At 71.2% G+C, this 227,498-nt stretch carries 213 protein-coding genes, 3 tRNA genes and 1 pseudogene (2 of these 217 cut by a window edge); 114 read left to right on the plus strand and 103 right to left on the minus strand.

Annotation, left to right across the window (positions count from 1 at the left end; all coding sequences use genetic code 11):
- Positions 1–1,381, minus strand: the 5' portion of a protein-coding gene (locus LCN96_RS00900; RefSeq protein ID WP_225270684.1) for an MDR family MFS transporter. Its footprint begins 431 nt before the window's first position; 1,381 of the gene's 1,812 nt are visible here — the first part of the coding sequence; it begins with the start codon at positions 1,379–1,381; the stop codon falls past the left edge of the window.
- Between the two features lie 96 nt (positions 1,382–1,477).
- Between LCN96_RS00900 and LCN96_RS00905 the strand changes: the two genes are divergently transcribed.
- The 3 genes from LCN96_RS00905 to LCN96_RS00915 all read left to right on the plus strand — a co-directional run bounded on the left by LCN96_RS00905 (position 1,478) and on the right by LCN96_RS00915 (position 4,550).
- Entirely contained in the window at positions 1,478–2,038 is a 561-nt protein-coding gene (locus tag LCN96_RS00905; protein ID WP_225270685.1) for a TetR/AcrR family transcriptional regulator, read from the plus strand.
- A gap of 140 nt (positions 2,039–2,178) precedes the next feature.
- Entirely contained in the window at positions 2,179–3,501 is a 1,323-nt protein-coding gene (locus LCN96_RS00910) for a glycoside hydrolase family 6 protein (protein ID WP_225270686.1), read from the plus strand.
- A gap of 65 nt (positions 3,502–3,566) precedes the next feature.
- Positions 3,567–4,550, plus strand: coding sequence for an LLM class flavin-dependent oxidoreductase (locus LCN96_RS00915; protein ID WP_225270687.1), 984 nt, complete (start codon positions 3,567–3,569; stop codon positions 4,548–4,550).
- Here LCN96_RS00915 and LCN96_RS00920 read toward each other — a convergent pair.
- From LCN96_RS00920 to LCN96_RS00935, 4 genes are all read right to left on the minus strand, one after another.
- Entirely contained in the window at positions 4,536–4,964 is a 429-nt protein-coding gene (locus LCN96_RS00920) for a hypothetical protein (protein WP_225270688.1), read from the minus strand. The two genes, LCN96_RS00915 and LCN96_RS00920, sit on opposite strands and share 15 nt — an antisense overlap.
- An 11-nt stretch (positions 4,965–4,975) precedes the next feature.
- A complete protein-coding gene (locus LCN96_RS00925; RefSeq protein WP_225270689.1) occupies positions 4,976–6,052 on the minus strand; it encodes a DUF6745 domain-containing protein in 1,077 nt (358 codons plus the stop codon).
- Positions 6,053–6,135: 83 nt separating this feature from the next.
- Positions 6,136–6,585 (minus strand): hypothetical protein, encoded by a 450-nt coding sequence (locus LCN96_RS00930; RefSeq protein ID WP_225270690.1) that lies wholly within the window; start codon positions 6,583–6,585, stop codon positions 6,136–6,138.
- The gene (locus tag LCN96_RS00935; RefSeq protein ID WP_225270691.1) at positions 6,575–7,327 is read right to left on the minus strand and encodes a PAS domain S-box protein; all 753 of its coding nucleotides are present in this window, start codon (positions 7,325–7,327) and stop codon (positions 6,575–6,577) included. The genes LCN96_RS00930 and LCN96_RS00935 overlap by 11 nt, the downstream gene beginning before the upstream one ends.
- Before the next feature lie 144 nt (positions 7,328–7,471).
- Here LCN96_RS00935 and LCN96_RS00940 point away from each other — a divergent pair, with 144 nt between their 5' ends.
- Positions 7,472–7,690, plus strand: a complete 219-nt coding sequence (locus tag LCN96_RS00940) for a hypothetical protein (RefSeq protein ID WP_225270692.1) — start codon at positions 7,472–7,474, stop codon at positions 7,688–7,690.
- Here LCN96_RS00940 and fxsT read toward each other — a convergent pair.
- The gene (gene fxsT / locus LCN96_RS00945) at positions 7,685–10,219 is read right to left on the minus strand and encodes an FxSxx-COOH system tetratricopeptide repeat protein (protein WP_263657425.1); all 2,535 of its coding nucleotides are present in this window, start codon (positions 10,217–10,219) and stop codon (positions 7,685–7,687) included. The two genes, LCN96_RS00940 and fxsT, sit on opposite strands and share 6 nt — an antisense overlap.
- Positions 10,220–10,367: 148 nt before the next feature.
- On the opposite strand from fxsT, the gene fxsA reads away from it, so the two are divergent.
- From fxsA to LCN96_RS00970, 5 genes are all read left to right on the plus strand, one after another.
- On the plus strand, positions 10,368–10,532 hold the full coding sequence (gene fxsA, locus LCN96_RS57295) for an FxSxx-COOH cyclophane-containing RiPP peptide (protein ID WP_225270694.1): 165 nt from the start codon (positions 10,368–10,370) through the stop codon (positions 10,530–10,532).
- A 91-nt stretch (positions 10,533–10,623) separates the two neighbouring features.
- Positions 10,624–11,502, plus strand: coding sequence for an SIR2 family NAD-dependent protein deacylase (locus LCN96_RS00955; RefSeq protein ID WP_225270695.1), 879 nt, complete (start codon positions 10,624–10,626; stop codon positions 11,500–11,502).
- Between the two features lie 10 nt (positions 11,503–11,512).
- Positions 11,513–13,150, plus strand: coding sequence for a tetratricopeptide repeat protein (locus LCN96_RS00960; protein WP_225270696.1), 1,638 nt, complete (start codon positions 11,513–11,515; stop codon positions 13,148–13,150).
- A 6-nt stretch (positions 13,151–13,156) separates the two neighbouring features.
- A complete protein-coding gene (locus LCN96_RS00965; protein ID WP_225270697.1) occupies positions 13,157–14,395 on the plus strand; it encodes an FxsB family cyclophane-forming radical SAM/SPASM peptide maturase in 1,239 nt (412 codons plus the stop codon).
- Positions 14,392–15,678, plus strand: coding sequence for an HEXXH motif domain-containing protein (locus LCN96_RS00970; protein ID WP_225270698.1), 1,287 nt, complete (start codon positions 14,392–14,394; stop codon positions 15,676–15,678). Before LCN96_RS00965 ends, LCN96_RS00970 begins: the two co-directional genes overlap by 4 nt.
- 33 nt (positions 15,679–15,711) lie before the next feature.
- On the opposite strand, the gene LCN96_RS00975 is transcribed toward LCN96_RS00970, so the two are convergent.
- Positions 15,712–16,944 (minus strand): S8 family peptidase, encoded by a 1,233-nt coding sequence (locus LCN96_RS00975; protein WP_225270699.1) that lies wholly within the window; start codon positions 16,942–16,944, stop codon positions 15,712–15,714.
- The gene (locus LCN96_RS00980; protein WP_225270700.1) at positions 16,941–17,780 is read right to left on the minus strand and encodes a hypothetical protein; all 840 of its coding nucleotides are present in this window, start codon (positions 17,778–17,780) and stop codon (positions 16,941–16,943) included. Before LCN96_RS00980 ends, LCN96_RS00975 begins: the two co-directional genes overlap by 4 nt.
- Positions 17,781–17,916: 136 nt before the next feature.
- Here LCN96_RS00980 and LCN96_RS00985 point away from each other — a divergent pair, with 136 nt between their 5' ends.
- On the plus strand, positions 17,917–18,966 hold the full coding sequence (locus LCN96_RS00985) for an ATP-binding cassette domain-containing protein (protein ID WP_225270701.1): 1,050 nt from the start codon (positions 17,917–17,919) through the stop codon (positions 18,964–18,966).
- Positions 18,963–19,799: an ABC transporter permease gene (locus tag LCN96_RS00990; protein ID WP_225270702.1), complete on the plus strand. Its 837-nt coding sequence runs from the start codon at positions 18,963–18,965 to the stop codon at positions 19,797–19,799. Before LCN96_RS00985 ends, LCN96_RS00990 begins: the two co-directional genes overlap by 4 nt.
- 1,683 nt (positions 19,800–21,482) lie before the next feature.
- On the opposite strand, the pseudogene LCN96_RS00995 reads toward LCN96_RS00990, so the two are convergent.
- The 4 genes and pseudogenes from LCN96_RS00995 to LCN96_RS01010 form a co-directional block, all read right to left on the minus strand.
- Positions 21,483–22,946: pseudogene (locus tag LCN96_RS00995) on the minus strand (BTAD domain-containing putative transcriptional regulator); the annotation flags it as partial.
- A 266-nt stretch (positions 22,947–23,212) separates the two neighbouring features.
- Positions 23,213–23,422 carry a hypothetical protein gene (locus tag LCN96_RS01000; protein ID WP_225270703.1) on the minus strand — a complete coding sequence of 70 codons (210 nt, stop codon included), beginning with the start codon at positions 23,420–23,422 and terminating at the stop codon, positions 23,213–23,215.
- Positions 23,423–23,720: 298 nt separating this feature from the next.
- A tRNA-Arg gene (locus LCN96_RS01005) sits at positions 23,721–23,793 on the minus strand.
- A gap of 157 nt (positions 23,794–23,950) precedes the next feature.
- Entirely contained in the window at positions 23,951–24,334 is a 384-nt protein-coding gene (locus LCN96_RS01010; RefSeq protein ID WP_225270704.1) for a hypothetical protein, read from the minus strand.
- A 240-nt stretch (positions 24,335–24,574) separates the two neighbouring features.
- Here LCN96_RS01010 and LCN96_RS01015 point away from each other — a divergent pair, with 240 nt between their 5' ends.
- The 6 genes from LCN96_RS01015 (at position 24,575) to LCN96_RS01045 (ending at position 30,252) form a co-directional block, all read left to right on the plus strand.
- Positions 24,575–25,795, plus strand: a complete 1,221-nt coding sequence (locus LCN96_RS01015) for a sensor histidine kinase (RefSeq protein ID WP_225270705.1) — start codon at positions 24,575–24,577, stop codon at positions 25,793–25,795.
- A gap of 48 nt (positions 25,796–25,843) precedes the next feature.
- Positions 25,844–26,479 (plus strand): response regulator, encoded by a 636-nt coding sequence (locus LCN96_RS01020; RefSeq protein WP_225270706.1) that lies wholly within the window; start codon positions 25,844–25,846, stop codon positions 26,477–26,479.
- A 903-nt stretch (positions 26,480–27,382) separates the two neighbouring features.
- A complete protein-coding gene (locus LCN96_RS01025) occupies positions 27,383–27,661 on the plus strand; it encodes a DUF1129 domain-containing protein (RefSeq protein WP_225270707.1) in 279 nt (92 codons plus the stop codon).
- A gap of 5 nt (positions 27,662–27,666) precedes the next feature.
- The gene (locus LCN96_RS01030; RefSeq protein ID WP_225270708.1) at positions 27,667–28,413 is read left to right on the plus strand and encodes a prolipoprotein diacylglyceryl transferase; all 747 of its coding nucleotides are present in this window, start codon (positions 27,667–27,669) and stop codon (positions 28,411–28,413) included.
- Between the two features lie 13 nt (positions 28,414–28,426).
- Positions 28,427–29,932, plus strand: coding sequence for a radical SAM protein (locus LCN96_RS01040; RefSeq protein ID WP_449867112.1), 1,506 nt, complete (start codon positions 28,427–28,429; stop codon positions 29,930–29,932).
- Positions 29,929–30,252, plus strand: a complete 324-nt coding sequence (locus tag LCN96_RS01045; RefSeq protein ID WP_225270709.1) for a hypothetical protein — start codon at positions 29,929–29,931, stop codon at positions 30,250–30,252. The genes LCN96_RS01040 and LCN96_RS01045 overlap by 4 nt, the downstream gene beginning before the upstream one ends.
- A 119-nt stretch (positions 30,253–30,371) precedes the next feature.
- On the opposite strand, the gene LCN96_RS01050 is transcribed toward LCN96_RS01045, so the two are convergent.
- The 3 genes from LCN96_RS01050 to LCN96_RS01060 are packed head-to-tail and all read right to left on the minus strand — an operon-like array spanning position 30,372 to position 32,586.
- Complete coding sequence (locus LCN96_RS01050; protein ID WP_225270710.1) at positions 30,372–30,830, minus strand: MaoC family dehydratase; 459 nt, start codon at positions 30,828–30,830, stop codon at positions 30,372–30,374.
- 11 nt (positions 30,831–30,841) lie between these two features.
- Positions 30,842–32,011 (minus strand): TolB family protein, encoded by a 1,170-nt coding sequence (locus LCN96_RS01055; RefSeq protein ID WP_225270711.1) that lies wholly within the window; start codon positions 32,009–32,011, stop codon positions 30,842–30,844.
- Positions 32,008–32,586, minus strand: a complete 579-nt coding sequence (locus LCN96_RS01060) for a SigE family RNA polymerase sigma factor (protein ID WP_225270712.1) — start codon at positions 32,584–32,586, stop codon at positions 32,008–32,010. The genes LCN96_RS01055 and LCN96_RS01060 overlap by 4 nt, the downstream gene beginning before the upstream one ends.
- A gap of 235 nt (positions 32,587–32,821) precedes the next feature.
- On the opposite strand from LCN96_RS01060, the gene LCN96_RS01065 reads away from it, so the two are divergent.
- On the plus strand, positions 32,822–34,003 hold the full coding sequence (locus tag LCN96_RS01065; RefSeq protein ID WP_225270713.1) for an ATP-binding protein: 1,182 nt from the start codon (positions 32,822–32,824) through the stop codon (positions 34,001–34,003).
- Positions 34,004–34,106: 103 nt separating this feature from the next.
- On the opposite strand, the gene LCN96_RS01070 is transcribed toward LCN96_RS01065, so the two are convergent.
- Both LCN96_RS01070 and LCN96_RS01075 read right to left on the minus strand, forming a co-directional pair.
- Positions 34,107–34,907, minus strand: coding sequence for a MauE/DoxX family redox-associated membrane protein (locus tag LCN96_RS01070; protein WP_225270714.1), 801 nt, complete (start codon positions 34,905–34,907; stop codon positions 34,107–34,109).
- The gene (locus LCN96_RS01075; protein WP_225270715.1) at positions 34,904–35,845 is read right to left on the minus strand and encodes a hypothetical protein; all 942 of its coding nucleotides are present in this window, start codon (positions 35,843–35,845) and stop codon (positions 34,904–34,906) included. The genes LCN96_RS01070 and LCN96_RS01075 overlap by 4 nt, the downstream gene beginning before the upstream one ends.
- A gap of 218 nt (positions 35,846–36,063) precedes the next feature.
- On the opposite strand from LCN96_RS01075, the gene LCN96_RS01080 reads away from it, so the two are divergent.
- On the plus strand, positions 36,064–36,561 hold the full coding sequence (locus LCN96_RS01080) for a SigE family RNA polymerase sigma factor (protein ID WP_225270716.1): 498 nt from the start codon (positions 36,064–36,066) through the stop codon (positions 36,559–36,561).
- Here LCN96_RS01080 and LCN96_RS01085 read toward each other — a convergent pair.
- Positions 36,530–37,057 (minus strand): MarR family winged helix-turn-helix transcriptional regulator, encoded by a 528-nt coding sequence (locus tag LCN96_RS01085; RefSeq protein ID WP_225270717.1) that lies wholly within the window; start codon positions 37,055–37,057, stop codon positions 36,530–36,532. The genes LCN96_RS01080 and LCN96_RS01085 overlap by 32 nt on opposite strands.
- 95 nt (positions 37,058–37,152) lie before the next feature.
- On the opposite strand from LCN96_RS01085, the gene LCN96_RS01090 reads away from it, so the two are divergent.
- The 3 genes from LCN96_RS01090 to LCN96_RS01100 all read left to right on the plus strand — a co-directional run bounded on the left by LCN96_RS01090 (position 37,153) and on the right by LCN96_RS01100 (position 38,766).
- The gene (locus LCN96_RS01090; RefSeq protein WP_225270718.1) at positions 37,153–37,716 is read left to right on the plus strand and encodes a YceI family protein; all 564 of its coding nucleotides are present in this window, start codon (positions 37,153–37,155) and stop codon (positions 37,714–37,716) included.
- Between the two features lie 173 nt (positions 37,717–37,889).
- Positions 37,890–37,979: transfer RNA gene (locus LCN96_RS01095), tRNA-Ser, on the plus strand.
- Between the two features lie 289 nt (positions 37,980–38,268).
- The gene (locus tag LCN96_RS01100; RefSeq protein WP_225270719.1) at positions 38,269–38,766 is read left to right on the plus strand and encodes a hypothetical protein; all 498 of its coding nucleotides are present in this window, start codon (positions 38,269–38,271) and stop codon (positions 38,764–38,766) included.
- Positions 38,767–39,050: 284 nt separating this feature from the next.
- On the opposite strand, the gene LCN96_RS01105 is transcribed toward LCN96_RS01100, so the two are convergent.
- Positions 39,051–39,614 carry a dihydrofolate reductase family protein gene (locus LCN96_RS01105; protein WP_225270720.1) on the minus strand — a complete coding sequence of 188 codons (564 nt, stop codon included), beginning with the start codon at positions 39,612–39,614 and terminating at the stop codon, positions 39,051–39,053.
- 309 nt (positions 39,615–39,923) lie between these two features.
- On the minus strand, positions 39,924–40,217 hold the full coding sequence (locus LCN96_RS01110) for an MraY family glycosyltransferase (RefSeq protein WP_225270721.1): 294 nt from the start codon (positions 40,215–40,217) through the stop codon (positions 39,924–39,926).
- 397 nt (positions 40,218–40,614) lie between these two features.
- Here LCN96_RS01110 and LCN96_RS01115 point away from each other — a divergent pair, with 397 nt between their 5' ends.
- Positions 40,615–41,622, plus strand: a complete 1,008-nt coding sequence (locus LCN96_RS01115) for an aldo/keto reductase (RefSeq protein ID WP_225270722.1) — start codon at positions 40,615–40,617, stop codon at positions 41,620–41,622.
- Between the two features lie 43 nt (positions 41,623–41,665).
- Positions 41,666–42,322 (plus strand): DUF1275 family protein, encoded by a 657-nt coding sequence (locus LCN96_RS01120; protein ID WP_225270723.1) that lies wholly within the window; start codon positions 41,666–41,668, stop codon positions 42,320–42,322.
- A gap of 135 nt (positions 42,323–42,457) precedes the next feature.
- Here the strand turns inward: LCN96_RS01120 and LCN96_RS01125 are convergent, their stop codons facing one another.
- Complete coding sequence (locus LCN96_RS01125; RefSeq protein ID WP_225270724.1) at positions 42,458–42,829, minus strand: VOC family protein; 372 nt, start codon at positions 42,827–42,829, stop codon at positions 42,458–42,460.
- Positions 42,830–42,921: 92 nt separating this feature from the next.
- On the opposite strand from LCN96_RS01125, the gene LCN96_RS01130 reads away from it, so the two are divergent.
- Positions 42,922–43,701, plus strand: coding sequence for a neutral zinc metallopeptidase (locus tag LCN96_RS01130; RefSeq protein ID WP_225270725.1), 780 nt, complete (start codon positions 42,922–42,924; stop codon positions 43,699–43,701).
- A 47-nt stretch (positions 43,702–43,748) separates the two neighbouring features.
- On the opposite strand, the gene LCN96_RS01135 is transcribed toward LCN96_RS01130, so the two are convergent.
- On the minus strand, positions 43,749–44,879 hold the full coding sequence (locus LCN96_RS01135; protein WP_225270726.1) for a S1 family peptidase: 1,131 nt from the start codon (positions 44,877–44,879) through the stop codon (positions 43,749–43,751).
- Between the two features lie 149 nt (positions 44,880–45,028).
- Between LCN96_RS01135 and LCN96_RS01140 the strand changes: the two genes are divergently transcribed.
- Positions 45,029–45,517, plus strand: coding sequence for a hypothetical protein (locus LCN96_RS01140; protein ID WP_225270727.1), 489 nt, complete (start codon positions 45,029–45,031; stop codon positions 45,515–45,517).
- 10 nt (positions 45,518–45,527) lie between these two features.
- On the opposite strand, the gene LCN96_RS01145 is transcribed toward LCN96_RS01140, so the two are convergent.
- The 3 genes from LCN96_RS01145 to LCN96_RS01155 form a co-directional block, all read right to left on the minus strand.
- Complete coding sequence (locus tag LCN96_RS01145; RefSeq protein WP_225270728.1) at positions 45,528–46,664, minus strand: MFS transporter; 1,137 nt, start codon at positions 46,662–46,664, stop codon at positions 45,528–45,530.
- Positions 46,665–46,782: 118 nt separating this feature from the next.
- Positions 46,783–47,235 (minus strand): MarR family winged helix-turn-helix transcriptional regulator, encoded by a 453-nt coding sequence (locus LCN96_RS01150; protein ID WP_225270729.1) that lies wholly within the window; start codon positions 47,233–47,235, stop codon positions 46,783–46,785.
- On the minus strand, positions 47,232–47,588 hold the full coding sequence (locus LCN96_RS01155) for a winged helix-turn-helix transcriptional regulator (RefSeq protein ID WP_225270730.1): 357 nt from the start codon (positions 47,586–47,588) through the stop codon (positions 47,232–47,234). The genes LCN96_RS01150 and LCN96_RS01155 overlap by 4 nt, the downstream gene beginning before the upstream one ends.
- A gap of 96 nt (positions 47,589–47,684) precedes the next feature.
- Between LCN96_RS01155 and LCN96_RS01160 the strand changes: the two genes are divergently transcribed.
- Positions 47,685–48,263: an NADPH-dependent FMN reductase gene (locus LCN96_RS01160; protein ID WP_225270731.1), complete on the plus strand. Its 579-nt coding sequence runs from the start codon at positions 47,685–47,687 to the stop codon at positions 48,261–48,263.
- 49 nt (positions 48,264–48,312) lie between these two features.
- Positions 48,313–49,596 (plus strand): TIGR04013 family B12-binding domain/radical SAM domain-containing protein, encoded by a 1,284-nt coding sequence (locus LCN96_RS01165; RefSeq protein WP_225270732.1) that lies wholly within the window; start codon positions 48,313–48,315, stop codon positions 49,594–49,596.
- 54 nt (positions 49,597–49,650) lie between these two features.
- On the opposite strand, the gene LCN96_RS01170 is transcribed toward LCN96_RS01165, so the two are convergent.
- Both LCN96_RS01170 and LCN96_RS01175 read right to left on the minus strand, forming a co-directional pair.
- A complete protein-coding gene (locus LCN96_RS01170; RefSeq protein WP_225270733.1) occupies positions 49,651–49,878 on the minus strand; it encodes a hypothetical protein in 228 nt (75 codons plus the stop codon).
- Between the two features lie 61 nt (positions 49,879–49,939).
- Positions 49,940–50,449 (minus strand): VOC family protein, encoded by a 510-nt coding sequence (locus LCN96_RS01175; protein ID WP_225270734.1) that lies wholly within the window; start codon positions 50,447–50,449, stop codon positions 49,940–49,942.
- Between the two features lie 159 nt (positions 50,450–50,608).
- Here LCN96_RS01175 and LCN96_RS01180 point away from each other — a divergent pair, with 159 nt between their 5' ends.
- The 3 genes from LCN96_RS01180 to LCN96_RS01190 are packed head-to-tail and all read left to right on the plus strand — an operon-like array spanning position 50,609 to position 53,414.
- Entirely contained in the window at positions 50,609–50,794 is a 186-nt protein-coding gene (locus tag LCN96_RS01180) for a hypothetical protein (RefSeq protein WP_225270735.1), read from the plus strand.
- A gap of 44 nt (positions 50,795–50,838) precedes the next feature.
- Positions 50,839–51,984, plus strand: coding sequence for a xylose isomerase (gene xylA, locus LCN96_RS01185; protein ID WP_225270736.1), 1,146 nt, complete (start codon positions 50,839–50,841; stop codon positions 51,982–51,984).
- The gene (locus LCN96_RS01190) at positions 51,981–53,414 is read left to right on the plus strand and encodes a xylulokinase (RefSeq protein ID WP_225270737.1); all 1,434 of its coding nucleotides are present in this window, start codon (positions 51,981–51,983) and stop codon (positions 53,412–53,414) included. Before xylA (LCN96_RS01185) ends, LCN96_RS01190 begins: the two co-directional genes overlap by 4 nt.
- Here LCN96_RS01190 and LCN96_RS01195 read toward each other — a convergent pair.
- Complete coding sequence (locus LCN96_RS01195) at positions 53,399–53,680, minus strand: hypothetical protein (RefSeq protein WP_225270738.1); 282 nt, start codon at positions 53,678–53,680, stop codon at positions 53,399–53,401. The two genes, LCN96_RS01190 and LCN96_RS01195, sit on opposite strands and share 16 nt — an antisense overlap.
- Positions 53,681–53,817: 137 nt before the next feature.
- Between LCN96_RS01195 and LCN96_RS01200 the strand changes: the two genes are divergently transcribed.
- The 3 genes from LCN96_RS01200 to LCN96_RS01210 are packed head-to-tail and all read left to right on the plus strand — an operon-like array spanning position 53,818 to position 57,331.
- The gene (locus LCN96_RS01200) at positions 53,818–54,501 is read left to right on the plus strand and encodes a DUF998 domain-containing protein (RefSeq protein ID WP_225270739.1); all 684 of its coding nucleotides are present in this window, start codon (positions 53,818–53,820) and stop codon (positions 54,499–54,501) included.
- Positions 54,502–54,557: 56 nt separating this feature from the next.
- Complete coding sequence (locus tag LCN96_RS01205; RefSeq protein WP_225270740.1) at positions 54,558–56,960, plus strand: sensor histidine kinase; 2,403 nt, start codon at positions 54,558–54,560, stop codon at positions 56,958–56,960.
- On the plus strand, positions 56,957–57,331 hold the full coding sequence (locus LCN96_RS01210; RefSeq protein ID WP_225270741.1) for a DUF742 domain-containing protein: 375 nt from the start codon (positions 56,957–56,959) through the stop codon (positions 57,329–57,331). Before LCN96_RS01205 ends, LCN96_RS01210 begins: the two co-directional genes overlap by 4 nt.
- Positions 57,332–57,403: 72 nt before the next feature.
- Here the strand turns inward: LCN96_RS01210 and LCN96_RS01215 are convergent, their stop codons facing one another.
- From LCN96_RS01215 to LCN96_RS01240, 6 genes are all read right to left on the minus strand, one after another.
- Positions 57,404–57,976 carry a GTP-binding protein gene (locus LCN96_RS01215; protein ID WP_225270742.1) on the minus strand — a complete coding sequence of 191 codons (573 nt, stop codon included), beginning with the start codon at positions 57,974–57,976 and terminating at the stop codon, positions 57,404–57,406.
- Positions 57,957–58,319 carry a DUF742 domain-containing protein gene (locus LCN96_RS01220; RefSeq protein WP_148438260.1) on the minus strand — a complete coding sequence of 121 codons (363 nt, stop codon included), beginning with the start codon at positions 58,317–58,319 and terminating at the stop codon, positions 57,957–57,959. Before LCN96_RS01220 ends, LCN96_RS01215 begins: the two co-directional genes overlap by 20 nt.
- A complete protein-coding gene (locus LCN96_RS01225; protein WP_225270743.1) occupies positions 58,316–58,723 on the minus strand; it encodes a roadblock/LC7 domain-containing protein in 408 nt (135 codons plus the stop codon). The genes LCN96_RS01220 and LCN96_RS01225 overlap by 4 nt, the downstream gene beginning before the upstream one ends.
- A gap of 13 nt (positions 58,724–58,736) precedes the next feature.
- Positions 58,737–60,848 carry a sensor histidine kinase gene (locus LCN96_RS01230; RefSeq protein WP_225270744.1) on the minus strand — a complete coding sequence of 704 codons (2,112 nt, stop codon included), beginning with the start codon at positions 60,846–60,848 and terminating at the stop codon, positions 58,737–58,739.
- Positions 60,849–60,969: 121 nt separating this feature from the next.
- On the minus strand, positions 60,970–61,884 hold the full coding sequence (locus tag LCN96_RS01235) for a PrsW family intramembrane metalloprotease (protein ID WP_225270745.1): 915 nt from the start codon (positions 61,882–61,884) through the stop codon (positions 60,970–60,972).
- Positions 61,881–63,431, minus strand: coding sequence for an FAD-dependent oxidoreductase (locus tag LCN96_RS01240; protein WP_225270746.1), 1,551 nt, complete (start codon positions 63,429–63,431; stop codon positions 61,881–61,883). The genes LCN96_RS01235 and LCN96_RS01240 overlap by 4 nt, the downstream gene beginning before the upstream one ends.
- A 261-nt stretch (positions 63,432–63,692) precedes the next feature.
- Between LCN96_RS01240 and LCN96_RS01245 the strand changes: the two genes are divergently transcribed.
- A complete protein-coding gene (locus LCN96_RS01245; protein ID WP_225270747.1) occupies positions 63,693–64,364 on the plus strand; it encodes a hypothetical protein in 672 nt (223 codons plus the stop codon).
- A gap of 85 nt (positions 64,365–64,449) precedes the next feature.
- Here LCN96_RS01245 and LCN96_RS01250 read toward each other — a convergent pair whose 3' ends face one another.
- Positions 64,450–66,486, minus strand: coding sequence for a glycosyltransferase family protein (locus LCN96_RS01250; RefSeq protein WP_225270748.1), 2,037 nt, complete (start codon positions 66,484–66,486; stop codon positions 64,450–64,452).
- 54 nt (positions 66,487–66,540) lie between these two features.
- A complete protein-coding gene (wecB, locus tag LCN96_RS01255) occupies positions 66,541–67,671 on the minus strand; it encodes a non-hydrolyzing UDP-N-acetylglucosamine 2-epimerase (protein WP_225270749.1) in 1,131 nt (376 codons plus the stop codon).
- 188 nt (positions 67,672–67,859) lie between these two features.
- On the opposite strand from wecB, the gene LCN96_RS01260 reads away from it, so the two are divergent.
- From LCN96_RS01260 to hisC, 7 genes are all read left to right on the plus strand, one after another.
- The gene (locus tag LCN96_RS01260; protein WP_225275893.1) at positions 67,860–69,410 is read left to right on the plus strand and encodes a glycosyltransferase family 4 protein; all 1,551 of its coding nucleotides are present in this window, start codon (positions 67,860–67,862) and stop codon (positions 69,408–69,410) included.
- Between the two features lie 133 nt (positions 69,411–69,543).
- Entirely contained in the window at positions 69,544–70,791 is a 1,248-nt protein-coding gene (locus tag LCN96_RS01265; protein WP_225270750.1) for a nucleotide sugar dehydrogenase, read from the plus strand.
- A 19-nt stretch (positions 70,792–70,810) separates the two neighbouring features.
- On the plus strand, positions 70,811–71,899 hold the full coding sequence (locus LCN96_RS01270; RefSeq protein ID WP_225270751.1) for a glycosyltransferase: 1,089 nt from the start codon (positions 70,811–70,813) through the stop codon (positions 71,897–71,899).
- 33 nt (positions 71,900–71,932) lie between these two features.
- Positions 71,933–73,753 carry a DUF4434 domain-containing protein gene (locus LCN96_RS01275; protein ID WP_225270752.1) on the plus strand — a complete coding sequence of 607 codons (1,821 nt, stop codon included), beginning with the start codon at positions 71,933–71,935 and terminating at the stop codon, positions 73,751–73,753.
- A 133-nt stretch (positions 73,754–73,886) separates the two neighbouring features.
- Entirely contained in the window at positions 73,887–74,552 is a 666-nt protein-coding gene (locus LCN96_RS01280) for an NUDIX hydrolase (protein WP_225270753.1), read from the plus strand.
- A 142-nt stretch (positions 74,553–74,694) separates the two neighbouring features.
- The gene (locus LCN96_RS01285) at positions 74,695–76,431 is read left to right on the plus strand and encodes a serine/threonine-protein kinase (RefSeq protein WP_225270754.1); all 1,737 of its coding nucleotides are present in this window, start codon (positions 74,695–74,697) and stop codon (positions 76,429–76,431) included.
- A 21-nt stretch (positions 76,432–76,452) separates the two neighbouring features.
- Positions 76,453–77,517: a histidinol-phosphate transaminase gene (gene hisC, locus LCN96_RS01290; RefSeq protein WP_225270755.1), complete on the plus strand. Its 1,065-nt coding sequence runs from the start codon at positions 76,453–76,455 to the stop codon at positions 77,515–77,517.
- Between the two features lie 11 nt (positions 77,518–77,528).
- Here hisC and LCN96_RS01295 read toward each other — a convergent pair whose 3' ends face one another.
- The gene (locus LCN96_RS01295; protein WP_225270756.1) at positions 77,529–78,464 is read right to left on the minus strand and encodes an SDR family oxidoreductase; all 936 of its coding nucleotides are present in this window, start codon (positions 78,462–78,464) and stop codon (positions 77,529–77,531) included.
- An 80-nt stretch (positions 78,465–78,544) separates the two neighbouring features.
- On the opposite strand from LCN96_RS01295, the gene LCN96_RS01300 reads away from it, so the two are divergent.
- Positions 78,545–79,117 carry a TetR/AcrR family transcriptional regulator gene (locus LCN96_RS01300; RefSeq protein ID WP_225270757.1) on the plus strand — a complete coding sequence of 191 codons (573 nt, stop codon included), beginning with the start codon at positions 78,545–78,547 and terminating at the stop codon, positions 79,115–79,117.
- Positions 79,118–79,189: 72 nt separating this feature from the next.
- On the opposite strand, the gene LCN96_RS01305 is transcribed toward LCN96_RS01300, so the two are convergent.
- Entirely contained in the window at positions 79,190–79,999 is an 810-nt protein-coding gene (locus tag LCN96_RS01305) for a lytic polysaccharide monooxygenase auxiliary activity family 9 protein (protein ID WP_225270758.1), read from the minus strand.
- A gap of 56 nt (positions 80,000–80,055) precedes the next feature.
- Positions 80,056–81,003 carry an EamA family transporter gene (locus LCN96_RS01310; RefSeq protein ID WP_225270759.1) on the minus strand — a complete coding sequence of 316 codons (948 nt, stop codon included), beginning with the start codon at positions 81,001–81,003 and terminating at the stop codon, positions 80,056–80,058.
- A 131-nt stretch (positions 81,004–81,134) separates the two neighbouring features.
- Here LCN96_RS01310 and LCN96_RS01315 point away from each other — a divergent pair, with 131 nt between their 5' ends.
- Positions 81,135–81,566, plus strand: coding sequence for a rhodanese-like domain-containing protein (locus tag LCN96_RS01315; protein ID WP_225270760.1), 432 nt, complete (start codon positions 81,135–81,137; stop codon positions 81,564–81,566).
- A 376-nt stretch (positions 81,567–81,942) separates the two neighbouring features.
- Here the strand turns inward: LCN96_RS01315 and LCN96_RS01320 are convergent, their stop codons facing one another.
- From LCN96_RS01320 to purD, 4 genes are all read right to left on the minus strand, one after another.
- On the minus strand, positions 81,943–83,232 hold the full coding sequence (locus LCN96_RS01320) for a GTP cyclohydrolase IIa (protein ID WP_148438240.1): 1,290 nt from the start codon (positions 83,230–83,232) through the stop codon (positions 81,943–81,945).
- Positions 83,233–83,433: 201 nt separating this feature from the next.
- Positions 83,434–84,699 carry a UDP-N-acetylglucosamine 1-carboxyvinyltransferase gene (gene murA / locus LCN96_RS01325; RefSeq protein WP_225270761.1) on the minus strand — a complete coding sequence of 422 codons (1,266 nt, stop codon included), beginning with the start codon at positions 84,697–84,699 and terminating at the stop codon, positions 83,434–83,436.
- 78 nt (positions 84,700–84,777) lie between these two features.
- Positions 84,778–85,614, minus strand: coding sequence for a phosphoribosylaminoimidazolesuccinocarboxamide synthase (locus LCN96_RS01330; RefSeq protein WP_225270762.1), 837 nt, complete (start codon positions 85,612–85,614; stop codon positions 84,778–84,780).
- The gene (gene purD / locus LCN96_RS01335; RefSeq protein WP_225270763.1) at positions 85,611–86,825 is read right to left on the minus strand and encodes a phosphoribosylamine--glycine ligase; all 1,215 of its coding nucleotides are present in this window, start codon (positions 86,823–86,825) and stop codon (positions 85,611–85,613) included. The genes LCN96_RS01330 and purD overlap by 4 nt, the downstream gene beginning before the upstream one ends.
- A 459-nt stretch (positions 86,826–87,284) precedes the next feature.
- Here purD and corA point away from each other — a divergent pair, with 459 nt between their 5' ends.
- A complete protein-coding gene (gene corA / locus LCN96_RS01340; RefSeq protein WP_225270764.1) occupies positions 87,285–88,292 on the plus strand; it encodes a magnesium/cobalt transporter CorA in 1,008 nt (335 codons plus the stop codon).
- A 12-nt stretch (positions 88,293–88,304) separates the two neighbouring features.
- On the opposite strand, the gene LCN96_RS01345 is transcribed toward corA, so the two are convergent.
- Entirely contained in the window at positions 88,305–89,237 is a 933-nt protein-coding gene (locus LCN96_RS01345) for a glycerophosphodiester phosphodiesterase family protein (RefSeq protein WP_225270765.1), read from the minus strand.
- A gap of 136 nt (positions 89,238–89,373) precedes the next feature.
- On the opposite strand from LCN96_RS01345, the gene LCN96_RS01350 reads away from it, so the two are divergent.
- On the plus strand, positions 89,374–89,970 hold the full coding sequence (locus LCN96_RS01350; protein ID WP_225270766.1) for a GNAT family N-acetyltransferase: 597 nt from the start codon (positions 89,374–89,376) through the stop codon (positions 89,968–89,970).
- A gap of 3 nt (positions 89,971–89,973) precedes the next feature.
- Here the strand turns inward: LCN96_RS01350 and LCN96_RS01355 are convergent, their stop codons facing one another.
- The 3 genes from LCN96_RS01355 to fbaA form a co-directional block, all read right to left on the minus strand.
- On the minus strand, positions 89,974–91,257 hold the full coding sequence (locus LCN96_RS01355; protein ID WP_225270767.1) for an adenylosuccinate synthase: 1,284 nt from the start codon (positions 91,255–91,257) through the stop codon (positions 89,974–89,976).
- Between the two features lie 98 nt (positions 91,258–91,355).
- Entirely contained in the window at positions 91,356–91,766 is a 411-nt protein-coding gene (locus LCN96_RS01360) for a DUF3151 domain-containing protein (protein WP_225270768.1), read from the minus strand.
- A gap of 34 nt (positions 91,767–91,800) precedes the next feature.
- A complete protein-coding gene (gene fbaA, locus LCN96_RS01365; RefSeq protein WP_225270769.1) occupies positions 91,801–92,823 on the minus strand; it encodes a class II fructose-bisphosphate aldolase in 1,023 nt (340 codons plus the stop codon).
- Positions 92,824–92,952: 129 nt separating this feature from the next.
- Between fbaA and LCN96_RS01370 the strand changes: the two genes are divergently transcribed.
- Both LCN96_RS01370 and LCN96_RS01375 read left to right on the plus strand, forming a co-directional pair.
- Entirely contained in the window at positions 92,953–93,675 is a 723-nt protein-coding gene (locus tag LCN96_RS01370) for a DedA family protein (protein WP_225270770.1), read from the plus strand.
- Between the two features lie 73 nt (positions 93,676–93,748).
- Positions 93,749–94,159 (plus strand): hypothetical protein, encoded by a 411-nt coding sequence (locus LCN96_RS01375; protein WP_225270771.1) that lies wholly within the window; start codon positions 93,749–93,751, stop codon positions 94,157–94,159.
- 22 nt (positions 94,160–94,181) lie between these two features.
- Here the strand turns inward: LCN96_RS01375 and pyrE are convergent, their stop codons facing one another.
- Both pyrE and LCN96_RS01385 read right to left on the minus strand, forming a co-directional pair.
- The gene (pyrE, locus tag LCN96_RS01380) at positions 94,182–94,715 is read right to left on the minus strand and encodes an orotate phosphoribosyltransferase (protein ID WP_225270772.1); all 534 of its coding nucleotides are present in this window, start codon (positions 94,713–94,715) and stop codon (positions 94,182–94,184) included.
- Positions 94,716–94,759: 44 nt separating this feature from the next.
- Positions 94,760–95,437 carry a hypothetical protein gene (locus LCN96_RS01385; protein WP_225270773.1) on the minus strand — a complete coding sequence of 226 codons (678 nt, stop codon included), beginning with the start codon at positions 95,435–95,437 and terminating at the stop codon, positions 94,760–94,762.
- 123 nt (positions 95,438–95,560) lie between these two features.
- Between LCN96_RS01385 and LCN96_RS01390 the strand changes: the two genes are divergently transcribed.
- Positions 95,561–97,900, plus strand: a complete 2,340-nt coding sequence (locus LCN96_RS01390) for a sigma-70 family RNA polymerase sigma factor (RefSeq protein ID WP_225270774.1) — start codon at positions 95,561–95,563, stop codon at positions 97,898–97,900.
- 186 nt (positions 97,901–98,086) lie between these two features.
- The gene (locus LCN96_RS01395; RefSeq protein ID WP_225275894.1) at positions 98,087–99,328 is read left to right on the plus strand and encodes an NYN domain-containing protein; all 1,242 of its coding nucleotides are present in this window, start codon (positions 98,087–98,089) and stop codon (positions 99,326–99,328) included.
- A gap of 6 nt (positions 99,329–99,334) precedes the next feature.
- On the opposite strand, the gene LCN96_RS01400 is transcribed toward LCN96_RS01395, so the two are convergent.
- Positions 99,335–99,967 carry a TetR/AcrR family transcriptional regulator gene (locus LCN96_RS01400; protein ID WP_225270775.1) on the minus strand — a complete coding sequence of 211 codons (633 nt, stop codon included), beginning with the start codon at positions 99,965–99,967 and terminating at the stop codon, positions 99,335–99,337.
- A gap of 76 nt (positions 99,968–100,043) precedes the next feature.
- Here LCN96_RS01400 and LCN96_RS01405 point away from each other — a divergent pair, with 76 nt between their 5' ends.
- From LCN96_RS01405 to LCN96_RS01415, 3 genes are all read left to right on the plus strand, one after another.
- Entirely contained in the window at positions 100,044–100,211 is a 168-nt protein-coding gene (locus LCN96_RS01405) for a hypothetical protein (RefSeq protein ID WP_225270776.1), read from the plus strand.
- A 47-nt stretch (positions 100,212–100,258) separates the two neighbouring features.
- On the plus strand, positions 100,259–101,197 hold the full coding sequence (locus LCN96_RS01410; RefSeq protein ID WP_225270777.1) for a sigma-70 family RNA polymerase sigma factor: 939 nt from the start codon (positions 100,259–100,261) through the stop codon (positions 101,195–101,197).
- Positions 101,198–101,346: 149 nt separating this feature from the next.
- Positions 101,347–101,994 (plus strand): DUF5701 family protein, encoded by a 648-nt coding sequence (locus LCN96_RS01415; RefSeq protein WP_225270778.1) that lies wholly within the window; start codon positions 101,347–101,349, stop codon positions 101,992–101,994.
- A 45-nt stretch (positions 101,995–102,039) separates the two neighbouring features.
- Here the strand turns inward: LCN96_RS01415 and LCN96_RS01420 are convergent, their stop codons facing one another.
- Both LCN96_RS01420 and LCN96_RS01425 read right to left on the minus strand, forming a co-directional pair.
- A complete protein-coding gene (locus LCN96_RS01420; protein ID WP_225270779.1) occupies positions 102,040–102,669 on the minus strand; it encodes a response regulator in 630 nt (209 codons plus the stop codon).
- A gap of 3 nt (positions 102,670–102,672) precedes the next feature.
- Entirely contained in the window at positions 102,673–106,857 is a 4,185-nt protein-coding gene (locus tag LCN96_RS01425) for a HAMP domain-containing protein (protein WP_225270780.1), read from the minus strand.
- Positions 106,858–107,329: 472 nt separating this feature from the next.
- Between LCN96_RS01425 and LCN96_RS01430 the strand changes: the two genes are divergently transcribed.
- Complete coding sequence (locus LCN96_RS01430) at positions 107,330–108,520, plus strand: PP2C family protein-serine/threonine phosphatase (protein WP_225270781.1); 1,191 nt, start codon at positions 107,330–107,332, stop codon at positions 108,518–108,520.
- 342 nt (positions 108,521–108,862) lie between these two features.
- Here LCN96_RS01430 and LCN96_RS01435 read toward each other — a convergent pair whose 3' ends face one another.
- The 3 genes from LCN96_RS01435 to rho all read right to left on the minus strand — a co-directional run bounded on the left by LCN96_RS01435 (position 108,863) and on the right by rho (position 112,993).
- Entirely contained in the window at positions 108,863–110,629 is a 1,767-nt protein-coding gene (locus tag LCN96_RS01435; RefSeq protein WP_225270782.1) for a S9 family peptidase, read from the minus strand.
- 144 nt (positions 110,630–110,773) lie between these two features.
- Complete coding sequence (locus LCN96_RS01440; RefSeq protein ID WP_225270783.1) at positions 110,774–111,814, minus strand: putative RNA methyltransferase; 1,041 nt, start codon at positions 111,812–111,814, stop codon at positions 110,774–110,776.
- 27 nt (positions 111,815–111,841) lie between these two features.
- The gene (gene rho / locus LCN96_RS01445; RefSeq protein WP_225270784.1) at positions 111,842–112,993 is read right to left on the minus strand and encodes a transcription termination factor Rho; all 1,152 of its coding nucleotides are present in this window, start codon (positions 112,991–112,993) and stop codon (positions 111,842–111,844) included.
- Between the two features lie 376 nt (positions 112,994–113,369).
- On the opposite strand from rho, the gene LCN96_RS01450 reads away from it, so the two are divergent.
- The 3 genes from LCN96_RS01450 (at position 113,370) to LCN96_RS01460 (ending at position 115,149) form a co-directional block, all read left to right on the plus strand.
- Positions 113,370–113,510 carry a hypothetical protein gene (locus LCN96_RS01450; protein ID WP_225270785.1) on the plus strand — a complete coding sequence of 47 codons (141 nt, stop codon included), beginning with the start codon at positions 113,370–113,372 and terminating at the stop codon, positions 113,508–113,510.
- A 75-nt stretch (positions 113,511–113,585) separates the two neighbouring features.
- Positions 113,586–114,260, plus strand: coding sequence for an MBL fold metallo-hydrolase (locus LCN96_RS01455; RefSeq protein ID WP_225270786.1), 675 nt, complete (start codon positions 113,586–113,588; stop codon positions 114,258–114,260).
- Between the two features lie 25 nt (positions 114,261–114,285).
- Positions 114,286–115,149 carry a hypothetical protein gene (locus LCN96_RS01460; protein WP_225270787.1) on the plus strand — a complete coding sequence of 288 codons (864 nt, stop codon included), beginning with the start codon at positions 114,286–114,288 and terminating at the stop codon, positions 115,147–115,149.
- An 80-nt stretch (positions 115,150–115,229) separates the two neighbouring features.
- Here the strand turns inward: LCN96_RS01460 and LCN96_RS01465 are convergent, their stop codons facing one another.
- Positions 115,230–117,131, minus strand: a complete 1,902-nt coding sequence (locus tag LCN96_RS01465) for a sensor histidine kinase (protein WP_225270788.1) — start codon at positions 117,129–117,131, stop codon at positions 115,230–115,232.
- 62 nt (positions 117,132–117,193) lie between these two features.
- On the opposite strand from LCN96_RS01465, the gene LCN96_RS01470 reads away from it, so the two are divergent.
- On the plus strand, positions 117,194–117,622 hold the full coding sequence (locus LCN96_RS01470) for a hypothetical protein (RefSeq protein WP_225270789.1): 429 nt from the start codon (positions 117,194–117,196) through the stop codon (positions 117,620–117,622).
- On the opposite strand, the gene LCN96_RS01475 is transcribed toward LCN96_RS01470, so the two are convergent.
- Complete coding sequence (locus tag LCN96_RS01475) at positions 117,619–117,996, minus strand: hypothetical protein (protein WP_225270790.1); 378 nt, start codon at positions 117,994–117,996, stop codon at positions 117,619–117,621. The two genes, LCN96_RS01470 and LCN96_RS01475, sit on opposite strands and share 4 nt — an antisense overlap.
- A gap of 73 nt (positions 117,997–118,069) precedes the next feature.
- Between LCN96_RS01475 and LCN96_RS01480 the strand changes: the two genes are divergently transcribed.
- A complete protein-coding gene (locus LCN96_RS01480; protein ID WP_225270791.1) occupies positions 118,070–118,597 on the plus strand; it encodes a DUF6886 family protein in 528 nt (175 codons plus the stop codon).
- Here the strand turns inward: LCN96_RS01480 and LCN96_RS01485 are convergent.
- From LCN96_RS01485 to xylA (LCN96_RS01525), 9 genes are all read right to left on the minus strand, one after another.
- Complete coding sequence (locus tag LCN96_RS01485; protein ID WP_225270792.1) at positions 118,563–119,540, minus strand: ketopantoate reductase family protein; 978 nt, start codon at positions 119,538–119,540, stop codon at positions 118,563–118,565. The two genes, LCN96_RS01480 and LCN96_RS01485, sit on opposite strands and share 35 nt — an antisense overlap.
- 19 nt (positions 119,541–119,559) lie before the next feature.
- Positions 119,560–120,291 (minus strand): glycosyltransferase family 2 protein, encoded by a 732-nt coding sequence (locus LCN96_RS01490; protein ID WP_225270793.1) that lies wholly within the window; start codon positions 120,289–120,291, stop codon positions 119,560–119,562.
- 72 nt (positions 120,292–120,363) lie between these two features.
- Positions 120,364–120,894, minus strand: coding sequence for an AAA family ATPase (locus tag LCN96_RS01495; RefSeq protein WP_225270794.1), 531 nt, complete (start codon positions 120,892–120,894; stop codon positions 120,364–120,366).
- A complete protein-coding gene (lysS, locus tag LCN96_RS01500) occupies positions 120,891–122,513 on the minus strand; it encodes a lysine--tRNA ligase (protein WP_225270795.1) in 1,623 nt (540 codons plus the stop codon). The genes LCN96_RS01495 and lysS overlap by 4 nt, the downstream gene beginning before the upstream one ends.
- Positions 122,514–122,553: 40 nt before the next feature.
- Positions 122,554–122,808, minus strand: coding sequence for a hypothetical protein (locus LCN96_RS01505; RefSeq protein ID WP_225270796.1), 255 nt, complete (start codon positions 122,806–122,808; stop codon positions 122,554–122,556).
- Between the two features lie 14 nt (positions 122,809–122,822).
- On the minus strand, positions 122,823–124,172 hold the full coding sequence (locus LCN96_RS01510) for a S8 family serine peptidase (RefSeq protein ID WP_225270797.1): 1,350 nt from the start codon (positions 124,170–124,172) through the stop codon (positions 122,823–122,825).
- A 130-nt stretch (positions 124,173–124,302) separates the two neighbouring features.
- Positions 124,303–125,406 (minus strand): Gfo/Idh/MocA family protein, encoded by a 1,104-nt coding sequence (locus tag LCN96_RS01515; protein ID WP_225270798.1) that lies wholly within the window; start codon positions 125,404–125,406, stop codon positions 124,303–124,305.
- On the minus strand, positions 125,403–126,146 hold the full coding sequence (locus LCN96_RS01520) for a sugar phosphate isomerase/epimerase family protein (RefSeq protein ID WP_225270799.1): 744 nt from the start codon (positions 126,144–126,146) through the stop codon (positions 125,403–125,405). The genes LCN96_RS01515 and LCN96_RS01520 overlap by 4 nt, the downstream gene beginning before the upstream one ends.
- Positions 126,143–127,294, minus strand: coding sequence for a xylose isomerase (gene xylA, locus LCN96_RS01525; protein ID WP_225270800.1), 1,152 nt, complete (start codon positions 127,292–127,294; stop codon positions 126,143–126,145). Before xylA (LCN96_RS01525) ends, LCN96_RS01520 begins: the two co-directional genes overlap by 4 nt.
- A gap of 112 nt (positions 127,295–127,406) precedes the next feature.
- Between xylA (LCN96_RS01525) and LCN96_RS01530 the strand changes: the two genes are divergently transcribed.
- Both LCN96_RS01530 and LCN96_RS01535 read left to right on the plus strand, forming a co-directional pair.
- Positions 127,407–128,495, plus strand: coding sequence for an ROK family transcriptional regulator (locus tag LCN96_RS01530; RefSeq protein WP_263657426.1), 1,089 nt, complete (start codon positions 127,407–127,409; stop codon positions 128,493–128,495).
- 24 nt (positions 128,496–128,519) lie between these two features.
- Complete coding sequence (locus LCN96_RS01535) at positions 128,520–128,957, plus strand: GNAT family N-acetyltransferase (RefSeq protein WP_225270802.1); 438 nt, start codon at positions 128,520–128,522, stop codon at positions 128,955–128,957.
- 141 nt (positions 128,958–129,098) lie between these two features.
- On the opposite strand, the gene LCN96_RS01540 is transcribed toward LCN96_RS01535, so the two are convergent.
- On the minus strand, positions 129,099–130,007 hold the full coding sequence (locus tag LCN96_RS01540) for an MBL fold metallo-hydrolase (RefSeq protein ID WP_311132184.1): 909 nt from the start codon (positions 130,005–130,007) through the stop codon (positions 129,099–129,101).
- A 170-nt stretch (positions 130,008–130,177) separates the two neighbouring features.
- On the opposite strand from LCN96_RS01540, the gene LCN96_RS01545 reads away from it, so the two are divergent.
- From LCN96_RS01545 to LCN96_RS01555, 3 genes are all read left to right on the plus strand, one after another.
- Positions 130,178–133,879 (plus strand): BTAD domain-containing putative transcriptional regulator, encoded by a 3,702-nt coding sequence (locus LCN96_RS01545; RefSeq protein WP_225270803.1) that lies wholly within the window; start codon positions 130,178–130,180, stop codon positions 133,877–133,879.
- Between the two features lie 10 nt (positions 133,880–133,889).
- Positions 133,890–134,246, plus strand: a complete 357-nt coding sequence (locus LCN96_RS01550; RefSeq protein ID WP_225270804.1) for a hypothetical protein — start codon at positions 133,890–133,892, stop codon at positions 134,244–134,246.
- A 93-nt stretch (positions 134,247–134,339) separates the two neighbouring features.
- Entirely contained in the window at positions 134,340–137,225 is a 2,886-nt protein-coding gene (locus LCN96_RS01555; protein ID WP_225270805.1) for a DUF7507 domain-containing protein, read from the plus strand.
- 68 nt (positions 137,226–137,293) lie between these two features.
- Here LCN96_RS01555 and LCN96_RS01560 read toward each other — a convergent pair whose 3' ends face one another.
- The gene (locus LCN96_RS01560; protein ID WP_225270806.1) at positions 137,294–137,905 is read right to left on the minus strand and encodes a GntR family transcriptional regulator; all 612 of its coding nucleotides are present in this window, start codon (positions 137,903–137,905) and stop codon (positions 137,294–137,296) included.
- Positions 137,906–137,959: 54 nt separating this feature from the next.
- Here LCN96_RS01560 and aceE point away from each other — a divergent pair, with 54 nt between their 5' ends.
- Positions 137,960–140,419 carry a pyruvate dehydrogenase (acetyl-transferring), homodimeric type gene (gene aceE, locus LCN96_RS01565; protein WP_311132185.1) on the plus strand — a complete coding sequence of 820 codons (2,460 nt, stop codon included), beginning with the start codon at positions 137,960–137,962 and terminating at the stop codon, positions 140,417–140,419.
- Here aceE and LCN96_RS01570 read toward each other — a convergent pair whose 3' ends face one another.
- Positions 140,420–140,857, minus strand: coding sequence for a VOC family protein (locus LCN96_RS01570; protein ID WP_225270807.1), 438 nt, complete (start codon positions 140,855–140,857; stop codon positions 140,420–140,422).
- Between the two features lies 1 nt (position 140,858).
- Positions 140,859–141,422 carry a DinB family protein gene (locus LCN96_RS01575; RefSeq protein ID WP_225270808.1) on the minus strand — a complete coding sequence of 188 codons (564 nt, stop codon included), beginning with the start codon at positions 141,420–141,422 and terminating at the stop codon, positions 140,859–140,861.
- Positions 141,423–141,475: 53 nt separating this feature from the next.
- Between LCN96_RS01575 and LCN96_RS01580 the strand changes: the two genes are divergently transcribed.
- Both LCN96_RS01580 and LCN96_RS01585 read left to right on the plus strand, forming a co-directional pair.
- Positions 141,476–142,480 carry a helix-turn-helix transcriptional regulator gene (locus LCN96_RS01580; protein ID WP_225270809.1) on the plus strand — a complete coding sequence of 335 codons (1,005 nt, stop codon included), beginning with the start codon at positions 141,476–141,478 and terminating at the stop codon, positions 142,478–142,480.
- A 79-nt stretch (positions 142,481–142,559) separates the two neighbouring features.
- Complete coding sequence (locus LCN96_RS01585; RefSeq protein WP_225270810.1) at positions 142,560–144,209, plus strand: RecQ family ATP-dependent DNA helicase; 1,650 nt, start codon at positions 142,560–142,562, stop codon at positions 144,207–144,209.
- 8 nt (positions 144,210–144,217) lie between these two features.
- Here the strand turns inward: LCN96_RS01585 and LCN96_RS01590 are convergent, their stop codons facing one another.
- From LCN96_RS01590 to LCN96_RS01600, 3 genes are all read right to left on the minus strand, one after another.
- On the minus strand, positions 144,218–144,664 hold the full coding sequence (locus tag LCN96_RS01590) for an iron chaperone (RefSeq protein ID WP_225270811.1): 447 nt from the start codon (positions 144,662–144,664) through the stop codon (positions 144,218–144,220).
- Between the two features lie 89 nt (positions 144,665–144,753).
- Positions 144,754–145,494 (minus strand): hypothetical protein, encoded by a 741-nt coding sequence (locus LCN96_RS01595; RefSeq protein WP_225270812.1) that lies wholly within the window; start codon positions 145,492–145,494, stop codon positions 144,754–144,756.
- The gene (locus LCN96_RS01600; RefSeq protein WP_225270813.1) at positions 145,481–145,993 is read right to left on the minus strand and encodes a SigE family RNA polymerase sigma factor; all 513 of its coding nucleotides are present in this window, start codon (positions 145,991–145,993) and stop codon (positions 145,481–145,483) included. The genes LCN96_RS01595 and LCN96_RS01600 overlap by 14 nt, the downstream gene beginning before the upstream one ends.
- Before the next feature lie 115 nt (positions 145,994–146,108).
- On the opposite strand from LCN96_RS01600, the gene LCN96_RS01605 reads away from it, so the two are divergent.
- Both LCN96_RS01605 and LCN96_RS01610 read left to right on the plus strand, forming a co-directional pair.
- A complete protein-coding gene (locus LCN96_RS01605) occupies positions 146,109–146,999 on the plus strand; it encodes a hypothetical protein (protein ID WP_225270814.1) in 891 nt (296 codons plus the stop codon).
- 70 nt (positions 147,000–147,069) lie between these two features.
- A complete protein-coding gene (locus LCN96_RS01610) occupies positions 147,070–148,128 on the plus strand; it encodes a serine hydrolase domain-containing protein (RefSeq protein ID WP_225270815.1) in 1,059 nt (352 codons plus the stop codon).
- Between the two features lie 170 nt (positions 148,129–148,298).
- On the opposite strand, the gene LCN96_RS01615 is transcribed toward LCN96_RS01610, so the two are convergent.
- Positions 148,299–148,496 carry a hypothetical protein gene (locus tag LCN96_RS01615; RefSeq protein WP_225270816.1) on the minus strand — a complete coding sequence of 66 codons (198 nt, stop codon included), beginning with the start codon at positions 148,494–148,496 and terminating at the stop codon, positions 148,299–148,301.
- Between the two features lie 115 nt (positions 148,497–148,611).
- Between LCN96_RS01615 and LCN96_RS01620 the strand changes: the two genes are divergently transcribed.
- A complete protein-coding gene (locus LCN96_RS01620; RefSeq protein ID WP_225270817.1) occupies positions 148,612–150,708 on the plus strand; it encodes a serine/threonine-protein kinase in 2,097 nt (698 codons plus the stop codon).
- Positions 150,709–150,781: 73 nt separating this feature from the next.
- On the opposite strand, the gene LCN96_RS01625 is transcribed toward LCN96_RS01620, so the two are convergent.
- The gene (locus LCN96_RS01625; protein WP_225270818.1) at positions 150,782–153,541 is read right to left on the minus strand and encodes a hypothetical protein; all 2,760 of its coding nucleotides are present in this window, start codon (positions 153,539–153,541) and stop codon (positions 150,782–150,784) included.
- Between the two features lie 106 nt (positions 153,542–153,647).
- On the opposite strand from LCN96_RS01625, the gene LCN96_RS01630 reads away from it, so the two are divergent.
- From LCN96_RS01630 to LCN96_RS01665, 8 genes are all read left to right on the plus strand, one after another.
- Positions 153,648–154,547: a glycoside hydrolase family 16 protein gene (locus tag LCN96_RS01630; RefSeq protein WP_225270819.1), complete on the plus strand. Its 900-nt coding sequence runs from the start codon at positions 153,648–153,650 to the stop codon at positions 154,545–154,547.
- Between the two features lie 136 nt (positions 154,548–154,683).
- Positions 154,684–155,148 (plus strand): hypothetical protein, encoded by a 465-nt coding sequence (locus LCN96_RS01635; RefSeq protein ID WP_225270820.1) that lies wholly within the window; start codon positions 154,684–154,686, stop codon positions 155,146–155,148.
- 4 nt (positions 155,149–155,152) lie between these two features.
- Positions 155,153–156,280, plus strand: a complete 1,128-nt coding sequence (locus LCN96_RS01640) for a glycosyltransferase (protein ID WP_225270821.1) — start codon at positions 155,153–155,155, stop codon at positions 156,278–156,280.
- Positions 156,281–156,317: 37 nt separating this feature from the next.
- On the plus strand, positions 156,318–157,574 hold the full coding sequence (locus tag LCN96_RS01645) for a glycosyltransferase (protein WP_225270822.1): 1,257 nt from the start codon (positions 156,318–156,320) through the stop codon (positions 157,572–157,574).
- The gene (locus tag LCN96_RS01650; protein ID WP_225270823.1) at positions 157,564–158,616 is read left to right on the plus strand and encodes a glycosyltransferase family 2 protein; all 1,053 of its coding nucleotides are present in this window, start codon (positions 157,564–157,566) and stop codon (positions 158,614–158,616) included. The genes LCN96_RS01645 and LCN96_RS01650 overlap by 11 nt, the downstream gene beginning before the upstream one ends.
- A 2-nt stretch (positions 158,617–158,618) precedes the next feature.
- The gene (locus LCN96_RS01655; protein ID WP_225270824.1) at positions 158,619–160,889 is read left to right on the plus strand and encodes a hypothetical protein; all 2,271 of its coding nucleotides are present in this window, start codon (positions 158,619–158,621) and stop codon (positions 160,887–160,889) included.
- Positions 160,886–161,779, plus strand: coding sequence for a glycosyltransferase family 2 protein (locus LCN96_RS01660; RefSeq protein ID WP_225270825.1), 894 nt, complete (start codon positions 160,886–160,888; stop codon positions 161,777–161,779). Before LCN96_RS01655 ends, LCN96_RS01660 begins: the two co-directional genes overlap by 4 nt.
- Positions 161,776–164,127 (plus strand): glycosyltransferase, encoded by a 2,352-nt coding sequence (locus LCN96_RS01665; protein ID WP_225270826.1) that lies wholly within the window; start codon positions 161,776–161,778, stop codon positions 164,125–164,127. The genes LCN96_RS01660 and LCN96_RS01665 overlap by 4 nt, the downstream gene beginning before the upstream one ends.
- Here LCN96_RS01665 and LCN96_RS01670 read toward each other — a convergent pair.
- Together LCN96_RS01670 and LCN96_RS01675 are read right to left on the minus strand one after the other, a co-directional pair.
- Positions 164,108–164,956, minus strand: coding sequence for a glycoside hydrolase family 16 protein (locus tag LCN96_RS01670; RefSeq protein WP_225270827.1), 849 nt, complete (start codon positions 164,954–164,956; stop codon positions 164,108–164,110). The two genes, LCN96_RS01665 and LCN96_RS01670, sit on opposite strands and share 20 nt — an antisense overlap.
- Positions 164,957–165,177: 221 nt before the next feature.
- Entirely contained in the window at positions 165,178–166,404 is a 1,227-nt protein-coding gene (locus LCN96_RS01675; RefSeq protein WP_225270828.1) for a serine hydrolase domain-containing protein, read from the minus strand.
- Between the two features lie 184 nt (positions 166,405–166,588).
- Between LCN96_RS01675 and LCN96_RS01680 the strand changes: the two genes are divergently transcribed.
- Together LCN96_RS01680 and LCN96_RS01685 are read left to right on the plus strand one after the other, a co-directional pair.
- Positions 166,589–167,266: a GbsR/MarR family transcriptional regulator gene (locus LCN96_RS01680; protein ID WP_225270829.1), complete on the plus strand. Its 678-nt coding sequence runs from the start codon at positions 166,589–166,591 to the stop codon at positions 167,264–167,266.
- Between the two features lie 91 nt (positions 167,267–167,357).
- Positions 167,358–167,996 carry a class I SAM-dependent DNA methyltransferase gene (locus tag LCN96_RS01685; protein ID WP_225270830.1) on the plus strand — a complete coding sequence of 213 codons (639 nt, stop codon included), beginning with the start codon at positions 167,358–167,360 and terminating at the stop codon, positions 167,994–167,996.
- 60 nt (positions 167,997–168,056) lie between these two features.
- On the opposite strand, the gene LCN96_RS01690 is transcribed toward LCN96_RS01685, so the two are convergent.
- Together LCN96_RS01690 and LCN96_RS01695 are read right to left on the minus strand one after the other, a co-directional pair.
- Complete coding sequence (locus LCN96_RS01690; protein ID WP_225270831.1) at positions 168,057–169,979, minus strand: right-handed parallel beta-helix repeat-containing protein; 1,923 nt, start codon at positions 169,977–169,979, stop codon at positions 168,057–168,059.
- Positions 169,980–170,101: 122 nt separating this feature from the next.
- Complete coding sequence (locus LCN96_RS01695) at positions 170,102–170,500, minus strand: molybdopterin-binding protein (protein WP_225270832.1); 399 nt, start codon at positions 170,498–170,500, stop codon at positions 170,102–170,104.
- A 263-nt stretch (positions 170,501–170,763) separates the two neighbouring features.
- Here LCN96_RS01695 and LCN96_RS01700 point away from each other — a divergent pair, with 263 nt between their 5' ends.
- Genes LCN96_RS01700 through LCN96_RS01710 form a run of 3 tightly spaced genes read left to right on the plus strand, consistent with a single transcriptional unit; the run spans position 170,764 to position 173,325 of the window.
- Complete coding sequence (locus LCN96_RS01700) at positions 170,764–171,381, plus strand: RNA polymerase sigma factor (protein WP_225270833.1); 618 nt, start codon at positions 170,764–170,766, stop codon at positions 171,379–171,381.
- Complete coding sequence (locus LCN96_RS01705; protein ID WP_225270834.1) at positions 171,374–172,432, plus strand: CU044_5270 family protein; 1,059 nt, start codon at positions 171,374–171,376, stop codon at positions 172,430–172,432. Before LCN96_RS01700 ends, LCN96_RS01705 begins: the two co-directional genes overlap by 8 nt.
- On the plus strand, positions 172,429–173,325 hold the full coding sequence (locus LCN96_RS01710; RefSeq protein WP_225270835.1) for a hypothetical protein: 897 nt from the start codon (positions 172,429–172,431) through the stop codon (positions 173,323–173,325). The genes LCN96_RS01705 and LCN96_RS01710 overlap by 4 nt, the downstream gene beginning before the upstream one ends.
- A gap of 80 nt (positions 173,326–173,405) precedes the next feature.
- Here LCN96_RS01710 and LCN96_RS01715 read toward each other — a convergent pair whose 3' ends face one another.
- Positions 173,406–173,663: a hypothetical protein gene (locus LCN96_RS01715; RefSeq protein ID WP_225270836.1), complete on the minus strand. Its 258-nt coding sequence runs from the start codon at positions 173,661–173,663 to the stop codon at positions 173,406–173,408.
- 53 nt (positions 173,664–173,716) lie between these two features.
- On the opposite strand from LCN96_RS01715, the gene LCN96_RS01720 reads away from it, so the two are divergent.
- Positions 173,717–174,520 (plus strand): helix-turn-helix domain-containing protein, encoded by an 804-nt coding sequence (locus LCN96_RS01720; protein ID WP_225270837.1) that lies wholly within the window; start codon positions 173,717–173,719, stop codon positions 174,518–174,520.
- A 5-nt stretch (positions 174,521–174,525) separates the two neighbouring features.
- Here LCN96_RS01720 and LCN96_RS01725 read toward each other — a convergent pair whose 3' ends face one another.
- From LCN96_RS01725 to LCN96_RS01735, 3 genes are all read right to left on the minus strand, one after another.
- The gene (locus tag LCN96_RS01725) at positions 174,526–174,894 is read right to left on the minus strand and encodes a DUF4345 family protein (protein ID WP_225270838.1); all 369 of its coding nucleotides are present in this window, start codon (positions 174,892–174,894) and stop codon (positions 174,526–174,528) included.
- Positions 174,895–175,069: 175 nt separating this feature from the next.
- A tRNA-Pro gene (locus LCN96_RS01730) sits at positions 175,070–175,143 on the minus strand.
- Between the two features lie 66 nt (positions 175,144–175,209).
- Positions 175,210–176,073: a metallophosphoesterase gene (locus tag LCN96_RS01735; protein WP_225275896.1), complete on the minus strand. Its 864-nt coding sequence runs from the start codon at positions 176,071–176,073 to the stop codon at positions 175,210–175,212.
- A 110-nt stretch (positions 176,074–176,183) separates the two neighbouring features.
- Here LCN96_RS01735 and LCN96_RS01740 point away from each other — a divergent pair, with 110 nt between their 5' ends.
- Positions 176,184–176,639: a GatB/YqeY domain-containing protein gene (locus LCN96_RS01740; RefSeq protein WP_225270839.1), complete on the plus strand. Its 456-nt coding sequence runs from the start codon at positions 176,184–176,186 to the stop codon at positions 176,637–176,639.
- Between the two features lie 137 nt (positions 176,640–176,776).
- Here the strand turns inward: LCN96_RS01740 and LCN96_RS01745 are convergent, their stop codons facing one another.
- Entirely contained in the window at positions 176,777–179,041 is a 2,265-nt protein-coding gene (locus LCN96_RS01745) for a transglycosylase domain-containing protein (protein ID WP_225270840.1), read from the minus strand.
- A 243-nt stretch (positions 179,042–179,284) separates the two neighbouring features.
- Here LCN96_RS01745 and LCN96_RS01750 point away from each other — a divergent pair, with 243 nt between their 5' ends.
- The gene (locus tag LCN96_RS01750; RefSeq protein WP_020542548.1) at positions 179,285–179,581 is read left to right on the plus strand and encodes a WhiB family transcriptional regulator; all 297 of its coding nucleotides are present in this window, start codon (positions 179,285–179,287) and stop codon (positions 179,579–179,581) included.
- Positions 179,582–179,629: 48 nt separating this feature from the next.
- Here LCN96_RS01750 and LCN96_RS01755 read toward each other — a convergent pair whose 3' ends face one another.
- Both LCN96_RS01755 and LCN96_RS01760 read right to left on the minus strand, forming a co-directional pair.
- Positions 179,630–180,757: an ArsA family ATPase gene (locus LCN96_RS01755; protein ID WP_225270841.1), complete on the minus strand. Its 1,128-nt coding sequence runs from the start codon at positions 180,755–180,757 to the stop codon at positions 179,630–179,632.
- Complete coding sequence (locus tag LCN96_RS01760) at positions 180,754–181,755, minus strand: ArsA-related P-loop ATPase (protein WP_225270842.1); 1,002 nt, start codon at positions 181,753–181,755, stop codon at positions 180,754–180,756. The genes LCN96_RS01755 and LCN96_RS01760 overlap by 4 nt, the downstream gene beginning before the upstream one ends.
- A gap of 77 nt (positions 181,756–181,832) precedes the next feature.
- Between LCN96_RS01760 and LCN96_RS01765 the strand changes: the two genes are divergently transcribed.
- Genes LCN96_RS01765 through LCN96_RS01780 form a run of 4 tightly spaced genes read left to right on the plus strand, consistent with a single transcriptional unit; the run spans position 181,833 to position 184,074 of the window.
- Positions 181,833–181,988 carry a DUF4177 domain-containing protein gene (locus LCN96_RS01765; protein ID WP_148438127.1) on the plus strand — a complete coding sequence of 52 codons (156 nt, stop codon included), beginning with the start codon at positions 181,833–181,835 and terminating at the stop codon, positions 181,986–181,988.
- Positions 181,985–182,446, plus strand: a complete 462-nt coding sequence (locus tag LCN96_RS01770) for a RidA family protein (protein ID WP_148438126.1) — start codon at positions 181,985–181,987, stop codon at positions 182,444–182,446. The genes LCN96_RS01765 and LCN96_RS01770 overlap by 4 nt, the downstream gene beginning before the upstream one ends.
- Before the next feature lie 57 nt (positions 182,447–182,503).
- The gene (locus LCN96_RS01775) at positions 182,504–183,286 is read left to right on the plus strand and encodes an NUDIX hydrolase (protein ID WP_225275897.1); all 783 of its coding nucleotides are present in this window, start codon (positions 182,504–182,506) and stop codon (positions 183,284–183,286) included.
- Positions 183,283–184,074 carry an MBL fold metallo-hydrolase gene (locus LCN96_RS01780; protein ID WP_225270843.1) on the plus strand — a complete coding sequence of 264 codons (792 nt, stop codon included), beginning with the start codon at positions 183,283–183,285 and terminating at the stop codon, positions 184,072–184,074. Before LCN96_RS01775 ends, LCN96_RS01780 begins: the two co-directional genes overlap by 4 nt.
- On the opposite strand, the gene LCN96_RS01785 is transcribed toward LCN96_RS01780, so the two are convergent.
- Together LCN96_RS01785 and LCN96_RS01790 are read right to left on the minus strand one after the other, a co-directional pair.
- Positions 184,056–184,736, minus strand: coding sequence for a Crp/Fnr family transcriptional regulator (locus tag LCN96_RS01785; protein WP_043629901.1), 681 nt, complete (start codon positions 184,734–184,736; stop codon positions 184,056–184,058). The genes LCN96_RS01780 and LCN96_RS01785 overlap by 19 nt on opposite strands.
- A 225-nt stretch (positions 184,737–184,961) precedes the next feature.
- Positions 184,962–185,417, minus strand: coding sequence for a hypothetical protein (locus tag LCN96_RS01790; protein WP_225270844.1), 456 nt, complete (start codon positions 185,415–185,417; stop codon positions 184,962–184,964).
- 88 nt (positions 185,418–185,505) lie between these two features.
- On the opposite strand from LCN96_RS01790, the gene nth reads away from it, so the two are divergent.
- The gene (nth, locus tag LCN96_RS01795) at positions 185,506–186,228 is read left to right on the plus strand and encodes an endonuclease III (protein WP_225270845.1); all 723 of its coding nucleotides are present in this window, start codon (positions 185,506–185,508) and stop codon (positions 186,226–186,228) included.
- Between the two features lie 39 nt (positions 186,229–186,267).
- A complete protein-coding gene (locus LCN96_RS01800) occupies positions 186,268–186,918 on the plus strand; it encodes an NUDIX hydrolase (RefSeq protein WP_225270846.1) in 651 nt (216 codons plus the stop codon).
- Here LCN96_RS01800 and LCN96_RS01805 read toward each other — a convergent pair.
- Positions 186,915–187,406 (minus strand): HEAT repeat domain-containing protein, encoded by a 492-nt coding sequence (locus LCN96_RS01805; RefSeq protein WP_225270847.1) that lies wholly within the window; start codon positions 187,404–187,406, stop codon positions 186,915–186,917. The genes LCN96_RS01800 and LCN96_RS01805 overlap by 4 nt on opposite strands.
- 103 nt (positions 187,407–187,509) lie before the next feature.
- Between LCN96_RS01805 and LCN96_RS01810 the strand changes: the two genes are divergently transcribed.
- Positions 187,510–188,700, plus strand: a complete 1,191-nt coding sequence (locus tag LCN96_RS01810; protein ID WP_225270848.1) for a MarP family serine protease — start codon at positions 187,510–187,512, stop codon at positions 188,698–188,700.
- Between the two features lie 249 nt (positions 188,701–188,949).
- Here LCN96_RS01810 and LCN96_RS01815 read toward each other — a convergent pair whose 3' ends face one another.
- Genes LCN96_RS01815 through acs form a run of 5 tightly spaced genes read right to left on the minus strand, consistent with a single transcriptional unit; the run spans position 188,950 to position 193,090 of the window.
- On the minus strand, positions 188,950–189,393 hold the full coding sequence (locus LCN96_RS01815; RefSeq protein ID WP_225270849.1) for a DUF309 domain-containing protein: 444 nt from the start codon (positions 189,391–189,393) through the stop codon (positions 188,950–188,952).
- A complete protein-coding gene (locus LCN96_RS01820) occupies positions 189,390–190,310 on the minus strand; it encodes an alpha/beta fold hydrolase (RefSeq protein ID WP_225270850.1) in 921 nt (306 codons plus the stop codon). The genes LCN96_RS01815 and LCN96_RS01820 overlap by 4 nt, the downstream gene beginning before the upstream one ends.
- Positions 190,300–190,740, minus strand: coding sequence for a phage holin family protein (locus tag LCN96_RS01825; protein WP_225270851.1), 441 nt, complete (start codon positions 190,738–190,740; stop codon positions 190,300–190,302). Before LCN96_RS01825 ends, LCN96_RS01820 begins: the two co-directional genes overlap by 11 nt.
- 38 nt (positions 190,741–190,778) lie before the next feature.
- Positions 190,779–191,102 carry a Na+/H+ antiporter NhaA gene (locus LCN96_RS57300; RefSeq protein ID WP_225270852.1) on the minus strand — a complete coding sequence of 108 codons (324 nt, stop codon included), beginning with the start codon at positions 191,100–191,102 and terminating at the stop codon, positions 190,779–190,781.
- 14 nt (positions 191,103–191,116) lie between these two features.
- Positions 191,117–193,090 carry an acetate--CoA ligase gene (acs, locus tag LCN96_RS01835; protein WP_225270853.1) on the minus strand — a complete coding sequence of 658 codons (1,974 nt, stop codon included), beginning with the start codon at positions 193,088–193,090 and terminating at the stop codon, positions 191,117–191,119.
- Between the two features lie 323 nt (positions 193,091–193,413).
- Here acs and LCN96_RS01840 point away from each other — a divergent pair, with 323 nt between their 5' ends.
- The 10 genes from LCN96_RS01840 (at position 193,414) to LCN96_RS01890 (ending at position 205,579) form a co-directional block, all read left to right on the plus strand.
- Positions 193,414–194,226: a Fic family protein gene (locus LCN96_RS01840; RefSeq protein WP_404823932.1), complete on the plus strand. Its 813-nt coding sequence runs from the start codon at positions 193,414–193,416 to the stop codon at positions 194,224–194,226.
- 1,036 nt (positions 194,227–195,262) lie between these two features.
- Positions 195,263–196,306, plus strand: coding sequence for a septum site-determining protein Ssd (gene ssd, locus LCN96_RS01845; protein ID WP_225270855.1), 1,044 nt, complete (start codon positions 195,263–195,265; stop codon positions 196,304–196,306).
- A 281-nt stretch (positions 196,307–196,587) separates the two neighbouring features.
- Complete coding sequence (locus tag LCN96_RS01850; protein ID WP_225275899.1) at positions 196,588–197,724, plus strand: TadA family conjugal transfer-associated ATPase; 1,137 nt, start codon at positions 196,588–196,590, stop codon at positions 197,722–197,724.
- 234 nt (positions 197,725–197,958) lie between these two features.
- Positions 197,959–198,657, plus strand: coding sequence for a type II secretion system F family protein (locus LCN96_RS01855; protein ID WP_225270856.1), 699 nt, complete (start codon positions 197,959–197,961; stop codon positions 198,655–198,657).
- Positions 198,658–198,971: 314 nt separating this feature from the next.
- Positions 198,972–199,484, plus strand: coding sequence for a type II secretion system F family protein (locus LCN96_RS01860; protein ID WP_225270857.1), 513 nt, complete (start codon positions 198,972–198,974; stop codon positions 199,482–199,484).
- A 284-nt stretch (positions 199,485–199,768) separates the two neighbouring features.
- Positions 199,769–200,779 carry an aminoglycoside phosphotransferase family protein gene (locus LCN96_RS01865; protein WP_225270858.1) on the plus strand — a complete coding sequence of 337 codons (1,011 nt, stop codon included), beginning with the start codon at positions 199,769–199,771 and terminating at the stop codon, positions 200,777–200,779.
- 613 nt (positions 200,780–201,392) lie between these two features.
- Positions 201,393–201,968, plus strand: a complete 576-nt coding sequence (locus tag LCN96_RS57055) for a DUF4244 domain-containing protein (protein WP_311132186.1) — start codon at positions 201,393–201,395, stop codon at positions 201,966–201,968.
- A 56-nt stretch (positions 201,969–202,024) separates the two neighbouring features.
- On the plus strand, positions 202,025–202,345 hold the full coding sequence (locus tag LCN96_RS01880) for a TadE family type IV pilus minor pilin (RefSeq protein ID WP_225270859.1): 321 nt from the start codon (positions 202,025–202,027) through the stop codon (positions 202,343–202,345).
- A 44-nt stretch (positions 202,346–202,389) separates the two neighbouring features.
- The gene (locus LCN96_RS01885; RefSeq protein ID WP_225270860.1) at positions 202,390–202,773 is read left to right on the plus strand and encodes an Rv3654c family TadE-like protein; all 384 of its coding nucleotides are present in this window, start codon (positions 202,390–202,392) and stop codon (positions 202,771–202,773) included.
- 775 nt (positions 202,774–203,548) lie between these two features.
- Entirely contained in the window at positions 203,549–205,579 is a 2,031-nt protein-coding gene (locus LCN96_RS01890) for a hypothetical protein (protein ID WP_225270861.1), read from the plus strand.
- A 318-nt stretch (positions 205,580–205,897) separates the two neighbouring features.
- Here the strand turns inward: LCN96_RS01890 and LCN96_RS01895 are convergent, their stop codons facing one another.
- Complete coding sequence (locus LCN96_RS01895; RefSeq protein WP_263657427.1) at positions 205,898–208,219, minus strand: DEAD/DEAH box helicase; 2,322 nt, start codon at positions 208,217–208,219, stop codon at positions 205,898–205,900.
- A gap of 409 nt (positions 208,220–208,628) precedes the next feature.
- Between LCN96_RS01895 and LCN96_RS01900 the strand changes: the two genes are divergently transcribed.
- The 4 genes from LCN96_RS01900 to LCN96_RS01915 all read left to right on the plus strand — a co-directional run bounded on the left by LCN96_RS01900 (position 208,629) and on the right by LCN96_RS01915 (position 213,721).
- Complete coding sequence (locus LCN96_RS01900) at positions 208,629–208,979, plus strand: STAS domain-containing protein (RefSeq protein WP_043629845.1); 351 nt, start codon at positions 208,629–208,631, stop codon at positions 208,977–208,979.
- A gap of 1 nt (position 208,980) precedes the next feature.
- Positions 208,981–209,400, plus strand: a complete 420-nt coding sequence (locus LCN96_RS01905) for an ATP-binding protein (protein WP_225270863.1) — start codon at positions 208,981–208,983, stop codon at positions 209,398–209,400.
- A 1,279-nt stretch (positions 209,401–210,679) separates the two neighbouring features.
- Positions 210,680–213,001 carry a sodium-translocating pyrophosphatase gene (locus LCN96_RS01910; RefSeq protein WP_225270864.1) on the plus strand — a complete coding sequence of 774 codons (2,322 nt, stop codon included), beginning with the start codon at positions 210,680–210,682 and terminating at the stop codon, positions 212,999–213,001.
- A 252-nt stretch (positions 213,002–213,253) separates the two neighbouring features.
- Entirely contained in the window at positions 213,254–213,721 is a 468-nt protein-coding gene (locus LCN96_RS01915) for a SixA phosphatase family protein (protein WP_225270865.1), read from the plus strand.
- Here LCN96_RS01915 and serB read toward each other — a convergent pair.
- From serB to LCN96_RS01935, 4 genes are all read right to left on the minus strand, one after another.
- On the minus strand, positions 213,708–214,928 hold the full coding sequence (serB, locus tag LCN96_RS01920) for a phosphoserine phosphatase SerB (protein WP_225270866.1): 1,221 nt from the start codon (positions 214,926–214,928) through the stop codon (positions 213,708–213,710). The genes LCN96_RS01915 and serB overlap by 14 nt on opposite strands.
- Before the next feature lie 79 nt (positions 214,929–215,007).
- Positions 215,008–215,535: a DUF11 domain-containing protein gene (locus LCN96_RS01925; RefSeq protein ID WP_225270867.1), complete on the minus strand. Its 528-nt coding sequence runs from the start codon at positions 215,533–215,535 to the stop codon at positions 215,008–215,010.
- Between the two features lie 99 nt (positions 215,536–215,634).
- The gene (locus LCN96_RS01930; protein WP_225270868.1) at positions 215,635–216,642 is read right to left on the minus strand and encodes an S-adenosylmethionine:tRNA ribosyltransferase-isomerase; all 1,008 of its coding nucleotides are present in this window, start codon (positions 216,640–216,642) and stop codon (positions 215,635–215,637) included.
- Positions 216,639–217,295 (minus strand): SDR family oxidoreductase, encoded by a 657-nt coding sequence (locus LCN96_RS01935; protein WP_225270869.1) that lies wholly within the window; start codon positions 217,293–217,295, stop codon positions 216,639–216,641. Before LCN96_RS01935 ends, LCN96_RS01930 begins: the two co-directional genes overlap by 4 nt.
- Positions 217,296–217,388: 93 nt before the next feature.
- Here LCN96_RS01935 and LCN96_RS01940 point away from each other — a divergent pair, with 93 nt between their 5' ends.
- A complete protein-coding gene (locus tag LCN96_RS01940; RefSeq protein ID WP_225270870.1) occupies positions 217,389–218,504 on the plus strand; it encodes a GAF domain-containing sensor histidine kinase in 1,116 nt (371 codons plus the stop codon).
- On the plus strand, positions 218,501–219,124 hold the full coding sequence (locus tag LCN96_RS01945) for a response regulator (RefSeq protein WP_311132188.1): 624 nt from the start codon (positions 218,501–218,503) through the stop codon (positions 219,122–219,124). The genes LCN96_RS01940 and LCN96_RS01945 overlap by 4 nt, the downstream gene beginning before the upstream one ends.
- A 9-nt stretch (positions 219,125–219,133) precedes the next feature.
- On the opposite strand, the gene LCN96_RS01950 is transcribed toward LCN96_RS01945, so the two are convergent.
- Entirely contained in the window at positions 219,134–219,784 is a 651-nt protein-coding gene (locus tag LCN96_RS01950; RefSeq protein ID WP_225270871.1) for a cytochrome c oxidase assembly factor 1 family protein, read from the minus strand.
- 170 nt (positions 219,785–219,954) lie between these two features.
- Here LCN96_RS01950 and LCN96_RS01955 point away from each other — a divergent pair, with 170 nt between their 5' ends.
- On the plus strand, positions 219,955–222,777 hold the full coding sequence (locus LCN96_RS01955; RefSeq protein ID WP_225270872.1) for a serine/threonine-protein kinase: 2,823 nt from the start codon (positions 219,955–219,957) through the stop codon (positions 222,775–222,777).
- Here LCN96_RS01955 and LCN96_RS01960 read toward each other — a convergent pair.
- Positions 222,764–223,480 (minus strand): hypothetical protein, encoded by a 717-nt coding sequence (locus tag LCN96_RS01960; protein ID WP_225270873.1) that lies wholly within the window; start codon positions 223,478–223,480, stop codon positions 222,764–222,766. The genes LCN96_RS01955 and LCN96_RS01960 overlap by 14 nt on opposite strands.
- Positions 223,481–223,548: 68 nt before the next feature.
- Here LCN96_RS01960 and LCN96_RS01965 point away from each other — a divergent pair, with 68 nt between their 5' ends.
- The 4 genes from LCN96_RS01965 (at position 223,549) to LCN96_RS01980 (ending at position 226,442) form a co-directional block, all read left to right on the plus strand.
- Positions 223,549–224,337 (plus strand): ABC transporter ATP-binding protein, encoded by a 789-nt coding sequence (locus LCN96_RS01965; protein ID WP_148441709.1) that lies wholly within the window; start codon positions 223,549–223,551, stop codon positions 224,335–224,337.
- A 109-nt stretch (positions 224,338–224,446) separates the two neighbouring features.
- Positions 224,447–225,370 carry an SPFH domain-containing protein gene (locus LCN96_RS01970; RefSeq protein ID WP_225270874.1) on the plus strand — a complete coding sequence of 308 codons (924 nt, stop codon included), beginning with the start codon at positions 224,447–224,449 and terminating at the stop codon, positions 225,368–225,370.
- A 59-nt stretch (positions 225,371–225,429) separates the two neighbouring features.
- Positions 225,430–226,185, plus strand: a complete 756-nt coding sequence (locus tag LCN96_RS01975; protein WP_225270875.1) for a sulfite exporter TauE/SafE family protein — start codon at positions 225,430–225,432, stop codon at positions 226,183–226,185.
- 23 nt (positions 226,186–226,208) lie between these two features.
- Positions 226,209–226,442, plus strand: coding sequence for a hypothetical protein (locus LCN96_RS01980; RefSeq protein ID WP_225270876.1), 234 nt, complete (start codon positions 226,209–226,211; stop codon positions 226,440–226,442).
- 69 nt (positions 226,443–226,511) lie between these two features.
- Here the strand turns inward: LCN96_RS01980 and LCN96_RS01985 are convergent, their stop codons facing one another.
- Both LCN96_RS01985 and LCN96_RS01990 read right to left on the minus strand, forming a co-directional pair.
- Positions 226,512–227,336, minus strand: coding sequence for an NAD(P)H-binding protein (locus LCN96_RS01985; protein WP_225270877.1), 825 nt, complete (start codon positions 227,334–227,336; stop codon positions 226,512–226,514).
- Between the two features lie 29 nt (positions 227,337–227,365).
- Positions 227,366–227,498 carry the final stretch of a Rieske 2Fe-2S domain-containing protein gene (locus tag LCN96_RS01990; RefSeq protein WP_225270878.1) on the minus strand. It continues 689 nt past the right edge of the window, so only the last 133 of its 822 coding nucleotides appear in the window; the start codon falls outside the window, past its right edge; its stop codon occupies positions 227,366–227,368.

Consider the following 227,498-nt stretch of genomic DNA (forward strand, 5'->3'; position numbering starts at 1 on the left):
CGGGGCTGCCGAGCTTGATGTCGCCGCCGCCGGACATCTTGATGCCCGCGGCCTTCACCATCTCGGCGATCTCGTCCTTGAGCCGGCTCGTCAGGATGGCGCCGAACGCGGCCACGCCGACCGCGCCGCCCAGCGACCTGAAGAACGACACGCCCGACGTGGTCGCGGCCATGTCGCGCAGTTCGGAGCCGTTCTGCGCGGCCAGGATCAGCATCTGCATGGACAGGCCGAGCCCGACGCCCAGCACCGCCACGTCGAAGCCGATGAGCCACTCGCTGGAGTCCACGTGCAGCCGGGACAGCAGGAACAGGCCGACGGCCACGATGAGCAGGCCCGCCACCGGGAAGATCTTCCACTTGCCCGTCTGGGTGACGATCTTCCCGGAGATCACGCCGGCCAGGAACAGCGCCACCACCATGGGCAGCGTCATCAGGCCCGAGTTGGTCGGGCTGAGCCCCTTGACGATCTGGAGGTACTGCGGCAGGTAGATCATCGCGCCGAACATCGCCATGCCGACGAACAGCGAGGCGAGGCTGGTCAGCACGAACGTGGGGTTGCGGAACAGGCGCGGCGGCAGGATCGGGTTGCGCGCGGTCCGCTCCGACAGCACCGCCAGGGCCAGCGAGAGCAGGGCGATCGCGCCCAGGAAGTAGGTCCAGCCCGAGTTCCACTCGAACTCGTTGCCGCCCAGCGTCAGCAGCAGCATCAGCGCGCTCGCGCTGGCCGTGATCGTCGTGGCGCCCCAGATGTCGATCGAGGTGCTGCGCTTGACCTTCGGCAGCTTGAGCACCTTCTGGATGACGATGAAGGACACCAGCGCGAACGGCACCACCACGTAGAAGCACCAGCGCCAGCCGAGCCAGTCGGCGTCCACGATGAAGCCGCCCAGCAGCGGGCCCGCGACCGTGGAGATGCCGAAGACGGCTCCCATGTATCCGGAGTAGCGGCCACGCTCGCGGGGCGAGACGATGTCCCCCAGGATCACCTGGGACAGCGCTGACAGACCACCCACGCCCAGGCCCTGTACGGCACGCGCCGCGATGAGCTGCCCCATGTCCTGCGACAGGCCCGCCACGAGCGACGCCGCGACGAACAGCCCCAGAGCCGTCTGGAAGAGCAGCTTGCGCCCGAACAGGTCGGACAGCTTGCCCCACAACGGTGTGGACACCGTCATCGTCAGCATGGTCGCGCTCGCGACCCACGAGTACTGGTCCTGACCGCCTAGCTCCCCCACGATCGTCGGCAGCGCGGTGCCCACCACGGAAGTCGAGATCATCGACGTGAGCATCGCGAGCATCAGCCCGGACATGACCTCGAGGATCTCGCGGTGGGTGTAGGTCCGCTGCTTCGTGGGGGACGCGGCCTGCGCCTGGGCTACCAAGACACAACATCCCCTTCTTACAGTTTTATCCGACTTGAGTATACGCATGTTTACTAGCCGCGCGGCAAGCGGGTGTGCGTTCAGTAGAGTGCGGGCATGAACCCCCAGGTGACTGAGGCCAGGCCGCGCGACCGTGAGGCCACCCGGGAGCGCATCCTGCAAGCGGCTCGCACCCTGTTCGGCGAGCAGGGCTACGAACAGGTGACGGTCCGCATGATCGCCGCGGCGGCGGAGGCCAACATCGCCCTGGTGGGGCGCTACTTCGGGTCCAAGGCCGGCCTGTTCGCCGCGGTCCTCCAGGGTGAGCCGACCTTCGGCGAGCTGTTCACGGGCCGTCCGGAGGAGCTGCCCCGGCGGCTGGCCGAGTACGCCGCCCAGCGCATGCAACATCCGCCGGAGAGCCCGATCCTGCGCACGCTCGAACGTTCCGCCTACCACCCAGAGGTGCGGGCGGCGGCCAGGGAGCGCCTGCTCACAGCGGTGCTCAGCCCGCTGGAGGCCATCCTGACCGGCCCTGACGCGCACGCGCGCGCCCGCATGGCCGTGTCGGTCGTGCTGGGCATCGGGGCGATGCGCCGCCGCGTCGGGCCGGAGCAGCCCACGCCCGCCGACGTCGACCGGCTGACCGCCGTCTTCGAGGCGTGCCTGGCCGGTTGAAAGTTTCACCGCATATCAGGGTGCTGACCTGCGGTGGCCCCTCGGTGACCGATCCGATGTCTTTGTCGCGCCCCGGAGCGCTGCCTAGCATCCGAGGGTGCCCGTGGGAGCGCTCCCACTCGACGGACGGAGCTATCTACATGTCTCGCAGAAGGCCCCTGTTGGCGGTGCTCGTCACGGCGGCCGCCATGGCCGCGGCGGGGGCGGTCATCGTGTCCACCCCCAGCGCCCAGGCCGCCGACTCCGCTTTCTACGTTGATCCGCAGACCAACGCCGCCAAGTGGGTGGCCGCCAACCCCAACGACAGCCGTACCCCGGTGATCAGGGACCGCATCGCGGCCGTCCCGCAGGGCCGCTGGTTCGCCACGTACAACCCCTCGACCGTGCGCGGCCAGGTGGACGCGTACGTCGGCGCCGCGGCGGCGGCGGGCAAGATCCCGATCATGGCCGTGTACGCGATGCCGAACCGCGACTGCGGCGGCCCGAGCGCGGGCGGCGCGCCCGACCACACGGCCTACAGAGCCTGGATCGACGAGATCGCGGCGGGGCTGGCGGGCCGGCCCGCCTCCATCGTCCTCGAACCCGACGCCCTGGCCATCATGACGAACTGCATGAACGCCTCGGAGCAGGCCCAGGTGAAGGCGTCGATGGCGTACGCGGGCAAGCGGCTCAAGCAGGCCTCCTCACAGGCCAGGGTCTACTTCGACATCGGGCACGACGGCTGGCTGTCCGCCTCGGAGGCCGCCTCCAGGCTGGTCGGCGCGGACGTGGCCAACAGCGCCGACGGCATCGCGGTCAACACCTCCAACTACCGGGCCACGCCGGGCCTGGTGTCGTACGCCAAGAGCATCATCTCGGCGACCGGGGCGTCCGGGCTGAAGGCGGTCATCGACACCAGCCGCAACGGCAACGGCCCGTCCGGCAGCGAGTGGTGCGACCCGGCGGGCCGCGCCACCGGCATCTGGAGCACCGCGGAGACCGGCGACCCGGCCATCGCCGCCTACCTGTGGGTCAAGCCTCCGGGCGAGGCCGACGGGTGCATCGCCGGCGCCGGGCAGTTCGTGCCGCAGCGGGCCTACGACCTGGCCGTCGCGGCGGGCGGCACCTCCACGCCGACCGTCACCCCGACGGTGACGCCCACCGTGACGCCCACCACGGGGCCGGGCGGGTGCACGGCCACGTACAAGGTGGCGAGCCAGTGGTCGGGCGGCTTCCAGGGCGAGGTCACGGTGAAGAACACCGGCTCCTCGCAGACCAGCGGCTGGCGGGTGGCCTGGACGCTGCCGGGCGGCCAGAGCATCTCGCAGCTCTGGAACGGCAACCTGTCGGGCACGAGCGGCTCCGTCAGCGTCACCAACCTCAACTGGAACGGCACGCTGGCAGCCGGCGCGAGCACCACGTTCGGCTTCCTCGTCAACGGGCAGAGCGGCACCCCTGCCTCGGTGGCCTGTACCGCCTCATGAAATAACGCGCCTTTCGCGGCTGTTGTCCACTGCCAGGTCAACCGCTCTGCGAAAGGCGCGTACTCATGGCTCTGCCGCTGTCCATCCTGGATCTGGCACACATAGGCGAGGGCGAGACCGCGGCGGACAGCTTCGCCGCGAGCGTGGCCCTGGCCCAGCGGGCCGAGGAGCTGGGATACCGGCGCGTCTGGTACGCCGAGCACCACAACATGGACAGCATCGCCTCCTCGGCCACGAGCGTGCTCATCGCCCACGTCGCCGCCCACACCCGGACGATCCGCCTGGGAGCGGGCGGCGTCATGCTGCCCAACCACTCCCCGCTGACGATCGCCGAGCAGTTCGGCACGCTGGAGACGCTGCACCCGGGCCGCATCGACCTCGGGCTCGGCCGGGCGCCAGGCAGCGACCAGAACACCATGCGGGCGCTGCGCCGCACCCCCGCCGCCGCCGACACCTTCCCGCAGGACGTGCTGGAGCTGCAGGGCTACCTGACGGGTGAGACCCGCATCCCCGGCGTGCACGCCACGCCGGGCAAGGGCACGGACGTGCCGCTCTACATCCTCGGCTCCTCCCTGTTCGGGGCGCAGCTCGCCGCCATGCTCGGCCTGCCGTACGCGTTCGCCTCGCACTTCGCGCCCGCCGCGCTGGAGGAGGCCGTGGCGGTCTACCGGCAGGAGTTCAAGCCGTCGGCGCAGCTCGCCGAGCCGTACGTGATCGCCGCGCTGAACGTGATCGCGGCGGAGACCACGGAGGAGGCCGAGGAGCAGTTCCTGGCCTCCAAGCGGCTGCGGGTCAGCAAGTTCCTGGGCCGGGGGCGCACGTTCACCACCGAGGAGGCCGACCTGATCCTCGACTCCCCGGCCGGGCAGCAGCTCGTGCAGATGGCCAAGTACTCGGCCGTCGGCGACCCGCAAGAGGTGAAGGCGTACGTGGAGCGGTTCGCCGAGCACTCCCGGGCCGACGAGCTGATCGTGGCGTTCTCGGCGCCCGACAGGAAGGCCTGGATGCGCTCGGCGGAGCTGCTCGCGGACGTGCTAATCGGCGACTAGCCGGGAGCCGCCGCCCTCGTGCTCGCGCTGCCGCCGCACCACGTACCTGCCGGGGGCGCAGCCCGAGCCGCCGTGCTCGGGATGCAGCAGGTAGACGGGCGCGCTCGCGTCGAAGACGCCGATCGCCAGCCCCTGCCAGTCGCGTACGTGCCTGGACCAGCGGCAGGTGCCCGGCTCGGCGACGAGCGTGTGCGGGTTGCCGCCGGCCACGCCGCGCAGCAGCTCCACGCCCTCGGGAGGCACGGGCTGCCACCCGGCGTCCCAGTCGCGCACGTCCGGGAGGGGCAGCGGGATGACGATCAGGTCGCCCTGGGCCTGGATGCCGTCGAGCACGGGGATCGTGACGGACTGTTCGAGGTGGTCGAGCACCGTGAGCCCGGTTCGGCTGGTGAGCTCGGCGAGGGTCATGGTCATGGTCATCACCTTCAGGTTCTGCGCAGGAGTCGGGAGTACTGCTCGGCGGACAGTCCGTACGTCCAGCCGGCGGCGGCGAGCGGATCGGTGAAGTGGCCGGGCACGGTCAGCCCGTACCGGCGGCGCCGGCCGTCGCGCTCGACGGAGCCGTTCACCGCGATGAGCACCCGCGTCTCCCGCCGCATGTCGTAGAGCCGCAGCTCGGAGCCCGGGTTGCCGGGGTCGGGCGCCGTGCCGACCAGTCGCAGCCCGGCTTGCTCGACGTACTCGGGCCAGCCGAGGCTCTCGATGGCGCACCGCCTGACCTCGACGTTGGTCTCGGCCATGATGCGGTCGACGGTCGGCCCGGTGATCACCCAGGCCGGCACACTGGTGCCGTGCCAGGAGTGCAGGGCCCAGCCGTCGGCGTAGCGCACGGCCGGGCCGTCCGCGTGGTGCAGCCGCACCCGGCCGTCGTCGCCGGACACCTCCGTGTGCAGGGCGACGGGCCGCTCGGACACCACGCACACGTGCTCGTCCGGCCACCACCACTGGCACGTGGTGGCCACGGTCGCCCACAGCCGCCACTGCCGGAGCTGCTCGGCGGTGAACACCACTCCGGCCACCCGGCGCAGGGCGTCGTAGTGGGCGATCCAGGCGACGAGCTGGCTGTCGTACCAGCGGTTGGACCAGGGGAAGTCCCCGGTGTGGGCACGCCGGAGCGGTTGCAGGAGGCAGGCCTCGCCGCCCTGCGTCAGCGGCGCCTGCACCTTGCGCCGGATGAGCTGGTCGAGTGGTTGTTGCAGGCCCCGCACCTTGGCGTCGACGCCCCGGCGCAGCTCGTTCCTGAGCGCGGTGAGCCGGGGTGGCAGCGGCCATTCGGCCACCCGCTCCAGGTTGCGCGCCGGGCCCAGGCCCGGTGGCACGGTCGCCAGCGCGGTGAGGGGCGAGGCGGCCCAGTGGAAGCGGGGTGGCGGCAGCCCGATCAGGTGGTACAGGGCGGAGATGGCCGCCTCGGCGGCCGGACGGTCGGCGGGCAGCGTCGAAAGCGCTCGGCCCAGCCATCGCTCGCGGATCTCGGCAGCTTCCCGCTGCGCGTGAGCGCTCACCGATCGAGGGCGGTGGCGCCCTCCCTTCGCATGATCATGTCATCGATGGTGACAGACGGGCCGGGCCGTTGTCCACCATGGGTTCACTCCTGCTGCGGGTGCCGGAGCTGGTAGGGCCCGGTGGTCTCCGAGGCCGGCGCCGGTGACAGGCCGGCTGCCAGGAGCTGGGTGCGCAGCGTGACCACCGTGCGGTCGAGCGCGCGGATCTGCGCCTCCAGGCGGCGGATGCGCTCGCGCATGGCCGAGGAGGAGGTCTGCTCCTCGGTCAGGTCGGCGCTCACCTGGGCGGCCTGGCTCTGCATGCGGGTGAGCTGTTTCTCGAGCTGGTCGAGGGCGTCCTCGTAGATGGTCTTGGCACGCAGGAACGCCTCGGCGTCCACCTTGGAGCGCTCCAGCTCCGCCTGCCGCTCGACCTGGAGCAGCGCGGTCTGGTGCGTCTTCTTGTTGGCGTCGGTGGCCGAGCGGAACGCGAGGTAGGCCACCCCGAGCGGGACGGCGCCGATCGCCACCTGGATCAGGATGTCAGTCAGCATCGCCGCCTCGCATGGGCCTGATGACGCCGGTGTAGGCGATGCCGTCGTCGCTGTGCCAGGCGTTGACGGTCAGCGCGATGGGGAACTCGCTGCCGTCGCGCCGCAGCCCGACCAGCGGGATGATGCGGCCCGCCAGCGCGGACACGCCGGTGGCGCGGACCTTGGCCAGGCCCTCGGTGTGCTGGTCGCGCAGGCGCGGCGGCATGAGGATCGTCAGGGGCCGGCCCACCGCCTCGTCGATGCTCCAGCCGAACAGCTTCGCCGCCTGCGGGTTCCACGACTGGATGAGTCCGTTCGCGTCGGCGACGATGACCGCCGCGCCGCCCGTCACCCGGTCGGCCGTGGCGGCCTCGGGCCAGGTCGCGATCAGCGCGATCCAGCCGCCGAACGCCAGCCAGACGGCCGCGCCCACCCAGCCGCGCGGGTTGTCGCCGGTGAACGTCGAGATCAGGTACACCAAGCCGTACAGCAGGAGCAGCGCCGTGGCGACCGCGAAGGCGATGCGGTCGGACCGCAGGAACATCTGCACCAGGCACAACAGGCCCGTGCCGCACCAGGCCAGCGCCCACAGGTGCAGGGGGGCGACGGCGGCGAGCGCGACGTAGTTGGGAGCGGCCCGCTGCTCGGCGGGAGGGAAGGCCAGCGAGGCGGCGATCGCTAAGCACAGCAGGCCCACGAAGGCCAGCGAGGCGCCGCGGCGGCCGATGCGATGCAGGACGCGCGCGAGGTTCCCGTTACTCACAGTCGCTAGATTAATGCAATTAGTTAGTTTTGGCTGGTGGTTATGGAGAGAGGACGCTGCGTAGTCGGCGCCGTCCCGGGACGGCCGGATATCGCCGGAAAACGGGGGGTGGACCGGCCTGGGGCGGCTCGTTAGAGTGACCGCATGACTACAGTGGGTTACGACGTAGAAGCGCTCCGCACCGCGTTCCCCGACTGGTCGTTCTTCTTCAGCGACGAGGGTGTTCTCTACGCGACGAGGCGCGGGGTCCGGCTCGACGACGCCGACATCCTCAAGGGGTTGCATCAGACGGTCAGCGCGAACGACGTGGAGACGGTCGTCGACCTCCTGCAGGACCAGGCGCGGGTGGCCGCGGCGTCATAGCACCGGAGGGTCGAAGTCGAAGTCGAGGCGCCGGCGCTGCTCCGCCACGTCCACGTCCGGATGCCCCGGCCCCAGCACGCGCAGGTAGCGCTGCAGCGTGTCGGCCTTGAGCGTCTCCGCCGCGCTCTTTTCGCCGAGTCTGGTCAGGTCCACGACGAGGTTCGCCGCCGCCGCCAGGGTCAGCGGGTGGTCGGGGCCGAGCAGCTCGCGCAGCCGGCCCAGCGTGTTCTCGCCCAGCAGCCTGGCCTGCTCGTGCTCGCCGGTCTCCGCCAGGTCGCTGGCGAGGTTGATCGCACAGGTGAGGGTGAAGTGGTGGTCGCGGGTCAGTCGCCGGTCGAGCCCGTCGAGGGCCTGGCCGTCGAGGGTCACCGCCTCGGCCGCGCGGCCGTTGACCCGCAGCAGCAGGGCGAGGTTGGTGTCACAGCCGTACCTGAACGGGTGGTCGGCGCCGTACATGGCCTGGAACTGCGGGGTCAGCTCCTCCAGCAGGCTCAGGGCCTCGGCCGTCTCGCCGGACGCGCGCTGCGCGTTGGCCAGGCACAGGCCGGCCGCCAGGGTGTCGGGGTGGTGCATGCCGGCGCTGCGCTGCTGCAGCTCGAACGTGCGCCGCGCCAGATCGAGGGCCTCGTCGGCCTTGGCGTCGCGGCGCTTGGCGATGGACAGGTCCTTGGCGACGCGCAGCGTCCACGGGTGCTCGACGCCTAGCTGCTCGACGCCGTACTCGTAGGCGTCCTCGCCGAGGTCGCACGCCTCGCGGTACTTGCCGCTCAGCCGTACGACGCGGGCCAGGCCGTTCCAGGACGACAGCACGTTCATGCTGCTGGCCCCGGAGCCCGGCCGCCGCTGCAGGCGGAACGTGGTGGACTGCAGGTCGAGGGCCCGCTCGTAGTTGCCGAGCAGCAGGTAGTCGAGGGCCAGGTTGTTCATCGCGCGCAGGGTGCGCCGGTGCTCGGCCCCGAAGACCTCCTCGTGCCTGCGCAGCGAGTCGAGGTCGTGCTGCAGCGCCTCCGCGAAGTCGCCGCGGAAACGCAGGTCGGCGCCGTGGCTGTTGAGCAGCAGCAGCGTCTCCTCGTGATCCTCGCCGAGCACCTCGCGCATCTGCACCAGCAGGCGCTGGTTCAGCTCGAACGACTCGGCGATGTTGCCCAGCTCGCGGGTCACGATGGCCAGGTGGCGCTGCGCCGACAGGACGTTCTGGTCGTCGTCGCCGCTGGTGGCCCGCCACTGGGAGATGCACCGGTCGACCAGCATCTGCGCCGACTTGAAGTCGCCGGAGGAGTAGAGGTAGCGGATCATCGTGAGCGTGAACCGCCGGATGCGCTCGTCCTCGGAGTGGTCCACCTGCGACGGCGTGACGTGGCCCAGCAGGCCGGCGTAGCGGGGCCAGGCGGCGGTGTCGTCGGGCTCGTACGGGTCCGTCGCGGCGGCCATGAGCAGGTGGGCCTCGTTGCGCATGATCACCCGCTCCTCGGGCGCCAGGTCGTCGCGCAGCAGGGCCTGGACCAGCCGGTGGATCTGCAGCGTGCGGCTCGCAGAGTCGATCTTGACCAGCGCGAACCGGCCCAGCTCGCGCAGGATGCGGCTGGTCACGATGGGGTCGGCCAGCGTCTCCGCCAGCTTCGAGCCCTCGGCGAACTCGGGGGGCAGCCGGTCGAACAGGTCGCGCGGGATCGGCTCGGGGCCGAAGAAGGCGCAGCAGCGCAGCAGCTCGACCGCGATGGGCATGCGGGTGGTGAGCTGCGAGACCGACAGCGCCCACGCGGCCGACATCGACAGCGGGTAGTCGGCGGGCTTGTTGGTGCCCAGCAGCCGGGTGGTCTGCTCGTCCAGCAGCCGCAGGTAGTCCTTCACCGAGATCGTGGTCTCGACCTGGAGGGCGCCCGCCTGCTCCAGGGCCAGCGGCAGGTCGCCGAGCGCCTCTGCCAGCTCGTCGGCCTCGGTCTCGCTGATGCCGTGCGGCACGCGCTTGGTGAGGAACTCGATGCTCTCGGCGCGGGGGAAGACGTCGACCGCCAGGGTGTCGACGACCCCCTGCCAGCTGTGGTTGCGTGAGGTGATCAGCACGTGCCCCGGGCCTCTGGGCGCGATCGTGTTGATCTCGTCGACCTCGTCGGCGTTGTCGAAGATGAGCAGCCACTTGGCGTACGGCACGCCGCGGCGCAACGCGTCCAGCGCGGCCTCGGCCGCCTCCTCGACCCCGGTGGAGGGGCCGATGGGCAGGCGTAACTCGCGGGCGAGCCCGGCCAGCGACGACTTCACCAGCATCGGCTGGTCGGCCGGGATCCACCAGACCAGCTCGTACTCCTTGCGGAAGCGGTGGGCGTACTCGATCGCGAGCTGCGTCTTGCCGACACCGCCCAGCCCGTGCAGCGCGTGCGGGACGACGGCGGTGACGTCGGACAGCAATCCGTCGTGCAGCGCGCGCAACAGATCGGAACGCCCCGTGAAGTTCATGTTGCGTTGCGGGACCCGGCCCCAGATGGCGGGAAGTTGTCCGGAGGATTCCGGCGAATAGTGCGAAACCGACACGATTACCGCCTCCGCTAGCCCCGGGCTTTAATCGAGCTTAGACGTCGTGCAGATGCAGGTGAAGCCCATAGACTGCCAGTCTCGCCTTGAGTTCTCAACCGTGCGAGGATGAGACCCGCACAGTTGTCATCCGGGCCCGGAGAGTGTTATGGACAGCGCAGAAGGAGAATACGGCGGAGGTCTCATCGATGTCAGCGGATGGAGCTTGAGCGACCTCGACGGGTTGCCCTCCACTCCCCTGACATCGGCCCTGCGCCGCCTGGTGGAAGAGACGGGCTCCGGCCCGGTGGCGGGTTTCCAGTCGGCGCTATGAATCGCCGGCGCGAGGTCTTAGCCTGAACCAACGCCATTGTGTTACGGCAATTTTAATTCTCAGGCACACGATGTGATGTCGGGATGGGCGCGTGAAGGATGCCGACTGGGACCGGCTGGTCCGACAGTTGCGTCGCGGGGATTGCACGCCCCTTCTCGGTGCGGGCGCGTGTTCCGGACGGTTACCGACCGGCAGGCAGCTCAGCCAAAAATTCGCCGGCATCTATAAATATCCTTTCACCGATGTGCACAACCTGCCCCGGGTCATGCATTACGCGGTCACGGCCAACGGCGATCCGGTCGATCTCAAACACCAGGTGTGCAGCTATCTGCAGGAGTACGCGCCGCCCGCCGACGACCCCCCACCCGTGATCGACCCGCACGAGGTGCTGGCGCAGTTTCCGATCAGGACCTTCCTGACCACCAACTACGACGACTTCATGGCCACCGCGCTGCTCCAGGAGAAGTCGTGCCGCAAGAACCCCACCAGCACGTTCCCCAAATGGTGGGACACCGAGGAGGAAGAGCCGCACCTCGACCTGCCGACGCACGAGGAGCCGCTGATCTACCATCTGCACGGCCGCTGGGACGAGCCCGGCTCGCTGGTGCTCACCGACGACGACTATCTGACGTACCTGGTGAACATGGTCGAGGCCCGCGCCGCCAACGACCAGCCCCCCTTACCCAGCACCGTGATCCGCGCGATGACCTCCCACCCCCTGCTCTTCGTCGGCTACAGCCTCCAGGACTGGAATTTCCGCGTGCTGTTCCACGGGCTGCTCAAGGCGATGCCGCTGATCATGCGGCGGCGGCACATCAGCGTGCAACTGATGCCGGATCTCAACGAATCCGTGGCCGACGCGGCCGACCGCGCGCGCGAATATCTCGAGAAGTACCTCAACGACTGGAGCATCACGATCTTCATCGGCACCACGCAGGAGTTCTTCGAGCAACTGCGTTGGAGGATGTGAGGGCGGCCGCGTGCCAGAGCTGGATCCGCATGTGCACCCGTACGTGGGGCTCCGCCCTTACCGGCGGGAGGAGAGCGCGCTGTTCCACGGCCGCGAGCGGGAGGCGCAGGAGGTCGCCACCCTCTGGCAGGCCACCGGGCTGACCGTGCTCTACGGCGCCTCGGGCGTGGGGAAGACCTCCCTGCTGCACGCCGGGGTGCTGCCGCTACTGGACCCCGAACGGGCCGACGTGCTGCCCGTCGCCCGGATCGGCTCCCATCTGGCCCCCTCCGAGTCCGGCGGCAACCCGTACGTGGTGGCGCTGCTGTCGTCGTGGGAGCCCGAGCTCGACGCGCGCCGGCCGGCGTCGCTGACGATCTCCGAGTACCTGCGGCGCAGGCCCGAGCGCACCGACCTCTACGGCGACCCCGTGCCCATGCTGGCGGCCGTCGACCAGGCGGAGGAGATCTTCCACGGCTCCCCGCGCCTGGAGAAGGAGCGCAAGGTCTTCCTGGAGCAGCTGGCCACCGCCGTGCGCACGCACCCCGGCCTGCACGTCCTGCTCTCGCTGCGCGAGGAGTACCTCTTCCTCGTGCTGCCCTACGAGCGCCCGATCGGGCAGGGCTCGCGGGCGCGCTTCCACCTGCACCCTCTCACCCCCGAGAAGGCCAAGGAGGCGGTGCGCAAGCCGCTGATCCACACGCACCGGACCATCACGCGGGCCGCCGCCGACCTGCTCATCGACGAGCTGCGCACGGTCGACTACGTCAACGAGATCGGCGAGACCTCCACCATCCAGCTCGACACCGTCGAGCCCATCCAGCTCCAGGTGGTGTGCTCGGCGCTGTGGGAGTCGCTCCCGGCGGAGGTCACGGAGATCACCGAGGACCACGCCCGCCTGTACGCCCAGGTGGAGGAGTTCCTCTTCGAGTTCTACAAGCGCACGATCGCCGACGTCGCCCGCGAGCACCGGGTGCCGGCCAACGAGATCCGCTTCTGGATGCGCAACGTCTTCATCACCGAGCACGGCACCCGCAACGCCGTGTACGAGGGGCTGCGCACCACCCAGGGCATGCCCAACGAGGTCGTGCGCGCCCTGGAGGACCGCCACCTGCTCCGCGCCGAGCAGCGGCTCGGCATCCGCTGGTACGAGCTGACCCACGACCGGCTCATCGGCCCCGTCTCCCGCTCCGACGCGCCCGAGTCGTCCCTGCGGGAGGCCCGCCTGGCGCTGCAGGAGCAGAACTGGGAGGGCGCCAGGCGCCTGGCCGACGCGGCCGTGCGGGCCGCCGACGCGGGCGCCTCCTGGGTACGCGCCGAGGCCGCAGAGATCTTCGCCAGCGTGGCGGCGGCCAGGGGTGAGATCCACACCGCCCGCAAGTACTGCGAGGAGGCGGCGGGCATCTTCGCCGAGCGGCAGCGCTTCGACGGAGTGGCCAGGGCGCTGACCGCCGACGGCCTGCTGTGGCTGGCGCAGGGCGACCCGACCCGCGCCATCGAACGCATCAGCGCCGCGCTGAACTGGGCGCCGAACGACGTGGCCGCCCGGATCGCGCTGGCCGAGGCGCTGCTGCAGTCGGGCACCCCGAAGGCGGCCGACGCCATCATCAGCGGATTACCGTCAGATCTTGCCCAGCAGACGCTGAAAAAGCTTCGTGATCCGACGTGACTGATTATGCTCGACGGCCATGACACCAGACGCGCGGGCCGGCCGGCCTTGCCTGAGTGGCCGCTGACACTCGACCTGGCCGCGCTCGTGGACCGCGGCTGGCGGCCGACCCCGTTCAGGCAGTTCATCCTGAAGATCCACAGCAGGTGCGACCTCGCCTGCACGTACTGCTACATGTACGAGATGGCCGACCAGAGCTGGCGCTCCAGGCCACCACGCATGGCGCCCGACGTGGTGGAGGCGGTGGCGGCGCGGATCGCCGAGCACGTCCGCGCGCACCGGCTGCCGTCCGTCGAGCTGATCCTGCACGGCGGCGAGCCGCTCCTGGTCAGCCCGGAGGGGATCGACGGGCTGGTCCGCACCGTGCGCGACGCGGTGGACGCGCCCGTCGCCGTGACCGTGCAGACCAACGGGGTCCGGCTCGACAGGGCGTACCTGGGCGTGTTCGACCGGCTCGACGTGGGCGTGGGGGTCAGCCTCGACGGTGACCAGCGGGCACACGACCGCAGCCGCAGGACCGCCGGCGGCCACGGCAGCCATCACAAGGTGGCCGCGGGGCTGCGGCTGCTCGGCGAGCCGCCCTTCGACCGGCTGTTCCGCGGCCTGCTGTGCACGGTGGACCTGCGCAACGACCCGCTGGAGACCTATCAGGCGCTGCTGTCCTTCGGGCCGCCCACCATCGACTTCCTGCTGCCGCACGGCACCTGGGCGCAGCCGCCGCCGGGGCTGGGGGGCGAGGGCGGCGGCACGCCGTACGCGGACTGGCTGATCACGATCTTCGACGACTGGTACGCCGCGCCCGCCCGGCCCGCGGGCGTGCGCCTGTTCGAGGAGATCATCTTCCTGCTCCTCGGCGGCGGGTCGGCCAGCGAGCAGATCGGCCTGTCGCCCACCGCCATGGTGGTCGTCGAGACCGACGGCGAGATCGAGCAGTCGGACATCCTCAAGTCCGCCTTCGCGGGCGCGCCGGGCACGGGGTACCACGTGCTGCGCGACTCCTTCGACGAGGTGCTCGCGCTGCCGTCCATCGCCGCACGTCAGATCGGCTGGGACGCGCTCTCGCCGACGTGCAGGGCCTGTCCGGTCGCCCGGGTGTGCGGCGGCGGCCACTATGCTCATCGCTATCGGCCTGGCAGCGGATTTCTCAACCCGTCGGTCTACTGCGCCGACCTGCTGCGACTCATCACCCACGTCGCCAGCACCATCAAGCGTGACATCACGGCACTGCAGAAGGACTCCCGATGAACCTCGCAGAGCACCGCATCCCGGCCTCGGCCTTCGACGAGCTCGCCTCGGGCGCGGGCAGCAGGGACTCCGTGGAGCGGCTCAAGGCCGCCCAGCGCAGCAGGCACCTTCTCCTGCTGCGCGGCGTCCTGGAGACCACCCGCGACGCCGGCCACGGCCGCTGGCCGGAGGTGCGCCGGGCCTACGACCTGCTGGCCAGCGTGCAGGCGGCGCACCCGGAGGCGGTCAACGCCGTGCTGCACCACCCGTCGGTGGGCGCCTGGGCCCGCCACACGATCCAGACGCTCGAAACGCCCGAGCAGATGTCGGCCCTCGCCGCCGCCGCGGCCCTCCGCGCGCGCTTCGCCTGCGACCTCGACGTCTCCGTGGTGAACGGCGTGCTCAACCTGCCCTCGCTCGGACAGCTCACCGTCGGCCCCGGCGTCACCACGGTGACCGTGCACTGCTCGGCCGACGGCGCCGAGGTCTCCACGGGCGGCAGGTTCCTGCAGATCAGCGAGGACGAGCCGGGCTGGCGGCCACTGCGCCACCTGTCCGCGCGGGCCGCGGACGAGCACCTCGACGTGCTCATCGACGACCTCGACCCGCACCGCATGCCGGGCTCCGGCGCCCTGCGCGACCCCCTGACCCCGCAGGAGGCGGGCCACTGGCAGGGCCTCCTGGACGACGGCTGGGACCTGCTGGTCCGCAACCACCTGCCGATGGCCAGGCAGGTGTCGGCGGCCATCTCCGTCTTCACCCCCCTGTCGCCCCCGCCCAGCGGGATGTCCAGCGCCACCTCGCGCGAGACGTTCGGCTGCATCGCCATGTCCACGCCCCCCGACGCGCACGCGCTGGCGGTCACGCTGGCGCACGAGACCCAGCACGCCAAGCTCTCCGCGCTGCTCGACATCGTGCCGCTGACCAAGCCCGACGACGGCTCCCGCCACTACGCGCCGTGGCGCCCCGATCCCCGGCCCGCCGCCGGGCTGCTGCAGGGCACCTACGCCTACGTCGGGGTCACCGAGTTCTGGGAGCGGCAGCGGCACCACGAGAGCGGCGAGTCGGAGATCAGGGCCAACGCGGAGTTCGCCCGCTGGCGCTCGGCGGCCCGCCTGGTGGCCCGCACGCTGCTCGACAGCGGCGCGCTGACCGAGCCGGGGGTGAGCTTCGTGAGCGGGATGGCGATGCGGCTGGAGGAGTGGGCCCGCGAGCCCGTGCCGGCCGCGGCGGCCACCCTGGCGGAGGGGGCCGCCGACCGGCACCGGTCGTTGTGGCGGGAGCGCAACGCGCGCGACGCCTGACGGCCCCCCTCCTGCCTGGGGCCCGGGGTGCGGTCAGACCCTGCCCATGGGCGGTCCATGTGTGTACGGCGGGGTCGGCGCGGGGCGGGCGCGCGGCCTGCGCATGATCAGCGCCGCGCCCACCAGGAACAGCAGGCCGACGCCCGCCGCCGCGCCGCCGATCCCCACGTAGGACATGTCGATCTCCGGGTGGGTGGTCGGCGGCGCGACCGGCCCGTCACCGAAGAACTTCTCCCCCTTGTACGGAGCCGCCTCCGTCCTACCGTCCCCGGCGGCCCCCGCGGCCTTCACCGCCGCCCCCGCGTCGATCAGCCCGAAGCCCAGGTGCACGGTGTAGCCGCTCGGCGGCTGCTGCGCGGTCCGCACCAGGATGTCGCGCACCTGCCGCGGCGTCAGGCCGGGGTTGCGGGACAACATCAGCGCCACGGTCCCCGCCGCGAGCGCGCAGGCCGGGGAGGTGCCGTCACCCATCCGGTAGCCGCCGCCGTTGTCGGCGGCGTAGATGTCCACGCCGGGCGCGGCGATCGTATTGTAGGTGTGCACCTGCGAGAACTCCGCCCGCGCCCCGTCGGGCCCCATCGCCGCCACCGCGATCACGCCCGGGTAGGCGGCCGGGTAGGAGACGGTGTTGTTGGCGTCCGTCTCCAGCGGGTCGGTGGAGCCGCCGTTGCCGGCGCTGGCCAGCAGGACGACCCCCTTGCCCAGGGCGTAGTCGACGGCCGAGGCGGTCAGCTCGTCGTAGTCGCTGCCGAGGCTCCACTCGTCGCTGCCGAGGGACATGGAGATCACCCTGGCGCCCTTGTCGGCGGCGTACCGGATGCCCTTGGCCAGCGCGGTGGACGCCTTCATGCTCTGCTCGTCGGCGGGGCCGCCCGACTCGGCGGCGGCCTCGGCCCGCTTGCGCGCCGGGTCCTCCTTGTCCCAGAGCACCCGCACGTCGAGCACCTTGGCCTGCGGAGCGACCCGCAGCACGCTGGAGGCCATGGCGGTGCCGTGATCGCCCCAGTACGACTGCCCCGGCCTGGCGCCGCCGCCGATGAAGTCGGTGCCGGTGGTGACCCGGCCGCGGAACTCCGGATGGCCGCGCAGGACCCCGGAGTCGAGGACCGCGACCGTGATCCCCTTGCCCTGCCCGAGACGCTGGGCGGCGGGCACCTTCATGACCTGCTGCTCCCAGCCCCGCGGCGCCTCGGCGACGGCCGGCGCGGCGGTGGCCCCGGCCAGGGCGGCGACCAGCACGGCCGCGCAGGTCAGCCTGCGGATCACGGCCCCACCTTCCTGGACTCGGCCTGCACGCGGGTGGACAGGCTCTGCGCGAGCGCCTGGGCGGTGTGCGCCCACGGCTCGCGGTCCTCCTTCTGCGGGTAGGCCCGCCTGCCCCACGGCAGGGGCAGCCGTCCCGGCCTGCGGCCGTCCGCCGGTCCGGCGGTCACGGCCACGTACATGGGCGTGCCGCCGATGGTCCAGCCGCCGTTGCCGGCGCGCGCGGCGTCCTTCCACTGGGTGCCGGGGGCGGCGAGGGCGCGTACCACGTGATCGGGTTTCTCGTCGGCCTCGGCCACCACGTCCTGCAGCCCCTGGCGGGCGTAGTCGTCGTCACGGAAGGCGATCAGGGCCACGGTGGCGGCGGTTCCTCCCGTGTCGTCCAGGTACGTGGCGCGCAGGGCCGCGACGCAGCCGCTCTTGGCGGCGACCCGGGCCAGCTCGCCGGAGAGCGCCTGCTCGCAGGAGGTGCCGGTGGAGACGGCGGCCCTGGTCCAGCCGCGCTCGTCGTTCGGGTCGCGGTAGGTCTTGTCGGGGTGCTCCCGGCCCAGCCGCGCGGGGAACAGCGTCTCGGCGGGCACGTTGCGCCACAGCTGCCTGGCGTACTCGGGGTTGTGGATGACCTGCCGGCTGTTGGAGTACGCCTTCGCGATGAGCGCGCCGCCGCCCAGCAGGGGCAGCAGGCCGATGCCCGCGACGACCAGGCCCACGATGATCCGCCACGGGCTGCGTGGCGGGCGCACCGGTGGTGGGGGCGGTGGCGGCGGCCAGGGCTGCGCGTGTGGGGGCGGCTGAGGGGGATATATCCCCGGCCCGGAGCCGGACGGGGGGTACATCATCGTCTCTCCTGTCGTGCTAGCCCGCGGCACATTTGGGGCTATTCAATCTTTTTTGCGCGTTCTGACCCTACCGGTCTGACAACTCGGTGAAACCGGGTGAGGGTGTCGTGAAACCGGCGTCCCCGACAGTGAAGGCATGAACATCGCAGAACCCGGACGTACCGGGGGCGCCGATCTGGCCGTACGCACGGCCGGGCTGGCGAAGTCGTTCGGCGAGCACCGGGCCGTGGACGGGATCGACCTGGAGGTGCGCCCCGGCGAGATCTTCGGCGTCCTCGGCCCGAACGGCGCCGGCAAGACCACCACGCTGCGGATGCTGGCCACGCTGCTGAAGATCGACGCCGGCCGGGCCGAGATCTTCGGCGTCGACGTGGCCGCCAACCCGCACGTGATCCGCCAGCTCGTCGGCGTCACCGGCCAGTACGCCTCCGTCGACGAGAACCTGACCGCCCGCGAGAACCTGTGGCTCTTCAGCCGCCTCCAGGGCATCGATGCGCCGCGCGCCCGGCGCATCGCCATCGACCTGCTGGGCCAGTTCGGTCTGGAGAAGGCCGCCGACAAGCCGATCGCGCAGTTCTCCGGCGGCATGCGGCGGCGCCTGGACCTGGCCGCCAGCCTGATCACCCGGCCGCCGCTGATCTTCCTGGACGAGCCCACCACCGGGCTCGACCCGCGCACCCGCGGCCAGATGTGGGACACCATCCGCGGCCTGGTCGCCGACGGCTGCACGGTGCTGCTGACCACGCAGTACCTGGACGAGGCCGACCAGCTCGCCGACCGCGTGGCCGTCATCGACCACGGGCGCAAGGTCGCCGAGGGCACCCCCGACGAGCTGAAGTCCGCGGTCGGCAACTCCACCCTCCAGGTGCTGCTCGCCGACCCGGTGGAGGTGCCCGCCGCCATGGACGTCGTGCGGCGCGTGCTCGGCTCCGAGCCGGTGCTCAGCCCGGAGCAGGGCCGGCTCAACGTCGCGCTGGAGCGGGCCGACCTGGCCGCGGACGTACTGATCGCGCTGCGTACCGCCGGGGTGTCCATCTCCTCGGTGAGCGTGGCCAAGCCCAGCCTGGACGAGGTGTTCCTGGTCCTGACCGGCCACGAGACGGACGGGCACGAGAGGGCCGGAAACGAGACGGACGGGCACGAGACGGACGGGGACGGCCCGCGCGCCACGGAGGAGAGCCGTTGACCACCACGATCGCACCCGCCCGCGAGGTGGTCCAGGCCGCCGACCGCGTGGCCGCCGCCCGCCGCCGCGTCACCCTCGGGGAGACGGTCGGCCAGACCCTGACGATGGCCTGGCGGGCGCTGAAGAAGATGCGCAGGAACCCCGAGCAGTTCTTCGACGTGGCCCTGCAGCCCATCCTGTTCACCGCCATGTTCGCCTTCATCTTCGGCGGCGCCATCGCGGGCGACGTGCAGAGCTACCTGCCTCTGATGATCCCCGGCATCCTCGCCCAGACCGTGCTGACCACCTGCATGGCCACCGGCACGCAACTGCGCGAGGACATGGAGAAGGGCGTCTTCGACCGGTTCAAGTCGCTGCCGATCGCCCGGATCGCGCCGCTGGCCGGCCCCATGGTGGCCGACCTGCTGCGCTACACCATCGCCGCCACGCTCACCTTCGGCATGGGCATGGTGATGGGGTACCGCCCGGGCGGCGGGGCGGGCGGCCTGCTCGCCGCGATCCTGCTGGCGATCTTCACGGGGTGGTCGCTGGCGTGGGTCTTCACCTGGGTCGGCACGATCGCCCGCAGCGCGCAGGCCGTGCAGGGCATCTCGATGATGATCCTGTTCCCGCTGACGTTCCTGTCGAACGCGTTCGTGCCCGTCGAGACGTTGCCCGACTGGCTGGCCGCGTTCGTCCGGGTCAACCCCGTCTCACACCTCGTCACGGCCGCCCGCGACCTCGCCAACGACGGGGTGGTCAGCGGCGCGGTGGCCTGGACGCTGCTGGCGTCGCTGATCGTGATCGCCGTCTTCGCCCCACTGTCGGTACGCAGCTACAAGCGGCACCTGTGACCGCTGCCCGGCACGCACCTGCTCGACGAGCCCGCGCGCCTCGTCGAGCAGGTCGAAGCCGAGGCGGTCGCCGTAGTGCGCCCGCAGGGCCGCCACCGTGCCCGGCGCGGCCCGCTCCGCGTACGGCTCGATCCGCTCGAACGCCATGCTCGGCATGGTGCCGTTGTAGGCGAACCGCTCGGCCAGCACCAGCAGCCTGATCGCGTCCTCTGGCGGCGCGGCGCCCCGCAGCAGCCCCCAGGCGCCCAGCGCGAACAGCATCGAGCCGCACAGCGGGTAGTCGAGCGAGGGGTTGTGCACGGTCAGCACGTCGTGGCCGAGGACGGTGGCGAACAGCTCCGCGCCGTACGGCACGTCCTCCGGCGGGGCGTGGTAGGCGTACGCCGTCAAGGTGACCGCCTCCGCCACCATCGCCCACGGCGGGCACTCCGCCGGCGGCAGCCCCGGCAGGCGCAGGTCGCGCGAGCGCTGGACGGCCGTACGGTACGCCTCCAGCGCGGCCGCCGTCTCGCCCCGGGCGTAGGCCAGCTCGGCCGCGCACAACGAGACCATCGCCACCCCGCCGAGCACGACCTCCTTGTCGTTGATCCGGTTGATCGCGGCCAGCTCGGCCTGCGCCGTCGCCAGGTCGCCGTCGGCCAGCGCGGAGGTCAGCAGCACCGCGCGAAGCTGGGTCTCGTCGTCGGCGGCGCCCAGCCGGCTGAGCACCGGGATCGACACCCGCGCGTGCCCGACGGCGCGCCGGCGGTCGCCGAGCTGGAGGTGCAGGTGGGCCAGCACGGCGTTCAGTATCGCGACGAACCACGGGCCCTCCCGGTCGCCGACCGCCGCCAGCGTCCACTCGGCGGCCTCGATCGCCCCGTGGATGTCGCTCGCGTTCTCCAACACGTGCACGCTCGCGTGCGCAGCGGCCAGCGCCACGTTCGGGTCGGGGCTGCGGCGCAGCTCCGCCAGCCGGCGCTGCAGCTCGGCGCCGTCGTCCGTGTGGCAGGCCAGCACCACCGTGACCAGCGCCGACACGCGGGGATGGGTCGACTCGCCCTCGGGCAGCGCGCGCAGCAGGTCACGCATCGGGTCGTCGCGGCGGTCGGTGGTGATCATGATGTTCATCAGCGTGACCAGCATGGCGACCCTGGTCACCTCGACGAGCTCCGGCGGCGGCCACCAGCCGGTGACCACCTGGGTGATCGCGTCGCGGTGGGCGATGATCCGCAGGTGGTCACCGCGGATCGACCACAGCGTGCCCACCCCGGCCAGCAACTGCACCGTCGTGACCGGGTCGGACTCGCCCAGCGCCTGGCGGAGCAGGTCGGCGAGGTTGCCCTCCTCGGCGCGCAGCGCGTCGGCCGCCGCGAACTGCTCGGGGCCGAACAGCTCGGCGGCGTGCCGGAGGGCGTACTCCGTGGCCCAGGCCCGCTGCGCCGCCCTGGCCGGCTCCTGCTCGCCGGCCTGCCTCAGCCGCATCCGGCCGAACTCCCTGACGGTCTCCAGCATCCGGTAGCGCAGGCCGTACGCCGTCTCGCGGACGCTCAGCATCGACTGCTCGGTCAGCGCGTCCAGGGCGTACAGCGCGTCGGGGCCCAGCACCTGCTCGGCCGCCTCCAGCGTGAAACCGTCGCCGAACAGCGACAACCACCGCAACGCGCGCCGCTCCCGCTCCTCCAGCAGGTTCCACGACCAGTCGATGACGGCGAGCAGCGTCTGATGCCGGTCGGGGGCCGTCCTGTTGCCGCCGCGCAGCAGCGCGAACCGGTCCGCCAGGCGGCGCGCGATCTCCTCCACCGACATCACCCGCACCTTGGCCGCGGCCAGCTCGATCGCGAGCGGCAGCCCGTCGAGCCGGGCGACGACCTCCTCGACCACCCTGTCGTCGATCCGCACCCCGGGCCTGGCGGCCGTGGCCCGCTGGCGGAACAGCTCCACGGCGTCGCCGGTCGGCAGCTCGCCCAGCGGGTAGACCCGTTCGGCGGGGATCGACAGGGCGGCCCGCGAGGTGGTGAGCACCCGCAGGTCGCGGGTCGTCACGGTGAGGAACCCGACCAGATCGGCCACCGCCTCGATCACGTGCTCGCAGTTGTCCAGGATCAGCAGCGCCGGCGCCTGGTCGAGCTGCTGCGCGATCCGCGCGCGGACGTCGGCGCGCTGCTGGGCTGTCAGCACGTGCCGCCCGCCCACCGAGTCGCGCACCCCCAGCGCCGAGCCCACCTCGCCCACCACGCCCGCCGGCGAGGAGACGCCGACCAGCTCGATGAAGTGGGCGACCGGCTGCGCGGCGTTCCTGCCGGCCACGTGGGCCAGCCGGGTCTTGCCCAGCCCGCCGGGGCCGACGATGGAGACCACCCGGTTGGTCTGCAGCAGGGCGTGCACCGCCCGGATGTCGTCGTCGCGGCCCAGCAGCGAGGAGCCGTCGAACAGGATGCCCTCGCGCACCGGCCGGTCCGTGACGAGCAGCTCGGCGTACACGCGGGCCAGCTCGGGCCCCGGCTCCGCGCCCAGCCGCGCCACCAGGCCCGCCCGGTACCGCTCGTAGCGCTCCAGCGCCGCAGCGGCACCCCGTACGGCGGCCTCGCTGCGCAGCAGGCAGGCGAGCAGCTCCTCGTCGTGCGGCTGCTCGCCGCACGCCTCCTCCAGCAGCGGCAACGCGCTCTCGTGCGCGCCGCTCCTGCCCCGCGCGATCGCCGCCACCCGCCGCGCCTCGCCCACCCACCGCCCCGCCACGCTCCGCAACTCGGCCAGCGGCCCTGCCTCGCCGTTCAACCCGCCCGCCACCAGCCCCAAGGCCGCTTCCGCCCGCCCCCGCGCCGCCGCCACGTCATCCTCGGCCAGCGCCGCCCGAGCCTGCCCGACCAGCACGCCGAGCAGCGACGCGTCCACCTGCTCGGGGGGCAGCCCGAGCCGGTACCCCCGGGGGATCCGCTCCACCACCTCAGGCCCGGTCGCCGCCCTCGTCCGCGAGACCACCACCTGCAACGCCTTCGTCGGGTTCGCCGGCGCCTCCTCCGGCCACAGCTCCTCGACCAGCCGGTCGTCGCCGACTCCCGCGCGTCCGTGCAGGGCGAGCACGGCCAGCAGGGTGTGGGCGCGATCGCCGACGACGCGCACGCCGTGCCAGCGGACGCCGTCGAGCAGGACCAGTGCGGGGGACACACCCTCAGCTTACGGACGGGCGCAGGTGTGCCGCGTGCGCGCCTTTTGCGGGTTCCGTTCCGCATCGTGCCGGACGTGACGCAGATCGACTGGCCGGACGTCCGAGCACGGCTCACCCGCCTGTCCGCCAGGGCCGGCGGCGGCGCGGTGGATCACGGCTGGAGGCTCGGCCCCCGCTGGCCGCCGACGAGCCGGAGGCCGAGAGCGCGCGGTGGAAGTATGCGGCTCATGAGGACCAGAAAGGTCTGTCGCTGCTCAGCGCCTGTTCAGCGCCTGTTCAGCCCTTGCAGCACCGGCAGTCCCGTGCCGAAGTCGAGGACGAGGCGGTCGCCGAGCGGGCGGGCGAGCCTGACGGTGGTCGTGTCGGTCTTGAGAATCGCCGGGCAGGGCTTCCCCGAGCCGGCGTCCTCCTCGTCCATGTCGACCACCACCACCTGGTCGGTCTCGTAGACGCGCGGCCCGATCCCGAACAGCACTCACCGGCCGCGGACCCCCGTCCAGCTTCAGATGCTCACAGAGCTGTCATCTCGAGAAGTGGCGCAGTGATCGCCACATCCGCACGGGATTCTTCACGCTCGTCTCGGCGCTGTCCACGGAGTCTTTTGGATGGTTATGTTTAGGTCCGTCGACCCTGACACGCTCGGCTCGCACTGCTTAGATCCGTCGTAGCGGCCTGGCGATCCCCTCACCTTCGCTTGGCAACGGCCCCAAGGTGTCCCGGCAAACACGAAGGCCCGCTCCCAGGTACCCCTGGTGGCGGGCCTTTCTGCTGTGCGCGGCCGAGAGGACTCGAACCCCTAACCTTCTGATCCGTAGTCAGATGCTCTATCCATTGAGCTACGGCCGCTCGCTGCGTAAGCAAGCATAGCGGGTTCTGAGGAGTGCCTCGAACCAGAAACGGCAATCATGAGGTCGCTGGTTCGGGCTTGGGGTGTTTGGGAGGGGGTTTACCTGGGGTTGAGGGGATGGAGAGGACCCCCCGAGGGGGTGGGGGTCCGGTCGGGTCAGGCGTCCAGTCTTTTCGCCAGGCGTTCGATCAGCAGGGCCAAGTCGGCGAGTCGGCGGTGGACGGCGTGGTGTTGGTCCTGGATCTGTGAGCGGAACTTCGTGAAGTGGTCGTTGGACTGCCTTCTGAAGCCGCCGAGCTCGTCGTTCAGGGCGGAGAGGTCTTGGGAGAGCTCTGCCTGGAGGCTCTCGATGGCGGTGTCGGGGGTCGTGAGGGTGATGGCGCTGGTGGGGGTGTCCTCCAGGGGGGTGCAGTTCTGGGCTGGGATGGTCATGCGTCGGCGTCGTGCCCTCGTGTGGCGGATCGTGCGGCCGGAGCGTGTTCTTGCTTCGAGGGCGTCTACACGGAGTTTCAGCTTGCGAATCTCCGCCTCTATGTCCACGTACCCCTACCCTTGCGGTGGTTGGAAAGGATCTTCGTTCCGGGGTTCGGCCGGAAGTCAGATTCCACTCTGTGTGAGCATATCGTCGCAATGAGTTCGTGATTGTGGAAGGTGTTGCGGGTGGGGATTCCTGCTCGGTCGGTGGTGGGGATCCCGCTGCTTGTGGATACCTCGAAGGGTGTATCCACAGGAGGACTTTCGTAGGAGTGAGGGGGTGGCGGGAGGTGGTGGGATGAGGGCATGAAGCAGGTGGTGCTGGGGGCCGGGGTCGCCTTCGCGGTCGGGGTGGTGCTGATCGCGGGTGGGTCCCATCTCGAGCGTGGGGTGCCCATGTGGGTGCTGGTCGTGCCGCTGGCGTTCACCTGTGCGGGGGTGCTGGTGCGGCAGCGGGCGCCGCTGGCCTCGTTGGGGCTGGGGGTGGTCGGGATCGTGATCGACGGGTTCGTGGGGCCGTCGCTGGGGACGGTGCTGGTCTTCACCGACAATCTGTATGCGGCCGCGCTTTACGGGCCGGCTCGGTTCGCTCGGGTGTTGCTCGGGATCGCCGGGGTGCTGGCCGTCGTGGCGGGGGCGGTGGCCGGGTTTCTGTACGAGGACTGGCGGATGCTGGCCGTCATGGGGGTGCAGGCCGGGCTGGTGCTCATCACGCCGGTGACCACGGCGGTGGTGCTGCGGGAGCAGCGTGATCGGGCGGCGGCCGAGCGGGTGCGTGCTGAGCAGGTGGCTCGGCTGGCGGAGTTGGATCGGCAGGCGGCGGTGGCTGCTGAGCGTACGCGGATGGCGCGTGAGCTGCATGACATGATCGCCAATCACTTCAGCGCCATCGCCATCCAGTCCACTGCCGCGCTGTCGCGCAAGGATCTCGATCGGGAGACCGTACGGAAGGTGATGGAGTCCGTACGGGAGAACAGCGTCAAGGGGATGGCCGAGATGCGGGCCATGATCGGCTTGTTGCGGCAGGAAGGCGATGAAGGGGAGAGCGAGGCCACCCGGCCGCGGCTGGCTGATGCGCAGGCCCTGGTCGAGCGGGTGCGGCGGGCCGGCATGGCTGTGGAGACCCGGGTCGAGGGGGAGGTCAGGGAGTTGCCCGCGGCTGTCGATCTCGCCGGGTATCGGATCTTGCAGGAGGCGTTGACGAACGCGCTCAAGCACGGGGCCTCGCCTGTGTCGGTGGCCGTGGTCTATGAGGACGGGCGGGTTCGGCTGAGCGTTGAGAACGCCCTCGGGGACGAGGAGCGGGAGATCGGGCTGCCGGGGGCCGGGGCGGGGCTTATCGGCATGCGGGAGAGGGTTTCGCTGGTGGGCGGGGCTTTTGATGCTGGGGAGGTTTGGGAGGGGGAGCCTGGAGGTGGGGGGCGGTGGCGGGTTGTGGCGGTTCTGCCGATGGAGGTGGATGTCACGCGTCCCGGGCTTTCGGGTGGTGAGGGTGAAGGGGTGGAAAGGGCGCCGATCTCCAGTTGAGGTGGTGGCGGCGGCAGGGAGGTTCGGAGAGAAGGGCGGAGGTGGCTGGTGACCATCAAGGTGCTGGTGGCTGACGATCATGCGGCAGTCCGGGCCGGGATCGTGTTGATCCTGGGTGGGGCGGACGACGTCGAGGTCGTGGGGGAGGCCGGTGACGGGGAGCAGGCCGTGGCCATGGCTCGGGAGCTGCGGCCCGATGTGGTGCTGATGGATGTGCGGATGCCCCGGCTCGATGGGATATCGGCTACTCGGGAGCTGGCCGGCGTGTGTGATGTGCTGATTCTTACGACGTTCGATGTGGACGAGTACGTGTTCGGGGCGTTGCGGGCCGGGGCGGCGGGGTTCATGCTCAAGAACGCCGAGGCCGAGGCTTTGATCGAGGCAGTGCGGGTGGTGGCTCGGGGGGATGGGCTCATCGCGCCCGGGGTCACCCGGAGGTTGATCGCCGCCTTTGCCGAGCAGGCGCCTGTTCGGCGGGAGGTGGAGCCCTCAGGGATGGACGGGTTGACGCCTCGGGAGAAGGAGGTGCTGGCCTGTATCGGGCGAGGGTTGTCCAACGCTGAGATCGCCAAGGAGCTGGACATGGCGGAGGCTACGACCAAGACGCATGTCAGCAGGGTGTTGGGCAAGCTGGGGTTGAAGAGCCGGGTGCAGGCGGCGATCTACTACTCGGAGGGGTTGTAGGTGATTTGGTGGTGTTTATTCGATGGCAATCGTGGGTGCCTAGTCTGATCATGACTAGAGGGGTAGACCAAGCCAATGAGTACAACGCCACCACCTTCGCCGTCCGAGGAGCCTGACAACGGGTCAAGGGCGGGGGCGGTGCCGGAAGGGGAACCGGAGTTCCTGCCGCCGTCGTCGTCGGGTGGGAGGCCGGGGGCCGTGCTGCCTCCGGTGGACGAGGATGCGGAGACTGTGCCGCCCGTTGGTGGAGAGCCGGATCTCGTGCCGCCTCGGGATGGGGGGCCGGACTTCGCGCCGCCTCAGGGCGAGGGGTCGGGTCTCGTGCCGCCTCCGAGTGGGGAGCGGGATCTCGTGCCGCCTCCGAGTGGGGAGCCGGTGATGATGCCGCCTCCGTCGGGCGTGGTGGGGCCCATGGTGTCGTCGGAGCCTCGGGAAGAGGGCGGCTTTCAGGGGCAAGGGCAGGGGCATGCCGGTCGGCCGTCGTTCTTGCCGCCGGACGGTGGGAGTGGGCATCCTGTGCCCGAAGGGTCACCTCATGGGCAGGCCCTTCAGTGGGAGCCGCCATCCGGCCAGTTCGGGCAGGGGCAGCCGTCGTCGTACGGGGGTGCGTCTGAAGGGCCCTCGTCGCATGAGCAGCCACCGTACGGAGGCACGCCCCAGGGCGGCCCGCGGCAAGGTGGCACACCACCGAGCGGCCCATCGCAAGGCGGCGCGTTCCCGAGCGGCCCATCGCAGGGTGGTCCGCCGCAGGGTGGTCCGTTTCAGGGCAGTTCTCCGCAGAATGGCCCGGCCCAGGGAGCCCCCCCGCCGTACGGCGGCCCGCCTCCGCACGGGTACCCAGGAGGCTACCCCCCGCCACCACCACCCCCACCCCCCACCAACTCCACAGGCATGCTCATCGGCATGCTCTTCGCCGGCCTGGCCATCTACAGCGTCCTCAACGCCCTGATCGGCTTCTTCATCTTCTTCGCCGCCATGAGCGCAGGCAGTGGCGCCACCGCCTACCTGGTGGCAGGCGCGGTCCTCCTGGCACTGGTGGGCCTGGGCGCCGGGATCGGGCTGTGTCTGGTGCGCAGGCCGTGGAGCAGGGGCCTGGGGCTCGGGCTCATGATCGGCTGGGCGCTGTGGTCGATCCTGTCCGCAGGGATCTGCACCGGTATCAACCCGAGCCTGTACGGCTGACCGCCATGCCCCTTCACGAGATCTTCGTCGGCCTGGGCGTGGCGGTGGCGGCCGTCGTCTTCGTCCGGGAGGCGCGCAGGCGGGGAGCGCTCAACGAGCAGTCGCTGATCGCGGTCGCCGGCGCGCTGGTCGGCGGCGCGATCGGGATGCGGCTGGCGGGCTGGATGGAGACACTGCAGCTGCAGAGCCTGTGGCTGTACGGCTCGCGGAGCATCCTGGGCGGCCTGACCGGCGCGTACGTCGGGGTGCTGGTGGCCAAGCGGATCATCGGCTACAAGGAGCGGACCGGCGACCTGTTCGCCCCGGCGGTGGCGCTCGGCATGGCGGTGGGCAGGATCGGCTGCCACCTGACGGAGGCGCCCGGCAGGCCGACCGAGCTGCCGTGGGGGGTGCACGCCCCGGCGACGACCCCCGAATGCCCCGGCTGCCTCACAGGCCAGGCGATGCACCCGTCGTTCATCTACGAGATCATCTTCCACCTCGCCGCGTTCGCCGCGCTCGTCTGGGCGCGCCGGCGGCTCACCCACCCGGGTGAGCTGTTCACGCTGTACGTCGCCGCGTACGCCGCCTTCCGCTTCCTCGTCGAGTTCACCAGGGCCAACGAGACGGTCTGGCTGGATCTGACCAGGCCGCAGTGGTTCCTGATCCCGGGGCTGCTGCTGCTCGCCATCAGGCTCGGGTACGGCTGGCGGCGCGGCCACTACGCTCCCCTCTTCAGGGGAGCAACCCCTCTTCACAGTGAAAGGTCATGACATGAGCGCAGGGATGGGTCTGCGGGGTGACCGCATCCTCAGGTACGTCAACGCGTTCTGCCCGAGCTGCCATGGCCGCGACCTCGACAGGGTCGAGCGGCTGAGCGGTTATCTGGCGGAGCGCGACGGCCGCGTGTGGCTGGAACGCGGATGCCGCGAACACGGACTTATCCGCACCCTGTACGACGAAGACCCAGAAATCCTGAAATATCTGGAGGAGTGGACCGCTCCCACCAAGCACCACACCCCCGACACCCCCGGCAACTTCGACCCCATCCCCGCCGCCTACCTCCGCGGCCTGCCCGAGCTGCAGACCCAGCACACCTGCATCCTCCTCGAGGACATCGCCGAGACCTGCAACCTGCGCTGCCCCACCTGCTTCGCCGACAGCTCCCCCGACCTGACCGGCGTCGTCCCGGTCCCCGACGTCCTGGCCAACGTCGACCAGCGCCTGGAGCGCGAGAACGGCAAGCTCGACGTCCTCATGCTGAGCGGCGGCGAGCCCACCCTGCACCCCGAGCTGAAGACCCTGCTCGCCGAGCTGAGCACCCGCCCGATCACCCGCATCCTGATCAACACCAACGGCGTCCTGCTCGCCAGGGACGACTCGCTGCTCGACCTCCTCACCGAGCACCGCGAGCGCGTCGAGGTCTACCTGCAGTACGACGGCACCTCGGCCGAGTCCTCCAGGCACCACCGGGGCGGCGACCTGACCAGGATCAAGGCCGAGGCCCTGGAGCGCCTGTCCCAGCGGGAGATCTTCACCACCCTCGTCATGACCGCCGCCCTCGGCGTGAACGACGCTGAGATCGGCGACGTCGTACGCCTCGCGCTCGACACCCCGTACGTCGGCGGCGTGTCCCTGCAACCCCAGTTCGGCTCCGGCAGGTCGGCCACCATCGACCCGAACGACCGCCTCACCCACACGGGCGTCCTCAAGCGCCTCGGCCCGCAGACCGGCGGCCTGGTGACCTGGCGCGACCTGACCGCTCTGCCCTGCTCCCACCCCCACTGCTGCTCGGTCGGCTACCTCATCCGCGACGACGCCCGCCAGTGGCGCTCGCTCACCGCGCTGATCGGCCACGACCGGCTCAAGGAGAACCTCGGCCTGGTCTCCAACCGCATCGCCGACACCGAGCTGCCGAAGGAGCTGCGCCTGGCCGTACAGGAGTCCCTGCTCGGACTGCTCTCCGAGCAGTCGTCGCTGTCGCACCCGCAGATCGGGGACCTGTGGCGCGACATCTGCGAGAACTGCGACCTCGGCGTCTCCACTCTGCTCGCCCTCGCGTCGTCGGCGCTGCCGGGACGGCGTAAGAAGCTGCGCAGGATGCTGGGGGAGCGGGTGGTGCGGATCACGATCAAGCCCTTCATGGACATCTCGACCATGATCGAGGAGCGGCTCACGCAGTGCTGCGTGCACGTGGGCACCCGCGCCGAGCAGGACCAGTGCGCGCCGTTCTGCGCCGTGCAGGCGTGGCCGCAACTGTCCAGGCAGCGGCTCTCGGCGGTGGCCAGGTGACGCCGGACACCCCGCCGGCAGCCGGCGCTGACCAGGCGACGCCCGCACCCCCGCCCGCACCCGCGCCCGCACCCGCACCGCAGCCCGCCAAGGAGCCGTACGACCCGCTGCGGTTGTGCGTGTACGCGACCGTCGCGCTGCTGGCGTGGCTGCTCGGGCCGTGGGCGGTGCTGGGGTTCGCGGTGCTCGGGTTCGCGGGGTACTGGAGGGCGCGGCGGGCCGGGCTGTCCCGGAGCAAGTGCTTCCTCCGGGACACCCGGCTCGTGCTCGCCTACCTCGGGCTCATCGGACTCGCCGCCCTGGCGGCGATCATCCTCTGATCACCTCGGGGTCGTCCTACTCGCGCACGCGCGGCCAGGCGTCGCCCCGGGCCCGGACGAACTCGTCGAATTCCTCCACGAACCCAGGGAGCGCGTCACCCGGTCAGGTGTTGTACGCCTTACTCGCCGCGCACGTACAGGCTGAGGGTCTCGGCGACGCAGGCGGGCCGCCTCTCGCCCTCGATCTCGATCGTCATCTTCAGGGTGGACAGGTGGCCGGCGGGGGAGTTCTTGACGTCGATCAGCTCGCCCACGGCCCTGATCCGAGCCCCGACGGGGACCGGTGTGTGGAAGCGGACCTTGTTGAGGCCGAAGTTGACGCCCATCGCGATGCCCTCCACCTTGACCAGGGAGAACATGAACGACGGCAGCAACGACAGCGTCAGGTATCCGTGCGCGATCGTGCCGCCGAACGGCCCCTCCTTGGCCCGTTCCACGTCCACGTGGATCCACTGATGGTCGTCGGTGGCGTCGGCGAAGGTGTTGACCTGCTCCTGAGTGACCGTGCGCCACTCGGTCGGGCCGAACTTCTCGCCGACGGCCGCCTTGAGTTCATCGATGTTCGCGAAGGTCCGCATGGCCCCGAACGCTATTGCGCGGACGGGATGGCTGCCAAGTTCAGTACTCCATAAGAACCCGGGCCCTTGCGCCAATACAGGACCGTGCTGGGCTCGCCCGCCGCGCCGAGGGCCAGCGTCCTGGCGTCGATCGTGCCGGTCGAGCCGGTGGCGAGGTCGTGGACGCCGTCCGCCAGCGGTACGAACCGGTTGAGCAGCGGCGCCATCGACAGCGGCTTCGGCCGGCCGAAGACACCCTTGACGTCCCGCAGGTCGCTGCCGTCGATCCGCTGCACGAAGCTGCCCCCGGCACGGCGGCCGAGGCACCAGTGCGGGCCGCAGCGCACCCCCTTCGCCCCCGGCAGGCTGTCCACCTCGTGCGAGGTGATGAGCGTGAGGTCCACCAGCACCGTCTGGTTGCGGTCGCCGAGGTCGGGCCCGGCCGGCGCGTCGCTCGCCCACGGCCAGCGCAGCAGGTGCAGCCCGTCCGTGCCGGTGATCTGGTCGGGCGCGCCGCCCGTCAGGGGGACGCGCCAGACGCCGCCGCTGCGCTCGGACCAGATGACCTGGTCGCCGTTGACCGAGATCGCGTCCACGTCGGAACGTCCGCCGGACAGTGCGGTGACCCGCCTGGCCTCGCCGCCCGCCAGCGGCGCCGTCCAGATCTCCAGCGCGGACTTGCCGGTGGACGACTGCCAGACGACGTGCTTGCCGTCGGCGGCCACGGACCCGATCACGAACCGCCCCGACCTGGGCAGCTCGGCGACTTTCCGGCTGCTGCCCGACTTGGAGTCGTAGACCTCCAGCGTGCCCTCGGCCTGCATGCGCGGCATCCTGGACAGGATCAGGAGCTGCGTCGGGCTGAGGCCGGTGATGGGGACGCGGCGCGCGCCGCCGGGCCCCTCGATGGCGAACGTGAAGACGGCGCCGGGCCACAGCTCGCCCACGGGAGCCGACCTGGGGGCGGACGGCCCGGAGGTCGGGGTCGTGGCCACGTCGCCCGCGCCCTCACCGGACAGGAGGGCGCCCCTGATCCCCACGCTCAGCACCACCACCGCGGTCGCCGCCGCCAGCACGCGCAGCCGCCGCCTGGTGCGGCGCCGCCTGCGCAGCGCCACGCCCGCCAGCAGGCCGGTCCCGTCGTCGGGAGCGTGCTCGCCCGCCGTCCGCAGCGCGCCGATCAGCTCGTCCTCGCTCCTCATGCCGGCTTCCCCTTCCGCACCTGATCGCGTACCGAATCTCGCACCGTGCCGCGTACCGACTCACGCGCAGACTCCCGCGCCGTACCGCGTGCCGACTCGCGTGCCGACTCGCGCGCAGAGTCGCGGACCGACGGCTTGACGCGCAGCGCGTTGAGCGCGCGGAACGCCTGGCTGCGCACGGTCCCCCGGGAGATGCCGAGCAGCTCGGCGATCTCCTGATCGGAGAGGTCCTCGTAGTAGCGCAGCACGAGCACGACCCGCTGCCTGCGCGGCAGCGTGGCCAGCTCCTTCCACAACTCGCCGGACGACGGCTCGTCGGTGTAGGAGCCCTCGGGCAGGTCGTCGGTCAGGTGCTCCCTGCGCCGCCCGCGCCACCAGCTGATGTGCTGCCTGGCCATGGTCGTGCGGACGTAGGCCTCCGGGTTGTTCTTGTTGCGCACCCGTTTCCAGGAGTCGCTCAGCTTGAGCAGCGCCTCCTGGACCAGGTCGGCCGCGTCGTCGGCGTTGCCGGTGAGCACGTAGCCGTACCGGAGCAGGGCCGGGCCCCGCGCCCGTACGAAATCGTCGAACTCCACATCTCCTGGACGCACCGGGGGCTCCGGCCTGTTGCAAAGATCTTTACTCGAAACCATCGCATGAGTGTTCGAGTCCGCGCTACAGTTCTAGGTACCGCAATCGAACAGAGGTTCGGCCTGGTGAGAGGGGGTGTGTCCGATGACGGTGCTCGCGCCCGCCCCTGCTCGGACACGCCGTAGCACTTTCTTCCCAAATCTAAGACGGCCGCTATATCCGGCAATAAAGTCCGAGAGCGTGGACCCTGTGCGAAACCCCTACGCTCCAGGCGCCGGGCAGCGCCCGCCGGAGCTCGCCGGGCGCGATCGCGAGCTGCAGCAGTTCGAGGTCGTGCTGGAGCGGGTGGCCCGCGGTCGCCCCGAGCGCAGCATGGTCGTGACCGGCCTGCGGGGCGTGGGCAAGACCGTCCTGCTCAACACGTTCAAGTCGATGGCCATGCAGCGGCTGTGGGGCACGGGCAAGATCGAGGCCCGGCCCGACCAGTCGATCAGGCGGCCGGTGGCCGCCGCCCTGCACATGGCCATCCGCGAGCTGGCGCCGCGGCACCGCGCGCCCGAGCGCATCGAGGAGTTCCTCGGCGTGCTCAAGGCGTTCGCGATGCGCGACCCGGCCGCGGCCAAGGGCACCTCCCACTGGTCGCCCGGGATCGAGGTGCCGGCCAGCCGCGGGCGCGCCGACTCGGGCGACCTGGAGATCGACCTCACCGAGCTGTTCGTCGACGCCGCGAGCGTGGCCACCGACCTGGCGGTGGGCATCGCCCTGTTCATCGACGAGATGCAGGACGTGCAGGCCGCCGACGTCTCCGCGCTCTGCGCCGCCTGCCACGAGCTGTCGCAGAGCGGCGGGCCGCTGATCGTGGTGGGTGCCGGGCTGCCGCACCTGCCGAGCGTGCTGTCGGCCAGCAAGAGCTATTCCGAGCGGCTCTTCCGCTACGCGCGCATCGACAAGCTCGACCGGGAGGCAGCCGACCTGGCGCTGATCCTGCCGGCGCGCGAGGAGGAGGTCGAGTTCACCCGGGAGGCGCTCGACGCGCTCTACGAGGCGGCCGACGGTTACCCCTACTTCGTCCAGGCCTACGGCAAGGTCGCCTGGGATCTGGCCCCGCGCAGCCCGATCACCCTCGACGACGTGAAGGTCTCCGCGCCGGAGGCCGAGGAGGAGCTGGCGGTCGGGTTCTTCGGCAGCCGCTACGAGCGGGCCACCCCGGCCGAGCGCGACTACATGCACGCCATGGCGCAGATCGGCGACGAGCCGGTGCCGACCTCCGAGGTGGCCGACGCCCTCGGGCGCAAGCCGTCCAGCCTCTCGCCCGCCCGCGACAGCCTCATCAAGAAAGGGCTCATCTACAGCGCCGAGCGCGGCCTGATCGCGTTCACGGTGCCGCACTTCGGGAAGTTCCTGCGCGCTCAGCCGATCTGAGCGACGCCCCTAGACCTCTATTGGGCTGTCTAGTGGGGAAGCTAGACAGCCCAATAGAGCAATATCCGCGCGCCTGTCGAGCGTCGTATACCGCTCTATAGCTTCAGGCCGATACTGGCGTATACACCGGCAGAGACCCGCTGTCCTCCCTGCTGACCACGGCCATCCGCACCGCCGGGCGGCGCCCGGTCAGGTAGACGGCGAACACGACGTCGTCATCGTCGTGGTTGCGGAAGGCGAAGAAACGCCAGCACAGCTCGCGCCAGCTGTCGTACGGCTCGGCCGAGACCAGCTCGCCCCGGTGCGCCCGCCAGGTGCCGCTCGCCCGGAGCCGCGACAGGGTGACCGACTCGGCGGGGCCGCGGCGCTGCTCGCAGGGGGCGCGATACCGTACGCGGTCGATCAGCTCCTCGATCTCCGGCGACAACGCCAGCAGCACCGCCACCCCCGCCGCCAGCAGCCACGACGGCGCGGTCGCCGCCGCCCAGCCCGGCACCGGCGCCCAGACCGACACCGCGGCCATCCCGGTCAGCGCCACCGTCCTGGCGATCGAGCGCAGCCCGACCGGCGCCGCGCTGACCTCGCCGAAGCAGCCGCACCCCGCGTCGGGGCGCCGCCTGCGCAGCTCGAGCAGCACGTACGTGGACAGCGCGAAGAACGCGACCGTCCCCCACCGGAACAGCGGATGCGTCGTGAGCAGCAGCCCCGCGGCCAGCATCAGCTCACCGGCCGCGCACACCAGCAGCGCCGGGCCCTGGATCTGCTCCGGCACCAGCACCGCGGGCCCCAGCCTCGACAGCCCCCCTGGCTCGCCCTTCGTCGCGACGGTGAACACCTTGGCCGCCGTGCCCAGGGCGAGCATGACGATCAGCAGCGGGAGCTGCGACTCCAGCACGAGCCTCACCCCATTCCGATCTGCGCGTTGAAGCATCCCTTGACCAGCTCGCCGCCCAGCTCCACGTAGGAGGACGGCGACAACTCTGCGATCCGGCCACGCGGCGAGGTGTCGCACTCCACGCACCGGTCGCAGAACCGCCCCGCCATGCACCCGCACGCCACCACCGGGACGTTCGCGGAGCGATCCGAGCACACGTTCTTGACCTGCAGCAACGACCCCACGGAGAGGTACGGCAGGCTCGCGCACGACACGCCGGCCAGCGCGCAGCCGGTATCGGCACGTTCCAGCATCGGGTAGGCCGCGCCCCGCTCCTCCTCGTCGAAGGTGTCCGACCAGGTCGCCGTGCCGGCGATGCGCGACTGCTTGTACGCGGGCGGAGGCGGCGGCACGGACCGGGCCGGGTACGGCGGCTGTGAGGTCGCGGGCAGCAGGGCCAGGCTCGCCCCGTCGCGCCTGACGCCGATCGCGTCGAAGAGGTAACCGGGCTCGAACTTGGGATGGCGTACCTGTAACCGTCCCGACGAGCGGTAGGGGACGATCACCGTGCGGTGGCCGCGATGCGGCCCGCAGTCGAGCTCGACCGTCAGGTCCTTGCGGCCCTCGATCGACAGGATCGTGCCCGTGATGCGGGTGGTGTCGGCCCAGATCCGCTCGACCACGCGCCCGTCGCGCAGCGCGCGCATCAGCACCATGGCGCCCACGGGCAGGTCGGCGGGGGCGACCTCGGCGCCGTGCCAGGCGGTGGCCCACGGGGCGATCACCAGCCGCTCCTGGGCGCCGGACGGGGTCTCGATCGAGATCAGGTGCGGGCTGACGTCCAGCACCTCGCCGACGACGGCACGCAGCGGCTCGCCGTCACCCGAATCGGGGCCGGGAACGCCGCTCTCGCGGCCGAGCGCGGCCGCGGCGAGCACCCGGCGGCGCTCAACGCTCGGATACCCCATCCGCCCCTCCTCCGCTCGGGTACTAGATTCACATGAGTTGGGGGCGGCTCACACCGTAGTGGTCCAGAACGGAGCAAAATACGCATCCCCGGGGAAGTGCCTTCACCTACGGCGGCGTACAAACCACCACCGACCTAGACGGACCTTTATCCTCGGCGGGCCGAAACCTGAATTGAGGTTCGGGCCTTAAGGGGCATCAGGCTGCGATTCTGGCCACGATGCAGACCACCAGCTGGGAAGACGAGTTCCGCGAGTACGTCACGGCACGCGGTCCTGCGCTGCTGCGTGCCGCCCATCAGCTCACCGGGCATCCGCTCGACGCCGAGGACCTGTTGCAGAGCGCGCTGACCAAGACGTACCAGGCGTGGGAGCGGATCGAGGACCGGGGCGCCCTCGACGGCTACGTGCGACGGGCCATGGTGAACATCAACATCTCGCAGTGGCGGCGGCGCAAGCTGGAGGAGTACCCGTCGGACGAGCTGCCCGAGCAGGCGAGCTTCGACCCGGCCGGGTCGTCGGAGGTGCACGAGGCGCTCGAACAGGCGCTACGGGAGCTGCCAGAGCGCATGCGGGCGGCGATCGTGCTGCGCTACTACGAGGACATGACGGAGCCGGAGATCGCCAAGACGCTGGGGATCAGCGTCGGCACGGTCAAGAGCACGGTGTCGCGGGCGATGGCCAAGCTCAGGGCCGCGCTGGGGCTTCCTTCCGCGTAGGCCCATCGCCGGGGCAGGGGGTGACCTCCGCGGCGCCGGCGGTGGCACACGGGCGCACGACGTCCCTGATCTTGCGCAGGCTCTTGAGGAACGACTCCAGCTCGTCGGCGCCCAGCAGCCCGGTGAAGCTCTCCTCGATGTCGCGCAGGTGGTCGGGCAGCACCGACTCCAGCCGCTCGCGGCCCGCGTCGGTGAGGGCGGCGTAGGAGGCTCGCCGGTCGCTGGCACACGCCTCGCGCCTGACCAGCCCCTCGCGCTCCAGCCGGTCCACCACGCGCGTCACGCCGCTCGTGGACAGCTCGGTCTGCGCGGCGAGATCGCTCATCCGCAGCCGTTGCTGGGGGGAACGTGCCAACCGGATGACGGTCTCGAAGTCGATCTCCGACAACCCCGCCGCGCTCAGCGCCGGCTGGAACCGGCTCATCAACCCGGAGTGCACCTCGGTCAGCAGCCCGATGGCGGTCAGCCGGGAGTCGTCGAAGTTCATCACGCTCATACCTTATCCGACGATAGTTGACGCGCGGAATATTCCTCATGTAGAAAGTTGTTGCCGCAGACATCCGCACAACAGCAACCTCTGAGGAGAACCCGATGACCACCCGCACCTGGGAGTCCCTGACCATCCCGGCCGCCGGCGCCTACAACCTCGACGTCGCCCACACCACCATCGGCTTCGTCGTCAAGCACATGATGGTCAGCAAGGTCCGCGGCCACTTCGGCACCTTCAACGGCTCGGTGACGATCGCGGAGAACCCGCTCGAGTCCGCCGCCGAGCTCACGATCCAGGCCGAGAGCATCTCCACCGGCGCCCCCGACCGCGACGGTCACCTGCGCAGCGACGACTTCCTGGCCGTGGAGAAGTTCCCGCAGATCACCTTCAAGAGCACCCGCGTGGTGGGCCACAGCGGCGACGAGTTCACCGTCGTCGGCGACCTGACCATCCGCGACGTCACCAAGGAGGTCGAGCTCAAGGTCGAGTACGGCGGCGCCGGCACCAACCCCTGGGGCCAGGCCGTCTGGGGCTTCTCGATCACCACGGAGTTCGACCGCGAGGACTTCGGCCTGACCTGGAACCAGGCGCTGGAGACCGGTGGCGTGCTGGTGGGCAAGAAGATCAAGATCGAGATCGAGGGCGAGGCCAACCCGGCTGCCTGACCGTCTTTGAGATGAGTTATCCACAGCCCTGAAGCCCGCTCCAGCTCTGGGCGGGCTTCATCCACAGGGGGTTACCCACAGGCTGTTGATAACTCTTGGTGAAGGCCACCGGGGGAATCGCTTTGCCGCCTCGCCAGAAGGCCGGTACGCTGTGCTGAGCCGCGGTGGCTCCGGGAGGATTCGCCTAGTCAGGTCTATGGCGCCGCACTGCTAATGCGGTTTGGGTTTACCGCCCATCCGGGGTTCAAATCCCCGATCCTCCGCAGGTGAGAGGCCCTCTCCCCAGTTTTGGGGAGAGGGCCTTTTTGATCTCTGTGGGCGTCAGGGTTGCAGTTCGGGTTGCGCATCGTGAACTCGGGCGTCTCTGGCGCCGGTCTGTTTGAGGATGGCCTTGCGCTGCCACCAGTCCTCCGAACGCTCGATCGGGCCGCCGAGCTTCGTTGTGAAGACAGGTCATGATCGACCCACTTGTCCCCAGCCTTCAGCCGTTCGGCGGCCTGGACCTTCTTGTGGGCGCATAGCAGGGCCAGGAGCGCTGGAGGGCATTGCAGGGTGAGCGTGCCCTTGCCCTTGTGTTGCCGAAAGGGCGATGTCGGTATCAGTGTGGACGAGTCAGGTCATCTCATCGCCGTACTGGCCTGGTGTGGGCCTGCACCGGATGGAGTGAGGCTCTACCGCGAGCGTGCCACTCCCCAGAAGAGCCCCACCGGCAACCCGGACGATGCGTACGCCGACGATGCGGCATACCACGCACCTACCTTGAGCGGACAGAGCGCCTCGTTTCGGCTCGATGCTCCTGCTGGCGGCTGGGCCGTCACGCCCAAGCCTCCCTCCCTGGAGCCAGCGATCACCTACAAGGCGTACGGCTTCACCAACGACAACACCAGTTCGCTACGACACGTGACGTTCGAGCTCGACGATGCCGCCAAGGTCGCTCCAGGCCGGGTGCTGATACAGGAATGGGATGAGAAGCGGCAACAAGACGTCGACGTCGTGATCTCTCTGGATGCTTTCAAGCGAATGGGCCAGGATCCCGGTCACGAACTGTAAAACCGTGATCCAGTGGGGGCTGCTACCCGCTTCCGCGCAGACCCGAGATCGCTTATGAGTCGCAGTTTGGGCTGCAGTTCCGCGCCGCACCACCCCGTCCCAGGACGAGCGTCCAGTCGTGTCGGTTCAGGTTGCACGCCTTGGGATGGTCGTCCTCCCGGCTGCTGATGCGGTTGGGGTGCAACGCCCATCGAGGGTTCAAATCTCTCATCCTCCGCACGTGAGAGGCCCTGTTCCTTAGTTGGGCAAGGGCCTCTGCTTGTGCGTGAGTGGCGCTGCTGGGGTCAACGGTGTCGGTCGTACCGCAGATAGACGATCCCGTTGCTGGAGGCCGTGCTGGAGACCAGGTCGAGCCGATAGGACTTGGGGACGCCGTCGAACAGCCGGGTGCCCTCGCCCGCGACGTAGGGGAACATGCTGACCTGGAACTCGTCGATCAGGTCGAGCCGCATGAGCGACCGCCAGAGGCGGACGCCGCCCCAGACCACGATGTGGCCGTCGCCGCCCAGCCTGAGCTGGTCGATCTCTTCTGTGGTGTCGCCGGCGGCGATGGTGGTGTTGGCCCAGTCGGCTGTCTTCAGGGTCCGGGAGAAGACGACCTTGTGGCCGGCGTTCAGGATGCCGGCGAACGGGTGGTCGGTGGACGAGGTCATGGCTGCGGACATGCCCTCGTAGGCGGTGCGGCCCATGACGTGCGCGTACGCGCTGCGGAGGAAGTCGAGGTGCGCCGGGTCCGCGGGCTCACGGTTCTCCGGCAGGCCGAAGCAGAACTCCCAGAAGTCGGTGCCCTCGTCGGCGAGGAGGCCGTCGAGGGAGTAGTTGAACACTGTCGCTATCAGCTTCCGCATGGGCAGAACTCCGTGGTCTCGGGGCGTCCGGGAGCGTGTACGCGCGGGGACGTCGTGTCCGGCGCGGCCGTGTCGTTCGTACCTTGGACGATCCGGCGGCCAGGAAGTCATCGGTGCCTGGCCGTGGCCGCACGCCTGATGCGCGGCTCGCAGCGGAGCCGGACTCACCGTTGTCAGCGCCGTGGAAGAGCGCTTCCGCCCGGCCTACGCCAGGTGCGCTGCGGAGATGTTCGCGTCGTCATGCCCTCAGACTGAGGGGCAGGTGGACGCGGCTCGATCTCCTGAACCTCCGCCCTCACTGGCTTCTCCTCAGGACCGGCTCTGAGGAGTCCTGTTGCGAGAGCGGTCGCGGCCGTAGGGCGAACGGCGGGTGCGCCGGCGTACCAGGACGATGGCGGCGAGCTCGATGGCAAGGAGTGCCGGCGCGATCACACCTGACACGGCGGTCATCTCTTCTTCGGAGAGCCCGCCCGCGCAGGCCGTCAGGTTGCCGCCCTCATAGAGGGGAGCGCAGTCGTGTCCGAGGAACAGGGCGACGATGAACCAGTTGACCAGCAGGAGCGGCACTGCGCCCAAGGCGATGAGCAACCTGCTGTGGCTCATCCTGACAACTGCTCGACCGGTCACCTCAACGCTCCTCACAACCACGCCGGCACGTTAGGCATGACGTTACGAGGTTTGTCCGCTGCTGCCCATCGTTCTGCGACGTGCCGACCACGCCGTCGTCTCCGCCCATGCGCCGGCGAAGGAGACGAAGGACGACCAGTTCTCGTGCCAGTCGAAGATCCGCCGCAGGCTCGCGGTCGCCACCATGGTGGCGGCCGTGGTCAGGAGGATGCGGAACTCGGCGCCCCAGTGCAGCCCGCGGCTGGACGAAGGAGCAGCCTCGTCGTCTTGACCTGGAGCGCACTCAAGCTCCTAGCGTCGATGCCACCGGCGGAACGCACTCCCCCCGCCGTCGCACCACCAGCTGACCGCCATCGACGACAGGAGCAGTCACGTGCAGACCGTGCAACTCGGCCGTACCGGCGAACAGATCAGTCAGCTCGCCCTCGGATGCATGATCATGGGCACCGTCACCCCCGAGGACGAGGCCGTCACCATCCTGGACCGGTACGTGGAGGCCGGCGGCACCTTCCTGGACACCGCCGACTGCTACTGCTGGTGGGAGAACCGGGGCAGCCACGGCGGGGAGAGCGAGGAGTTGCTCGGCCGCTGGCTGGCCAGGACGCGCAGGCGGGAGGAGGTGTTCCTGGCGACCAAGGGCAGCGCCGTCGTACGGGACCTGGATGTGGTCTGGGCCGATGGACGGCCGGACTGGGACGCCGCGTACCGGAACTTCGTCGGAGCGGGGGCGAAGACGTTGCGGGACGCGATCGACGGCAGCCTGCGGCGGCTCGGCACCGACCACGTCGACCTGTACTACGTGCACGTGGACGACCGTGCCACGCCGCTGGAGGAGACGCTGGAGGCGCTGGCGGGCATCGTCCAGGCCGGGAAGGCGCGCTACATCGGCTGGTCGAACGTGCGGACCTGGCGGCTGGAGCGGATCAGGCAGCTGTGCGAGCAGCATGGCTGGCCGGCGCCGGTCGCGCTCCAGCAGCAGCACTCCTACCTGCGGCGGCGCGCCGGGCTGCGGCACGCGTCCATCGTGGACGACGAGCAGCTCGACTACCTGGAGACGCACGACGACCTGACCCTCGTGGCCTACTCCCCGATACTCAAGGGCATCTACGACGACCCGGCCAAGCGTGCGGGGCACTGGGCGATGGATCCGTATCAGGGGCCTGACGCCGAGGCGCGGCTGGCGGTGGCCGCGGAGGTGGCTGCCGAGGTCGGGGTGGCTCCGAACGCGCTGGTGCTCGCGTGGCTGATGCACCGGACGTCGCCCGCCATCGTGCCGTTGATCGGGCCGCGCACGCTTCAGCAGTACGAGGCGGCGTTGCCGGCGCTGGACGTGAAGCTCACGGAGGAGCAGGTCGGGCGGCTCGACAGCGCGGGCGCCTGACCCGCGAAAAGTCACCCTTGGTGGTCGATATAGTGCGTAGAGCATGCGGATGGCGCGGTTCTCGGTGCTCGGCCTGGCGCTCGCGGCGGGGGCCGTCGACGCGCTGAGCTTTCTGGCGCTCGGCGAGGTGTTCACGGCGAACATGACCGGGAACGTGGTGCTGCTCGGGCTGGCGCTCGGCGACGGGCGGATGGCGCATGTGGTCAAGTCGGGGGTGGCGTTCGCGGGGTTCTGCGCCGGGCTGGCGGTGGGATTTCTGCTGGTTCGTGGTGGTGGCGGCGGTACGGTGCGGGGGGCCGCCGCCGCGTTGGGCGTGGAGCTGGTGTTGCTGGCCGGGATCGCCGTGGGGTGGGCGGTGCAGGTGCCGCGGCCCGTGCTGATCGCGGGGTCGGCGGTGGCGATGGGGTTGCAGAGTGCGGTCACCCGGTGGGCCGGGGGGTCCGGGCTGTCCACGACGTATGTGACGGGGACGGTGACCGGGCTGGCGGGGCAGGTGGTCGCGGCTTGGGGTGGGAGGCAGGGCGGTGGTGCAGGGATCGGGCGGCCCGTGGGGGTGGTGCTGGCGCTCGCGTCGGGGGCGGCGCTCGCGGCCCTGACCTTGCGGTGGTACGCGCCTGTGGCGCCGTTGATCGCTCCGGTGGTCGTGGGGGTGGCGGCCGGGTGGTGGTTGTGGTCCGCTTGGCGTTCGAGGAGCTGGTGAAGGTGTACCAGTAGTTCACCGGGCTGAGGACGCTGCCCATCAGGACCTCGGCCCTCATCCAGTACGTGGCGGGCATCGCGGCCTCGCTGGTCGTCTACTTCGTCCAGCGCTACCTGGCCACGGAATGAAGGCCCCCTATGCCAGGTGCTCGCCGCTGAGCTGGATGATCTGGACGTAGTTGCCGTCCGGGTCGATGGCGGTGGCGAACAAGCTGCCGTCGCGTTCCTCCAGCTCGGCCAGCCACCGCGTGCCCGCCTGCGCCATCCGGGCGGCGACGGCGCGGGCGTCCTCGACGTCGAAGTTCAGGATGACCCTGCCGGGCTCCGGGTTCTTGTCGGAGATGTCCGCCCGCGAGTCGATGAACAGGTAGAACTCCCCGAACTTGAGCAGCCGGTAGCCGTTGAGATCGCTCGTCTCGCCGGGGTCGAGCGCGGCGGCGTACCAGGCGCTCAGCCGTTCCGGGTCGGTGCTGGACAGCAGCAGGCTGCCGAGGACGGGTCGCTTCATCGCGGATTCCTTTCACTTCTTCTCGCCTTGCGGACCGTGCCGCGGGGAAAAAGTCATCGGAATTCGGAAAAGATCATGTAGTGTCGCCTGCCATGCGTGCGAAGTTCTTGGCCGTCCCGCTGGCCGCGTGCGTGCTGGCGAGCACCGCGTTGAGCGGCACCGCGAGCGCCGCGCCGGCGGTCCCGGCGGTGCTGGCGAAGAACCCGCTGTACAAGGTGGGGAAGTTCACGCTGAAGACGTGCGAGGAGCCGCCCACGGCCGCCGACGTCGAGGTCATGCGCCTGTACGTCGAGGAGGTCTCCGACTGCCTGGACAAGGCGTGGGGGCCGCTGGTCAGGAAGGCGGGGCTGCCGTACAGCAGGCCCAAGGTGAAGGTGTCGCACGGTGACAGGGTCGAAACGCCCTGCGGCACGTACGCGCCCAACCAGACGGACAGCATCTACTGCGCCAAGACCAGGACCGTGCACCTCATGGTCAGCGACTACGGGCTGTCGGATGAGATCGACAGGCCGATGTGGCTGGACGCCCTCTCGGCCGGGTGGGCCCTGCATGTGCAGACGGTCATGGGAGTCACCGGCGCCGTGGCGAAGGCCTTGAAGAAGGCGTCCAAGCGGGACAGGCTCGCCCTGTACGCCAAGCACACGTTGCAGACGCTCTGCCTGACCGGAGCCTTCACCGGCAGCGTCTGGGACTCGCTCGGCCACTCGAAGAGAAGCGGGCACGAGTCGTACATCAACCGGGACGCCCGCTACGGCGACCTCCCCGGTTACGGCACGGCGAAGAACCGCGCGTACTGGACGCGCCGGGGGTTCGAGGCCGAGTCGCCGTCGGTCTGCAACACGTTCACGGCCCCGGCCGCCAGAGTGAAGTAGCGCGGCGCGCCCGGGGAAGGACGCGCCGCGCGGTCATGCGGCCGGTGCTAACCGGTGGTGAGGGTGAGGCCGTACGCCCCCAAGGCCTCGTTGACCGGCTGGTGGTACGTGGTGCCGCCGACCGAGCAGTTGCCCGAGCCGCCCGACGTCATGCCCTGGGCCTGGTTGCCCGAGATGAACGAGCCGCCGGAGTCGCCGGGCTGGGCGCACGCGCTGGTGCGGGTCAGGCCGGTGACGGTGCCCTGGGCGTAGCGGACGGTGGCGTTGTGCTGCTGGATGGTGCCGCAGCGCCAGCCGGTGGTGGAGCCGGAGCGGCAGATGGACGCGCCGACGGAGGCCTGGGTGGAGCCTCGTACGGTCACGTTCGCGCCGCCGGAGCCACGCACGTACGGCGTCACGGTGTTACCGGGAGCGGCCACCCAGGCGTAGTCGTTGCCCGGGAAGGACGAGCCCTGGAAGGTGCCGGTCGGGTTGGTCGTCCTGGAGCCGGCCCGGCCGCAGTGCCCGGCGGTGACGAAGCCGGGGGTGGAGCCGCGGGTGACGGAGAAGCCGATGCTGCAGCGGCTGGAGCCGATGTAGTACGCGGCGCCGCCGATGATGTTGATGAACGTCGTCGGCCGCTCAGCCGTCGCCGACACGACGACCGCGCTCCTGTCCACGCCCGCCGCGGCGACGAGGGCCTCGGCGGCCTCGACCGTGGGAGCCTGCACGGAGACGGTGTTGGTCTTCACGTCGACGAACCAGAGCGCGGCCTTGGAGGTGACCCGCCTGGGAGCGGCGTCGAGCTGCTGCATGACGCCGTTGAGCTGGGCCAGCGAGCGCTGGACCACGACGGGCTGAGCGCCCTGCGCCTCGATGGTCGGTGCGGCCGCCGGGTCCGTGGTGGCGACCATGAGCTTGGAGGCGTCGTCGTTCAGCCAGGCGCCGCCGAACGAGCCACCCAGTGCGGGGGTGAGGCTCGCCTCGGCGGCGGCCGCGCGCTCCTCGTTGGCCAGGCGAGTGATGACCTGCGCCTCGGTGAGGCCCAGGTCGCGTTCGAGCGCGTCGATCATGGAGGGGGGTGCGGTGGGGGGAGCGGCGGCTTGTGGCGCCGTGTCAGCTGCTGCTGGGCTGAGGGGGGTGGCCAGGCAGACGGCGAGGATGGCGCCGCCTACCAGCGCACAGCGTTTACTCAACATGTGCACTCCTCGGGTGGGGGTGCTGTCAAGCTAACGGTTGCTTCGGCCGCTGTTAGATACCAAACGTGCACTATTTCGGTGTTATGGACCCTTTACGGCCTCGGCCCTGAATCTGAAATTTTCAGCCTTTAAGGCGAAGGTGTTGATGGGTGGGTAAGGTGCCGTGGCTGGAGGTGTTCTCTGTGCGTAATGGTGTTCGTCATCTGCTCGGCGCCGGCGCAGGACTGCTGGCCACCCCGCTGATCGCGGCCGGCCTTCTCTACGTCGCCGGCGGCCGGGCCCTGGCCCCCTGGATGGCGGCTGTCGCGCTCGGGGCCACGATGGTCCTCGTGGGCGTCCTGGCCGGGTCGCGGGTCTCGCCGATCGGCTCGCTGCTGCCCGGCCTGGCGCTGGCCGCCGTGGCGGGACTGGCGTACGTGCCCGGGGTCTCGGTGGCGGGCCTGCTGCCCGCCGAGTACGCCGAGCCGTACGCGGGGCTGGCCGGGACGTGGGCGCTGCCCGTGGCCTGCGTGTTGCTGGCCGCCTCGGTGTTCCCGGCGCGCTGGCGGGCCGCCGTGCGCCCCGAGCCGCAGGCGGAGCCCGAGGAGGAGGTCCCCGAGCCGCCGCCGCTGCCCAAGCGCATCCCCTCGCGCTACTGACGGGCCGGGATCAGCGCGCGGCCAGCGGGATCAGGGCGATGACCAGGTACGGCAGCGCCAGCAGGGCGAACGTCACGCCGTGCGGCAGCGAGGCCGACGCCGTCCCGTACGCGGTGTAGGCGCCGAGCGTCACCACGTTCGTGCCGAGGCCGGCCACCGAGGTCACGGTGGCGCGCGCCGGGCCGGTGATGCGCTCCTGCAGCCGTACGTCGGCGAGCACCTGGGCGAGCTGGAAGGCCCCGACGGCCAGTGCGATCGCCACGAAGCCCGCCGGATGCCCGCTGAGCGCGCCCACGGCCATGGCCAGGGCCGCCAGCCCGAGCAGCGCGGCGTACCCGCGGGACCGCAGGCGCTCGGCCGGCCCCGCCAGCAGGCCGCCGGCCGTGGCGCCCACCCAGACCAGGAGGATCAGCAGCGGGATCGTGGCCCTGGCCACACCCGTCTCCGCCCCCAGGAACGGGACGTACTCCTCCAGCGCGCCCCAGATCGCCGTCACGAACGCCACCAGCAGCACCGCGCGCAGCACCCCGCGATCCGCCCTGGCCAGGCCGATGCCCTCGCGCAGGGTCGCCAGGTAGCTCCACTGCCCGGCGCCGCCCCGGGCGCGGTGCTCGGGCAGGGTCAGGGCCGTGGCCGCGCACAGGACGCAGGCCAGCACGCTGGCCACACCCACGGCGGGATAACCGCCGGCCGCGAACACGGGCGAGGCCAGCCCGATCGCCGCCGCACTGCCGGCCAGGCCGAGCGCGGTCGCGCGGCCCATGACGCGGGCGTACCCGCCGGACTGGCCACGCCGCTCCATCTCCTCGTACGCCAGCGCCTCGTACGCACCGGAGACCAGCGACTCCCCGGCCCCCCACAACACGAACCCGGCCGCGAACACCCAGTAGGAGGGGAACAGCACCCACAGCGCGAAGCCCGCGCCGCTCAGCAGCGGGCCGAGGACCAGCAGCAGCCGCCGGGAGACGGCGTCGGCCCAGGCGCCCGAGGGGACCTCCAGCACCATGCCCGTCACCGACCAGATGACGAACAGAGAGGAGACCTCGGCGACGGAGATCCCGGTGTCGGTGAACAGCAGGGCGTAGACCGGGTAGATCAGGATGAATTCGCTGAGGAACGCGTAGACGTACAGCGATACGGCAAGCATGAGACCTTCCAGGGGGACGAGAGAGGGGACTCCGAGTGCTTGCCGGCTCGGAGGCCCGCGCCCGCCGCTGGCGTTCGGGGCGGTGGTGGATCAATGTCGCCAGGTCATACGAGCGAGTCTAGGGCGCGATGTCCCCGATGCGCGCGCGGAAATCGCGGCGCTCCAGCGCCCGCAGCGTCGCCGTCATGAGCTGCTCCAGCGGGACGGGCAGCTCGGCGTCCAGCTCACGTACGGCCCGCTCCGTGGCCGCCCACTCCGCCTCGATGAGGGGCAACGCGGCGCGGGCCCGGTCGGTCAGGCGCACGATGCGGTGGCGGGCGTCGGCGCCCTTCTCCAGGGTGACGAAGCCGCTGCGCCGCATCTGGACGACCGTCTGGCTGGCGGCGGAGTGCGTCACGCCGATCGCCCCTGCCAGGTCGCGGATGGGCAGCGGGCCCCGCGCCACCAGCGCGCGTACGACGGGCGAGTAGCGGGGCCGGTAGTCGGGCAGGCCGTGCTCGGCGTAGACGTCGGCGACGGCGCCGTCCATCAGCTCGTGCACGTGCCGCATCAACGTGCCCAGTGCGATCACGACACCAACGTAACAGTGCTGTCGCACTCCTCCTCGCCGGGCAGCGGGATCCACTTGTGGGACCACTTCACCAGCTCGTCGAGCACGGGGCGCAGCTCCTGGCCCATCTCGGTGAGGTGGTACTCCACCCGCACCGGCGAGGTGGCCAGCACCCGCCGCTCGATCAGACCGGCGGACTCCAGCTCGCGCAGCCGCCTGGCCAGCATCGTGTCGTTGATGCCGGGGATGGCCGCCTTGACGTCGGCGTACCGGTGGGCGCCCTTGAAGATCATGTGGATGACGGCGCCGGACCAGCGGGCGCCGATCAGCTCTAAGGCGATGTGGAAGCGGGTGCAGACCTGATCGAGGCTCATGCGGGCAGTCTAGCGTTTGCTAAGGAATCTGTAGCTACTAAATAATGTTGAGTGCCGCAGTGACCCGCACACCTCACTCATCGCTAGGAGCACGTCATGGACAAGCCCGTTCTGCAGATCATCGTCGCGAGCACCCGCCCCGGCCGCGCCGGTCGCTCGGTCGCCGACTGGGTGCGTGACAAGGCCGTGGCCTCGGGGTTGTTCGAGGTGGAGCTGGTCGATCTGGCGGAGGTGCGGCTGCCGTTCCTGGACGAGCCCCACCACCCCAGGCTCAAGCAGTACGTGAACGCGCACACCAAGGAGTGGAGCGCCACCGTGGACCGGGCGGACGCGTACGTGTTCGTGACCCCCGAGTACAACCACAGCTTCCCCGGCGTGCTGAAGAACGCGCTGGACTACCTGCACCACGAGTGGCAGCACAAGCCGGCGGCGTTCGTCAGCTACGGCGGCGTCTCGGGCGGCACCCGGGCGGTCGCCGCGCTGCGGCACGTGGTCAGCACGCTGAAGATGGTCCCCGTGATGGAAGGCGTGATCATCCCCTTCGTGCCGCAGTTCAGGGACGAGGACGGCGCGCTGCGGCCCAACGAGGTCATGGAGGCGGGCGCCGACGCCATGCTCGCCGAGCTGGCCCGCTACAGCGGCGTGCTCGGCGCGATGCGGCAGCCCACGGACTGAGCCTCGCAGCGACGTCGCGGCACCTGATGGCCTGGGCTACGCTGCGGGCGTGGCGCTGGCAGTGAGTGTGGTGGTCCGATATCGCAAGGCGGTGACGTACGGCGTGCACGCGCTGCTCGCCGCCCTGGAGACCGCGGAGGTCGAGCACGAGCTGCGCCTCGGCACCACCCCCGAGGAGACCGCGGAGCACATCCTGGCGAGCGAGGCCGACCGGGTGCTGGTGCTCTGGTCCTTCTACTCGCCCGACGCCGAGGCCATGGCCGCCGAGCTGGCCGAGGTCAGGGCGCGCAGCGGCGGGCGCGGGCTGCACATCGCGGGCGGCGTGCACGCCACCGCCGAGCCCCAGCAGGTCATCGACGCGGGCTGGGACCTGGCCGGCGTCGGCGAGGGCGAGTCGACGGTCATCTCGCTCGTCCGGGCGCTCCAGGAGGACGCGCCGCTCACCTCCGTCCCCGGCCTGGCGATCAAGGACTCCGACGGCGTCGCGCTGCGCACCAGGCCGGCGCCGCAGCTCCCGCTCGACGCGTTCCCCTCCTTCGTCGGCAGGAGCGGGCCGATCGAGATCACCCGGGGGTGCCGCTACACCTGCCGCTTCTGCCAGACGCCGTTCATGTTCGGCGGGCAGTTCAGGCACCGGTCGGTGGCCAGCGTGCGCGAGCACGTGCGCGGCATGGTCGAGCGGGGGCTGCGTGACGTGCGGTTCATCACCCCGACCTCGCTGTCGTACGGCTCGCCCGGCCCCGACCCCGACCTCGGGGCGGTGGAGGAGCTGCTGTCAGGGGTCAAGGAGGAGCTGCCGCCGCACGGGCGGGTCTTCTTCGGCAGCTTTCCCTCGGAGGTACGGCCCGAGCATGTCACGCCGGAGGCCATGCGGCTGCTCAAGCGGTACGTCGCCAACGACAACCTGATCATCGGGGCCCAGTCGGGGTCCGACAGGGTGCTGGCCGCGTCGGGGCGCGGGCACGACACCTCGCCCGTGCGCGACGCCGTCAGGATCGCCGTCGAGCACGGTTTCCGGCCGAACGTCGACTTCATCTTCGGCATGCCGGGGGAGACCGAGGCGGACCAGGCGGATTCGTTGCGGCTCGCGGGCGATCTGGCCGAGCTGGGCGCGCGCATCCACACGCACACGTTCATGCCGCTGCCCGGCACGCCGTGGCGCGACGCCGAGCCGGCGTTCATCCCGCTGGCGACGATGAGCGAGCTCGACCGGCTGGCCCAGCGCGGCGACGCCTACGGGCACTGGCGCAGGCAGGCCGAGCACGCCGTCCGCCTGGCGGAGACCGCCAAGGCCTACCCGCGCAGGACACGCCGCCGCCGCGCCACCGACTGACCCGCGCCGCCGCCACGTCACCCGACTGACCCCGCGCGGTGCCTGGCAGGTGCGTCAGGTGGGGCGGGGCCCGTCGTCCTCGTCGTCCAGCATGCGCAGCGCCCGTTCGAAGGCGTCGCCCACCGGCCGCAGCGCCTGCGAGAACGCGTTGACAAGAGGGCCGAAGATCTCACTGACCTCGGTCATGAGGTCGGGACTCTTGTTCTCGGGAGGCGCCCACCGCATGGCGTCGGCGCTCAGCGTCTCCCACTCGTCGACGACGCCGTCGATGGCATCAAGCACATGATCAGGATCGCTTGGCATGACCGTTTCTCCGTGAAAGGGCCGTCAAGCCCACGGTACGTCATGCGGGGATCGACACGCCCACCCCGCCCCGGGTCTGTGCGCCGTACCGCTGCTTGTCGGCGTTCAGATCGAGCGGCCGGATGCCGGTGCGCGCGGCGAGGATCTCCTCGGTCAGCAGCGAGGCGGGCACCAGCCACGACACCTCGAACTCCAGCCCGTCGGGGTCCTTGGCGTACAGCGCCTTGGTCGTGCTGTGGTCGGAGGAGCCCACCAGCGCGTTCAGCTCGGCCAGCTTGGCCTGCACGCGCTCCAGCTCCTCCAGGGTGTCGACCTCCCAGGCCAGGTGGTACAGGCCGACGGAGGTGCGCCCGGCCGGCGAGGCGGAGGCGTGCTCGCCGATCTGGAACAGGCCCAGGTCGTGGTCGTTGGAGGAGCCGGGGGCCTGGAGGAAGGCGGCTCCTCGCATGCCCATGACGACCTCGAACCCGAGCGCCTCCCGGTAGAAGGCCACGCTGCGCTCCACGTCGCGGACGTACAGAACCGCGTGGTTGAGCCGCTGCACCGGCATGATGTGCTCCCTTCGACAGAGTCCATCTCCAAAATAGTTGAACGCGCATATACCTAGCGATGGCCAGATGGGGACGGACCGACACGCGGGCCGGAGTAGCGCGCGAACTGTCGGCCCGAGGCCGTAGCGTTCTGCGGGTACCCGAGCGAGGAGAGGCCGATGCACGACACGGAAGAGCTGTTCAGGGCGGTTCACGGGGTCGCGGGGCGGTTCGCGGGCCAGCCCGTGCCCGTGGTGATGGAGGCCTTGCTGCGCCAGTTGCCCAAGGCTTCCGGCGTCGAGGTGGCGGACATCAGGAAGATCGCTGAGGAGATCAGCGTGGGGCGCGACCCGTCGGGCTTGTGAACAACCGCTTGTGAACAACTGATCGCCAGGGGAGCATCGGACTCATGTACGAGCCAACCCCTGACGATCGATTCACGTTCGGTCTGTGGACGGTCGGCTGGCAGGCGCGTGACCCGTTCGGGGACGCCGCTCGGGCGCCCCTCGACCCGGTCCAGAGCGTGCACCGGCTTGCCGAGCTGGGGGCCTACGGCGTCACCTTCCACGACGACGACCTGCTCGCCGTCGAGCCTGATCGCGAGCGGGCGATCGCGGCCTTTCGGAAAGCGCTTGCTGAGACTGGGCTGAAAGTGCCCATGGCCACCACGAACCTGTTCACCCACCCCGTCTTCCGCGACGGCGCCTTCACCAGCAACGACCGTGACGTGCGCCGATACGCCTTACGCAAGGTCATGCGCAACCTCGACCTGGCCGCCTCGCTGGGCGCCTCCACCTACGTGTGCTGGGGCGGCCGCGAGGGGGCCGAGTCCGACGCGGCCAAGGACGTGCGCGCCGCGCTCGGCCGCTACAAGGAGGCCATCGACCTGCTCTGCGGTTACGTCCGCGAGCGCGGCTACGACCTGCGCTTCGCCCTGGAGCCCAAGCCGAACGAGCCCCGCGGCGACATCCTGCTGCCCACGATCGGCCACGCCCTGGCCTTCATCGGCGAGCTTGAGCACCCCGAGATGGTCGGGCTCAACCCCGAGGTCGGCCACGAGCAGATGGCCGGCCTGAACGTCGTGCATGGCATCGCCCAGGCCCTGTGGCACGGCAAGCTGTTCCACATCGACCTCAACGGCCAGCACGGCCCCCGCTTCGACCAGGACCTGGTCTTCGGCCACGGCGACGTGATGAGCGCGTTCTTCCTGGTGGACCTGCTGGAGCACGGCGGCTACGACGGGCCCCGCCACTTCGACTACAAGCCTTTGCGTACCGAGGACGCGGGGGACGTGTGGGTCTCGGCCGCCGCCAACATGCGCACGTACCTGATACTGCGGGACAAGGCCCGCAGCTTCCGCGCCGACCCGGAAGTGCGCGAGGCCATGCGGGCCTCCCGCGTGGAGGAGCTGGGCCTGCCCACGCTCAACCGCGGCGAGACGCTGGCCGACCTCGCGGCCGACGACTTCGATCCCGAGGCAGCGGCGGCGCGCGGATACCATTTCTCCCATCTGAACCAGCTTGCGCTGGAGCACTTGTTAGGAGTTCGTGGGTGACGCTGGTCGCTGGGGTCGATTCCTCCACGCAGAGTTGCAAGGTCGTCATTCGAGACGCGGAGACGGGAGAGCTGGTACGCCAGGGCCGCGCCGGCCATCCGGCGGGCACCGAGGTGCACCCCTCCCACTGGTGGACCGCCTTGCTGCGGGCCATCGAGGAGGCCGGTGGGCTCGACGGGGTGGCCGCCATCAGTGTGGGCGGGCAGCAGCACGGCATGGTCTGCCTCGACGAGTTCGGAAATGTCGTACGCGAGGCCCTGCTGTGGAACGACACCCGCTCCGCCCAGGCCGCCCTCGACCTGATCGCCGAGCTGGGCGGCCCCCAGGCGTGGGCCGACGGCGTCGGCTCGGTGCCGGTGGCCTCGTTCACCGTGACCAAGCTGCGCTGGCTGGCCGAGCACGAGCCCGACAACGCCCGCCGCACGGCCGCCGTCTGCCTGCCGCACGACTGGCTCACCTGGCGGCTGTCGGGCGCGCTCGCCTCCGGCGTGCCGTTCTCGGCCGCCGCCTGGCAGGACGCGCCGCTGCCGCCGCTGTCGCATCTGGTCACCGACCGGGGTGACGCCTCGGGCACCGGTTACTGGTCGCCGGCGACGGGCGCCTACCGTACGGACCTGCTCAAGGCGGCCTTCGGCGCGGTCCCGCTGCTGCCCAGGGTGCTCGGCCCGGCCGAGGAGGCGGGCGCGGCGGTGGCAGGGGGCTCCGGCCCCGTGCTGATCGCCCCCGGCACGGGCGACAACATGGCCGCCGCGCTCGGCGTGGGGGCCCGCTCGGGCGACGTCGTGGTGTCGCTGGGGACGTCCGGCACGGTGTTCGCGGTCGCGGAGACGCCCAGCGCCGATCCGACGGGCGCCGTCGCGGGCTTCGCCGACGCGACGGGCCGCTTCCTGCCGCTGGTGTGCACGCTCAACGCCGCCCGCGTCATGGACGCCGCCGCCCGCATCGCCGGGGTCTCCCTGGACGAGCTCGGCACCCTCGCCCTCCAGGCGCCTCCGGGAGCCGACGGTCTCACGCTGGTCCCGTACCTGGAGGGTGAGCGCACCCCGAACCGGCCCACCGCCACCGGCTCCATCCACGGCCTGACCCTGGCCACCTCCACCCCCGCCCACCTGGCGCGGGCCGCCGTCGAAGGCATGCTCTGCGGCCTGGCCGACGCGCTCGACGCGCTGGCGCTGCGGCCGGAGCGGGTGCTGCTGATCGGCGGCGCGGCCCGGTCGGAGGCGGTGCGCCGGATCGCTCCGACGATCTTCGGCGTGCCCATCACGGTGCCGCCGCCCGCCGAGTACGTCGCCGACGGCGCCGCCCACCAGGCGGCCACGCTGGTGACGGCCCCCGATTGGCAGTTGGGTGACACGGCCGTGTACGAGGGGGAGGCCGTCCCCTCGATCCGCGACCGCTACGCCCGCGCCACGGGTCACATCCTGGACTGACTCGCCCGCCCCGGCCGTCCAGCCGCCCGTCCAGCCGCCTGGCCGTCCAGCCGCCCGCCCGTCCAGCGCCGGGCCGTCCAGCGGTCCGGCCGGCCGTCCAGCCGCCCGGCCGTGCCGCCTGCACGGCCGGGCGCCGCAGCGCGTAAGACCCCACCCGCGCGCTTCGGGGGCCGCAGCTCGCGGAATCCGCCGGCGAGCTGCGGCGCACGACCCGTCGGCGAGCCGTCCAGGGTCGGCGCCGTCCACGTGCCCGGGCGGGGCGGCACCGTCCACACCCTGCTCGCCACCGGGCCCCCGGACCACCGTCCGGGGGCCCGGCGCGTCGTGACTCAGGGGAGGGTCAGGGTCGGCTCGGGGACGGCACCGGATGCCGGAGCGGGGGCCGGGCCGGGAGAGTGAGGGCATGACCGCAGTGAAGAGGCTCTCCCCCTGGATCGCCTGCGCCTCGATCCTGTTCTCGGTGGTCGCCGTGGTGGCGGGCCAGTTCGGCCCCGACCCCTACCTCGACCCCATGAACATCACCGTCAGCGAGTACGCCGTGTCCGACCGCGGGGGCGTCACGGAGGTCGCGATGGCGGTGCTCGGCATCGGGTCCCTGGCGCTGCTCCTGGGGCTGCGGTCGGCGGGGGCGCCCGTCAAGGGCGCGCCGCAGTGGTTGCTGGCGGTGTGGTCCGGGGCCCTCGTGGTGGCCGCGGTGGTCCCGACCACCCCCATCGGGCACGATCTCGACCTGGCGGCCCAGATCCACCGGTACGTCTCGATCGCCGCGTTCGTCAGCCTGCCTGCCGCCGGCGCGCTGCTGGTGCCCAGACTGGCCTCAGACGCCTCCTGGAAGCCTGTGGCGAGGGTGGTGGAGTGGGTGGCCCTGGCGGGGGGTTTCGGGCTGCTGGCGATCACGTACGTGGCCATGCCGGGCGAGCGGGTGATGATCGGGCTCGTGGAGCGGCTGCTGCTGGGGGCCGAGGTGGCGTTGCTGGCGGTGCTGGCGGGATGGCTCGTCAGGCTCACGTGGCAGCGGAGCGCCGCACGGACCGCCATGGCCGCAAATTTCCCGACATATCACAGATTTATCGCTAGTCGATCTTAAAAGCATCTGTTTCGGTGCTATTCTCTCCCGCGATCTTCTATCCGGGAGCAGGTGTCATGGCATCGGGCAGATCCATCAGATTCAAGATCTCGACGCTGCTCGTCATCCCCTTGATCTCCCTGATCGCGCTCTGGGGCTTCGCCGCGAGCACCACGTCGGGGGAGGCTCTCAACCTGCTCAAGGTCGAGACCATCTGGACGGACGTGATCAACAACGCCGACGGCCTGGTGGGCAACCTCCAGACCGAGCGGCTGGCCTCGGCCGAGCGCCTGGCCGGCACGGCGAGCGACCCGGACGCGCTGGCCAAGGCGCGGGCCAAGGTGGACAACAACAACAAGACGCTCCGCCAGCGGGCCATGGGCGAGGACGCGCAGTCGGCGCTCACGGACGACATGAAGACCCAGCTCCAGACGGTCTTCGAGGCGATCGACCGGCTGCCGGACATCCGGCGCAAGGTGGACGACCGCCGGCTCACCCCGGGTGGCCTCGTCACCGAGTACGCGAAGATCTCCGACGAGATCCACCTGTTGTACTCCCGGCTGACGATGAGCACGGACCTGGAGCTGGCGCTGCAGGCACAGGGCCTGATCTCGGCCGACGAGGTGCGCGAGCTGCTGGCCCGCGAGCACGCCATGATCATCGCCGCCGACGGCCGGGTGAGCATGCACGACCTGCACCTGCTGGCCGGCATCGACGGCACCCGCAGGCACCTGTTCCCCAAGGCCCTGGCCAACCTCGACACCGACCTGCGGGCCCCGTTCGAGAAGCTGTACTACTCGCCCCGCTACGTCACGATGGAGAACCTCCTTGAGGGCTACGTCGGCGGCGAGCCGCTGGACCTGGACCTCTGGAAGGGCATCTCCGAGCAGGTGCAGAAGGAGTACCGCGAGTCCATCTGGCGCACCGGCGACAAGCTGCTGGCCAGGATGGAGCCGGCGGGCGTGGCCATCGCGGTGCGGGCCGGGATCGCCGGCGCGCTCGGCCTGATCGCGGTCATCGTCTCGATCGTCATCTCCATCAAGATCGGCCGCAGGCTCACCAGGGAGCTGGGGACGCTCCGCCGTACCGCGCTGGACCTGGCGGAGATCAGGCTGCCCGACGTGGTGGCCAAGCTGCGCAAGGGCGAGCCCGTGGACATCGCGGCCGAGGCGCCGCCGATCACGGTCAGCCAGAAGTCGACCAGCGAGGTCCGTGACCTGGCTGCGGCCTTCGACAGCGTGCAGAGCACGGCCGTGGACGCCGCCGTGGAGCAGGCCAAGCTGCGCGAGGGCGTCTCCGAGGCGCTGCGGAACCTGGCCAGGCGCAGCCAGTCGCTGCTGCAGCGCCAGCTCAGGCTGCTGGATGAGATGCAGCGCCAGACCGAGGAGCCCGAGGCGCTGGAGCGCCTGTTCAAGCTCGACCACCTGACCACCCGCATGCGCCGCCACGCGGAGGGCCTGGTGCTGCTGTCGGGCGGCGCGGCGGGCCGCAGGTGGCGCGGCGTCATCCCGATGGAGGACGTGCTCAGCGGCGCCGCCGCCCAGGTCGAGGAGTACACCCGGGTACGCGTCTACCCGATGCCGGAGTGCGGCGTCTCCGGCTCGGCGGTGGCCGACCTCATGCACCTGTTCGCCGAGCTGATCGAGAACGCCACCACCTTCTCCTCGCCCAGCAACGAGGTCTCCGTGCACGGCGAGATGGTCGGCAGGGGCTTCGCGGTCGAGGTCGAGGACCGTGGCCTCGGCCTGGACGACGCCACCCGCAAGGCGATCAACGCGCGGCTGGCCAGCCCGCCGGAGTTCGACGCCTCGCAGACCGAGCGGCTGGGTTTCGCGGTGGTCGGCATGCTCGCCGCCAGGCACGGCATCAAGGTCACGCTCAAGCCGTCGCCGTACGGGGGGACCACGGCCATCGTGCTCGTGCCCGGCACGCTGGTGGAGCCGATGGCCATGCCGGTGCAGCCGCTGGAGTTCGAGCCGGTGCCGGTCTCCATGATCCGGCCGGACCCGAACGAGGCCACGGGGCCGGGAGAGCTGCCCCGGCGCGTGCGTACCAGCAGGCGCAACGGGAACGGCGCCGCGGTCACGCCGACGGTGCTGCCGCAGCAGGCGCCGCCGCAGGACGACGCGCCGCCGCAGCAGCTGCCGCGCCGTGACCGCCCGACGGCCCTGCCGCAGCGGGAGCGGGCCACCGAACTGCCGCAGCGCGAGCGGGCCACCGAGCCGCCGCAGCGGGAGCGGACCGGCGAGCTGCCGCAGCGGGAGCGTCCCGCCGGGCTGCCGCAGCGCGAGCGGAGCACGGGACTGCCGCAGCGGGACCGGCAGCCGGGGCTGGCCCAGCGGCACATGCAGGAGCCGCCCGCCGCGTCACCGATGGAGGAGCGTTCGCCCGAGGAGACCAGGGCGCTGCTCTCCTCGCTCCAGTCCGGCTGGCAGCGCGGCCGGCAGGAAAGCGACCAGGATGGGGGATCTCAATCGTGAGCCGCGAGCACGAGTGGGTTGACGAGGAGGCCGGGCCGGTCGTGCGGCCGTACGCGGTCGCGCGCGGACGCACCAAGTCCGCCTCCTCGGAGGTCGACCTGCTGGCGATCGTCGTCTCGACGGGGCTGCCCGCCCCGTCCAAGGCCGAGCTGGGCGCGCAGCACCGGCGCCTGCTGGCCTGCGTGGCCCAGAAGAGCAGGCCCGTCGTGGAGGTCGCCTCCGACGTGGGCCTGCCCGTCGGCGTGGTCAGGGTGCTGCTGGGGGACCTGCTGGAGCACGGCCTGGTGACGGTGCGCCCGCAGCGCGACAAGGCCGCCACCCCGACGGAGAGCCTGCTCCGCGAGGTGATCAACGGGCTCCGGGCGTTGTGACCGCCGTGCTCAGTCTGCCGACCGCTGTGCTCAGTCTGCCGACCGCTGTGCTCAGTTGGCCGGCTGCCGTGCTCAGTTGGCCGAGGTGAGCGTCCGCAGGGAGTGCTCGACCAGCGTGATCATGACCTCCTTGGCCGAGGTCCTGCGGCGCACGTCGCACAGCATGACCGGGACGTCGTCGTCCAGGTCGAGCGCGATGCGCACGTCGTCCACGCTGTGCCGCTCCGCGCCGTCGAAGCAGTTGACGGCCACCACGAACGGCGTGCCGCGCTGCTCGAAGTAGTCGACGGAGGGGAAGCAGTCGGTCAGCCGCCGGGTGTCGGCGATCACGACCGCGCCCAGCGCGCCGTAGGACAGCTCGTCCCACATGAACCAGAAGCGCTCCTGCCCCGGCGTCCCGAACAGGTAGACGACCAGCCCCTCGCGGATCGTGATGCGGCCGAAGTCCATCGCCACGGTCGTGGTGGTCTTGGCCTCGACCCCGTCGAGGTCGTCCACGCCGATCCCGCGGTCGGAGAGCACCTCCTCCGTGCGCAGCGGCTTGATCTCGCTGATCGACCCGACCAGGGTGGTCTTGCCGACGCCGAACCCCCCTGCGATCAAAATCTTGAGCGCGACGGGGTCCTCAGAGAGCACGGAGTCCATTGATCACTTCCTTGAGAATGCGCTCATTCGACCGCGCTCCTCCGGCTGAGGGCGACGTCACCGAGATGAGGCCGTGGTCACGCATGTCGCCGAGTAACACCCTGACGACACCGACGGGCAGGTCGAGCTCGACGGCCAGGTCGGCCAGCGAGATCGGTTCACGGGCTGCCCGCAGGATGAGTTGCTGTTCGGGCCCGAGCTCGCCAGGGGGGTCGCCGATGGCGCGCACGGTGGCCACGAGGTCGAACGCGTCTCCTGATGAGCGTGTGCGACCGCGAATGAGAGCATAGGGCCGGACGACCGGTCCCGCCTCCTCATCGAACCACTGCGGGCTATCGCTCATGACGCTCCAGCGCGCGGGTTGGTGGTGATGTGCTGGCCCACCCGCTTGACCAGCATCGCCATCTCGTAGGCGATCTGGCCGACGTCCACGTTCGCCTCGGCGATGACGGCCAGGCAGGTGCCCTGGCCGGCCGCCGTCACGAACAGGAACGCCGACTCCATCTCCACGATCGTCTGGCGCACGTCGCCGCCGCCGAAATGCCGCCCGGTGCCGCGGGCCAGGCTCTGGAACCCGGCCGCCACGGCCGACAGGTGCTCGGCGTCCTCGCGCGTCAGGGCCTTGGAATGGCCCACGGCCAGGCCGTCGGTCGACAGGATGACCGCCTGGCGTACGGCGGCGACCCTCGTGGCGAGGTCGTCCAGCAGCCAGTTCAGCTCACCGGTGTTGGTGGTCGGCGCACTCATGCATCCCCCTTACTCATGGCCCCTCCTCGGAGGCTTCTTCTCTGGCGCGTTGGGTTCCCCGCTGGAAGGCGGAGAACAGGTCGCGTACCTCGTCGGGAGAGCGTTCTGCCGGGTCGGGCGCCTGCTCCCGCTCGGGCTCGGGCGGGGACTCCTTGTTGAGCTGGGGCGCCAGATTCGTCTGCCGCACCCGCCTGGGCAGCCCCGCGTGCGTGCCGGAGCTCACGACCGCGAGCGCCTTCTTCCTCGTACGGCTGGGCAGCGCGGCCTTGCCGTCACCGCCCGCCGCTTCCAGCGCCGACTGCTCGCTCACCAGCGAGCGCGGCACCAGCACGATGACCGTGGTGCCGCCGAACGGCGAGCGGCGCAGCAGCACCTTGATCCCGTGCCGCTGGGCCAGCGTGGCCACCACGAACAACCCCAGCTGGTCGCTGTCGGCCAGGTCGAACTCGGGGGGCGCGGCGAGCAGCGCGTTGACCCGCGCGTACTCGGTGGCCGGCAGCCCGAGCCCCTTGTCCTCCACCTCGATGGCGTAGCCGTTGCTCACCAGGTCGCCGCGCACCTGGACCACGGTGTCGGGCGGGGAGTAGATGGTGGCGTTCTCGACCAGCTCGGACAGCAGGTGGGTGACGTCGGCCGCGGCGGTGCCGTCGATGGCGCCCGCCGGCATCGTCCCCACGGAGACCCTGGTGTAGTCCTCGATCTCGGCGACCGCGGCGCGCACGATGTCGATCACGGGCACCGGTTTGCGCCAGGCCCGGCCCGGCGCGGCGCCCGACAGCACGATCAGGCTCTCCGCGTGCCGCCGCATGCGCGTGGTCAGGTGGTCCAGGCGGAAGAGCTCCTCCAGCCTGTCGGGGTCGTGCGTGCGCCGCTGCATGCCGTCGAGCAGCGCGAGCTGGCGGTGCAGCAGGCCCTGCTTGCGCCGGGCGAGGTTGAGGAAGACCTGGCCGATGCCGCGCCGCAGCGCCGCCTGGCCGACCGCAGCCGTCACGGCGGTGCGCTGCACGTACCCGAACGCCCTGGCCACGTCGGTGATCTCAGCGGAACCGCTCACCTTGATCGCCTTGGCCTCCTTCTGCACGTCCACGTCCTCGCCGCGGCGCAGCCGCGCCACGATGTCGGGCAGCCGCCGGCGCGACAGCTCGACCGCGGCGGCACGCAGCCCGGCCAGCTCCCCGGCCAGGCGGCGACCGAACCGTACAGAGATGATGATCGACGCGAGCACGGCGATCAAGCCGATGCCGCCCGCGATGCCGATCTCGACGACGGTGCCCGTGGCGGCCTGCGAGGTGCGGCCTGCCAGGGTGTCGGAGGAGGTCTTGCCGAGGTCGTCGAGGCGGCCGGTGAGCTTGCCGACCGCCCGGTGCCAGGCGTCGGCGTCGGGGGGCGGCGCGCCGGTCTTGATGACGCGCGACTCCATGGTGGCGAAGGTGAGGAACGGCTCGGTGGCGAAGACCTGCTCGTACGGCCTGCGCAGCGTCACCTCGAGCCCGGCCAGGCCGCGCGAGTGCAGGAACTTCCTGGAGGCCGCGTACTCGGTGAAGGCGGCCGTCTCGGAGGGGGTCAGCCGCCCGTCGGCCAGGGCGCCGATGATGAGGGCGTGCTCCCTGGCGATGTACTCCCTGGCCATGCCCATGGCCTGCAGCGACGACGCCTGCTGGAAGATCTCCAGGTCGGAGACGGAGATCAGGTGGTCGTAGAGCTGGAAGATGGCGTCGAGCACGCGGTTGTACTCGGTCAGGCCGACCAGGCGGCTGCTGATCCCGTTGTCGATGTCCGACCGGATCAGGGCGAGCCTGTCGAGGGCGATGGTGAGGTTGTCGACCGAGCGGCTCAGGTCCTCGCCGACCGCGCCGCCGGCGTCGGTGACGGCCTGCTTGAAGTCGGCGACCGACTTGTCGGTGCGGGCCCGCTGGCCGCCCAGCACCTCGGTCTGCTTACGCGTCGTGAGCGTCTCGGCGGAGCGCACCCGCTCGGCCTGGAGCTGAATCCCCAGGTCGGTGGAGGCGGCGCCGATCGTGTCGTACAGCGTGTTCGCGCGAAGCAGTGACTGGGCGTCGCCCATGGTCAGGTTGAGGACGAAACCCCAGAGCGCGCTCAGAGACAGGAGGGGTAGCAGCAGCAATAAAAAGATCTTGAACCGAATAGACCGGTTTCGCGAGCCCATGTCCCAACCTCGAGTCGGGGGCATTTCCACACCTTGTGTAAATACACCTCCGGAAGATCGCACAGGAGACTAGCACCGATTATGCTTCCGGCGCAGTGGGAGGAACACGTTCATTACCGTGATTATTGGGACAAGATCCCCCGTTCCTGCCGTGCCGTGACCATGCCGTGGCCACCGTGGTCCACAGCCACCCGATCGCGACCAGCGAGATCACGAGGAGTCCCGCCCAGTTCAGCACCGTGTAGACGTGGATCTGCCAGGGCGTCACGTTCGGCACGCGGCCGATGCGCAGCAGCTCGAACTGCCACGGCCGCCCGGTCAGCACGAGCGTGATCGCGATCGCGATGGCGCTCATCGAGTCCCACAGCGCGTGCAGCAGCGACACGCCCAGGTAGGTCAGCACGACCGGCGCGGTCAGCCGCCCGCCCGCGCGGAACAGCGCCCCGCCCGCGATCGCGGTCCACAGGCCGTGACCGACCGGGGTCAGGATGCCGCGCAGCACCTCCGTCTCGACGAGCTGCGTCAGCGACAGGCCGTCGGCGGTGAACAGGGCGTTGAAGGCGTACCCCGCGCTCTCGAAGGCGGCGAAGCCGAAGCCCACGGTGGCGCCCAGCACCACGCCGTCCCTGGTCGAGCGCCTGGCCACGTGCCGGGTGACGAAGATCAGGGCCGCCAGCTTGACGCCCTCCTCGATCAGGCCGACCAGCGCGTACATGAGGATCGACGGCCGCAGCAGCCAGCTCTCCAGCAGCGACGCGCCGAGCACCCCCAGCACGCCGCCCACCACGAACGCCACGAACAGCCGCTCGACCGTCACCACGGGCGAGCGGCCCCGCCCGTACGCCCACACCACGAACGTCACCGGCACCAGGAAGCTGCCGAACAGCACCACGGTCGGCACCAGGTTGGAGTTGCCCGTCCAGGCGGTCACGACCACGGTGGCCAGCCAGAGCACCAGCCCCGTCACGAAGATCCGCAGCCACGTCGCCGTCATCGCGCCAGCTCCTCCACGGCCAGCCGCGCGGCCGTCGCGGCGGCCTCGCCGCGGGCGGCGGGCACGGCGTCGGAGCCCGCGATCGCGATCCTGCCGAACCGGCCGACCCTGCCGCGCGCCGCGTCCGCGGGGAACGGCCCGTCCGGGTAGAACGGGTGCCACGGCCGGCAGTACTCGGGCGCCAGCGCGTGACCCCACCGGTGGACCGTGATCTCCGCGATGCCCCCGCCCGGGTCGAAGCCGACCGGGCCGAGCAGCCGGGCGAGCTGGTCGCGGACGGTGTGCTCCAGCGTGCTGTACGGCGTCATGAGCAGCTCCCGCCTGCCCGCCGCCGACCCCGCCCCCGGCCCCAGCTCGGAGCGGCACGGCGTGGCCAGCAGCCGCACGGTGTCCGGCGGCGTGAACGTGCTCGCGCACCAGTACGCGCCTGTCCACCGCACCCGCCGCACGCCCAGCCGCCGCCAGGCGTCCGGGTCGCGCAGCCGCACCGACGCCTCCAGCAGCGGCACCCGTGCCGCCTGCCGCAGCGCCCGCCGCCGCTCCGGCGACAGCTCGGGCACCAGGTACGGCACCACCGCGCTCCAGCAGGCCAGGATCACCGCCCCCGCCTCCACCGTGCGCACCTGGTGCCCGTCGAAGTAGCCCACGGTCGCGGCCCCCGCGCCGTCCCGCACGGACACCACCGGGCTGGCCCCCCGCACCCGCACCCGCCCGTCCAGCGCGGGCGCGGCGGCCACGGGCGCCGTCTCGTGCCAGCGCCGGCGGACGGTCGGTGAGTTGTACCTGGACGGCTCCCGCCCGCTGAGCCCCAGCCCGGCGAACCCCGGATAGCCGGTGCCCCAGGCGTCGATCGCGCCGAACGCCCGCGTGTCGTAGCCCCACTCGGCGCTCGGCATGGTCCTGCAGAACCGCTCCACCTCCGGATGCGCCCCGCACACCTCCCGCAGGAACCCCGAGTACGTCAGCCCCGCCAGCCGCTCCTGCTTGCCCTCGGCCGGCACCCCGGGGAACCAGTCGGGCGGGTCGTCGTGCAGCAGCCGCAGGTCCCGCCTGGCCCGCGCGTCGATCGGCAGCCGCTCGACCCAGCCGGGGGCGCCGGTCGCGACCAGGGTGTCCGCGCCGAAGCTCTCCGCGTCGCACATCACCGCGTCGTACGGCAACGCGTCCAGGGCGCCCGGCTCGTGCCCGGCGGGCTCGTCGTGGTCGTCGAGGTCGTGGTTGTCGAGGAGGAGGACGCCCGCCCTTGGGTGGCGGCGCAGCCACTCGGCCGCCGCGCTCCGCCCGCCGCGGCCCCCGCCGACCACGACGAGGTCGTAGCTCTCGCCCGTGGGCGCGGGCGGGCCCGCGTGCTCCCAGAACCGGCCGTCCCGCAGCGCGTGGGCCACGCTGAGCGCCTCACCGGTGTCGCCGCGCACCGTGAACGGGTCAGGAGGGCTGACCGGCCTGATGGCCGCGCTGCCGGCCACGCAGCTCACGGCGATGCCGTCGAAGAAGTCCCTGCGGGTCATGGGCACGTCCAGGCCGAGCGCACGCGGAGAGAAGCTCATGCCGCGATCATCAGCAGCCGGGAGAAAAGCCGCATCAGGACGCGCAGGGCCCCGGTAAACATTTTGCCCGCCCTATTGCCGCGCGGCCGATTTGGCGGTTGTCGTCGCTCTCGCCCGCATCGGCCCAGGTAGTGGCCGGGTGGCGAAGCGGGAAACGCTCGTGAAGCCGCTGAATCCCGCTGATAGCGACGTTACTCGGCCCCGTACTAGCGGCTTGCTCTAGCGTTTTGTTCGAGGTCCACCTAGTGAAATGGAGCGGCCATGCATAAAGCAATTCCCAGCCTATTTCTGAGCACTCTGGTCATCGCCGGATGCTCCTCGGCCGAGGAGCCGAAGGCGCCCGCCGCCTCCGCCTCGCCGCAGACGTCCGCGGCGAGCGCCAAGCTGCGGGCGGCGCTGCTGCCGGTGCCCAAGGGCATGAGCGTCACGTACGGGCCGGAGCTGGGCGAGTTCGGCTCGCTCAAGTCCACCCAGCAGGGCCTGGAGGCCGTCCGCAAGGCCAGGGCGCAACATCCGGAGTGCGCGGGGGCGGCCCAGCTCGACGCCGCCAAGCCGGAGGTGGCCAAGTCGCCCGCCGCGGTGGTCGCCTTCTCCGCGGCCCGCGGCTCGATCACGCAGGCGGTGGTCGCGCTGCCCAAGGCCACCTTCCCCGAGCCGCTGCCGAAGCAGTGCGCCGACTACACGGCCGACGTCGGCGGCACGAAGGTGACGTACAAGACCAAGACGCTGGACATGCCCGCCAAGGGCGACCAGTCGCGCGCCTACCTGACGACGGCGGCGGGCGGCGAGAACAACGCGCAGATCGGCTCGGTCATGATCAGGCGGGGCACCACGATCATGAGCATGCTGGTGGTCGGGCAGCGGGTCAAGCCGCAGGGCCTGTACGAGCTGGCGAACCTGGCCGACCAGAACCTGGCCCGCGTCTCGCCCTAGAGCTCGCGATCCACGCGACGTGTCGGAGGCGGCTCCGCGGCCCTCCTGGACGGCCGCGCCGCCGGCCGGCGTGCTGGATGAGGACCTAGATGAGGACGTGCGCGTCCGGACGGCCGACGAAGGAGAACTGGGCGTTCCTGGTCAGCTTGATGTGGTCGGCCTGCCAGGTGTGCATCGCGGTGTCGGCGCTGCGCCAGTAGACGAAGTTGAACCGGTCCGCCGAGTAGATCTTCACCCCGTCCTCCTTCAGCCGCCGCACGAGGTGGGTGTCCTCGCCGCGGGTGATGTCGGCGAACGGGTAGGCGCGGAACAGGTCGGCCTTGGCGAGGAACGTGCCGCCCTGGACCAGCCACGAGTAGCGGTGTTCGAGCCCCGGCAGCCGGAACATCGTGGTGTTGCTGCCCTCGAAGTAGGCGTAGTGCGCGCCCTTGCCGGTCATCTCGGCGTCCGAGAAGTCGAAGGAGCGCACCAGGTCCGACAGGTAGTGCTCGCCGTAGAGGTTGTCGTCGTCCATCTTGGCGATCAGCTCGCCCTCGGCCGCGGCGATGCCCAGGTTCATGCACGCGCCCAGCGACAGCGAGGCGTCGGCGGGCAGGACGGTGACGTCCGTGATGCCCGCCATGCGGGCCTTGTCCGCCACCACGACGGGGTCGATGTCCAGCCCGTGCAGCACCATGACGAGCTGCAGCGGCCGGTGGAGCTGCTTGGCCACCGAGGAGATCGCGTGCTCGATCTGGGAGGCGCGGTTGGTGGGCAGCACGACGGTGATCGAGCGCGACCTGGGCGTCACGTGGTGGCCGAGGTCCTGGAGGATCTGGTCCACGCGGTGCGAGAACAGGTGCTTGTCGAAGACCTCGCGCATCGCCAGGTGGCCCATCCTGGCCCGCAGCTCGGGGCTGTTGATCAGGTGCAGGACCTGGTTGTAGGACTCGACCGGCTCGCGCGCGATCGGGATCAGCTCGCCGAACGTCTCCTCGATCGCCCGCGACCACCCCGACACCACGGGGGTCGAGCAGGCGGACAGCTCGAAGACGCGCCGCGCGCACATGGTCGGCGAGTCGAGCACGGAGTTGACGTTCAGGAAGACCTTGTACATCCGGTACGCGGCCAGCATCTGGTCGTAGGGCAGCTCGCCCACGATGTGCGGCCGGTACTTCTCCGGCCAGGCGTACTTCTCGTCCACCTCGCCGTTGCGCGCGAAGATGTGCAGCCCCAGCTCCCTGACCGGGTCGAGCACGACCTCCATCTGCTCGCGGCGCTCGGGGTGCTTGTCGCGGAAGTACATGCCGGCGAAGACGACGTCGTGCAGGCGGCCCTTGTTCTGCTGGATCGGGTTGTGCACGCGGGGCTGGGCGGCGAACTGCAGCACGTCCACCCGGTCGTGTCCCAAAATTTCCCGATATTTCGGCAGCATGTCACCGTCGCAGGTGAACACGTAGTCGAACAGCTTGGCCGTGTCGATGAAGAAGTCGAAGTTCGGCGGGTCCTCCTTGTTCCAGAAGACCGTCGGGATGCCCTCGCTCCTGCACCAGGCCACCAGGTCGCGCAGCGGGTCCTTGGGCGCGTTCGTGCCGGTCATCTGGTAGCGCCAGCGGCCCTGGTTCCCGTGCCAGGCCGACTCGCAGAACAGCAGGTCGGGCCGCTTCTCGGCGAAGATCTCCGGCCAGTCCTTGAGCCCGAACTCGATCTGGTCCCACTCGTAGCGGAAGGCCATCCGGGAGAAGTCGTCGAGGATCACCGCGACCTTCAGGTCGGGCCGGTTCACCGGGCCGTTCGGCCACTTCACCGCCGGCACCTCGACCTGCGGCGGCCGGTTCTCGGCCGCCGCGATGGCCAGGCTCACCGGGATGGGCGCCTTGGGCGCCTTCTCCTTGGAACGCACGGCCTCGACGATCCGGCCCGGGCTCTTCGAGCCCAGCGCCTCGCCCAGCTTGAACGTCCGCTTGGCCTGCGTGGCCTCCAGCTTCCAGTTGGCGTACGCGGCCTTGGCCTCGGCGATCTCCAGCCGTCGGCGCAGCTCCCTGACCTCCGCCTCGTACCGCTCGACGAGCTTGCGCTCCTCGGGCAGCCAGTTGACGGGGCCGAGACGCTGGAAAGTGGGCTGTTCAGGGGTTTCGGCCATGGTGGTACGCCAATCGCTCAGCAGAGGTAAGTCATAGTACGGCGGATATCGCCGTTATTCGGGGCGTTTGCCCTGAGAGGCGGGCGCCAGGTTGTCCCCCTTGAGCCAGGCGGCGATCACCGTGGCGATGCGCGGCCCCGACTTGCCGTCCCACAGGACGGGCAGCTCGCCGGCCGGGGTGGCGGCGCCGTCGGCCAGCGCCTTCTCCGCCGCGGCGGGCAGCAGGGCGGGGGTGACCAGGCGGTTCGTGCCGTGGGTGATCGTGATCGGCCGCTCGGTGTTGGGCCTGACGGTCAGGCAGGGCACGCCCAGCATGGTCGTCTCCTCCTGCACGCCTCCGGAGTCCGTGACGACCAGCGCGGCGCCCCGTACGAGTGAGAGGAAGTCCACATAACCCAGCGGATCGACCACCTTGATCGACTCGCCGTCCACGAGGCCCGCCTCGGCCAGCCGCGCCTTGCCGCGCGGGTGGATCGGCACCACGATCGGGACCTGCCGCGAGACCTCCAGCACCGCGTCGACCAGTTCCTTCGCGGCCTCGGGGGTGTCCACGTTCGCGGGGCGGTGCAGGGTGGCGACCGCGTAGCGCGCCGGCAGGCCGAGCCGCGCCACCACGGGCGCCGGGTCGAGCTTGGGCAGCGCGGAGAACAGGCTGTCGATCATCGGGTTGCCGACCAGGTGCACCTTGGCCGCCGGGATCCCCTCGTTCGCCAGGAACGCCAGCGCCTCCGGCGAGGTGGCGAAGAGCAGGTCGGCCAGCGCGTCCGTGACGACCCGGTTGACCTCCTCGGGCATGCCCCGGTCGAACGAGCGCAGCCCCGCCTCGACGTGCGCCGTCGGCACGCCCAGCTTGGCGCAGACCAGGATCGCGGCCAGCGTGGAGTTGACGTCGCCGTAGACCACGACCAGGTCGGGGGTGTGCTCCTGCACGACCTCCTCCAGGCCCACCAGCAGCGCCGCCGTCTGCTTGGCGTGGCTGCCCGAGCCGACCCCCAGGTTCGCCACCGGCTCGGGCAGGCCGAGGTCGGCGAAGAAGACGTCGGACATCAGCGCGTCATAGTGCTGACCAGTGTGGATGATGCCCTGCCGCACGCCGAGCTCGCCGAGTGCCCGCACCACCGGGGCCGCTTTCACGAAATTGGGACGAGCACCCAATACGTGCAGGACCAGGGGGTTCTCCCTCATTGACCTCGCCTTTCATAGCGGAAGGGAAAAAACGCTGCCTATGGTACGGTCCCTGCGTGGCATCCGACGCCAGTCGTCAAGACTCCTCCCGTACATCAGACAGGGTTTCCGCGAAGTCCGCCCGTGCCGGCGTCGGTGGGCTTCTCAAGGGATTCGTCCAGCATCCGATCATCGTCTCCCGCGTGGTGATGACGAAGGTCAAGTCAGACCCCGTCCGGGTGGCGCAGGCCGCCGCCGACACGCTTCCGCCCGCGTTGCGGCCCATCGTCGGCAGCGTCGCCTGGCCGGCCGCCCGCCGGGCCCGGCGCATGGTGCGCAAGTTCGGCATGCGCGTGGTCAAGGGGCCGTGGAACGAGGCCAAGGAACACTGGGACGCCGGCCGGGTCAGCGAGGCGGCCGCCGTGCTGGAGGCCCACACCAAGTACCCGTTCGTCAAGCGCAGGGCCGCCTACTACCGGGGCGAGCTGGCCGCGATCAGCCCCGACCCGATCCCGCCCGGCCCCAAGGTGGCCATCCTGAGCCGGGTGCGGAACCGGGTCCTGCACGTGGTCACCAACGCCCTGCCGTACACGCAGGCCGGCTACACCGTCCGCACCCACCGCATCGTCACCTCGCAGAAGGCCGCCGGCATCGACCCGCACGTGGTCACGAGCTGGGGCTGGCCGATGCTGCAGGGGCACGCGGACGCGGCGCCGTACGACGAGATAGACGGCATCCCCTACCACCGGCTGCTGCCCGAGCCGCACCGCGAGATGCCGTTCGAGACCCAGGGGCGCATCATCAGAGGCGCCGACCGGGTCACCAAGCTCACCGCCGAGCTACGCCCGCAGGTCCTGCACGCCGCCACCGACCACCGCAACGGCTCGATCGCGCACGCCGTGCGCGACAGGACGGGCACCCCGTTCGTGTACGAGGTCCGCGGCTTCCTGGAGGAGACCTGGGCCTCCCGCGACCCCAAGCGCATCGGCAGCCAGCGGCACGTGCTGCAGCGCGAGCGCGAGGCGTTCCTGATGCGCGAGGCCGACGCGGTCGTCACGCTGGCCGAGACGATGGCCGCCGAGATCGTCGAGCGCGGCGTGCCCCGGGAGAAGATCCACCTGGCGCCCAACGCCGTGGACGACTCGCTGCTGACCGCACACTACGACGGGGCATCCTTCCGCCGCGAGTACGGCATCGCCGACGACGAGATCGTGGTCGGCTCGGTGTCGAGCATCGTGGCCTACGAGGGCTTCGCCACCCTGCTGCGGGCCGCCGCGCTGCTGCGCGACCAGCGGGCCCCCGTCCGCGTGCTCATCGTGGGCGACGGCACCGAGCGGCCCAACCTGCTGGAGCTGGTCGAGGAGCTGGGCCTGAGCACCGCGATCCTGCCGGGACGCGTCGGCCCCGACGAGGCGCTGCAGGCGCAGGACGCCATCGACATCTTCGCCTGCCCGCGCGAGGACCTGCGCGTCTGCCGACTCGTTACACCATTGAAACCCGTCGAGGCGATGGCGCTCGGCAAGCCCGTCGTGCTCAGCGACCTGCCCGCGCTGTCGGAGCTGGTCGGCTCCGACGGCGCCGGGATGCTCGTGCCGGCGGGCGATCCCGCCGAGCTGGCCAAGGCCATCGCCGGGCTGCGCGAGGACCCTGCCAAGCGCGCCGAGATGGGCGAGGCGGGCCGCGCCGAAGTCGCCGCGAAGCGGACGTGGAGCCGCGTTGCCGAGACTTATCAAGCCCTATACCGCTCGCTTGCCGAATGATGACCATGAATCTTCCTCCCACTTGTGACGGGTTCGGTCGCATTAGGCGTGAGCTAGGTGGACTTGAGATAACCTTTGCGACCATGAAGTGTTGTTTCCGGCTCCCAAAGGCACAGCTGTGACAGAAATCGACTTGACTGTCATCGGCCTGGGCTACGTCGGCATGCCTCTCGCCAAGGAGGCTGTGGCCGCCGGCCTGCGGGTCGTCGGCCTGGACGTGGACCCCACCAAGGTCGACGCGCTCAACGCCGGGCAGTCCTACATCGATGACCTGACCGACGCCGACCTCGAGCACATGCTGGCCAGCGGGTTCAGCGCCACGCTCGACGAGACCGTGCTGGCCAGGAGCAACACGATCGTCATCTGCGTGCCCACGCCGCTGGACGACGACCACCGCCCCGACCTGTCCGCGGTCGAGGGAGCCACCAAGACCGTCGCGCGCAACCTCGCCAAGGGCACGCTCGTCGTGCTGGAGTCCACCACCTGGCCCGGCACCACCGACGAGCTGGCCAGGCCGCTGCTGGAGACCTCCGGGCTCAAGGCGGGCGAGGACTTCCACCTGGCCTTCTCGCCCGAGCGCATCGACCCGGGCAACCCCAAGTACGGCCTGCGCAACACCCCGAAGGTCGTCGGCGGCTACACGCCGACCTGCCGCGACCGCGCCACGGCGTTCTACGGGCAGTTTATCGAGCAGGTGGTGCCGGTCAGCGGCACCCGCGAGGCCGAGATGGCCAAGCTGCTGGAGAACACCTACCGGCACGTCAACATCGCCCTCGTCAACGAGATGGCGATCTTCTGCGACGAGCTCGGCATCGACCTGTGGGAGGCCATCGAGGCGGCGGCCACCAAGCCGTTCGGCTTCCACAAGTTCCTGCCGGGGCCGGGCGTCGGGGGGCACTGCATCCCGGTCGACCCGTCGTACCTGTCGTACACGGTGCGCAAGCTCGGTTACCCGTTCCGGTTCGTGGAGCTGGCACAGGAGATCAACGAGCGGATGCCCTCGTACGTGGTCGCCCGCGTACAGCGCTTGCTCAACAGGCATAAGAAGCCCGTGAACGGCGCCAGAGTCGTTATGCTCGGCGTCACCTACAAACCGGATATCGCCGACGAGCGCGAGACCCCGGCCCTGCCCGTGGCGCGTGCGCTGCTGGAGCTGGGTGCGGAGCTCTCGTTCGCCGACCCGTACGTCAAGGAGTGGGCGGTGGACGGCACCCCGGTGCCGCGTGAGGAGGATCTGGCCGAGGCCGTGATCAACGCGGACGTGACGCTGCTCCTGCAGCAGCACGCCGCGTTCGACCTCGACATGGTCGAGGCGAAGGCCAAGCTCGTGCTGGACACCCGCGGCGTGCTCGCCGAGGGTGAACGCGTCGAGCGGCTGTAGCGACGGAGGGCTGCGCGCAGTGCACGTGCTCGTCATGACGGTGGTGCATAACCCCGAGGATGCGAGGATTCTGCATCGGCAGATCCGTGCCCTTGTGGATGCCGGTCATGAGGTCACGTATGCCGCCTCGTTCACCGCACACGGGGTCGTGCCCCGGCCGTGGGTCAACGGGGTCGATCTCCCGCGGGCCGCCCAGCGCAAGCGGATGGCCGCGGTGTGGGCCGCCCGGCGGCTGTTCAAGCGCATGCGCGACAAGGTGGACCTCGTCCTCATCCACGACCCCGAGCTGCTGTTCGCGGTCTGGGGCATCCGCAACAGGCCGCCCGTGGTGTGGGACGTGCACGAGGACACCCCCGCCACGCTGTCGCTCAAGCCGTGGCTGCCCGCGCCGCTGCGGCCGCCGGTGCGCTTCTTCGCCCGCATGCTGGAGGGCACCGCCGAGCGGCACATGCACCTGCTGCTGGCCGAGACGGCGTACGCGGGCCGGTTCAAGCACGCTCACCTGATCGTGCCGAACGAGACCTGGGTGCCCGACTCCGTCACCCCGCCGGGTGACGACCGGATCGTCTACCTCGGGTGGCTGTCCAGGGCGCGCGGCGTGGTCGAGGCGGTCGAGGTGGCCAAGCTGCTGCAGCCGTACCGGGTGGCGGTGGAGCTGATCGGGTACGCCGACCCGCAGAGCCGTCCTATGCTCAACCAGGCCGTCACCGAGGGCCTGCTGGAGTGGCGCGACTTCATGCCCAACGACGAGGCGCTCAAGCGGCTCGACGGGGCGCTCGCGGGGCTGTCGCTGCTGCACGACGAGCCGAACTACCGGCACTCCATGCCGACCAAGATCGTCGAGTACATGGCGCACGGCATCCCCGTCATCACCACCCCGTCGCCGCGCGCGGTCGAGCTGGTCGAGCGCTACGACAGCGGCGTCGTGGTGCCGTGGCAGGACCCGAAGGCGGTCGCGCAGGCCGTGCTGACCCTGCGCGACGACGTGCGGGAGCGGCGGGCCCAGGGCGCGCGCGGCTACGCGGCGGCCCGCGCGAACCACCACTGGCCCAACTCCGCCAAGCGGTTCGTCGCGCAGCTGGAGTCCTGGGCCGGGGTCAAGCCGTAATCGCATCGCAAGAGGGCGGGGTAGGTTTCGAACGTGCGCTGGCTCCTCCTTGCCGCGGGCGCAGCCATCGTGGCCGTGGTCGCCGCCTTGGTGATCGTCCTGCCGCCGGGTGACCCCGACCCCGTGGCCACCGCCACGTCGGCGGCGCCCAAGCCGTCGAGCACCGAGCCGACACCGAAGGTCGACGAGTTCACCGACGACTGTGGAACGTTCGACACCGACAAGAAGGCCCCGTACGCGGTCACCGGCTACTGGATCACCCCCAGGTCGAACCCCTGCACCTGGCGCACCCAGCTCCAGGAGATCCATCGCGTCGGCGGCGACACGATCATCAGGATCGGCTACGGCCTGCAGTTCCGCACGGTGAACGACGCCGGGCGGATCCTCAAGGAAGGCACGGTCGACTCGCTCTACGAGCCCTGCGAGGAGGACGGCCTGAGCTGCCACGACGCCGCCCTCGACGACCTGCGGGAGGCCAACCCGGACAACCGCATCGGCCGCGTGTACGTCTACCGCACCGACGAGCTGTTCGGCCCCGACCTCTTCCGCTGCCCCGCCATGGAGCACGCCGTCAAGGCCGGCAAGCGCACCTACTACCGGCTCATCACCCAGCCGGACGGCTCCGACGACGCCACCTGCGACTTCAGCAGCAAGGCCAGATCGTACGACCTGATCCTGGTGGCCGGCTCCAACCAGGGCGCGGACAGCCTGACCCAGCTCCTCGACCTGGGCGACCAGTTCGGCATGCGCGTCTTCCCCGCGCTGCCGCTGGCCCCCCGCGACTCCAAGAACAAGATCAGGGCCGAGAGGCGCCACCTCGGCACGCTCACCACGCTGACCAGGCGCATCCTCCAGGACTACGGCGCCCGCTTCGAGGGCCGCGACGCGCTCGGCGGCGTGTACCAGCCGTTCGAGGTGCAGATGTCGGCCACCCTGGCCACGAACCCGACGCTGGAGGTCTACGCCGACCAGCACTCCATCGTCGAGCAGGAGCTCGGCAAGCCGATCCTGATCAGCCCCTACCTCGACGCGCGCAAGCGGGTGCCCTTCGGGCAGACCCCCAAGCAGGTGGCCGAGGGGTTCAAGGCCCTGGTGAAGACCGGGGTGGGGATCATCGCGCCGCAGGACAGCCGGGGGACGGGCAAGGTCGGCCTGTTCTGGCCCGACGAGCGCGACAGCGAGGTGGACGAGCGGCTGCAGTCGATGGTGGGGGAGTCGACGTACGACACGGCCTACCACGGCTCGACGCGCGACTACTACCGGGAGATGGCGGCGGCCCGGGAGGAGCTGCTCGACCAGGGCTATCACGTGGAGCTGTGGGCGAACGTCGAGGCGTTCGAGCCGTCGGGCGACCAGCCGTGCGCGCCGACGGGCTCACGCGGCAAGACCGACAAGAAGCGCCTGGATCAGGCGGTGACGATGGCCGGGCGTTATGTTCAGAAGATCGTCTCCTATATGTGGAGCGATTTCATGACATGTGGTGATCCGTCGCTCGAAACGGAGATTGCCCGGGATTGGCAGCGGCCGATCGCGGTGGACGCCATCCGGCGCCCGCGCGACGTCCAGGACGGGGTGGAGGTCCGCGGCTACAACCTCAAGGACAGCACCATCACCATCACGTGGTCCGGGGGGAGCAAGGATCTGGTGGTGTCGGCTGTGGGGTGGCTGGACGAGGACCCGATCGAGGAGGAGCTGCCGGTGGGGATGGCCACCGCGTGGGTGCCGTTCGACTGGACTCAGGTGCCTGCCGGGGAGTGGGTGCAGATCGGGGTCAAGCTCCCGTCGGGGCAGGCGGCCACGGAGCCGCTGCACGTGCGGATCTCCACGCAGGCGGCTGCGACACCGGGCGGCTGACCCTCGCCGGCCGACCGGCTGTGACGGTTCGTACGGTCTGTGCGGCGGGCTGGTGCGGCGAGGGTCGTACGGCGGGTTGACGTGGCCTTCGTCCGGTTCGCTGGCTCGTACTCCTGCGTGTAACGTGCCTGCCATGGTCCCGAGCATCCCGGTCAGTGTCGACCTGGTCGTGCTCACCGTACGCAACCAGGCGTTGTGCGCGCTCGTGTGGCGCCGCGACAACCCGCCGTTCCTGCGCCGCTGGTCACTCCCCGGCGGCTTCATCCAGCTCGACGAAGACCTCCCGGCCGCCGCCCACCGCATCCTCGCCGAACGCGCCGGCCTCCCCGGCGCCCCGGTCCACCTGGAGCAGCTCCAGACGTACGGCTACCCGGACCGCGACCCCCGCCAGCGCGTCCTGAGCGTCGCCTACCTCGGCCTGGCCCCCGACCTCCCGGCCTCCGAGAAGGCCCACATGAGCTGGCAACCCATCGACTCCCTCGCCGTCATGGCCTTCGACCACCGCCGCATCATGCTCGACGGCATCGAGCGGGCGCGCGGCAAGCTGGAGTACACCTCGCTCGGAGCGGCCTTCTGCCCCCCGCAGTTCACGGTCGCCGACCTCCGCAGGGTGTACGAGATCGTCTGGGGCCGCCAGCTCGACCCCCGCAACTTCCACCGCAAGGTCACCAAGGCCGAGGGCTTCCTGCTGGAGACGGGCGGCACCACCACCCGCGACGGCGGCCGCCCGGCCAAGCTCTACCGCCGCGGCCCCGCCGAGCTCCTCCACCCTCCGATGCTCCGCAGCCTCAAGGAGTAACCCTCACATCCCCCAGCCTTCAGAGCTGGGACCCCCACCATCCACGACAAGCTCGGCGCCAGTCGTGGAACAGCCAGTCCCGCAAGGTGACGAATGGTGATGAATCGGTGACGCACCCACCCGGTCCCCTCTAGGATCTGAGATGCCCGTACCCCCCGGCGACAAGGAGACGACGGTTGATCGCGACGGCGGCGGCGCGGTGACGTTGCTCGCGGGCCGCTACCGGCTGCTGGATCAGCTCGGGCAGGGCGGCATGGGCACCGTCTGGCGGGCCATGGACGAGCTTCTGCGCCAGGAAGTGGCGATCAAGGAGGTCAAGCTCCCGCCGGATCTCGACCAGGCGGCGCGCACGGAGCTGGCCGACCGCACGCTGCGCGAGGCGCGCGCCGCGGCGGCGCTGCGCGACCACCCCTCCATCGTGACCGTGCACGACGTGGTGCTCGACGACGGGCGGCCCTGGATCGTCATGGAGCTCGTCCGCGGCCGTGCACTCGACCGGGTGGTACGCGACGAGGGCCCCCTGCCGCCTGGCCGGGTCGCCGGGATCGGCCTGCGGATGATCGAGGCGCTGTCGGCCGCCCACGCGTCCGGCATCCTGCACCGCGACGTCAAGCCCGCGAACGTCATGCTCACCGACGACGGCCGGGTGCTGCTGACGGACTTCGGCATCGCCACCATCGCCGGTGACGTGGCGCTCACCCAGACCGGGCTGCTGAGCGGCTCGCCCGGCTACATCGCCCCCGAGCGGCTGCGCGGCGAGCCCGACGGCCCGCCCGCCGACCTGTGGTCGCTGGGCGCCACGCTGTTCACGGCGGTGGAGGGCGCCCCGCCGTTCTCCCGGCACAACGAGGCCGCCGTGCTGGCGGCGGTGCTGATGCAGGAGCCGGCCCCGTTCCGGCTGGCGGGTCCGCTCGGGCCGGTGCTGGCCGCGATCCTGGAGAAGGACCCCGCCCGGCGCTGCACCCCGGAGCAGGCGACCGGCTGGCTGACGGCCATCGCCCAGGGCACCGACCCGCCCGCGCACCTGGGCGCGACCGGGGCCCGGGGCACGCATCCACCCGGCGCGTCAGGCACGCACCCTCCCATCGGGCCGAGCGGTCCCGCGGGCACGCACCCACCTGCCGGGCCAGGCGGTTCAGCGGTCACACACCCGCCCATCGGACCAGGCGGTCACGCGACCGGTCCCCCCTTCGGCCAGGGCCAGACCATGCCCGGCCGACGCCGGCGCCGCCGCACCAAGGTCCTCCTGGGCGCGACCCTCGCGCTCGTCCTGACGGCCGCCGCCGCCGTCGTGGTGGTGCCGCAGGTCTTCCCGAACGCCATCCGCCTCATCGGCTACGCCCTGGCGCCCCGCACCACCTACACCCCGTCCCCCCGCCCCAGCGCGACCAGAACCACCCCGGCCCCCGCGCTCATCGGCGAGTTCGAGGCGTGCGACCTGCTGACGAACGCCCAGGTCCGCTCCCTGTTCGGGCATTCGGTGAAGCGCCAGTGGGTGGTGGAGTCGAGCTGCACGTGGCGCGGCGGCAGCTTCCAGGTGCTGACGCTGATGGCCTACCGGGCGCCGAGCGCCTCGCTCGCGGACATGATGCACAAGCAGACCGTGAAGATGATGCAGGACGAGCCGAAACGCACCCCGGGCACCAAAGTCCGCCAAGGTCCGTCGGTGGGCGACGGCGGATTCAGTCACACGGGCCCCATGCCCTTCAGCTGGCAGGGCTCGCAGATCTACTCGACGAAGGTCGCCTTCACGCAGGCGAACGTCTCGGTGACCATCACCGTGCAGGGCGGCAAGCGCGGGTACGCCGCCGCCGACAAGGCCGCCGAGCTGGTCAGCGCGGCGCTGGGCAAGCGTGGGCAGGGCAAGGGTACGGGTTGAAGCCTCATCTAAAGTGATGCCATGCCTCGTTTCCGCCGCATCCTGGACACCATGGCCGCCTACAAGCCGGGCAAGGCGGTCGCCGCCCCCGACGGGCGCTCGTACAAGCTGTCCTCCAACGAATCCCCGTACGACCCGCTGCCCTCCGTGGTCGAGGCCATCGCCGAGGGTGCGCGGCAGGTCAACCGCTACCCCGACCCCGGCGCGGTCAAGCTGACCGAGGCGATCGCGGAGCGCTTCGACGTGCCGGCCGAGCACGTCGCGCTCGGCCCGGGGTCCGTGACGGTGGCGCAGCAGCTGTTCGAGTCGGTGGGGGAGCCCGGCGTCGAGGTCGTGTACGCGTGGCGGTCGTTCGAGGCCTACCCGCTGCTCGCGGACCTGGCCGGGGTGACGTCCGTCATGGTGCCGCTGGCGGGCGAGGACCACGACCTGGACGCCATGGCCGACGCGATCACCGAGAGGACCGGCATGGTGTTCGTGTGCAACCCGAACAACCCGACCGGCACCGCGATCCGCCGGGGCGCACTGGAGTCGTTCCTGGACCGGGTCCCCGAGGACGTGCTGGTGGTGCTGGACGAGGCGTACCGCGAGTACGTACGTGACGAGGACGTCCCCGACGGCCTCGCGCTCTACCGCGACCGGCCGAACGTCGCCGTGCTGCGCACCTTCTCCAAGGCGTACGGGCTGGCGGGCCTGCGCGTCGGCTACCTGATCGCGCCCGAGCCGGTGGCGACGGCCGTCCGCAAGACGGTCATCCCGTTCGCGGTGAACCACCTCGCCCAGATCGCCGCCATCGCCTCGCTGCAGGCGGAGGACGAGCTCCAGGAGCGGGTCGAGGCGGTGGTCAAGGAGCGCACCCGCGTGCGCGAGGCGCTCATCGCGCAGGGCTGGACGGTGCCGCCCACCGAGGCGAACTTCGTCTGGCTCCGCCTCGGCGCGCAGACCCCGGTCTTCGCCGCGGCCTGCGCCGCGCAGGGCGTGGCGGTGCGGCCGTACGGGGAGGAGGGGGTGCGCGTGTCGATCGGCTCCCCGGAGGCCAACGACGCGTTCCTGGCCGCAGCCGAGGAGTTCCTGCACACCAAGTAGCCGCATGGTCCTCAGGTCGCGAAGTAGTGGCCCAGGTCGAGGTCGGCGAGCAGGCCGGGGTGGGCCGGCTGCCAGCCGAGCAGGCGCCGCGTGCGCTCGCTGGAGGTCGGGTTGTCGAGCGGGACGATGCCCGCCAGGAACCCGAAGTGCTCCTGCGCCCGCTCGGCCGGGATGGCGGCGACGGGCACGTCCAGGTGACGGCCGATGGCCTCGGCGAGCTGCCTGAACGGCACGCCCTCGTCCCCGACGGCGTGCAGCCGTGACCCGGCCGGCGCCTGCTCCAGAGCCAGCCGGTACACGCGGGCGGCGTCCAGGGTGTGCACGGCGGGCCAGCGGTTGCCACCGTCGCCGAGGTAACCGGACACACCCGTGGCCCGGGCGGTGGCGATGAGCATCGGGACGAAGCCGTGCCGGTCCAGCTCGCTGTGCACGGTCGGGGGCAGCCGGACCACCGAGGACCTGATGCCGCTCCCGGCGAGGTCGACGGCCAGGTTCTCGGCGCCGGCCCTGGCCAGCAGCCCGGGGCCGGGCGCCAGCACCACATCCTCCGCAGCGGCGCGTCCCGGCTCCGTGGCGGCATGCTCCGGCGCGTGCGACAACATCCCCGTCCCCGACGTGCCCACGAAGGGCTTCCCGGTGCCCGCGAGCGCCTCGCGAAAGGCCCGCAAGGCCGCCAGATCGGCCTCGACGGCGCTCGCGTAGTCCCCCGCGACCATGGCGTCGTGCTTGAACGCGAGATGGATCACCCCGTCGGCATCGGCGGCGGCCTCGCGCAGACCGCCCAGGTCGTCGAGATCGCCCGGCCGGACCTCGGCGCCCAGCGCCGTCAACGCGGCGGCCGAGGTCTCGGAACGGGCGAGGCCGACGACCTCATGACCGGCGGAGAGCAGCTCGGGCACGACGGCCGAGCCGAGGTGGCCGGAAGCTCCGGTGACGAACACACGCATGACACTGCCTCCTGATAGGACTTGGTCTCATCACCGTAGCACGGCGATAGGACCAAGTCTCATCACGTAGACTGTGACGCATGGGGCGATGGGAGCCGAACGCGCGTGAGCGCCTGGAACGCGCGGCGCTGGAGCTGTTCGTGGAGCGGGGTTACGACAGCACCACCGCCGCGGAGATCGCCGAGCGGGCCGGGCTGGCGAAGAGCAGTTTCTTCCGGCACTTCACCGACAAGCGGGAGGTGCTGTTCGGCGGCCAGGACGTGCTCAACCGCCTGTTCGCCGACGCGATCACGGGCGCTCCCGCCGGGGCGACGCCGATCGAGGCGCTCAGGGCGGCGCTGGACGCCATGGCGGGCGTCTTCACCGCCGACCGGCACGCGTGGGCGCGCCAGCGGCAGGCGATCGTGGCCGGTCACGACGACCTGCGCGAGCGCGAGCTGCTCAAGCTCGCCGCGCTGACCGAGGGCATGGCGGCCGCGCTGCGCGAACGCGGCGTGCCCGACCCGGCCGCGAGCCTGGCGGCCGAGCTCGGCTGCCTCGCCTTCCGCAACGCCTACGCCCGCTGGGCCGACCCGGCCAACGAGCAGGGCTTCGCCGACCTCGCCCGCCGCGAGCTGGACGACCTGCGCGCCGCCACCGCCGCCCTGACCTGACCGGCACCCGCCCCGACCGGCCGGTTGCGCCCGGATGGCGAGGCGGCCGGCCGCATCCGCCTGGGCGGCCGGTTACCGCTGCCAGCGGTGCCGGCGGCGCGAGATCAGCAGTCCGGTGGCCCCCGCGCACCCGGCCAGCACGACCGACCCGCCGACCAGCCAGCTCGCGTCCCGTTCACCGACGCGAGCCACCCGACCGGCCGCCGCGGGCCGAGCAGGCGGCGCGGCGGCGGCGGCAGCCCCCTTGGCCGCCCGCTGGAAGACCACGTCGGAGCAGGAGTAGTAGGTGTCCGGGGTATCGGAGTTCTGCCACACCGCGTAGATCAGATGACGACCACTCCGCACAGGCAACCGCCCCGAGAACGTATAGGACCCGTCCTTCAGCTCAGGATCGGTGACGGTGAGGAACGGCTTCCGCTCCAGATCCGCCCACCGCAAGGGCCGCGCGGGATCGTACCCCTTCTTGGTGACGTACAGCCGGAAGACCCCCCGATGCGGGATGGTGCCGCGGTATCGGAAGGCGAACCGCGCACCGGCCCGCACCGTGGTCGCGGGCCAGTCGGCCCGAGCCAGGTCGAGCCCCTTGAACGCGGCCAGCCCACCACTGCACAGCTTCCCGTCGGGAACCACCTGCCGATCCCGCCCGGCGACGTTCGCGACGCGGAGATCGTCCCAGCTGCGAGGCAGCACACCACCGCTGACCCGCACCGCCGCCCGGCAGGCCGCCGAGTTGGCCGCCTGCCTGGGCCCTTCCGCCCCGCAGGCGGCGGCCCGGCTGAGCGGGTCCTCCAGCGCGCCGTGCGCGCCCGCGGGCCCACCGGCCACGAGCACCGCCGGCGACAGCAGCGCGACCATCACGATCCCTGTCCGGTACGACCACATCCGCCGAACCTCCCGCCCTCTTCCACGGGGAGGTACGGCCTCGGGCCGCCCCGGGTTCAGCGGGAGGCGGGGACGGTCTCGGGTGTGGGTGCCGCCCGGGCCTTGGCGCGCCGCTCCGTGGAGACCACCAGGGCGACGCCGAGCAGGATCACCAGGCCGCCGAGCACGATCTGCACGGTCACGTGCTCGTTGACGATCAGCACGCCCAGGATGACGGCGACGATCGGGTTGACGTAGGCGTACGTCGAGACCAGCGAGATCGGCGCGTTGCCCAGCAGCCAGGTGTAGGCGGTGAACCCGACGAGCGACCCCACCAGCACCAGGTACGCCAGCGCCGCCCACGACCGCCCCGACACGGCCGCCAGGTCGAACCGCTCCCCGACGGAGGCGCCGACCACGGCCAGCCCCATGCCGCCGGCGAGCATCTCGACGGCGCTGGCCGTCCACACGTTGGGTGGCATGGGGATGCGCGACGACAGGAACGAGCCGATCGACCAGGACACGGACCCGAGCAGGATCACCACGATCCCGGTCGTGCCGGCGCTCTCGCCGCCGCCGTTCAGCGACAGCGCGGCCACCCCGCCGAACCCGACCAGCACCCCCACCAGCGTCAGCAGCGCGGGCCGGTCCCTGAAGGCGAGCCTGAGCACCACCAGCCACAGCGGCACCGACGCCACGAGCAGCGCGGCCAGCCCGCTGGAGATGTGCTGCTCGGCCACCGCCACCATGCCGTTGCCGCCGGTCAGCAGCAGCAGCCCGACGAGTGCGGCGCCGCCGAGCTGCTTCAGCGTCATCCTGAAGGGCGCCAGCCTCTTCGTGACGAGCAGGAAGCCCGCGAGCAGCAGACCGGCTGCCACGAACCGCAAGGAGCCGTGGAACAGCGGCGGCATGGTCTCGATGGCGATCTTGATGCCGAGGTACGTCGAGCCCCACACCACGTAGACGATCGCCAGCGCGCCCCAGATCATGAGCGTCCGTCGACCGTCAGCAGCGTTTGCACTCATGACTCATGAACCTACAGGGCGAAACCGACAAAAGCCCGCGAGTATCAGACTTCGGACTCTGGCGGGATATTAGCGGTAGGCGGCTTTCGCGCCACTGGTGGCCCCACGAGCGCTCCGGGCAGGATCGAGCCATGTCGAACGAGCCCGCCATCGCGCACTTCACCGCCCGCCTGTCCTTCGAGACCGACGTCGCCGACGTGGCCGCCGACCTGGCCGCCTCGGCCCCCGGCCTGGTCGTCGTCGACTCGCGCAGCCGCGAGAGCTGGGACCAGGGCCACATCGAGGGCGCCGTGCATCTGCCGCACCGCGAGATCGCCACCAGGGCGGCGGCGCTGATCCCGAAGGACGCGCTGGTCGTCACCTACTGCTGGGGCCCAGGCTGCAACGGCGCCACCCGGGCCGCGCTGGAGTTCGCCAAGCTGGGCTACCGGGTCAAGGAGATGATCGGCGGCTTCGAGTACTGGGCGCGGGAGGGCTTCGCCGTGGAGACCGCCTCGGGCGTCACCCGCCGCCCGGTGGACGCGCTGACGGCGCCGATTTCCGGTGCCGCCTGTGCGTGCTGACCGGTGCCCGTACGGCCCTCCAGCGCCCCCACAGCGCCGTACAGCCGTCTTTCCGGCCCGGTAACGCCACAACTCCGCCCGAAACCCATCGGATCAGTACCACCGGACAGGGCGGTTGCTCGAAATCGTCGGTAACCCGGCGCATTCGTTCATGAAGAACGACACACCTCGGCGCGGGCTCGCGGAGGAAGAATTTGGTGCCCCCGTCCGAATCCCGTCGATCGGGGGCGTCGGAGAACATACCCCCATCTCCACGGGCCAACCAATAAGTTCACAAGAGTCAAGCCGCATGTTCGCGAACCTGACACTTTCCGTCAATGTCCGGGGCATGCGAAGGGGCGGGCCCGCCTCGGCGGGCCCGCTCCATGGCGCCGGCTCAGCGCGGTCCGAGCTTCTCCACGATCAGCCGGTAGAGCTGGCGCGGCCTGCCGGGCTGCGGCGTACGGTTCGGCGGAAGCGGCCACGCGAGTCCCTCGTCAACCAACGTGCGCAGCAACCGCCGGGCCGTACGAGGCGTGACCCCGAGCATCTTGCCGGCGCCCTCGGCATCGACCACGGTGTCGCCGCCTTCGAGCTTGGCCGCCAGCCTGGCCAGCACCTCCACCCCCTTGGGCTTCAGCGCGGTGGCCCCGGTCGGCGGCATCCGCGGGGCCGGGATGAGCGCCCGCCCCTCGCGGTCGACCGCGAAGCCCTGTGCCTGCTTGCCCGCCTGCGTGCGGGCCAGCGCGGCCCTGGCGTGCGACTCGGCGTCGTGCGTCGTGCGCCCCATGCCGACCCCGACTTCGACCGCCAGCCCCAGCTCGTCCCTGATCCTGGCGGCGAACGGCAACACCCTGAACCCGTCGGTCGCCGCCGCGATCGAGCCCCTGGTGGCGGTCACCAGGTAGCTGTGATCGTCGATCGGCCAGACGGTGGCGTTGATCCGGTTCGCCTCCTGGACCAGGAGCCGGTGCAGCGACAGCCGCAGCTCGTCGCGCCAGTAACGCGGCGCGGCGCGGCGTACGGGCTCCCGCAATGTCGGCACCTCCACCAGCACCACGGTGAGCTGCGACTCCTCCAGCCGGTGATGCGCGCCGAGCAGCGCCGCTGTGTGCAGCGCCGTGCGGACCGCCGCGGAGGTCGGCCTGATCCTGATGACCGGTACGCCCGCGGTGTGCAGGCGTTCGGCCACCGCGGGCAGGCACGTCAGAGCTCCCGTGGTGGCGCCCTGCCGGGCCAGGCGTTCGTGGTAGGCCGCGATCGTGCCGGTGGCGCCCGGCTCGTCGCGGCTGTGCACGTCCGCCGCGGGGATGCCGAGGTCGGTGTACGCCTCCTCGACATCGGCCCTGCTGACCACGTCGATGCTGACCCGCTGCGGGTCCATCCGGGTGTCCAGCGCCGCCTTGGCCAGCGCCGCCACCAATGCTGCTCCGCCGAGTTGCACGTACGTCGCGGGCATCGTCAGCACGCCCGATCGCCTGGCCAGGTCATAGGGGACCGGGCTGGCGAACAGGCACGCGTCGACACCGGGACCGAGCCTCGTCACCTTGTCGGGCGCCTCCTGCTCGTCGCGGTACGCCGCGGCGACCAGGCGACACGGAAGCGGTGCCGCGGCGTGACCCATCAGCATGACTCGCTCGACCAGGTCGTGGGGTCCGACCACGCCGATGGTGAGGTCCGGTGTCATAGCGCCCGGGCGTGACACTCGGGGAGTTTCTTCGGCCCTCTCGACCAATGTTCGTCCCATCCTGCCGTCCGTTGCAGTGCTCTCTTTTGGAACGATCGCTCGCGGGGGCCGTAATGTCACGCCCGACTTTTCCGGAAAGCCGTTCTGGTTGACCGCCCGACAACATGTTTTAGCAGCTCAAGGAGGTATTTCTCGCGTTTTTTAGCGTTCGGAAATCTCTCGTGTAATGTCCGCCCCGAGCGCGCGCATTCGCGCGGCGAGATGCGCGTGACCGCGATCGATCAGGTATCCCGAGTCGATCAGGGTCTCGCCTTCGGCCGCCAGCCCGGCGAGCACGAGCGCGATGCCGGAGCGCAGGTCGTGCGCCGTCACCTGGGCGCCCTTGAGCGGCGTGCGGCCGCGCACGATCGCCCGGCTGCCGTCGACCTCGACGTTGGCGCCCATCTTGTTCAGCTCGCCGGCCAGCGCGAAACGGCCGTCGAAGATGCGCTCGTGGATGTAGCTGGTGCCCTCGGCCAGCGCCGCGACGGTCATCATCGGCGACTGCAGGTCGGTGGCGAAGCCGGGGTAGGTGTCGGTGATGATGTTGATCGGACGCAGCGGGCCGTCGCAACGGACGTGCAGGACGGCACCCTGGCGGTGGAACTCGACCCCCATCTGCTCCAGCTTGTAGCGCACGACCCCCAGGTCCAGGCCGGTGCCCACGAGGCTGACCTCGCCCCCGGTGAGCGCCGCCGCCATCGCGAAGACGCCCGCGTCGAGGCGGTCGGGCATCACGGTGTGCTCGACGGCGTGCAGCTCGTCCACGCCCTCGACGGTGATGAACCCGGTGCCGCCGCCGCTGATGCGCGCGCCCATCTTGGTGAGCATGTCGATGACGTCGAGCACCTCCGGCTCCAGCGCCGCGTTCTCGATCACGGTGGTGCCCCTGGCCAGAGCGGCTGCCATGATGAGGTTTTCTGTGCCGGTGTGCGAGGGGGTGTCGAGGTAGAGCGTCGCCCCGGTCAGCCCGGACGCCTTGACGTGGATGACGGTCTCACCCTCGTCCACGATCGCGCCCAGCCGCTTGTAGCCGAGGTAGTGGAAGTCGAGGTTGCGGCTGCCGAGGTTGCAGCCGCCGACCCCTTCGACGATCGCCTCGCCGAGGCGGTGCAGCAGCGCCGGGGTGAACAGCACCGAGCCGCGGAACCGCCTGGCGATCTCGGCGGGCAATACGGGGCTGTTCAGCCGGGAGGCGTCGATGACCAGCGTGCGCTCGGACTCGTGCAGCTCGACGTACGCACCGATCGCCTCGGCCAGCTCGACCGCGCGGCGGACGTCTTCGATGATCGGCACGTTGCGCAGGACGGTGCGGCCTTTCGGGGCGAGCAGGGCCGCACCGATCATGGGCAGCACGGCGTTCTTCGCGCCCTGAATGAACGCGGTTCCACGCAGTGCGTTGCCACCGCGCACGCGGTAACGGACCATTCGTGCGGCTCCTTGAAATCAACGGTGAGGGCTCGATCGGGCCAACAGTAGTCGCTCACACCACATGACCCAGCCGAATCATCCGCTAAAGGAAGACCTCGTGACGCGCTCATACGCTTCTAGGTATCGCTGCCGCGTGCGCTCCACCACATGGTCGGGGAGCCGAGGTGGTGGGTTTCCTGAGGCTTTGTCCCATCCGGATTCGGGCGATAGCAACCAATCGCGTACATATTGCTTGTCAAAAGAGGGCTGTGCCCTTCCCGGCTGCCATTCGTCGGCCGGCCAGAACCGCGAGGAGTCGGGCGTCAGCACCTCGTCGCCGAGGGTCAGCACGCCGTCGCTGTCCCAGCCCAGCTCGATCTTGGTGTCGGCCAGGATGATGCCCCGCTCACGGGCGATCTGCGCGCCGCGCGTGTAGACGGCCAGCGTGATCCGCCGCAGCTCCGCCGCCAGCTCGGCGCCGACCTCCGCCTCGACCTGCTCGTAGGAGATCGGCTCGTCGTGCTGCCCCATCGGCGCCTTGGTGGACGGCGTGAAGATCGGCTCTGGCAGCCGGGAGCCGTCCTCCAGCCCCTCGGGCAGCAGCACGCCGGACACCGTGCCGCCGGCGCGGTACTCGTTCAGCCCGCCCCCGGCCAGGTAGCCCCTGGCCACGCACTCGACCTGGACCATCTTCAGCGGCTTGCACACCACGCTGCGCGCGTCGTCGCCGGGCGCCACCACGTGGTTGGGCACGACGTCCTTGAGCTGGTCGAACCACCACAGCGACATCTGCGTGAGGATGGCCCCCTTGTCGGGGATGTCGGGCTCCAACACGTAGTCGAAGGCCGACAGGCGGTCGGAGGCGACCATCAGCAGCAGGCCCTCGTCGGTCTCGTACAGGTCGCGGACCTTGCCGGAGTGCAGGTGCTTCATCGGGCGATGTCCGTCCGGTGGAAGGAGCCGCGCATCGTGATCCGGCCGACGAGGTCGTAGGCCGCCCGGCGCGCGCTCTCCTGGTCGGGGCCGTGGCCGACGACGCTGAGCACCCGCCCGCCGTTGGAGACGAGGGTGTCGCCGTCCTGCGTCGTGCCGGCGTGCAGCACGTACGCGTCAGGCGTCGGCTCCAGCCCCGCGATCGCGTCGCCCTTGACCGGCGCCTCCGGATAGTGCTCCGCCGCGATCACCACGGTCACCGCGGAGCCGCCCTTGAACACCGGGTCGAGCCCCAGCTCACCGGTCGCGGACGCCATCAGCAGCCCGCCCAGCGGCGTCTCCAGCCGGTCGAGGATCACCTGCGCCTCCGGGTCGCCGAAGCGCGCGTTGAACTCGACGACCTTCGGACCCTTGGAGGTCAGCGCCAGCCCGACGTAGAGCACCCCCTGGTAGGGCAGCCCGCGCCGCGACAGCTCGGCGATCGTCGGGTGCACGACCTCCCGCATGACCTGGTCGGTCAGCCCGTCGGGCGCCCAGGGCAGCGGCGTGTAGGCGCCCATGCCGCCGGTGTTGGGGCCCTCGTCGCCGTCGTAGGCCCGCTTGAAGTCCTGGGCGAGCTGCAGCGGCACCGCCGTGCTGCCGTCGCACAGCGCGAACAGCGACACCTCCGGCCCGTCGAGGTACTCCTCGATGACCACCCGCTCGCACGCCAGCGCGTGCGCGAGCGCCTGGGCCCTGTCGCCGGTGACGACCACGCCCTTGCCCGCGGCCAGCCCGTCGTCCTTGACCACGTACGGGGCCCCGAACTCGTCGAGCGCCGCCGCGGCCTCCGCCTCGGTGGTGCACGTGCGGGACCGCGCGGTGGGCACGTCGGCCGCCTGCATGATCTCCTTGGCGAACGCCTTGGAGCCCTCGATCATGGCCGCGTCCCTGGACGGCCCGAAGCAGGCGAAGCCGGCCTCGCGCACCGCGTCGCTCACCCCCGCCACGAGGGGTGCCTCGGGTCCGACCACCACGAGATCGACCCGCAGCCGCCCGGCCAGCGCGGCGACCTCCCCTGGGTCGAGCGGATCGACGGCGTGTACGGTCGCGACCTGCGCGATGCCAGGGTTGCCTGGCGCGCAGTGGAGCTCGCTGACCTGGGGATCGAGGCTGAGTGAACGGCACAGGGCGTGCTCACGCCCTCCGGAACCAATGACTAGAACGCGCACGCGGTCCATTGTCGCAGGCCCGCCGCCTGGCCCAGGCTCAGGTCGCCAGGACACCAAGTGCCGGAATAGGCAAGGAACTTTGTGGAGTTCTACCTGAGCCGAGGCTCTCCTGACGAGTATCGTCGGATAGGTTCACCCGCCTGTGGTAACTTAGGGCGGCTTTATGGCGTCTCGTGTGATTGGAGGTGGTCCGGGATGAATCCTGGTGATCCCAGCAGTACGTGCTTCCACACGTACGGCCTGCGTACCCCCGACCACTCCAATTCGGCAGCCTGATCGTGCCTCCACGCCATCTGTGTTGATTGAGGTGACTTCATCGCGCGTGGAGCGTCCCTGGTCGGGCGGAAAGGGACTGCCATGCGCTCGTCCACCCTTCTCCGTCGTATCAACCGTCACTCCGTTCCGTCACGCGTGCCGCACGCGCTGCCCAAGCCCGTACGCGAGGCCTGTGTGCCGCCGGTGGCGTCCATAGTCGAGTTCGGCGCCTACATCCAGGGCAAGAAGGTCGCCAGCCCTGGCATCGTCGAGGCACTCGGCCTCGTCCGCGCGCACAACGAGAGCACCGACGGCGCCCGCGCGTTCGTCTGGGTGGGCCTGCACGAGCCGGCCGCGCCCGAGGTGGAGTGGCTGTCCGAGGTCTTCGGCCTGCACCCGCTGGCCGTCGAGGACGCCGTCAAGGCCCACCAGCGGCCCAAGGTCGAGCGGTACGGCGAGTCGCTGTTCATGGTGCTCAAGACCATCGCCTACCTCGACCACGACGAGCTGACCGCCACCAGCGAGATCATCGCCACCGGCGAGATCATGGTGTTCCTCGGCCCCGACTTCGTCGTCACGGTGCGCCACGGGGCGCACTGCTCGCTCGCGGGGGTCCGCGAGCGCCTGGAGGACAAGCCGAAGCTGATGAACCGCGGCCCGGCGGGCGTGCTGCACGCCATCTCCGACCATGTGGTCGACCAGTACCTGCAGGTGGCCGACCTCATGCAGCTGGAGCTGGAGGAGGTCGAGGCGACGGTGTTCGCGGACGTCAGCTCCCGCGACATCAACCGGATCTACCAGCTCAAGCGCGAGATGCTGGAGATGAAGCGGGCGATCACGCCGCTGCAGTCGCCCATGGCCGCGCTGCCCCAGCGCCGCGTCATCCCCTCGGAGATGCGCGACTACTTCCGCGACGTCGGGGACCACCTGTCACGCGTGTGTGAGCAGGTCGAGTCCTCCAACGAGCTGTGCAGCTCGATCCTGCAGGCCGCGCTGGCCCGCTCGAACGCCCTCGCCAACGAGGACATGCGGAAGATCTCCTCCTGGGTGGCCATCCTGGCCGTGCCGACGATGATCGCCGGGATCTACGGCATGAACTTCGACTTCATGCCGGAGACCAAGCAGGTCTGGGGCTATCCGGCGGTGCTGGCCGTGATGGTCACAGCCTGTGTGCTGCTGCACCGCGGCTTCCGCCGCAACGGCTGGCTCTAGCCAGCCGTACGGCTAGACGCCGACGGGCTTGAGCGGGGCGACCGGCTGCGGCAGCTCCAGGCCCCGCTCCCGCCACAGCTCGCGCATGCGGTCGGGGTAGTCGGTCACGATGCCGGCCACCCCCAGGTCCAGCATCCTGGCGCCGAGGGCCTGGTCGTTGACGGTCCAGACGGCCACGTCGAGCCCGGCGGCGGCCGCCTGCGCCATCAGCGTCTCGTCCACCATGACATGCTCGGGCGAGAGCGTGGTGGCCCCCGCGTCGCGCGCGGCGGCCGGCACGTTGCCGCCCGTGATGGTGCCCTCGTTCCAGTGCAGGGTGTCGAGCTCGATCAGCGCGAAGCGCCGCGTGCCCGGGGCGATCTTGGCGGCGTGCGCGATGACGCGCCAGTCGAAGCTGAGGATGGCGGCGTTGCCCAGCCTGCCGTGCCGGTCGAGCTCCTCGATCACCATCTCGGTGAACAGCTCGGGGTCGGCCGTCAGCTCCGGCCTGGTCGGGTCGGACTTCAGCTCGACGTGCATCCGCACGCCCTCGGCGTCGTAGGCACCGGCCAGGCCGAGCACCGCGCCGAGCGTCGGCATGCGGGTCTCCGGCATCGGCACCTGCGTCAGCGCGAACGGGTCGTCGGGGTGCCGCGGCAGCCGCACGCCCACGTCCAGCGTGCGGAGCTGGGCCAGGGTGAGCGAGTTGATCGGCCTGCCGACGTACGGATGGAGCGGGTCGCCGGCATGGAGCGGCCGCCGGTCGGCACTGGTGACCGCGGAGACCGTGAGATCGTGCGTGAGCACGAGGCGCCGGTCGGCGGTGAGCGCGACGTCGAACTCGAGCGCATGCACGCCCAGCTCCATCGTGCGGCTCATCCCGGGCAGGGTGTTCTCCGGCCAGAGGCCGCGAGCCCCCCGGTGACCATGAATCTCAACGCGCACAACGGGGACCCTACCTGGCACGGGGCATGTCGCGGCGGTGCCACGCCGTGTCCTTTTTATCCTGCTACGCCCGGTCGTGGTGTTCCGGGCAGACAATAGGCTGTTCTCTATGACGGAGGTCCTCAAAGGTGCCCATATCCCGACAGTTCGGGCATGGGTGGAGGGGTGGGTCATCTCCAGGAACGCCCCCCGCCCCGTGCGCGAGCCCTGGGGCCTTCGCGTGGACGTCGGCCTGCCCGGCCACGTGGCCAGGCACATCGTGGCCGCCCCGACGCCGGACACCCTGCGCCGCCTCACGGCCACCCTCGCCACGCCCGGCACCTGGCTGAAACTCTGCGCCCCCGCCGAGGCCGTCGCCCCGCTCCTGACCTCGCGCTGGGCCGTCCAGGACCCGGAGTTCATGATGACGGCCCCGCTGAGGCCCGACCCCGCCGAGGTCCCGGCCGGCTACCACCTGGCCGTCACCACCAGGGCGGGCGTCACCGCGGCCCGCCTGCTGACGGGAGCGGGCGAGGTCGCGGCGCGCGGCCAGTTCGCCATCGCGGGCACGACGGCCGTCGTGGACCAGGTGGAGACGGCCGCCGGGCATCGCCGGCGCGGGCTCGGCACGGTCGTCATGCGGACGATCGCCGCCACGGCCGCCTCGATGGGCGCCCGCACGGGCGTCCTGGTGGCCACCGCCCAGGGGCAGGCGCTCTACTCGACCCTGGGCTGGACCCTGCACACCCCCGTGACGGCGGCCGTCCTGACCTGAGCGCTAGACCAGCGAGCGCACCACGATCGTCTGGTCACGCCCCGGGCCCACGCCGATCGCGGAGATCGGCGCGCCGCTCATCTCCTCCAGCGTGCGCACGTAGGACTGCGCGTTCGGCGGCAGGTCCTCGAACGACTTGGCGCTGGAGATGTCCTCCTGCCAGCCGGGGAACTCCTCGTAGACCGGCTTGGCGTGGTGGAAGTCGGTCTGCGTCATCGGGATCTCGTCGTGCCGCACGCCGTCCACCTCGTACGCCACGCACACCGGGATCCGCTCCAGCCCCGACAGCACGTCGAGCTTGGTCAGGAAGTAGTCGGTGACGCCGTTGACGCGGGTGGCGTACCGGGCGATCACCGCGTCGAACCAGCCGCAGCGGCGGTCGCGGCCGGTCGTGACGCCGTACTCGCCGCCCGTCGTGCGCAGCCACTCGCCCATCTCGTCCGTCAGCTCGGTCGGGAACGGCCCGGAGCCGACGCGGGTGGTGTACGCCTTCAGGATGCCGATGATCTTCGTGAGCCGGTTCGGCGGGATGCCGGCGCCCGCGCACGCGCCGCCCGACGTCGGGGAGGAGGAGGTGACGAACGGGTAGGTGCCGTGGTCGATGTCGAGCAGCGTGCCCTGACCACCCTCCAGCAGCACGAACTTGCCCTCGTCCAGCGCCTTGGAGAGCACCAGCGAGGTGTCGGCGATGTGCGGCTTGAGCCGCTCGGCGTAGGCGAGGTACTCCTCCAGCACCTGCGCCGGGTCGATGCCGCGCCGGTTGTAGACCTTGGTGAGCACCTGGTTCTTCTCGGTCAGCGCGACCTCGATCTTCTTGGCCAGGATCCCCGGGTCGAGCAGGTCCTGCACGCGCACGCCCATGCGGTAGATCTTGTCGCCGTACGCGGGGCCGATGCCGCGACCGGTGGTGCCGATCTTCGCCTTGCCCAGGTAGCGCTCGGTGACCTTGTCCAGGGCCTTGTGGTGCGGCATGATCAGGTGGGCGTTCGCGCTGATCAGCAGCCGCTCGGCGGAGATGCCGCGAGCGGCCAGCCCGTCGATCTCGCTGAGCAGCACGCCGGGGTCGATCACCACGCCGTTGCCGATGACCGGCACCACCTCCGGCGACAGGATCCCCGTGGGGAGCAGGTGCAGCGCGTATTTCTGATCACCGATGACCACGGTGTGTCCCGCGTTGTTGCCCCCCTGATAGCGGACGACGTAGTCGACGTCGCCACCGAGCAGGTCGGTGGCCTTGCCCTTGCCCTCATCGCCCCACTGGGCACCAACGAGAACGGCAGCCGGCATGGTTCAGTCTCCCGAGCACAAAACGAAACCCCTGGCGCAAGCGCGACAGGGGCTCTTGCGTAGAGAGACTACCCGAACGTGCCTATTCGTCCCAAGGGCTAGCCCTTGGTCAGCGCGTCGTACCCGCTTTCTGTGCTGTCCTTGAGGAACTGCAGGCATCGCTCCGCCTCGTCCTTCTCACCGATCGCCTGCGCCGCTCTGGACAGGGCGTAGAGGCAGCGCAGGAACCCCCGGTTCGGCTCGTGCTCCCACGGGACGGGGCCGTGCCCCTTCCAGCCGCTGCGGCGCAGCGCGTCGAGCCCGCGGTGGTAACCGGTGCGGGCGAAGGCGTAGGAGGTGACGGCGTGCCCCTGGGCGAAGTACTCCTCCGCGAGAGCGGCCCAGGCCGCCGGGTAGGCGGGGAAACGGGCGGCCACGTCGGAGGCCTTGACACCCGACTCCAGCGCCTCTCTGGCCTCGGGCAGGTCCGGCAGGTGCGTCGGGGGCGGCCCGGCGAGAAGGTTATCCATAGGACAAGTCATACCCGCCAGGCCGCTGAACTGGCTAGGAGATCTTCGTTCCGGCGCTCTTCAGGCTCTGGCACGCCTCCAGCACGCGGGCCGCCATCCCCGCCTCGGCGGCCTTGCCGTACGAGCGGGGGTCGTAGGTCTTCTTGTTGCCGACGTCGCCGTCGATCTTGAGCACGCCGTCGTAGTTCTTGAACATGTGCTCCGCGATCGGGCGGGTGAAGGCGTACTGCGTGTCGGTGTCGACGTTCATCTTGACGACGCCGTACGAGATGGCCTCCTGGATCTCCTCCAGCAGCGAGCCGGAGCCGCCGTGGAAGACCAGGTCGAACGGCTTGTCCTTGCCGTACTTGGCACCGACCGCGTCCTGGATCTCCTTCAGCACGCTCGGGCGCAGCTTGACGTGGCCCGGCTTGTAGACGCCGTGCACGTTGCCGAACGTGGCGGCCAGCATGTAGCGGCCCTTGTCGCCGACGCCCACCGCCTCGGCGGTGGCCAGCGCGTCCTCCGCCGTCGTGTAGAGCTTCTCGTTGATCTCGCCGACGACGCCGTCCTCCTCGCCGCCGACGACGCCGATCTCCATCTCCATGATGATCCGCGCCCGGGCGCACTTGTCCAGGAGCTCCTTGGCGATCTCCAGGTTCTCGTCCAGCGGTACGGCGGAGCCGTCCCACATGTGCGACTGGAAGAGCGGGTCGAGGCCCTTCGAGACCCGCTCCAGGGAGATGTCGATCAGCGGCCGCATGAAGCCGTCGAGCTTGTCCTTCGGACAGTGGTCGGTGTGCAGCGCCACCGTGACGGGATACTTGGCGGCCACCACCCTGGCGTACTCCGCCAGCGCCGTCGCGCCCGTGACCATGTCCTTGATCGTCGCTCCGGAGAGGAACTCCGCGCCACCCGTCGAGACCTGCACGATGCCGTCGCTCTCAGCCTCGGCGAAGCCGCGCAGCGCGGCGTGCAGAGTCTGTGAGGACGTCACGTTGATCGCCGGATAGGCGAATCCACCGGCTTTGGCCCGGTCGAGCATCTCAGCGTAGATCTCTGGAGTCGCAATAGGCATGATTCATCTCCCTGAGAAGTTGCGGCTGCGCGCCAGGGCCCAGTATTCCGGCTCCCTACCCGCTCGGGTAGTGACAACGCGTGCTTGTTGGTCATGTCCCCCACCCCAGCTACAGGTAGGCTCCTCGTCGTGGACTGGCTTTTGAACCTCCTCGACCCGACGTGGTGGCTGACGATCCTCGGCGCGTTCGCCACCGTCGGCGTGCTGGCGATCATCTTCGCCGAGACGGGTCTGCTGCTCGGGTTCTTCCTGCCCGGAGACTCGCTGCTGGTGGCCGCGGGCATCTTCAGCTCGGCGTCGGTGGCCACGGGGATGGGCATCGAGCCACTCTCTTTCCCCGTTCTGCTGATCGGCACCCCGCTCTGCGCGATCGCCGGCGCACAGCTCGGGCATTTCCTCGGGGCGCGATTCGGCCGCAAACTCTTTGACAAGCCGGATTCGCGGTTGTTCAAGCGCGAGCACGTCCTCCGGGCCGAGGTGTTCTTCGAGAAGTTCGGTCCCGCCAAAGCCGTCATTCTGGCCAGGTTCGTGCCCATCGTGCGCACGTTCATGAATCCCGTCGCGGGCGTGCTGGAGATGACCTCCAAGCGGTTCTTCCTGTGGAACGTCGTGGGCGGCATCGTCTGGGTCGAGGGCCTCATCCTGCTCGGCCACTTCCTCGGCGGCACGGTCGATCCCAAGCAGATCGACCGCTACATCCTGCCGGGCGTCTTCCTGATCGTGTTCATCTCGCTGATCCCGATCATCGTCGAGGCCGTCAAACACCGCCGCGCCGCCAAGCAGCTGCCGATCCCCAACGGCAAGCACCACCGCGCCCCGGTGAGCCCCACCAGCTTCGACGGCCAGCTCTGACACTCGCCACACCCGGCGACGGCGGATCACCCACGGTACGCTGCCCCTTGTGGGACGCCACAGGTCAGATCCGATGGGCCTCGCCCGATTAGCGCTCGCCGTCCTGGCGGTGGGAGCCGTGGTGACGCTCCTGGTCATCGGCGGTCGCGCGCTCCTCGACCTCTCGGACGCGCCGCCCCCCGACCGCGAGCCCGCCGCCGCCCCCGCCTCCGGCACGGCCACCGGCCCGGCCGCCACCGCGCAGGTCCCCACCGTGCGCATCGAGTGCGTCGCCGAGACCTGCCCCCTGGTCACCGTCCGCGTGCCGGGGGGTGACGTGCTGCAGCACCGCGAGATGAGCCGGGGCGAGGAGGTCCGCTACTTCGAGCCCGAGCTGGACGTGGTGCTCAGTGACGCGGGCACGGTCCGCGTCACGGAGAACGGCACGGCGCGCGCCCAGGGCAAGGCCGGCGCCCGCGAATCCTTCACCGTGCGGGCCGGCTGACCTCCGGCCGCCTGGCGCGCGGTCAGAGGCCCAGGTCCGCCACGGTGTAGGCCGTCCTGTAGAGCAGGCCCTCGCTCTCCACCCGCTCCCTGGCACCCCGGTCCACGATCGTGGCCACGGCCACCACCTCCGCCCCCGCCTCGCGCAGCGCCTCCACGGCGGTCAGCGGCGAGCCGCCCGTGGTGGAGGTGTCCTCCACGGCGAGCACGCGCCGCCCCTTCACGTCGGGGCCCTCGATGCGCCGCTGCATCCCGTGCGCCTTCTGCGTCTTGCGCACCACGAAGGCGTCCAGCGTCCGCCCGCGGGCCGCCGCCGCGTGCAGCATCGCGACCGCGACCGGGTCGGCGCCCATGGTGAGCCCGCCGACCGCCTCATAGTCGAGGTCGGCCGTCAGGTCGAGCATCACGCTGCCGACCAGGGGCGCGGCCACGCCATCGAGCGTGATGCGGCGCAGGTCGAAGTAGTAGTCGGCCTCCTTGCCCGAGGAGAGCGTGACCTTGCCGTGGATGACGGCCTTGCTCTTGATCTCGGCCAGGAGGTTGTCGCGATCTGTCATGGCACCAAGCTTAGGACCGCCCCCGGGGTGAGGGCTCGGGCCGGTCATGCGCCCATGCTCCTGATCAGTGCCAGTGCCTGCCCGTACGCCTTGGGCAACGGCCGCACCCTGACCCGTGGCCTGCGGCCGTACAGGATGGGGGAGTCGCGCAGCCGGGCGACCTTGGCCGGCAGGCCGTCGTCCATCCGCGTGACGGCGCCCACCCGTACGGGCCCGAGCAGCGCCAGCGTCTCGTCCCCTGGGAAGGCCCGGCGCAGCGCGGTGGCCAGGTTGAGCGCGGTGGCGAGCCGCTCGGCCAATTCCCCGGGCGGCGCCGACGGCTCGGCGGCCACCAGGCACGTGCCCTTGGCCGTGCCGCGGTAGAGCTGCGCCAGCCTGGTACGCAGGTACGCCGCCGTGACCAGCCCCGTCAGCGGGTCCTCGCAGTGCAGCTCGCCGAGCGGCGCGAAGCTGTGCTCGGCCCACCCGGCGGCGAACGAGCGCAGCGCCCCGAACGGCGGCCCGCCCGCGCCCGTCACCGCGAACAGGGCCGCCAGGTCGTTCATGCCCTCGGCGACGCCGACCCCGGCGGCGGCCCGCGCCGCCCCGAGCGCCCAGCACGCGTGCGACAGGTCGCAACCACCGCACACCGCCTTGACGACGCCCTCCACCTCGGGCGTCCACCAGTCGTCGGCCAGCGACCAGCCGGCCGCCATGCTCCTGCGACGCCACCGTGACAGCACGCCCGCCTCCATCCGTTCCCCCTCTGTCAGATCTCCCCGCAGTAAAGACGTGCGCGCGGTTTAGTCATGACGGGGAATGCGGAATGATTGCGCGGGGCAACCCCGCGTAATCGTGAGGTCACTATGGGTGTCGAATCGCCGCAAAGCGATGCAGATCTGCTTGAAGCGGCCAGACAGGGCAACGCCGCCGCGTACGGGGAGCTCTACGAGCGCCACGTCGCCGCGGCGCGCGCGCTGGCCCGGCAGCTCGTCAGGGGCGCCGAGGTCGAGGACGTCGTCGCGGAGTCGTTCACGAAGATCCTCGACCTGGTGGGCCGGGGCGGCGGGCCCGACTCGGGCTTCCGCACCTACCTGCTCACGGTCGTGCGGCGCACGGTCTACGACCGCTCCAGGGTCGAGAGCCGCCAGGTGACCACCGGCGAGATCGAGCTGTACGACCCCGGCGTGCCCTTCGTCGACCCCGCCCTGGTCGGGCTGGAGAAGTCGCTGATCGCCAGGGCGTACCTGTCGCTGCCCGAGCGCTGGCGCGCGGTGTTGTGGCACACCGAGGTCGAGCGGGCCAAGCCGGCCGACGTGGCGCCGCTGCTCGGCCTGTCGGCCAACGGGGTGGCGGCGCTGGCGTACCGGGCCAGGGAGGGGCTGCGGCAGGCGTACCTGCAGATGCACCTGGGCTCCCCGCCGCAGCACGACTGCCGGCCCGTGCTGGGCAAGATGGGCGCGTACGTGCGGGGCGGCCTGGCCAGGCGCGACTCCAAGGCGGTGGACGAGCACGTCAGCGGTTGCGAGGAGTGCCACGGCGTGCTGCTGGAGCTGACCGACGTCAACCGCGGCCTGCGCGTCATGGTCGGCCCGCTGATCGCCGGCCCGCTGTTCGGCGGGTACGCGGCGGCGCTGGCCAAGCCAGGCGTGGTGGGCGCCGGTGGCGCGCTGCGGCTGCTCGGCCGGCTGCGGCGGGTGCCCAAGCAGCAGCAGGTGGCGGTGGCCGGCGGCACCGTGGTGGTGACGGCGGCGGTGCTGGCCTCGCTGCTGCTGGTCGCCGACGAGCAGCCGATCGTGCGGCCGCCCTCGATCACCCCGGTGGCGCAGCCGCCCGCTTCGGTGGCGCCGGTCCCGGTGCCGGTGCCGATGCCCAGCGAGCGGCCGGTCGAGGTGCCGCCGCCGGTCAAGCAGGCCAGGCCGGGCAAGGCGCGGCTGCGGGCCACGATCGACGCGCTCGGCTCCCTCGTCCGCGCCCAGCCCGGCATCGTCGGCATCCGCCTGCGCAACTACGGTGAGAGCCCCAGCGAGGAGCTGGCGGCGCAGGTGGACCTGCCCGACGGTGTGACCCTCGTCCCCCCGGCCCGGCGCGGCCACAGCGCGGCACTGCTCGACCCGGTGGGCACGGTGGACGGCTGGGCATGCCGCCCGGTCAGGGGCGGTGCCCGGTGCGCCAGGGGCGCGCTGCAGGCGGGCCAGGGCACGGCCGTGTTCCTGCGGGTGCTGGTGGCCGACGAGGCACCCGAGGGCGCGGGGCCCGCCCTGCGCGTCGCCGCCGGCTCGCTGCGGCTGCAGGCGCGCGCCGAGGAGGGCGTACGGGTGTCGGGCGCGCCCGCCAGGTTCGCCACCGACGGGAAGGTGGCGGTCCGGGCGATCGGCAACACCCTGCTGAGCTGCCCGGCCGAGCGCGCGGGCTGCCAGGAGACCAGGCGCAGGCAGGGCACCCAGCGCGACAACGACCTGTGGCCGATGACCCGGCTCGACCAGGACGAGCGCTCCGACACGGCCTCCTCCAGCGGGGCGGAGCTGACCCTGCCCAGGGGCAGCGAGGTCGTCTGGGCGGGGCTCTACTGGTCGGCGACCGGCGACGAGGCGGGGCCCGTCAAGCTCAGGCCGCCGGGGCGGCGCAAGTACACCACGGTGCAGCCGGGCGAGGTGACCATGCGGGAGCTGCCGCTCGGCCCCGTCTACCAGGCTTTCGCCGACGTGACCGAGCTGGTCGGCGACGTGCGCAGGAACGGCACCTGGTGGGCGGCCGACGTGCCGATGAAGGAGGGGGTCTCGCGCCATGCCGGATGGAGCCTCGTGCTGATCGTCACCGATCCCGCGGAGCCGTACAGCCAGGCCGTGGTGCTCGACACGGCGACCGTGGTCGGCGGCCAGGCGCGGCGGATGCGGGTGCCGCTGGGCGGGCTGAGCCCGGCCGCCGCACCCGCCCGGGTCGAGCTGGTCACCTGGGAGGGCGACGCCGACCTCAGGGGCGACAAGGTCTCGCTCGGCTCCGGCGCGCTCGCCCCGGGCGGCGGCGACCGCGATCCGGCCAACGTCTTCGACGGCTCGTCCAACGGCGTGGCGGGGATGACGTTCGGCACGGACGTCGATACGGTCGGCGCTGAGCTCGGGGTGGATCCCGGGCTGACGATCGTCACGGACAAGGACGTGGTCCTGTTCGGAGTGGCCGCGCTGAGCGTGCGGGCGCGATCGTGACCGTGAATAGGACAAACTGGTACGGTCTGCCTAAGTGGTCTGGCGCGTCGGTGAGCGGGGGCCGAACTGTCGGTATTAACCCTCGCGCGATCACCTGCTTTCATTACCCTGAGAGAGGGCCGCCGAGTCCGGTCTCTGACGGTGCAGAGCCAGCAAGGTCGGACCACCAGGAAAGGGGCGGTGTCAGTGGATCGCTGCGCGCTGTTCGTGGACGCTGGCTATCTGCTGGCTGATGGAGCGATGGCCGTGCACGGCACCCGTCATCGCGAGGCGGTTTCCTGGGACTATCCGGGGCTGCTCCAGCTGATGACCAGTCTGTCGCGCGAGCGTACCGGGCTGCCGCTGTTGCGGTGCTACTGGTACGAGGCGACGGTCGAGGGCCGCCGCACACCGGAGCACGACGCGCTGGCCGACATCCCCGGCCTCAAGCTCAGGCTGTCGCGCATCCGGCCGGGCCGGCGCGAGGGCGTCGACGCCCAGGTCCATCGCGACCTGATGACGCTGGCCCGCAACAACGCCATCTGCGACGCGGTCGTGGTCAGCGGCGACGAGGACCTGGCGCAGGTCGTGTGCGACGCCCAGGACCTCGGCATCAGGGTGAGCGTGATCCACATCGCGGCCGACGGCGGCTGGGCCGTCTCGCGGTCGCTCCGGCAGGAGTGCGACGACCTGGTGGAAGTGGGGGCGGTCCATCTGCGGCCGTACGTCAGCCTGGTCAGCGGCATCACCGAGGCTTCCAACGGCCATCACCAGCCGATCAGCAACGGGCACTCCACCCCCTCGCTGCCTCCCGCGCAGCCGTCGTCCTCCCTGCCGCCGTCGTCGCTGCCCTCCTCCTCGCTGCCTTCGTCGTCGCTGCCGTCCTCCTCGCTTCCGCCGAGCTCCAGCGGCAGCCACGCGGCGCCGTCGTCCGGCAACGGCCAGTCCTCCGGCGGGCCTTCGCGTGGCCAGTCCAGCACGCCGCCCGCGCTGCCGACGTACTCCAGCTACCAGGCCGAGCAGCCGCCCCCGCCGCCCGCCGCCCCCGTCACCGGGCCCATCCAGGCGCAGCCCCAGCAGTCGAGCCCCTCCACCGGCCAGTTCTCCACGTCGTCGAGCGGCACCTACCAGCCGTCGCAGCTCGGCCCCTACACCGGGCCGCAGCCCGCGCCCGTCACCCCGCCCGCCGCCACGGCGGGGGCCACCACGCTGGCCGACGCGGTCAAGGCCGCGCACCGCGAGGGGCACGACTTCGGCGAGTCGGTGGCCCGCGACGCGCCCGCGCTGTGGCTGGAGGCGGTGCTGGCACGCAAGCCGCGCATGCCGTCCGACCTTGAGGCCCGGTTGCTGCAGGGCTCGTCCCTGCCGATCGACTTCCTGCTGCACGACGAGGTACGGCACGCGCTGCGGCGCGGCTTCTGGGACGCGCTGGAGCGCGCCCGCCACTGAGCGGCGTCAGCGCACGGCATAGGCGCCGAAGGACGGCTCCATCAGCTCGAACACCTCGCGGGCGGCCTCGGCGACGATCCCCGCGATCCGCGGGTTGTCCAGCCCCTCCAGAGTCAGCTCCATGATCTGCCCGAGGAACACCCGGTAGGGCGCGGCGAACTGCGCCGCCACCACCCGGGCCACCGCCCCCGGATCGCCCGTCTCCGCGGCCAGCTCCCGCGCCAGGGCCTCCTCCCGCTGCTCCTGCAGCTCGCGCAGGCGCGCCACCAGCGTCGGCGACCGCGCGATCATCTGCCCGAACCCGTCGCGGGTGAAGCCGAGCATCGGGTCCTGCCGCTCGGCCGCCTCCATGAACGCCTTCCTGAGCGCGGCCAGCGCGGACTCGCCCGGCCGCCTGCCGGCCACGATGCCGGCCAGCGTGGCCACGAACTGCTCGTGGTGGTCGAAGGCGAGGTCCTCCTTGCGGGGGAAGTAGTTGGTGACCGTCTTCTTGGCCACCCGCGCGGCCTCGGCGATCTCGGCGATCGTCGTCTCCTCGAAGCCCTGCTCGATGAACAGGCGGGTGGCCCGGTCGGAGATCTCCTGGCGGGTCTCCTGCTTCTTCTGCTCCCGGAGGCCGAGGATTTTTGTATCTGACATAAATTTCCTCTTGACGGTGGTTTGGTGTCGCCATAATCTTAGCACCGTCCTAAGTTTACATCCGAAAGGTCCGCAGATGCGAGGGTCGATCCAGATCAAGTTGCCTGCCTCCATCGCTGCCGCCGCCACCCGGCTCGACCAGGCCGGGGCGCCGCGCCGCGCCGCCGTACCGGCTCGGGAGCCGAAGCTCGTGGCGCGGCCCCACGTCGCGCGCCGTACCGCTCCCCGGAGGGTCGCGTACTGATTCCCGCAAGCCACCGCCGCTCGTCCGCTCGAACCCAGGGAGATCCCATGGCAGCCACCACCACCGAATCCGTCGAGGGCTACCTCAAGCAGATCGGCAGGATCCGGTTGCTCGACGCCCAGCAGGAGGTGGCGCTCGGCGAGCGCATCGCGGCCGGGCTGCTCGCCCAGGAGCGCCTCGACCTCGACCAGACGCTCCTCGCTGAGCAGGGACATGCCGCGCTGTCCGCGCAGGAGCGGGCCGATCTGGAGTGGACCGCCGCCGACGGGCGCCTGGCCAGGGAGCGGATGATCGAGGCCAACCTGCGGCTGGTCGTCTCCATCGCCAAGCGCTGGACCGGTCGCGGCCTGCCGCTCCTGGACCTGATCCAGGAGGGCAACGTGGGGCTGATGCGGGCGGTGGAGAAGTTCGACCACACGCTCGGGCTGAAGTTCTCCACCTACGCCACCTGGTGGATCAAGCAGGCGATCGGCCGCGCGCTGGCCGACCAGAGCCGGACGATCCGGCTGCCCGCGCACGTGGTCGAGGACCTCAACCGGGTCCTCAGGGCCCGCACCACCATGCTGCGCGAGCTGGGCCGCGAGGCCACGTCCGAGGAGCTGGCGAAGGAGACGGGTCTGGCGCCGGAGAAGGTCGAGCGGCTGCTGCGGCACGACCGCGAGCCGGTCTCGCTGCACACGCCGCTCGGCGACGACAGCGGTGAGCTGGGCGACCTGCTCGCCGACGACGCGCCCGACCCCGCGGCCGAGGTCGTCGCCGCCTGCCTCCGCGACGACCTGCGGGCGGTGCTGGCCACGCTGACCGAGCGCGAGCAGGCCGTGCTCGTCCAGCGGTACGGCCTGGCCGACGACACGCCGCGCACCCTGGACGAGGTCGGCCGGGCGTTCGGCGTGACCAGGGAACGCATCCGCCAGATCGAGGCCAAGGGCATGCACAAGCTGCGCCGGCCCGCCTGCGCCCGCGTCCTGGCCGACCTGCGCACCTGATCGGAAACGCACGGCCCCAGACGCCCTGGCGGAAGACGCCCGGCCGAAGACGCACGATCCCAGACGCCGGCTGAAGACGGACGATCCCAGACGCCCTGGCTGAAGGCGCCCGACCGTGAACGCCCGCACCGAAGAAAGGCGAGCCCCTGTTGACCGAGACCCCCTTCGACCCGGGCACCGAGTTCGACCGGCAGGTCCAGACCCTGATCGACCTCGGCTACCCCGCCCTGGCCGGGCTCGACCCCGACCGCTTCCGTGAGATGCTCGCCCCGCTGCGCGAGCCGGCCGTCCACCACGGCGACGGGCCGTACGACCCGGAGAACGGCCACGTCCCGTTCGTGCTCGTGCTCACCCGCCGGCTGGCGGCGATCGAGGAGACGATGCCGCGCACCACGCTGCACGGAAAGCGGAAGCCGGGATTCGTCGATCACTCCTTCGAGCCCGGCGCCCTCGACCGCTTCGTCACCACCTCCGAGGTCGAGCAGCAGGCCTACCTGCTGCTCGGCGTCGAGCGCGGCGAGGAGTTCTGCGGCGCCGTGCCCAACGACGCCATGCGCACCATCGCCGCCAGGGATCGCGTCCTGCTCACCATCGAGGAGGGCATCGCCCTGATCACGCACTTCCCGCAGATCCTGGTCAAGAACAAGTGCTTCTCGGTCGGCGGCTCCCGCTGCGGCGACCGGCGGGTGCCCGCCATCTGGATAAGCCAGCAGGCGCCCAAGCTCGGCTGGTGCTGGGAGGGCAACCCGCACACCTGGCTCGGCATGGCCTCCGCCGCCGGGCGCGCCACCGCATGAGAACACCCCCGGGCGGGCCAGGACCCCGGGGGTGGCGCGAGATCGTCAGGAGAGCGCGTCGAAGCCGGCGCGCAGGTGGGTGACGCGATCGGTCAGATCGGCCAGCGGCACGGCCAGAGCCGGGTCCTGCGACTTGCGGGCCAGCTCCCTGACCCTGGCCAGCTCGTCCTCCACCGCCGTGAGCCGGCGTGACAGCTCGGGCAGCACCGACGCGTGGTCGCCGGTCCCCGGCGGCAGCTCGCCGCTGAGCCGGTCGCGCAGCAGCGACGCCTGCTCGGCCAGCCGCTTGTTCATGTTGTACAGCTCGCTGAACACCGAGACCTTCGCCCGCAGCACCCACGGGTCGAACGGCTTGGTCAGGTAGTCCACCGCGCCCGCCGCGTAGCCGCGGAAGGCGTAGTCGGGGGCGCTGTCGACCACGGTCAGGAAGATGATCGGGATGTTACGGGTACGCTCCCGCCGCTTGATGTGCGCGGCGGTCTCGAAGCCGTCCATGCCGGGCATGCGCACGTCCAGCAGGATGAGCGCGAACTCGGTGTTGAGCAGCGCCTTGAGCGCCTCCTCGCCCGACCTGGCGCGCACCGGCACCAGGTCGAGCGAGCTGAGGATGGCTTCGAGCGCGATCAGGTTCTCCTCGCGGTCGTCAACGAGGAGGATCTTGGCGCGATCCGGCATCGATCACGACCCTTCGGATGGCGAGGTTGACGAGTCGGAGGCGGCGCCCCGGCCGCGGCTGAGCCAGCCGCGCAGCCGTTCGAGCAGGCGGTCCACGTCCACCGGCTTGGGCACGTAGTCGGACGCGCCGGAGGCGATGGACTTCTCCCGATCGCCCCGCATGACCTTGGCGGTCAGCGCGATGATCGGCAGATCAGCGAACTGGGGCATCCGGCGGATGGCCGAGGTCGTGGCCCATCCATCCATCTCCGGCATCATGATGTCCATCAGGACGAGGGCGACATCCTCGTTTCTTTCGAGCTGCTCGATGCCTTCCCGTCCGTTCTCAGCGTAGACGACGGTCGAGCCGTGTCGCTCCAGCACGCTGGTCAATGCGAACACGTTTCGGATGTCGTCGTCGACGATCAGGATCTTGGCGCCGTTCAGCGGGTCGTCGCCCTGCCACTGGCTGGGCGTCTCGACCGGCGGCTCGACCAGCTCGGGCAGCGGCAGGTCGAGCGGCAGCGCCGGCTCGGGCGTGGCGGACGCCGGCTCCTCGCTCGGCGGGGTCATCAGCTGCCTGCGCGCCGTGCCCGCGTCGGTCGCGGCCAGCGGGCCGGTGTAGGAGGCGGGCAGGTAGAGCGTGAACGTGCTGCCCTTGCCCAGCTCGCTGTCCACGTGGATCTCGCCGCCGAGCAGCCTGGCGATGTCGCGGCAGATGGCCAGGCCCAGGCCCGTGCCGCCGTACTTCCTGCTCGTCGTGCCGTCGGCCTGCCTGAACGCCTCGAAGATGACCTCGCGCTTGTCGGGCGCGATGCCGATGCCGGTGTCGATCACCTGGAACGCCAGCAGGTCGGTGGAGTCGTGCAGGCTGTCGTCGTCGAAGTCGACCCCCGGCGGGGCCATCGCGATGTGCAGCTTCACCTCCCCGCGCGGGGTGAACTTCACCGCGTTCGACAGCAGGTTCCGCAGCACCTGCTGCAGGCGCTGCTCGTCGGCCCGCAGCTCCTGCGGCACCTCCGGCTCGACGTCCACGCTGAACGACAGCCCCTTGTCCTGCGCGAGCGGCGCGAACGCGGCCTCCAGCAGGTCCACCATCTTCGGCAGCGACACCTGGATCGGATGGATGTCCATCCGGCCCGCCTCGACCTTCGACAGGTCGAGCATGTCGTTGATGAGCTGCAGCAGCGCGGAGCCGGCGCTGTGGATCGTGCGGGCGAACTCGACCTGCTGCGAGGTCAGGTTGCCTTCGGCGTTCTCGGTCAGCAGCTTGGCCAGCACGAGCAGGCTGTTGAGCGGCGTGCGCAGCTCGTGCGACATGTTCGCGAGGAACTCGGACTTGTAGCGCGAGGACACCGCGAGCTGCTCCGCGCGCTCCTCCAGCGTGCGGCGGGCCTGCTCGATCTGGAAGTTCTGGATCTCGATCGCGCGGTTCTGCTTGGCCAGCAGCGCCGCCTTGTCCTCCAGCTCGGCGTTGGACCTGCGCAGCTCCTCCTGCTGGCGCTGCAGCTCGTCGGAGCGCTCCTGCAGCTCGCGGGTGAGCCGCTGCGACTCGGTGAGCAGGTCTTCGGTGCGGGAGTTGGCGATGATGGTGTTCATCGTGACGCCGATGGTCTCGACGAGCTGCGTCAGGAAGTCGAGGTGCACCTCTCCGAACGGCGTGAACGAGGCCAGCTCCAGCACGCCGAGCACGCGGTTCTCGAACAGGATCGGCAGCACCACGATCTGCGCCGGCGTGGAGCGGCTGAGCCCGCTGTCGATGGTGATGAACTGCGGCGGCACGTCGTCCAGCACGATGTGCCTGCCCTCGCTGGCCGCCTGCCCGACGATGCCCTCGCCGAACTCGAAGCGCTGGCGCGGGCCCCGGTCGGGACGCACGCCGTAGCCGCCGATGAGGATGAGGTTGCGCTCGTGCTCCGGCTCGATGCTGTAGAAGGCGCCGTAGCGGGCCGAGACCAGCGGCGTCAGCTCGCTCATCGTCAGCTTGGCCACTTCCAGCAGGTCGCGGTGGCCCTGCATGAGCCGCGAGATGCGGGCCAGGTTGGACTTCAGCCAGTCCTGCTCCTGGTTGGCCTGCGTGGTCTCGCGCAGGCTGCCCACCATCGAGTTGATGTTGTCCTTCAGCTCCGCCAGCTCGCCCTGGGCGTCGATGGCGATGGAGCGGGTCAGGTCGCCGCGCGCCACGGCGCTGGTCACGGTCGCGATGGCGCGGATCTGGGTGGTGAGGCTGCCCGCCAGCTCGTTCACGCTCTCGGTGAGCCGCTTCCAGGTGCCCTCGACGCCCTCGACCCGGGCCTGGCCGCCGAGCTGCCCCTCGGTGCCCACCTCGCGGGCGACCCGGGTCACCTCGGAGGCGAAGGACGAGAGCTGGTCCACCATCCGGTTGACGGTCGTCTTGAGTGCGAGGATCTCGCCCTGCGCGTTCACGTCGATCTTGCGGGTGAGGTCGCCGTTGGCGACCGCGGTGGTCACCTCGGCGATGTTGCGCACCTGGTACGTCAGGTTGTTGGCCATCGAGTTGACGTTGTCGGTGAGGTCCTTCCAGACGCCCGACACGCCCTTCACCCTGGCCTGGCCGCCGAGCTGGCCCTCCGTGCCGACCTCGCGGGCGACTCGGGTGACCTCGTCGGCGAAGGACGAGAGCTGGTCCACCATCGTGTTGAGGGTGTCCTTGAGCTGGAGCATCTCGCCCTGGGCGTCCACGGTGATCTTCTTCGACAGGTTGCCCTGGGCCACCGCGGACGACACGGCCGCGATCTGGCGCACCTGCGAGGTGAGGTTGTTGGCCATCGAGTTGACGTTGTCGGTCAGGTCTTTCCAGACGCCCGACACGCCGCGCACCTGCGCCTGGCCGCCGAGCTGGCCCTCGGTGCCCACCTCGCGGGCGACTCGGGTCACCTCGGAGGCGAACGAGGAGAGCTGCTCGACCATCGTGTTCATGGTGGACTTGAGCTCCAGGATCTCGCCCTGGGCGTCCACGTCGATCTTGCGGGTGAGGTCGCCGTTGGCCACGGCCGTGGTGACCTGGGCGATGTTGCGCACCTGGTAGGTCAGGTTGCGGGCCATGCTGTTGACGTTGTCGGTGAGGTCCTTCCAGACGCCCGACACGCCCTTCACCTCGGCCCGGCCGCCCAGCTTGCCCTCGGTGCCCACCTCGCGGGCGACTCGGGTGACCTCGTCGGCGAAGGACGAGAGCTGGTCGACCATCGTGTTGAGGGTGTCCTTGAGCTGAAGGATCTCGCCCTGCGCGTCAACGGTGATCTTCTTTGACAAATTGCCCTGGGCCACCGCCGTCGCCACGGTCGCGATGCTTCGTACCTGCGAGGTGAGGTTGTTGGCCATGAAGTTGACGTTGTCGGTGAGGTCCTTCCAGACGCCCGACACGCCGGTGACCTGGGCCTGGCCGCCGAGCTGCCCCTCGGTGCCCACCTCGCGGGCGACCCGGGTGACCTCTTCGGCGAACCCGGAGAGCTGGTCGACCATCGTGTTGACGGTGTTCTTCAGCTCGAACATCTCGCCCACGGCGTCGACCGTCACCTTGCGGCTCAGGTCGCCCTTGGCCACCGCCGTGGTCACCACGGCGATGTCGCGCACCTGCGCCGCCACGCGGGAGGACATCGTGTTCACGGCCTCGGTGAGGTCGCGCCAGCTGCCCGACATGCCGCGCAGGTTGGCGCTGCCGCCCAGCCGGCCTTCCGTGCCGGCCTCGCGGGCCACCCTCGTGACCTCGGAGTTGAACAGCGCGAGCTGGTCCACCATGCCGTTGATGGCCTTGCCCAGCCTGCGCACCTCGCCCCGCGCCGAGCGGTCGAGGTCGATGCGCCGCGACAGGTCGCCCTTGGCCACCGCGTCGATGACGTCGGCCGCACCGCTCACCGGGCTCACGAGGGCGTCGATGAGCATGTTGACCGACTCGACGCTCTCCGCCCACGCGCCGACGCCCGGCCCGGGCGTCAGCCGCTCGCCGAAGCGACCTTCCTTGACGACTTCTTTGCGCACACGTGACAACTCGTTGGCCAGGTGCTCACGGCGGTCGGCCACCTCGTTCAGCAGCAACCGCACCTCGCTGAGGATGCCAGGAGGCGCATGAGGGACCCGACGCCGGAAGTCACCGTCACGCCAAGAGAAGAGAGTCTCCAGGATGGGCACGAGATCCGATTCGGTGTAAGTCCTCTCCTCGGGGCTTAGAGCGGCCTTGGCCGTGGTCATGGGGCCTCCTTCACTCGCCGTTGCCGCGCGGCAAGTGATTCAAGTCTGTCACGATGAGTAGCTCGTAGTCCTGTCCTTGGATTTACCCCAAGTCAGCGGGAAGTGTGGTAGGCACGTTGGGATGACTGCTTCTCCCCATGCGGTGCTGGCTGCGACGTTCGCGCCCGGCGAGACCGCTGTGACGGCTGCGATGAGGTTCACGCGCGAGGTGATGACCGCGTGGGCCACCGGCGGCGTGCTCCATACCGCTGAGCAGGTCGCCGCAGATCTGGCCGAGCAGGTCGCTGATGAGCCGTTTGAGGTGATTTGGAAGCATTTCGGGGACGCAGTCCAAGTGGAGTTGCGGCAGCGAAACCTTTCCCAAAGTGATCCGAAGGCTCCTTCCGTCAACGTCGAGGAGTGGGGAGTCACCTTTGCGGGCGATTCCCGTGTCCATTGGGCAAGACTCACGCTACCTGGCTCCGCTGACCGGGTGGCCGCCGAATGGCAGCAGGAGAGCAGCCGCGGGCCGCATTGGCTGGGGTTCCTGGCCGACGCCAGTGACCTGCTCGCGGGCACGCTCGACCCCGACATGGTGCCGGCGATCATCGCCCAGGTCGTGGTGCCGCGCCTGTCGAGCTGGTGCGCCGTCTACACCTCCGACAACTCGGGGCCGCTGCGGCTGGTCTACCTCTGGCACGCCGACGAGGCCAGGATCGACGGCCTGCGCGAGCAGCTCGCCGACATGGACGTGGACGCCGCCGACACCCGCGTCACCTCCATGATCCACCTGCCCGAGTCGCAGGTGCTCGCCGTGCCGCTGACGGCCCGCGGGCGCGGCCTCGGCATGATGTGCCTGGGCCGGCCCGACCGCTTCCCCGACGACGTCATCCAGTTCGCCGAGGACATCGGCAGGCGCGCCGCGCTGGCCATGGACAACGCCAGGCTCTACGCCCAGCAGGCCGCCGCCAACCGCGCCCTGCAGCGCAGCCTGCTCCCGCCGAACGAGCCCGAGGTGCCCGGCCTCGACTACGGCGTCATCTACGAGCCGGCCGGCGAGGCCAACGAGGTCGGCGGCGACTTCTACGACCTGTTCAAGGCGACCGACGACTCCTGGCGCTTCGCCATCGGCGACGTCTGCGGCACCGGCCCCGAGGCCGCCGCCGTGACCGGCCTGGCCCGCCACACGCTGCGACTGCTGGCCCGCGAGGGGTACGGCGTGGCGGCCGTGCTCGGGCGGCTCAACCAGGCGATCCTGGAGGAGGGGGAGCGGGCCCGCTTCCTCACGCTGCTGCACGGCGACATCACCCCTGTGCCCGACGGGCTGGAGGTGCGGCTGGTGTCGGCGGGGCATCCGGAGGCGCTGCGGCTGCGGCCGAGCGGCAAGGTCGAGGCGGTGACCACCCCGCAGTCGCTGCTGGGGGTCTTCCACGAGGTCGTCTTCGAGGCCGACACCGTGCATCTCGACCACGGCGACGTGCTGCTGGCCGTGACCGACGGGGTGACCGAGCGGCGCTCCGGCGGGCGGCTGCTGGACGACGACGGCGGCCTGGCCAAGCTGCTGGCCGAGTGCGCGGGGTTGTCGGCCAGGGCCGTCGCCGAGCGTATCCGGCGGGGCGCCGCGGAGTTCGCCTCCGAGCCGAGCGCCGACGACCTCGCGATCGTGGTGCTGCGCGCCCGCTGAGCCGGGGATCGTGCTGGTCAAGGTGCGCCTTTCCGGCTGACTTCGGGTGGCGCGATGATGACAGGCCCGTCGGGTGAGCGTCAAGGGCGTCAGTCAGGGTCGGTGTCACACCGTGTGAAACGTCACGGCGTCCGGACGTCACGGTGGCGCGGCGTCATGAGGTCCGGACGTCACGGTGGCGCGGCGTCATGAGGTCCGGACGTCACGGTGGCGCGGCGTCATGCGTCCCGGCGGCGCGGCGTCACGGTCTCTAGAAGGACCCTCACGGCGTCGAGCACCAGGGCATGGCCGTCGCGGCGTCAGGAGCGGCGTCAGGGCGTCTGGAGCGGTGTCGCGGGCGCGTTACGGCACGCCCACGTGCTTGCGCGCGAACTCAAGCTGCAACGCCGTCTGCGCGATCCGCTCGGCGACCACGAGCGACCCCCGGATGGCGTCGTAGGTGTAGACCTCGTGGTGCCGCCCGTGCTCCTCCAGCTTGGTGACGTACTTCTCGATCTGCCGCAACGGGCACCGCGTGTCGTTCTCCCCCGCGAGGATCAGCAGCGGGCTCTTCACCTGGTCGACGTAGGTGATCGGCGAGCTGGCCGCGTACCGCTCCGGCTGCTCCTCGGGCGAGCCGCCGAGCAGCGCGCGATGGTAGGCGCGCAGGCTCTCCGCCTCGTCCTCGTAGGAGGTCTGGTGGCAGGCGATCGGTACGGCGGCGATGCCGCAGGCCCACAGGTCGGGCTGGGTGCCGAGGCCGAGCAGCGTCAGGTAGCCGCCCCAGGCCGTGCCGGCCAGCAGGGTCCTGCCCGGGTCGGCGATGCCGTGGTCGACCACCCACTGCCGCACGGCCGCCACGTCGGCCAGCTCGATGTGCCCCACGTCGCCGTGCAGCGCGGCGCGCCAGGCGGAGCCGTAGCCGGTCGAGCCCCGGTAGTTGACGCGGACCACCGCGAAGCCGGCGTCCACCCAGGCCGCGACCGTCGGCGAGAACGCGTCGCGGTCGTGCGCCGTCGGGCCGCCGTGCAGCAGGAAGACCGTGGGGTAGGGGGCCGTGCCGACCTCCGGCCTGGAGACCAGCGCGTGGATGCGGCCGGCCTCGCCCTCCACGTCGATGTCCTCCACCGGGACGCTCGGCGGCGCCGGCGGGCCGATGGGGTTGACCACGACCTGGCCGTTGCTCGACCGGACGACCGGCGGGCGCGAGGCGCTGGACCAGGAATACTCGACGTGGCCGCCGGGCCGGGGCGTGGCCTCCTCGATCACGCCGTGTGGCGTCTCGATCGGGGTCAGGCCGCCGCCGCGCAGGTCGTAGCGGTGCAGGTGGCTGCGGGCGCGGTCGTCGCGCAGGATGAGCAGGCCGCGGCCGTCGTCGTACCATTCGGCGTCCAGGTCGCCGGGGTCGCGCAGCCAGATCTCGCGCTGCTCGCCCGTCACCGGGTCCCAGACCAGGGGTTCGTGGCGGTGGCGGCGCTCGTGCAGGGCCAGCAGGCGGCGGTCGCCGGCGATGGGGGCGAAGCTGAGGCCGACCACGCCCTTGGTGGGGCCGTCGTGCAGCTCGCCGACCACGTGGCCGTTCTGGCGCACGACTCGCAGCGCCGGGTGCCGGAAGTCGCCGTACTCGCCGTGGTTGATGGCGATGAGGGAGCCGTCGAGTGACATGGCGGCCACCCAGGCGGCCTCCGTGTGCTCGTACAGGGTCTCGGTGGGCTGGCCAGGGCGTACCAGGTGGACGCGGAACAGGCCGTCGCCCGCCACGCTGATCGCGGCGACGCCGGTGGTGGACAGCGCGATGCCGCCGGGCTGGCCCGGCGGCAGGTCGGGGGCGACCGGCTCGTCGGGGCCGCCGGTGAACGGCTGGCGCCACCAGCCGCCGTACTCGTCGCCGTCGGTGTCGGCGAACCAGTAGATCCACTGGCCGGTGGGGTCGATCGCGGCGTACGCGGTGCCCTTCGGCTGGTCGGTGACCTGGCGGGTGGCACCGGTCACACGGTCCCACGCGTAGACCTCCCACTTGCCCGTGGCGTTGGAGCGGTAGATGGAGCGGTTCGGGGCCTGGCGCGCCCAGGCCGGCAGCGTCATGCGCGACGCGCGGAACCTGGCCTGCCAGCGTTCCTCCGCCTTCATCCGGCGCGCCCCCTCCCGTTGAGGTCCCGTGCCTCCAGGCCCGGGATGCCGTCCAGTATTGCGCCTGTGCCGAGGAAATACTCCGAGAATGTGGGGGAATTTCGGACTAAATACCCCATCAGTAACACCAGTCGCACAGGTCCGTCAAGGAACAGGTCTTGAACGGTGTGCCGGCTCGAAGATAGACAGATGAAACGCGGCGCGCGTTACTACTTTTTGCTGTCTTTTCGCGACATTTCGGGATACAACTGCGGCGATTCGCTCGTCGAGCGTGTCCGCCTGGTGATGCCACGCACTCGGGCCCATCCCGACGACCTGGGCGATCTCCTCAAGCCCCAGCTCCATCTCGAACTCGATCGCGTGCCGGCCCGTCTCGGCGAAGCCGTCGAGGCTGCGCGCGACCCTGCGCTCCTTCTCCTCATCGACGGAGAGCAGCCCGAGCTCCTCAACGAGCGGGCTGAGGTGCGCCGGCGCGGGCGTGACGACCACCGCCGCGCCTCCCGGCCGCAGCACGCGCCGGAACTCCGGCCCGTTCCTGGGCGCGAAGACGTCGATCACCACATCGGCCACCCCGCTCCTGATCGGAAGCGGGCGCCACACGTCGGCCACGAACGCCCCTGCCCTGGGATGCACCCGCGCCGCCCGGCGTACAGCGTGCTTCGACACATCGAACGCCATCCCGATGCCATCGTCCACCGCGTTGAGCACGGCCGCCAGGTAGTGCCCGGTGCCCGCGCCCGCGTCGAGGATCACCGGCGCGGTCCTGCCCTCCGCGCGGCGCTCATCGACGACTTCCGGCCCCCGCCCGCCGCCCGCAGGCGCCGCGCCGGAACCGGCCTCCACTCCCGCCCCACGGTACGCCTTGATGTCCGCGCCGTCATTCGTTTCGGTGCAGGACTCATGTTTTCCTGGAACGTTCTCCCGTAGCAGGTGTGCCCGCACGGCCCGCGCCACCGCGTCCGCCAGCGGCGCGTAGTGACCCCGGTCCAGGAAGGCCGCCCTGGCGGCCACCATCTCGGCGGTGTCGGCGGTGCCCGGCTGCCCCGAGCCGGTCAGGAGGCTCACGTAGCCCTGCTTGGCCACGTCGAAGCTGTGGTTGCCGGCGCATCGCACGCTCGCCCCCGCCAGGCGCAGGTCGGCGCCGCAGACAGGGCAGATGAGGTATTCGACGATGTCAGCCAGCATGGGCCCATTGTCGTGCACGAACGCCGGTCAGGCGGCGTTGGCCGCTTCGAGGAGGAAGGCCGCGTTGGAGGGGGTGGAGCGCAGCTTGTCGACGAGGACCTGCAGGCTCTGCTGCTTGTCCAGCGTGGTGAGCATGCGCCGCAGCCGCCACACGACCTCCTGCTCGCCGGAGTGCATCAGGATCTCCTCGCGCCTGGTGCCGGAGGCGTCGAGGTCCACGGCGGGGAAGAGGCGGCGCTCGGCCAGCTCGCGGACGAGGTGCAGCTCCATGTTCCCCGTCCCCTTGAACTCCTCGTAGAGGTTGTTGTCCATCCGCGAGCCCGTGTCCACCAGGGCCGTGGCGAGGATGGTCAGGGAGCCGCCGCCCTCCACGTTGCGGGCGGCGCCGAAGAAGCGCTTGGGCGGGTAGAGCGCGCGGGCGTCGATGCCGCCCGTCAGGACGCGCCCGCTGCCGGGCGGCGTGACGTTGTTGTACGCGCGCCCCAGCCGCGTCAGCGAGTCGAGCAGCACGACCACGTCGCGCCCCGACTCCACCAGGCGCTTGGCGCGCTCGATGACCAGCTCGGCCAGCGTGGTGTGGTCGCGGTCAGGGTGGTCGAAGGTCGAGGCGAAGATCTCGCCGTCGATGGAGGCGCGCATCTCCGTGACCTCCTCCGGGCGCTCGCCCACCAGGAGCACCATGAGGTGCACCTCCGGGTGGTTGCGGGTGATCCCGGCGGCCAGGGCCTGGAGGACCATGGTCTTGCCGGCCTTGGGCGGCGCCACGATGAGGCCGCGCTGCCCCTTGCCGATGGGCGCGAACAGGTCGATGACGCGCGTGCTGAGCGACTCGGTCTCGATCGAGAGCCGCTCGGCCGGATGTACGGGGGTGAGCCGGTCGAAGTGGGGCCGGTCGCGCCACGAGGTGGCGCCGTTGACCGACTCGACCCTGGCCAGCCGGTTCCCGGCGAAGGACGCGGTGACGTGGTCACCGGGACGCAGGTCCCACTGGCGTACCTTCTCGGGAGTCAGGCGTACGTCGCCCGGCCCCGGCAGGTGGCCCGCCCGGATGAACGCGGACTTGTCGCGTACGTCCAGGAAACCGTCCACCTGGCGGAGCGGCTCGGCGGCACGCTGCTCAGGAATGGTGTGCACAGACATGATGAGCCCCTTGGGGGAGATGCGCCGGAGGCCTCGCACGAGGACCGGCGGGTGATGAAGGAAAGGAGGCCGGGGCTCTCACGAACAGGAGGGCCGGGGCCGACTTGGAAGATCAGGCGGAGCTGAAGCTCTACGCCTGGTGGCAAGATACCACACCGTCCAGCCCATACAACGCCTAGCCCTCTTGGGCTATTCCGGGGCTGTTATCGGCGCTTCTCCCGCGCATCCGGGCCGCGGCGCGTGACAATGTTCTTCTCGGCACCGCGCAGCGAGGAAAATTACCGCGCCCGGTGTGCCGAGCAGCACAGAACCCCCGTCGGTGCAGCGTCATCGTGTCAAGTGGCATGCAGGGTCCCTGCAACTCGGTGAGGGTTCCATAGGGACGAAACAGAAAACTCCTTGGGGGAGCACCATCATGAAGACCGTCAACTGCCCGCGGTGCCACCACGAACTCGACGAAGGCCCGATCATGTACCGGTGCGCGAACTGCTGCCGCGCCGTCTACGCCGCCGACCTCGAGAACGAGTACGTTCCGGCGCAGCCCGTGGCCGCCTAGTCTGGGCGCGTGCCGCATCAACCGATAACCGTGTCAGGCGTCGAGGTGACACCCCTCTGCGACGCCGTGGGCCCCATGGGAGCGGCGATCCGCCGCCCACCGGCCGAGCTGTTCGCCGGCTCCGGTCTGCCTGACGAGCCGTGGGTCCTGCACTTCCACTGCTACCTGATCCGCGACGCCGCGGACCGGCTGACGCTGGTCGACACCGGCATCGGCGCCGCGGACTCGCCGGCGTCGAGCTGGGCGCCGGTTCCCGGCACGCTGGCCGGTGAGCTGGCCGCCGCGGGCGTCACGCCCGCCGAGATCGGCACCGTCGTCCTGACGCACCTGCACAGCGACCACGCCTCGGGCGCGGTCGCCGATGGCCGGCCGATGTTCGGCAACGCCCGGTACGTGGTGCAGAAGGCGGACCTGGACGCCGCCCAGGGGCCGGTGCTCGACGACGTCATCACCGTGATCAAGGCGCAGCTCCACGTCGTCGAGGGCGACGCCGAGGTGGCGCCCGGCGTGCACGTCCGGCACACCCCCGGTCACACCCCCGGCCACCAGATCGCCCGGGTCGGCGACCTGGCCATGACCGGCGACCTGGTCCTGCACCCCGTGCAGCTCGACGACCCTGGCATCCGCTACGTCTACGACGACGACCAGGAGGCGGCCGCGCGCATCAGGGCCGAGGTGCTGGCCGAGCTCAGGGCGGAGCGGGCGATCCTGGCCACCGCGCACTTCAGCGAGCCGTTCCTGCGTCTGTGATCAGGCTCGGGCACCATGTCGTGTCATGAAGATTCTCGTCGCGGCGGCTGCCGTCGCGGTCATCACCACCTCGCTCCCCGCGTCGGCCACCGCACCCGAGCTGTCCGGGGCCGCCGTGTACGCCAGCCCCTCAGGCAACCAGCTCAGCCGGTACCAGGGCGGCGGGTGGAGCACGATCGCCAAGTCCGGCGCCATGCCGCAGTACGCGGCCTCCCCCGACGGCAGGAAGGCCGCCTGGGTGACGACGGGCGGCCTGCTCCAGGTCAGGGACGGCGCGCGCACCAGCACGATCGTGAGCGGCCTGCAGGGCGGCACCCCGTGCCTGACCCCGGTCTGGTCCGCCGACTCCAAGCAGGTGGCCTACGCCCAGGGCGGCGACACGATCATGGCCGTCAAGGCCGACGGCAGCGCGGCCCCGCGCAAGCTGGGCAGGTCGGCGGGCGTGTGCCACCTCGCCTGGTCCGCCGACGGCCGCTACGTCGCGGGCTACACGGGTGAGGCGAACGCCCTCTACCGGCTCGACGTCAAGACCGGCAAGGCGGCCAGGGCCAAGGGCGTCACGTGGGTCACGCACGTGCAGAGCCTGTCGCCGAACGGCCGCAACGCCGTGATCGAGGTTCCCGCGAACCCCGACACGCTCGGCGACGGGAGCTGGCCGACCGCGTTCAAGCCGGTCGTCCTGGACATGGTGACCGGCAAGAAGCGCGCCCCGGCGGTCAAGGGCAAGCTGATCGGCGCCCTGTACCTCAAGGACGGGCGGATGGTCGTCCGGGTCGCCGGCGCCGCGCACAACACGCTGGTCGTGCTCGACGGCGCAGGCAAGGAGGTGCAGCGCCTCGCCGAACCCGCCAAGGCCAGGAAGCAGGCGCTGCTGCAGGTCCTCCCCTAGGGGCCTCACCTGCCGGTCGGCGCGGGCTGGTCGGCAAGGGCCTTATCCGCCGGTCGGCGGGGGCTGGTCAGGCAAGGGCCTTACTTGCCGGCCAGCGCGGGCTGGTCGGCGAGCAGGTCGGCGGGCAGGGCCACCGTCGCGGTCAGGCCGCCGTACGGCGACGGCACCAGGGCGACCTTGATGCCGTGCCTGGCCGCGAGCCGGGAGACGACGAACAGGCCCAGCCGGTCGCTCTGTGCCAGGTCGAACTCGGGGGTGTCGGTCAGCCGGTCGTTCAGCTCGTCCAGCTCGGTGCGGGGCAGGCCGAGACCGCGGTCCTCCACCTCCACGACCAGGCCGTGCGGCGTGGCGGAGCTGCGTACGTCCACCCGGGTCTGCGGCGGCGAGAACAGGGTGGCGTTCTCGATCAGCTCGGCCATCAGGTGGGCCACGTCGGTGACCGCCGCGCCGAGCAGCGCGACGGGCGGCGGCTGCATCACCTCCACCCGCTCGTACTCCTCCACCTCGGCCACGGCGGCGCGCAGCACGTCGAGGATCGGCACCGGGTTGCGCCAGCCGCGGCCCGGCGCCTGATCCGACAGGATGATGAGACTCTCGGCGTGCCTGCGCATGCGCGTGGTCAGGTGGTCGAGCTTGAACAGGTCGGCCAGCGTCTCCGGCGCCTCGGTGGCCCGCTCCATGCTGTCGAGCTGCAGGAGCTGGCGGTGCAGCAGCGACTGGTTGCGCCTGGCCAGGTTCACGAAGACCTGGCTGACGCCGTGGCGCAGCCTGGCCTGGTCCACGGCGGCCTCGACGGCGGTGGACTGCACGTCGTTGAAGGCACGCACGATGTCGGCCACCTCGGAGGTGTGCGCCTTGACCTCCAGCGGCGCCACCTCGGCGGCCGACGGCGGCTCGGTGTTGGTGCGCAGCCGCTTGACCAGCCCGGCCAGCCGCACCTCGGCCAGCTCCGTGGCCGCGTCACGCAGCCCGGCCAGCTCGCGAACCAGGCGCTTGCGGAAGCGCAGGGAGAGCAGGATCGAGGCGACGACCGCGATGAGGCCCACACCGCCCGCCACGCCGATCTTGACGAGCATGCCGACGGCGGTCGGCGTCACCCGGCCCACGATGCCCTGGGTGGCCTTGGACTGGGCGTGGTCGACCGCGGTCCACAGGTTCTGGGCGTCGATCGGCCAGGTGGCCGCGCCCGCGGGCAGCCCGTTGATCGTCGCCTGCCCCTTGATGCTGTCCTCGGCCCGCAGGAACTCCTCGTAGACCGGCGAGTCGGCCAGCTTCCTGTACGGCCCGCGCAGGTTGCCGTCGAGGTGCGACAGCGCCTGGGAGAACAGCAGCCGCCTGGTCGCCACCATCCCGGTGAACGACTCGCGCTCACGCGGCTCGACCCGGCCCCTGGCCAGCACGATCGCGATCACCGCGCGCTCCCTGGAGAGCACCTCCTTGGCCTCGCCGAGCATGGTCACCGCGCGGGCCTGCTGGTAGAGGGCCATGTCGGGGACCAGGACCATGGCGTCGTACATGCGGAAGGAGGCGTCCACGATCTGGCTGTAGCCGTCGATGACGTCAAGCGGCGCGACGAGCGTGCCGTCCACTTCCTTGCGTACGTCGGCGAGCTGGTCGAGCTTCACGTTCAGGGCGCCGACCTGCGTGTTCAGCTCCGGCGACAGGTCGTTCAGCTCCTTGATCCGCGAGCGGAAGGTCTTCACGGCCCGGTCGGTGCGCCCGCGCTGCCCGGCCATGGTGTCGGCGCCCTGCCCGGTCACCAGGAACTCCACCGAGGCCAGCCGTTCGTTCTGCAGCTCGATGGTGACGGTCTCGGATGGTCGCGCCAGGTTGGTCGCCAGGTCGTTGATCGACAGCAGGCGCAGGCCGGCGCCGCCGGTCAGGCCCGCCGCGAACGCCCACAGGCCCACCAGCGACAGCAGCGGGACCAGCAGGAGGATGAGGAGTTTCAGCGCGATGGGGCGGCCACGCGTGGGGGACATGCGACCTCCGGGTGCATGATGAGATCGCCTCGCAGAGTACACCCCCCTTTGGAAGGATTTCTGTGCGTCTTCCGCGTTCTTTCTCCGGCTGGACCATCGCGGTCTTCGGCTTCCTCGCCTTCGCGCTCGGCCTGCTCGGGTTGATCTCGCCCGACACCCTGCTGGCCATGCTCGGTTTCGAGGTGCTCGACGTGCGTCCCGCCGGTGACTACACGCTGGTCTATATGGCCGCCAGCTCGATGGCGGCCGTGAACATGGGCGTCTACTACCTGTTCGCCGCCTCGCACGACTACACCCCGTTCTTCCGCTGGACCGTGCCGTTCAGGCTCGTCACGTTCGCGGTCTTCACCACGCTGGTCCTGACGGGAGCGGCGCCCGGCAAGTTCTTCGGCGTGGGGCTCTGGGAGGGGCTGGGAGCGGTGATCACCGGATTCGCGCTCTGGCGCGAGGGCAAGCTGCTGCCCTCACGCCAGAGCGCGAACGCGGCCTAACGGCGCTCGTCACCACCGGCGACGAGACGGTCACCGGAGCGGTCGCTGTGCGCGGGCTCGCTGTGCGCGTGCTCGCGTTCCAGCTTCCGCTCCAGGTCGCGCTTCTCGTCCTCCAGCCGGGCGACCCGGTCGGAGGCCTCGGCCCTGGCACTGCGCAGCCGGCGGCGCTGCTTGGCGGTCCTGCGCGAACCCGAGCCCAGCATCCACAGTCCCAGCAGCAGGACGACCGAGACGGCCGCCCCCGCGAGGAACATCTCGACGTGGTTGGGCTCGAAGGTGTAGCCGAACAGGATGTACCTGGCGCTCTCCTCGGTGAGCACCAGAGCGAAAGCGGCGCCGGCGAGCAGGATCAGGAGAACTCCCAGTACGATCATCCAACTCACCCCTTGTCGTAAGAGGCGGTTCCTCTGCCCCTAGATCGGCGTGGTATGCGCGATGATGGCGTCCATGAGACCTGAACGGGGCGAGGTCCTGCACTTCTCGGAAGACCCCACGATCGAGCGCTTCGTGCCGCATGTGGCGGCGACCAGCAGGGAGAGCGAGCCGTACGTGTGGGCGGTCGGCCACGACCGGTGCCCCGACTACTGGTTCCCCCGTGCCTGCCCGCGCGCGATGGCCTGGCCCGGCCCGCGCACCACCGAGGCGGACCGGGCCAGGATCATCGGCGCGGGCTGCGGCGAGCGGGTGCACGCCATCGAGTACGGCTGGCTGAAGGCGTTGATGGAGGTGCGCCTGTTCGCCTACCGCCTGCCCGCCGGCAGCTTCGCGCCCATCGGCGACCCGCCGCACGCCATGGTGTCCAGGGCGCCGGTGACGCCGCTGGGCCCACCGGAGCCGGTGGGCGACCTGTTCGAGCTGCACGAGGAGGCGGGCATCCAGCTCAGGGTGCTGGACAACCTGTGGCCGTTCTGGAACGAGGTGACGGGCAGCAGCCTGGAGTTCAGCGGGATCCGGCTGCGGAACGCGCGTCGATGAGGTGCTGAAGGATCTCCAGCGGCATCGAGCCGGGCGGCTGCTTCTCGCGGGCGAACCGGTTGGCCTCGCGCCGCAGCGTCTCGTTGACCGGGGTCGCCACCCCGTGCTCGCGGCCCAGCAGGACGATCTCGCCGTTGAGGTAGTCGGCCTCGATCGAGCCGGCGGACCTGGCCAGGCTCTGCCACGACGACCCGCCGCCGCGCTCGACGCCCTCGATGGGGCGCGCGTCGACCTGGTGGCCGCGTGCCCGCGCCTCCTCCTCGGCGGTGGCGTACGCGATGCCGGCGTGCTCCAGCACGGCCCTGGCCTCGGCCCTGGCGCGCTCCGCCACCTCGGCCATGCCGGGCACGTGGCCGACGAGCGCCTCGACGGCGTTGCCCAGGTTGCCCAGGAGCTTGGCGTACTTCCAGCGCATCACGTCGGGCACGGCCCGGCCGACGAGGCCGCGCTTGCTCAGATCGTCGGCGATGCGGGCGGCGAGGCCGTCGTCGTCCACAGTCTGTGGATAGCGGCCGAGGTGCAGCATGCCGGAGTAGGGGTGGCCGTGGGCGGCGATGACACCGGGCTGGGGGAGCTGTGCGGGCAACCACACGCACATGCCGTAGACCCGCTCGAACCGCCGCAGGACCATGCGCTCGTTGGCGACGCCGTTCTGGGCGCACACCACGGGCAGGTCGGCCGGCCAGGGCGCCAGCGCGGCGATCGTGTCCTGGGACTTGGTGGCCAGGATGAGCACGTCGTCATCGCGCGTGGGCACGGGGCCGTCGGCGGCGGGGATGTCCAGGGTCTCTTCGGACTCGGGGGTGATCAGCCGCAGGCCGTCCCGCCGTAGAGCCTCGTAGTGGGCTCCTCTGGCGATGAGAAGAACCTCGTGCCCGCCTTGAGCCAGGCGGGCACCGATGGTTCCCCCGACTGCTCCTGCTCCGATCACTATGTAGCGCATTGTTGAAGAATGTCACTCCCTACTTGGCGAGTGCCACTTGGGCCTGCGCGGCCGTCACGGCGGTGCCGCGTGCGCGCTCGCGCCAGATCGTCCTGAGCACCCGCCAGCCGTCGCGCACCGCGTTCAGGTTGCTGACGCCGTGGATGCGGGAGCGCTCGTGGCTGGGGACCTCGCGGATGATGAGGCCGGCCTGGGCGGCGCGGACGTTCATCAGGGTCTCGATCTCGAAGCCGTCGCAGTCGAGGTCGAGGGCGTCGAGGTGGCGGGCCCAGAAGGCGTTGTAGCCGTAGCACAGGTCGGTGTAGCGGGTGCCGTAGAGGAAGTTGGTCAGGCCGGTGAGGACCTTGTTGCCGAGCGAGCGGATCGGACTGAGGTCGTCCGAGCCGCCACCAGGGGCGTACCTGGAGCCCTTGGCGAAGTCGGCGCCGTTCATGAGCGTGGCGACGAAGGAGCGGATCTCCCGGCCGTCGGTGGACCCGTCGGCGTCGATCATGACGATGATGTCGCCCTGGGCGGCCTGGAAGCCCTCGATGAGGGCGTTGCCCTTGCCGCGCCGGCTCTGCACGACGACCCGGAGGTCTGGGCGCAGCCTTCGCGCGACGGCGATGGTGTCGTCGGTCGAGTTGCCGTCGACGAGGATCACCTCGTCGATCCAGTCGGGCAGCGTCGCGAAGACGTGGGGAAGGTTCTCGGCCTCGTTCATCGCGGGAACGATGACACTGACGCTGGCGGCGAAAGGCTGCTTGTTCATGTCACCAAGGTTCTCCGTGACGCATGCAGCCCGCTTAACAGCTCCTTGCATAGATCGTCGTATGGCGAAATCTCAGGCGATTTGGGCCTCCCCGGCCCTGGAGATGATCTCGTCCACGGTCTCCTCGACGCTCTGCCGGGAGGTGTCGAGCCAGAGGCCGAGGCGCGGTGTCTGCTCCCGAAGCGCCGCGTCTAGCTGGGCGATCGTCCAGCCGCCCGCGTAGCCGGTCTTGGGACGGGCGGCCTCGCGGCGCGCCACCTCGGCCGGGTCGGGGGCCAGGACGATCACGTGCAAGGGACGCGTACGGATGAGCTTCGTGAACAGCTCCAAATCCCCACCGAGAATGACATCTTGAACTATTGGTGTGAATCCGGCGTCAAAATACAGATCCGCTGTTTTAGCTGCGATTCGGTAACGAAGATGAAGCTGGAGCACCGACTCGTCGGTCAATTCCGGTGTCATCTCGGCGCGCCCGCCCACCACCATGCGCCGGAAGGTGTCGCCGCGCACGTGGGCCGAGCGCGGCAGGCGCTCGGCCAGGGCCTGGGCCACGGTGGACTTGCCGGCCGCCGAGACCCCCGTGATCAGGACGGCCCCTCTCACGCGCCGACCAGCTTGCGCACCCGGTCGGCGCCCACCGCCATCAGCAGCGTGGGCAGCCTGGGGCCGGTGTCGGAGCCGACGAGCAGGCGGTAGAGCAGGGTGAAGAACGCCCGCTGCGCCGCCTTCATCTCGGGCGTCGGCTTGGCGTCCACCGGCAGGCCCGCCTGGAGCTTGGGCACGCCGTACACCAGAGCGGTCAGCCCCTCCAGCGTCCAGTCGTCGAGGCCGTCGGCCAGCAGCCGCAGCCCCTCGCGCTCGCCAGGCCCGAGGGAGTCGAGCAGGTCCTGGTCCGGCGACTCCCGCACCCGGGTGCGCTGGTCGGCGGGCAGGTGCAGCTCCACCCAGCGCTCGGCCCTGGCCAGACGGGGACGGGCCGCGTCGAGCGTCTCGACGCCGTCGAGGTCGCGCAGGATGCGCAGGGTCTGCTCGGCGTGCCCCGTCGTGATGTCCACGACCGAGGCCAGCGTGCGGTAGGCGACCGGGTGCGGCGTGCCGGGCAGCGGGCCCGCGGCCGTGCTCACCGCCCGGTTGTAGGCGGCCAGCTCGGCGGGCTGGGCCTGCCCGGCGGCCACCTTGCGGCCCAGGGTGTCCCACTCGTCGTAGAGGCGCTGGATCTCCTGGTCGAAGGCGATCTTGAAGGACTGGGCCGGCTTGCGGCGGGCGTACAACCAGCGCAGCAGCGGCGCCTCCATGATCTCCAGCGCGTCGGACGGGATCGGCACGCCGCCCTTGGAGCTGCTCATCTTGGCCATGCCGGTGATGCCGACGAAGGCGTACATCGGGCCGATCGGCTGTTGCCCGCCGAACACCTCGCCGACGAGCTGGCCGCCCACGATCCACGCCGAGCCTGGCGAGTGGTGGTCGACCCCGGACGGCTCGAAGATCACTCCCTCGTACGCCCAGCGCATCGGCCAGTCGACCTTCCACACCAGCTTGCCCCGGTCGTGCTCGGCCAGCCGCACGGTCTCGCCGAAGCCGCACTCGCAGGTGTAGGCCAGCTCGGTCGTCTCGTCGTCGTAGGCGGTGACGGTGGTCAGGTCGCGCTCGCACAGGTCGCAGTACGGCTTGTACGGGAAGTAGTCCTCGGGCTCCTGCTTCGCCTCGCCGGACTGCTTGAGCCGGTAACGCGCCAGCACGGCGTCGATCCTGGCCCGCTCGCGCACGGCGGTCAGGATCTGCTCCCGGTAGGCCCCCGAGGTGTACTGCTCGGTCTGGCTGATGGCGTGGTACTCCACGCCCAGCTCGGCCAGGGCCGCGACCAGCGGCGCCTTGAAGTGCTCCGCCCAGTTGGCGTGCGTGCTGCCGGGCGGGGCGGGCACCGAGGTCAGTGGCTTGCCGATGTGCTCGGCCCACGACGGGTCGATGCCCGCCGGCACCCTGCGGAAGCGGTCGTAGTCGTCCCAGGAGAGCAGGTGCACGCACTCCAGGCCGCGCCGCCTGATCTCGTCGGCGACCAGGTGCGGCGTCATCACCTCGCGCAGGTTGCCCAGGTGGATCGGGCCCGACGGGCTCAGCCCGGAGGCGCAGACGATCGTCTTGCCCGAGGCGCGACGCTCCGCCTCGGAGATCACGTCGTCCGCGAACCTGGAGACCCAGTCGGTCTCGGCACTGTCAGCCATCGCGCCATTCTTGCGGGTCCGCTCGATTCAAGCCAACGCGTCACCGATCATCCGGCTCCTGCGGCTCGACGCGCGGGTCCGAGAAGACGTCCACGACGTCCGGGGGGATCCGCCCGGCCGCCAGGTCGGCGGCCAGCCGGCGGGCCGCCTCCTCGGTGACGCGCAGCACCCGCAGCCCCGGCGCCAGCGCCACCAGGCCGTAGCCGGCGTCGGCGTCCTCGCCGGACAGGCCCAGCAGGCGCAGGGCGTCGGCGAGGGTGGCCTCCGGTGGCAGCCGCACCTGGATCATGGCCATGTCAGCCGGCCAGGTCAGGCGGCGCGGTTGCGGTTGTGCCTGCCGAGGGCGGCCAGGATGGCGGGCGGGTCGATGACGCCGAAGCCGTAGTCGTGGTCGAAGCCGACCGTGCTGCGGTCGTCGGCGGTGCGGTGCAGCAGCGTGCGCAGCTGCGCGGGCGACAGCTCGGCCGCGGAGCGCTGCGTGCGCACGGCGGCCACCACCCCGGCGGCCACGGGGCAGGCGGTGGAGGTGCCGGTGTCGGCGGCGCCGACGGCCTCGGAGCCGGCGAAGTGCGTGTAGGCGCACAGGTCGGGCTTGCGCTCCGACAGCCGCCCCGGCCCCTGCGAGGAGTAGCCGACCCGCTCGCCCCGCGTGTCGACGCCGCCGACCGACAGCACGCTCGGGTGCGAGTTGGCGCCCGCGATCGACCGGTCGGTGAAGCCGCACCGCCCGTCGGGACACTCGCGCCCGCAGTTGCCCGCCGAGAACAGGATGTCGGCGCCCGCCCCCTCCAGGCTGCCGACGATCACGTTGAACGGGTGCGCCGGGTTGTCGGAGTAGTTGCCGGGATGGCCGGGCGGGAAGTCCATGTCCGGCGAGAACAGGCCCCAGCTGTTGGAGACCACCAGGGACCTGGAGTCGGCCGGCATCGCCTGGAGGACGGTGTTCAGGTGGGAGTAGGCGGCCACCGCGTCCGACAGCAGGCCGTCGGCGGTCGGGCCGGGCTTGCGGCTGAGCAGGACCGGGATGTCGAGCAGGGTCGCCTTGGGCGCGGCGATCAGGGCGTCGAAGGCGCACATGGAGCCGTGGTTGACCGGATACCGGCCCGGCGCCTTCTCCACGCCCGGCGGGCTCCAGCTCCGGTCGGCGTCGATGGTCACGTCGTGGCCGATGCGGGCGGCCACGTGGTCGGCGTTGATGCCGGTGTCGACGATCGCGATGGCCACGCCCTCGCCGTCGTGGCCGGCCGACCACAGGTCGTAGGTGTGCAGCAGCCGCCTCACCTCCTCCCAGTCGCCCACCGGGCCGCTGTCGCCGCAGGTCGGGTGGGAGTGGATGACCGGGTCGGCGAAGACGCCGGCGACCTCGCGCACCGCGGAGGACAGCAGCGAGGTGCGGGTGGTGAGCTCGGCGTCGGAGATCTCGCCGCGGACGAGCACGGAGGCGTCCTCCGGCGCCATCGAGAAGCGCACCCGCTGGTGCAGGGAGAGCGGGGCGCCGGTGGCCGAGACCGGCCTGGGCACCGCCACCGGTGTGAACCCCTGGTCGAGGAGGACTCCGGGGAGCTCGGCGACCACGTCGGAGACCGCGCTGCGGACGCCGGGGTCGATGACCGACGCGACGACGTGGGGGGCCGGGCGGAGCTGGATCAGGACGCGCATGGGATCCCCTTCGGAGTGCTGTTACGAAACGATTACTCAACGTAACAGTGCCCCGCCCGGAAGGTGATGACTCCTTTGTGTAAGGATGAAGTGACTTTCCGTGGACGGCGAGCGCCCGCCGCCCACGGCGTCAGGACAGGGTGGCGGCGTACGGGTCCCAGCCCTCGGGCAGCGGCTCCGGCGTGGCCACCGTGGAGCCCACGGTCCTGAACTCCGCGCGCTCGCCCGACTCGGTGATGGCCGTCATCAGCTCCAGCACGTGCCTGGCCAGCTCGCCCGACGCGCGGTGCGGCGTGCCGGCGCGGATCGACCTGGCCAGGTCGAGCACGCCGATGCCGCGCCCCGCCGTGGTGCCCGACAGCGGCAGCTCCCGCCAGTCGAGGTCGTTCGGCCCGCGGGCCAGCAACGGGCCGTCGAAGGTGTTGGGGTCCGGCAGTGACAGGGCGCCCTCGGTGCCGATGATCTCGATCATGCGGCGGTTGACGGCCGAGTCGAAGCTGAACGTGGCCGTCGCCGTGGCCGAGCCGGGGAAGTCCAGCAGGGCGTTGACGTGGGTGGACACCTCCACGGGGAACAGGGTGCCCGCCTTGGGCCCCGAGCCGATGACGCGCTGCTCGCGGGCCTTGCGTGTGCCGGCCGCCACCCGGGTGACGGGGCCGAGCATGGACACCAGCGCGGTCAGGTAGTAGGGGCCCAGGTCGAACAGGGGGCCGCCGCCCCGCGCGTACAGGAACTCCGGGCTGGGGTGCCACGACTCAGGGCCGAGGCTCTGCGTGGCAGCCGTGACGGCGACCGGCTCGCCGACGGCGCCCGCGCGCAGGGCGTGCACGGCCGACTGCAGCCCGGCGCCGAGGAAGGTGTCGGGGGCGCCGCCCACCCGCAGCCCCCGCTGCTCGGCCTCGGCCATCACCTTGGCGGCCTCGTCCAGGTCCATGGCCAGGGGCTTCTCCCCGTACACGTGCTTGCCGGCGCGCAGCGACTCCAGCGCGACGGCCGCGTGCGCGGCCGGGATCGTGAGGTTGACGACCAGCTCCACCTCGGCCAGGGAGAGCACGGCGCCCAGGGTGCCGGACACCCGGACGTCGTGCTCCCTGGCCACGGCGGCGGCCCGGTCGGTGTCGAGGTCCGCGACGGCGACCACGCGCACGTCGGGGAAGGCGTTGAGATTGCGGAGGTATTGGCCGCTGATGACTCCGGCGCCGACGATGGCGACGCCGACCGGGCCGTTGCTCAAGAGCTCTCCAAGGAGGTGAGGTAGGCGTGGCTGTCCGCGAGCGCGGCGAAGATGTCGGTCGCGCACTCGTCCAGCTCGACGATGCGCCACGCGGCGGGGGCGGCGGCGAGGATCCGCGGCACCGGCATCACGCCCGCGCCCACCGCGACGTGCGGCTCGCCCTTGACCCCCGGGCCGTCCTTGACGTGCAGCGCGTCCACCCGCTCCGACAGGCGGCCGAGCAGGGCGGGCACGTCGGCGCCGCCCACGGCCGCCCAGTAGGTGTCGATCTCCAGGAACACCTGCGGGGCGAGCAGGTCGGCCAGCACCTCGATGGCGTGCCGGCCGTCCACCCGCGGCTCGATCTCCCACCAGTGGTTGTGGTAGCCGATCCGCATGCCGTACGCGGCGGCCTGCTCGCCCAGGGTGTTGAGCAGGTCGGCCGTGCGCGCCAGGCCGTCGCGGGTGGTGAACTCCTCCTCGGCGATGCCGCCCGGGATGATCACCTTGTCGGTGCCCACCGTGGCGATCGCGTCGAAGACCTTCGCGGGCTCCTGGCTGAGCAGCGCGTACGCGTGCGTGCCCGACACGCTGAGCCCGAGGTCGTCGGCGACCCGGCGGAAGCCCTCCGGGTCGGCTGTGGGGTCGTAGGGCTCGACGGCCCGGTATCCGATCTCCGCGATCCGGCTGAGCACGGCGTCGCGGTCGGCGGCCAACTCGTCTCTGACGGTGTAGAGCTGGACACTGATCGGTCGGGTCATCCGCGTACCCCCATGAGGTGCTCCAGCGCGAGCTGGTTGAGCCGGGTGAAGTGGAAGCCGCGGGCGGCGGCGGCCTCGACGTCGAAGTCGTCCTTGGCCAGGTCCTGCCAGGTCTCGCCGGCGGCCAGCGTGGGCTGGGCCAGCTCGTCCACGCGGGAGGCGCGCAGGGCCTCCTGGACCTCGGGGTCGGCGCGGAAGACGCGCGACTTCTCCTTGAGGATCAGGTACGTGCGCATGTTCGCCGCGGCCGAGTCCCACACGTCCTGGGGGTCGTCGGTGCGCAGCGGCTTGTAGTCGAAGACGAGCGGCCCGTCGTAGCCGTGCGTCTCCAGCAGGTCCACCAGGAAGAACGCGCTCTTCAGGTCGCCGTGGCCGAAGATCAGGTCCTGGTCGTACTTGGGGCCGTGCTGGCCGTTGAGGTCGATGTGGAAGAGCTTGCCGTGCCACAGGGCCTGGGCGATGCCGTGCACGAAGTTGAGCCCGGCCATCTGCTCGTGGCCGACCTCGGGGTTGACGCCCACCATCTCGGGGTGCTCCAGCTCGTTGATCAGGGCCAGGGCGTGGCCGATCGTGGGCAGGAGGATGTCGCCGCGGGGCTCGTTCGGCTTGGGCTCGATGGCGAAGCGGATGTCGTAGCCCTTGTCGATGACGTACTGGCAGATGACGTCGAGGGCCTCCTTGTAGCGGCCCATCGCGGCCTTGACGTCCTTGGCGGCGTCGGACTCGGCGCCCTCGCGCCCGCCCCAGCACACGTACGTCCTCGCGCCGAGCGAGGCGGCCAGGTCGAGGTTGCGCATGACCTTGCGCAGGGCGTAGCGGCGCACGTCGCGGTCGTTGCTGGTGAAGGCGCCGTCCTTGAACACCGGGTGGGTGAACAGGTTCGTGGTGGCCGCGGGGACCTTCATGCCGGTCTCGTCGAGGGCCTTCCTGAAGGCGGCGATGGCCTTGTCGCGGTCGGGCTCGACGGCGAGCAGGTCGTCGTCGTGGAAGCTGACGCCGTGGGCGCCCAGCTCGGACAGGCGGTGGACGGTCTCGACCGGGTCGAGGGCGGGGCGGGAGGCGTCGCCGAACGGGTCGCGCGCCTGCCAGCCCACGGTCCAGAGGCCGAAGGTGAACCGGTCGTCAGGGGTCGGTGTGAAATTAGGCATTTCCATCCTTCGCGGGCTTTAGTCCATAATCTGTATTAATCCTGAGGAGGTGGGCATGGTGTCGTCAAGAGGGGTCCGGCATGATTCCATGCGCGCCCGTAACCTGGCCGTAGTGCTGGCGACCATCCACCGGTCAGGACCGCACACCCGCGCGGCGCTGGCGGAGCGGACCGGGCTCACCAAGACCACCGTATCCAGCCTGGTCGCGGACCTGTTGGAGGCGGGCGTGGTGACCGAGAGCGGCACCGTGCGCGGCGGCGAGCGGGGGCGGCCCGGCGTGGCGGTCAGCCTGAGCGGGCACCGGGTGGCCGCGCTGGGGCTGGAGATCAACATCGACTACCTGGCGGCGTGCGTGGTGGACCTCACGCGTACGGTGCGGCTGCGGCGGGTCCGCCCGGCCGACAACCGCAACTCCGACCCCGCCGAGATCCTGGAGGCGCTGCGCGGCCTGGTCAAGGAGATCACCGCCGAGGCCGAGGAGGCCGGGCTGCGGGTCATCGGCGCGGCGCTCGCCGTGCCCGGCACGGTCGAGGGCGGGGTGCTGCGCAGCGCGCCGCACCTCGGCTGGCGGGACGTGCGCGTGGCGGGCCTGGTGGACCTGCCGTTCGAGATGGACAACGAGGCCAACCTGGCGGCGCTGGGCGAATTGTGGTTCGGGGCCAGGGAGCCCGACTTCCTCTACGTGTCCGGCGAGATCGGCATCGGCGCCGGCCTGGTGGTCGAAGGCGCGGTGTTCAGGGGCACGTTCGGGCTGGCGGGCGAGCTGGGGCACGTGGTCGTGGTGCCGGACGGGCCGGTGTGCCGGTGCGGCGGGCGGGGCTGCCTGGAGGTGTACGCGGGCCAGGACGCGTTGCTCGGCGAGGTGGCCTCGGTCGGCGAGCTGGTCGCGCGGCTGGAGTCGGGCGACCCGCGGGCGCGGGAGGCGTGCGAGCGGGCCGGGCACGCGCTCGGCGTGGCGCTCACCTCGGCCGTGCACCTGCTCGACCCGGGCCGGATCGTGCTCGGCGGCGTCTTCGCGCCGCTGTTCCGCTGGCTGGAGGGGCCGGTGTCGGCGGGGATGCGGGCCAGGCTGGGGCAGATGCGGGGGGCGCCGCCCGCGCTCGTGGTCTCGGGGACGGGGGGCGACGCGGCCGTGCTGGGGGCGGCCGGGTCGATCATCCAGAAGGTCCTGGCGGAGCCCGTCCAGCTACTGGGGCTGTAAGCGGACATTCCGTACTATGTCGGGGTGAAGATCGAGGAGCGCGCCGTCGCGGACCCCGAGCTCGCCGCCCTGCTCGACGCGGCCTTCGCGGAGCTGGTCGCCCGCTACGGGGCCGAGGGCCGCTCGCAGGTGAAGGAGGGCGCCCGGTACCTGGTGGCCTCCCTGGACGGGCAGGCCGTCGGCTGCGGCGCGGTGCAGCCGGTGGACGCCGTCACCGGGGAGCTCAAGCGCATGTACGTGGTCCCCGGGCAGCGCGGGCGCGGCATCGCCACCTCCCTGCTGTCGGCCCTGGAGGACCTGGCCAGGAGCCTCGGCTACGAGCGGCTGCGGCTGGCGACCGGGCTGCGCCAGCCCGAGGCCATCGCCCTGTACGAGCGGTGCGCGTACACGCTGACCGAGCCGTACGGCCGGTACGTGGACGCGCCGCTGACCCGCTGCTACGCGAAGGCACTGACGCCGTAGGGCGCCGGCGGCGTTGGTCTGGTCGCCGGCCGTGTTGGTGGGGCTCCAGGAGACATCCCGAACGGGACGACCGCCCCCGGATAGAGGTTGCCGCCTCCGGCCGAGCCGATCAGCGGATCGATGTGCCGCGCCCGCGCGGGATCAGACCGTGGTCCGCAGCGGGCCCCCGTGGTAGGCGATCGCGTCCGCTGCGGCGGCCACCAGGTCCACCTCACCCTCCGTCGCGGCCCTGTGCAGGTTCAGCACCAGCCGTTCCCGATCCCCCCAGTCGGCGAACTCGCCCAGGTCGGCCTGGCGGGCCGCCGCCAGCGGGGTGAGCCCCCGCGCCGCCTCCTTCTGCACGAACCGGAAGTAGCGCTCCTGCTCGGCCAGCACGTACGGCAGCGCCCGGGCGTCCACCAGCGGCCCGTGGCCCGGCACGACCAGCTCGGGCGCGAACGCCGCCAGCCAGTCCAGCGCCCGCAGCGAACCCTCCAGCGAGCCGCTGACGGTCAGCGGCGTGACGCCGTTGAAGAGCAGGTCCCCCGCGAACAGCACGCGCTCCTCCGGCAGCCACGCCACGACGTCGCCCGCCGAGTGCGCGACGAACCCGGGATGGCGCAGCTCGACGCGGCGGTCCCCGGTGTGCAGCGTCATCTCCGACCTGAACGTCACCGTCGGTGGCCGCCGCGAGAGGTTGCCCCAGTCGGGCACCGGCTCCCAGAACGGCGGCGCCCCGTCGATGACGATGTCCGCGAGGATGCCCTCGCGCGTGCTCTCGTGCCCGACGACGACCGTGTCCGCGGGCAGCAGGCTGTTGCCGTGCGTGTGGTCGCCGTGCGCGTGGGTGTTCACGGCCACCCGGACGGGCGCGCCGCGCGTGCGGGTGGCCAGCTGCATCAGGAAACGGCGCGTACGCCGCTCGCTGGCGCAGGTGTCGATCACCACGGTGCCGCCGGAGCCGGTGACCGCGCCGGCGTTGTTCACCCACCAGGTCCAGTCCGGCTGGACCCAGGCGTAGACCCCCGGGACGATCTCGTGCAGCACCGCGTCGTCGATCCCACTCATCATGCGTCCGGTCCTTTCTGGAGGGTGTGCCTCGATCATGCGGAGGCGGGGTTCAGTCCCGGTCGAGCCCCGGTAGATCGGTTCTGTGGGGAAATACCTGGAAGTCCCGGAGCGGCGGAGGCACCATGCCTACGGGGGCCGTGGCTCGTTCGCGCACGCGAAGGGAGACACGCATGGAGCTCCGCATTCTCGGCCCGCTGGAGGCGCTCGCGGACGGCACCGCGCTCGACCTCGGCGCCGCCAAGCAACAGGTGATCCTCGGCGTGCTGCTGCTGCACCCCAACCGGGTCGTGTCCGCCGGCCGGCTCGTGGACGAGGTGTGGGGCGAGGCGCCGCCGCCCAGCGCGGCCAAGGTCGTGCAGGGGTACGTCTCCGGGCTGCGCCGCGTCCTGGGCGGGGACGCGATCGTGACCAGGGGGCGCGGTTACCTGGCCGTGGTGCCGCCCGGGGCGCTCGACGCCGAGCGCTTCGAACGGCTCGCCCGGGAGGGGCGGGAGGCCGATCCGGCGGCGGCGGCCGGGCTCTTCCGCCAGGCGCTGTCGTTGTGGCGGGGGGAGGCGCTGGCCGGGCTGGCGTTCAGGTCGTCCGCCGCCGGGGAGGTCGAGCGGCTGACCGAGCAGCGGATCGGGGTTACCGAGGAGCTGATGGAGGCGGAGCTGGCGCTGGGGGGTGGGGCCGCGCTCGTGCCCGGGTTGCGGGAGCTGGTGGCGGCGCATCCGTACAGGGAACGGCCGCGGGCGCAGCTCATGCTCGCGCTCTACCGGTCGGGACGGCAGGCCGAGGCGTTGGCCGTCTACCGCGACACGCGGCGGCTGCTGGCCGCGGAGCTGGGGCTGGAGCCCGGTCCTGAGCTGCGGCGGATGGAACGGCTGGTGCTGGAGCAGGCGGAGGAGCTGGCGCCGGAGCGCCCGTCCGAGCGGGGGCATCCGTCCGTTTCCGGGTTGGTTTCACGGGAAACCGGCGCGCCGGAATCGCCCCCTGGCACCAGGCGGCTCGTCACCGTCCTGGCCGCCACCGCCGCCAGCACCGCCGCCCTGGACCCCGAGCTGCTTCACCACGTGCTGGACACGCACGCCCGCACCTGCGCCGACGTGGTCACCCGGCACGGCGGCAGCGTGCAACGGCCGCCGGGCCGGCCGATGGCGGGCGTGTTCGGGCTGCGCGAGGTGCGCGAGGACGACGCCCCGCGCGCCGTGCGCGCCGCCGTCGAGCTGCGGGACGCGCTCCAGGAGTGGCAGGCGGACGTCCGCCGCGACCACGGCGTCACGCTGCCGGTACGGCTCGGCGTCGAGTCGGGCGAGGCGTACGTGCCGGACGGCTCCCCGGCCACCGGGCACGTGTTCGACGCCGCGAGCCTGCTGCAGCAGGCCGCCCCCGACGGCGGCATCCTGCTCGGCGACCGCACCCGTGCCCTGGTCCGTGCGATGGCCACGGCGCAGCCGCACGAGACGGTGGCCGGCGCGCCCGCGTGGCTGCTGAGCGGGCTCAGGCGCGAGCCGTCGCTGCGGGAGTCGCCGGTGCCGTTCGTCGGCCGTCACCAGGAGCTGCACCAGCTCAGGCAGGCCCTGCACGAGGTGGTCGCGCGGCGGGACTGCCGCCTGGTGACCGTGCTCGGCCCGCCGGGCATCGGCAAGTCCAGGCTGACCGCCCGCCTGCTGGAGGAGGACACGGTCTCGGTCGTGATCGTGCGCTGTGCCTCGTACGGCACCGGGGCGGAGCTCGCGCAGCTCGTCAAGCAGGTGCCGGTGAGCAGCGCGGAAGAGCGCGGGCCGGTGAGCGGTGAGGAGGAGCGCCGGCCGGTGGGCGGCGGCGAGGAGGAGCGCGTCCGGCGGATCCTGACCTCGGCGGGGCAGCCCTCGCAGGCCGACGAGACGTTCTGGGCCGTACGCAGGCTCCTCGAACGCGCCGCCGCCCACCGCCCGCTGATCGTCGTGGTCGACGACGCCCATCACGCGCCCCCCGAGCTGCTCGACCTGCTCGACTACCTGGTCGCCTGCTCCACGGGCGCGCCCCTGCTGCTGCTGTGCCTGTCCCGCGAGCGGCGCGGGTCGTGGCCGGAGTCCGTGGTGCTCGGGCCGCTGGCGGAGCCGGAGGCGTACAAGCTGGCGGAGAACGCGGCGGCCGGCGCGCTCGACCAGCGCGCGGTCGAGGCGGTCGTGCGGGTGGCGGAGGGGAACCCGTTCTTCCTGGAGCAGCTCGTCGCGGCCAGGGAGGAGACCGGCACGGACGCGCTGCCCATGACCGTCCAGGCGGTGCTCGCAGCGCGCATCGACCACCTCGGCCCGGCGGAGCGCACCGTGCTCCAGTACGCCTCCGTCGAGGGCGCCACCTTCCACTGGGGCGCGGTCGCCGCGCTCGTGCGGGACGGCGCCCGCGCCGCGCTCATGTCCCTGGTCCGCAAGAACCTGGTCATGGCCGACCCGCCGCAGTTCGCCGACGAGGACGCGTTCCGCTTCGCCCACGCCCTCATCGGCGAGGTCGCCTACGACAGCCTGCCCAAACGCACCCGCGCCGACCTGCACGAGCGGATCGCGGGCTGGCTGACCGGCAAGCCGGGCGCGCAGCCCGCGGCGATCGGCCACCACCTGGAGGCGTGCGTGCGCCTGCGCGGCGAGCTGGGCCTGTCCGGCGAGCGGGAGCGCACGCTGGCCCGCGAGGCCGCCGCGCACCTGGCCGCCGCCGCGCCCGCCGCGTTGCTGCGCGGGGACGTGACGGCGGGCGCCCTGCTGTGGCGGCGCGCGGTCACGCTCATGCCGCCCGACGATCCGGAGCGGGCCGCGCTGCTGCCCAGGCTGGGGGCGGCGCTGTACGAGGCGGGCCGGTTCGAGCAGGCCAACGAGGTGCTCGGCGAGGCGATCGCGCTCGGCGAGCCCCGGGTGGCGGCGCTGGCCGAGGTGGAGCGGGAGCGCGTCCGGCTGCAGGCGGGTACCGGCTGGTCGCTGGCCGACGCGCGGCGGGTGGCCGACCGGGCGCTGCGCGCGCTGCGCGGCGACGACCGCGGCCTGTGCAGGGCGTGGTGCCTGCGTGCCTCCATCGACTGGACCGAGGGGCGGGCCGCCGCGGCGGACGAGTCCTGGCGGCACGCGGAACGGCACGCCGCGCTCGCGGGCGACGACCGCGAGCTGTACGAGATCCTCGGCTGGCGGGCGTCGGCGGCGGCGTTCGGCCCCATGCCGGTGGACCCGGCGCTCGCCCTGTGCGAGCGCAGCCGCGCCAGGGTGGCGGACAGCCCGGCGGCGATGGCCGTGATCCTGCACCCGGTCGGCCTGCTGCTGGCGATGCGCGGCGAGTTCGCCCAGGCCAGGGAGAGCCTGCGTGAGGCCGACGAGATCCTCGGCGAGCTGGGCCGGCTGCAGTCGGCCGTCTCCCACCACGAGGCCATGATCGAGCTGCTGGCGGGCCGGCCGGCGGAGGCCGAGTCGCTGCTGCGGGCCGGCTACGAGCGGCTGTCGGAGCTGGGCGAGCGCACGCTGCTCGCGACCACGGCGGCGATGCTCGCCCGCGCCCTGCACCTGCGGGGCCGCGACGAGGAGGCCGAGCACGCCTGCCGGGTCAGCGCCCGCAACGCCGGCGAGGAGGACCTGCCCACCCAGGTCATGTGGCGCGGCGTCCAGGCGGGCATCCTCGCCGCCAGGGGCGCCGCCGGGGCGGTGGACCTGGCCCGCGAGGCCGTACGGCTGGCCCAGCGCACGGACCTGTCGCCGATCATCGCGGACGCCCTGTTCGATCTCGCAGTGGTCCTGTACGCCTCGGGCGCGCACGAGCAGGCTTGTACCGAGGCCCGCAGGAGCAGGGCCCTGCACGAGCGCAAGGGGAACGCCGTGTCGGCAGAGCACGTGCGCGCCTGGCTCGAGGCACGATCACCAAGCGAATGAGAGCCATCCCATGTCCCTGTCCCAAATAGTCGAGGTCCTGGTCTCCGAGGAGGAGGTGACGGTCGTCGGCAGGCACACGCCGTCGCCCGAGCACGAGGGCAGCCCGGCGCACTACTACTACGTGCTCAGCAAGGACGGCGCCGCCCTCGTCCGCGGCAGCGCCGAAGTGGTCCTGCCGGTCAGCGTCCCCCCGGACCCCGCCCCCGAGACCTCCTGGACCGCCCCTCCGCGGCCCCGCCCGCAGGAGCTCAAGGAGGGCATGACCGTGCTCGCCACCGCGCTCGGCGTCATCGAGACCACGGACCCGCCCGGCTTCCACACCCTCCTGTGGAGCCAGGAACTCCCGGTCACCGTCATGGAGGACTGACGGGGCCGCCCGAGAGGTGAGTAATGCCCTACTCATGTGCCGGCGAGGGGAGGCAGGCGAGCCTGGTCGCTCGACCCGACGAGGGGAGCGGATGTGCGAACGCGGCTGGCTCGGCTGCTGACCGTCGTGTTATTGGCGGTGGCGGGCATGGCGTACGGAGGCGCGGTCCCGGCGCAGGCGGAGGCGGTGGAGGTCACCGTCAGCCTGTACCGGGTGCAGGAGCTGTCGTGCAACGAGGGCGACTTCGAGGCATGCGGCAACGACTACTACCCGAAGTTCAAGATCGGCGACAACGAGCTGTACGACGGCAAGGACGACTTCTGCTGCGCCCACGGCTCGGACTTCACCACCAACTGGGTGCACAAGGCCACGGTGGACACCAGCAGGAACCCGGTCGACATCCGGCTGGAGCTGTGGGACCAGGACGACCTGAGCGACGACGACGTCATCCACTGGGTCAGGACGGGTGACTACCTGGATCTCAAGTTCGACCTGTTCACCTGCGTCTTCACCGGCGGCGGCCTGACCGTCCAGCAGGGCGCGAACCTGCCGACGCTCGCGGGGGAGAGCGAGACGACCGGCGCGGACACGGCCAGGGGCTACTTCACGATCAGCACGCCCGACTGCGTCAGGAAGGTCAACGAGACCGACAGCGACGGCGACGGCATCATGAACGGCTGGGAGACGCCCAAGGGCGGCCTCGACGTCAACACGGACGGCAGGATCGACCTGGCGCTGGGCCAGGCGCCGTTCAACGCGCTGCCGTACCGCAAGGACCTGTTCGTCGAGGCGGACTTCATGCAGGGGTTCAGGCCGGTGGACGGCGCGCTGCAGGACGTGATCGACGCGTTCGCCGCCGCGCCCGTGGACCCGTTCCCCGAGCCCACGTCGCAGACCTTCCGCGGCGTCAAGCTGCACGCGGCGGTGGACGAGCAGGTGCCGCACGTGGCGGGGATCAACTTCAGGAGCGAGCCCGCCGGGGACCGCAACGACTTCTACGACTTCAAGCGCGGCAACCCGCGCGGCCCGTGCACGGGCTTCTTCGGCACCGCCGCCGACCGCGCGGACGCCAACTGCGAGCACATACTGAACGCCAGGCGCCAGGTCTTCCGTTACGCCCTGTTCGCCGACACCTTCGCGGAGAACACCAGCTCCTCGGGCAGCGCCGAGTGGGCCGCCGCCGGGCCGCAGGGCGGCAACGACTTCATCGTCACGATGGGCGCGCTGAGCGACACGACGTTCGAGCGGGCGGGCGGCAGGCGGGCCACCGAGGCCGCGACGTTCATGCACGAGCTGGGCCACACGCTGAGCCTGGGCCACGGCGGCGACGACGCCACCAACTGCAAGCCCAACTACCTCAGCGTGATGAACTACAACCTCCAGTTCCCGATCAGGGACTCCGCGCGCCCGCTCGACTACTCCAGCGCGCACGAGGGCACCGCGCTGACCACCCCGCTCGACGAGGCCCACCTCAACGAGAACAGGGGCGTGTACGGCAACCCGCGCCCCGAGCGCAACATCGTCTTCGGCCGCGGGGGCAAGCTGGAGGTGGCGCCCGCCACGGACGGCCGCATCGACTGGAACGGCATGAACGGCGACAAGGAGCCCGACGTCGCCGCCGACATCAACGACATCGACTCCATCAGGGCCTGCCGGGACGCCAGCCCCAACGAGGTGCTCGACGGCTTCGACGACTGGGCGAACATCCAGTACAACCCCCGGCTCTTCACCGGCAGCTTCGCCGACGGCACCGGCCGGGAGACCGTGGAGGAGATGACCGAGCAGACGGTCCTGGAGATGAGCCAGAAGGCCGACCTCAAAGTCACCAAGTCGGCCGACAAGCAGGAGGCCGCCGGCGGCGACACCGTGAGCTACACGGTGCCCGTGACCAACCTGGGCCCCGGCGCCGCCAAGGAGGTCTCGCTCACCGACACGCTGCCGGACGGGACCGAGGTGCGGCGCCCGGTGCCCGACCTGGCGAGCGGCGCGACGGACACGCAGACGTTCGGCTACGAGGTGCCGTGCGACACGGCGGACGGCACGGTGCTCACCAACACCGTCGCCGTGACGGGCAAGGACGCCGACGGCGTGGTGGACCCGTACACCAGCGACAACACCGCGAAGGCGACCACCACGGTCCGCGCGCCCGTGCTCACGGCCGGTCTGACGGCCACGGCGTCGGTGAACGCCGGTGAGGCGATCACGTACACGATCGGGTACGCCAACACCGGCGGCGGCCCCGCCTCCGCCGTCACCATCACCGCCACGCTCCCGGCGGGCGTCTACTACAGCCAGGCGCTCGACCAGGGCGCCGGCCCCAAGCCCGGCACGGTCACGCGGAACGCCGACGGCACCACGACGCTGACCTGGAGCGCCGGCGACCTGCCCGCCAGGTCGGGGGAGCGCAGCATCGTCCTGACCGCGCGGCCGACGCTGCTGGCCACGGCGGGCACGGCGTACGCGGCGAGCGTGTCGGCCGGTTTCAAGAACGCCGGCCAGGCGTGCACGTTCGAGCCGGTCAGCGCCACGGCCCGCACGACGGTCACCGAGGTCAGGCCCACCAGGAACCCGGTGCTGCCGGCGGTGTGGGCGCTGCGGCCCGACCTGCGCACGGCCGAGGTGCTGGCCCGCGTCCAGGCGACCGACACCCGCTTCGACGGGGCCGACGACTCGGCTCCCGACGGGGCGCTGTCGCAGCGCGAGGCGTCGGCCACGCTGACCCTGCCGGTGCTCCAGCCGCGCACGCTGCGGGCGGAGCTGCTGGCGGCGACGCTCAACCTGGGCACCCGCCGGATCAACGCGGCCACCGCCGTGGACACGCTCACCACCCGCGCGCTGGGGCTGAGCACGGTGGGCGACGCGGTCCGCTACGCCCAGGCGACCCTGGCCGAGCCGCCGACGGCGGCGAACCTGGTCCGCTACACGAAGACCACCCTGGTCCTCACCGAGATCAACTCGGGCCTGGCGGAACGTTGGTGATCCCCTGAACCCTGAGCGCCGCCGCGGCCACGGCGGCGCTCAGGCGCGCGCTCCAGGGCGGCCGGCGCTCAGGTGTGGGTTCCGCGTTCGGCGTAGCTGAGGACGTGCTCGCGCAGCAGGACGCCCACGCGCGGGTCGTCCCGCTCGAACGCCGCCAGCAGCGGCTCGTGGTCGGCGGCGTTCTCCAGGGCGTGCGTCCTGAGCAGCCGGATCGACAGGTGGGTCCACACCTCGATGCCGAGCGACTCCCACACCGACAGCAGCACCTCGTTCCCCGCGCCCCTGACGATCTCACGGTGGAACGCCACGCCGTGACGCACCTGCTCGGACACCGACGCGGCCTCGTGCAGACGCTCCAGGTGCGCGCGCAGGGCCGCCACGGGCGGGCGGCGCAGCCGTACGGCGGTCTCCTCCAGGCCGGCCCGCACCACGTAGACCTCACGCAGATCGGCCTGGGTCAGCTCGCGCACCCGCGCCCCCTTGTTGGGCGCGAACTCGATCAGGCGCAGCGCCGCCAGCTCGCGCAGCGCCTCGCGGACGGGAGCCTGGCTGACCCCGGCCTCGGCCGCCACCTGCCGCTCCACGATCCGGTCGCCCGGCCCCCATCGGCCGCCGATCAGGCCGTCGAGCAGGGTCTGGCGGATCTGGTCACTGAGCGGCGTACGCACGACGGGTTGCACAACTCACAGACTACAGAACATCGGATGATCGATCATAGGGTGTTTAATGGAGTCATGGAGAAAGACCTGGACCCGCAGGAGACCGCCGAGTGGCTGGAGTCGCTGGAGGCGGTGCGGCGGGCGGCCGGCCCAGAACGGGCCGACTTCCTGTTGAGCAGGCTTGCCATGAGCAGCCGCCCCATCAACACGATCCCCACGGCCGAGGAGCCCGCCTACCCCGGTGACCTGGCCCTGGAGGAGCGCATCTCGGCGTACGACCGCTGGAACGCGGCCGTGATGATCACCCGGGCCAGCAAGGACGGCCTGGGCGGTCACCTGGCCACCTACGCCTCCGCCGCCTGGCTGTACGAGGTCGGCTTCAACCACTTCTTCGACGGCGAGCACGACCAGATCTACTTCCAGGGGCACGCCTCCCCGGGCATCTACGCCCGCGCCTTCCTGGAGGGCAGGCTCACCGAGGCCCAGCTCGACCTGTTCAGGCGCGAGCCGGAGGGCGGGCTGCCGTCGTACCCGCACCCGCGCAGCATGCCGGGCTTCTGGCAGTTCCCCACGGTGTCCATGGGGCTGGGCCCGCTCAACGCGATCTACCAGGCGCGGTTCAACCGCTACCTGCACGACCGGGGCATCAAGGACACCTCGCGCAGCCACGTGTGGGCCTTCCTCGGCGACGGCGAGATGGACGAGCCGGAGTCCACCGCCGCGCTCACCCTGGCCGCCCGCGAGGGGCTCGACAACCTCACCTTCGTGATCAACTGCAACCTCCAGCGGCTCGACGGGCCGGTGCGCGGCAACACCAGCGTCGTGCAGGAGCTGGAGGGCGTCTTCAGGGGCGCGGGCTGGCACGTCGTCAAGGCGCTGTGGGGCCACGAGTGGGACGGGCTGCTCGGCTCCGACGAGCTGGTGGCGCGGCTGGCGCAGGTGCCCGACGGGCAGTTCCAGACGTTCGCCGCCTCCACGGGCGGCTACATCAGGGAGCGCCTGTTCCAGGGGCTCGACGTGCCGCACTCGGACGAGGAGCTGCGGCGCATCGTGGGCGGCTCGCGGGCGGGCCACGAGCCGCGCAAGGTCTACGCCGCCTATCACCGGGCGCTCGGCAACCGGGGCGCGCCCACGGTCGTCCTCGTGCAGACCGTCAAGGGCTGGATGCTCGGCTCCGGCATCGAGGCGCGCAACGCCAACCACCAGATGAAGAAGCTCACCCAGGACGAGTTCCGCGTGCTGCGCGACCGCCTGGGGCTGCCGGTGACGGACGAGGCGCTGGCGGGCGAGCTGCCGCCGTACGCGCACCCGGGCCCCGACTCCCCCGAGGCCCGCTACGCGGCCGAGCGGCGCCGCGCCCTGGGCGGTGCGGTGCCCCGCCGCACGGTCGCCGCCAAGCCGCTGCCCGAGCCGGGCGAGCGCGCGTTCCGTGCGCTGGAGAAGGGCTCCACGCAGCCGGTGGCCACCACGATGGCGCTGGTACGGCTGGTCAAGGACCTGATGAAGGAGCCGGAGACCGGGCGCCGCTGGGTGCCGATCGTGCCCGACGAGGCCAGGACGTTCGGCATGGAGTCGCTGTTCCCCACGGCCAAGATCTACTCCCCGCTGGGCCAGCGCTACGAGTCCGTGGACAGGGAGCTGCTGCTGGCCTACAAAGAGGCCACCGACGGGCAACTGCTCATCGAGGGCATCACCGAGGCGGGCTCGATGGCCTCCTTCGCCGCCGCCGCGTCCAGCTACGCCACGCACGGCGAGCCGATGATCCCGCTCTACATCTTCTACGCCATGTTCGGCTTCCAGCGGACCGGCGACCAGATGTGGGCGCTGGCGGACCAGCTCGGCCGGGGTTTCCTGGTCGGGGCCACCGCCGGCCGCACCACGATGACCGGCGAGGGCCTCCAGCACGCCGACGGCCACTCCCAGCTGCTGGCCTCGGCCAACCCGGCCTGCGTCGCCTACGACCCCGCCTTCGCGTACGAGGTGGGCACGATCGTCCGCGACGGCCTGCGGCGCATGTACGGCACGACCCCCGAGGACGTGTTCTACTACCTGACCGTCTACAACGAGCCGCTCCCGCAGCCCGCCATGCCGGAAGGCGTCGAGGAGGGCATCCTGCGCGGCATCTACCGCTACCAGGAGGGCGGCGGCCAGGCCCACCTGCTGGCCAGCGGCACCGCCATCCACTGGGCGCTGGAGGCGCAGCGCCTGCTCCAGGAGGACTACGGCCTCGGCGTGGACGTCTGGTCCGTCACCTCGTGGAGCGAGCTGCGCCGCGACGCCATGACCAGCTCCGGCGTGCCGTACCTCCGGCAGGCCCTGGCAGGGGCGCGGGGGCCGGTGATCGCGGTCAGCGACTGGATGCGCGCGGTGCCCGACCAGATCCGCCCGTGGATCGACCAGCCGTGGACCTCCCTCGGCACCGACGGGTTCGGCCTGTCGGGCACCCGCGAGTCCGTGCGCAGGCACTTCGGCGTCGATCCCCGCTCGATCGCCGACGCCGTGTTCAAGGCCGTGGAGGAGCAGGCCAGGCACTGATCAGTCGAGACAGAACTCGTTGCCCTCCGGGTCGGCCATGATGAGGTGGCCGAAGTGGAGCGGCGGGGCGGGGTCCTGCCGGTGCAGGCGGGTGGCGCCGTGGGCGACGAGCCGGTCGGCCTCCGACTCCAGGGCCGCCATCCGCGCCTCGTCCGAGAGGCCGGGGGCGGCCCGCAGGTCGAGGTGCAGGCGGTTCTTGGCCTGCTTGCCCTCGGGCACCCGCTGGAAGAACAGCCGGGGGCCCGAGCCGTCGGGGTCCACCACCGCCGAGGCGTCGTTGCGGCGCTCCGGCGGCACGCCCCAGGCGTCCAGGGCCTGCTCCCACGACTCGAAGCCCGGAGGCGGGCCGTCCAGCCGGTAGTGGAGGGCCTCGGCCCAGAACGCGGCCAGCTTCGCCGGGTCGCCGCAGTCGAAGGTGATCTGTATCTCGCGGGCCATGTCAGCTCGCCTCCCGTCGGGTGTGCAGGTAGAGGTCGCGCAGCAGGCAGACCTCGGACAGATGGTGGATCAGCTCCCGGTTGATGTGCAGCACCAGCGCCGCCATCGGGTGCTCGTCGTACGGCTCCTCGGCCTTGCCGCACGGGCGGGCCAGGCCGTCCTCGCCGAGGGACTCGACCCCGGCCAGCCAGGTGGCGTACTCCGTGTCGAGCTGGGCCAGCGCCTCGGCCGCCGTTCCGGCGTAGGCGAAGGAGTGGTAGTCGGTGGGCTCGCGGCCGAAGTGCGAGGCGTTGCGCATGGCCAGCACGCCGACGATGACGTGGCCGAGCCGCCAGGCGATCGTCGTGAACGGCTCCGGGTCGGGCGGGGGGAAGGCGAAGTCGATGGTCATCGCGCCGGAGCCGCCCTGCACCGGGGCGGTCCCGGTGCCGCGCGGCCGCACGTTCCAGGAGCCGGGCGCGGGCTCCCAGAAGTACTCGTCGTCGGTGAGCCCGTCCAGCCGCGTGCGCAACTGGTGGGTCCAGTGCCAGTCGATCTGGTCGCGGAGCAGTGAGTTCCAGGTCATGGCCACAGCCTGCCCGCAATAACGGACAGGATCGGTCCGTGTTCTGTGGAACGATGAGCCGCATGGGCGCCGAGGGGACGACCGAGCGGGTGTTGCGCCTGCTCTCACTGCTGCAGCGCAGGCTGTCGTGGACCGCCACCGAGCTGGCCGACGAGCTGGGGGTCACCGACCGCTCGGTGCGCCGCGACGTGGAGCGGCTGCGGGCGCTCGGCTACCCCGTGCACGCGACGGCGGGCGTCGGGGGCGGCTACCAGCTCGGCGCGGGCACCCGGCTGCCGCCGCTGCTCCTCGACGACGAGGAGGCGATCGCGACGGCGGTGTCCCTGCGGCTGGCCTCGGGCGGCACGGTGGCCGGGGCTGGCGAGGCCGCGCTGCGCGCGCTCGCCAAGCTCGACCAGGTGATGCCGCCCCGGCTGCGGGCCGAGGTGCGGGCGGTGCACGGCGCCACCGACACCCTGCTCGGCCCCGGCGTCGAGATCGACGCCGAGCTGCTGGTGACGCTCGCGCGGGCCTGCCGCGACGCCGTGCGGGTGCGGTTCCTGTACGTCGCGGCGCGTGGCGGCGTGGAGCGCGAGCGTACGGTGGAGCCGGTGCGGATGGTCGCCACCAGCCGCCGGTGGTACCTGATGGCCTACGACGTGAATCGCGACGACTGGCGTACCTTCCGGCTCGATCGCATGCGCGACGTGACCGCCACGACCTGGCGCTTCCAGCCGAGGCAGCACCCCGACCCGGTGGCCTTCGTGCAGCGGGGCGTGACCGAGGCGCCGTACCGGCACCTGGCCCGGGTGCGGCTGCGCGCGCGGCCCGAGCAGGTGCGGGAGCTGGTGCCGCCGCAGGTGGGGCGGGTGGAGGAGGATCGCGACGGGTGGTGCGTGCTGGTCTCCGGCGGCGACAACCTGGACGCGATCGCCGTGCACGTGGCCTGGCTGGGGTTCGAGGCCGAGATCCTGGAGCCGCCGGAGCTGCGGGAGAGCGCCGCCCGGCTCGCCCGCCGCCTCGCCGCGATGGCCGCCCCGGTCCCGCCGTGCGCGTCCGGAGCGCCCGGCGACGGCTGACCAGCGGGAAGATCCGCGCCTCGCATGCGGCCCGCGAACGCGGGTACTGGCGGCCCACCGGGAGTGAAGGATGGGTGGCATGGGCTTATGGACGGGGCTGCGGGGCCGGTTCGGGCGGCGCGGGCGCAGGCTGCGGGCCACGGCCAGGCAGCGCTTCGGCTGGCAGGCGCTGCGGCCGGGCCAGCAGGAGGCGATGGAGCACCTGCTCGCCGGCCGCGACGTGCTGCTCGTCATGCCGACGGGCGGCGGCAAGTCGGCGGTCTACCAGTTGCCCGCGCTGCTGCTCGACGGGCCCGCGATCGTCGTCTCGCCGCTGATCGCGCTCCAGCGTGACCAGGTGAGCGGCCTGGCCGAGGCGGACGCGGGCGGCGCCGTGGCGGTGAACTCCACCGCCTCCGTGGAGGCGGGGCTGGAGAAGGTCACGGCGGGGGACGCGGCGTTCGTGTTCCTGTCGCCGGAGCAGCTCGCCAAGGCCGAGGTGGTCGAACGGCTCGCGCGGGCACGGCCGTCGCTGATCGCGATCGACGAGGCGCACTGCGTCTCGTCGTGGGGGCACGACTTCCGCCCCGACTACCTGCGGCTGGGCCAGGTCATCGAGCGTCTGGGGCATCCGCCGGTGGTGGCCATGACCGCCACCGCCGCGCCGAACGTCCGCGAGGAGATCGTCCGCTCGCTCGGGCTGACCAGGCCGGCCGAGATCGTCAGGGGCTTCGACCGCCCCAACCTCTTCCTGGAGGTCCGCCGCTTCGCCCGCGCGGAGGACAAGAGCCGGGCCCTGGTCGAGGACGCCGCCTCCCGCGACGGGCTCGGCCTCGTCTACGTCGCCACCCGCAAGGAGAGCGAGGAGTACGCCGCGGCGCTGGCCGGCAGGGGACGCCGGGCCGAGGCGTACCACGGGGGCATGCGCGCCGCCGAGCGCACCCGCGTGCACGACCTGTTCACCCGGGGGGAGGTGGACACGGTCGTGGCGACGTCGGCGTTCGGCATGGGCATCGACCGGCCGGACGTGCGTCACGTGCTGCACGCCGCGCCGCCGGAGTCACCCGACGCGTACTACCAGGAGATCGGCAGGGCGGGCCGGGACGGCGGGCCGGCCGCGGCCGTGCTGTTCTACCGGCAGGAGGACCTGGGCCTGCGCCGCTTCTTCACCGCCGGCAGGGCCGACGGCGAGGCGCTGCTGCGCGTGGCGACGCTCGTGCGCGAGCACGGCGGCACGGTGCCCGCCGGCGAGCTGGCCGCGCTGCTCAAGGTGGGCACCACCCAGCTCACCAGGCTGGTCAACCTGCTGGAGCAGGCGGGCGCGCTCACCGTGACCGCCACCGGCGACCTGCGTTACACCGACGCGGGGCTGCCGCCGGAGCGGGCCGCCGCGCGGGCGGCCGAGCTGGACGAGACGCGGCGCCGCGTCGACGACTCGCGCATCGACATGATGCGCGGCTACGCGGAGACCAGGGGCTGCCGCCGCCGGTTCCTGCTCGCCTACTTCGGCGAGCCGTACGCCCCCGTCACCTGCGGCGCGTGCGACACCTGCGAGAGCGGCGACGCGCCCGAGCCGGTGCCCGCGCCCGGGCGGGGCGAGTTCCCCGTGCAGGCGAAGGTGACGCACAAGCTGTGGGGGCCTGGGACGGTCATGAGCCGGGAGCACGACAGGATCACCGTGCTGTTCGACTCGGTGGGCTACAAGACGCTCTCGCTGGCCGTGGTGGCGGACGTGCTGCGCCGCGCGTAGCCCGGCCGTCAGCTCGCCGCCTGCTTCACCAGCTGGGCGATCCTCGCCTCGGCCTCGGGGGTCAGCCCGGTCAACGCGTACGCGGTCGCCCACATGGTGCCCTCGTCCAGGCTCGCGGCGTCGTTGAAGCCGAGCGTCGCGTATCTGGTCTTGAACTTCTGGGCGGGCTGGAAGAAGCAGACGAGCTTGCCGTTCTTGGAGTAGGCGGGCTGGCCGTACCAGAGCCGGGGGGTGAGCTCCGGCGCGTTCTCCTTGACGAGGGCGTGGATGCGCTCGGCCATCACCTTGTCCGACTCGCCCATCTCGGCGATCTTCGCGAGCACGTCCTGCTCCCCGTCGGCCTTGGTGGCCTTCGAGCCGCGGCGCGCGGCCTTCTTCAGCTCCTGGGCGTGCTCCTTCATGGCGGCGCGCTCGTCGTCGGAGAAACCGTCGAAGGTGGCCTTGGTGTCCGTCATTGGGGTGTTCCTCCCGTGCATGTGCTCTTGGGTGAATCTCATGTTAGGAGGGCGCCCCGGGCACGGGCTTCTTGAAACCTGATCGGTTGTCAGAGGGTGGAGGTGAGCCCTTCCCCGATCTTCTTCAGCTCGGCGGTGACGGCCTCGGGGCCGGAGTACTCCTTGACGTACACGGGGCTGAAGAAGATCTCGGCCCACTGCTGGTCGGCCAGCTTGAGGAAGAGGGTCGGGGTGCCCGCCATGCCGTCCTCGCCGACGTTCGTCACGATCAGGTAGCCGCTGCGTCCCCCGACGGTCACGTCCTGGCCCTCCTCCTCGTCCCGGTAGCGCTGGAGCCGTTCTTCGAGGTCCGAAACGGCTGTCTTCTCCCACATGAAGATCCCGACGCGGTAGCTGCCCTCATCGTCGCCCTTGTAGAAGTACGAGGTCGAGTAGCTGTCGCCGTTGTCCACCGACGACCCACCCCACACCAGCCGCTTGGGCAGGTAGCCCACCCTGACGTGGCCGAACTCCCGGCCGTCGCCGAGGTCCCCGAGGTCCTCCGGCTCCGTCCGCACGGGCGGGAGGTCGTCGATGGCGGGCGGCTCCGGCACCGCCGAGGTGGTGGCCCGCTGGCCGGCCGGGCCCGCCGAGCCGGTGTTCAGGTAGACGAAGGGCGTGCCGACGGCGATCACGGAGGCGGCCACGCACGCGGCCACCACCGCGGCCCTGGCCCTGCGCCGCCGGTCCCGGTCGGCGCGGACCACCCGCTCCATCAGGTCCGGCGCGGCGCGCAGCCGGGCGGTCTCGTCCGTCATGAGCTGCCGGAGCTGGTCCTCAAGCGTGGGCATTGCTGATCACTCCTTCCACTGTGTCCCGGCCGAGCGCCGTGCGGAGCTTGGCCATGGCCTTCGACGCCTGGCTCTTGACCGTGCCGACCGAGCAGCCGAGCACCTCGGCCGCCTGCTGCTCGCTGAGGTCCTCCCAGTACCGCAGGACGACCACCGCGCGCTGCCGGGGAGGCAGCGCGCGCAGCGCCTCCATCAGCACGTGCAGCAGGTCGGGGTCGCCCGCCCTGGCCGCCGTCTCCGGCGGGCTGTGCATGGGCACGATCTTGAGGATGGCCCTGCGGCGGGCCCGGCTGATGGCCGCGTTCACGATGACGCGGCGCACGTAGGGCTCCGGGTTGTCGTGGCTGACCCGGTCCCACTTCCTGTAGGTGCGTTCGAGCGCCGTCTGCAGCAGGTCCTCGGCCTCCACCTCGTCGCCACAGGCGAGGTAGGCCACCCGCAGCAGGCTCGTGGCACGCGCGGCCACGAAGGCGCCGAAGTCGTGCTCCGCGCCGCTCACGGCTGTCTGTCCGATGTCACGCCTCCTAATACGCCTCGCCGCGGCCGGCCGTTGCCCGCCCGCGCGAAACGAGGTGCGGGGCAACCCGCCGGGCCGCCCAGGCGTATGGATGGTCGTGAGTCGCAAACCCATGAGCAAGCTGATCAGTCTCGGCGCCGGCCTGGCCCTGGGGGCCACCGTCCTGGCCGCGCCACCCACCGCCGCGGCCGCCCCTCCCGAGGGCGCCTACTGGCACACGAGGTCGGTCACGTCCCTCGCCCACCCCTGGCGGTTCGGCAGCAAGTCGGACTCCTACGGGCTGATGCAGCACCGCGTCTCCGAGACGTGGACCGCGCCCGACGGCAAGTCCTGGTTCGGGTACCGCGAGCTGGGCACGGTGCCCGCGACCGCAGCCGACAAGCAGGCGTGGCAGCGCCACGGCTCGCCCGCCAAGTGGAGCAGGTCGATCGACGGCAAGGTGGTGAAGCTGTCCACCCAGCCGGCCAAGGGCTCCGTGGGGCCCGTGCGCCAGGAACGCAACCAGTTCTGGCTCGCGGGGCAGTGGCTGACCTACGACGAGGTGCAGCGCCTGCCCGCCGACCCGGCCCGGCTGAAGGACTGGCTCACCAGGGCGGGCCAGGTCTTCGGCATCGCCGACGGCTCCATGGCGAACTGGCTGAAGTCCAGCCTGCCCCACCTCCTGCACGCCGTCCCGGCGCCGAAGGAGGTGCGCGCGGCGGCGTACCAGGCGCTGCTGACCCAGCCGGGCGCCCGCGCCGGCGGCGCCGCGAAGGACACCCTGGGCCGGACGGGCACCACCGTGGTGATCGAGAGCACGAGCGGGACGGGGAAGAAGGCGTCCACCGCCGTCCAGCGGCTGATCGTCGACACCGGCCGGATGGTGCTGCTGTCGGAGGGCCGGGAGGTCGTGGTCGGCGGCGAGCCGGTCGGGGGCAAGTCGTACACCGAGACGTTCGCCGAGGTCGGCTGGACCGACTCCCGGCCCGCCGTCCCCGCCCTGCCCTGAGGTTTTCCGCAGCAGGAGTGGGCGGGGCACCGCATTCTGCGGCGCGGCCGATCTCCGTAGCGTTGGCCACATGATGCAGACGATGATGAACGTGCTGGTGGCGGGGGCTGTCGCGGCGGGCGGCACCGGAGTGGACGTGCGTGCCGACATGGAGCGGATCGTGGCGGGCGACGGGGCCACGGCGGCCCTGGCGCGGGTCTCCGACGCCACTGGCACCTGGTCGGGCGCCGTGGGCGCGCGCGACGTCGAGCGCGGCGGGCGGCCGTCGCCCAAGGGCCACTTCCGGATCGGCAGCGTCACCAAGACCTTCGTCGCGACCGTGGTGCTGCAGCTTGTGGACGAGGGCGAGCTGGCCCTCGACGACCCCATCGAGCAGTACCTGCCCGGCCTGGTGCCCGGCGGCTCCGGCATCACGGTACGCGAGCTGCTCAACCACGAGAGCCACCTGTACGACTACATGAGCGAGCCCGGCTACTCGACCAACCGCTGGCGCGGGGACGCGCGGTTCCGTTCGTACCAGCCGCGCGAGCTGCTCAAGGTGGCCTTCGCCAAGCGGCTGCCCGACGACGGGAAGTGGCACTACTCCAACACCAACTACGTGGTGCTCGGGCTGCTGGTGGAGAAGCTGACCGGCCGCCCGTACGGCGAGGAGGTCGAGCGCCGCGTCCTGCGCCCGCTGGGGCTGCGGCACACGGTGGTGCCGGGCGACCGCCCCGGGCTGCCGTCGCCGCACGCCAAGGGGTACGAGCCGCTGTCCGGCGGTCTGGTGGACGCGACCAGGATGAACCCGTCGCTGGACTGGGCGGCGGGGGAGATGATCTCGACCGCGGCCGACCTGGAGACGTTCATGGCGGCGCTGCTCGGGGGCAAGCTGACCAGCCGGGAGTCGTTGCGGGCGATGCGCACGACGGTCAAGACGGAGGCGGGCTTCGACTACGGGCTCGGCCTGCAGGCCTACCGGCTGCCGTGCGGCACGGTGTGGGGGCACAGCGGGGAGCTGATCGGGTACCAGACGTACGCGTTCCGGTCGGACTCCGGCAAGTCGTTGACCCTGTCGATCAACCCCTCGACCCGCAACCCGACCACGGCGGAGGTCATGGGGATCGCGGTGAAGGTGTTCTGCGGGTGAGCGGCCGGCGTTCTTAGCCCCGCATTACGCGGCCTTTTCTAGGGTGACGGCCGAGACCTTACTCGGGAGCTGCCCATGTCACAGCGGAAGGTGAAGCGCAGGCGGGCCGCGATGCGGCGCGAGGAGGCTCTGCGGCGGGAGCGGAGCAGGCGTCTGCGGCGCAGGATCGGTTACGGGGCCGCCGCGGTGGTGTCCGTGGTGTTCGTGGCGATCGGGGTGCTGGCGTACCAGTCCGTCGGTAGGTCGTCGCCACCGGCCGCCGGGACGGTCCAGCCGACGGCCACCGGATCGCCGACGGCCACCGGATCGCCGACGGCCACCAGCTCACCCACCAGCTCACCCACGAGTTCGCCCACGGTGTCGCCCACCAAGAACGGGTAGTTCGCGAAGAGCGCCAGGAGAGTAGGCTTTTAGCGCTGCATTTCGTGCATAGCTTCCGTAAGCCATCGTTTCTGGTGAGCATCCTTCTTGGGGAAGGTACCTGTGCCCAGTTTCAGTCCTCTGCGGCCGGCCGACCCGCGCCAAGTAGGTCCTTACCGGCTGACGGGCTACCTGGGCGCGGGCGGCCAGGGCACCGTGTACGTGGGGGAGTCGCCCGAGGGTCAGACCGTCGCGATCAAGGTGCTGCACGCCAGGCTGTCGGAGGAACCCCAGGCCCGTGAGCGCTTCCTCCAGGAGATCGCGGCGACCCGGCAGGTGCGGCAGTTCTGCACGGCCCGGGTCCTCGACGCCGACACCAGCGGCGACCAGCCGTACGTGGTCAGCCAGTACGTCGAGGGCATCTCGCTGAGCCGGCTGATCGCCACGCAGGGCGTGCGCGATCCTGACGCGCTGGAGCGGCTGGCCGTCGCCACCGTCACCGCGCTGGTCGCCATCCACCAGGCCGGCATCGTGCACCGCGACTTCAAGCCCAGCAACGTCGTCTGCGGCCCCGACGGGCCGCGCGTGATCGACTTCGGGCTGGCGCGGGCGCTGGACTCCACGGTCGCCGAGAGCAGCGAGATCCTCGGCACGCCGGCCTACATGGCGCCCGAGCAGTTCAGCGCCGGCGTGGTGACGGCCGCCTCCGACATGTTCAGCTGGGCCGCCACCATGGCGTACGCGGCGAGCGGGCGCCCGCCGTTCGGCAACGACAGCATCCCGGCGCTCTTCCAGCGCATACTCAACGAGGAGCCGGACCTCAGCGGGCTGACCGAGCCGGTGCGGTCGCTGGTGGTGGCGTGCCTGAACAAGAGCCCAGCGGCCCGGCCGTCGGCGACCGACGTGCTGTTCAACCTGCTCGGCCACGGCGTGCCCGATCCGGCGCGGGAGGCGCCAGGCCAGGAGGCGCTCTTCTCGCCGGGAACGCCGCCGCGCGGTGGCGGCGAGGGGCCCGCGGCGACGTCGCTCTCGCGGCCCGTTCTGGCGGCGATGCCGGGGCCGCCGTCGCTGTCCGGCCCCGCCTCGATGGCCGGACCGTCCGTGGTCTCCGGTGCCGTGCCGCTCCCCGGCGTGGAGGGGCCGGTCTCGGCGACGGAATCGCTGGTGGGCGTGCCCGTCCGCACCGGGGCCAGGTCGCGGCGCACGCTGCTCACCGCGTCGTTCGGGCTGGTGGCCGCCGGGGCCGTCGCCACGGGCGCCTACTTCGCCCTGGCCAGGCCCGCGACGCCCAAGGTCATCACGCGGCCCGTCGTCGTCACGGGGCCCACCACGCCGGTGGTCCAGCCGGAGGTGACCAGGACCCTCGCCCCGGACCCCGCCTACGCTGTCGCCTACAGCCCTGACGGCAGGACGTTCGCCACCGGCGGCGCCGACGGGGACGTGCGGTTGTGGGACGCCGCCACCCGCCGCGCCACCACCTCGCTCGACGGCCACACGAAGGGCGTGCACGCGGTGGCGTTCAGCCCGGACGGCAAGACGCTCGCGACGGGGAGCGACGACGGCACCGTACGGCTGTGGAGCGTGCCCTCGGGGAAGAGCAAGGGCACGCTCACCGGCCACACCGGAGGGGTCGGGTCGGTGGCGTTCAGCCCCGACGGCAAGACGCTGGCCAGCGCCAGCCGCGACAGGACCGTGCGGTTGTGGAACGCCGAGACCGGCGACGGCACCGCGATCCTCGCCGGGCACACCGACTGGGTGGACTCCGTGGCGTTCAGCCCGGACGGGGCCACGGTCGCCACGGCCAGCCACGACCGGACCGTGCGGCTCTGGCATCCCGCCACCGGTGAGGCCGCCGCCGTGCTGTCCGGGCACCGCTACTGGGTCTTCTCCGTGGCCTTCAGCCCTGACGGCAAGACGCTGGCGAGCGCGAGCGCCGACCGTACCGTCCGGTTGTGGGACGTCGCCGCCCGCAAGGAGCGCACCGTGCTGGCCGGCCACCGCGGCTGGGCCTCCGCCGTCGCCTTCAGCCCGGACGGGCGGACGCTGGCCAGCGGGGGTTATGACCGCAAGGTGCGGCTGTGGGAGGTGGCGAGCGGCCGGGGGACCGGGGAGCTGGACGGGCCGGGGGACTGGATCTACTCGGTGGCCTTCAGCCGCGACGGCGCGACCGTCACCGGGGTCGCCGGAGACGCCACGCTGCGGGTGTGGGGCACGCGCTGAACATGCGCCCGCACGCGCTGGGCACGCACGCACGCTGGACACACGCGCTGGCACGCGCTGAGGCACGCGCGGGCTAGGGGGTGGCGGATGCGTCCGTGGACAGGGGACGCCGCCAGACGGTCGGCTCGTCGCCGTGCCCGGTCGCCGTGGAGCCCACGCCGACCAGCGTCCCGTCCACCGTGGTGAACGAGGTCAGCCGCTGGTCCCCCGGCCCCGACATGCCCGTGCCGCGCGGCTGCTCGGGCTGCCACGACCGGCCGTCCGCCGAGGTCCACAGCACGACGTCGCCCGGCCTGCCCACGGTCCCGGCCACCACGAAGCCCTCGGGGGTCGCGGCCACGGCCGTGACGCTGGACTGCTCCCCGGCCACCACCGGCAGCGAGATCGGCTGCCAGCTCCGCCCCCCGTCCAGCGAGGCGTACCCGAAGGCGGAGGTGCCCGTCCCGTTCCCGGTGACGGCCGTGCCGGCGGTCACCAGCACGTCGTCGTTCGAGGCGATGTACGGCAGCCAGCCCTCGTTGACGCCGGCCGGGATCGGCAGGCGCACCAGCGACCACTTGCGCCCGTCCGGCGAGATCCACACTGTGGGACGGCGGACGAAGACGCCGCCGTACGCGTTGGGGTCGGTCACCCCGCCGGCGGCCACGAAGCCGAACAGGCCGCTGGTCACCGACTGCATCCACCGCCGGGTCGTCGGCGTGCCGACCAGGTTGTCCGCGCCCGCCGGGGCGCCGCGCTCCCAGGTCTTGAGGTCCGGCGACCACCAGGTGCCCGCGCCGTAGCCGTCCTCGCCGACGATCACGTAGCCGTCGGGGCCGGCGGAGACGCCGCGGGGGATGAGCGGGTTCTTGCCCTCGGGCTGGAAGGCCGGCGCGCCGTCGGCCCGCCGCCAGCTCTCGCCGTCGGCCGAGGTGACGACCAGGGGATGGCCGGGCGCCCGGCCGCTCGAACCGACCGCCAGCCAGCCGGCGAACCCGGGCGCGACGCCGGTCAGCCGCTGCCTGCCCTGGCCGGTCAGGGCCTTGTTCTTGTCCTGGACGTGCTGCCAGCCGGCCCCGTCGGCGGAGGTCCAGACGGCGGCCTCGCCGTTCGCGCCGCCGACCGCCACCACCCGGCCGTCTGCCGCGCCGAGCGCGTCCACGACCTTGCCGCTGCCGGTGGTCTCCGGGAGGCCGGCGGGGACGTCCTTGCCGGCCTTATCGCGCACCGCGAGCAGGGCGCCCGTGGTGCCGTCCGCCGCGTCGGCGCCCACCACGACCGTGTTGTCCCCGGCCACGACGGCGTCACGCACTTCCGCCCCGCTCGAAGCCGCGCTCGAAGCCGCGCTCGAAGTCTCGTCCGCAGCGCCGCTCGGTGAGCCGCTCGGTGAACCGGCCGGTGAACCGGTCGGTGCGCCGGTCGGGGCCGGGCCGGTCGCCGTGCCCGCGGGCTGCCAGGAGCGGCCGTCCGTGGTGCGTACCAGCTGGACCCCGCTGTCGGTCTCGATCGCGGCGACCGCGGCCCCGGACGCGGCGGTCAGCCGTAACACGCGGCGGAAGCCCGGCACCTCGATCTTCGCCGCCGTCGTCCAGCGCACGCCGTCGGGTGAGGTGTAGGTGGTGGCGTCGGAGTCGTTGCGGCGGACCGCGAGCATGGTGGCCGAGGTCGCGGCGAAGCTCAGCTCCGGCTCGTCCGACTCGCCGGGGACGGCGAACGCCTGCCACGTCTCGCCGGCGTCGGTCGAGCGCCAGGTGATGTCGTACGGCTCCGTCGAGCTCTCACCGCGCACCACGATGGCGTCCTTGACGCTGGCCACGTCGGTGAGGGCCAGGGTGCCGCCGGTCGGCGGGTGCAGCCGCCAGCCCGCCCGGCGCTCCCAGCTGCGGCCGTCGGCGGACAGCCACACCACGGGGGCGGCGTCGGTGAAGTCGCCCTTGTCCGAGGTCTGGCCCACGGCGGTGAAGCCCTTGCCGGTCCACGCGACATCGGCGACCCGGTCGCGCGGGCCGAAGGCGAGGCTGGCGGTGGCGTCGGGCTGGCGGGTCCAGGTGGCACCGTCGGGGCTCGTCCAGACGACGGAGCCACCCACGCGGTCGCCGAGCGCGACCCAGCCGGTGGGGCCAGCGGCGAGGTAGCGGGGGATCTCGCCGGCGACGGGCGGCTCACCCTTGGCGGTACGCACCTGGGCGCGGGCGAAGGTGCGGCCCGCGTCCTTGGACAGGAAGAACTCGGTCCGGTAGCCGGAGTCGGCGTCCTCGCCACCCGCGACCACCACCGTGGTGCCCGTGGCGGCGGCGCCGTTGAGCTCCAGTTGCCGGCCGTTCGCGCCGCTCGCCGTGCCCGCCGCGAAGAGGCTGCCCGCCAGCTCCGCCGCCTGCTCGTCGCCCTGGCGGGAGGCCACCAGCACGCCGCCCGCCACGATGACGGCGAGCGCGACGGAGGTGCCGCCGATCAGCAGCGAGCGGAAGCGCTTCTGGCGGGCGTGCGGCATCGGATCGGTCGCGGGGTAACCGACGTCGGGATCGGTCAGCTCGGTGGTCGGCGGCACCGACGGGTGCGACGGCCCTGACAGCGGCAGCGACGGGTGCGACGGCCCTGACAACGGCTGCGACGGGTGCGACGCCGGGCCGGACAGCGGCTGCGACGGCTGGGCCGGTCCCGACAGCGGCTGGGACGGGTGTGACGCCGGGCCGGACAGCGGGTGCGAAGGCTGCGAGAAGGGCTCGGACGGGGGTAACGAAGGCAGGGACGGCCACTCGTTCAGCGGTGACGACGGCTGGGACAGCCCTTCGTTCGCCTGCTCGGGCGAATCGTCCGGCTCGCCCGTCTCGCTCCTCCAACCACCTCCGGTCACCGCAGCCTCTCCCTTTGGTATTCTCCCGGCCAGGACGGAGCCCCTCGCCGGAAGTCATTATTTATGGGAAGCGCGTCGAAACGAAGTCCGAGCGCGAGCCGGCCCGATGACGGCGGCTGACGGCCCGGCCCGTTCCCGCACCTGGATCCTCGCCGCGGCCATCTGCGCCGCCGTGGTCGCGGCCGGCGCGGCAGGGGTGCGCACGGTCGGTGAGACGCCCCCGGGCGGGGCGCGGAGCGGGGCGGCGACACCGCCACCCGCGCAATCGGTCGAGCCGCCTCCGCTGGCGCTGCCCAAGGCGTCCTGGAAGCTGACCTGGTCCGACGAGTTCAACGGCCGGGGCAGGCCCGCCAAGTGGACCGCCCTGTCGGGCACGAGCTGGTCCAACAGGAAGGCGCTGCACTACTACGACCCCGCCAACGCGGTGCAGGACGGCTCAGGCCACCTGGTGATCTCCGCCAAGCGCACGGGCGGCGCGGCCGGGACCGCCTGCTGGTACGGCCCGTGCGACTACAGCTCCGCCCGGCTGGAGACCGGCAAGACCTTCGACCAGGCGTACGGCAGGTTCGCCGCGCGCATCAAGCTGCCGCTCGGCAAGGGCCTGTGGCCGGCGTTCTGGCTCAAGCGCACCGACGCGGGCCGCTCAGGCTCGGCGACGTACGGCGAGATCGACATCATGGAGAACCGCGGCCACGAGACCCACCTCGTCCGCGCCTACACCCACTCCAAGGGCCGCAAGGGCGGTGGCCGGCTCACGATGCCGGAGCGGCTGGACGCCGGCTTCCACGTGTACGGCGTGGACTGGACCCCGCAGAGCATCACCTGGTGGGTGGACGGCCAGCCGTACGCGCAGTACCCGCGCTATCCCGGCTGGCCCTTCGACAAGCCCTTCTACTTGATCCTCAACCTGCAGGTCGGCGGCACCTGGGTGGGCGACCCGAACGCCAAGACGCGCTTCCCCGCCCGGATGGTCGTCGACTGGGTGCGGGTCTACCGCGAGCGCTGAATCGGGTGGGATGTCCGCTTGGAGCGGTCCCAAGGTAACGGTTGTGCCGTCGTGCCGGTCACATACGGAGCGGCAGTCCCATCTGGGACAATAGGATCAACCGTCCCATCAGCATCGAGGTGAAGTCACGCCGTAAATGACGCGATTATTCCCCCGTTTCACCTCTGCAGCGACTGCCGCCCTGCTCGGCGCGGTGGTCGTGGCCGCGCTCGGCCTACAGAGCGATCAGGGACGTCACCTCCTCGTCGAGGCCGGCCTGGCCGGGGCGCCCGCCGGGTACACCGAGCTGGCGTTCGCCGCTCCCCAGGAGCTGCCTGACCGCGTGCCCGCCACGTCGTACCTGGTGCCGCCCTCGTTCACGATCCGGAACGTCACAGGACGGCAGCACGAGTACGGCTGGTCGGTCCACCTGACCGAGTCCGGCAGGTCCCGCACCGTCGCCGGCGGGCGGGTCACGCTGGCCGACGGGCAGCCGGTGACGATCACGCCGCCCACCAAGGCGCTGTGCGAGCCCGGCCCGATCACGCTCAGGGTCCTGCTGGAAGGCGGCGAGGCCATCGCGTTCCGCGCCACCTGCTCCGCGAACATCGACGAGGGGTAGGCGCGTGCCAAGACGGCCTGTGGTGGCGCTGGTCACCGACGCCATCCACCCGTACAGCTTCGGTGGCAGGGAGATCCGCTACCACGAGCTGTACGCGCACCTGACGCCGCACGCCGACGTGCACGTGTTCACCATGCGCTGGTGGCACGGTCCGCGCGTGCGCACGGAGGGCGGCGTCACGTTCCACGCGATCTCGCCGCTGCTGCCGATGTACCGGCACGGGGTGCGCTCGACCTGGCAGGCGCTGGTGTTCGCGGTGGCCTGTCTGCGGCTGCTGCGCCACCGGTTCGACGTGCTGAACGTCGACCAGATCCCGTTCCTGCACCTGTTACCGCTGCGCCTGGTCGCCACGCTGCGCCGGGTGCCGCTGATCGCGACCTGGCACGAGGTGTGGGGGCCGGAGTACTGGCGCTACAGCATGCCCACCGGCTGGCGGCCCGCCTGGTGGATCGAACGGCTGGCGATGCGGGCGCCCGACCGCATCATCGCCGTCTCGCCGGAGACCGCCAGGCGGTTACGAGCCGAGCTGGGCGAGCGGGCCACGATCACGATCGCGCCGAACGGGGTGGACCTCGACGGCGTCGACCAGGCCGCGCCGCACGAGCAGCGCACCGACCTGGTGGTGGTGAGCAGGCTGATGCGGCACAAGGGCCTGGACCTGCTGCTCGCCGCCATCGCCCGGTTACGCGAGCACGGCCGCGCGGTCACCTGCCGGATCATCGGCGACGGCCCCGAGCGCGAGGCGCTGCGCGCGGAGGCCGAGCGGCTGGGCATCGCGCCCGTGGTGGAGTTCCGGCACGACGTCAGCGAGCAGAAGGACGTGTACTCGCTGGTCAAGGCCGGGCGAGTGTTCGCCTTTCCGTCCACCAGGGAGGGGTTCGGCATCGCCGTGCTGGAGGCGATCGCCTGCGGCGTGCCGGTGGTGACCACCTCCGCCCGGGACAACCTGGCCCAGCACCTGGTGCTCCGCAGCCGCCGGGGCATCGTCTGCGACCACACCCTGGACGCGTTCGCCGCGGCCCTGGCCGACGCCCTCGACGGGCCCTCGGACGACGCGCCCGGCGAGCCGTGGGTCGGCGAGTACGCCCTGGACACCATCGCCGCGCACGTGGTGAAGGCGATGCTGCCGTGAGGGCCCCTCACGCCGACCTTCGGGAGGCGATGCTGCCGTGAGGATCCTCTACGTCAGCCCCTACCCTCCCGCCCGCGACGGCATCGGCACCTACACCCACGTGCTCGCCCAGGCCGTGCGCGAGCGCGGCCACGAGATCGCCGTGGTGGCCGCCCGCCCGCATCCCGACGCGCCAGAGGAGGTCGTCGGCGCCCTGGGCGGCGGCCGGGCGCCGCTGCGCGAGGCGGTGGACCGGTTCCGGCCGGACGTGGTGCACGTGCAGTTCGCGGTGCCCGCGTTCGGCACCCGCGCCCCGGCCGTGGCCCGCTGGCTGGCTGCACCCGGCGGCGTGCCGGCGGTGGCCACGCTGCACGAGGTGACCCGCGACACGGCGCTGCTGCGCGGGCCGGGCAGGGCGCTGTACCGGCACCTCGCGCGAGGCTGCGACCGCCTCGTGGTGCACACGCGGCCGGCGCTGGCGACGCTCGGCGCCCTCGGGCTCGACGGCAGGGCCACGGTGATCCCGCACTTCTCCGCACCGCCCCCACCCGCGACCACCACCGCAGCCGAGTTGCGCGCCCGCTTCGGCCTGGGCGACGACGACCGCCTGCTGCTCGCCTTCGGCCACATCCACGTCAGCAAGGGCCTGGACGACCTGGTGCGGGCCGTGGCCATGCTGCCGCCCGCGACGCGGGCCGGGGTCCGGGTGGTGGTCGCCGGCGCGGTACGGCGGCGGCACGGCCCGTTCCGCGCGTTCGAGGCGCGCGACCACCTGCACGAGGCGACGGTCCGCCGCCTGGCGGGCCGGCACGGGGTGCGGGACCTGCTGGTGTTCACCGGCTATGTGCCGGACGGTGCCGTCGCGGCCTGGTTCGACGCGGCGGAGGCCGTCGTGCTGCCCTACCGTGACGCCGAGCAGAGCGGGGTGGCCAACCTGGCCCGTGCCTTCGGCGTGCCGGTGATCGCGACCACCGCGGGCGGGCTGGCAGAGCTGTTCGAGGGCTCACCGTGGGCGGTCCCGCCCGGCGCCCCGGACCGGCTGGCGGCGGCCATCGCCGACCTCCTCGCCTCAGGCCCGCACGCCGAGGACTCCGCACCGGCGGCGACCGCGCCCCGCGCCGAGGGCTCCCCGCCGGCGGCGACCGCGCCGCACGCCGAGGACTCCCCGCCGGCGGCGACCGCGCCGCACGCAGTGAGGGCGACGCGTGCCGAGGACACCGGCCTCGCCACGGTCGTGACGCGCACCATCGCCCTCTACGAATCCGTCCACGCCCCGCTAGCCCACACCCCCGGAAACCGTCCCGATGCCCCCTAGCCTGTCGGTCGTCGTCTGCTCCTACGACGGCGCCGCCCGCCTCGGACGGACCCTCGACGCGCTGGCGGCCCAGACCGTCCACACCGACCTGGAGATCATCGTCGTGGACGACGCCTCCACGGACGCGACAGGGGACGTCGCCCGAGGCCACGGCGCCACGGTCATCCGCCACGACACGAACCGCGGCGCGGCGGCGGCCCGCGACACGGGCCTGCGCGCCGCGAAGGGCCGGATCGTCGCCTTCCTCGACGACGACTGCGAGCCGGGCCCTCACTGGGCGGAGCTGCTGCTCGGCGGCTACGCGGAAGAGGGCGTCGCCGGGGTGGGCGGCCCGATCGTGCCGGAGACGGGCGACGGCTTCCTGCCGCGCTTCCTCGCACGCAACAACCGCCACGAGCCCCTGGAGCTGGACCTGACGGTCAGCGCGGCGCTGCCGTACCGGTTCTGGCTGTACCTGCGGCGCCAGTGGCTGCCGGCCCCGCCGTCGCGCGGCAGGCGGGACGTGCACGCCTTCAGCGGCGGCAACATGTCGTACGAGCGGGAGCGGCTGCTGGCGGCGGGCGGTTTCGACCCCAGGTTCCGGTACGCGGCCGAGGAGGAGGACCTGTCGCGCAGGCTCCGCCGGGAGGCGCCGGGCAGGCTGGTGTTCGTGCCGGAGGCGCCGGTCGCGCACCGGCACGAGCCCACGGTGCGCGGCCTGCTGCGCCGCAGCCTCGCGTACGGCAGGGGCGCGGCGATGCAGTACCGCAAGTGGCCGGGGGTGCGGCCGACGCTGTTCCCGTGGCCGGCGCTGGTGGCGGGCCTGGCCGTGGCGGCCGTCCGCTGGCCGGCGGTCGCGCCCGCCCCGGTGCTGCTGCCTGTGCTGCTCTACCCGGTGGGGCTGCGGCACGCGGCGCGGGGCAGGATCGAGGCGCTCGCCGACCCGTATCTCCGCCTGGCCCAGGAGACGTGCGAAAATATCGGCTTCCTGCACGGTCTGTGGGCCTTCCGCCGCCTGTTCGCCGAGGACAGGGCCGGCCGGGGCGGAGGGCAGAGCACGTGACCATGCGCGAGCAGGACAGGCGCATGCTGCTGTACGGCGCGGCCCTGCTCCTGATCGTCGGGCTGACCCAGGTGCGCCACCTGTGGGCGGCCCAGCTCCTGCTCGTGCCGCTCCTGCTGACCGTGCCGGGCTGCCTGCTGCTGCGGGCCCTGCGCGTGCCAGGCCGCCTGGTGGCGGGCTTCCCGCTGTACGTGCCGGCCGCGTCGCTGATCGTGCTCATGGCGTCCGGCCTCGCGGTCACCCTGCTGGTGCCGCTGGTGGACGGCGGTGTCCTGGACGCGGTGTTCGGCTCGGACGCCGATCCGGGGACGCCGCTGCGGGCCGGGCCGCTGCTCGCCGGGCTCGTGCTGGTCTGCCTGGGGTTGTTCCTGGCCGGGGTGCGGGCGCCGGGGGAGACGGCCGTCCCGTGGCGGTCGCTGCCGCCCGCCGGGTGGCTGGCGGTGCCGATGCTGGTGCCGCTGCTCGCCGCGGCGGGGGCGCTGCGGCTCAACCACGGCCACGGCCCCGAGGTGGCGATCGCCGCCGTGGTCGGCTGCGTGCTCGTGCTGGCCTTCGGCGTCGTCAGGGCCGGCCGGCTCGGCGACGGGCGGGCGGCCGTGCTGCTGTACGCCGTCTCGCTGGCCATGATGTGGTCGTACGCGCTGCGCGGCGAGCTGGTCTACGGCTTCGACATCGCCTCGGAGTACGCCGTCGCCCAGGAGACCGTGACCTCGGGGATCTGGGTGACGGGGCCGCACCCCGACGCGTACGGGGCGATGCTCAGCATCACCGTCCTGCCCGCCCAGTTGCACGCGCTGACCGGGCTGCCCGTCCTGCTGGTGCTCAAGGTCGTCTACCCGGCGCTCTTCGCGCTGTTCCCCGTCGGGATCTTCCACCTGGCCAGGCGTTTCCTGCCGGGCCAGTGGGCGTTCGCCGCCGCCGCGTTCGTCACGGCGCAGGGGGCGCTGTCGCAGCAGTTCCCCGCGCTGGCCCGGCAGGAGATCGCCATGCTGCTGTTCGCGGCGCTGTGCGGAGCCCTGCTCGACGCCCGGCTGCGGCACTTCCCCAAGGCCGCGCTGATGGCCCTGTTCGGGACGGGCATCGTGGTCTCGCACTACACGACCGCGTACTTCACCGCCGTGATGCTCGCCGGGGCGCTGGCCCTGCAGGCCGTGCTGTGGGCGCTGCGGCGGCCCAGGATCGCGCCGCGGGCGGTCGCGGCGGCGCTGCTGCCCGGGCTGCTCGCCGGGGTGCTCTGGTACGTTCCGATCACCCGGTCGACGGCCAACATCGGCGAGTTCCGCACCGCGCTCAGCTCCGAGGGCCTGCGGCTGCTGCCCGGCGCCGAGTCCGCCGGGACGCTGCTGTCGGCCTACCTGCGGGGCACCGACGTGACCCGCATCCCGACCTACCTCTACGCCAAGCGGGTGGTGCCCAAGTACCGACCGCCCAAGGCCACGGTGACGCCCGCCGCCGACGCGGGCGACGCCCGGTGGGAGCTGGGGGACGCGGGCGTGCCCGTGCCGCCGAAGCTCGCGCCGCCGGTGAGCGCGTCGCTCGACCTCGGCGTGCTGCTGATCCAGCAGCTGGCGAACCTGCTCGGCCTGGTCGGCGCCATCGTGATGGCCGTGCGCCGCCACTCGTCGTGGCTGGTGCGGCGGATCGGCGTGCTGGCCGTGCCGATGCTGGGCGTCCTGGTGCTGCTGCGCCTGTCGGGCACCCTGGCCGCGTCCTACAACCAGAGCCGCGCCCAGTTGCAGGCGCTGACGCTGCTCAGCATCGCCATGTTCTGGCTGCTGCACCGCGTCTCGTCGGCCAAGTTCCCCGCCGGGCTGCGCCGGACGCTGTACGGGCTGGCGGGTGCGGCCGTCGTCGTCACCTTCACCACCGGCAGCGGCCTGGACAACGTGGTGCTCGGCGGCGAGCGGGCGACCAACCTGTCCACGCGCGGCGAGGACTGCGAGCGCTACTGCATGTACGAGGCCGAGCTGGCCGGCGCGCGCTGGCTGAAGGAGGCAGCCCGCGGCTCGCCCGACCGCCTCTACGCCGACCGGTACGCGCAGCTGCGCCTGTTCGCCGAGCTGGGGCCGGGCCGGCGGATCCAGACCGACATCACGCCCCTGACCCTGGACCGGCGGGCCTGGGTCTACGCGAGCTGGGCGAACACCGCCGTCGGCCGCGCCAGGTCGCTGTTCGACAACCAGCTCGCGTTGTACGCGTTCCCGTCGGAGTTCATCGAGGCGCACTACGATCTCGTCTACACGAGCGGAGTCACGAAGGTCTTCCACCGATGATCTCTATCGTCATCATCAGCAAGGACGAGCCCGCGCTGGACGGCACGCTCCACGGCGTCGCCCGCGCCGCCGGGGCCGCCGGCCTGCCGTACGAGATCATCGTCGTGGACGCCTCGGCGGGCCGGCTCGACGCCATCGCCGCCGCGCACCCGCACGTGCGGTGGACGGCCTTCACCCCGCCGCCCGGCGTCCGCACCACCATCCCGCACCAGCGCAACGCCGGCGTGCGGGCCGCCGGGGGCGAGATCGTGGTGTTCACCGACGCGGGCTGCCGGCCGCTCGACGGCTGGCTGCGCCACCTCGTCGCGCCGATCACGGACGAGGGCGAGAGCGTCGTGTGCGGCCTGGTCACCGGCCCGGAGGGGCACGACAGCCTCTACGACGCCGACGCCAGGCGCCGGGCCGCCGCCCGCTACCTGCCCGAGTGCGGCACCGGCAACCTGGCCGTGCGCCGCGCGGTCATCGACGAGGTGGGCGGCTTCGACGAGACGTTCGGCTACGGCTCCGACGTGGACTTCAGCTGGCGCGTCCAGAACGCCGGGCACCGCATCCGCAGCGCGGGCGAGGCGGTCGTCACCCACGACTGGGGCGACCGCCGCCGCCGGCTGCGCCGCTCCTACGTCTACGGCAAGGCCCGCGCCCGGCTCTACCTCAAGCACCGCGACCGCCGGACGCAGGTGCTGCGCCGGGAGCCGATGGTCGTGGTGTACCCGCTCTTCCTGCTGGGCCTGCCGCTGACCCTGTGGTTCCCGTTCTACCCGGCGCTGCTGCTGGTGCCGGCCTGGCGCAACCGGCACAACGGCCCGGTGCGGGTGCTGGCCGACCACCTGACGTACGGCGCGGGCGTGCTCGCCGAACTCGCCACCTTCCGGGGTCGCGCCCGCCGATGAAGGTGCTGGTGTTCCCCCGCGACAGCAACCCGTACCAGGACCTGCTGCACGCCGCCTTACGCGAGAGCGGCGTCAGCGTGCGCTACCTGGGCGAGCTGACCTTCTCCCACACGCTGAACCTCCTGCTGCTGCCGGCCGAGCTGGCCTTCCAGCGGCTGACCGGTGCCCGGATCGTGCACCTGCACTGGGTGTGGAAGTTCGCGCTGCCGGGCGGAGACAGGACGCGGCGGCCGGCGCAGCTGTGGTTCGCCGCCGTCCTCGGCGTCATGCGGCTGCTCGGGCTGCGGCTGGTGTGGACCGCGCACAACGTGCTGCCGCACCGGCCCGTCTTCGCCGACGACGCCGCCGCCCGGCGCACCCTGGTCCGGCACTGCGACCTCGTGATCGCCCACCACTCGACGGCGCTGGACCGGCTGGCGGAGCTGGGCGCGGCGCCGTCCAGGTCGGCCGTGATCCCGCACGGCCCCTTCCCCGCGCCGCCGCTGCCGCCGCCGGGCCTGCCGGGGCGGCCCCGCACGTTCCTGTTCTTCGGGCGGATCGAGCCGTACAAGGGGGTCGAGGACCTGCTCGCGGCCTTCATGGCGCTGCCCAGGCGGTTGTACGTGCGGCTCGTCGTCGCCGGCTCGTGCCCGGACGCGGCGCTCGCGGCCCGGCTGCGGGCTGCCGCCGCCACCGACGACCGCGTGGAGCTGCGGCTCGGCCGGGTACGCGACGAGGACGTGGCCGAGGTGTTCGCCGAGGGGGACGTCGTCGTGCTGCCGTTCCGCGAGATCACCACCAGCGGCAGCGCCCTGCTCGCGCTCGCCCACGGCAGGCCGCTGATCGTGCCCGAGCTGCCCGCCCTGGCGGGGCTGCCCGCCGGTGCGCTGGCCGGGTACCGCGGTGGCGTCCCCGGGCTCACGGCGGCGCTGCGGGACGCGGCGGGGTGGGATCCGGCGGCGCTGGCGCGGATGTCGGATGCCGCGCTGGAGCACGTCCACGGCGTCGGCTGGCCCGAGATCGCCCGCGCCACCCGCAACGGCTACGCCACCGTGCTGCGCGAGGCCGTCCGGGGGTCCGGTGCGCGGCCGGGGGAGCGCGTGCGTGCGCTGTTCCGTGACGTGCTGGTGCGCGGGACCTTCCTCCTCCTGGTGAACACGGTGCTGCTCGCGGCGGGCGGCTTCGTCTTCTTCACCCTGGCCGCCCGCAACTACCCGGTCGAGGCCGTCGGCTGGCTGACCGCCGTCACCGCGAGCGTCAACCTGCTGTCCACCGTCGCCTCCCTCGGCCTGCCCACCACGCTGCTGCGCCACCTCGTCGGATCCGGCGACCCGCGCCGCCTGGCCGCGATCGCCGTGGCCGCCGTCGGCGCGATCGGCGGCGTGCTGGCCCTGCTGTGCCTGCTGATCCTGGCGCCGCTGCTCCCCGGCGGCCCCGAGCTGATCCGGCAGCCGGGCACGATGGCGCTGATCACCGCCCTGGTGATGGTCACCGCCGTGGGCGGGACGCTGGACGCCGGGCTGCTGGCGGTCAGGGGCACCGCGGCGCTGCTGGCCAAGAACGTGGCGGGCACCCTGCTGAAGGTCGGCGCGCTGCTGCCGCTGGTGCCGCTCGGGTTCACCGGCCTGATCCTGGCCTACGGCGGCGGCACCCTGCTCGCCTGCCTGCTCGGCGGGGCGGCGCTGTGGCCCCGGCTGCGCCGCGTCGCGCAGCGCGCCCGGCCGGCCGAGCTGCTGCGGCGCTACCTGCCGTTCTCCGCCGCCGGTTACCTGGCCACGGCGCTCGGCATGTTGCCCAGCACCGTGGTGCCGCTGGAGGTGCTGGCCATCCAGGGGCCGCAGGCGGCGGCGTACTTCGCGATCGCCTTCCAGGTGGCGGCGTTCCTCAACTTCATCCCTTCGACGTGCGCGCAGGTGCTGTTCGCCGAGGCGCAGCGGATCTCGCTGCGCCGGTACCTGCGCAGGGCCGTGGCCGGGATCTACGGCCTGCTCGTGCCCGCCGTCGCGGTGATCGTGGCGGGGGCGCCGTACCTCCTGCGGGTGTTCGGGGAGGGCTACGCGGCGCAGGCGGCGCAGCCGTTGCGCGTGCTGGGGCTGGCGGCGCTGGTCGGCGCGGGGAACTACCTGGTGGACACGATCCTGATCAGCAGGGACCGCACGCGCGCGTACGTGCTGATGAACGGCGCCAACGCGGCGCTGGTGCTCGGGCTGGTGGCGGCGCTGCTGCCGTACGGGCTCACCGCCGCGGCCCTCGGCTGGACACTCGCGCAGGGCCTGTCGCTGCTCCTGGGTGTGGGCGTGCTGATCGCCAGCTTCGCCAGCGGCCGGCACGCGAGGGCGGGCACGGAGGTCAGCGCGGCGGGTCGGTAGCGGCGGCGTACACGCGGACGTGGTCCACGATCAGCTGCTGCGGGAAGCGGGTCGTGGCGTCGGGCGGGCCCGGCCAGTCGCCGCCGACGGCCAGGTTGAGCAGCAGGTAGTACGGCACGTCGAAGTCCCAGCCGCCCGGCGGGGCGTCCGCCTTGTGCTCGGTGGCGTAGATCTGCCCGTCGACCAGGAAGGAGATGCGGTCGGGGTACCAGTCGGCGGCGAAGACGTGGAAGTCGTCGGCGAACCTGGCGCCGCCGGGCAGCCGGTAGGTGTTCTGCTCGTCGTAGCCCTGCTCGCCGTGCAGGCTGCCGTGCACGGTGTCCGGCTCGCGGCCGAGGTGCTCCATGATGTCGATCTCCCCGCGCCCGCTGCCCTGCGGGGAGCGCCGCGCCCAGAAGGCCGGCCACATGCCCTGGCCCTCGGGTAACTTGATCCGAGCCTCGATCCGCCCGTACCGCTGCACGAACTTCCCCGCCGTGAACAGCCGGGCGGAGGTGGCCGCGCAGACCCGGGGGCTGCAGTCGTAGGCGCCCGCGTCGTCGGACCGCGCGGTGATCACCAGCCGGCCCCGGCCGTCCACGGCCGCGTTGCGCGGCGTGTAGTACTCCAGCTCGTTGTTGTAGCCGAGATGGTCGTCGACCAGGTTCCACTTCGCCGGGTCGGGCGGCCCGGCGGGCCCGTCGAACTCGTCCGCCCATACCAGCCGCCACCCCGCCGGCACCTGCTCCGGCGTCCGCTCCGCCGGCACCGCCGCGGGCTCGGGCGGGCTCACCGCGTACAGCGTGGCCGCCACCGCGAGGCTGAACGTCAGGACCAGCGCCCCGGCCACCCACCAGCCCGTACGATCGCGGCCGGACGCCGCCCTGGCAGTGTGGGGTGAACGGCTCGCACCGTGGCGGGGATCCCGGTGCCATGCGCGGTCATCGGACACGGACCTCTAACCTCCCGACGGCATGCCTGACATCGTACGGCCATGTGGTACACCAGTCGGGCATTCCGGGCCATCGGCCCACGGCGTCGACACCGCCGCGGGCCGTTCCCCGGGCCGGGTCAGGACCCGCAGAACACCTCCTTGACCAGCCCGTCGAGCAGCCCAGGGAACACCGCGCCCACGTTGACGTCGGCGTCCCCGCTGGTCAGCGAGGCCGTCAGGGTCCTGCTCCCGTCCAGCGAGCTGTACATCAGCGCCCCGTAGCCCCCAGGAGGGCTGCCGTTGTGGTTGACGATGACGCCGGCGCAGTCGGAGCCGGTGTCCAGCACGTACGTGCCGAGCCCGTACCGTCCGAACAGGCCCGCGCTGTCCGGGTGCGGCACGCGCATCTCGGCCAGCAGCGCGGCCGGCAGGAGCCGGCCCTTGTTCAGCGCCGAGAAGTACGTCTGCAGGTCCGCGGTGGTCGACAGGATGTCACCGGCGCCCTCGACCACGGAGAGGTTCTGGCGGGAGACGTCCACCACCTTCCACTCCTCGCCGTCCTGGTAGCGGTAGTAGCCGTGGGCGTGCGGCCCGGGAAGCGTCGTCCGGTCGCCCGGCAGCATGGTGTTCCTGAGCCCGAGCGGCTTCAGGATCCGCCGCTGCAGCTCCTCGCCGAGCGGGCGGCCGGTGAGCTGCTCGACCAGGAGCTGCGCCAGCGTGTAGTTCGTGTTGGAGTAGCTCCAGCCCGCTCCCGGCTCGAACCGCGCGGGCTTGGCCAGCGCGAACCGCACCAGCTCCGCCGGCTCGTAGGAGCGGAAGCGGTTGTCCACCCACTCCTTGCCCGAGGCGGCCACCCCCGGCACGAACACGCCGTCGGGGCCGAGCTCGCCGGTGTAGTTGTAGAGCCCGCTCGTGTGCTGCAGCAGCATCCGCACGGTGATCCGCTCGTCCAGCCCGAACTCGGGCAGGTGGCCGGCCACCGGCTCGTCCAGCCCGATCTCGCCCTCGGCGACCAGCTGCAGCACCACCGTCGCGACGAAGCTCTTGGTGACGCTGCCCGCCCAGAACGACCCGTTCGCCGGGGGCTTCGCGCTCGCGCCCAGCTTGCGTACGCCGGCGGTGCCCACCCACTCGCCCCGCTCGTCGCGCACACGCGCCTGCACGCCGGCGAAACCGGCGTCGACGAACGCCTGGATGGCCCGCTGCACCCCTGGACGCTCCTGGCCGGCCACCGCCGCCGGTGCCACCCGGCTGTCGGCGGCGGCCACCCCGGGCGTCATGACCGCCCCGGCCAGCAGCGCCCCGGCCACCACCCTGCGCAAGCCCCGCAGCGACCTGCCCCCAGTGCGGAGATCTCCGCTCATGCCTGTCCCCTTTTTCGCGATACTACGTGTTCCGTTCGATCTGAAAGCTACGTTGCATTCGATCTACAGTCAACGCGCCGTCATTCATTTCTGCAGTTCAGGCCCCGTAAATTGGCGCAATGACGCTGCGCTCGAACGCAACACCGCTGTTGCAATGAATGGCCGCTAAGGCAACACTTGAGCCATGCCAGGAGGACGACTGACCCAGCAGGACCGCCAGCGCATCGCGGCAGGGCTCACCGACGGGCTCTCCTACCGCGAGATCGCCAGGCGGCTCGGCCGCCCGACCTCGACGATCACCCGCGAGGTCGCCCGCAACGGCGGCCCCACCGCCTACCGGCCCCAGCAGGCGCACCAGTCCGCGCTCCACCGGGCCCGGCGCGGCACCCCCGCACCACCGCGCGCCGTCACCACCCCGACGAAGACCGCGCTGGAGCGGGAGATCATCGAGCTGGCGGTCCAGGCCGGCATGCCGAGGACGGCCGCGCGCGTGCACCACGACCTGATGCTGGCCGAGGACGGCAGGCGCACCGCCGCCGAGCTGGCCCGCCGGCTGAACGTCAGCCCCGCCTCCATCTCCGTGGCCGTGCGCTTGCTGGTCCAGCAGGGCTACGCCCGGCGCGAGCGCGACCCGCACCGCCGCCGCGACGTCTACGTGATCGACGACGACGCCTGGTACCGGGCCATCCTGGTCGGCAGGCAGCAGACGCTGGGGACCGTCCGCGCCTCGATGGCGGTGGCCGAGGCGTACGGGCTCGACAGCCCGGTGGGGCGGCGGCTGGCCAAGACGGCGGCCTTCCTGGAGCACATCTGCCTGGACATGATCGACTCAGCGGACCGCTGGCGGTCCCTCCTGGCATGACGGCGGCCACGGCCCGGACCGCTGGGGTGGACACGCGGACCCAGGTGGAATTCGACGACCTTCGCCCACCGATGAACTACAGTCGTCCGCCATGGCCGAATCCTCCTCCTACCTGACCACGACGGCGAACGCCTACGACGCCGTCGCCGAGCTCTACGCCGACCTCGCCCGCGACTCCCTCGACCGTCTCCCCTTGGACCGGTCGTTCGTCGCCGTGTTCGCCGAGCTCGTCCGGGCCGCCGGCCCCCGGCCCGTCGTCGAGGCCGGCTGCGGCCCCGGCTACATGACGGCCCACCTGCGCGACCTCGGCCTGGACGCCTACGGCGTCGACCTGTCTCCCGCCCTGCTGGACATCGCCCGCAAGGACCACCCGGGCCTGCGGTTCGAGCTGGGCTCGATGGGCGAGCTCGACGTGCCCGACGGCGAGCTGGGCGGCCTGCTCTCCTGGTACTCCATCATCCACACCCCGCCGGCCGAGCTGCCGCCGTACTTCGCCGAGTTCCGCCGGGTGCTCGCCCCGGGCGGCTACCTCCTGCTCGGCTTCTTCGAATCCGAGGGTGATCCGGTGACGGAGTTCGACCACAAGGTCGCACCGGCGTACCGGTGGCCGATCGACGAGCTGGCCGACCTGGGGCGCAAGGAAGGATTTGTCGAGGTGGGGCGGATGTTGCGCGAGCCGCTGGAGGACGAGCGGCTTCGGCGCGGGCATCTGCTGATGCGCAGACCGTAGACGTGAGCGTGCGGGCGGCCTGACAGTCGATGAACAGGGCCGCCCGCCCGGTCACCGCCGTCAGGCCCCAGCGGCGCGGATCGCCAGATCGTCGATCTGGAACGCGGGCCCGGCAGCGCCCGTGTTCCAGACGAACGTCCAGTCAACCCGAGTCGCCCCCGCGGGCGCGGTGAACGTCCCGGCCGCCTCGCTCCACGCGGTCTGCCGATCCAGGACGACGGCATCGGTACGCAGAACCGTGCCCGACTCGTCACGCCACCGCACGTTCCACGTCACGGCGGGCATGGTCCCCACGGCCTCCCGGTACCACAGCGACACCCGGTACCCTGTACCGGCGACCACCCCGCGGTACCCGGGGAAGTTGTCCAGCGCCACCGCGCTGCCGAACGCCGCGGTGCTGGTCAGCTGCAGCGAGCCCGTGCCGCCGTGCGCGCCGCCGGTCTGGTGCGCCACGCCGGCCCCGTACCACGGGAGGTAGGGCGAGGTCGTCGAGCCGGACTCGAAGTCGTGCTCGGTGATCGCCGGCGGGGTGGGGGTGCCGCCGTCGAACGTGCTGCCGGCGTCCTGGCCGTACTGGGGGCCGACCCACTGGCCCGGCGCGACGCGGGTGCCCATGTCGGTGACCATGAACTGCCACGGGCCCGTGTAGGTGTTGTGGTGCCAGGAGTTGTTCGACTCGTGGACGATCGACTTCTGGATCACATCGCCCTTGTACGGGGACCAGTCCGGATAGGTGCCCCAGTTGGACAGCAGCGCCATGTGCCCGCAGTACTGCGTCGGGCAGCCGCCGTTCACGGCACCGGGCTCGAAGGCGAAGGTGTTGTGGTGGATGTCGACGTTCTTGGTCCACCAGCGGCAGTCGGTGTAGAGCGGCTGACCGGCGATGGCCGGAGCCGAGCACTGTGACTTGTCGGTCGGCCCGACGATCATCGTGCAGTCGCCGGTCGTCGAGGCGGGGCTGTTGCAGAACCGGTCGGCGTTCGCCCACGCGGTGATCCCGCCCCAGTTGTTCTCCAGCAGGTTGCCGGTGATCTCGATCTTGCTGGTCCGCGCCTGCAGGCGGGGCTCACCGTCCGCCTCGGACAGGTAGATCGCCGCCTCGGGGAACGGGTCGCCCTTCGCCGCCCGCTCGGCGCCGGACTCCCAGGCGTTGCCGCGGATGGTGTTGTTCCGGATCACGGCGTTGTAGCTGATCTCGTAGAAGATGCCCAGCGACTCGTTGTCCTCGATGAGGTTGTCCTCGATGAGGAAGTCGTTGTTGTTGGTGTCGGCCCAGACGCCCGGCCCGTGGTTGCCGTGGACCCAGTTCCCGGTCACGTCGGCACCGTTCACCGCCCAGAACTTCATCCCACCGGTGCAACCGCACCCCGGCTCCTGGTGCTCCCAGTCGTCGGTGTTGTTGCCGGTGAACTCGTTGTCCGCCACGACCAGGCCGGTGATGGTGTTGCCGGACTTGTACGCGTTCAGGCCGTACTGCCCGTTGTCCTTGAAGCAGTTGCCGCGGATCTGGTTCCTGGCCCCGGCCATCAGCCCCGCACCGGAGTTGTCGCGGATGGTGTTGTGCTCCACGACCCAGTCGTCGCCGGAGTCGTGGTTGACCACGCCCTCGTCGCGCGGCGCGACGAACCCCGTGATGGTCAGGTGCTTGATCGTGACGCCGGTCGCCTGCTGGGTGAACGCGTACCGGTTCAGCCCCTGCCCGTCCAGCACCGCGCCGGGCGCGCCGATGAACGTCGCGCCGTCGCCCGGCATGATCTGGGCGTACTGGTCGGTGCCCAGCGTGTGGGTGCCGGTCTCGAAGTAGTAGGTGGTGTTCGCCCGGCGCAGGTCCACGCCGCTGTTGTCACCCGCGGGCACCACCACCGCGCCGGCGGGCGGCGTGGCCGGGCCGTTCAGGGACGAACTGCCGCAGACCGCGGCCTTCGCAGCCGTCGCACCGGCCGCCTCGCCGCTCGCCGGCGTCGCGCCCCCCATGACCACCATGCCTAAGACCGCTAACGCCACCGGCCAAGATCTACGCATGCCTGTCGCCTCCGATTTTCGCCATGCCTTGACCGCACTTGACCGTCGGCCGTCGCCACTGTAGCCACCGCCGACCCTCAAGATCAAAGACGGTAAGCCCGGATGACGGTCTGCTCGACGCTGTTGCCCGAGGTGTCGACGGCCTTGACCCGCAGGGAGGCGAACCCCTCCGCAGCCGGGTGGTCCACGGTGACCCGGCCCTTCCGGACCGGGGCCGGCCTCCAGGTGGCGCCGTCGTCGAAGGAGACCTCCACGGTGAGGTCGCGCACCTCGTCGGCGGCCGAGCCCCGCTGGCGTTCCACGCGAACCGGTATGCGGTACGCCTCACCGCTGGGCGCGGTGTTACGGGCATCCAGCGCGGGGGAGAACCGGACGACGGAGACCGGCAGGGGGCTGTCGTCCTCGGTGTGCTCGGAGCGGAAGGTCCAAGCGGCCGTGTTGCGGGTCGTCAGGGTGGCTGGTGCGCCGAGCTCGGCCTCCACGACCAGCCGGTAGTCCGCCGCGCCCGGTGGGACGCGGAGCCCCTTCCCGCCCAGTCCGGACTGTTCGGCTATCAGGACGCCGTCGCGGTAGAGCGCGACGCGTGCCCGGGTGGTGGCCGACCAACGCCGTCCCGGTCAGGAGGCCGGAGACCGGTATCCCGATGATCCGCCGCGCATGACGGATCACCCGTACTCCGCCGCGAGAGCCGGCCGCTTTCACGGGGAGCGTGAAAGCGGAGCGCCTCACCGGATGAGTAGGGGATGTGACTGCCAATTCGACGGCTCCGGATCTCGCCGATCCACGGGGGACGATCAGCGACGAGGCTCTGGTGGAGCAGTCGCGCCGGACACCGGAACGGTTCGGTGAGATCTACGACCGGTACGTGCGCGAGATCCACGCCTACCTGGGCAGGCGGCTCGACCGGCAGGCCGCGGACGATCTCACGGCCGAGGTGTTCCTGGCCGCGTTCAGGAAACGCGCGACCTTCGATCCCCGGCGCGGCGCGGTCCGTCCCTGGCTGTACGGCTTCGCGAGCAACGTGATCGCGCTGCACCGGCGCGCCGAGGCCAGGCGGCTGGCGCTGCTGCAGCGCGGCGCCGGCGCGGACGACGGCCCCGAGCACGGCCACGAGGATCGCGTGGTCACCCGTGTGGACGCCATGAGCGCACAGGGGCGGCTCGCGGCCGAGCTGCGCGCGCTGCCCGACGGCGACAGGGACGTGCTGCTGCTGAGCGCACTGGGCGAGCTGAGCCATGAAGAGGTGGCGCAGGCGCTCGACATCCCGTACGGCACCGTCGGATCCCGCCTGTCCCGGGTGCGCAGAAAGCTTCGTGCCGCCCTGGGCGGCGTCAATCCGTTGCTTGGAGGCTCTGATGGATGATTACCGGGCGGTGCGGGACCTGCTGCCCACGCCGCCGTTGTCGCCCGAGGTCGAGCAGGCCGGCCGCGAACGGCTGGCCGCCGCCTTCGCTCAGGGACGGGTGCGGCGTGGCCGCAGGGCCGCCAGGTGGAGCGCGCTGGCGCTCGGCCTGGCCGGTGCCGCGGCGGCGGCGGCGATCGCCATCGCGCACGTCGCGCCCGCCGGCGTGCCCGCCCCTCATGGCGTGCCCGCCCCTCATGGCGTGCCCGCCCAGCCTGACGGCAAGCGGTTCCTGCTGGTCGCGGCCACCTCAGCGGCCACCATGCCCGACGAAGGCGCGTGGTGGGGCAGCACGGAGGTCCACGGCCGGCAGTTCCACGAGCCCGGCGGACGGTACGTCCTGCGTGAGAGCGAGTCGGTCGAGACCTGGATCCCCGCGGACCCCGAAGGGCGCACCTGGTACCGCCAGATCCCCCAGGGGATCGGGCCCGCCACGCCCCAGGACGAGGCGGCGTGGGTCGCCGACGGCTCGCCCACGTCCTGGACGTACGACAAGCCCTCGGAACTCGGACGCTCCGGCGTCGTCCGGTCCTCACCCGGTGAGCGGCGGACCTGGTCGACCGAGGACTGGGACTTCCGCATCCTCACGGCGGGCAAGCCCCTGACCAAGATGCGCGAGGTGCCCGACACCCCCGAGGGGCTGAAGGCGTTCTTCGCCGCCGACGACCGTACGACCATCGACACCGCGGCGCGGCTGCTGTTCTTCGCGCCGGTGACGAGCCAGACCAGGGCCGCCGCGTACCGGCTGCTGGCCTCCATGCCCGGGGTCACCGCCGTCGGGCAGGTGAGCGATGCGCTGGGCCGGGCCGGTCAGGCGATCGAGTACGAGTCCGGCGAGTTCGCCACGCCGGGCCATGCGGGGGTCACCAGGACCCGGCTGGTGATCGATCCCGCCTCCGGCAGGCCCCTTTCCCTCGAAGTCCGCTCCGCCGCGGATGGCTCGCTCCTGACGTACACCGCGATCCGGGACAGCCGCTGGGCGGATGCCAACCCCTTGAAGGAGAACGAATGAGATTCACTCTTGCCGTTGCCGCTGGGCTGCTGTTCGCCGGGATGGCCGCCGTTCCCGCGTCCGCCGACGCGCCGAAGGCGGCGTACTGGCGGGTCGAGACGACCTTCACCACGACGCACCCGCGCGCGGTCGGCAGCGGTTACCACCTGACCCAGCGCAGGGTCAGCATCGAGTGGCTGTCTCCTGCGGGCAGGAGCTGGAGCGGCTTCCGCGAGCTGGGAGCCAGGCCCGCGACCAAGAAGGACGAGGCGGCCTGGCGCGCCGACGGATCCCCGACCACCTGGGACTACCGTACGGAAGGCATGAAGATCCACCTGTCCACCCGGCCGGGCAAGGGCTCCGTGCAGGCGGCCGCGGGCAGGCCCGACGGGTTCCGGCTGGGCGAGAGGTACGTCACGTACCAGCAGCTCCAGGTGCTGCCGACGGAGCCGGAGACGCTCAGGAAGCAGCTGACCGCCGAGGTCAACGCCTGGATCGACGAGGCCGCCGAGGAGGCGAAGAGCACCGCCCCGAAGGCTGCGAAGAACGACTGGCTGGTCAACCTCGACCGATATGTCGCCGAGCGGGCGGTCGAGCTGCTGTACGTGAACCCGGCACCGGACAAGGTCAGGGCCGCGGCCTACCACGTCCTCAAGACGACCAAGGGTGTCAGCGACCTCGGGCGGAGCAAGGATCCGCTGGGGCGCGCCGGTCAGAAGCTCGCTCTGCCCGTCTCGTCGGGCAAGGGGCCGGTGCTCAGGCAGCAGCTCCTCGTGGACACCACGACCATGACCCTGCTTGCCGAGTACACCGACCTCGGCAACGGCGGCAAGAAGGTGCTCGGCAAGTCCGGCGTGAAGACGTTCGAGGCCGGCTGGACGGACGACAAGCCCGCCGTTCCGGACGCGCGCTGACCCGAGCGGGAAAGCGGCCGGCCGGTCGGCGGTGAACGGCCGTTCACCGTCGACCGGCCGTTCACCCGCTGGCTGGCCGTTCATCCGCCAGTCGGCCGCTCACCCGCCTGCCGGTCGTTCACCCACGGGTCGGCGGACGGGTGGTCCACACGCGGTGGTCCATGCGCGGGTGAGCACGGCGGATGCCGCAGCAGCAACGTGCTGGTCACGTCGGCGTCCACGACCCCGTAGGCGGTCGCGAGCCGGGACGGCGCCAGCGCGACGACTCCCGGCACGAGATTCAGCAACCCCACGGCGATGAACAGCAGCATCCCCGTGATGCGGGCGACGGAGCGCACCGTATCCTCCTTCAGACGTTCTGGGCGTTCCGCTCAGCCTGCAGGAGACTCCGATGCCAGCGCTTCCACGAATCCGCCGCCCCCCAGCCGGGGCCGCGGTGTGGTTGTGGCCGGGCCGCGCCCTGTACGCCGGTCCGTCGCTACGGCTGGGCCCGCACTCCGGCGCGGTCGCGTGCCTGGCCGTGGGCGTGGACGCACCCTTCACCGTCCAGCCCCTCACCGGCGGCGAACTGCGGGCCCGCACCGCGCTCATCGCCCCCCGGGTACGCCACCAGCTCACGACGTCCGGCGACCACATGCTGTTCCTTTACCTCGAACCCGGCTCGGCAGACGACAGAGCCTGCCGCACCAGCTTCACCACCAACCAGGACCAGATCCTCGTCGAGCACCGGCACGAGCACGACCTGCTCACCGACGCGGCGCGGTTGTCCCCACACATCCCCGTCCCGCAGGTCACCGCGTGGATCACCAAGGCCACCGGCCACACCAGGACGTCGTACCCCGACCCCCGAATCACAGCCGCGACCCGGCGGCTCATCGACGCCCGCCAGCCGCTGCCCGCCGCCCCACTGGCCACCGAGCTGGGCATGTCGGAGTCCCGCTTCCTACGCCTGTTCAGGGACGGCACACAAACGTCATACCGCCGCTTCCGCCTGTGGGCGCAGATGCACCGGGCCGCACGGTCCCTGGCGGCGGGCCACAACCTCACCCGGGCAGCGGCCGACGGCTACTTCGCCAGCCCGTCCCACTTGAGCACCGCCTTCCACGCCATGTTCGGCCTCACACCCACCGCCCTGCTCTCCCAGAACCTGACCATCCACTGCCTGGACGACCCATCCCTCGACGCCATCCCCTGACGCCGTCACCTGACGCTCGCCAGCAACGCACCTGAGGCGACGACCTCCACCCAGAAATAGCACCAGACCGGATAGAACCCCGCCGACCGCTCAACCACCCGCCCCACCAACCGCCCGAAAGCCATCCCCAACAGGGCCACGGCCACGGTGATCACCACCCCCGTACGCATCCCGCCCACGTCGGCGAGCGCCACCAGCAACACCCCACCGGCGGCCACCCCGAACCCGCCGTACACCGCCCGCACCTCACTGCGCGCCTCGGCCGAGTCAGCGACCATTCGAAACGGCCTGATCAGCGCGGCAGGCGCGACCAGCCCGAACACCCCCATCCCGAAAAAGAAGACCGCCACCACGGTGATCACCACAGCCTGCACGACAACTCCCCTGACCTGACGACAGTGGACGAGGCGCCCAGCATGCCTCCGCCGCTCCGCGCAGCGCTTCCACGAACCTGCCGCAGTCGTCAGCAGGGCCAGCAAGATGGCTTCAGAAAACGGAAAAGGGCCCGACCCGCTGCGCGGATCAAGCCCTCTACCTGGTCTTGCTGTGTCGGGGTGGCGGGATTTGAACCCACGACCTCTTCGTCCCGAACGAAGCGCGCTGCCAAGCTGCGCTACACCCCGGCGCACACACCCGTCGTGTGCGTGCTTGAAAAGTCTAGCGGACTTCCAAGGTGCTTGTGACCGCCTTTATCTCCGGGGCACCAGCGTCAGCAACGTCGCCTCCGGGTAGCAGGCGAACCGCACGGGCGCGTACGGCGAGGTGCCGAGGCCGGCGGAGACGTGCAGCCAGGCGGAGTCGTGCCGGCTGAGGCCCTTGACGCGGGCGCGGTCGATGCCGCAGTTGGTGACCAGGGCGCCGTAGAACGGGATGCAGAGCTGGCCGCCGTGGGTGTGGCCGGCCAGCAGGAGCTGGTAGCCGTCGGCGGCGAAGCGGGTCATGTTGCGGGGCTCGGGGGAGTGCATGACGCCCAGGCGGAGGTCGGCGTCGGCGGGGGCGGGGCCGGCGACCAGGTCGTAGCGGTCGCGGGAGATGTGGGAGTCGTGGATGCCGGCCACGGCCACGTCGAGGTCGCCGACCTTGATGCGGGCCGTGGTGTTGTTCATGTCGAGCCAGCCCTCGGCCGCCATGCCGGCGCCGAGCTCCTCCCACGGCAGGGAGGGCACGTGCTGGCGGTGGTCGTTCTTGGACGTGCGCCACAGGTAGCGGGCCGGGTTCTTCGGCACGGGGGCGTAGAGGTCGTTGGAGCCGTACACGAACAGGCCGGGGCGCGACAGCAGGGGCTCCAGGGCGTGCAGGAGCGAGGGGACGGCCTCGGGGTGGGCGATGGAGTCGCCGGTGTTGACGACGAGGTCGGGCTCCAGGGCGCCGAGCGAGCGGACCCAGTTGATGAGCATCGTCCGGCGCGGGGTCAGGTGCAGGTCCGACAGGTGCAGGACGCGCACGGGACGCTGGCCGCGCTCCAGCACGGGCACGTCGAAGCGGCGCAGGCGGAACCAGTTGCGCTCCACCACGGAGGCGTAACCCAGCCCGGCCAGGCCGAGACCGAGCATGGACAGGGGGACTGCGACGGCTTTCCTCACCTCTTCATGATGCCCGAGATCCGGCGTGACATCGGCAGGACGGAGACGGGAGGGTCCGCGCAGGCGGCAAGATGGAGCGCATGAGCGCTTTGAAGGACAAGCTGAAGGCCGACTTGACGGCCTCGATGAAGAGCAAGGACGAGGTACGTCTCCGGACGGTCCGCATGGCCCTGGCCGCGATCAACGTGGAGGAGGTCGCGGGCAAGCAGGCCAGGGAGCTGTCCGACGACGAGGTCATCAAGGTCCTCACCAAGGAGGCCAAGAAGCGGCGCGAGGCGGCCGAGGCGTTCGGCAACGCGGGGCGCAAGGAGCAGGCGGAGGCCGAGCTGGCCGAGCAGGCGGTGCTGGAGGAGTACCTGCCCGCGCAGCTGTCCGACGAGGAGCTGGCCGAGCTGGTGGAGGCCGCCGTCGCCGAGACCGGCGCCGCCGGGCCGCAGGCGATGGGTCAGGTCATGAAGGCCGTCAACCCGAAGGTCGCCGGGCGGGCCGAGGGCGGCCGGGTGGCCGCCGCCGTCAAGGCCCGTCTGGCCAAGTAGGCCCCCAGCGCTTGTCTGCGCCCCCGAGGGCCCTCAGGAGCCCCAGGAGACGAGGCCTCCTCCCACGAGCCACACCGACCCGTGGGCGGAGGCCTCAGCGCCTCTGAGCCGCCTCCGAGACTATCCGCGGCCGCCGCTCAGCCGTCCGGGGTGATGATCGGGCCGGCGTCGCCGCGCCCGCCGCGCCCGCCGCCCGGACCGTCGTCGTCACCGCCGCGCCCGTCGAACGGCCCGCCGTCGTCGTTGCCCGGGTCGAAGATGTCGAACGGGTCGTCGGGCCCTTCCTCGTTCTTCTTCTTCTTGGGCTTGGGCGCGCAGTTGTCGGTGCAGCCCTCGAAGCGCGAGGTGTCGACCGAGTGGAACTCGACCGGCTCGACCCCCTTCAACGCCTGGATCATGGAGTCCTTCCAGATCCGCCCCGAGATCGACGCGCCATACACGTACGGGTAGTACGTCCCGCCGATCGTGATCCCGATCAGCTTGTGCGCCGAGGTGCCGCGCGGGTCGCCCAGGCTGACGGCCGAGGACATGTTCGGGGTGTAACCGGCGAACCAGGCCGACATGTAGTTGTCGGTGGTGCCCGTCTTGCCGGCCGCGTCACGCCCGATGCCGCCGACCTCCGTCATCGTGCCCTTGGTGAACACCCCGGACAGGATGCCGCTGACCGCGTCGGCGACCTCCTCCTCCAGCACCTGGGAGCACTTCGGCTTGTACTGCTTGGCCTTGCCGAAGCGGTCCTTGATCTCGGTGATGGCCAGCGGCTTGCAGTACTGGCCGCGCGAGGCGAAGACGGCGTAGGAGCTGGCGATCGTGACGGGATCGACCTCGTTGACGCCCAGCGTGAACGTCTCGACCTCCGACAGCTTCTGCCCGTCGGCCCGCTTGACGCCGAGCTTCTTGGCCATCTTGACCGTGTCGCAGAGCCCGACCTTCTCCTGCAGCTTGAGGAAGAACGTGTTCACCGAGCCCCAGGTGCCGCTCTGCAGCGTCTTGAAGCCGCCGCCGCCCTCGCTGGAGTTGCGCACGGTGTGGTTGGGGTCGCCGACGTTCTGGTTCTTGCAGTTCTTGAACGTGCTGTAGCCGCCCGCCTGGTAACCCGCGGGGGAGGGGAAGCCGTCGTCGTACTTCAGGCCCTCCTCCAGCGCGGCGGCCAGCGTGTAGACCTTGGCGGTCGAGCCCTGCTGGAACCCGCGGCCGCCGCCGTGTGCGGCGTCGGCCACGATGTTGTAGCTCATCTCGTTCTTCTTCTTGCTGCCGCCGAACTTGCGGGAGGCGGCCATCGCCTTGATCTCGCCGGTGCCGGGCACGACCATGGCCTGCGAGGCCACGGGCTTGTCCTTGGTGCTGACGTACTTCTTGATCGCCTTCTCGGCGGCTTCCTGCATCTTCGGGTCGAGCGTGGTCTTGATCCGCAGGCCGCCGCGCTGGAGCAGCTTCCTGCGCTCGTCCTGGTTCTTGCCGAAGTCCTCGTTGTTGAGGATCTCGTACTGCACGTAGAGGCAGAAGTACGGGTACTTGCTGGCCTCGCAGCCGCCGGGCACCTTGACGTCCTTGTAGCCCAGCTTCTTCGCCTTGGCGGCCGCGGCCTCCTCGGCGGTGATCTTCTTCAGCTCGGCCATCCGGTCGAGCACGATGTTGCGCCGCTCCAGCAGCCGCTCGCGGGACTCGGGGCCCACGTTGGGGTCGGTCCGCGCCGGGTTCTGCACGGCGCCGGCGAGTGTGGCGGCCTCGACGAGGTTGAGCTCGGAGGCCGGCTTGTCGAAGAAGCGCTTGGCCGCGGCCTGGATGCCGTGGGCGCCCGCGCCGAAGTAGGCGATGTTGAGATATTTCTCGAGAATCTGGTTCTTCGAGTACTTCTTCTCGATCGCCATGGCGTAGCGCAGCTCGGACAACTTGCGCGAGACCGTCGGCGCGATGGCGGCCGCCTGCTCCTCCGGCGTCTCGGCCTTGTTGACCAGGACCTGCTTGACGTACTGCTGGGTGATGGAGGAGCCGCCCTGCATGACGCCGCCGCTGCTGACATTCTTCAGCAGCGCTCTGACCGTTCCCTCCACATCGATCGGCCCGTGCTGGTAGAAACGGAAGTCCTCGATCGCGATCAGCGCCGTCTGCATGATCGGGGCGACCTTGTCGAGGGTCACGGACTGCCGGTTCTCGAAGTAGAACTGAGCGATCTTCTTGCCGTCGGCATCGGTGATCTCGGTGCGTTCGGACAGAGGAGGTTCGTCGAGCTCTTCGGGCTTGAGGTTGAGTGCTTCCACCGCGCTCCTGGTGGACATGCCCGCACCGCCGACCGCCGGCAAGGCCACGGCAGCCGCGAGCACCCCCGCCGCCGCGCCTGCGATGACGAGCCGCAGGACGTTGAGCACGGGGTTGGAGCGATCTTTGCGCTGGGCTTGCACGCTTCCAAGAGTACGCGGAAACACTGACCGAATCGGTAGCACGACACCATTTCGCCTTGACTGACGGGGGTGACTAGTCATTCCCGGTCAAGATGGCGGCGAGAAATTGGTCCTCTGGGGTCTGTCGGCCCGAACGGGTAGTTGCGTACGTTCTCCTCTGCGGCAACTGAATACGGAGGCTCGGCGCCCGCGCCCGTCGGCCCCAAATGACGACTGACCACCTAAGGGGAGTGGGGTCGAACAATGTGGATCACGGATTGGACCTCCCGTGCCGCCTGTAAGGGTGCGGATCCGGATGCCCTGTTCGTGCAGGGCGCCGCGCAGAACAGGGCCAAGCTCATCTGCCGTGGCTGCCCGGTCCGTACTGAATGCCTCGCCGATGCGCTGGACAACCGCATCGAGTTCGGGGTGTGGGGCGGTATGACCGAACGGGAACGACGTGCGCTGCTTCGACGGCGGCCCGACGTGGACTCGTGGCGCGAGCTGCTCGAGTCGGCCAAGGAAGAGTACGAACGGACCAACGAGCTGATCGCCGGCTGATCCCAGCCCGGCGACCGCGTACGGCCGGCGCCGCCGCCGGCCGTACTTCTATGCGGTGGCCAGCAGGTTTCCGATCTCCCGCAACCCGGCGAGGTCGTGAACGTCTTCGGACATGGCGCGGACCTGCACCACGGGCACCGTGGGGTGGGCCGAGACGAAATGCTCCTGCTCGCGGCTCTCACGAGCGGCGAGCTGCATCCGCCCGGCGTGCAGCCGCAGCACGGCGGCGGTGAGCTCGTGCTCGCCCCTCGACTCCAAGTCCTCCGCGGCGGCGGCGCTGCGGGCGGCGGACAGGCCCGAGGCGGGCGCCACGTGCACCCGGTTGACGACGAGCCCGGCCAGGGGCATGCGCTCCTCGGCCAGGCGCTCGACGAAGTAGGACGCCTCGCGCATCGCGTCGCGCTCGGGCGCGGCCACCACGACGAACGCCGTGCCCGGGGCCTGCAGCAGCCGGTACGTCATCTCGGCCCGCTGCCTGAACCCGCCGAACACCGCGTCGAGCGCCGACACGAACGTCTGCAGATCCTTGATCACCTGGGCGCCCAGCAGCTTGGTCATCGCGCCGGCCATCAGCCCGAACCCGGCGTTCAGCAGCCGGAACGCGCTGCGCCCGCCCGCCTTGGCGGGTGCCGTGAGCAGCTTGATGAACCGGCCGTCGAGGAAGCGCCCGAGCCGCTCCGGCGCGTCGAGGAAGTCGAGCGCCGAGCGTGACGGCGGCGTGTCCACGATGATCAGGTCCCACTCGTCGGAGCGGCGCAGCTGGCCCAGCTTCTCCATCGCCATGTACTCCTGCGTGCCGGAGAAGCTGGAGGACAGTGACTGGTAGAAGGGGTTCGACAGGATCTGGCGGGCCCGTTCGGGATCGGCGTGCGCCTCGATGATCTCGTCGAACGTGCGCTTCATGTCCAGCATCATCGCGTAGAGCTGGCCGCCGCCCTCGGGCGAGCTGACCAGGCGCGGGGTGTTGTCCAGCTCGCTCAGCCCCATCGACTGGGCCAGCCGCCTGGCCGGGTCCACCGTCAGCACGACGGCGCACCTGCCGCGCTCGGCCGCCCGCAGGCCGAGCGCCGCCGCGGTCGTGGTCTTGCCCACGCCGCCGGCGCCGCAGCAGACGACGATCCTGGTGCCCTTGTCGTCGAGGATGGCGTCGATGTCGAGCCTGGCGGGCTTCTTCACGCTGCTCCCTGGGTGCGCATGCTCTGTGCCAGCTCGTACAGGCCGGCCAGGTCCACGCCGTCGGCCAGGAGCGGCAGCTCGTACCTCGTCAGACCGGCTCCGGCCAGCGTCTCGCGCTCGGCCCGCTCCAGCTCGGTGCGGCGGGCGTGCTCCACGACCTCCTCGGCGAGCGCCTCGGCGAGCGCCGTGGCCTGCGAGCCGTCGGTCACCCCTGCGGCCTTGAGCCCCACCGCGAGCTCCTCAGAGGAGAAGCGGCCCTTGACAGCCGTGTCAAGTGCGGCCTGTGGCAGCAGGGATTGGCGCACCATGTTGATGATAATTCCACCGGCGGGCAGACCGGCGGCGCGCAATTCCGCGATGCCGTCGAGGGTCTCCTGCACGGGCATCTCCTCCAGCAGCGTGACGAAGTGCACAGCCGTTTCGGGAGATTTCACGACACCGCTGACCAGGTCGGAGTGGTTCTTGATGGGACCGACCCTGGCCAGGCCCGCGACCTCCTTGGTGACATTCAGGAAGCGCGTGATGCGGCCGGTGGGCGGCGCGTCGAGCACGACCGCGTCGTAGATGCGGCGGCCGTTCCTGCCGCGCCTGCGCACGGCCTCGGTCGTCTTGCCCGTGACGAGCACGTCGCGGAAGCCGGGGGCCACGGTGGTGGCGAAGTCGACGATGCCCATCTTGGTCAGCGCCCGGCCGGCCCTGCGCATCCCGTAGAACATCTCCATGTACTCGAGCATGGCCTCCTCGGGATCGATGGCCAGCGCGTACACGTCACCGCCGTCCGGCGCGACCGCGATCCTGCGCTCCTCGTACGGGAGCGGTGGCAGGTCGAAGATCTGCGCGATGCCCTGCCTGCCCTCCACCTCCACCAGCAGCACCTTGCGGCCGCCAGCGGCCAGGGCGAGAGCGAGGGCGGCGGCGACGGTCGTCTTGCCGGTGCCGCCCTTGCCGGTGACGACGTGCAGCCGTACGTCGGCCCAATCCGTGTCCGGAGAGTCCACGCTCCCACGCTACCGAACGGTCACTTGTCGTCTGCCTGCGACCAACCTTTGAGATTGCTCACACTACGCTGATCCCCATGAAGAAATGGGAGTACCTCACGGCACCCGTGCTGATCCACAACACGAAGATGATTCTCGACAACTTCGGCGCCGACGGCTGGGAGCTGGTCCAGATCGTCCAGGGCGCCACGCCCGAGCAGCTCGTCGCCTACTTCAAGCGGGAGAAGCAGTGACGACGCCCGAGCAGCGCGTCGAGGAGCTGGGGTTCACCCTGCCGTCGCCCGCCAAGCCCGCGGGCTCCTACCTGCCCGTCGTCCGCACCGGCGACCTGCTCTACACCTCGGGTCAGGTGCCGATGATCGAGGGCAAGCTGCACCAGACCGGCAAGCTCGGCGTCGACCTGGGGGTCGACGAGGGCAAGGCGCAGGCCCGCATCTGCGTGCTCAACGCGCTGGCCGCGCTCAAGGCCGAGCTGGGCGAGCTGTCCAGGGTGCGGCGGATCGTCAAGGTCGTGGTGTTCGTGGCCAGCGCGCCCGACTTCACCGAGCAGCCCCAGGTGGCCAACGGCGCCAGCGACCTGCTCGCCGAGGTGTTCGGTGACCAGGGCAGGCACGCGCGCAGCGCCGTGGGCGTGGCCGCGCTGCCGCTGGACGCGCCGGTCGAGGTGGAGCTGATCGCCGAAGTCGGCTGAAGCGGGCATATGTCACCATGACCGAGTGATGTTCTAGGAGGAGGTCATGTGACCGGATTGCCGCTTCCAGCCGAGCTAGCCGACCGGGCGCGCGACGTCCTGGCCGGCCGGGTCCAGCCGGTGCCGGCGCGGGACGCCGCCACGGTGGTGCTCCTGCGCCCGGGGCCGGAGGTCTACCTGCTGCGGCGCAAGGCGACGATGGCCTTCGCCGCGGGCGCGTACGTCTTCCCCGGCGGCTCCGTGGACGTGCGTGACACCGACCAGGCGGTCGCCTGGGCGGGGCCGTCCCCCGCGGAGTGGGGCAAGGTCTTCAAGGCGGACGAACGGCTGGCGCGCGGGCTGGTGTGCGCGGCCGTGCGCGAGACGTTCGAGGAGTCCGGCGTGCTGCTGGCAGGCCCCGGGCCCGGCTCGGTGGTGGCCGACACGACGGGCGACGACTGGGAGGCCGACCGGCTGGCGCTCATCGATCGCAGCCTCGGCTTCGCCGACTTCCTGGCCAGGCGCGGGCTGGTGCTGCGGGCCGACCTGCTCAAGGCCTGGGCGCACTGGATCACGCCGGAGATCGAGCGTAAGCGCTTCGACACGCGGTTCTTCGTCGCCGTGCTGCCCGAGGGGCAGCGCACGCGTGACGTGGGCGGCGAGGCCGACGCGGTGGTGTGGCGGCGCCCCGCCGAGGCGCTGAACGGCGGGTTCTTCCTGATGCCGCCCACCCATCACACGCTGACCGAGCTGAGCGCGTACGGCAGCGTGGCCGACGTCCTGGCGGCGCCCCGCGAGATCGAGACGATCATGCCCAGAGCCGTGGAGATCGAGGGCGAGATGCGGCTGGTGACGCGATGAGCGGCCTGCACATCCCGATCGACACGCCCGACGGGTCCCGTACCGCGCACGCCGAGAACCTGCTCGCCCCCAACCCCTCGGCGATGACCCTCGACGGCACCAACACGTGGGTGATCGGCGCCGGCGAGGAGGTGGTCGTCGTCGATCCCGGCCCGGACGACCAGGCGCACCTGAGCCGCGTACGCGACCACCTGGGCGAGCGCCGCGTCACCCAGATCCTGCTCACCCACGGCCATTTCGACCACAGCGGCGGCGCCCGCGGCTTCGCCCGCATGGTGAACGCGCCTGTGCGCGCCCTCGACCCGCGCCACCGGCTCGGCGAGGAGGGGCTCGGCGACGGCGACGTGGTGACCGTGGGCGGCCTGGAGATCCACGTCTACGGCACGCCCGGCCACTCGTTCGACTCGCTGTGCTTCTGGCTGCCCGCCGACCGCGCGATGCTGACGGGCGACACCGTGCTCGGCAGGGGCACCACCATCATCGCCCGCGACGGCGGCCTGGCCGACTATCTGCGCAGCCTCGACCGGCTCAGGGCGACGGCCGAGAGCCTGGAGGCGCGGGCGCTGCTGCCGGGTCACGGGCCGGTGCTGCCCGACCCGATCGGCACGCTCGACGCCTACATCGCGCACCGGCGCGAGCGGCTCGACCAGATCAGGGCGGCGCGCGCGCAGGGCGCCCGCACGCCGCGCCAGATCGTCACGATCGTGTACGCCGACGTCGACCGCTCACTCTGGCCGGCCGCCGAGATGTCGGTCGCGGCCCAGCTCGACTACCTCGACCGGTTGTAGAGCCGGTCCATGTCGAGGATGACCACGGCCTTGGCCTCGATCCGCAGCCAGCCCCGCTGCGCGAAGTCGGCCAGCGCCTTGTTGACCGTCTCACGCGAGGCGCCGACGAGCTGCGCCAGCTCCTCCTGGGTGAGGTCGTGGTGCACCCGCAGGCCGTCGTCGGTCTTGGTGCCGAACCGCTCGGCCAGATCGAGCAACTGCTTGGCCACCCGCCCGGGCACGTCGGTGAAGACCAGGTCGGCCAGCACGTCGTTGGTGCGCCGCAGCCGCTGCGCCAGCGCCCGCAACAGGTGCAGCGCCACCTCGGGCCGGCCGGTCAGCCAGGGCCGCAGGTCGTCGTGGCCCAGCCCGGCCAGCCGCACCTCGGTCAGCGCCGTCGCCGTGGCCGTGCGCGGCCGCGGGTCGAACAGCGACAGCTCGCCGAACATCTCGCTCGGCCCCAGCACGCTCAGCAGGTTCTCGCGGCCGTCCGGGGAGGTGCGGGAAAGCTTGATCTTGCCTTCCAGCACCACGTAGAGCCGGTCGCCCGTCTCGTTCTCGTGGAAGAGCGTCTGCCCCTTCGACAGCTGGACCTCGGTGATGCTCGTGCGCAGCGCCGCGGCGCTCTCGCGGTCCAGCGCGGCGAACAGGGGGGCCTTGCCCAGCACATCTTCGGTGTTCACTCTGCCTCCTCTGCTGCCATTGTGACTCACCCCACTCCGGGCAGCACACACAGGTTATGGGAATGCCGGAGTGTTCTGGGCTTGCCCGGGTGCGTGGAAGCCCGGGGGAAAGGTACCGGACCGCCGTTTCCGTACTGTGACCGGACTACCCGGAACCCCGCTCGATCGCCTCGATGGCGGCCCCTGCGCAGCGCGGCGACGCGAGCGAGCATCTCGCTCACGGCGTCATCCGGCCTGCCGGGAAAGCAGATCGTCCACCGAGGCGACCGCCGCCGCCATGGACCGGCTGAGCAGGACGCGGAGCACGTCCACGGACTTGGGCCGCGCCGCCGGATCCGGCAGCCGGCACTGCTGGACCGCGATGCGCAGCGCCGGCGTGAGCACGCGGAGATCGCCGTCCTCAGCCCCGGTGGCCGCGAAGACGACCAGGTCGGCCCAGGCCCGTACGTCCTCCGCCTCCGGCAGCTCGCCGGCGCCCGGGTCGGTCCGCCACCCGATGAGCACCTGCCCTCGCGCCCCGAGCGCCACGCTCTCCTTGTCGGGCCTGATCCCGGCCGTGCCGCGCGCGTGCAGCTTGGCCATGGCCGCCACGCAGCTCACGGCCAGGCGGTGCAGCGCCTGCCCGCGCAGCGGCCCGCTCTGCTTGACGAACTCCGCCAGCGTCGAACCCTGATCACCCATGTCGCCGACCCCCTTCCGATGCGCCAGGTTGTACGCGGTCGGGGCCGTCCTGGGTTCAACCGTTCCCGGGAGCTTCTACTCTTGCGGCATGGCGACGAACGCGGCGGGGCGCAAGCCGGAGACCCAGCTCGCACTGGTTCGGCGGGCGCGCAAGATGAACCGCATCCTCGCGGAGACCTACCCTGACGCCCACTGCGAGCTCGACTTCCGCAACCCGCTGGAGTTGCTGGTCGCGACCATCCTCTCCGCGCAGTGCACGGACAAACGGGTCAACATGGTCACCCCCATCCTCTTTGCGAAATATCCGACGGTGGACGACTACGCCGCCGCGGACCGGGAGGAGATGGAGGAGATCATCCGCTCCACCGGCTTCTTCCGGGCGAAGACCAACAGCATCATCGGCATGGCGCAGGCCGTCTGCGACCGGTACGGCGGCGAGGTGCCCGGCAAGCTGAAGGACCTGGTCACGCTGCCCGGCGTGGGCCGCAAGACGGCCAACGTGGTGCTGGGCAACGCCTTCGACGTGCCCGGCCTGACCGTCGACACGCACTTCCAGCGCCTCGTGCGCCGCTTCGGCTGGACCGAGGAGACCGACCCCGTCAAGATCGAGCACGTCGTGGCGGAGCTGCTGCCCAAGCGGGAGTGGACGATCTTCTCCCACCGGGTGATCTGGCACGGCCGCCGCATCTGCCACGCCCGCCGGCCCGCGTGCGGCGTGTGCCCGCTGGCGGCGCTGTGCCCCTCGTACGGCACCGGCCCCACCGGCGAGGCGGAGGCGAGGAAGCTGGTCAGATCCGGCCCGTTCTCCTGATCGGGGAAGTCATTCGTACGGCGGCGTGTTGGAGGATGCGTGACCCAAGTGCCCGGCTGGCTGGAGAGACTGGCGGCGCAAGCGCAGCGGATCCGCGTTCCCGTACCCCTCCGGCCTCCGGACGGGCGCGGGCGCAGAGCCGCGGTGCTGATGTTGTTCGGCGAGGGGCCGGACGGCCCCGACGTGCTGCTCATCCAGCGCAGCACGCGCGGGCGCAGGCACGCGGGGCAGCCGGCCTTCCCCGGCGGCGGCGTGGACCCCGAGGACGCCGGGCCGATCGAGGCCGCGCTGCGGGAGGCCGAGGAGGAGACCGGGGCCGACCCGCGCGGGGTGCACGTGATCTGCACGATGCCCGAGCTGTACCTGCCCTACAGCGACAACCGCGTCACCCCGGTGGTCGCCTGGTGGCGGGAGCCGTCGGCGGTGCACGCTGCCTCGCCCGACGAGGTCGACTCGGTCGAGCGGGTGCCGATCGCCGAGCTGGTCGATCCCGCGAACCGCGTCACGCTGCGGCATCCGCGCGGCACGGCCGGGCCCGCGTTCCGGGTGCGCGGGATGCTGGTGTGGGGGTTCACCGCGATGGTGCTCGACACCGTGCTGCGCGAGGGCGGCCTCGAACAGCCGTGGGACCCGGAGCGCATGGAGGACCTGCCGCCCGACGTGGTGCGGCTCGCCTCACGTACCGGCTAGTGCCCCGAGCGCAGCGCGACCCCGAGCGAGGCCCATCCGGCCACGTCGGCGTCGGTGTCTGCCGCCAGCTTGCGCAGCGTCTCCAGCCCCGCCCTGTCGGGCGGTTCGCCGAGCACGTGCTGCAGCGCGTACGCGGCCCCGTACCTGACCCTGGCGTCGACGTGGCCCGCCAGGTCGATCACGGACGGCAACGACCGCGGGTCGGCCAGATGACCGAACGCGATCAGCACCGAGTAGAGCACCATGGCGTCGTCCTCGCTGGCGGCCAGGTAACGCAGCACGGGCAGCGTGCGGTCCACGAACGGCCGCAACATGCCCATGATGTCCACGCCGAGCAGCCGCTCGGCCACGGTGTCGGCGGCGCACAGCCGCCTGGCCTCGATGAACGACTCCAGGTCACCCCGCTGGCGCAGCAACGAGATCACGTGCCAGCGCAGAGGGCCGTCAGGATCGGTGTCGCGCAGCGCAGCCTGGATGAGTTCGCGCACTGTTCCCTCGTCCGGCGGCATACCGCTCAAGATAGCCAGGTGAGTGACGCCGTCCTGATCGAAGACGTGCACACTTGACCGTATCGCTGGTTACCTTTGAAGCGTGCGCGGTGATCTGCTTGACCTCATCTTGATCGGCCTCGTGATCGCCTTCGGCATCTCGGGTTACCGGCAGGGTTTCATCATCGGGGCGATGAGCTTCGTGGGGTTCGTGGGCGGTGCCGTGCTGGGCGTCTTCATCGCGCCCCCCGTCTCCAAGGCGGTCGTCGACGGTGACACGCCGCAGGCGCTGCTGGCCATCGTGATCGTGTTCCTGGCGGCCACCATCGGGCAGTTCGCCTCCTCCACCCTCGGCGCCGTCGTGCGCAGCCACGTCACGTGGGAGCCGGCCAAGATGGCCGACGCGATCGGCGGCACGTTCGCCAGCGCGCTGTCGGTGCTGGTCATCGCGTGGCTGATCGGCTCGCTGATCGTCTCCACCGCGTTCACGCCGCTGGTCGACCAGGTGAAGAACTCCGCGCTGCTCACCACGGTCGACGACGCGATCCCGCAGGCGGCGCGCAACTGGCAGCAGCCGTTCAAGAAGTTCATCGACCGCTCCGAGTTCCCGCCCGTCTTCGACGCGATCGGGGCGGGCACGCTGATCGACGTGCAGCCGCCCGACCAGAGCGTGCTGCAGGGCGCCAAGCTCGGGCGGGCCCGCCAGGCGATCGTGAAGGTGCAGGGCAACGCCGAGAGCTGCAACAAGCACATCGAGGGCACCGGCTTCGCCTACGCGCGCAACCGGATCATGACCAACGCCCACGTGGTCGCCGGCGTCACCCGCGACCTCCAGGTGATCGACTACAACGGCGACCGCCACCCGGCCACGGTCGTGCGCTACAACCCGCGCCGCGACATCGCCGTCCTCTATGTGCCGGGTCTGGACCTGCCGCAGCTCGCCTTCGACGGCGAGGGCAGCCGCGGCGACAACGCGATCATCGCCGGCTTCCCGAAGGGCAAGGGCTTCACCGCCGAGCCGGCCAGGATCGGCGGCCAGCTCGAGGCCCAGGGCCCCGACATCTACCGCGAGAACACGGTCAGGCGGAAGGTCTACGCGATCCGCGGCCAGGTGCTGCCCGGCAACTCCGGCGGCCCGCTGCTCACGGTGGACGGCCAGGTCTTCGGCGTGATCTTCGCCGCGGCCGTCAACGAGGAGCAGACCGGTTACGTGCTGACGGCCGAGGAGGTCGCCCCCGACGCCTCGGCGGGCCGCAACGACACCTCGCCGGCCAGCACCCAGGAGTGCGACTGAGCGTCCCGATCTCCGGTCCCTTCCCTGCCAGCCGGCGACCCGGAGGCCGCGCAGGCCCCGGCGACGGCCGTCATCGGCGCCGCGCACGGGCACGCGGGGCTGCTGCACCTGGGCACGTTCGGCACGGGGGAGCAGGCGGTGGAGCCGGCGGTGGAGCCGGCGGTGCGGGGAGCGGCGGCGGCCACGCCCGCGCTGATCGCCGGGCGCGCGGACGCTCGCGCTGATCGCCGGGCGCGCGGCCCTGGCGCCCTAGCGGGGCAGCCTGTCGAGGATCAGGGCCACGGCCTCGTCCGGCTCGCTGTCCTGCGTCAGCGAGGAGGCCGCCTTGCCGACGGCATCGTACGCGCCGCCGTACGACTGCGCCTTGGCCGCCCCCCGGCTGAACAGCGTCAACGCCCCGCGCCCGTTACCCCGCTGCAGGTGCGTCAGCCCGACGCAGATCTGCGCCAGCCCCTGCCACAGCTCCCGCTCCTCCTCCGGAGCGCACTTCCACCGCCCCTCGAACACCTCGTGCGCGTTGAACGGCAGCCCCTCCTCCAGGAACCGCCGCCCGTCGGCCAGCGCCTGCTCGGTGGTGGGGGCGTAGTCGTCGGGCACCCTGGGCATGCCGGCGGACCCGTAGGGCAGCGGCCGGCCGTAGGCGTCGCGCGGCCGGGCGTTGCGCGGCCTGCCCTCGGGGTCGCGGTCTCTCATCGGTCGGGCTCCGGATCGGACAGCCAGCCGAGCAGCTCGGTGTCGAACACGTCGGGAATCTCCTCATGGGGGAAGTGGCCGGCTCCCTCGAACAGCCGCCACCGATAAGGTGCCGCCACGTAGCGGCTCGAACCCTGTGCCGTTCGCGGCAGGACGCTCGGGTCGAGCGCCCCGTGCAGGTGCAGCGTGGGCGCCTCCACCTCGGTACGCATCGCGCGGGCGTAGCGCCGCCCGTCGGGCCGCAGCTGGGAGCGGCCGAACCAGCGGTGGTACTCCAGCGCGCAGTGCGCCACGGTCGGGATCCTGAACGCCTCCCGGTACGTCCGCGACTCCTCCGGCTCCGGCCACCCGGGCCGCGACCGCTCCTCCAGCAGCCGCCCCACCATCGCCGCGTCGTGCCGGGTGAGCCGGCGCTCCGGCAGCAGCGGGAGCTGGTAGCCGAACGTCCTGCGGCTGGCCTTGAGCTGCCCGAAGGGGTCGGTCAGCAGGGCGTTGCGCAGCCGCAGCGGGTGCGGGGCGGACACGGCGACGAGCCGGCGCACGCACTTGGGGTCGAGCACGGCCATTGTCCAGGCCAGCAGCCCGCCCCAGTCGTGGCCCACCACGATCGCCCCGGTCTCGCCCAGCGCCCTGATCAGCCCGGTCGCGTCGGCGGCCAGCGTGGGCAGGTCGTAGCCGCGCGGCGGCTTGTCGCTGCCGCCGTAGCCGCGCAGGTCGGCCGCCACGGCCCGGTAACCGGCCGCGGGCAGCGAGACGAGCTGGTGCCGCCAGGTCCACCAGAACTGCGGGAACCCGTGCAGCAGCAGCACCAGCGGGCCCTCGCCCGCCTCGACCACGTGGAAGCGGGTGCCGCCCGCGTGCACCGCGCGGTGCGTCCAGGGCCCCTCGATGTGGACGGCCGACTCGTCAGGTGCCATCGCGGGTCACCGGCTCGCGATCCGGGTTGAGCGCGGGCAGCGCCTGCTCGTCAGGCGTGGCGATCTCCTTGAGGTCCTTGATCGAGCGGGTCGTCCGCTTCATCCCGGCCAGCCCCTTGAGCCGGCGGGTGCCGACCCACACCAGGAAGGCCGCGATCACCAGGTAGAAGACGGTCACGATGAGGAAGGCCAGCCAGGTGGGCAACCACTCCGCCAGCGCGAACCCGATGGCGAACGAGGCGAGGATCAGGCACAGGTGCGCCATGAAGGCGGCCGCGGCGAACAACCCCGCCGCCGTGCCGACCCGTTTGGCGTCGAACCTGAACTCGGCCTTGGCCAGCTCGATCTCCGAGCGGATCAGGTCCGAGATGTGGCTGCTCGCCTGGGCGACCAACGAGCCCAGGGATTCTTCCTCGGGAGTCTGCGGCATGAACGTCTCCTATCGAGGCCTGGTGGCCGTGTCAAACATCATCCAGCGCCGTGCGGCGCTTGCGTACCCGTATCTCGAGCAGCACCGAACCCGGCCCCGACACCGCCGCCATGTCCTGCCAAGGGAGCTCCTCCGACAAGTCTCGCCAGGCCGGGCCGCACGGACGGCCAGGCACCACCGAACACGCCGAGGAACTTACCGAGTACGAGCCCCGCTAACACTCCCAGAACTACCCGATCGGACAAGATATCGCCGACACTCTGCCCACCTGGCTTCGCCCCCCTGACCTCACAAGGCGTTCGTGGCCTCCTGACGTACCGACAAAGGCCGCATGCCCGCTCGAACGGGGCATGCGGCCTCATGGGGCGTCGGTCCGCTAGTCCTCGGACTTGGCGGAGGGCAACTTCTCCGAGATCAGGTTCATCACCGTGCTGTCGGCGAGCGTGGTGACGTCGCCGATGCTGCGGTTCTCCGCCACGTCACGCAGGAGGCGGCGCATGATCTTGCCCGAGCGGGTCTTGGGCAGCTCGGGCACCACCAGGATCTGACGCGGCTTGGCGATCGGGCCGAGCGTCCTGGCCACGTGGTTGCGCAGCTCGGCCGCGATGTCCGCGCCCTCCTCCGCCGTGCCGCGCAGGATCACGAACGACACGATGGCCTGGCCCGTGACCGGGTCGGTCGCGCCGACCACCGCCGCCTCGGCCACCTTCGGGTGGCTGACCAGCGCGCTCTCCACCTCGGTGGTGGAGATGTTGTGGCCGGAGACCAGCATGACGTCGTCCACGCGGCCGAGCAGCCACAGGTCGCCGTCCTCGTCCTTCTTGGCGCCGTCGCCGGGGAAGTACATGCCCTCGAAACGGCTCCAGTAGGTGTCGATGTAGCGCTGGTCGTCGCCCCAGATCGTGCGCAGCATGGACGGCCACGGCTCGCGTACGGTCAGGAAGCCGCCACCGCCGTTCGGCACGCTGTTGCCCTGGTCGTCCACCACGTCGGCGACGATGCCCGGCAGCGGGCGCATGGCGGCGCCCGGCTTGGCCGCGGTCACGCCGGGCAGCGGGCTGATCATGATGGCGCCCGTCTCGGTCTGCCACCACGTGTCCACGACGGGGCAGCGCTCGCCGCCGATGTGCTCGCGGTACCAGACGTAGGCCTCGGGGTTGATCGGCTCGCCGACGGAGCCCAGAATGCGCAGGCTGGACATGTCGTACTTGGCGGGGATGTCGTCGCCCCACTTCATGAACGTCCGGATCGCGGTCGGGGCGGTGTAGAGGATCGTGATCTTGTACTTCTGCACGATCTCCCAGAACCGGCCGCGGTGCGGGGTGTCCGGGGTGCCCTCGTAGATGACGCTGGTGGCGCCGTTGGCGAGGGGGCCGTAGACGATGTAGGAGTGGCCCGTCACCCAGCCGATGTCGGCCGTGCACCAGTAGATGTCGGTCTCGGGCTTGAGGTCGAAGACCGCGTGGTGGGTCCAGGCGGTCTGCGTCAGGTAGCCGCCGGTGGTGTGCAGGATGCCCTTGGGCTTACCGGTGGTGCCGCTGGTGTACAGGATGTACAGCGGGTCCTCGGCGTCGTGCGGCTCGGCGGTGTGCTGGTCGCTCTGGCGCTCCACCAGGTCGTGCCACCAGATGTCCTTGCCGTTGGTGTCGACGTCCTGGCCGGTACGGCGTACGACGAGGACGTGCTCCACCTGCGGGCACTCGGCGACGGCCTCGTCCACCGTCGGCTTGAGCGCGCTCGGCTTGCCCCGGCGGTAGCCGCCGTCGGCGGTGATGACCAGCTTGGCGTCGGCGTCGTCGATCCGGCTCTTCAGCGCGCTGGCCGAGAACCCGCCGAACACCACCGAGTGGATCGCCCCGATGCGGGCGCAGGCCAGCATCGCGATCGGCAGCTCGGGGATCATCGGCATGTAGATGGCGACCCGGTCGCCCTTGCCCACGCCCAGCTCCTGCAGCGCGTTGGCGGCCTTGCTGACCTCGCGCTTGAGGTCGGCGTAGGTGAGGGTGCGGGTGTCGCCCTCGGGCTCACCCTCCCAGTGGTAGGCGACCTTGTCGCCGCGCCCCTCCTCGACGTGACGGTCGACGCAGTTGTAGGCGACGTTGAGCTCCCCGCCCACGAACCACTTCGCGAACGGCGCCTTCCACTCCAGCGTCGTGTCCCACCGCTTGGCCCAGGTCAGCCGCTCGGCCGCGTGCTCCCAGAAGGCGAGCCGGTCCGCGGCGGCCTCGTTGTAGGCGGCTTCGGTCACGTTCGCGGCCGCCGCAAGGTCAGCCGGCGGTGCGAACCGGCGGTTCTCCTTCAGCAGGTTGGACAGCGCCTGGGTCTCGTTACCAGCGGTCTCCGGGGCCACCTCGTGCTCCTTCTATGGCCAGATTGGATAGGTTCGGGTCCCACTTCACCAGCTCATGACCGTCGTACACAAGAGGTCTAGACAGGTCTGTACCGAGTCGGTGGACTCGGGCGATGTTTATCGGCGTGCATGACAAACGCTATTGAAACGTTGTCATCCTGAAATCGTGAGAATATGCGGCGCGGGCATGGGCGCGGCTTTATGGGCCCCCTCGGGGGCGGATTAATCGACGTACGCGAGCCTGCGAGGCGCCCGGGCCCCGAGCGCCGCGGTCACTTTCCGCCATCTGCCACCTACCAAGCGTCAGCTCGGTCACCGGGGCGATGAACCGGCGGGTAAGGTCAGGACCTGTGAGTGACCCAGACCCGCTGGCCGTCATCGCGCGGCTCCCCGGCGTCCCGGAGGCGGTGGACGAGGCCCGGCAGGCCGTCGACAGGCTCTACCGCCACCGTGTGCTGCGCCGCGCCAGCCCCGCGGTGTCCACCGAGTCGTCCCTGCGCGGGGCGCGCGCCTCGGCCGCCGCCGAGGGCGCGGACGTGCCGCTGGACGCGCTGCGCCGCGACGAGGTGCACGACCCGCTGGTCCAGGGGGCGCTGCGCGCGTCGGCGGAGATGGGCAGGCTGGGCGCGACCTGGCGCAGGGCGCCCAGGCAGGTGCTCGCCCGGCTGCACGCGGTCGCCGCCGCCGGCCTCGCCCCGCAGGAGGCGCTCGGCCGCCCCCGCACCTCCGACGAGGCCCCCGACCCGCTCGCCCTCGGCCCCGCCCCCGGCGCGGCCGACACGGCGGCCCGCATGGAGAGCCTGTTCGACCTGCTCGAACGTCCCACGAAGGCCCCCGCCGTCGTGCTGGCCGCCGTGGTGCACGCCGAGCTGGCGGTGCTGCGGCCGTTCGGCACCGCGGACGGCGTCGTGGCGCGCTCGGCGGGGCGGCTGACGCTGGTCGAGTACGGGCTGGACCCGAAGTCACTGGTGGCGGTCGAGGTGGGGCACCTGGAGCTGCCGTACGCCGAGGCGCTGCGCGCGTACCTGGAGGGGTCCGCCGAGGGCGTGGCCACCTGGGTACAACACTGTGCCTCCGCGGTAACCCTCGGCGTCCGCGAGACGACTGCGATCTGTGAGGCCATGCAGCGCGGCTAGCCGGCGACTGACATAGCTGACGGCGTCCCAGTCATGGAACGCCGTCTGCCGGTGCATCACACCGGGTTACCAAGCGTGCACCTCAATCCGTCGGAGCGGGTCAAGCCCGTCACGACGCGCCTCCCGCGGCTGGTCGCGCGTGGGTGCCCGGCTGATGCACCCGGACAAGTCGTCCGTGACACCTTTCTATGCCGGATCCGCCCTGACGGGAACCCCTCGGGCCAAGACCTTTACCTGCGCGTGGGACGGTGCTTCGGGCGGTGGTCAGTGGACTCGGTTACCAAGCTGTGACGATTACCCTGCGTGATCGGCTTTATGTGATCGTTATCGGGTGGCGAAAAAACTTGGCGAAAATGCGAGATTGCTGCTCGACGAAACTCGCGTCGATCGGGCAGCATACGGTGGTATCGCCCGAAACTGGAGCGGGCTCGCACGGGATTGCTTTGCAAGTCTCTTGCCAGGCTCCGGTTCAGTGATGAAAGCTTTCTTCTGAAACGGGACCGGCTCTACCCCCCCGGAGCCGGACCGATCAGGCGACCCCCGCTCTCCCCCCCGGCGGGGGTCGCCCCTTTTCCCCACCTATCCGGTCGGCTTCCTGACCGGATCCCGCCTGCGCCCCGCGCCGCGTCCAGCCTGCGCCCTCCGGCCAGCCTGGCTTGCGCCCCGTGCCTGGCCTGCACCCCGCGCCCGCCCGGCCCGCGCCCGCCCGCCCGGCCCGGCCCGCGCCCGCCCGGCCCGGCCCGCGCCCGCCCGGCCTGCGCGCCTGCGTCCGGTGTCGCTCCTGCTTGCTACAGCTGGTTTCCAGCCCTCGCTCGGCAACCTCTGGGCGCCGCTGCAGTAGGCGTCCCCGCCCGCCACCGCGCCCGCCCGCCACCGCGCCGCCGGGGTTATCCACAGCCCCACCCACCCCCATCCCCAGAACCCTGTTCGGCCTCGCGCCCACACCCCCACCTCCAGCAAGCTCGACCTCCCACCCCGCAGCACCACCCCTCCGCCCGTGAACGACAACCACCCCCAGCCCACAGGGAGGCCCACCATGCACCGCCCCTTGGTCATCACCGAAGACCCAGCCCTTCTCGACGACCTGGTCCGCATAGCAGCCGCAGCCGGCGCCCAACTAGACGTAGCCCCCACCCCCACCCACGCCCGCCCCTTCTGGAACCTCGCCCCCTTGATCGCCATAGGTGCCGACCAGGCAGATCTCGTGGCCTCCACCTCACCCCCACCCCGCGACCATCTCCTCCTGGTCACCCGCGACCCAGAAGACCCCGACACCTGGCGAAAATGCGTAACAGTAGGCGCCCAATCCGTCCTGACCCTCCCCATAGACGAACGCCACCTGGTGGACAGATTCGCCGACGCCATGGACCCAGACCCCCGTTCAGGCTCCGTGATCTGCCTGATAGGCGGCCGAGGCGGCGCAGGAGCGAGCGTCCTCGCCGCCTGCCTGGCCCTACGAGCCTCGACCGACCACCTCCGCACCCTCCTGGTGGACGCCGACCCTCTGGGCGGAGGCATAGACGCGTTGCTGGGCCACGAGGAGGCGACAGGCGCCCGCTGGGCGGACCTGGTTGCCAGAGAGGGCAGGATCAACTCCAGCGCCCTCCAAGCGGCCCTCCCCGCGTTCGGAGACCTGTCCGTCCTCTCCTTCCACAGAGGCGAGGTGGACGCGATCCCACCCCAGGCCATGCGCTCGGTCCTCGAAGCCGGCACCCGCGGCTTCGACCTGGTGGTCGTGGACCTCCCCAGACACCTAGACCCTTCAGCGACAGAGGCCCTGACCAGAGCCAGATCCACCCTCCTGGTGGCCACCGCCGACGTGCGCGGCATCCTCTCAGCCGTCCAGGTCCTGTCCGACCTACGCGCTCACACAGCCGACATCCGCGCGATCCTCCGCCCCGGCATCCTGGACGACGACACAGCCATGACAGCCCTGGGCATCCCCACCGCCGGCACCCTCCCCGACCAGCCCAGACTCACTGCCACCCTCAACCGGGGCGAGCTCCCCAGACTCGGCCCCCGCACCGTCCTGGGGGCCCTGTGCATGTCCCTCCTCCAAGACCTCCTACCAGCCGCATGACCCCGCCCCCCACCACCACACCCCGCCCCCACAACCCCGAGGCCCATAACCCCCAAATCCACAACCCCCAGGCCTACACTCCTCAGCCGCACAGCCCTCAGCCGCACAGCTCTCGCCCTCAAGCCCCACACCCTCGAACCCGACAAGCTCCACACCCCTCACCCACCCAAGAACCACCCCTTCCAGACCATCCACACACCCAGGAGCCACACCGTCAGCCAACCCACCCCCCACAAGACCGACCCCCAAGCCCAACCCCCACCACCCCCGTCTCCCCAGAGCTGGTCGAAGCGGTACGCGTCCGCCTCGCCAGAACAGGCGTCGAACCCACCGCCGCCCAAGTAGCACTCGCCCTGCGAGCGGAGAAGTCCGTATACGGCGACGCTGAGATCCTCGCCATCGCGCGAGCCCTCTGCGCCGACCTCATAGGCGCAGGCCCGCTGGAGCCTCTCCTGGCCCGCCCAGACGTAACAGACGTCCTGGTCAACGGCCCACGCGAGGTATGGATCGACGACGGCACCGGCCTGCGCCGCACCCCGATCACCTTCACCGACGACGGATCCGTCCGCAGACTGGCTCAACGCCTCGCCACCGCCGCAGGCAGACGCCTCGACGACGCGTCCCCCTACGTGGACGCCCGCCTCCCAGGCGGAGTCCGCCTCCACGCGGTGCTGCCACCGATAGCGTCCGGCGGCACCTGCGTCTCCTTGCGTCTCCCGCCCCGCCGCGCCTTCGCCCTCCAGGACCTGGTCGCGGCAGGCACCATCACGCCACCCGCCGTCCCCGTGCTCACCGCCATGGTCACCGCCAGACTCGCCTTCCTCGTCACAGGCGGCACAGGCACGGGCAAGACCACCCTCCTGTCCGCCCTCCTCTCACTGGCAGACCCCGCCGACCGCCTCCTGCTCGTGGAGGACTCGGCCGAGCTCCGCCCCCTCCACCCGCATGTGGTCCGCCTGGAGACCCGCCCGGCCAACCTGGAGGGCGCAGGCGGAGTGAACCTCCGCGACCTGGTACGCCAGGCCCTCAGAATGCGCCCGGACCGCCTGGTGGTCGGAGAGGTACGAGGAGCAGAAGTAGTCGACCTCCTGGCCGCCCTCAACACAGGTCACGAGGGCGGCTGCGGCACACTCCACGCGAACACGGCGGCCGACGTACCACCCCGCCTCGAGGCCCTCGGCTGCGCGGCGGGCTTGACCAGAGAGGCCGTACACAGCCAACTGGCAGCGGCCCTCGACGCCGTCATCCACCTGACGCGCGGCCGCCCGGATGGCAGAAGGCGCGTGGCCCAGATCTGCCTGCTCTCCAGAACGCCGTCCGGCTTCGTCGAGTCGATCCCCGCACTGACCTTCGACCCCCAAGGCCGCACCCACCCCGGCCCCGCCTACGAAACCCTGGCCCGCCGAGCCAGCCCGTGACACCCAACCACCAGCCCGTACGACTCCACTGCGACTCAGAACCAGCACCAAACCACCACTTCAATACGACCCGCCGTGACCCAGGACCAGCACCAGCCCGTACGCACCCCCCGTGAGCCATGACCAGCACCAGCCCGCAAGCACCGTGAGCCATGACCAGCACCAACCACTAGCCCACAGCACCCACTGCGACCCAGGACCAAGAACCCGATGACCAGCGCCCTCATTGCCGCATTGTCCACAGCCCTCGCCATCTGGCTGTGGACAGGCCCGAACACGGCCACCACCCGCCTGCACAACCTCCTGACCTCACCCGACCGCACCCCACCGTGGAAGTCCCCCCTCAACCTCCTCACCCACCTCGCCACCACACCCACCCCCGCCCGCCGCGCCGACGCCTGGCGCCGAGCCTCGATAGAGCTCTGCCAATCCCTTGCCGCAGAGCTCTCGGCAGGCCGCACCCCGGGGGAGTCGCTGACCAGGGCCATGACAGCCGTGAACCTCCCCGACCCGGCCCTCCTCCGCCCGGTCATCGCAGCCGCACGCGACGGCGGCGACGTCTGCGCGGCCCTGACCTCATCGGCCCCTCAGGACGGAGGCGAGGGCCTACGCCACCTGGCAGCATGCTGGGAGGTCAGCACCACGGCAGGAGCGGGCCTGGCCTCCCTGGTCGACCGGGTCGCGCACACGTTACGAGCAGCCCAGACCCACCGCCAGGACGTCGCAGCCCAGCTGGCAGGCCCCCGCACCACGGCCCGCCTGCTCGCCGCGCTTCCAGCCCTCGGCCTCCTCATGGCAGCCGCCCTGAACATGCGCCCGCTGTCCTTCCTGTTCGGCACCATCCCGGGCTTCATGTGCCTGCTAGCCGGCATCACCCTGGACGTCTGCGGCCTCTGGTGGACCAACCGCATGGCCACCCGAGCCCAAACCTGACCCGATCGGACCCAACGATGCTCCAACTCCTCGCGGCCCTCTGCGCCGGCCTGTCCGCCTGGCTGTGGCTCTCACCAAGAACCCCCACCGACCGCCTGATCCACCTACGCCCACCCCGCAACGCAACCCCGACCCCACTCACAACCCACCCCATACCCGAACCCCCACTCGGTCCCCTCAACGTCCCCACTTGGCATTCCCCGGACCCTCCTCACTCCTCCCACCGCCTCACCCGCAGAACAACCCTCACCGCCACCTGCGCCGCCCTGCTCTCCGCACTCCTGATAGGCGGCATCCCAGGAGCCTTCGCAGGCATGCTCATCGCCCCCGCGACAGCCCTCTATCTCCACAGGAAAGAGCGACAACAACCCCACCCCGACCACCGCCGAATCGCCACCGACCTGCCCTTCGCCGCCGACCTGATGACCGCCTGCCTACGCGCAGGCAGACCAGTGAGCGCAGCCACCGAAATCACCGCGAACGCGATAGCCGGCCCCGTAGGCGAGCGCCTCACCTGGGTCAGCACCCAACTACGCCTCGGCGCCGACCCGGACCCCACCTGGGCCTCCCTCGCCAAGGACCCCGCCATGGGCCAACTGTCCCGAGCCATGAGCCGAGCAGCTCAAAGCGGCGCCCCGGTCGCCGACGTCCTCACCCGCCTGGCCGACGACGCCAGAGACGCTGCCAGAGCCGAGTCCGTCGCCGCGGCCAGAAGCGTCGGCGTCAAGGCGGTCGCTCCCTTGGGCTTGTGCTTCCTCCCGGCATTCGTCCTGCTCGGCATCATCCCGGTAGTAGCCGGTCTGGCCTCAGCCATCGTCATCCCCTGACCACTCGCCCCGGCCCACCCCAACCCCAACACCTCAAGTCATGATCTTCACCATAGATCGCCACATCGCGGATCGCCGCTCTCGTCCCGCTGCGCCGACCACCACTCAGACGTCACACTGTTGTCCGCGGTCATCGCCGTTCTCTTCCTCGGAACCGTTGCTGCGGGGGATCATGCGATGACCGTCCCATTTCCGCCTGCCCAAACCCGCACACCACTCCCCGGGATGCAGCGGACGCCGCACCCGCACCGCTGGCCTTCCCGGCGGAAAGGTGGCTGTCGGGCTTGGTCTTCGACGCGATGCACGGCGAAAGCGACCGCAGTGACGAGTCGGCGGGTGTACGGCCTGATGAGCATTGGCCACAGTGTCGTCATGGGCGCGGAAGCTCCTGGCCGCCGATGGTTTCGGGCGTCACGAAGGCTTCACCGGGTGCGATCGTCCACCAAAATGGCGGGATGCCCCAACCAGTCCCCGCCAACCTGCTGGAGATCGCTGAAGCGCTCGTCCCCGACGCCCCTCTTGCCTCCGCACGTCTTGCCGAGCACGGGAACATGCACCACGTCGTGTTGTTCCCCGCCGTCGCCGCCGTCCGTATCAGCAAGCGCTCCGATGCCGCCGCCGAGTTGCCGCGCCGGATGGAGATTCTTCGCGCCGTTGCGGCGGCCGGCCTGCCTTTCGCCGTGCCGGAGCCGCTGACTGCGGTGGCCACGTTCGGAGAGCATGCGGCCGTCGCGATCTCGTGGATCGACGGGGAGGGGCTACCGGAAGGAGTCGGAGACCCGGCGGCGTTCGGCTCGCTCTTGGAGGCACTGCGCGGGGCCGAGATCTCGCCGGCGCTCGACGCCGTTCTCCGCAGGCCGCGCCGGCATGCCGATGGCTTGGGCTGGGCCGACATCCTGAATGACGAGATCGTCCCGCGCCTGCCGACGAAGTGGCGTGACGGAGTCCGGCAGCGACTGGACTCGCTGCTGGCGATCGAGGAGGTCCCGGCCAGCCTTGTCCACGGCGACCTCGGCGGGAGCAACGTCCACTTCGCCGAGGACGGCAAGCTTATCGGCGTCGTCGACTGGGACATGGCGATCCTGTCCGATCCGGCGATCGACGCGGCGCTCGTCGCGACCTGGCACGGCTGGGACGTCCTCCGCGCCACCGACGAGGAGATCTCCCGACGCGCCTGGGCCTGGAACGACGCGGTCGGGGTCGGGCACCTGCACGCGGTGTTCACCGGCGAACCCTTGTCGCGTGTCGACGGTTTCGTCCGTTCCGTCGTCGCGTGGTTGGAGGAGCGCGGCTGACGCACTCCTCCTGCTCGGCCCAGGAGACGGCTTGCCGACAGAGGGAACGGACGACACCACGCGCGAGAAACCGGAACCGACTCCTACTGGTTTGCCCGCACCCCCTCGCACCAGGCCGGCGTCGCCGGATGACAGGCCCCCAGTCGTACGACGACGCACCGCGAGCAATGATCACCGGCCGCTCAGCCGACGCCGCCTATTCCATGTCAAACGGCTCATCGCTCCACCGGAACCAGGCTCGATCGTCTTGGACATGCAGCAGGAACTCAGCGACCGGCCCGCGTGGTGAGACCAGACTGACGGCCCCCGTCACCTGGTCATATGCCGTCTCCCATGCCTCAGGGTCCTCGTCGTCCTGTTCCAAGAGCTCCAGCTCCCGATCGAAGAGCGGCTTCACCTTGGCGAACGCGGGCCCGGCGACGAAGCGGCCGTTGACCCCTCCCCCTGTGCATCGGCGCGGTGCCCGCCGCTCTCCCGACTCCCATCCACAAGACATCCACCACCCCCTCGGCCTTATCCACAGAACCCCATTCGGCCCACATCCCCGCGCCCCGCCTCCGCCACTCTTGAACTCCCGCCGGACAAACCCCGGCTCCCAACCCCTGGAGGCAAGATGCACAGTCCCGCCACCAAGCCAGACGACATCGCAGCCACCCACGTGCATGCGGCCACCACCACACCAGCCACTCATCCGGGCCGCCAGCTCATCCGCAGCCCTACAGCCGCCGCAGCACCCCCCTCGACACCCCAGCAGCACTCTCGCGGCGCAGTCGGCCTCACAACCGATCTCACCGCCAACTCCGCAGCAGACCTCACCATCACCGCAGCCATCCCCTTGAGCCGCCGCAGCATCGCAACGAATCAACCCACCCACGAGTCCTTCACCACCGCCCCCGCCGATCACCAAGAGGGCCCTACCGCCCAAGCCCCCGCGAACGCCGATGAGTCATCGCTCCCCTCCCCACGTGCCAACCCGCACCGCATAAGCAGCTCTCGCCCGCGAACGAACAAGTGGCTCCACTACGCGAACATCCACCGCGAGCACGGCATGTCCACCGCCGAGTACGCAGTAGGAACCATCGCGGCCTGCGCTTTCGCCGCGCTGCTCTACAAGGTCGTGAGCAGCCCGGAAGTCCAGGAAATGCTGACCTCACTCATTGACCGAGCGCTCAAAACCGGGCAGGAGTGACGCCGCGCCGCACGCGGACCTCCAGGAGCATCAAGCGGTCTGCATCGCGGGGCTCGGTGACGGCCGAGACCGCCGCGATGCTGCCCGCCCTCATGGTGGTGCTGGCGGCGGCCCTGTGGGCCATCCAGGCCGTCGCCGTCCAACTCGAATGCGTGGACGCCGCCCGCATGGCGGCTCGCGCCGCAGCCAGAGGCGAGCCCCTGGACCAGGTCCGCGCCTTCACCCAGGCAGCCACCACCCCGACCGCCCAAGTAGCCATTACTCGAGATCCCGAACTCACAAAGGTGCAGATCATCGTGGAAGTACGCCCTTCCTGGGGCAACTCCCTACCCGCAGTCCGCGTATCGGCCACCGCCACGGCAGCCACCGAGCAGTGACACCACGCCACCCCAGCGATCAGCCAACGGACACCCGTCCCCTCGTGGGCCGACGCCAGGAGAAAAGGATCACAGCCAAAGATCGCGGTTCGGCCACCCTGTGGGGTGTGGCGCTCATGGGGCTGCTGATGGCGGTGGCGATCGCGCTCGCCACAGTGGGTTCCGTTCGCGTGGCCCATCACCGGGCCAACAGCGCCGCCGACCTCAGCGCTCTAGCAGCAGCCAAACTAGCGCTGAGCGACCCGGAAGGAGCCTGCGCCAAAGCTGCCGAACTGGCTGCAGAAAACGGCGTCGAGCTCGTGAACTGCCACATAACTGACGACATCGCCGATATCTGGACCGCACTACCCATCTCGCTGCCGTTATTAGGCCGTCGCACCGTGCAAGGCAGATCCCGCGCCGGCCCCACGGCATCCACCTTCGACTGACGGGATCAACCCGCGGCTCACGAAATCAACTCGCGGCTCACTAAGCGGACCATCGCAAGATCACTTGTCAGCTCATGGGATCGCCCGTCGGGTGGTGAGCTGGCGGACTCCTGCTGACCGGCCTGAGCGCCTGCGGCGAGCCAGGCTCGGACAGTAGGCGTGAGCTCAGCTTGCCGAGCGGCAGCAGCCGGGAGAGAAGGCAGTTGTAAGGGCGGGCGTTCATGGGGCGATTGAGGACTGAGAGGCAAGGTCGCAATCAAGTCACGACTTCTTAGACGTGGTGTCCAAGAGTCGGATGTCTCCCGTAAGGTTCCGCTTACCCTCGGTCCATGCCGTATGCGTCAAGGAGCCTGGGAGAGCAGGAGCGCAGTCGCTAGGGTGCGGGTCCCGGGGACGGTCGGTGACCGTGCCGACCGGGCGCACTGCACTTCCGGTCGTCGCATGAACGCCCTGAGGGTGCTCAGGCGGCGCGAGGCTCTCGATGGAGGGAAGCGTCGTGGCGGTAGTCGGCAGAGTTGTAGCCGCAGGGATGATCGTTGCCGGATCCATCGCGCTCGGCGGCACCGCCCAGGCGTCCGCGGTAGCGGAACAGACCGACTCGGTAGCTCACAATGCCGACTCAGTAGCTCAGAAACCCGGCTCGGTAGCTCAGAGAGCCGGCTCAGTAGCGGAACACGGCGCCTCCTCCGGGCAGATCACCTCGCCCTCCGACGGCGCGGTGATCTCGGGCTCGTCCGTGACGGTCTCCGCACGTACGGGGCTCATGCAGCTGAGGATGGGGCTGTACGTCGACGGGCCGTCCACGCCCAGCCAGAAGATCGCCTCCGGTGGCGCCAACCAGACGCTGTCCGGGACGTTCGACGCAGGCAGTGCCCCCAACGGGACCTTCACCGTGACCCTCAAGGGAGAGATCACCGGCAACAGGTACGCGACCAGCACGTTCAAGCTGCGCCGGCCGGCTGAAGTGCCAGGGGGCGTGAACGCGAGCAGGCAGGGCACCGGCAAGGTTCTCGTGACGTGGAGCAGGGGATCCGAGCCGGACCTGCAGTCCTACGAGGTCTCCAACACCCAGTCGGGCGTCGTCGGGCGGCTGTCCGCAGACAGCGCGTGCGCGGGTTCCTCGTGCAAGGCGGTGCTGGCGGTGCCGTCCAAGGCGGTAGGACAGCGGGTGGGGTTCTCGGTCAAGGCGTTCAGAGGGGATGGGGACGGCGGTTCTGTCGGGTCGGGCGACTCGGCGGCGGCGTACGTCACCTTCCCCGCCCCGCCCGCTGCCCAGCCGACGAAGAAGGCCGCTGACAGCGCTCAGACGCCGAAGAACAGGGACGCTCAGGGCGTCGATCCCCTGCCGACCCTGCCTGCCAAGAAGCCGCAGGCCGTTCCTTCCGCCAAACCGACCACCAAGCCGACCAGTCGCCCACGCAAGCCGACGACCACGAAGCTGCCCGACATACCCGACACCGACCCGAGCGGTAACCTTCCCCTCCCCACTGCTGACGAGCAGGGGCAGAACGACGGTCTGGTGCCGGCCGATGCGAAGGACGGCGCCGACGAGGCTCCCGTGCGGAGCGATGCGGTGCAGGCTCAGTCGAGCGAGTCGTCGATCGGGAACATCGGCCAGTACGGCCTTTACGTTGCGGGAGGCATCCTCCTGCTGCTGATCGGTGCCCACGCGGGCGCTTGGGCCAGGCGACGTGCGCTGGCCGCTGGAACGGGTGGAGGTGGTCCCGCTCCGACGGTATCGGCCGACACCGGTACGCATTCCGCTGCGGTGGCACAGGTACCCAGCACGCATGCCGGGCCGCAGGTCAGGCAGGAGGATGGCAGCACTTCACCCGCCACGGCGGCAGCGACTCGTCGGCCCGCCGTCATCCTGGCCGTCGCCAAGACCCGTGTGCCTGAGCAGCCTTCTCGGCCTTCGCAGGCTCCCGGGACGGGGATCGAGCGGCCACTCGGCGTCCGGGACCAGCAGCTCAGTCGTGAGGTGGGATCGTCGCCGGATGGCCGGAGTCGGCGGCCTGGTGAGGGAGGGCTGGGCTTGCCGCCGCGTGTTGCCGCTGACGAGGAGTCGTCGTCACGTGGTGGTGTCGCGGGCGAGGAGTCGTCGCCGCGCTGTGCTGCCCGTGGCCAGGAGTCGTCGCCGCGCTGTGCTGCCCGTGGCCAGGAGTCGCCGCCGCATGCTGCGGCTGGGGTGCCGCCGTACGGTGCCGGGGTGCCGCCGTATGGCGCTGCTCCTGGGCGGCAGGAGCTGCCCGAGTTCGGTCGGGCGCCAGAGTTGGATCGGGCGGGCGGGCAGGTGTCTGCGCCAGGTCGCGTGCGTGGGGAGACGCCTGCGCCAGGTCGCGTGCGTGAGGAGATGCCTGCGCCAGGTCGCGTGCGTGGGGAGATGCCTGCGCCCGGTCAAGGGCGTGAGGTGGCGTCCGCGTCCGGTCGGGTGCATGGTGAGGTCGCCGGCGGTACGTTGCAGGACTGTGGCGCCGCTGGTGATGAGTTGGGCGGCGCTCGGGGACGGCAGGAGGAGCGGAAGGGGCAGCAGGGGCCGCTGCACATAGCCCTGCCGAGTTCGGCGGTCACGGATGTGCCTGAGCCTGCCGTGCCGACCGTGGTTCCCGCCGTACGGCTTGAGGAGCGTTGGGACGATTACCTGCCGCCGTCGCCGAGGTCGATGGAGGACAGCGGGTTCTGGGAGCGTCCACAGCCGGGAGCTGATGACTTCTGGGCCGCTGATCAGGAGGGGGAGCGCAGTGGCAACGGGAAGGGAGATGAGTGGATTTATTCGGGGCGTCGGCACAGAGGCGGTGAAAGTTAGGGAGGTGCCGGCGAGTGCCCTGGTGTCCGGCTGCTCTAGACGGTCAGGCCTTCATTTCATCGCATGCGGCAAGTGATCCCGCTTGATCTCCTGTGCGCGCTAAGACCGAATTTCGGCATGGGTCTCATAAATCCGTTGCGCGCTTTCGGTGTGGGGTGTAGCTGGAGGTCCGGGGGTGTATGTGCCGGGGGTTGATGCGGCTGTATGGGCAGCTTGCGGGTGTTTGGGTATGGCTCTTTCCGATTACTTTCCATGGTTTGATGCTGCTGTTGGGAAATTGCTCAGGTGTGCTGCTGATCTGCTTGTGGCGAAATGAAATCATGGCGATTCGAGTAGCAGTGTGTTGAGGAGCCGGATAGCTCCTCGTTTGTCCAAGGGCTCGTTGCCGTTGCCGCATTTCGGGGATTGGATGCAGGACGGGCAGCCTCGTTCGCATTCGCAGGACGTGATCGCTTCGCGGGTGGCCGTCAGCCAGTCGATGGCGCGGGCGTAGCCGCGTTCGGCGAAGCCGGCGCCGCCCTCGTGGCCGTCGTACACGAAGACCGTGAGCAGGCCCGTGTCGGCGTGCAGCTCCGTGGAGACGCCGCCGATGTCCCAGCGGTCGCAGGTGGCGAAGAGGGGGAGCAGGCCGATCGAGGCGTGTTCGGCGGCGTGGGCGGCTCCGCCGAGGTCGATGCCGGCTTCCGCGAGAGGCGCTACGGCGGAGGCGGGGAGCGTCCACCAGACGGCGCGGGTGCGGAGGGTGCGGGGTGGCAGCTCTAGGGGCTCGTCGCCGAGCATCTCGCCGGATTGCAGGCGTCGCTTGAGGTAGGAGACGACCTGGCGGGTGACTTCCACCTCGCCGAAGTGCAGGGTTCCTGGGCCGAGAGATTGGGAGCGTTCGGTGGAGAGGATGGAGATGTCGGTGACGTCGCGGGCGAACGTGGAGTAGTCCGGGTTGGCGCTGGTGACCAGGGCGACGCCGGCGTCCAGGTCCAGGAGCTCCACGAGGAAGGTCTCGCCCTGGTGCAGGTAGACCGCGCCGGTGTGGACCGTCGTGTGGGCCGAGGGCTCGTCCACGCTGCCCAGGAGGCGGCCGGTGGAGGCTTCCACGACCTGGATGGGGCTGCCTCCGCCGCCTCGGATGTCGGCGAGGTCGGTGGCGCGTTCGCGCCTGGTCCAGAACCAGCCGGCCGGGCGCCTTCTGAGCAGGCCCTGCTCAACGAGGTCGGCGAGCACGTTCGAGGTGGTGGGGCCGAAGATCGGCAGGTCGTCCTCGGTCAGCGGGATCTCAGCGGCGGCGGCGCAGAGGTGAGGGCCTAGGACGTACGGGTTGCCCGGGTCCAGGACGATCGCCTCCACGGGCTGGCCGAACAGGGCGTCGGGGTGGTGGACGAGGTAGGTGTCCAGCGGGTCGTCCCTGGCGATCAGTACGGCGAGCGCATCCTGGCCGTCGCGGCCCGCGCGGCCCGCCTGCTGCCAGAGGGAGGCGCGGGTGCCAGGCCAGCCTGTGATCAGTACGGCGTCGAGGCCGGAGACGTCGACGCCGAGCTCCAGGGCGTTCGTGGTGGCCAGGCCCATGATCGTGCCGGCGCGGAGTGCCTTTTCGAGGAGTCTGCGGTCCTCGGCGAGGTAGCCGGCCCGGTAGGCGGCGATCTTGTTGGGGAGCTCGGCCAGGTCTGGGTCGGGGGGCTCGGGCAGGGCCCAGGTTAGTGGGCCATGGGGGGATCCCGGTGCTGTCGGCTCCGTGGTCTCGGGGTGGTGCTCGGAGGGCGTGCCAGGAGGGCCCGAGAGGGTCATGGGAGCGGGGGGAGGAGGAGCGTCGATCCGGGGCTGGGAGGGGTTGGAGGGAGCTGTGGGAGTGGCAGGGGAGCCCGAGGGAGCGGGGAAGGTGGAGGGGGTGACAGGGAAGGGGGGCGAGATGGAGAAGGCGACGTCGGCGAGTTTGGCGCGGGCCGACAGGGCGACGGTTTCGGCGCCGCGGCGGGAGCGGACGAAGGCGAGGGTGCGTACGTCGGCCAGAACGAGGTCCGCCAGGAGGTCGGCCGCCTCCGCCGTGGCCGTCCGCCGCACAGGAGCCCCTCCCTCGCCCCGGAGCTCCGTCAGGGGCGGCTCCCACAACGCGATGGTGGTGGAGCCCTTGGGGGAGGCGTCCACCGTCACCTCGTCCATCTCAAGCCCCGTCAGCCTCGTCGCGAACACGCCCGGCTCGCTGGCCGTCGCCGAGGCGAGCACGAACGTGGGCCGGGAGTTGTAGCGGGCGCAGGCGCGGCGCAGGCGGCGCAGGATCTGGGCGACGTGCGAGCCGAAGACGCCGCGGTAGCCGTGACACTCGTCCACGACGACCATGCGCAGCCGGCGGAAGAACGACGACCACTGCGCGTGCCGGGGCAGGATGCTGCGGTGGAGCATGTCGGGGTTCGTCAGGACGTAGTTGGCGTGCTGGCGGACCCAGGTGCGCTCCTCGAACGGCGTGTCGCCGTCGAAGCAGGCCGCGCGGAGCTGGGTGATGCGCAGCTCGCGCAGGCCGCGGAGCTGGTCGGCGGCCAGCGCCTTGGTCGGCGTCAGGTAGAGGACCGTGCCGCCGCCGAGACACGAGGCGATCGCCGGGGTGAGGTACGCCAGGGACTTGCCGGAGGCCGTGCCTGTAGAGATGATCACGTTTCGGCCACGGTGTGCCAGGTCCGCGGCTTCGTACTGGTGAGGCCAGAGTCCTGTCACCCCGCGGTTCGCCAAGCGCGTAACAAGTACTTCAGGCGTCCACTCGGGCCAACGGACTTGACCCGCCTGACGTGCTGGAACATGCTCCACATGGGTGACACGCTCGTGACGTGCGGGAACGCCAAGCAGGTGGTGGAGGAGTGGACCTGCCTGTTGTGGGGAGGATCCGGAGGAAGTCACTGTTTCCAGTCTTGCATCGATGGGCAAAGTCGCCGGGAATCGTGATTTCGTATAGACACAAGCCAGGCGCGTGGTTGAATGCCGCGCGTCAGGGTCGGACAGTCTGGGGCCACGCTCCAGATTGCCAGGCCCGCAAGAGTACTTTCGCAGGCGAGGCGCTGGAGGATCTGTGGATCTGAAGTTGGATCACCGCACCGAAGACCGACTCACCATCGTGGAGGTCGAGGGTGAGATCGATGTCTACACGGCGCCGAGATTGCGTGAGCTCCTCATCGACCTGGTCAACAAGGGCAACTTCCACCTTCTTGTGAACATGGAGAAGGTCGACTTCCTCGACTCCACGGGCCTCGGTGTCCTGGTCGGGGGGCTCAAGCGGGTACGTGCGCACGACGGCTCCCTCGAGCTCGTCTGCACGCAGGAGCGCATCCTCAAGATCTTCCGGATCACCGGGCTGACCAAGGTCTTCGGGATCTACGCTTCGGTCGACGAGGCCAAGGAAGCTCACGGCAAAGACAAGTAGCATGGCTACCGTCGAGCTGACGTTCAGCGCCCTCCCCGCGCATGTGCGCACCGCCCGGCTGGTGGCGACGGCGATCGCTCGCCGCACCGGTGTGGAGGAGTCCCTGCTGGACGAGGTCCGGCTCGCCGTGGGTGAGGCGTGCTCCCGGGCAGTGGAGGCACATCGCGCTCACTGTCCGGGCGAGCCCATCCGCATCGAGCTGCGTGACGACTCCGGGCGCTTCGAAGTCACGGTCAGCGACCAAGCCCCCAGCGAGGAGATCAAGCAGGAGCGGCCGCTTGATCTCGGCATGCTGTCCGATTCGTTCATGTCGAACTTCGGGCTTGCGGTCATCGAGGGTTTGGCTGATGACGTGGAAGTGTTTCCCAGCCCCAAGGGGACGAACATCCGGATGAGCTGGCCTGCCGCTGTGGGGGTCTGACCACGGGCTCCAGTCGGGGGCCGGGCATGGTGGGTTGATGTCCGGCTTCGGGGTCGGCCTGCTTTCGGGTCGGCCCGAATGTGGGGGCGGGGTCTGAGCGGCTCCAGGGCTTTCCGGGCTGGTGGACTGTCTGGGGTGGAGTCGGTGGGCTCGAGGGGCGGTTTCTGGCTGGTCTCTGAGGTCGGCGTCGTCCGCGTGGGTGCCGGGCCGCCTTTCGGGGTGGGCGCCTTTTCGCACGGGAAGGGTGTCCGGCCGGGCGGGTGGTTGGGCGTCGAGTGCCGTACCTGAGGCAGTTTGCGCTGCGCTCTTCAGGCCCAGGCGCATAACGCGAATTAAATTGGTCTTCACTGCTTGGTAATTGTTGGGTCATGCTCGCTGCGATTTCGCTGCCATGGCGTCAAGTGAAGTTCGCATGCGAGAATTTCGGGACCAACCCGGTTCTTGGGGCTCGTTGTGAGGCGTTGGCCGCGGGAACGGTGAACTGTGGGGATGTGGGCGGTGGAGGCGCGCCGCTCTGTGGGTCTGCGCCTTAGGGGCTCGCGTTGGGGAACCGCGTTCACGGCTCGCGCTGCGGCGGCTTCTGCGGTGCGGGCTTGCGTTGCGGAGACGCGCGCTGTGAGGGCTCGCGTTGCGGAGACGCGCGCTGTGAGGGCTCGCGTTGTGCAAGCTTGCGCCGGGAATCCTGTTGCGAGGATGTGCGCTGTGGAGAACCGCGCTGCGGGGCCTCTCGGTGCGGAGGCTTGTGCTGCGCAGGGCTCGCGCGCCGCCGAGCTCGTGCCGCGAGGCCGCACGGCGGCCGTCCGCCGCTGAGGACGTTCCCGCCGCAGGAGGGCTGATGCGGAGGAGGGGCTTGCGCCGGAGCGGGGGCTCTCGCCGCAGGAGTCCTTGCGCCACAGAAGGGCGTACGCCGTGGAAACTGGCGCCGCGAGGGCCTACGCCGCCAAGACCTGCACCCCCTACCCCCACACCCCCAACCATCCCCCTTTTCGGTCCGACCGATAACCCACCTTGCAGTGGCCGTAAACAAAGGGAAATTCCCCCTGTCAGATACCAAACCACCTCCCTGGCAGGGGATTACTAGACACTCGCACAATTACCGGCCGCGAGAGCCTTCATATCCGCCGAGTGCCTGCGTAGACTCCCGGCACCGGCCAAGGTGATCCAGAGCAACGCGGATTCAACCGGAAGCGGCACCCACAACCCGGATGGTGCCGCAACACCCGCCGAGGAAAACTGCAGCACCGCCCGGGCAGGACGACCGGTCTTGCCGAGGAGAACGATGAGCAGGCACATGCTGGCAGCGGAGCCAGCGTCCAATCTGGCCCTGAGCGGAAACAATCTCACCATCGTGATCGTGGTCGCCGCGGTCGCACTCATAGCGCTGGCCGTCGCAGGCGGGCTGGTGCGCGAAGTGCTGTCCGCCGGCCAGGGCACCGAACGCATGCAGAACATCGCGCGCGCCGTGCAAGAGGGCGCCGCCGCCTACCTCACGCGTCAGTTCCGCACGTTGGCGATCTTCGTCGTCGTGATTCCCTTCCTGTTGCTGCTGCTACCCGCCGAAACCGACGTACGGATCGGGCGCTCGATCTTCTTCGTCGTCGGTGCGGTCTTCTCCGCGCTGACCGGATTCATGGGCATGTGGCTGGCCGTGCGCGGGAACGTCCGCGTCGCCGCCGCGGCCAGGGACGGCGGGGAGAAGCGCGCGATGCGCATCGCGTTCCGCACCGGCGGCGTGGCGGGCATGTTCACCGTGGGCCTCGGCCTGCTCGGAGCGGCCGTGGTGGTGTTCATCTACCAGGGCAACGCGCCGGGCGTGCTCGAAGGCTTCGGTTTCGGCGCGGCGCTGCTGGCGATGTTCATGCGAGTCGGCGGCGGCATCTTCACCAAGGCCGCCGACGTGGGCGCCGACCTCGTCGGCAAGGTCGAGCAGGGCATCCCTGAGGACGACCCGCGCAACGCCGCCACCATCGCCGACAACGTGGGCGACAACGTCGGTGACTGCGCCGGCATGGCGGCCGACCTGTTCGAGTCGTACGCGGTCATGCTCGTGGCGAGCCTCATCCTGGGCCGGGCGGCCTTCGGCGAGGAGGGGCTGGTCTTCCCCCTCATCGTCCCGATGATCGGCGTCCTCACGGCGATCATCGGCATCTTCGTCACCAGGCTGCGCGACCGCGACCGCAACGGCATGGCCGCGATCAACCGCAGCTTCTTCATCTCGGCCGGCATCTCGGCGGTGCTGGTGACGGGGGCCGCCTTCTGGTACCTGCCGAGCAGCTTCAGCGAGCTGACCGGCTCCACCATCACGAACTTCGACGGCGACCCGCGGCTCATCGCCATCGGCGCGGTCCTCATCGGCCTGGTGCTGGCCAGCGCCATCCAGCTGCTCACCGGCTACTTCACCGAGACCAACCGCCGCCCCGTCAAGGAGATCGGCGAGAGCTCGGTGACGGGCCCCGCCACCGTCATCCTGGCCGGCATCAGCGTCGGCCTGGAGTCGGCGGTCTACTCGGCGCTGATCATCGGCGGCGCGGTCTACGGCGCGTTCCTGCTCGGGTTCGGGAACGTGACGATCGCGCTGTTCGCCGTGGCCCTGGCCGGCACCGGCCTGCTGACCACGGTCGGCGTCATCGTCTCCATGGACACCTTCGGCCCCGTCTCCGACAACGCCCAGGGCATCGCGGAGATGTCCGGCGACGTCGAGGGCGAGGGCGCCCGCGTGCTGACCAGCCTCGACGCCGTGGGCAACACCACGAAGGCCATCACCAAGGGCATCGCCATCGCCACGGCCGTGCTGGCGGCCACGGCGCTGTTCGGCGCGTTCCGTACGGCGGTGGAGGAGGGGCTGGCGACCGCCTCGCCGGCGATCAAGAGCGCGCTGGGCAGCTTCTCCACCTTCTCGCTCAGCATCGACCAGCCGAACGTCCTGGTCGGCCTGATCATCGGCGCCGCGGTCGTGTTCCTGTTCTCCGGCCTGGCGATCATGGCGGTCGGGCGGGCCGCGATGCGGGTGGTCTTCGAGGTACGCGACCAGTTCCGCAACAAGCCCGGCATCATGGACGGCACCGAGAAGCCCGAGTACGGCCGCGTCGTGGACATCTGCACCCGCGACTCGCTGCGTGAGCTGGCCACGCCGGGTCTGCTGGCGGTCATGACGCCGATCGCGGTCGGGTTCGCGCTGGGGTACGCGCCGCTGGGCGCGTTCCTGGCCGGCGCCATCGCCTGCGGCACCCTGATGGCCGTCTTCCTGGCCAACTCGGGCGGCGCCTGGGACAACGCCAAGAAGCTCGTCGAGGACGGTCACCACGGCGGCAAGGGCTCCGAGGCGCACGCCGCCACGGTCATCGGCGACACGGTCGGCGACCCGTTCAAGGACACCGCCGGCCCTGCCATCAACCCGCTGATCAAGGTGATGAACCTGGTGGCGCTGCTGGTGGCGCCCGCGGTGGTGCTGTACGCGGCCAACCCGGCCGTGCGCATCGGCGTCACGGTGGTGGCGGTGGCCGTGGTGGTCGGCGCGATCATCGTCTCCAAGCGGCGTTCGGTGACCAGTGAGCCGGAGGCCAGCAACAACAACCGTGAGCACGAGCCCGTGGCGTCGTAGCAGGTGTGAGGTCGTTGCAGGTATGAGGTCGAGCGCGCCCGTTTCCCGCAGAGGCGGGGGACGGGCGCGTTCGCGTGCGGGAAGAGGGCACCTCTCGCGGCACCCGCTCCCCCCGATGGGAAACTGGGCGCGTGAACGATGAGAACCGGCCCAGCGGCGGCAAGACCCTGGGCCTGATCCTGCTGGCGATGATCGGCATCCTCGCAGTGATCATCGCGCTGTCCGTCTGGGCCTCGAGGACGGGATGACTCCGTGCGTACCTTGATCGTGTTGCGCCACGCGAAAGCCGCCCAGGTGCCCGGCCTGGCCGACCGCGAGCGACCCCTGACGGACCGGGGCGAGCGGGACGCCAAGCGGGTGGGCGAGGAGATCAGCGCGATGGGCCTGGAGCCCGACGTGGTGCTCTGCTCCCCGGCGGTCAGGACCAGGCGCACGGCCGAGCTGGCCTTCCCCGAGGTGGAGATCAGCTACGAGCGCGACATCTACGAGGCCTACCCGGAGGAGCTCCTGGAGCTGGTCCGGCGCACCGACCCCGGCCTGGGCACCGTGGTGCTGTGCGGGCACAACCCGGGCGTGCACGAGCTCGCGCTGAGCCTGGCCGGGGGCGACTACGTGTTCAGGCCGGGGGCGTTCGCGGTCGTCGGGGTGGAGTCCTCGTGGGAGGAGCTCTGGCCGGGGCAGGGGCGCCTGGTCACCAGGTGGGACCCTAAAGAACCGTGAGCACGTTGTCCTCTGCGTCCGCGGCCTCCACCTCGTCCCGTGAGATCCCCAGCAGGTAGAGGATCGAGTCGAGGTAGGGCGTGTTGACCGCGGTGTCGGCCGCCTGCCGCACCACGGGCTTGGCGTTGAACGCGATCCCCAGCCCGGCGGCGGCGATCATGTCGAGGTCGTTGGCGCCGTCGCCGATGGCGACGGTCTGGGAGATCGGCAGCTTGGCCGCGCGGGCGAAGCGCTCCAGCGCCCTGGCCTTGCCGGGACGGTCGACGATCTCCCCGACGACGCGCCCGGTGAGGTGGCCGTCGACGACTTCGAGGACGTTCGCGGCGGAGTAGTCGATGCCCAGCTCCTCGACCAGCCCGTCGGTGATCTGGGTGAAGCCGCCGCTGACGATGGCGAAGCGGTAGTCGAGCCGTTTGAGCGTGCGCACCAGCGTACGGGCGCCCGGGGTGAGCACGACCTCCTTGCGCACGTGCTCGAACACCTCGGCGGGCAGCCCTTCGAGCAGCGCCACCCGGCGGCGCAGCGACTCGGCGAAGTCCAGCTCGCCGCGCATGGCCTCCTCGGTGACCCGGGCGACCTCCTCCAGGCAGCCGGCGTGCGCCGCGAGCAGCTCGATGACCTCGCCCTGGATGAGGGTCGAGTCGACGTCCATGACGATCAGGCGCTTGGCCCGGCGCGACAGGCCGGTGCGCTGCACGGCCACGTCGACTTCCTGCGCGGCGGCCTCGGCGGCCAGCTCGACGCGCAGCGCGTCGGGGTCGGCGCCGGAGACGGACAGCTCGATGCAGGTGACGGGCCACTGGGCGAGGCGCTCGATGCGGTCGATGTTGGCGCCGGCGGCGGCGATGCGGCCGGCGATGCCCGCGATGGCGGCGGGCTGCAGGGTGGCGCCGAGCACGCTGACCGACAGGCGGCCGCGGCGACGCTGCTCCTTGGCCTGCGATCCGGTGGAGAGCTCCACCTCCATGCCGAGGTCCTCGGCCACGCGTTCGACGGCGGTCCACATGGCACCGAGGGTGGTGCCGGTGCCGGTCGAGGGGCCGCCCGCGTACGCGACGAGCACGCCGAGGGTGAGCCTGCCTCGGATGACGACCTGCTCGATGTCGGCGACCGTCACCGGAAAGCGCGACAGGACGGAGAAAAGACGCGAGGTGACGCCCGGGCGGTCAGGGCCGGTCAGTGTGATCAGGAGGGTGCGCTGGTCCACATCCAGCCACGGTACTGCGCCCGGTCCGATGCTCGCGAAGCAGGTGCGGCATTCGGGCCCGGGCGCGGCGCGTGAGACCTTAGCGGACGACCTTGGTCTTGACGGTCTTCGCGAAGGCGTACTCGGGGATGCCGAGCCGGTCCAGCTCCTCCTTGCTCATGTTCTCCATGCCCTGGTCGACGTTGTAGGTGACGACGCCGAGGGTCGCGGTCTGGGTGCCCTTGGCCTTCTTGGTGACCTTGGCCTCGAACCTCATGGTGATGGCCTCGTCCACCTCCACGACCCTGGGCAGGACGCAGTAGAAGGCCCGTCCGTCGAGCGCGCACTGCGTGCCCTTCTCGGCCCAGTACTCGATCCGGCGCAGGTCGACGCCCTTGGGGAACTGGCCGCCGACAAACCACGAGTCCGCGTAGTGCGGGCCCTTATTGGTGGCCTTGATGGTGTACGTGATCTCTCCGCCAGGCTTGACGGTCTTGCTGGCCTTCACCTTCACGTCGAAGGAGGAGTACGGCTCGGCGGCGGTGGTGGCCGAGGCCGGAGTGGCCGAGAGGAGCAGGGCGCCCGCGGCAATTGCCAGCGCAGCGCCCTTGAGCAGGGAGTTTCGCATTCACGTCTCCGTTACGAAGGGACACGGGGACGTCACATAACCAGGCCCCCGTAAATGTCGGCTTTTCCTATCACGAACCTAAAATCTTCGTAAAGTCTATTACTTCAGAATCAGGTGCGTGTCGCCGAACTCGTGCCACAGATATCCCTTTCGCAACGCTTCCTCGTACGCCCGCGCCAGCGCCGCCTCCCCCGCGATCGCGGTCAGCATGAGCAGGTGACTGGAACGCGGCTCGTGCAACCCGGTGATCAACCCGGTGACAGCCCGCACCCCGACCTCGGGCGTGACGATGTGCCCCGTCCAGCCGGCCGACGCGGTGACGTGCCCGTCGGCGTCCGCGGCCGACTCCAGCGCCCGCACCACCGTGGTGCCCGCCGCCACCACGCGCCCGCCGTTCTGCCTGGTGAGGTTCACCAGCGCGGCCGTGGCCGCCGGCACCTCGTACCGTTCCGCGTAGGGCGGCTCGTCCTTCTCCGTCGAGGCCACGCCCGTGTGCAGGGTGATCGGCGCGATGCCGATCCCGCGCGCCACCAGGGCCGTCACCAGCTCGACGGTGAACGGCCGCGCCGCGCTCGGCATCTCCGCGCTCCCCGGCACGGTCGCGAACACGGTCTGGTACGCCTCGATCGGCCAGTCCCGCTCCACGTACGAGTAGCGGATCGGCACCCCGTGCACCCGCAGGTACGCCTCCACGTCCCGGTCGAGCACCGCCCGCCACAGGCGCGGCGTCTCCCGCCCGACCAGCCGCAACGTGGCCCGCCCCGGCATCGGCAACCACTCGCCGGCCTCGCCCCCGCCGTACGGCTCCGACCCCTTGGCGGTACGGCGGCGCAGCTCGACCAGCCACGTGCCGTCCGGCCTGACGGTCGAGAAGTGCACGGCCAGGCGGTCCAGCCGGACGGCGGCGGGCAGCGTCGCCGAGTTGTTCACCACGATCAGGTCGCCGGGGTCCAGCAGGCCGGGCAGGTCGCTGAAGCGGTGGTGGGACGGATCCCGGTCGCCGCGCGAGACCATCAGGCGCACCGCGTCCCTGGCCATGCCCTTGGCCTCGGGCGGCTCGTGCGCCGACAGGCCGGGCGGCAGTGAGAAGTCCAGTGCGGCGGTCATTGCAGGCTCACCTTCCCGCTCGCCGGGCGGGAGCCGATCAGGTCGTGCAGGGCCACCGCGACCTTGGCGGGGTCCGTGGCGGCCGCGGCCTCCTCGGCGCCCACGGCGTCGGCGAGCATGCGGGTGTTCATCTCGCCGGGGTCCACCCACCAGACCCGCAGGCCGGGTTCCTCGGCGGACAGCACGTTGGAGAGCTGTTCCAGCGCGGCCTTGGTGGCGCCGTAGCCGCCCCAGCCCTCGTACGCGCCGGTCGCGGCGTCGGAGGTGATGTTCACGATCGAGCCGCGCGACGCGCGCAGCGCCGGCAGCGTGGCCTGGACGAGGGCGAGCGGAGCCGTCACGTTCGTCTCCAGCAGCGCCCTGAACGCGTCCAGCGGATAGCCCGCCAGCGGTGGCAGCGGCGTCACGCCCAGGTCGCTGGCGTTGTTGACCAGCAGGTCCAGCTCGGGCGCCGCCTCGGCCAGCCGCCGCACGTGCGCGGGGTCGGTCACGTCGCCGGGGATCGCGGTCGCGCCCAGCTCGTCGGCGGCCCGCCGCAGGTCGGAGGAGCCGCGGGCGGTGAGCACGAGGTTCCAGCCCGCGCCCGCCAGCGACCTGGCCAGGGCGAGCCCGAGTCCGCGGGAGGCGCCGGTGATAATCGCGGTGTTCGTCATGTCTTCGACGGTAGGAACGCCACGCGCGCGGGACATCGGGCGCAAGGCCGTCGCGGCCTGGGCCCATCGTCCTAGGACCATAGAGTGGGGGCCGTGACCTCCGACCGAGACGAGATCCTGCAGGCGGTGAGCTCCGCGGTGCTCGCGGTCACCCGCCACCTGTCGGTCCGCGAGGTGCTGCAGGTCATCGTACGCTCCGCGCAGCGGCTGCTCGACGCCCGCTACGCCGCGCTCGGCGTGCCCGACGAGGACGGTTCGTTCGCCGAGTTCGTCGCCGAGGGCCTGACCGACAAGCAGTGGGACGCGATCGGGCCGCTGCCCAGGCAGCACGGCATGCTCGGCGCGATGCTGCGCGACGGCACCCCGGTGCGGCTGCCCGACCTGCGCGAGGACGAGCGGTTCGAGTGGTGGCCGAAGGCGCACCCGGTGATGAAGGACTTCCTCGGGGTGCCGATCCGCGACGGCGAGCGGGTGCTCGGCATCATCTTCCTGGCCAACAAGCGCGCCGGCGGCGGCTTCACCCAGGAGGACCAGGAGCTGCTCACGCTGTTCGCCGCGCACGCCGCGATCGCGCTGATCAACGCCAGGCTGTACGAGCGCGGGCGCGAGCTGGCCATGGTCGAGGAGCGCAACCGGATGGCCAGGGAGCTGCACGACGCGGTCACCCAGAAGCTGTTCTCGCTGCGCCTGTCCGCGCAGGCCGCCGGCGCCATGCTGGACAAGGCCCCCGACAAGGCCGCCGCCGAGCTCGAACGCGTCCAGCGGCTGGCCGGCGAGGCCCTGTCCGAGCTGCGGGCGGTGATCGTCGAGCTGCGACCGGCCGAGCTCGACCGGCACGGGCTGTCCGAGACGCTGCGCAAGCACGTGCGCCTGCTCGACCGGCTGCATCCGGTCGCGGTCGCGTTCGAGTGCGGTGAGCTGCCGCCGCTCGACTCGGCGGTCGAGGTGGCGGTGCTGCGGGTGGCGCAGGAGGCGCTGCACAACGCGCTGCGGCACTCGGGGGCCGAGACGGTGACCGTGCGGCTGTCGTACGCCGACGGCAGGCTGGAGCTGGTGGTGCGTGACGACGGGAGCGGGTTCGAGCAGGCGGAGTCGCGCGGGCTCGGGCTCGCCTCGATGCGCGACAGGGCCGAGGCGATGGGCGGCGAGCTGTCGGTGGAGTCGGTGCCCGGCGCAGGCACCACCGTACGCGTGGAGGTGAGCGTGTGATCCGGGTGCTGATCGCCGACGACCATCCGGTCGTGCGGCAGGGGCTGCGGACGTTCCTCGACCTGCAGGACGACATCACGGTCGTCGGCGAGGCGGCCGACGGGGCGCAGGCCGTCGAGCTGGTCGGGGAGCTGGCGCCCGACGTGCTGCTGCTCGACCTGAAGATGCCCGTCATGGACGGGCTCGGCGCGCTCGAACGCCTGTCGGGCACCGGCACCAGGATCGTGGTGCTGACCTCGGTGAGCGACCCCTCCGACGTGGGGCCCGCGATGCGGGCGGGCGCCGCCGGGTTCCTCTACAAGGACGTCGATCCGCCCGCGCTCGTCCAGGCCGTCCGCGCCGTGCACGGCGGCCAGGTGCTGCTGGCCCCGGAGGCGGCGGAGGCGATGCTGGCCACGGCGGCGGCGCAGGCGGCCGTCCCGGCGCCGGTGCCGCTGACCGAGCGCGAGCGCGAGGTGCTCGCGCTGATCGCGGCGGGCCGCTCCAACCGGGAGATCGCGCGCAGCCTGGCCGTCGCGGAGAAGACGGTCAAGACGCACGTCTCGAACGTGCTGATGAAGCTGGGTGTCCAGGACCGCACCCAGGCCGCGCTGTACGCGGTACGGCACGGCCTGGGCTGAAGGGTGCTCTTAGGTGTCCTTCTTCTTGTTCGATTCCTCGTGGCTGGCGGGCGGGTTGTAGTCCTTGACCGGAGGCGGCGGCGTCCAGCTCCTGCCCGGGTTGCGCGGCGGGGTGACGATCTTCGTCTTGACCGTCTTGAGGTCGTAGTGGTGCTTGATGCCCAGGCGCTTGAGCTCGGCCTCGCTCATGTTCTCCATGCCCTGGTCGACGTCGAACGAGATCACGCCGAGCCGGGCGGTGGCCGTGCCCTTGGTGCCGCTCTTGAGCGTGACCTGGAAGTTCAGCCAGTCGGTCTTGCCCTTCATCAGCGCCAGCGGGCCCCAGCACCAGAACCACTGGCCCTCCCACTCGCACTTGGTGCCCTTGGGGCCGCCCCAGCGCAGGGTGGGCTTGACGCCCTTGGGCACCTGGCCGCCGATGTAGTAATAGTCGGCGTAGTGCGGGCCGAGGTTCTTGGCCCGGAGGTAATAAGTGATCTTTCCGCCGCGTTTGGTGCTCTTGTTGTACTTCACGGAGATCTTGAAGTTCGAGTACGGCGCGACGGTGATGCCGGCGGTGCGGGCCACGGTGACCGGGGTCGCGGCGCTCGCCTGGCCGGGAACGGCCAGGGGCACGGCGGCCAGTCCACCGGCTAAGAACAGGCTGAAGCTTCTGCGCATGTGACGGCTCCCCGTACGGTGCTGGAAATCCCCGATCTTCTCCATGATTATTGCGTAGGGCAAATTCTTCGCAAAGAGCGATGATCTTTCGTGACCTGGGATGGCTTGCGGGGTTCTCCGTACGTTCATCACGCTTGTGATCGGGGGTCAAGCACAAGGGGGAGGACCAGGTGCCTGAAACGCACCCCTTACAGTCCGGTGATCCGGTCACGCTGGGCAGCTACCGGTTACTCGGGCGCCTGGGCAAGGGTGCGCAGGGAATCGTCTACAAGGCCGAGTCGCCCGACGGGCGGCTGGTGGCGATCAAGCTGCTGAACACCCGGCTCGACAAGCCGGGCCTGGACTCCGAACGCTTCCTGCGCGAGGTGGCCGCCGCGCGCCGGGTCGCCCAGTTCTGTACGGCGCAGGTGCTCGGGGCGCACATGGACGGGGAGCAGCCGTACATCGTCAGCGAGCTGGTGGACGGGGTGTCGCTGCAGGTGGTGGTGCAGCGGGAGGGGCCTCGCCAGGGCGGCGCCCTCTACCGCCTGGCCGTCGGCACGGTGACCGCGCTGGCCGCCATCCATCGGGCGGGGATCGTGCACCGGGACTTCAAGCCGAGCAACGTGCTGCTCGGGACCGACGGGCCTCGGGTGATCGACTTCGGCATCGCGCGGGCGCTCGACTCGGCGATGACGATCAGCAGCGGGGTGGTGGGAACACCCGCTTACATGTCGCCTGAGCAGATCTCGGGTGAGCGGGTGGGGCCTGCCAGCGATCTGTTCAGCTGGGCTTTGACGATGATGTACGCGGCTACGGGGCGGCCCGCGTTCGGGCAGGACAGTTTGCCGGCGGTGATTTATCGGGTGATGAATGAGGAGCCCGATCTTTCGGTGGTGCCGGATGAGCTGCGGGGGGTTGTGCAGGCCTGTCTGCTGAAGCGGGCGGAGGATCGGCCTTCTGCGGCTGAGGTGTTGTTCTCGTTGCTGGAGAACCAGGGGGAGAGGGCGGGGGCGGATGATGAGGGGGCGTTGACCACCGGGTCGCAGGTCGCCGCTGAGCAGGGTCGTTCTTCTGGTTCTGGTGGTGGGGTGCGGGCTGAGCTTGGTGATGGGCCTGGGCCTGGGCCTGGGATCGGGGCTGGGGCTGGGGCTGGGGCTGGGGGTGCTGCGGCGGGAGGTGGCTGGGCTGCGCCGGACAGCCGCCCGTCCTGGTCCGCGCCCGCCGCCTCCGACTGGGTCAGCCCGACCGGGTGGGTCAGCCCGTCGGGGGAGGGCTACCCGCCGCCCCCAGGGCCGTCTGCCGGGCCGCCGCCCGCTCTGGGGCCGCCCGCGGGAGCGCCGTCTGCTGGGACGCCCGCCGCGCACGTGCCTCGTCCGCCCGCGCGGGCAGCGATCGCTGGGCATTTGCCTGACGCGCCGCAGGGCGGTCGAGGGCCCATGCCCGCCCAGGCGCCCGCGCAGAGCCAACCGCCCGTGCCGGGTCAGGCGCCTGTGCAGGGGCGGTCAGCCGCGCAAGGCCGAGCGCCCGCGAGCGCGCAGGCGCCGCACGCGGGGCAGGCGCCCGGCCTCACGCCGCCGGGCGGGCGAGCACCAGGGCGCGTGCCCATGGGCGGGCAGGGGGCTGGGCCCGGGGTGCCGGTTCGGGGTGCGGCGTATGAGCAGCGGGGTGACGGGAACGACGCGTTCTTCAGGCACGCCTCCGCCGAGGAGAAGCCCGACGAGGTGCGGGCGAGGCGGAAGCGGGCGGTGCTGGTGTCGGTGACGCTGGTGGCCGCGCTGACCCTCGCGGGCGGCGTCCTGTACTTCGGCCCGAGCCTGTTCGGCGACGGCGGGACGGTGGCCCAGGCGACCACGCCCGCCACCGCCACCGCACAGACCACGGCACAGACGACGGCACAGACGACGGCGGACACGACGGCACCTCCGACCCCGGCGCGGAGCCAGACCATCCCCACGCCGACGCAGGTGACCCCGACCTCGCCCCCGACCCCGCCCCCGAGCGCCACCCCGACCACGACCGCGGCGCCCGCCGAGGTGGGGCAGGCGACGGTGCCCGTGCTGGGCAAGCAGGACGGCAAGTCGCTCAAGGGCCACACCAGAGGCGTCCAGACGCTGTCAGCCGTCCGCACCGGCGACAAGACCTGGCTGGTCACGGGCGGCCAGGACGGCCGGGTGCGATTGTGGGACCTGGCGGGGCACAAGTCGCTGGCCACGATGAAGGGCCACAGCGAGGAGGTGTACGCGGTCGCCTGCGTGATGATGGGCAAGACCCCCATGGCCGTCTCCGGCGGCTACGACGGCAGCGTCCGCCTGTGGAACCTCAAGACCCGCAAGGGCAAGGTGCTCGGCTGGCACGGCGACGCGGTGTACGCGGTGGCGCTGACGAAGGTCAAGGGCAGGTACGTGGCGGTGACGGGCGACGCCAACGGCTACCTGAAGTTCTGGGACCTGAGCAAGCGCAAGGCGACGGGCAAGATGATCAGAGCCCACCGCAAGCCGGTGAACTGGCTCAGCGCCACCCACCTCGGCGACCGCGCGGTGGCGGTCTCCGCGAGTGAGGACGAGACGCTGCGCCTGTGGGATCTGTCCTCGCGCAAGCAGTACGGCAAGACGTACAAGGGCCACTCGAAGGGCGTGTACGCGGTGGCGGTGTCGAAGGTGGACGGCAAGACGGTCGTGGCCTCGGGCGGTAAAGACGGAAAAATCCGGATCTGGGATGCGAAGAGCGGCAAGACGATCGGCACCATGTCGGGCCACAAGAAGATCGTCTACTCGCTGTCCTTCGGCACTCTGAACGACAGGACCGTCCTGCTGTCGGGCGGCACCGACGGCACGATGCGCCTCTGGGACCCGGAGACCCGCAAGGCACTCGGCAAGCCGGTCAAGGCGCACAAGAGCGGCGTGTACGCCGTCGGCATCGTCCCCGTGGAGGAGGGGATGTCCATCGTCTCGGCCGGCAAGGACAAGCTGGTGCGGGTGTGGAAGGCCGGGGACGAGGCTATTGGTTCCTGACGGGCTCGAAGATCGCGTGGTGCGCCGCCACGAGCGCGCGGCGTACCGCACGGTCGAGCTCGCGCAGCGCGGCGCCGCGTGCGGCGACCTGCCCGGAGGTGAGCCCCCGCTCGTCGGCCAGGCGCAGCACCGCCGCCAGCCGCGTGGCCAGGGTGGAGACGCGGTGCGCGCGGCCGGGGTAGCCGGGCGCCAGCTCGCCGCCGCGGCCGAGCCGGTCGGGGCGGTCCTGCACGGGGCCGTCGACGGAGGTCAGGGCCTCGGTGGCGGAGCGCATCGCGTCGGACAGCTCCCGCTCCGCCTCGGCCAGCGACGGCAGGTCATGGCGTACGGGCCCGGCGTCGTGCACCTCCAGCCGTACCCCGACATAGGACGACCCGCGCCGGTCGGGCAGGGGCACGAGGCCGAGGTTGCGGTCGGCGAGCACGGCGATGGCCGCCTGGCCGGCGTCGACGGCGGCGGAGTTGAACGACGGCGGGCCGGACAGCCCGAGCGGGTCTCCGGGCGCGGGCAGGGCCAGCCGCAGCTCGCTCAGGCCCTCGGCGCGCAGGTTTGCGAGGTATTTACGCAGGGGCACGTCACCCGCGACGGCGGGCCCGCCGACGGCTTCCACGTGGTCAGCCGCCTCGTCGAGCCCCACGTGACCGGACAGCCACGCGTTGCCCCAGGCGACCAGGGACGGACAGACAGGCGATTCAGGGCGCACCGATCCACGATAAGCGCTCGCCCTGCAATAGGTTTGTCCCGAGGGTGACTCCTAAGGAGGTATCGGGGATGGGTGGTCAGGTGCTGCGGCTCCAGGACGTCGCCGTCAGGCGCGACGGAGCGGCCCTGTTGCGCGGCATCGACTGGACGGTCAACGGTGACGAGCGGTGGGCCGTCATCGGTCCCAACGGCGCGGGCAAGACGACGTTGCTGCAGGTCGCCGGCACGTTGCTGTATCCGAGCGAGGGTGTCGTCGAGGTGCTGGGTGAGCGGCTGGGGCAGGCGGACGTCTTCGACCTGCGACCCAGGATCGGGCTGGCGAGCGCCGCGCTGGCCGAGCGCATCCCGCCGGAGGAGAAGGTCATCGACCTCGTCCTGACCGCCTCGTACGGCATCATGGGCCGCTGGACGGAGGAGTACGACTCCAACGACGTGACGAGGGCCGTGGAGCTGATCGACATGATGGGCGCCGCCCATCTGATCAGGCGGCGGTTCGGCACCCTGTCGGAGGGCGAGCGCAAGCGGGTGCAGATCGCCCGCGCGCTGATGCCCGACCCCGAGATGCTCCTGCTCGACGAGCCGGCCGCCGGGCTCGACCTGGGCGGCAGGGAGGATCTGGTGCGCCGCCTGTCGGTGCTGGCCGGCGACTACCGATCGCCGACGCTGGTGCTGGTGACGCACCATGTGGAGGAGGTGCCGGCCGGGTTCACGCACGCGTTGCTGCTGCGGCACGGCTCGGTGGTGGCGCAGGGGCCGCTGGAGCACGTGATGACCGCCGACAACCTCTCGCAGACGTTCGGGGTGCCGCTGACGCTGGATCGCAGCGCGGAGGGCCGCTGGTACGCGCGCGCTCACTAGCCGCGGACGCGCGTGCTCACTAGATCGCCATTTATGGTGATAAAAGACGCCGATACCTCAAACCAAATAGGATCTACGTAGTCGGTTCCCTCGACTCCGGAGCGTCGCCATGTCCGTCGAGCAGCTCATCGTCGCCCTGGTCGTGGTCGCGGCGGTGGGCTTCGGGGCGGCTCGCGCGTTCCGCGTCGTCCCGCAGGCCACGGCCGCCGTCGTGGAGCGGCTCGGGCGCTACCACCGCACGCTGACCCCCGGGCCGAGCCTGGTGGTGCCCTTCATCGACCGCATCAAGGACCTGATCGACCTGCGCGAGCAGGTGGTGGCGTTCCCGCCGCAACCGGTGATCACCTCCGACAACCTCGTGGTCTCCGTCGACACCGTCGTCTACTTCCAGGTCACCAACCCGAAGGCGGCCACGTACGAGATCGCGAACTTCATGACCGGCATCGAGCAGCTCACCGTCACCACGTTGCGCAACGTGGTCGGCGGCATGGACCTCGAACGCACGCTGAACTCGCGCGAGGACATCAACACCGCGCTGCGCGCCGCGCTGGAGGAGGTGACCGGCACGTGGGGCGTCCGGGTCAACCGGGTCGAGCTGAAGGCCGTCGACCCGCCCGCCTCCATCCAGGAGTCGATCGAGAAGCGGCTGCGCGCCGACCGCGACAAGCAGGCCGCCGTGCTGGCCGCGGAGGGGCAGCGCCAGGCGGCGATCCTGGCCGCCGAGGGCGAGAAGCAGGCGTCGGTGCTGCGGGCGCGCGGCGAGGCGGAGGCGGCCGTGCTGCGCGCGCAGGCGGAGGCGGAGGCCCACGCCATGCGCGCCAAGGGGCAGGCGGACGCGATCGGCATGGTGTTCAAGGCCATCCACGAGGGCAACCCGAACCAGCAGCTCCTGGCCTACCAGTACCTGCAGACCCTGCCCGAGATCGCCAAGGGCGACGCCAATAAGATCTGGATCGTCCCCTCTGAGATGGGCAAGGTCCTGGAGAACCTGGGCGGCCTGTTCACACCCCCCAAGGGACAGGACGACCCGTAGGAACCCCGCCGCCGCGGCCTCGACGGGGACACCCACGCGGCGGCGACGGGAGGGTCTCCTTGACGGGCTGGGAGCTGGCCGCGGTGTGCGCCGCCGGTGTGGTGGCCGGTGCCATCAACGCGGTGGTCGGGTCGGGGTCGCTGATCACGTTCCCCACGCTGGTGGCTTTGGGCGTCGACCCCGTGACCGCGAACGTCTCCAACACCGTCGGCCTCGTGCCCGGCTCCTTCAGCGCCGCCTACGGCTACCGCACGGAGCTGCGCGGCCAGCGCGACCGCCTGCTGCGGCTGGGCGCGGCCTCGGCGCTGGGGGCGCTGATCGGCGGGATCCTGCTGCTGTTCCTCGATCCCGACGTGTTCGAGATCGTGGTGGTGGCCCTGATCGCGCTGGCCTGCGTGCTGGTCGTGACGCAGCCCAGGCTCAACGGGTGGGTGGCGGCCCGGCGGCGGCAGCCGCACCCGCACGGTGGCGCGGCCCTGTGGCTGGGCGTGCTGGGTGCGGGTGTCTACGGCGGGTACTTCGGCGCCGCCCAGGGGGTGCTGCTGATCGGGCTGCTCGGCATCTTCCTCGACGACGACCTGCAGCGGGTGAACGCCGCCAAGAACGTGCTCGCGCTGATCGTCAACGGGGTGGCCGCCGCGTTCTTCGTCGTGGCCGCGGACGTGGACTGGCAGGCCGCCGCCGGTGTGGCGCTGGGGGCGATCCTGGGCGGCTGGCTGGGCGCCAGGCTGGGGCGGCGCATCCCCGCTCCGGTGCTGCGGGCGGTCATCGTGTGCGTGGGGGTCGCGGCGATTATCGTACTGGTGTACGGATAATCGCCGGTGGGTAGGAACCCGGTATGAAAGGTGACCGGGTGGAGATCGTCATCGACGCCGGTGGCTCGTCGCCGCGCACCTACGAGATCACGGCCACCCGCGCAGGCCGGCGGGTCGAGGTGGCCAACCGGCGGGGGCTCGTGGAGGTGAGCGAGGTCACGCGCAGCGGCACGCCGGTGCGCACGGCCCGCTTCATGTCCAGCCGCATCCTCGCCCTCGTCGAGCACCCCGCCGACGAAGCCACCGACGGGGCCTGAAGCGCGCGGGCATCGAGCAGGCGGCGCCTGAGCGCACGCGGGTGTCAAGCAGACGAGCGCTCAGGATGTTCAGCGGAAGTCCGCCACGTGGTCCTCGGCCCACTGGCGGAAGCTCAGCGCGGGCCGCCCGAGCAGCCGCCGCACGGTGTCGGTGGCCCGCTCCGGCCGGGTGACGAAGCTCTCCCACGCCTGCAGCGCGCTGCGCACGAACGCCTCGTCCCCCCAGGCCGCCAGCAGCTGCTCGGCGGCCTCCTCCGGCGGCTGCTCCTCCCACCGCACCGGCCGCCCGACGGCCTCGCCGATCACCCGCGCCTGCTCGGCCTGGGTCAGCTCGTCAGGGCCGGTGAGGGGGTAGGCGGCCCCGTTGTGCCCCGCCGAGGTGAGCACGTGCACGGCCACCGCGGCGATGTCCCGCTCGTGGATCAGCGCCCGCGACGCCTGCCCGTACGGCCAGCGCACCACCCCCTGCCTGACCTGGTCCGCCCACCCCAGCGTGTTGGCCGCGAAGCCGCCGGGCCGCAGGAACGTCCAGCCGAGGCCGGAGCGCCGGATGAGCCCTTCGATCTCCCCGTAGTGGCCGGCGGCGTCCTCGCTGTCGGGCACCAGCGCCGACAGGTACACCACCCGCCGCGCGTGCTCGGCGATCAGCGCGATCACCTCCGCCGCGTTACCCGTGGTCAGGCCGGGCCAGAGCAGGAACACGCTCTCCACGTCCTTCAACGCCGGTTCGAGCGTCTCAGGGGCGGTCAGATCGCCCTGGACGGCCTCCACACCCGGCTGGACCCGCTCGGGCCGCCTGGCCAGCGCCCGCACGTCGAGGCCCGCCGCGGCGAGCTGGGACACCACATGCCTGCCGACATTACCGGTCGCACCGGTCACAAGAATCTTGCCCATGACCTCGACCGTAGGACCTCAACCAAACTTCAGGTCAACCCCGGCCGCACCTGGATGGTGCCGTCCCGTCTGATCCGGGTCTCGAAGACGGGTGCCGGCGCGGTCGCGGGCCCGTGCTTGACCGACCCGTCCGCCAGCCTGAACGTGCTGCTGTGCCAGGGG

The organism is Nonomuraea gerenzanensis, from assembly GCF_020215645.1.
Classification (GTDB): Bacteria; Actinomycetota; Actinomycetes; order Streptosporangiales; family Streptosporangiaceae; genus Nonomuraea; species Nonomuraea gerenzanensis.

Coding starts and splice junctions, on each gene's coding strand:
- LCN96_RS01765 (WP_148438127.1), top strand. CDS start 181,833: ATGAAGAAATGGGAGTACCTCACGGCACCCGTGCTGATCCACAACACG.
- LCN96_RS01610 (WP_225270815.1), top strand. CDS start 147,070: ATGATGCAGACGATGATGAACGTGCTGGTGGCGGGGGCTGTCGCGGCG.
- LCN96_RS01310 (WP_225270759.1), bottom strand. CDS start 81,003: ATGAGTGCAAACGCTGCTGACGGTCGACGGACGCTCATGATCTGGGGC.
- LCN96_RS01480 (WP_225270791.1), top strand. CDS start 118,070: ATGAGACCTGAACGGGGCGAGGTCCTGCACTTCTCGGAAGACCCCACG.
- LCN96_RS01460 (WP_225270787.1), top strand. CDS start 114,286: ATGAAGATTCTCGTCGCGGCGGCTGCCGTCGCGGTCATCACCACCTCG.
- LCN96_RS01575 (WP_225270808.1), bottom strand. CDS start 141,422: ATGACCTGGAACTCACTGCTCCGCGACCAGATCGACTGGCACTGGACC.
- LCN96_RS01050 (WP_225270710.1), bottom strand. CDS start 30,830: ATGCGGACCTTCGCGAACATCGATGAACTCAAGGCGGCCGTCGGCGAG.
- LCN96_RS01180 (WP_225270735.1), top strand. CDS start 50,609: ATGCACGACACGGAAGAGCTGTTCAGGGCGGTTCACGGGGTCGCGGGG.
- LCN96_RS01680 (WP_225270829.1), top strand. CDS start 166,589: ATGCCAGGAGGACGACTGACCCAGCAGGACCGCCAGCGCATCGCGGCA.
- LCN96_RS01935 (WP_225270869.1), bottom strand. CDS start 217,295: ATGACGAACACCGCGATTATCACCGGCGCCTCCCGCGGACTCGGGCTC.
- fxsA (WP_225270694.1), top strand. CDS start 10,368: ATGGACAGCGCAGAAGGAGAATACGGCGGAGGTCTCATCGATGTCAGC.
- LCN96_RS01160 (WP_225270731.1), top strand. CDS start 47,685: ATGGACAAGCCCGTTCTGCAGATCATCGTCGCGAGCACCCGCCCCGGC.
- LCN96_RS01825 (WP_225270851.1), bottom strand. CDS start 190,740: ATGCCGCAGACTCCCGAGGAAGAATCCCTGGGCTCGTTGGTCGCCCAG.
- LCN96_RS01330 (WP_225270762.1), bottom strand. CDS start 85,614: ATGAAGCACCTGCACTCCGGCAAGGTCCGCGACCTGTACGAGACCGAC.
- LCN96_RS01285 (WP_225270754.1), top strand. CDS start 74,695: ATGCCCGTACCCCCCGGCGACAAGGAGACGACGGTTGATCGCGACGGC.
- LCN96_RS00915 (WP_225270687.1), top strand. CDS start 3,567: ATGGCTCTGCCGCTGTCCATCCTGGATCTGGCACACATAGGCGAGGGC.
- LCN96_RS01710 (WP_225270835.1), top strand. CDS start 172,429: ATGAGATTCACTCTTGCCGTTGCCGCTGGGCTGCTGTTCGCCGGGATG.
- LCN96_RS01505 (WP_225270796.1), bottom strand. CDS start 122,808: ATGGCCATGATCCAGGTGCGGCTGCCACCGGAGGCCACCCTCGCCGAC.
- LCN96_RS01550 (WP_225270804.1), top strand. CDS start 133,890: ATGTCCCTGTCCCAAATAGTCGAGGTCCTGGTCTCCGAGGAGGAGGTG.
- LCN96_RS01130 (WP_225270725.1), top strand. CDS start 42,922: ATGCGTGCGAAGTTCTTGGCCGTCCCGCTGGCCGCGTGCGTGCTGGCG.
- lysS (WP_225270795.1), bottom strand. CDS start 122,513: ATGGCTGACAGTGCCGAGACCGACTGGGTCTCCAGGTTCGCGGACGAC.
- LCN96_RS01455 (WP_225270786.1), top strand. CDS start 113,586: ATGGGAGCGGCGATCCGCCGCCCACCGGCCGAGCTGTTCGCCGGCTCC.
- hisC (WP_225270755.1), top strand. CDS start 76,453: ATGCCTCGTTTCCGCCGCATCCTGGACACCATGGCCGCCTACAAGCCG.
- LCN96_RS01260 (WP_225275893.1), top strand. CDS start 67,860: ATGACGAAGGTCAAGTCAGACCCCGTCCGGGTGGCGCAGGCCGCCGCC.
- LCN96_RS01510 (WP_225270797.1), bottom strand. CDS start 124,172: ATGCGCGTCCTGATCCAGCTCCGCCCGGCCCCCCACGTCGTCGCGTCG.
- LCN96_RS01235 (WP_225270745.1), bottom strand. CDS start 61,884: ATGACGGCGACGTGGCTGCGGATCTTCGTGACGGGGCTGGTGCTCTGG.
- LCN96_RS01490 (WP_225270793.1), bottom strand. CDS start 120,291: ATGAACAAGCAGCCTTTCGCCGCCAGCGTCAGTGTCATCGTTCCCGCG.
- LCN96_RS01860 (WP_225270857.1), top strand. CDS start 198,972: ATGCTCATCGCCCCCGCGACAGCCCTCTATCTCCACAGGAAAGAGCGA.
- LCN96_RS01135 (WP_225270726.1), bottom strand. CDS start 44,879: ATGTTGAGTAAACGCTGTGCGCTGGTAGGCGGCGCCATCCTCGCCGTC.
- LCN96_RS00905 (WP_225270685.1), top strand. CDS start 1,478: ATGAACCCCCAGGTGACTGAGGCCAGGCCGCGCGACCGTGAGGCCACC.
- LCN96_RS01245 (WP_225270747.1), top strand. CDS start 63,693: ATGCATAAAGCAATTCCCAGCCTATTTCTGAGCACTCTGGTCATCGCC.
- LCN96_RS01545 (WP_225270803.1), top strand. CDS start 130,178: ATGGAGCTCCGCATTCTCGGCCCGCTGGAGGCGCTCGCGGACGGCACC.
- LCN96_RS57300 (WP_225270852.1), bottom strand. CDS start 191,102: ATGAGGCCGCATGCCCCGTTCGAGCGGGCATGCGGCCTTTGTCGGTAC.
- LCN96_RS01820 (WP_225270850.1), bottom strand. CDS start 190,310: ATGGCACCTGACGAGTCGGCCGTCCACATCGAGGGGCCCTGGACGCAC.
- LCN96_RS01660 (WP_225270825.1), top strand. CDS start 160,886: ATGATCTCTATCGTCATCATCAGCAAGGACGAGCCCGCGCTGGACGGC.
- xylA (WP_225270736.1), top strand. CDS start 50,839: ATGTACGAGCCAACCCCTGACGATCGATTCACGTTCGGTCTGTGGACG.
- LCN96_RS01735 (WP_225275896.1), bottom strand. CDS start 176,073: ATGCTCGGTCTCGGCCTGGCCGGGCTGGGTTACGCCTCCGTGGTGGAG.
- LCN96_RS01145 (WP_225270728.1), bottom strand. CDS start 46,664: ATGCTTGCCGTATCGCTGTACGTCTACGCGTTCCTCAGCGAATTCATC.
- LCN96_RS01650 (WP_225270823.1), top strand. CDS start 157,564: ATGCCCCCTAGCCTGTCGGTCGTCGTCTGCTCCTACGACGGCGCCGCC.
- LCN96_RS01075 (WP_225270715.1), bottom strand. CDS start 35,845: ATGGGGTATCCGAGCGTTGAGCGCCGCCGGGTGCTCGCCGCGGCCGCG.
- LCN96_RS01520 (WP_225270799.1), bottom strand. CDS start 126,146: ATGACCCGACCGATCAGTGTCCAGCTCTACACCGTCAGAGACGAGTTG.
- LCN96_RS01225 (WP_225270743.1), bottom strand. CDS start 58,723: ATGAGTGCGCCGACCACCAACACCGGTGAGCTGAACTGGCTGCTGGAC.
- LCN96_RS00980 (WP_225270700.1), bottom strand. CDS start 17,780: ATGATGTACCCCCCGTCCGGCTCCGGGCCGGGGATATATCCCCCTCAG.
- LCN96_RS01910 (WP_225270864.1), top strand. CDS start 210,680: ATGAGCAGGCACATGCTGGCAGCGGAGCCAGCGTCCAATCTGGCCCTG.
- LCN96_RS01780 (WP_225270843.1), top strand. CDS start 183,283: ATGAGCGGCCTGCACATCCCGATCGACACGCCCGACGGGTCCCGTACC.
- LCN96_RS01815 (WP_225270849.1), bottom strand. CDS start 189,393: ATGAGAGACCGCGACCCCGAGGGCAGGCCGCGCAACGCCCGGCCGCGC.
- LCN96_RS01585 (WP_225270810.1), top strand. CDS start 142,560: ATGGGCTTATGGACGGGGCTGCGGGGCCGGTTCGGGCGGCGCGGGCGC.
- LCN96_RS01400 (WP_225270775.1), bottom strand. CDS start 99,967: ATGTCAGATACAAAAATCCTCGGCCTCCGGGAGCAGAAGAAGCAGGAG.
- LCN96_RS01925 (WP_225270867.1), bottom strand. CDS start 215,535: ATGCGAAACTCCCTGCTCAAGGGCGCTGCGCTGGCAATTGCCGCGGGC.
- LCN96_RS00940 (WP_225270692.1), top strand. CDS start 7,472: ATGACTACAGTGGGTTACGACGTAGAAGCGCTCCGCACCGCGTTCCCC.
- xylA (WP_225270800.1), bottom strand. CDS start 127,294: ATGCCTAATTTCACACCGACCCCTGACGACCGGTTCACCTTCGGCCTC.
- LCN96_RS01475 (WP_225270790.1), bottom strand. CDS start 117,996: ATGATCGTACTGGGAGTTCTCCTGATCCTGCTCGCCGGCGCCGCTTTC.
- LCN96_RS01040 (WP_449867112.1), top strand. CDS start 28,427: ATGGGTCTGCGGGGTGACCGCATCCTCAGGTACGTCAACGCGTTCTGC.
- LCN96_RS01485 (WP_225270792.1), bottom strand. CDS start 119,540: ATGCGCTACATAGTGATCGGAGCAGGAGCAGTCGGGGGAACCATCGGT.
- LCN96_RS01570 (WP_225270807.1), bottom strand. CDS start 140,857: ATGGCCCGCGAGATACAGATCACCTTCGACTGCGGCGACCCGGCGAAG.
- LCN96_RS00930 (WP_225270690.1), bottom strand. CDS start 6,585: ATGCTGACTGACATCCTGATCCAGGTGGCGATCGGCGCCGTCCCGCTC.
- LCN96_RS01420 (WP_225270779.1), bottom strand. CDS start 102,669: ATGCCGGATCGCGCCAAGATCCTCCTCGTTGACGACCGCGAGGAGAAC.
- LCN96_RS01905 (WP_225270863.1), top strand. CDS start 208,981: ATGGCTACCGTCGAGCTGACGTTCAGCGCCCTCCCCGCGCATGTGCGC.
- LCN96_RS01305 (WP_225270758.1), bottom strand. CDS start 79,999: ATGTGGTCGTACCGGACAGGGATCGTGATGGTCGCGCTGCTGTCGCCG.
- LCN96_RS01465 (WP_225270788.1), bottom strand. CDS start 117,131: ATGTCCCCCACGCGTGGCCGCCCCATCGCGCTGAAACTCCTCATCCTC.
- LCN96_RS00965 (WP_225270697.1), top strand. CDS start 13,157: ATGCTCGACGGCCATGACACCAGACGCGCGGGCCGGCCGGCCTTGCCT.
- LCN96_RS01110 (WP_225270721.1), bottom strand. CDS start 40,217: ATGAGCCACAGCAGGTTGCTCATCGCCTTGGGCGCAGTGCCGCTCCTG.
- LCN96_RS01890 (WP_225270861.1), top strand. CDS start 203,549: ATGGGGCTGTACGTCGACGGGCCGTCCACGCCCAGCCAGAAGATCGCC.
- LCN96_RS01205 (WP_225270740.1), top strand. CDS start 54,558: ATGGCATCGGGCAGATCCATCAGATTCAAGATCTCGACGCTGCTCGTC.
- LCN96_RS57055 (WP_311132186.1), top strand. CDS start 201,393: ATGCACAGTCCCGCCACCAAGCCAGACGACATCGCAGCCACCCACGTG.
- LCN96_RS01015 (WP_225270705.1), top strand. CDS start 24,575: ATGAAGCAGGTGGTGCTGGGGGCCGGGGTCGCCTTCGCGGTCGGGGTG.
- LCN96_RS01315 (WP_225270760.1), top strand. CDS start 81,135: ATGTCGAACGAGCCCGCCATCGCGCACTTCACCGCCCGCCTGTCCTTC.
- LCN96_RS01220 (WP_148438260.1), bottom strand. CDS start 58,319: ATGAGCGATAGCCCGCAGTGGTTCGATGAGGAGGCGGGACCGGTCGTC.
- LCN96_RS01090 (WP_225270718.1), top strand. CDS start 37,153: ATGACCACCCGCACCTGGGAGTCCCTGACCATCCCGGCCGCCGGCGCC.
- aceE (WP_311132185.1), top strand. CDS start 137,960: ATGGAGAAAGACCTGGACCCGCAGGAGACCGCCGAGTGGCTGGAGTCG.
- LCN96_RS01105 (WP_225270720.1), bottom strand. CDS start 39,614: ATGCGGAAGCTGATAGCGACAGTGTTCAACTACTCCCTCGACGGCCTC.
- LCN96_RS01685 (WP_225270830.1), top strand. CDS start 167,358: ATGGCCGAATCCTCCTCCTACCTGACCACGACGGCGAACGCCTACGAC.
- LCN96_RS01740 (WP_225270839.1), top strand. CDS start 176,184: ATGAGCGCTTTGAAGGACAAGCTGAAGGCCGACTTGACGGCCTCGATG.
- LCN96_RS01030 (WP_225270708.1), top strand. CDS start 27,667: ATGCCCCTTCACGAGATCTTCGTCGGCCTGGGCGTGGCGGTGGCGGCC.
- LCN96_RS01540 (WP_311132184.1), bottom strand. CDS start 130,007: ATGATGAGTGGGATCGACGACGCGGTGCTGCACGAGATCGTCCCGGGG.
- LCN96_RS01055 (WP_225270711.1), bottom strand. CDS start 32,011: ATGAGGAGCGAGGACGAGCTGATCGGCGCGCTGCGGACGGCGGGCGAG.
- LCN96_RS01750 (WP_020542548.1), top strand. CDS start 179,285: ATGTGGATCACGGATTGGACCTCCCGTGCCGCCTGTAAGGGTGCGGAT.
- LCN96_RS01390 (WP_225270774.1), top strand. CDS start 95,561: ATGGGTGTCGAATCGCCGCAAAGCGATGCAGATCTGCTTGAAGCGGCC.
- LCN96_RS01240 (WP_225270746.1), bottom strand. CDS start 63,431: ATGAGCTTCTCTCCGCGTGCGCTCGGCCTGGACGTGCCCATGACCCGC.
- LCN96_RS00910 (WP_225270686.1), top strand. CDS start 2,179: ATGTCTCGCAGAAGGCCCCTGTTGGCGGTGCTCGTCACGGCGGCCGCC.
- LCN96_RS01300 (WP_225270757.1), top strand. CDS start 78,545: ATGGGGCGATGGGAGCCGAACGCGCGTGAGCGCCTGGAACGCGCGGCG.
- LCN96_RS01410 (WP_225270777.1), top strand. CDS start 100,259: ATGGCAGCCACCACCACCGAATCCGTCGAGGGCTACCTCAAGCAGATC.
- LCN96_RS01930 (WP_225270868.1), bottom strand. CDS start 216,642: ATGACCGCCGCACTGGACTTCTCACTGCCGCCCGGCCTGTCGGCGCAC.
- wecB (WP_225270749.1), bottom strand. CDS start 67,671: ATGAGGGAGAACCCCCTGGTCCTGCACGTATTGGGTGCTCGTCCCAAT.
- LCN96_RS01360 (WP_225270768.1), bottom strand. CDS start 91,766: ATGGATAACCTTCTCGCCGGGCCGCCCCCGACGCACCTGCCGGACCTG.
- LCN96_RS01435 (WP_225270782.1), bottom strand. CDS start 110,629: ATGAAGGCGGAGGAACGCTGGCAGGCCAGGTTCCGCGCGTCGCGCATG.
- pyrE (WP_225270772.1), bottom strand. CDS start 94,715: ATGACAGATCGCGACAACCTCCTGGCCGAGATCAAGAGCAAGGCCGTC.
- LCN96_RS01450 (WP_225270785.1), top strand. CDS start 113,370: ATGAAGACCGTCAACTGCCCGCGGTGCCACCACGAACTCGACGAAGGC.
- LCN96_RS01980 (WP_225270876.1), top strand. CDS start 226,209: ATGAAAGGTGACCGGGTGGAGATCGTCATCGACGCCGGTGGCTCGTCG.
- LCN96_RS01125 (WP_225270724.1), bottom strand. CDS start 42,829: ATGAAGCGACCCGTCCTCGGCAGCCTGCTGCTGTCCAGCACCGACCCG.
- LCN96_RS01675 (WP_225270828.1), bottom strand. CDS start 166,404: ATGAGCGGAGATCTCCGCACTGGGGGCAGGTCGCTGCGGGGCTTGCGC.
- LCN96_RS01175 (WP_225270734.1), bottom strand. CDS start 50,449: ATGCCGGTGCAGCGGCTCAACCACGCGGTTCTGTACGTCCGCGACGTG.
- LCN96_RS01690 (WP_225270831.1), bottom strand. CDS start 169,979: ATGGTGGTCATGGGGGGCGCGACGCCGGCGAGCGGCGAGGCGGCCGGT.
- LCN96_RS00970 (WP_225270698.1), top strand. CDS start 14,392: ATGAACCTCGCAGAGCACCGCATCCCGGCCTCGGCCTTCGACGAGCTC.
- LCN96_RS01295 (WP_225270756.1), bottom strand. CDS start 78,464: ATGCGTGTGTTCGTCACCGGAGCTTCCGGCCACCTCGGCTCGGCCGTC.
- LCN96_RS01950 (WP_225270871.1), bottom strand. CDS start 219,784: ATGCGCAGAAGCTTCAGCCTGTTCTTAGCCGGTGGACTGGCCGCCGTG.
- LCN96_RS01630 (WP_225270819.1), top strand. CDS start 153,648: ATGACGGCGGCTGACGGCCCGGCCCGTTCCCGCACCTGGATCCTCGCC.
- LCN96_RS01425 (WP_225270780.1), bottom strand. CDS start 106,857: ATGACCACGGCCAAGGCCGCTCTAAGCCCCGAGGAGAGGACTTACACC.
- LCN96_RS01215 (WP_225270742.1), bottom strand. CDS start 57,976: ATGGACTCCGTGCTCTCTGAGGACCCCGTCGCGCTCAAGATTTTGATC.
- LCN96_RS01155 (WP_225270730.1), bottom strand. CDS start 47,588: ATGAGCCTCGATCAGGTCTGCACCCGCTTCCACATCGCCTTAGAGCTG.
- LCN96_RS00985 (WP_225270701.1), top strand. CDS start 17,917: ATGAACATCGCAGAACCCGGACGTACCGGGGGCGCCGATCTGGCCGTA.
- LCN96_RS01250 (WP_225270748.1), bottom strand. CDS start 66,486: ATGGCCGAAACCCCTGAACAGCCCACTTTCCAGCGTCTCGGCCCCGTC.
- LCN96_RS01720 (WP_225270837.1), top strand. CDS start 173,717: ATGCCAGCGCTTCCACGAATCCGCCGCCCCCCAGCCGGGGCCGCGGTG.
- LCN96_RS01025 (WP_225270707.1), top strand. CDS start 27,383: ATGCTCTTCGCCGGCCTGGCCATCTACAGCGTCCTCAACGCCCTGATC.
- LCN96_RS01840 (WP_404823932.1), top strand. CDS start 193,414: ATGAACCGGCGGGTAAGGTCAGGACCTGTGAGTGACCCAGACCCGCTG.
- LCN96_RS01595 (WP_225270812.1), bottom strand. CDS start 145,494: ATGCCCACGCTTGAGGACCAGCTCCGGCAGCTCATGACGGACGAGACC.
- LCN96_RS01970 (WP_225270874.1), top strand. CDS start 224,447: ATGTCCGTCGAGCAGCTCATCGTCGCCCTGGTCGTGGTCGCGGCGGTG.
- fbaA (WP_225270769.1), bottom strand. CDS start 92,823: ATGCCTATTGCGACTCCAGAGATCTACGCTGAGATGCTCGACCGGGCC.
- LCN96_RS01705 (WP_225270834.1), top strand. CDS start 171,374: ATGGATGATTACCGGGCGGTGCGGGACCTGCTGCCCACGCCGCCGTTG.
- LCN96_RS01665 (WP_225270826.1), top strand. CDS start 161,776: ATGAAGGTGCTGGTGTTCCCCCGCGACAGCAACCCGTACCAGGACCTG.
- LCN96_RS00920 (WP_225270688.1), bottom strand. CDS start 4,964: ATGACCATGACCCTCGCCGAGCTCACCAGCCGAACCGGGCTCACGGTG.
- LCN96_RS01965 (WP_148441709.1), top strand. CDS start 223,549: ATGGGTGGTCAGGTGCTGCGGCTCCAGGACGTCGCCGTCAGGCGCGAC.
- LCN96_RS01200 (WP_225270739.1), top strand. CDS start 53,818: ATGACCGCAGTGAAGAGGCTCTCCCCCTGGATCGCCTGCGCCTCGATC.
- LCN96_RS01120 (WP_225270723.1), top strand. CDS start 41,666: ATGCGGATGGCGCGGTTCTCGGTGCTCGGCCTGGCGCTCGCGGCGGGG.
- LCN96_RS01790 (WP_225270844.1), bottom strand. CDS start 185,417: ATGGGTGATCAGGGTTCGACGCTGGCGGAGTTCGTCAAGCAGAGCGGG.
- LCN96_RS01440 (WP_225270783.1), bottom strand. CDS start 111,814: ATGCTGGCTGACATCGTCGAATACCTCATCTGCCCTGTCTGCGGCGCC.
- LCN96_RS01085 (WP_225270717.1), bottom strand. CDS start 37,057: ATGAGCGTGATGAACTTCGACGACTCCCGGCTGACCGCCATCGGGCTG.
- LCN96_RS01280 (WP_225270753.1), top strand. CDS start 73,887: ATGGTCCCGAGCATCCCGGTCAGTGTCGACCTGGTCGTGCTCACCGTA.
- LCN96_RS01580 (WP_225270809.1), top strand. CDS start 141,476: ATGAGCCGCATGGGCGCCGAGGGGACGACCGAGCGGGTGTTGCGCCTG.
- ssd (WP_225270855.1), top strand. CDS start 195,263: ATGCACCGCCCCTTGGTCATCACCGAAGACCCAGCCCTTCTCGACGAC.
- LCN96_RS01080 (WP_225270716.1), top strand. CDS start 36,064: ATGCAGACCACCAGCTGGGAAGACGAGTTCCGCGAGTACGTCACGGCA.
- LCN96_RS01375 (WP_225270771.1), top strand. CDS start 93,749: ATGGGCCTCGCCCGATTAGCGCTCGCCGTCCTGGCGGTGGGAGCCGTG.
- murA (WP_225270761.1), bottom strand. CDS start 84,699: ATGGTCCGTTACCGCGTGCGCGGTGGCAACGCACTGCGTGGAACCGCG.
- LCN96_RS01355 (WP_225270767.1), bottom strand. CDS start 91,257: ATGCCGGCTGCCGTTCTCGTTGGTGCCCAGTGGGGCGATGAGGGCAAG.
- LCN96_RS01635 (WP_225270820.1), top strand. CDS start 154,684: ATGACGCGATTATTCCCCCGTTTCACCTCTGCAGCGACTGCCGCCCTG.
- LCN96_RS01405 (WP_225270776.1), top strand. CDS start 100,044: ATGCGAGGGTCGATCCAGATCAAGTTGCCTGCCTCCATCGCTGCCGCC.
- LCN96_RS01655 (WP_225270824.1), top strand. CDS start 158,619: ATGCGCGAGCAGGACAGGCGCATGCTGCTGTACGGCGCGGCCCTGCTC.
- LCN96_RS01320 (WP_148438240.1), bottom strand. CDS start 83,232: ATGACACCGGACCTCACCATCGGCGTGGTCGGACCCCACGACCTGGTC.
- nth (WP_225270845.1), top strand. CDS start 185,506: ATGGCGACGAACGCGGCGGGGCGCAAGCCGGAGACCCAGCTCGCACTG.
- LCN96_RS01590 (WP_225270811.1), bottom strand. CDS start 144,664: ATGACGGACACCAAGGCCACCTTCGACGGTTTCTCCGACGACGAGCGC.
- LCN96_RS01985 (WP_225270877.1), bottom strand. CDS start 227,336: ATGGGCAAGATTCTTGTGACCGGTGCGACCGGTAATGTCGGCAGGCAT.